Origin of the sequence: Pseudomonas alkylphenolica, assembly GCF_016009175.1 — a bacterium.
GTDB classification, from domain to species: domain Bacteria; phylum Pseudomonadota; class Gammaproteobacteria; order Pseudomonadales; family Pseudomonadaceae; genus Aquipseudomonas; species Aquipseudomonas alkylphenolica_B.
In genome coordinates this window covers 1-166,420 of the sequence record NZ_JADUCM010000010.1, presented here as the reverse complement: position 1 = coordinate 166,420, position 166,420 = coordinate 1, and the positions used below count along the sequence as shown (strand labels likewise).

Annotated in this window: 135 protein-coding genes and 3 pseudogenes; 66 read left to right on the top strand and 72 right to left on the bottom strand. The window is 62.4% G+C overall.

The genetic code is table 11. From position 1 onward, the window contains the following. Positions 1-127: 127 nt before the first annotated feature. From I5S59_RS11960 to I5S59_RS11930, 7 genes are all read right to left on the bottom strand, one after another. The gene (locus I5S59_RS11960; RefSeq protein WP_197876795.1) at positions 128-1,546 is read right to left on the bottom strand and encodes an aminotransferase; all 1,419 of its coding nucleotides are present in this window, start codon (positions 1,544-1,546) and stop codon (positions 128-130) included. 33 nt (positions 1,547-1,579) lie between these two features. Further along, positions 1,580-2,683, bottom strand: coding sequence for a polyamine ABC transporter substrate-binding protein (locus I5S59_RS11955; protein ID WP_197876794.1), 1,104 nt, complete (start codon positions 2,681-2,683; stop codon positions 1,580-1,582). A 259-nt stretch (positions 2,684-2,942) separates the two neighbouring features. Next, positions 2,943-3,644: an NAD(P)H-dependent oxidoreductase gene (locus I5S59_RS11950; RefSeq protein ID WP_197876792.1), complete on the bottom strand. Its 702-nt coding sequence runs from the start codon at positions 3,642-3,644 to the stop codon at positions 2,943-2,945. 11 nt (positions 3,645-3,655) lie between these two features. Further along, on the bottom strand, positions 3,656-5,302 hold the full coding sequence (locus I5S59_RS11945; RefSeq protein WP_197876791.1) for an ABC transporter ATP-binding protein: 1,647 nt from the start codon (positions 5,300-5,302) through the stop codon (positions 3,656-3,658). 2 nt (positions 5,303-5,304) lie between these two features. Continuing rightward, the gene (locus I5S59_RS11940; protein ID WP_197876789.1) at positions 5,305-6,132 is read right to left on the bottom strand and encodes an ABC transporter permease; all 828 of its coding nucleotides are present in this window, start codon (positions 6,130-6,132) and stop codon (positions 5,305-5,307) included. 3 nt (positions 6,133-6,135) lie between these two features. Then, entirely contained in the window at positions 6,136-7,095 is a 960-nt protein-coding gene (locus I5S59_RS11935) for an ABC transporter permease (protein WP_197876788.1), read from the bottom strand. A gap of 52 nt (positions 7,096-7,147) precedes the next feature. Further along, positions 7,148-8,749 (bottom strand): ABC transporter substrate-binding protein, encoded by a 1,602-nt coding sequence (locus I5S59_RS11930; RefSeq protein WP_197876786.1) that lies wholly within the window; start codon positions 8,747-8,749, stop codon positions 7,148-7,150. A 162-nt stretch (positions 8,750-8,911) separates the two neighbouring features. Here I5S59_RS11930 and I5S59_RS11925 point away from each other — a divergent pair, with 162 nt between their 5' ends. Next, entirely contained in the window at positions 8,912-9,349 is a 438-nt protein-coding gene (locus tag I5S59_RS11925) for an Rrf2 family transcriptional regulator (RefSeq protein ID WP_197876784.1), read from the top strand. Between the two features lie 97 nt (positions 9,350-9,446). On the opposite strand, the gene I5S59_RS11920 is transcribed toward I5S59_RS11925, so the two are convergent. The 12 genes from I5S59_RS11920 to I5S59_RS11865 form a co-directional block, all read right to left on the bottom strand. Then, positions 9,447-10,625: a pyridoxal phosphate-dependent aminotransferase gene (locus tag I5S59_RS11920; RefSeq protein WP_197876782.1), complete on the bottom strand. Its 1,179-nt coding sequence runs from the start codon at positions 10,623-10,625 to the stop codon at positions 9,447-9,449. A gap of 28 nt (positions 10,626-10,653) precedes the next feature. Then, positions 10,654-12,261 carry a 5-guanidino-2-oxopentanoate decarboxylase gene (locus I5S59_RS11915; protein WP_197876781.1) on the bottom strand — a complete coding sequence of 536 codons (1,608 nt, stop codon included), beginning with the start codon at positions 12,259-12,261 and terminating at the stop codon, positions 10,654-10,656. 10 nt (positions 12,262-12,271) lie between these two features. Then, positions 12,272-14,371 (bottom strand): acetate--CoA ligase family protein, encoded by a 2,100-nt coding sequence (locus I5S59_RS11910; protein WP_197876780.1) that lies wholly within the window; start codon positions 14,369-14,371, stop codon positions 12,272-12,274. Between the two features lie 18 nt (positions 14,372-14,389). Then, positions 14,390-15,550: an acyl-CoA dehydrogenase family protein gene (locus I5S59_RS11905; RefSeq protein WP_197876778.1), complete on the bottom strand. Its 1,161-nt coding sequence runs from the start codon at positions 15,548-15,550 to the stop codon at positions 14,390-14,392. A 31-nt stretch (positions 15,551-15,581) separates the two neighbouring features. Then, on the bottom strand, positions 15,582-16,373 hold the full coding sequence (locus I5S59_RS11900) for an enoyl-CoA hydratase/isomerase family protein (protein ID WP_197876776.1): 792 nt from the start codon (positions 16,371-16,373) through the stop codon (positions 15,582-15,584). A 495-nt stretch (positions 16,374-16,868) separates the two neighbouring features. Continuing rightward, positions 16,869-18,272: an amino acid permease gene (locus tag I5S59_RS11895; RefSeq protein WP_197876774.1), complete on the bottom strand. Its 1,404-nt coding sequence runs from the start codon at positions 18,270-18,272 to the stop codon at positions 16,869-16,871. A 204-nt stretch (positions 18,273-18,476) separates the two neighbouring features. After that, on the bottom strand, positions 18,477-20,732 hold the full coding sequence (locus tag I5S59_RS11890; RefSeq protein ID WP_197876773.1) for an ATP-binding protein: 2,256 nt from the start codon (positions 20,730-20,732) through the stop codon (positions 18,477-18,479). Continuing rightward, on the bottom strand, positions 20,729-21,502 hold the full coding sequence (locus I5S59_RS11885) for a substrate-binding periplasmic protein (RefSeq protein ID WP_197876771.1): 774 nt from the start codon (positions 21,500-21,502) through the stop codon (positions 20,729-20,731). The genes I5S59_RS11890 and I5S59_RS11885 overlap by 4 nt, the downstream gene beginning before the upstream one ends. A gap of 5 nt (positions 21,503-21,507) precedes the next feature. Then, positions 21,508-22,224, bottom strand: coding sequence for a response regulator (locus tag I5S59_RS11880; RefSeq protein WP_128325207.1), 717 nt, complete (start codon positions 22,222-22,224; stop codon positions 21,508-21,510). Between the two features lie 69 nt (positions 22,225-22,293). Next, positions 22,294-22,938: a TetR family transcriptional regulator C-terminal domain-containing protein gene (locus tag I5S59_RS11875; protein ID WP_197876770.1), complete on the bottom strand. Its 645-nt coding sequence runs from the start codon at positions 22,936-22,938 to the stop codon at positions 22,294-22,296. Between the two features lie 134 nt (positions 22,939-23,072). Further along, positions 23,073-23,834 carry a class II aldolase/adducin family protein gene (locus tag I5S59_RS11870; RefSeq protein WP_197876769.1) on the bottom strand — a complete coding sequence of 254 codons (762 nt, stop codon included), beginning with the start codon at positions 23,832-23,834 and terminating at the stop codon, positions 23,073-23,075. 72 nt (positions 23,835-23,906) lie between these two features. Then, on the bottom strand, positions 23,907-24,944 hold the full coding sequence (locus I5S59_RS11865; protein WP_197876768.1) for an ABC transporter substrate-binding protein: 1,038 nt from the start codon (positions 24,942-24,944) through the stop codon (positions 23,907-23,909). A gap of 184 nt (positions 24,945-25,128) precedes the next feature. On the opposite strand from I5S59_RS11865, the gene I5S59_RS11860 reads away from it, so the two are divergent. From I5S59_RS11860 to I5S59_RS11850, 3 genes are all read left to right on the top strand, one after another. After that, positions 25,129-27,078, top strand: coding sequence for an FAD-dependent oxidoreductase (locus I5S59_RS11860; RefSeq protein WP_197876767.1), 1,950 nt, complete (start codon positions 25,129-25,131; stop codon positions 27,076-27,078). Between the two features lie 67 nt (positions 27,079-27,145). After that, positions 27,146-27,742 carry a cupin domain-containing protein gene (locus I5S59_RS11855; RefSeq protein WP_197876801.1) on the top strand — a complete coding sequence of 199 codons (597 nt, stop codon included), beginning with the start codon at positions 27,146-27,148 and terminating at the stop codon, positions 27,740-27,742. Between the two features lie 31 nt (positions 27,743-27,773). Next, entirely contained in the window at positions 27,774-28,520 is a 747-nt protein-coding gene (locus I5S59_RS11850; RefSeq protein ID WP_197876766.1) for an enoyl-CoA hydratase, read from the top strand. A 19-nt stretch (positions 28,521-28,539) separates the two neighbouring features. Here I5S59_RS11850 and I5S59_RS11845 read toward each other — a convergent pair whose 3' ends face one another. The 3 genes from I5S59_RS11845 to I5S59_RS11835 form a co-directional block, all read right to left on the bottom strand. After that, positions 28,540-28,947 (bottom strand): OsmC family protein, encoded by a 408-nt coding sequence (locus tag I5S59_RS11845; RefSeq protein ID WP_197876765.1) that lies wholly within the window; start codon positions 28,945-28,947, stop codon positions 28,540-28,542. 90 nt (positions 28,948-29,037) lie between these two features. Continuing rightward, entirely contained in the window at positions 29,038-30,336 is a 1,299-nt protein-coding gene (locus I5S59_RS11840) for a serine/threonine transporter (RefSeq protein ID WP_197876764.1), read from the bottom strand. Positions 30,337-30,508: 172 nt separating this feature from the next. Beyond that, positions 30,509-31,885, bottom strand: coding sequence for an L-serine ammonia-lyase (locus I5S59_RS11835; RefSeq protein ID WP_197876763.1), 1,377 nt, complete (start codon positions 31,883-31,885; stop codon positions 30,509-30,511). A 146-nt stretch (positions 31,886-32,031) separates the two neighbouring features. Between I5S59_RS11835 and I5S59_RS11830 the strand changes: the two genes are divergently transcribed. Continuing rightward, on the top strand, positions 32,032-32,967 hold the full coding sequence (locus I5S59_RS11830) for a LysR substrate-binding domain-containing protein (protein WP_197876762.1): 936 nt from the start codon (positions 32,032-32,034) through the stop codon (positions 32,965-32,967). Positions 32,968-33,041: 74 nt separating this feature from the next. After that, positions 33,042-36,851 (top strand): leucine-rich repeat domain-containing protein, encoded by a 3,810-nt coding sequence (locus I5S59_RS11825; RefSeq protein WP_197876761.1) that lies wholly within the window; start codon positions 33,042-33,044, stop codon positions 36,849-36,851. Between the two features lie 6 nt (positions 36,852-36,857). On the opposite strand, the gene I5S59_RS11820 is transcribed toward I5S59_RS11825, so the two are convergent. After that, positions 36,858-39,113, bottom strand: coding sequence for a putative bifunctional diguanylate cyclase/phosphodiesterase (locus tag I5S59_RS11820; RefSeq protein WP_197876760.1), 2,256 nt, complete (start codon positions 39,111-39,113; stop codon positions 36,858-36,860). Positions 39,114-39,253: 140 nt separating this feature from the next. Here I5S59_RS11820 and I5S59_RS11815 point away from each other — a divergent pair, with 140 nt between their 5' ends. From I5S59_RS11815 to I5S59_RS11805, 3 genes are all read left to right on the top strand, one after another. Further along, positions 39,254-40,873 (top strand): NADP-dependent glyceraldehyde-3-phosphate dehydrogenase, encoded by a 1,620-nt coding sequence (locus I5S59_RS11815; RefSeq protein ID WP_197876759.1) that lies wholly within the window; start codon positions 39,254-39,256, stop codon positions 40,871-40,873. Positions 40,874-40,981: 108 nt separating this feature from the next. Further along, positions 40,982-41,446: a VOC family protein gene (locus I5S59_RS11810; RefSeq protein WP_197876758.1), complete on the top strand. Its 465-nt coding sequence runs from the start codon at positions 40,982-40,984 to the stop codon at positions 41,444-41,446. A gap of 95 nt (positions 41,447-41,541) precedes the next feature. Then, positions 41,542-42,732, top strand: coding sequence for a hypothetical protein (locus I5S59_RS11805; protein WP_197876757.1), 1,191 nt, complete (start codon positions 41,542-41,544; stop codon positions 42,730-42,732). A gap of 114 nt (positions 42,733-42,846) precedes the next feature. Here I5S59_RS11805 and I5S59_RS11800 read toward each other — a convergent pair whose 3' ends face one another. The 5 genes from I5S59_RS11800 to I5S59_RS11780 form a co-directional block, all read right to left on the bottom strand. Further along, positions 42,847-44,274 (bottom strand): sigma-54-dependent transcriptional regulator, encoded by a 1,428-nt coding sequence (locus I5S59_RS11800; RefSeq protein ID WP_197876756.1) that lies wholly within the window; start codon positions 44,272-44,274, stop codon positions 42,847-42,849. Further along, positions 44,243-45,739, bottom strand: a complete 1,497-nt coding sequence (locus tag I5S59_RS11795; RefSeq protein ID WP_197876755.1) for a sensor histidine kinase — start codon at positions 45,737-45,739, stop codon at positions 44,243-44,245. Before I5S59_RS11795 ends, I5S59_RS11800 begins: the two co-directional genes overlap by 32 nt. A 106-nt stretch (positions 45,740-45,845) precedes the next feature. Further along, on the bottom strand, positions 45,846-46,826 hold the full coding sequence (locus I5S59_RS11790) for an SCO family protein (protein ID WP_232239702.1): 981 nt from the start codon (positions 46,824-46,826) through the stop codon (positions 45,846-45,848). A 17-nt stretch (positions 46,827-46,843) separates the two neighbouring features. Then, complete coding sequence (locus tag I5S59_RS11785; protein WP_197876753.1) at positions 46,844-49,624, bottom strand: multicopper oxidase domain-containing protein; 2,781 nt, start codon at positions 49,622-49,624, stop codon at positions 46,844-46,846. A 176-nt stretch (positions 49,625-49,800) separates the two neighbouring features. Beyond that, positions 49,801-51,270, bottom strand: a complete 1,470-nt coding sequence (locus I5S59_RS11780) for a sensor histidine kinase (protein WP_197876752.1) — start codon at positions 51,268-51,270, stop codon at positions 49,801-49,803. A 236-nt stretch (positions 51,271-51,506) separates the two neighbouring features. Between I5S59_RS11780 and I5S59_RS11775 the strand changes: the two genes are divergently transcribed. From I5S59_RS11775 to I5S59_RS11750, 6 genes are all read left to right on the top strand, one after another. After that, positions 51,507-52,853 (top strand): hypothetical protein, encoded by a 1,347-nt coding sequence (locus I5S59_RS11775; protein WP_197876751.1) that lies wholly within the window; start codon positions 51,507-51,509, stop codon positions 52,851-52,853. Between the two features lie 35 nt (positions 52,854-52,888). Beyond that, on the top strand, positions 52,889-55,123 hold the full coding sequence (locus I5S59_RS11770) for an Ig-like domain-containing protein (protein ID WP_197876750.1): 2,235 nt from the start codon (positions 52,889-52,891) through the stop codon (positions 55,121-55,123). A gap of 18 nt (positions 55,124-55,141) precedes the next feature. Further along, positions 55,142-55,615 carry a curlin gene (locus I5S59_RS11765; protein WP_197876749.1) on the top strand — a complete coding sequence of 158 codons (474 nt, stop codon included), beginning with the start codon at positions 55,142-55,144 and terminating at the stop codon, positions 55,613-55,615. A 17-nt stretch (positions 55,616-55,632) separates the two neighbouring features. Beyond that, the gene (locus I5S59_RS11760; protein WP_197876748.1) at positions 55,633-57,078 is read left to right on the top strand and encodes a curlin; all 1,446 of its coding nucleotides are present in this window, start codon (positions 55,633-55,635) and stop codon (positions 57,076-57,078) included. 402 nt (positions 57,079-57,480) lie between these two features. Further along, positions 57,481-58,098, top strand: coding sequence for a response regulator transcription factor (locus I5S59_RS11755; protein ID WP_128325182.1), 618 nt, complete (start codon positions 57,481-57,483; stop codon positions 58,096-58,098). A gap of 7 nt (positions 58,099-58,105) precedes the next feature. Beyond that, positions 58,106-61,390, top strand: coding sequence for a transporter substrate-binding domain-containing protein (locus tag I5S59_RS11750; RefSeq protein ID WP_197876747.1), 3,285 nt, complete (start codon positions 58,106-58,108; stop codon positions 61,388-61,390). Between the two features lie 7 nt (positions 61,391-61,397). Here the strand turns inward: I5S59_RS11750 and I5S59_RS26730 are convergent. The 3 genes and pseudogenes from I5S59_RS26730 to I5S59_RS11740 all read right to left on the bottom strand — a co-directional run. Continuing rightward, positions 61,398-61,826 (bottom strand): annotated as a pseudogene (locus I5S59_RS26730) (methyl-accepting chemotaxis protein); the annotation flags it as partial. A gap of 108 nt (positions 61,827-61,934) precedes the next feature. After that, positions 61,935-62,612: pseudogene (locus tag I5S59_RS26725) on the bottom strand (PAS domain-containing protein); the annotation flags it as partial. Between the two features lie 204 nt (positions 62,613-62,816). Next, positions 62,817-63,836 carry a LacI family DNA-binding transcriptional regulator gene (locus I5S59_RS11740; protein ID WP_197876745.1) on the bottom strand — a complete coding sequence of 340 codons (1,020 nt, stop codon included), beginning with the start codon at positions 63,834-63,836 and terminating at the stop codon, positions 62,817-62,819. Between the two features lie 206 nt (positions 63,837-64,042). Between I5S59_RS11740 and I5S59_RS11735 the strand changes: the two genes are divergently transcribed. Together I5S59_RS11735 and I5S59_RS11730 are read left to right on the top strand one after the other, a co-directional pair. Next, a complete protein-coding gene (locus I5S59_RS11735) occupies positions 64,043-64,582 on the top strand; it encodes a gluconokinase (RefSeq protein ID WP_128325178.1) in 540 nt (179 codons plus the stop codon). A gap of 97 nt (positions 64,583-64,679) precedes the next feature. After that, complete coding sequence (locus tag I5S59_RS11730; RefSeq protein WP_197876744.1) at positions 64,680-66,032, top strand: GntP family permease; 1,353 nt, start codon at positions 64,680-64,682, stop codon at positions 66,030-66,032. 259 nt (positions 66,033-66,291) lie between these two features. Here I5S59_RS11730 and ilvA read toward each other — a convergent pair whose 3' ends face one another. Then, positions 66,292-67,854, bottom strand: a complete 1,563-nt coding sequence (gene ilvA, locus I5S59_RS11725; RefSeq protein WP_197876743.1) for a threonine ammonia-lyase, biosynthetic — start codon at positions 67,852-67,854, stop codon at positions 66,292-66,294. A gap of 178 nt (positions 67,855-68,032) precedes the next feature. Next, entirely contained in the window at positions 68,033-68,461 is a 429-nt protein-coding gene (locus tag I5S59_RS11720) for a PACE efflux transporter (protein WP_197876742.1), read from the bottom strand. Positions 68,462-68,560: 99 nt separating this feature from the next. Here I5S59_RS11720 and I5S59_RS11715 point away from each other — a divergent pair, with 99 nt between their 5' ends. From I5S59_RS11715 to I5S59_RS11705, 3 genes are all read left to right on the top strand, one after another. Continuing rightward, complete coding sequence (locus I5S59_RS11715) at positions 68,561-69,451, top strand: LysR substrate-binding domain-containing protein (protein WP_197876741.1); 891 nt, start codon at positions 68,561-68,563, stop codon at positions 69,449-69,451. Positions 69,452-69,602: 151 nt separating this feature from the next. Then, the gene (gene wecB / locus I5S59_RS11710; protein WP_197876740.1) at positions 69,603-70,757 is read left to right on the top strand and encodes a non-hydrolyzing UDP-N-acetylglucosamine 2-epimerase; all 1,155 of its coding nucleotides are present in this window, start codon (positions 69,603-69,605) and stop codon (positions 70,755-70,757) included. 85 nt (positions 70,758-70,842) lie between these two features. After that, a complete protein-coding gene (locus I5S59_RS11705) occupies positions 70,843-71,931 on the top strand; it encodes a GGDEF domain-containing protein (protein ID WP_197876739.1) in 1,089 nt (362 codons plus the stop codon). Positions 71,932-71,934: 3 nt separating this feature from the next. Here I5S59_RS11705 and I5S59_RS11700 read toward each other — a convergent pair whose 3' ends face one another. Beyond that, a complete protein-coding gene (locus I5S59_RS11700) occupies positions 71,935-73,233 on the bottom strand; it encodes an ATP-binding protein (RefSeq protein WP_197876738.1) in 1,299 nt (432 codons plus the stop codon). A 7-nt stretch (positions 73,234-73,240) separates the two neighbouring features. Further along, complete coding sequence (locus tag I5S59_RS11695) at positions 73,241-73,942, bottom strand: response regulator transcription factor (RefSeq protein WP_128325170.1); 702 nt, start codon at positions 73,940-73,942, stop codon at positions 73,241-73,243. A 157-nt stretch (positions 73,943-74,099) separates the two neighbouring features. Between I5S59_RS11695 and I5S59_RS11690 the strand changes: the two genes are divergently transcribed. From I5S59_RS11690 to mobA, 3 genes are read left to right on the top strand one after another with little or no spacing between them, the layout of a single operon-like run. Further along, entirely contained in the window at positions 74,100-75,278 is a 1,179-nt protein-coding gene (locus I5S59_RS11690) for an efflux RND transporter periplasmic adaptor subunit (RefSeq protein WP_197876737.1), read from the top strand. 11 nt (positions 75,279-75,289) lie between these two features. Continuing rightward, complete coding sequence (locus I5S59_RS11685) at positions 75,290-78,418, top strand: efflux RND transporter permease subunit (RefSeq protein ID WP_197876736.1); 3,129 nt, start codon at positions 75,290-75,292, stop codon at positions 78,416-78,418. A 43-nt stretch (positions 78,419-78,461) separates the two neighbouring features. Next, positions 78,462-79,049, top strand: a complete 588-nt coding sequence (mobA, locus tag I5S59_RS11680) for a molybdenum cofactor guanylyltransferase MobA (RefSeq protein WP_420066453.1) — start codon at positions 78,462-78,464, stop codon at positions 79,047-79,049. A gap of 18 nt (positions 79,050-79,067) precedes the next feature. Here mobA and I5S59_RS11675 read toward each other — a convergent pair whose 3' ends face one another. The 7 genes from I5S59_RS11675 to I5S59_RS11645 form a co-directional block, all read right to left on the bottom strand. Then, positions 79,068-79,496: a MarR family winged helix-turn-helix transcriptional regulator gene (locus I5S59_RS11675; RefSeq protein ID WP_197876734.1), complete on the bottom strand. Its 429-nt coding sequence runs from the start codon at positions 79,494-79,496 to the stop codon at positions 79,068-79,070. 284 nt (positions 79,497-79,780) lie between these two features. Next, the gene (locus tag I5S59_RS11670) at positions 79,781-80,719 is read right to left on the bottom strand and encodes an alpha/beta fold hydrolase (protein ID WP_197876733.1); all 939 of its coding nucleotides are present in this window, start codon (positions 80,717-80,719) and stop codon (positions 79,781-79,783) included. Positions 80,720-80,759: 40 nt separating this feature from the next. Continuing rightward, a complete protein-coding gene (locus I5S59_RS11665) occupies positions 80,760-82,337 on the bottom strand; it encodes a class I adenylate-forming enzyme family protein (protein ID WP_197876732.1) in 1,578 nt (525 codons plus the stop codon). After that, the gene (locus tag I5S59_RS11660) at positions 82,324-83,925 is read right to left on the bottom strand and encodes a phosphopantetheine-binding protein (protein ID WP_197876731.1); all 1,602 of its coding nucleotides are present in this window, start codon (positions 83,923-83,925) and stop codon (positions 82,324-82,326) included. Before I5S59_RS11660 ends, I5S59_RS11665 begins: the two co-directional genes overlap by 14 nt. A gap of 407 nt (positions 83,926-84,332) precedes the next feature. Beyond that, entirely contained in the window at positions 84,333-85,076 is a 744-nt protein-coding gene (locus tag I5S59_RS11655; protein ID WP_197876730.1) for a FecR family protein, read from the bottom strand. Positions 85,077-85,213: 137 nt separating this feature from the next. After that, positions 85,214-85,966: an anti-sigma factor family protein gene (locus I5S59_RS11650; RefSeq protein WP_197876729.1), complete on the bottom strand. Its 753-nt coding sequence runs from the start codon at positions 85,964-85,966 to the stop codon at positions 85,214-85,216. Beyond that, complete coding sequence (locus I5S59_RS11645; RefSeq protein ID WP_197876728.1) at positions 85,963-86,472, bottom strand: sigma-70 family RNA polymerase sigma factor; 510 nt, start codon at positions 86,470-86,472, stop codon at positions 85,963-85,965. Before I5S59_RS11645 ends, I5S59_RS11650 begins: the two co-directional genes overlap by 4 nt. Before the next feature lie 131 nt (positions 86,473-86,603). Between I5S59_RS11645 and I5S59_RS11640 the strand changes: the two genes are divergently transcribed. From I5S59_RS11640 to I5S59_RS11630, 3 genes are all read left to right on the top strand, one after another. Next, entirely contained in the window at positions 86,604-87,650 is a 1,047-nt protein-coding gene (locus tag I5S59_RS11640) for a catalase family peroxidase (RefSeq protein ID WP_197876727.1), read from the top strand. After that, a complete protein-coding gene (locus I5S59_RS11635) occupies positions 87,647-88,201 on the top strand; it encodes a cytochrome b (protein ID WP_197876726.1) in 555 nt (184 codons plus the stop codon). Before I5S59_RS11640 ends, I5S59_RS11635 begins: the two co-directional genes overlap by 4 nt. 70 nt (positions 88,202-88,271) lie before the next feature. Further along, the gene (locus tag I5S59_RS11630; protein ID WP_128325156.1) at positions 88,272-88,820 is read left to right on the top strand and encodes a cupin domain-containing protein; all 549 of its coding nucleotides are present in this window, start codon (positions 88,272-88,274) and stop codon (positions 88,818-88,820) included. 69 nt (positions 88,821-88,889) lie between these two features. On the opposite strand, the gene I5S59_RS11625 is transcribed toward I5S59_RS11630, so the two are convergent. After that, the gene (locus I5S59_RS11625; RefSeq protein WP_197876725.1) at positions 88,890-90,380 is read right to left on the bottom strand and encodes a DASS family sodium-coupled anion symporter; all 1,491 of its coding nucleotides are present in this window, start codon (positions 90,378-90,380) and stop codon (positions 88,890-88,892) included. A 361-nt stretch (positions 90,381-90,741) separates the two neighbouring features. Here I5S59_RS11625 and I5S59_RS11620 point away from each other — a divergent pair, with 361 nt between their 5' ends. Both I5S59_RS11620 and I5S59_RS11615 read left to right on the top strand, forming a co-directional pair. After that, positions 90,742-91,074, top strand: coding sequence for a hypothetical protein (locus I5S59_RS11620; protein ID WP_197876724.1), 333 nt, complete (start codon positions 90,742-90,744; stop codon positions 91,072-91,074). Between the two features lie 114 nt (positions 91,075-91,188). Beyond that, positions 91,189-91,611 carry a group II truncated hemoglobin gene (locus I5S59_RS11615; RefSeq protein ID WP_197876723.1) on the top strand — a complete coding sequence of 141 codons (423 nt, stop codon included), beginning with the start codon at positions 91,189-91,191 and terminating at the stop codon, positions 91,609-91,611. Here the strand turns inward: I5S59_RS11615 and I5S59_RS11610 are convergent. From I5S59_RS11610 to I5S59_RS11595, 4 genes are all read right to left on the bottom strand, one after another. Beyond that, complete coding sequence (locus I5S59_RS11610; protein ID WP_197876722.1) at positions 91,602-91,904, bottom strand: hypothetical protein; 303 nt, start codon at positions 91,902-91,904, stop codon at positions 91,602-91,604. The genes I5S59_RS11615 and I5S59_RS11610 overlap by 10 nt on opposite strands. Positions 91,905-92,045: 141 nt before the next feature. Beyond that, positions 92,046-92,234 carry a hypothetical protein gene (locus I5S59_RS11605; protein ID WP_197876721.1) on the bottom strand — a complete coding sequence of 63 codons (189 nt, stop codon included), beginning with the start codon at positions 92,232-92,234 and terminating at the stop codon, positions 92,046-92,048. A 162-nt stretch (positions 92,235-92,396) separates the two neighbouring features. After that, on the bottom strand, positions 92,397-92,717 hold the full coding sequence (locus I5S59_RS11600) for a YbjQ family protein (protein WP_197876720.1): 321 nt from the start codon (positions 92,715-92,717) through the stop codon (positions 92,397-92,399). Positions 92,718-92,786: 69 nt separating this feature from the next. Then, positions 92,787-93,686 carry an EamA family transporter gene (locus I5S59_RS11595; protein ID WP_197876719.1) on the bottom strand — a complete coding sequence of 300 codons (900 nt, stop codon included), beginning with the start codon at positions 93,684-93,686 and terminating at the stop codon, positions 92,787-92,789. Positions 93,687-93,873: 187 nt separating this feature from the next. On the opposite strand from I5S59_RS11595, the gene I5S59_RS11590 reads away from it, so the two are divergent. Together I5S59_RS11590 and I5S59_RS11585 are read left to right on the top strand one after the other, a co-directional pair. Continuing rightward, a complete protein-coding gene (locus I5S59_RS11590) occupies positions 93,874-94,506 on the top strand; it encodes a hypothetical protein (RefSeq protein ID WP_197876718.1) in 633 nt (210 codons plus the stop codon). A gap of 13 nt (positions 94,507-94,519) precedes the next feature. Then, a complete protein-coding gene (locus tag I5S59_RS11585; RefSeq protein ID WP_197876717.1) occupies positions 94,520-95,137 on the top strand; it encodes a helix-turn-helix transcriptional regulator in 618 nt (205 codons plus the stop codon). Here the strand turns inward: I5S59_RS11585 and I5S59_RS11580 are convergent. Continuing rightward, positions 95,132-95,347 carry a TOBE domain-containing protein gene (locus tag I5S59_RS11580; RefSeq protein ID WP_010227092.1) on the bottom strand — a complete coding sequence of 72 codons (216 nt, stop codon included), beginning with the start codon at positions 95,345-95,347 and terminating at the stop codon, positions 95,132-95,134. The genes I5S59_RS11585 and I5S59_RS11580 overlap by 6 nt on opposite strands. 233 nt (positions 95,348-95,580) lie before the next feature. On the opposite strand from I5S59_RS11580, the gene I5S59_RS11575 reads away from it, so the two are divergent. Next, on the top strand, positions 95,581-95,808 hold the full coding sequence (locus I5S59_RS11575; protein WP_197876716.1) for a hypothetical protein: 228 nt from the start codon (positions 95,581-95,583) through the stop codon (positions 95,806-95,808). Between the two features lie 83 nt (positions 95,809-95,891). Further along, on the top strand, positions 95,892-97,418 hold the full coding sequence (locus I5S59_RS11570; RefSeq protein ID WP_197876715.1) for an FAD-dependent oxidoreductase: 1,527 nt from the start codon (positions 95,892-95,894) through the stop codon (positions 97,416-97,418). A 10-nt stretch (positions 97,419-97,428) separates the two neighbouring features. On the opposite strand, the gene I5S59_RS11565 is transcribed toward I5S59_RS11570, so the two are convergent. Then, on the bottom strand, positions 97,429-98,604 hold the full coding sequence (locus I5S59_RS11565; RefSeq protein WP_197876714.1) for a sugar transporter: 1,176 nt from the start codon (positions 98,602-98,604) through the stop codon (positions 97,429-97,431). A 240-nt stretch (positions 98,605-98,844) separates the two neighbouring features. On the opposite strand from I5S59_RS11565, the gene I5S59_RS11560 reads away from it, so the two are divergent. The 6 genes from I5S59_RS11560 (at position 98,845) to I5S59_RS11535 (ending at position 103,822) form a co-directional block, all read left to right on the top strand. Further along, entirely contained in the window at positions 98,845-99,069 is a 225-nt protein-coding gene (locus I5S59_RS11560) for a hypothetical protein (protein ID WP_128325143.1), read from the top strand. A 99-nt stretch (positions 99,070-99,168) separates the two neighbouring features. Next, on the top strand, positions 99,169-100,668 hold the full coding sequence (gene glcD, locus I5S59_RS11555) for a glycolate oxidase subunit GlcD (protein ID WP_197876713.1): 1,500 nt from the start codon (positions 99,169-99,171) through the stop codon (positions 100,666-100,668). Further along, complete coding sequence (gene glcE / locus I5S59_RS11550) at positions 100,668-101,729, top strand: glycolate oxidase subunit GlcE (protein WP_197876712.1); 1,062 nt, start codon at positions 100,668-100,670, stop codon at positions 101,727-101,729. Before glcD ends, glcE begins: the two co-directional genes overlap by 1 nt. Before the next feature lie 3 nt (positions 101,730-101,732). Then, entirely contained in the window at positions 101,733-102,968 is a 1,236-nt protein-coding gene (glcF, locus tag I5S59_RS11545; RefSeq protein ID WP_197876711.1) for a glycolate oxidase subunit GlcF, read from the top strand. Between the two features lie 58 nt (positions 102,969-103,026). Continuing rightward, complete coding sequence (locus tag I5S59_RS11540; RefSeq protein ID WP_197876710.1) at positions 103,027-103,293, top strand: PepSY domain-containing protein; 267 nt, start codon at positions 103,027-103,029, stop codon at positions 103,291-103,293. Between the two features lies 1 nt (position 103,294). Next, positions 103,295-103,822 carry a cytochrome b/b6 domain-containing protein gene (locus I5S59_RS11535; RefSeq protein WP_197876709.1) on the top strand — a complete coding sequence of 176 codons (528 nt, stop codon included), beginning with the start codon at positions 103,295-103,297 and terminating at the stop codon, positions 103,820-103,822. On the opposite strand, the gene I5S59_RS11530 is transcribed toward I5S59_RS11535, so the two are convergent. The 3 genes from I5S59_RS11530 to I5S59_RS11520 form a co-directional block, all read right to left on the bottom strand. Beyond that, a complete protein-coding gene (locus I5S59_RS11530; protein ID WP_197876708.1) occupies positions 103,819-105,933 on the bottom strand; it encodes a TonB-dependent receptor in 2,115 nt (704 codons plus the stop codon). The two genes, I5S59_RS11535 and I5S59_RS11530, sit on opposite strands and share 4 nt — an antisense overlap. A gap of 469 nt (positions 105,934-106,402) precedes the next feature. Continuing rightward, on the bottom strand, positions 106,403-106,885 hold the full coding sequence (locus I5S59_RS11525; RefSeq protein ID WP_232239701.1) for a copper chaperone PCu(A)C: 483 nt from the start codon (positions 106,883-106,885) through the stop codon (positions 106,403-106,405). Then, positions 106,885-107,496 (bottom strand): SCO family protein, encoded by a 612-nt coding sequence (locus tag I5S59_RS11520; RefSeq protein WP_197876706.1) that lies wholly within the window; start codon positions 107,494-107,496, stop codon positions 106,885-106,887. Before I5S59_RS11520 ends, I5S59_RS11525 begins: the two co-directional genes overlap by 1 nt. A gap of 277 nt (positions 107,497-107,773) precedes the next feature. Between I5S59_RS11520 and I5S59_RS11515 the strand changes: the two genes are divergently transcribed. Together I5S59_RS11515 and I5S59_RS11510 are read left to right on the top strand one after the other, a co-directional pair. After that, on the top strand, positions 107,774-108,445 hold the full coding sequence (locus tag I5S59_RS11515) for a TetR/AcrR family transcriptional regulator (RefSeq protein WP_197876705.1): 672 nt from the start codon (positions 107,774-107,776) through the stop codon (positions 108,443-108,445). Positions 108,446-108,534: 89 nt separating this feature from the next. Next, on the top strand, positions 108,535-109,314 hold the full coding sequence (locus I5S59_RS11510; protein WP_128325133.1) for a TSUP family transporter: 780 nt from the start codon (positions 108,535-108,537) through the stop codon (positions 109,312-109,314). Here the strand turns inward: I5S59_RS11510 and nudC are convergent. Next, positions 109,282-110,112, bottom strand: a complete 831-nt coding sequence (gene nudC, locus I5S59_RS11505) for an NAD(+) diphosphatase (RefSeq protein WP_197876704.1) — start codon at positions 110,110-110,112, stop codon at positions 109,282-109,284. The genes I5S59_RS11510 and nudC overlap by 33 nt on opposite strands. Before the next feature lie 33 nt (positions 110,113-110,145). Next, complete coding sequence (locus tag I5S59_RS11500; RefSeq protein WP_197876799.1) at positions 110,146-110,958, bottom strand: crotonase/enoyl-CoA hydratase family protein; 813 nt, start codon at positions 110,956-110,958, stop codon at positions 110,146-110,148. Between the two features lie 186 nt (positions 110,959-111,144). Between I5S59_RS11500 and nhaB the strand changes: the two genes are divergently transcribed. Next, positions 111,145-112,647 (top strand): sodium/proton antiporter NhaB, encoded by a 1,503-nt coding sequence (gene nhaB, locus I5S59_RS11495; RefSeq protein WP_128325131.1) that lies wholly within the window; start codon positions 111,145-111,147, stop codon positions 112,645-112,647. An 87-nt stretch (positions 112,648-112,734) separates the two neighbouring features. On the opposite strand, the gene zwf is transcribed toward nhaB, so the two are convergent. Both zwf and gnd read right to left on the bottom strand, forming a co-directional pair. After that, complete coding sequence (gene zwf, locus I5S59_RS11490; RefSeq protein WP_197876703.1) at positions 112,735-114,234, bottom strand: glucose-6-phosphate dehydrogenase; 1,500 nt, start codon at positions 114,232-114,234, stop codon at positions 112,735-112,737. Then, on the bottom strand, positions 114,231-115,214 hold the full coding sequence (gene gnd, locus I5S59_RS11485; protein ID WP_197876702.1) for a phosphogluconate dehydrogenase (NAD(+)-dependent, decarboxylating): 984 nt from the start codon (positions 115,212-115,214) through the stop codon (positions 114,231-114,233). Before gnd ends, zwf begins: the two co-directional genes overlap by 4 nt. Positions 115,215-115,411: 197 nt before the next feature. Between gnd and I5S59_RS11480 the strand changes: the two genes are divergently transcribed. Continuing rightward, positions 115,412-115,579, top strand: coding sequence for a DUF6026 family protein (locus tag I5S59_RS11480; protein WP_197876701.1), 168 nt, complete (start codon positions 115,412-115,414; stop codon positions 115,577-115,579). A 95-nt stretch (positions 115,580-115,674) separates the two neighbouring features. On the opposite strand, the gene I5S59_RS11475 is transcribed toward I5S59_RS11480, so the two are convergent. Next, positions 115,675-116,289, bottom strand: coding sequence for a LysE family translocator (locus I5S59_RS11475; protein ID WP_197876700.1), 615 nt, complete (start codon positions 116,287-116,289; stop codon positions 115,675-115,677). A gap of 111 nt (positions 116,290-116,400) precedes the next feature. Here I5S59_RS11475 and I5S59_RS11470 point away from each other — a divergent pair, with 111 nt between their 5' ends. From I5S59_RS11470 to I5S59_RS11425, 10 genes are all read left to right on the top strand, one after another. Beyond that, entirely contained in the window at positions 116,401-116,853 is a 453-nt protein-coding gene (locus I5S59_RS11470; protein WP_197876699.1) for an Lrp/AsnC family transcriptional regulator, read from the top strand. Positions 116,854-117,229: 376 nt separating this feature from the next. Continuing rightward, positions 117,230-118,789: a glycogen synthase GlgA gene (glgA, locus tag I5S59_RS11465; protein WP_197876698.1), complete on the top strand. Its 1,560-nt coding sequence runs from the start codon at positions 117,230-117,232 to the stop codon at positions 118,787-118,789. A 15-nt stretch (positions 118,790-118,804) separates the two neighbouring features. Further along, positions 118,805-120,583 (top strand): malto-oligosyltrehalose trehalohydrolase, encoded by a 1,779-nt coding sequence (gene treZ / locus I5S59_RS11460; protein ID WP_232239700.1) that lies wholly within the window; start codon positions 118,805-118,807, stop codon positions 120,581-120,583. Continuing rightward, complete coding sequence (gene malQ, locus I5S59_RS11455) at positions 120,576-122,645, top strand: 4-alpha-glucanotransferase (protein WP_197876697.1); 2,070 nt, start codon at positions 120,576-120,578, stop codon at positions 122,643-122,645. Before treZ ends, malQ begins: the two co-directional genes overlap by 8 nt. Further along, on the top strand, positions 122,642-125,410 hold the full coding sequence (locus I5S59_RS11450; RefSeq protein WP_197876696.1) for a malto-oligosyltrehalose synthase: 2,769 nt from the start codon (positions 122,642-122,644) through the stop codon (positions 125,408-125,410). The genes malQ and I5S59_RS11450 overlap by 4 nt, the downstream gene beginning before the upstream one ends. A gap of 18 nt (positions 125,411-125,428) precedes the next feature. Beyond that, the gene (locus tag I5S59_RS11445) at positions 125,429-125,680 is read left to right on the top strand and encodes a DUF2934 domain-containing protein (protein ID WP_197876695.1); all 252 of its coding nucleotides are present in this window, start codon (positions 125,429-125,431) and stop codon (positions 125,678-125,680) included. Positions 125,681-125,770: 90 nt separating this feature from the next. Continuing rightward, entirely contained in the window at positions 125,771-127,915 is a 2,145-nt protein-coding gene (gene glgX, locus I5S59_RS11440) for a glycogen debranching protein GlgX (protein ID WP_197876694.1), read from the top strand. A gap of 63 nt (positions 127,916-127,978) precedes the next feature. Further along, complete coding sequence (locus I5S59_RS11435) at positions 127,979-128,773, top strand: endonuclease/exonuclease/phosphatase family protein (protein ID WP_128325121.1); 795 nt, start codon at positions 127,979-127,981, stop codon at positions 128,771-128,773. Positions 128,774-129,147: 374 nt separating this feature from the next. Further along, positions 129,148-130,251, top strand: coding sequence for an autotransporter outer membrane beta-barrel domain-containing protein (locus I5S59_RS11430; protein ID WP_197876693.1), 1,104 nt, complete (start codon positions 129,148-129,150; stop codon positions 130,249-130,251). A 188-nt stretch (positions 130,252-130,439) separates the two neighbouring features. Then, entirely contained in the window at positions 130,440-131,447 is a 1,008-nt protein-coding gene (locus tag I5S59_RS11425) for a GlxA family transcriptional regulator (RefSeq protein ID WP_197876692.1), read from the top strand. On the opposite strand, the gene rarD is transcribed toward I5S59_RS11425, so the two are convergent. Further along, entirely contained in the window at positions 131,411-132,349 is a 939-nt protein-coding gene (rarD, locus tag I5S59_RS11420; protein WP_197876691.1) for an EamA family transporter RarD, read from the bottom strand. The genes I5S59_RS11425 and rarD overlap by 37 nt on opposite strands. Before the next feature lie 100 nt (positions 132,350-132,449). Between rarD and I5S59_RS11415 the strand changes: the two genes are divergently transcribed. The 4 genes from I5S59_RS11415 to I5S59_RS11400 all read left to right on the top strand — a co-directional run bounded on the left by I5S59_RS11415 (position 132,450) and on the right by I5S59_RS11400 (position 135,822). Then, a complete protein-coding gene (locus I5S59_RS11415; RefSeq protein ID WP_197876690.1) occupies positions 132,450-132,920 on the top strand; it encodes an Lrp/AsnC family transcriptional regulator in 471 nt (156 codons plus the stop codon). Positions 132,921-133,079: 159 nt separating this feature from the next. Beyond that, entirely contained in the window at positions 133,080-134,060 is a 981-nt protein-coding gene (locus I5S59_RS11410) for an aliphatic sulfonate ABC transporter substrate-binding protein (RefSeq protein ID WP_197876689.1), read from the top strand. A 183-nt stretch (positions 134,061-134,243) separates the two neighbouring features. After that, entirely contained in the window at positions 134,244-135,080 is an 837-nt protein-coding gene (locus tag I5S59_RS11405) for a bifunctional allantoicase/(S)-ureidoglycine aminohydrolase (protein ID WP_128325112.1), read from the top strand. A 106-nt stretch (positions 135,081-135,186) separates the two neighbouring features. Continuing rightward, positions 135,187-135,822 carry an START domain-containing protein gene (locus I5S59_RS11400; RefSeq protein WP_197876688.1) on the top strand — a complete coding sequence of 212 codons (636 nt, stop codon included), beginning with the start codon at positions 135,187-135,189 and terminating at the stop codon, positions 135,820-135,822. Between the two features lies 1 nt (position 135,823). Here the strand turns inward: I5S59_RS11400 and I5S59_RS11395 are convergent, their stop codons facing one another. Next, complete coding sequence (locus I5S59_RS11395; protein WP_128325110.1) at positions 135,824-136,705, bottom strand: LysR substrate-binding domain-containing protein; 882 nt, start codon at positions 136,703-136,705, stop codon at positions 135,824-135,826. A gap of 78 nt (positions 136,706-136,783) precedes the next feature. Here I5S59_RS11395 and I5S59_RS11390 point away from each other — a divergent pair, with 78 nt between their 5' ends. After that, positions 136,784-137,452 (top strand): ankyrin repeat domain-containing protein, encoded by a 669-nt coding sequence (locus tag I5S59_RS11390; RefSeq protein ID WP_197876687.1) that lies wholly within the window; start codon positions 136,784-136,786, stop codon positions 137,450-137,452. 98 nt (positions 137,453-137,550) lie between these two features. Here I5S59_RS11390 and tatA read toward each other — a convergent pair. Then, positions 137,551-137,718, bottom strand: a pseudogene (tatA, locus tag I5S59_RS11385) (twin-arginine translocase TatA/TatE family subunit); the annotation flags it as partial. 17 nt (positions 137,719-137,735) lie between these two features. After that, on the bottom strand, positions 137,736-138,923 hold the full coding sequence (gene pobA, locus I5S59_RS11380; protein WP_197876685.1) for a 4-hydroxybenzoate 3-monooxygenase: 1,188 nt from the start codon (positions 138,921-138,923) through the stop codon (positions 137,736-137,738). Between the two features lie 166 nt (positions 138,924-139,089). Here pobA and I5S59_RS11375 point away from each other — a divergent pair, with 166 nt between their 5' ends. Continuing rightward, the gene (locus tag I5S59_RS11375; RefSeq protein ID WP_197876684.1) at positions 139,090-139,968 is read left to right on the top strand and encodes a helix-turn-helix domain-containing protein; all 879 of its coding nucleotides are present in this window, start codon (positions 139,090-139,092) and stop codon (positions 139,966-139,968) included. Positions 139,969-140,153: 185 nt separating this feature from the next. Beyond that, on the top strand, positions 140,154-141,077 hold the full coding sequence (locus I5S59_RS11370; RefSeq protein WP_197876683.1) for a SphA family protein: 924 nt from the start codon (positions 140,154-140,156) through the stop codon (positions 141,075-141,077). An 18-nt stretch (positions 141,078-141,095) separates the two neighbouring features. On the opposite strand, the gene I5S59_RS11365 is transcribed toward I5S59_RS11370, so the two are convergent. Further along, positions 141,096-142,928, bottom strand: coding sequence for a sigma-54-dependent Fis family transcriptional regulator (locus I5S59_RS11365; RefSeq protein WP_197876682.1), 1,833 nt, complete (start codon positions 142,926-142,928; stop codon positions 141,096-141,098). Positions 142,929-143,257: 329 nt separating this feature from the next. On the opposite strand from I5S59_RS11365, the gene I5S59_RS11360 reads away from it, so the two are divergent. From I5S59_RS11360 to I5S59_RS11340, 5 genes are all read left to right on the top strand, one after another. Beyond that, positions 143,258-144,733 (top strand): aldehyde dehydrogenase family protein, encoded by a 1,476-nt coding sequence (locus tag I5S59_RS11360; RefSeq protein WP_197876681.1) that lies wholly within the window; start codon positions 143,258-143,260, stop codon positions 144,731-144,733. Positions 144,734-144,768: 35 nt separating this feature from the next. After that, a complete protein-coding gene (locus tag I5S59_RS11355; protein WP_197876680.1) occupies positions 144,769-145,104 on the top strand; it encodes a c-type cytochrome in 336 nt (111 codons plus the stop codon). Between the two features lie 13 nt (positions 145,105-145,117). After that, positions 145,118-145,807, top strand: coding sequence for a hypothetical protein (locus I5S59_RS11350; protein WP_197876679.1), 690 nt, complete (start codon positions 145,118-145,120; stop codon positions 145,805-145,807). Positions 145,808-145,818: 11 nt separating this feature from the next. Then, entirely contained in the window at positions 145,819-147,387 is a 1,569-nt protein-coding gene (locus I5S59_RS11345) for an FAD-binding oxidoreductase (RefSeq protein ID WP_197876678.1), read from the top strand. A gap of 111 nt (positions 147,388-147,498) precedes the next feature. Next, complete coding sequence (locus tag I5S59_RS11340; protein ID WP_197876677.1) at positions 147,499-149,202, top strand: diguanylate cyclase; 1,704 nt, start codon at positions 147,499-147,501, stop codon at positions 149,200-149,202. A 5-nt stretch (positions 149,203-149,207) separates the two neighbouring features. Here the strand turns inward: I5S59_RS11340 and I5S59_RS11335 are convergent, their stop codons facing one another. From I5S59_RS11335 to I5S59_RS11305, 7 genes are all read right to left on the bottom strand, one after another. Continuing rightward, on the bottom strand, positions 149,208-149,903 hold the full coding sequence (locus tag I5S59_RS11335) for a TraX family protein (protein WP_197876676.1): 696 nt from the start codon (positions 149,901-149,903) through the stop codon (positions 149,208-149,210). Between the two features lie 155 nt (positions 149,904-150,058). Next, positions 150,059-150,391, bottom strand: a complete 333-nt coding sequence (locus I5S59_RS11330) for a DUF3325 domain-containing protein (RefSeq protein WP_232239699.1) — start codon at positions 150,389-150,391, stop codon at positions 150,059-150,061. Between the two features lies 1 nt (position 150,392). After that, positions 150,393-151,925 carry a PepSY-associated TM helix domain-containing protein gene (locus I5S59_RS11325; RefSeq protein ID WP_197876675.1) on the bottom strand — a complete coding sequence of 511 codons (1,533 nt, stop codon included), beginning with the start codon at positions 151,923-151,925 and terminating at the stop codon, positions 150,393-150,395. Position 151,926: 1 nt separating this feature from the next. Then, the gene (locus tag I5S59_RS11320) at positions 151,927-152,211 is read right to left on the bottom strand and encodes an iron transporter (protein WP_197876674.1); all 285 of its coding nucleotides are present in this window, start codon (positions 152,209-152,211) and stop codon (positions 151,927-151,929) included. A gap of 110 nt (positions 152,212-152,321) precedes the next feature. Beyond that, a complete protein-coding gene (locus I5S59_RS11315; RefSeq protein ID WP_197876673.1) occupies positions 152,322-154,529 on the bottom strand; it encodes a TonB-dependent siderophore receptor in 2,208 nt (735 codons plus the stop codon). A 245-nt stretch (positions 154,530-154,774) separates the two neighbouring features. Continuing rightward, positions 154,775-156,004, bottom strand: a complete 1,230-nt coding sequence (locus I5S59_RS11310; protein ID WP_197876672.1) for a Zn-dependent hydrolase — start codon at positions 156,002-156,004, stop codon at positions 154,775-154,777. Between the two features lie 27 nt (positions 156,005-156,031). Continuing rightward, positions 156,032-157,336 carry an MFS transporter gene (locus I5S59_RS11305; protein ID WP_197876671.1) on the bottom strand — a complete coding sequence of 435 codons (1,305 nt, stop codon included), beginning with the start codon at positions 157,334-157,336 and terminating at the stop codon, positions 156,032-156,034. Between the two features lie 169 nt (positions 157,337-157,505). Between I5S59_RS11305 and I5S59_RS11300 the strand changes: the two genes are divergently transcribed. Continuing rightward, positions 157,506-158,423: a LysR family transcriptional regulator gene (locus tag I5S59_RS11300; RefSeq protein WP_128325091.1), complete on the top strand. Its 918-nt coding sequence runs from the start codon at positions 157,506-157,508 to the stop codon at positions 158,421-158,423. 42 nt (positions 158,424-158,465) lie between these two features. Here I5S59_RS11300 and glgB read toward each other — a convergent pair whose 3' ends face one another. From glgB to I5S59_RS11285, 3 genes are all read right to left on the bottom strand, one after another. Next, positions 158,466-160,676 (bottom strand): 1,4-alpha-glucan branching protein GlgB, encoded by a 2,211-nt coding sequence (gene glgB / locus I5S59_RS11295; protein WP_197876670.1) that lies wholly within the window; start codon positions 160,674-160,676, stop codon positions 158,466-158,468. Further along, complete coding sequence (gene treS, locus I5S59_RS11290; protein ID WP_197876669.1) at positions 160,677-163,982, bottom strand: maltose alpha-D-glucosyltransferase; 3,306 nt, start codon at positions 163,980-163,982, stop codon at positions 160,677-160,679. Between the two features lie 63 nt (positions 163,983-164,045). Next, entirely contained in the window at positions 164,046-166,070 is a 2,025-nt protein-coding gene (locus I5S59_RS11285) for an alpha-1,4-glucan--maltose-1-phosphate maltosyltransferase (protein WP_197876668.1), read from the bottom strand. Positions 166,071-166,211: 141 nt separating this feature from the next. Between I5S59_RS11285 and I5S59_RS11280 the strand changes: the two genes are divergently transcribed. Then, positions 166,212-166,373 (top strand): hypothetical protein, encoded by a 162-nt coding sequence (locus tag I5S59_RS11280; protein ID WP_164897269.1) that lies wholly within the window; start codon positions 166,212-166,214, stop codon positions 166,371-166,373. The last annotated feature ends 47 nt before the right edge of the window (positions 166,374-166,420 follow it).

Here is a 166,420-nt window from a genome sequence, read left to right as displayed (position 1 = left end):
CCAACCCCCCCCCCCCCCCCGCGTTTGGTGGGGTGTTTTTGTCACGCCCGGTGTTTTAGCCCATCGCCCCGCCCTCGCTCTTCCTTGCTGGGCGGGGGGGGGGGCGGGGGCGCCGGCAACCTATGCCTTAGCTGCCGCTGTACAGCCCTTCTTTGCGCAGCTCGGCAGCGGTGTCGAGGATGCACTGGCGCAAGATCTCGACAATCTCGTCCACCTGGGCATGGGTGATGATCAGCGGCGGCGACATCACGTTCAAGTGCATGATCGGCCGTACCAGCAAGCCTTTGGCCTGGGCCCGACGATGGATGCGTTCACCGATGTTCACCGCATCGGCAAACAACGCCTTGCTGGCCTTGTCGGCGACAAACTCGACGCAGGCCATCAGCTTCATGCAACGCACATCCCCCACCAGCGGCAGTTCACGCAGGCTTTGCAGGCGCTGCTCAAGGTAACCGCCAACGTCCTTGACGTGATCGAGCAGTTGCTCGCGCTCGATGATCTCGATGTTCTTCAACGCCGCGGTGCAGCACACCGGGTGCCCGCTATAGGTAAAGCCATGGGTAAAGCAACGGCCCTTGCCCGGCTCGGCGATCACCTTCCAGATACGATCGGAAAATATGCAGGCGCCCAGCGGCAGGTACGCCGACGTCAGCCCCTTGGCGGTGGTGATGATGTCGGGCTGCACACCGAACAGTTCTTCACTGGCAAAGAAGGTGCCCAGGCGTCCGAAGGACGTCACCACTTCATCCGCTACAAAGAGGATGTCGTAGGTCTGGCACACCTGCCACATGCGCAGGAAATAGCCCTTGGGCGGGATGATCACCCCGCCCGAGCCCATGATCGGCTCGGCAAAGAAGGCGGCGACATTGTCTGCACCCAGCGAGAGGATCTTGTCTTCGAACTCGGCGACCAGAAACTCGAGGAACTGCGCCTCGTCCATGCCATCCGGCGCCCGGTACGGGTTAGGGTTGGACACGTGGTGGATCAACGGATGCGCGTAGTCGAACTCCGGCACGCGGTCGGCGGCCTTGTTGCCGATTGACATGGTCAGGGTGGTGGAGCCGTGATAGGCGTTGTAGCGGGCAATGATGTGCTTCTTGTGCGGCTTGTCGCGGCAGTTCTGGTAGTACTGGATCAGGCGGTAGGCAGTATCGACCGCGGTGGAACCCCCGGTGGTGAGGAACACGTGATCAAGGTCGCCCGGGGCCAGTTGCGCGAGCTTTTCGCAGAGTTCGATGGCGACGTTGTTGGCCATGTCCGAGAACGGGTTGGAGTACGCCAGCTGGCGAACCTGGTCGGCAATCGCCAGGGCCATTTCCTCACGCCCCAGGCCGATGTTGGTGCACCACATGCCACCCACGGCATCGAGGAAGCGGTTGCCGTCGGTGTCGCGGATGTAGGCGCCCTCACCGGCAACGATGTTCAGAGCACCCTGTTCGCGGTGCTCGTCGAACATGTGATAGCCGTGCATGTAGTGGGCCTTGTCGGCTTCCACCAGCGGGTCATGGGCAAGCGGTGTTGCGAACGCATTGTTTGACGTAGCCATGGTCAGTTCCTTGGCGAAGGGAAAAGGAAGGTTTCAGAGACCGGTCTTGACCGTGCTCCAGACCCGGGTGATGGCGCGCATGTCACGCGCATCCTGGGTTTTCTGGGCAAACAGGCGTTCCCGGGTGGCGTCGTCGGGGTAGATCGCCGGGTCGTTGCGGATGTCCGCCTGCACCAGGGTGGTGGCCGCGGCATTGCTGTTGGCGTAGCGGATGTAGTTGGTCACCTGCGCCATGGTCTGCGGCTGCAGCAGGAACTCGATAAAGCGGTGGGCATTGGCGCTGTGCGGGGCGTCTTTGGGCAGGTAAAGGTTGTCGAACCAGATCAGCGAACCCTCTTTGGGGATGAAGAACGACAGCTTGATGTCTTTCTTCGCTTCCTCGGCGCGGGCCTGGGCGATGGCATAGTCGCCCGACCAGGTCAGGGCCATGCACACATCGCCATTGGGCAGGCTGGTGAGGTAGTTCACCGAGTCGAATTTCTTGATATAGGGGCGGATGTCCAGCAGCAGTTTTTCGGCAGCCTTGAGGTCGGCCGGGGCGGCGCTGCGCGGGGCTTTGCCGAGGTATTTGAGCGCGAGCGGGATCACCTCCGTGGGTGCGTCCATCAGGGTGACGCCGCAGTCGGCGAAACGCGAGACGATTTTCGGGTCGAACAGCATCGCCAGCGAGCCGATCGGGGCATCGGGCATGCGCGCCTTGATCTTGTCGACGTTGTAGGTCACGCCGTTGCTGCCCCAGGTGTAGGGCGCCGAATAGGTCAGGCCCGGGTCGTAGCCTTGCAGGGCCTGCACCACCTGGGTATCGAGGTTGTGCCAGCTGGGCAGCTGTTGTTTGTCGAGGGCCTGAAAAACGCCGGCCTTGATCAACGGTGGCGCCAGGGAGGCGTTGAGCATGACCAGGTCGTAGCCGGAGCGGCCGGTCAGCAATTTGGTCTGCACGGTTTCGTAGCCATCGAAGGTGTCGTAGATCACCTTGATGCCGGTGGCCTTCTCGAAATCGGCCAGCGTGGTTTCGCCGATGTAGTCCGTCCAGTTGTACAGCCTGAGTGTGTTGCTGGCGTCCACTTCAGCGGCCAGGGTGACCATGGCCGAAGACGCCAGCAACATACCGCACATCACCTTCATTGCCTTGCGCATTAGCAACTCCGTCGTGTGACTGCTCGGGATGAGCCGATGGGGTTACTATCTGAGCATTCGCGCGCCGCGACCATAACCCGAATGGGTAGGTCTTCCTTCTGTAGGAGCGAGGCTTGCCCGCGAAGAACGATAACGCGGTGCAACAGGTACACCGCGGCGCCTGGTTCGCCGGCAAGCCTGGCTCCTACGGATACACAAGGCAATCCCAACGGTAACGCGGTACAGCCGACACACCGCGGCGTACAGGACGGCGGTGTGGTCAAGCCAAGGGGTACAACGCCTCGTCGAACTGCGACAAGCGAGGAAACGCCAGCGGCTGGTCATCCGACAGGTGCTGCAGGCGCTGCTGATAACTGCGCAGGAAGTCTTTGCGCGCCTCGTCACTGATATACGGCACATGCCACGCCACAAACGGCGCCAGTACATCAAAGCCGACATACGCCAGCGTGCCACGCAGAATCGGGCGCAGCATGTCTTCCAGCGGCCCGTGAATCGCCCCTTCACCAAACATGTGCTCACGCCCGCCGAGGGTCACGGTCACCAGGGCCTTCTTGCCGGCCAGCCCGCCCTGGTCATAGAAGCGCTTGCCGCCATAACAGACGCCCGACACCAGCACCCGGTCGATCCAGCCCTTGAGGATGGCCGGCGCCGAGAACCAGAAGATCGGGAAGTTGAGCACCACCAGGTCGGCCCACAGCAGCTTGTCCAGCTCGGCCTGGATATCGGCGGCAATCGAGCCGCTCTTGACGCCCAGGCGCTGCTCCAGGGCATACACCAGGTACTCGGGGTTCTCCCGGGTGGCAAAATCGTCGGCACTGGCCACCGGGTTCCAGTTCATCGCATACAGGTCACTGACCTGTACCTGATGCCCTTGCGCCTGGAAGGTCTCCACGGCGGTGTCACGCAAGGCGGCGGTAAAGGATTGCGGCTCGGGATGAGCGTGAACGATCAAGACATTCATCAGGAATTTCCTTAAACAGGTTGCAATGTAGAAGGTGCTGCGCGGCTGGCCAGCAGGCGATTGAGCCAGTCCGGGTCCATTTCCGGCTCGGACGAGAACAGCAGCCCGGTGTAGTCGCGGTACGGCGGGCTGAAGATGGCATCGCGGCTGCCGTGATCCACCACGCGTCCGCGTTGCATCACCAGCACCTGGTCGGCGATGGCACGCACCGTGGCCACATCGTGGGTAATGAACAGGTAGGCCACCCCCAGTTGCTGCTGGATGCGGTTGAGCAACTTGAGCACGCCCTCGGCCACCAGTTGGTCCAGCGCCGAGGTGACCTCGTCGCAGATGATCAACTGAGGCTCTGCGGCCAGTGCTCGGGCAATGCAGATGCGCTGCTTCTGCCCGCCGGACAGTTCCCGCGGCTGGCGCTCCATGTACACCGCCGGGTCCAGCTCGATCATTTCCAGCAGCTCGGCCACCCGTTTGCGCATGGCCTGGCCCTTGAGCCCGAGGTAGAAGGTCAGCGGCCGGCCGATGATGTCGACGATGCGCTGGCGTGGGTTCAGCGCGGTGTCGGGGATCTGGTAGATCATCTGGATACGGCGCAGTTGCTCCTTGCTGCGGCGGCGAAAATCGGCCGGCAAGGCTTCGCCGTCATACAGCACCTGCCCCGCTGTCGGCGGCAGCAGGCCGGTGATCAGCCGCGCGGTGGAGCTTTTGCCACTGCCAGACTCGCCGATCACCGCCAGAGTCTGGCCGCGATGGAGCGTGAGCGAGACATCATGCAGCACCGGTTGCTGGCCATAACTGGCGCACGCCTGACGGACCTCCAGCAAGGGCCGTTGCTGCGCGGCACAGGTTTTCGGTTCGGTGCGGAAACTGCGCACCGCCCACAGCGATCTGGTGTATTCCTGCTGCGGTGCATCGAGCATGCTGCGGGTGTCGGCCTCCTCCACCAGCTTGCCGTGGCGCAAGACCATGATGCGGTCGGCCATCTGCGCCACCACCGCGAGGTCGTGGCTGATGTACAACGCGGCGCTGCCATAGGTTTTCACCGCATCGCGAATCGCCGCCAGCACTTCGATCTGGGTGGTGACGTCCAGCGCCGTGGTCGGTTCGTCGAAAACGATCAGGTCCGGGTGGCAGGCCATGGCCATCGCCGTCATCACCCGTTGCAGCTGGCCACCGGAGACCTGGTGCGGATAGCGCTGGCCGATCTGCTCGGGATTGGGCAAGCGCAGCACGCGGTACAGCTCTACCGCTTCGGCTTCGGCCTGGGCACGGTCGATACCGCCGTTCTTCACCGCGGTTTCGACATGCTGGTCGATCAGCCGGTGAGCCGGGTTGAACGAGGCCGCCGCGCTTTGCGCCACATAGGCGATACGCAGGCCGCGCAGCTTGCGCAAGGCTTCGGCACGGGCGCCGACCAGCTCCATGCCGTCAAAGCGCACCGAACCGCCGGTGATCCGGCAGCCGTCGCGGACATAACCCATCGATGCCAGGCCCAGCGTCGACTTGCCCGCCCCCGACTCGCCGATCAAGCCCAGCACCTCACCGCGTTGCAGGGTCAGGTCAATGCCTTTGAGCAACGGGTGCCAGGCGTCTTCATAGTGACCTTCGATGCGCAGGTCGCGGATTTCCAGCAGCGGCTTTTGAATGTTCACTTGGGTCATGCTCAGCACTCCTTGAGGCCGCTGGATGCGTGCAGCACCCAGTCCACGACGAAATTGACGCTGACAGTGATCAGGGCCACGGCCAGGGCCGGCAACAATGGGCTGATATCACCGAAGGTGATCAGCACCGCGTTGTCGCGCACCATGCTGCCCCAGTCGGCGGTTGGCGGCTGGATACCCAGGCCCAGGAACGACAGCGCACTGATGAACAGGAAGACAAAGCAGAAGCGCAAGCCGAACTCGGCAATCAACGGGGCCGCGGCATTGGGCAACACTTCACGGCTGACCAGCCACCACAGCCCTTCGCCACGCAGCCGCGCCGCTTCGACAAAGTCCTGGACCACCACGGTCATGGCCACTGCCCGCGACAGGCGAAACACCCGCGTGGCGTCCAGCAGGGCAATCACCAGCACCAGCGAGGTGGCGGTGGTGCCGACCACGCTGAGGATCAGCAAGGCAAAGATCAGCTGCGGGATGGCCATGAGAACGTCCACCACCCGCGACAGCCCCTGGTCGACCCAGCCACCCTTGATCGCCGCTACCAGCCCGCAAAAGCCGCCCAAGGCAAAGGCCAGAGCAGTCGTCAGAAAGGCGATGCCCAGGGTGTTGCGGGCGCCATAGACCAGGCGACTGAACATGTCGCGCCCAAGGTTATCGGTACCCAGCAGGAACTCGCTGCCCCACGGTGCGAAACCCTCGCCGACCACCTGGGTCTCGCCATAGGGCGCCAGCACCGGCGCAAACAGCGCCACCAGCACGTACAGGACAATCACCGCCAGGCCGAACTTGGCACTCAGCGGTGCGCGCAGCAGTTGCTTGAACAGGCTCATGGCTTACCCCTTCGGATGCATCAGGCGTGGGTTGCTGGCAATCGACAGCACATCGGCCGTGGTATTGAGCAGGATGTAGGTGGCGGCGAAGATCAGACTGCAGGCCTGCACCACCGGGATGTCACGCTTGGCCACCGAGTCGACCAGCAACTGGCCGAGCCCCGGGTACACGAACACCACCTCGACCACCACCACACCCACCACCAGGTAAGCCAGGTTCAGCGCCACGACGTTGATGATCGGTGCCAGGGCATTGGGCAAGGCATGGCGGAAGATGATCCGTGCCGGACTGATGCCCTTGAGCCGGGCCATTTCGATGTAGGGGCTGGCCAGCAGGTTGATCAGCGCTGCACGGGTCATGCGCATCATCTGCGCGATCACCACCAGGCTCAGGGTCAGCACCGGCAACAGTGAACGCTCCAGCACTTCGCCAAAGCCGGCTCCCGGGGCCAGGTTGGAGATGCTTGGCAACCAGTTGAGCTTCACCGCGAACACCAGGATCAGGATGTAGGCGACAAAGAATTCGGGGAACGACACCGCACTCAAGGCGCTGGTATTGAGCAGGCGGTCGAACCAGCTGTTGCGGTACAGCGCCGCGAGCATGCCCAGCAACAGCGCCACCGGTACCGAGACCAGTGCCGCCAGCAACGCCAGGCTGAAGGTGTTGGCCAGGCGGCTGGCGATCAGTTCGGCAATCGGCCGCTGGTTGGCCAGCGACACGCCGAGATCACCGTGCAGCAGGTGCCAGGCCCATTGGCCGAAGCGGGTCAGTGCCGGTACATCCAGGCCCAGTTGGGCACGCAGTGCGGCAACGGTTTCGGGCGTGGCAGCCTGGCCGAGCATGGCCTCGGCGACGTCGCCAGGCAGCATGCCCACGGCCAGAAAGATGATCACCGCCACCGCAAACAGCGACAACAGGCCCAGGGCCAGGCGCTGCACAAGCAGTTTGTAAAGACTATTCACCGGACAGCTCCTCGAACAGACACAACGAAAGGTGACGCGGCAGGTCCGGCCCTCAGGCCTGCCACCAGCGCTCGATCAGGCGCAGGCCGTCCAGCTCGCCATAGGGTGCGGTCACCCCGGCATGGGTGACGCGCCTGGAGCGGGCGGCTACCGAGCTTGCGAACAGCGGCACGATGGCGCCGCCGTCGTCGCGGCACAGGGCCTGCATTTCGTTGTACATCTCCTGACGCAGCGGCGCGTTCATCTCGCCCCGGGCGGCATTGAGCAGTTCGTTGAAGCGCGTGTTGTCCCAGTGCGTTTCGTTCCAGGCCGCGCCCTTGGCGTAGCCAATGCTGAACATGCGGTCGGCGGTCAGGCTGCTGTAGAAGAACGAGGTGGTGAAGGGTTGCTTCATCCACACATTGCTGAAGAAGCCGTCGGCCGGCTCGCGCACCACATCGATGTCGATACCGGCCTGACGCGCCTGCTCCTTGAACAGCACCGAGGCATCCACCGCGCCGGTGTAGGCGGCATCGGAGGCCTGCAGGCGCACCTTGAGCGAATCGACCCCGGCCTGGCGCAGGTAGAAACGCGCCTTGTCCGGGTCATAAGCGCGTTGTTCCAGCGCGCTGTTGATGAAGCGGCTGCCGGGCTGGATCGGGTGATCGTTGCCGATCTGGCCGTAGCCATAGAGCACCGAGGCGAGCAAGGTTTCACGGTTGATTGCATGCTTGAGGGCCAGGCGGATGTTGTTGTCCTGGAACTGTGTGCTGTCGGTCAGCATCGGGAAGGTGTAGTGCTGGGCGCCTTTGGTTTCCTCGATGGCCAGGTTGGGGTTGCGCTTGAGCAAGGCCACGGTTTTCAGGTCGACCTTGTTGATCACATCGACTTGACCGGTGACCAGCGCGTTGACCCGCGCCGCACCATCGGCAATGGCCAGCAATTCGGCGCTGGCGAAATGCGCCCTGCCCGCTTTCCAGTAGTCCGGGCTACGCTCCAGGTCCATGCGCACGCCGGGCTCGAATCCCTTGAGGCGGTAGCCGCCGGTGCCAACGCCAGATTGCCAGTCGGCCACACCGTCCTTGGCCGGCATGATCGCCAGGTGATAGTCAGCCACCACGTAAGCAAAGTCGACGTTGCCCGAATGCAACTCGAACACCACAGTGTCGTTGCCTTCGGCGCGCACCTGGGCCACATCCCCGAGCACGGTCTTGGCCGCCGAGGTGGACGTGTCGCCCAGGTGATGCTGGATCGAGGCCACGACGTCGTTGGCATCCAGGGTCTTGCCGTTATGGAAGGTCACGCCCTTGCGCAGGATGAAGGTCCAGATGCGTGCGTCGGGGCTCAGTTCCCAACGCTCGGCCAGTTCCGGAATGGCACTGCCATCCACGGCAATTTCGCTGAGGGTGTTGTACACCGCCGAGAAACCGACAAAGGTGAAGGTATCGGCCCAGGTCCCCGGGTCCCGCGAGTCGGTGGTACTGCCACCGGCCAGGCCCATGCGCAGCACACCCCCCGCTTTTGGCGTGGCCTCCTCGGCCCAGCCGCGCATCGGCAAGCCAAGGCCGAAGGCACCGGCGACGGCGGCGGCCGTGGCGCTGAATTTGAGAAAATCGCGACGCGGCAAGCCGCCGTCGTGCATCGCTTGAGTAATTTTGTTGTTGTTATCGCTCATGGCATTGCCTCTGTTGAACCGCAGAGAAAAGGATTCAGCCAACTTCGCACGCATCGATGCTGCAAATATTTGTATTTGTCATCGTGACAATTACATTAGACTCAATCACACACCGCTGCCAAGCCCCTTTCAGGATGGAATTTTCACAGGATTCTGCAGACCATGAGCCAGTCGACTCGCCTGATCACCGCCTCGTACATTCTGTCGTTCGTGGCTGCCAACGCCCCGCAGAAGCTGCGTACCGAGACTATTGCCAAATGGGTCAAGACCCACCCCACGCGCGTGCGCAGCCTGGTCTCGCTGATGGTCAAGGCCAACATCCTCAAGTCCTGGCGTGGCGCCCACGGCGGCCTGACCCTGGCCCGTCCGGCCAGTGAAATCACCCTGCGCGAAGTGTACGACGCGGTGCAGGAAAGCTCGTTGATCGCCGAGAAGATCGACAACCCCTTCTCCGGCATGGAAGACCACTGCAAGGTGTTCGAGGTGTTCACCCGGCTGTTTGCGATGCTGGAAGCCAACATGCGCCTGGACCTCGGTGCGATTACCGCCGACCAGTTGTTTGTGGCGTTCGATACGCCCAAGGAACACGCCAACCTGTAGGAGCGTGGCTTGCCCGCGAAGCACGCACCGCGGTGCCCCTTTCGCGGGCAAGCCTCGCTCCTACAGGTTGGAGTAGCCAGGCGGGCGGCGCTTGGTCTCACGCCTCCATCAGTTCTGCCGCGCAACAGGCAATGCGCTGGCAGGCATCACGCAGTGGCTCGTCACCGAGTACCAGGCCCAAACGGATATGCCCCGCCGCACTCGGCCCGAAGGCCTCCCCCGCCAGCACTGATACACCGTGACGGTCCAGCAAGCGGTTTGAGAAGTCCTGGGCACTGAGACCGGTTTCGCGGATATCGACCATCACGAACATGCCGCCGTCAGGCTTGAGCGCTTTCAACCCCGGGCTATCCGCCAGGCACTCGCAGACCAGGTCGCGGCGCTGGCGATAGGCATCGCGCATTGCAACCAGCGCTGGCAACGGCTGCTCCAGGGCGACTACAGCGGCGTCCTGGATAAAGTCCGGCGAGCCATAGAGCATGCACAGCGCCAGGTTTTCCAGGTGTGTGGCCAGCGCCGTCGAGCCCACCACCCAGCCTACCCGCCAGCCGGTCATGGCGTGCGACTTGGACAGGCTGTTCAAGGTCGCCGTGCGCTCGGCCATGCCCGGCAGGCTGCCGGGGCTGATGTGCTCACCCTCGTAAAGCAGCTCGCTGTAGACCTCGTCGCTGATCAGCCACAGGTCATGGGCGATGCACAGTTCCGCCAGCGCCTCCCAGGTCGAACGCGGCAGGCTCGCGCCCGAGGGGTTGTGTGGACTGTTCAACGCCAGCGCACGGGTGCGCGGGGTGATGCGCGCAGCAACATCCTCGGGACACACGCGAAAGCCGTTCTCGGAACGCACCGGCACCGGAATCACCGTTGCGCCACAGGCGCCGAACACCGCTTCATAGGTGACATACATCGGTTCGGCAACAATCACCTCGTCACCGGGGTTCAGCACGCATTGCGCCACACAGAACAGTGCGCACTGCGCACCCGCCAGCACCGTTACCTGGTCGGCATCGACCCGCTGGCCGCTGCGTTGCTGATGACGGCGGGCGATGGCCTGGCGCAGGGCAAGTTTGCCGCGCACGTCCGAATAGTGCGTGTGGCCGTTGTGCAGGCTGTCGATAGCGGCCTGGACGATGGGCGCCGGGGTGTCGAAGTCCGGGTCGCCAACCGACAGCAGAAGGATGTCCTTGCCTTGTGCCTGCAGCTCAAGGGCACGGTAGTGAATATCCCAGGCGGCAGCGCCGTCACCGGCAATGCGTTGGGTCAGAGCGGAAAAGCGCATGGCAATCCTCCTTAATGGGGTATGGACGTCAGCGAGCGCAGGCGTGCTTGAGCTCGATCAGGGTCACGCTGTTGCGGGCAAAGCCGGTGCGCAGTTCCTGTTGCAGTTCATCGAGGCTACGAGGCTGGGCCACGGTGCAACCATACGCCCGCCCGAGCCCGGCGAAGTCCGGGTTGCGCGGCAGCACCCCGATCGGCTCGATATCCAGGTTGAGCATGTCGTCGCGAATCTGCCCCAGCGCGTCGTTGTTCCACAGTAGCACCACCAGTGGCCGGTCCAGCTCTTCAACGGCCGTGGCCAGTTCCTGGGCGGTGTAGAGGAAGCCGCCGTCGCCGACCAGCACCAGGCCCGGGCGATCGTCAGTGGCAAACATGCCGCCAATTCCCGCCGGCACGCCGTAACCCAGGGTCCCGTAGCCGGTCGGGTGCAGCCAGCTGCGCGGCGCCCGGCTGGCAAAGGCATAGTTGCCGGTATAGGCCAGCTGGGTCATGTCCGTACTGATAAAGGCATTAGCCGGCAACTCGGCCGCCACCCGGTCGAGAATCGCCTGGTGAATGGTCTGCAACGGGCCATGGCTGGCCCTGACAGCCTGGCGCAAGGCAGCAACGTTGGCGATAGCCGCCTCGGCGTCACGCTTGCTGTCCGGCAAATGCTCCAGCAACGCGCCGACAGTCAGCCGCGCATCGCCCTGCAACGCCAGCGCACAGGGATAGAAGTCGTTGAACTTGCGTGAGTCGATGTCCACCCGCAGCAGTTCGCCGTTGAGCTCCAGGCGCTCGCGCCAGAAGTCGGTGGCGGCCATCTCGGTGCCTACGGCCAGAATCACGTCGGCTTCGGCAATCAGTTTCCAGCCCGGCTCGACACACAGGCTTGCGCCGGCACTCAGCGGCGCTTCCGGTGCCAGCAGGCCCTTGCCGGCAACGCTGGTGAACAGCGGCGCCGCCAAGCGGGTGCTCAGCTGTTCCAGTACATCCGCGGCCTGCAGTGCCCCACCACCGGCGATGATCATCGGCCGTTTGGCTGCAGCCAGTTTTGCCGCTGCCTGCTCCAGAACGCTGCCGGACGGCAGGCCACGGCCTGGGCGGCGGACCACTTCGGTGCTCCAGTCACGCTTGACGGGTGCCGCCAGCACGTCCAGCGGCACGGAAATATGCACCGGGCGTGGCCGCTCGCTGTCGAACACCGCATAGGCGCGGGCAACCAGTTCCGGCAGGTCTTCGGCGCTCAAGGCCACCGCAGAAAACGCGGTGATCGGCGCGGTCATGGCGCGCTGGTCCTGCGTCTCGTGCAGGCAGCCCCAGCCCTTGCCCAGGCTTGCAGTGTGGTTGACGCTGGAAATCACCAGCATCGGGATCGAGTCGGCATAAGCCTGGCCGATGGCCGTGGCGGCGTTGGTGACACCCGGGCCAGTGATGACAAAGCACACACCGGGCTTGCCGCTGACCCGTGCATAACCGTCGGCCATGAAGCCTGCGCCTTGCTCATGGCGGGTGAGGACGTGACGAATGCCGCTGCCGGGCAGGCCACGGTACAACTCCAGGGTGTGCACCCCGGGAATGCCGAACACGGTATCGACACCGTAGTTGGCCAACAGGCGGACCAGTGCCTGGCCGCCAGTCAATGGAGTGTTGTGCATGTTGTGCTCCTTACGCCTGGCCGAGGCGGATCAAGGCATCGACCGCGGTGGTGCCTTGAGCACCAACCATTAATGGGTTCACATCCAGTTCCAGCAATTGCCCGGCGTTTTCGCAGGCGTAGTCGGCGACGGCGCGGATGGCTGCGACCAAGGCATCGAGGTCGGCGTGTTCACGGCCACGAAAGCCCTGCAACAGGCTGGCACTGCGCAAACCGAGCACGGCTGCGCGAATGGCGCCATCGGTGGTTGGCAGCAGCAGAGTCTTGCTGTCCTTGAGCAGTTCGACGAGGATGCCGCCCGCACCGATCACCAAGGCCAGGCCGAAGTCGTTTTCAGGCTTGATACCGACGATCAGCTCGGCCAGTGGCGCGCTGGCCATCGGTTCGAGCAATACCTGGTCAAACGCCACCTGCGGCGCATAGGCGCCAATCCGTTCGCGCATCTGTTTTACGGCGGTGTCCAGCGCTTGCGCATCGCGCAGGTTCAACGCCACGGCCCCGGCTTCGGTCTTGTGCGGCAATTGCGCACTGACAGCCTTGAGCACCAGGGGATAACCCACCGCCTCTGCAGCCTTGACGGCCTGATCGGCGCTGCTCAGTACGCCCGCGGGAACCGGCAGGCCGAAAGCCTTCAATGCCTGCTTGGAATCCCACTCATTGAGCAACTCGCCCTCACCTGCCAGCGCATGCGGGCACAGCGGCACCAGCGCCGACTCGCCCAATGCCAACAAGGCCTGACGCTGGCTCTGGTAGCCGGCGATCCGCCCCCAGGCTGCCAGCCCGTCCTCAACCCCTTGCAACGCCGCAATGCCATGGCCATGCAGGCGTTCGCGGGCACTGGCCGGCAGCAGCTCGGGGAAGGCCGAGGTAACAAAGCCGATCTTGCCGTGGCGCTTGAGCGCAGCGCTGTACAGTTCCAGCAGCAGGTCGCACTCCTTGCGTTCGCCGGTAAATTCGGCCGGGTAGTCAAGCACCAGCATGGCCGCATCGGCCTCGCTGCGCAGGGCACTGTCGAGCATGCGCTCAAGGGCGGCGCCGTCGCCCCAGATGGCCGTGGTGAAGTCCAGCGGGTTGACCAGGTTGGCATAGGCCGGCAGTACCTGAGCCAGTTCATCAACCTGAGTTACATCGAGTTTGGGCAGGCTCAGGTCGTTGCGTTCGGCGTAATCGGCGATCAGTCCGGCATCGCCACCGGAACAGGCCAGGGCGATCAGGCTGCGGCCTTTGGGCAAGTTGCCACAGGCAGCGGCCTTGAGGGTTTCGGCAAAACTCACCGGGCCGCTGACGCGAATCACCCCCAGGCGCTGGAACAGGCTGTCGTAGAGCGCATCGGAACCGGACAGCGAGCTGGTATGACTGAGGGCCAGCTCGGCACCCATCTGCGACACCCCGGTTTTCAGGGCGATGATCGGAATGCCCTTCTCCAGCGCCTTGTGTGCCGCGCGGGCAAAGCCCGGAACGTTCTTCAGGCCCTCAAGATGCAAGCCGATCGCCGTTACCCGCGGTTCATCGAGCAGCACATCCATCAGTTCGGCGATGCCCAGCTGCGCCTGGTTGCCGACCGAGGCCATGTAGGCCACCGGCAACGAGCGGTCGCTCATCGACAGGTTGTAGGCGAAGTTGCCGCTTTGGGTCAGGATCGCCACGCCCTTGTCCACCGCCTTGCCACCATGGGCCACCGGCCACAGCGCACTGTTGTGCAGGTAGTCGAGCAAGCCGTAGCAGTTCGGGCCGAGCAACGCCATGTTGCCAGCGGCCTTCAGAAGTTGCTGTTGCAGTGCCTGGCCTTCGGCACCGGCTTCGGCAAAGCCCGAGGCGTAGCAGATCGCCCCGCCGGCATCGATGGCGGCCAGTTCGGCGACGCAGGTGAGCGTCAGTTCACGGTTGGTAGCGATGAACACCGCATCCGGGCCACACGGCAACTCAGCCACGCTACGTACGCAAGGAATGCCGTCAATGCTGTCGTGCTGCGGGTTGACCAACCACATCTGGCCTTGATAACCGCCTTCGGCACAGCGCTTGAGCGCGCGGGCCATGCTGCGTCCGCCGACAAAGGCCAGATGACGTGGCGCCAGCAGGCGCTTGAGGTTGTCACGAATCGACTGCGACATAGGAGTTCTCCGACCCGATCAACGCAACAGAGGGCGCAACAGTTCGCGGGAAATGATGTGCCGCTGGATCTCCGAGGTGCCCTCCCAGATCCGCTCGATCCGCGCATTGCGCCAGATCCGCTCCACCGGGCCTTCATCCATCAGGCCCATGCCGCCGAAAATCTGCACGGCTTCGTCGGCGACCTTGCCCAGCACTTCACTGGCAAACAGTTTGGCCATACCGGCCTCACCATCGGTCATGCTGCCCTGGTCCATCTTCCAGGCGGTGTGCAGGGTCAACAGCTCGGCGGCGCGGATCTGCGTGGCCATGTCGGCCAGCTTGAACGACACGCCCTGGTAGGTACCGATCGGCTGGCCGAACTGCTTGCGGTCCGCCGCCCATTGCAGCGAGACATCCAGGGCGCGCTGGGCCTGGCCGACGCAGTTGGCAGCGACCATTACCCGCCCGGCGGTGAGCCAGGCGTTGGCCACTTCCCAGCCCTTGCCCACCTCGCCCAGCACTTTGCTGGCTGGCACGCGGCAATCGTCGAAAAACAGCTCGTAGGTGTGATAACCGCGGTTGCTCACACACTTGGGGCCACGGCGAATGGTCATGCCGGGCGTACCACGGTCGACCAGGAACGCGGTAACCGCGTTGCGCTTGCGGCCGTTGTGCTCATAGGTGTCGGTCACGGCAAAGACGATGGCGAAATCGGCATGTCCGGCGTGGCTGATGAAGTGTTTGCTGCCATTGAGAACGAAATCGTCCCCTTCACGCACGGCACGGGTCTTGATCGCGTTGGCGTCAGAACCGGCGCCCGGTTCGGTCAAGGCAAAGCAGTCGACCTTCTCGCCCTGGATGCACGGCAGCAGGTAGTCGTTGATCTGTTCGCCCTTGCAGGCCATGAGAATCTTCGACGGGCGCGCGACAAACACATGCACCGCCCACGACACCTTCGACAGCTCACGCTCGATCAATGCCTGGGACAGGTAATCGAGACCGCCACCGCCGACTTCTTCGGGCATGTTGAATGCGTAAAAGCCTGCAGCGATCGCCTTGCCGCGAATCTGCGCCGCCAGCTCAGGCGACACCTCATCGGCGCGATCGACAGCCTCCTCGTGGGGCAGCAGCTCCTTGGCAACGAAACTACGTACCGCTTCCACCAACATTTCTTGTTCTTGGGTCAGTTGGAAATTCATGGAATGTTCCTGAAGAAGGTTGAGTAAGTACTTATTTACCAACAAATTTTGCCGCGCGTTTTTCAACCGCCGCACGCAATGCTTCGTTGCCATCCTCACTGCGCCCGCACAGCAATCCGGCAGCCAGTTCCGCCTGCAACTGCTCGCTGAGGGTGCGTTGAGCGCCGTCGCGTATCAGGCGTTTGGTCTGGGCGAAGGCGAAGGTCGGGCCATTGGCCAGGCGCCCGGCCAGTTCGGCGGTCACCGCCAGTAGCTGGTCATCGGCGCACACCTCGCCAACCAGCCCGGCGGCCAGCGCCCGCTCCGCGCCCCAGAGTTCATCGAGGAACAGCAGGCGTTTGGCCTGCTCGCTGCCAATCAGCCGTGGCAAATGCCAGCTGGCCCCGGCATCAGGGCTGTAGGCCATGCTGGTGTAGCCCGCCTTGAAACGCGCCGAGGTGGCGGCCACACGCAGGTCGCAGCACAGGGTCAGGTCCATCCCGGCGCCAACAGCAGTGCCGTTGATGGCGGCAATCGTCGGTTTGTCGAGGCTGTGCAGGCGTTGCATCAGGGCGTGGGCGGTCTCGGTCCAGCCGTAGCTTTCCAGCGCACCACGGGCTTCGGCTTCAGCCCACTCGGCGAGGTCCGCGCCGGCGCAGAAACTGCGCCCGCTGCCGGTCAGCACCACCACCCGCACCGCGGGGTCGGCGTTACAGTCTTCAAGCAAGGCATGCAGCTTCTTCAGGCTGGGGATGTCCAGCGCGTTGCGCTGATCGGGACGGTTGAGGGTGATCCAGGCAACGCCGGCTTCGACATTGCTCAGCAGTGACGGGGAAGTAGTCATGGGAGGCCTCGAATTATTGTGGTTGGCGTGAGGGGGTAGGACTTGAGGCCATACTAAACGAGTGTTCAACAAGGAGACAATCGGGCAACGCTTGTTATGTAATAGATTAAAAACAAACGATAACTAACTGTTTTTAAAGTAATTTACCTAAATCCAAGATCTATCCTAAGGACAGCTGTTACAACTTCGCACAACTGCCACAGGCATAAAAAAACGCGACAGGTGCCTGTCGCGTTTTGCGTGGATTACGAGCGCTTCGCGCTCGATCGCGGATAAATCCTACATGCCTGCGGCGCCACCAACCTGTAGGAGCGTGGCTTGCCCGCGAAAAACGATGACGCGGTACATCAGGGGCACCGCGGTGCCTGGTTCGCCGGCAAGCCTGGCTCCTACGTCGATGGCCTACAGGTGGGATTGCTGACCCGACACCACTTCGATGGACTGCGCAGCAGGCCCGTCTTGGTGGCTCCCAAAAAGACAGTTGCTCCTACACCGTTAAACCGAAGGCGCCAACACCACCTGACGCTTGCGGTGAATCATGAAGTACGCCGCGTAACACACTGCGATAAAACCAAAGCCCCAGTACAACGAAGGCCGCTGAGTCTCATCCAGCGCCAGGAACACGAACAGCGAGCTGCACAGGGTGATGCACAGCAGCGGCACCAGCGGATACAAAGGCGCCCGGTACTTGAGCTCGCTCAATTTGCCGCCGTCGCGCAGGAACGCCTTGCGAAAGCGGTACTGAGCCAGGGCGATCACGATCCAGGTCACCGTGCCGGACATCCCGCTCACCGCCATCAGCACCATGAACAGGGTGTCGGCAGCGATAAAGCTGGTCATCAGCGACACCAGCGCAAAGCACAGGGTGATGCTCAACGCCCGCAACGGCACACCGCGGCTGCTCAGCGGCGACAGGCTCTTGGGCGCCATGCCGGTCTTGGACATGGCCCAGAGAATCCGCGTCGACGCATACAACCCCGAGTTGCCCACCGACAGAATCGCCGTGAGGATCACAAAGTTCATCAGGTCGGCCGCGTAGGGAATGCCGACCATGTCGAACACCTGCACGAACGGGCTTTCCATCAGCCCGGCCTGCTGCCACGGGACAATGGCCGACAGCACCACAATCGCCAGCACATAAAAGATCAGCACGCGGAACACCACGTTGCGCACCGCGCGCGGAATGCTCTTCTCCGGCTGGTCGGTCTCGCCCGCTGCCACGCCCATGATCTCGCAGCCCTGGAAGGCATACACCACGGTCATCATCACCGCGAACACCGCCGACAGGCCGTTGGGGAACAGCGAATCGCCGATCAGGTTGTTCATCATCGGCGCTGGCGCCCCGCTGGTCAGCGGAATGGCACCGAAGATCACCAGCACGCCAACAATGATAAAGCCGAGGATCGCCGCCACCTTGATCCCCGAGAACCAGTACTCCGCCTCCCCAAAAGCCCGGGTCGCCAGCGCGTTGAGGCCAAACAGCACCACCACGAACAGCGCCGACCAGTACCAGATTGGCACCTCGGGGAACCAGCGCACCATCAGCATGCCGGCAGCGGTGAACTCCAGCCCCACCGTGGTCGCCCAGCTCATCCAGTACACCCAGCCGATCATGAAGCCGGTGGCCGGCCCGATGTACTTGGTGGCGTGGGCCTGGAACGAGCCGGATACCGGCATCTGCACCGACAGCTCGCCCAGGCAGACCATCACCAGGTACATCAGGAAACCCGCCACCAGGTAGGCCAGGATCGCGCCCACCGGCCCGCCCTGGTTGATGGTGACCCCCGAGCCCATGAACAGCCCGGTACCGATCACGCCACCCAGCGACAGCATGAAGATATGCCGGCTCTTCAACGCCCGGGTCAGGTGAATGCCTTTACGTTCGGTCGAATCAGTCATGTCGGCACCTCAACAGTGGTTGAAGTGCGAAGGGGAAGTACGAAAACGCGAGGGTCGATCAGCTTGACGGTGGTTCATTATTATTATCTCCAATAAGCGTCGAAGACCGCGTGCAGTGCGGTTAGCGTCGATTATTGGAAAGCGATGTAAGGTGCTGTTGTACGTAAAGATCGAAGATGTAAAAAGTCGTAAGTTTTTTGTACATCAGCCCTGCAACAGGCGTTCGAGGGTGTGCAGCGCCTGCTGCATCTGCAGGTTCATCGGCGCCACCAGGCGGTGTACCGCGCCCGCGTCGTTGCACAGTGCCGCCTCTTCAAGCTCACGCAACACGCTGGCCAGCCCGCGAAAGCCGAGCGAGTCGCTGCTACCGGCCAGGCGATGCGCCAGGTGGGCAACCTCGGTGCAGTCACTGGCTTTGAGCGCTTCGCCGAGCGCCTCCTGGTGCTGTTCGATGGCTTCGCGCAACACCGACAGCAGCCCCTGCACCTTCTGTTCGCCAAGCAGGTTGCGATGGGTGTCCAGCAGCGACCAGTCCATGCCCGGATCAAGCTGCACCGCCTCGATCAGCGGCGCTTCCTGCGCCAGCGCCTGGCGCAGGCTGTCCAGTTTCAGCGGCTTGGCCAGAATGCCTTGCATGCCGGCATCCAGGTAACTGCGCACCAGCGCCGGCTGGACGCTGGCGGTCAGCGCCAATATTCGGCTGTCTCGATTGGGCCCGGGCATTGCGCGAATCTGCCGGCACAGCTCGACACCGCTGATGCCCGGCAGATGCACGTCGAGCAGAATCAGGTCGAAGCGCCGTTGACTGCACAGCACCCGCCCCTGTTCGGCTTCCTCGGCCAGCCACACGCGATGGCCGTCACGGCGCAGCAGGCCCTGTACCACTTCGCGGTTCAACTCGACGTCCTCGACCACCAGAATGTCCAGGGCAGCGACCGCGGGCGCCGCAGGCTGCGTGATGTCGCTCGGGCCTGAACGTTGCAATGCCAGCTCGAACCAGAAACAACTGCCCTGCCCCTCGGCACTTTCAAGCCCGATATGCCCACCCAGCTTCTCGACCAGGTGTTTGCAGATCGCCAGGCCCAGACCCGTGCCGCCATATTGCCGGGCTACCGCCTCGCTGGCCTGGACAAAACGATCGAAGATCTTCGCCTGCACCGCCGGGGCGATGCCGATGCCGTTGTCACTGACGCTGACCCGCAGTTGCTGACGGTCGCCCTGCTCGCCCAGTACCTGCACCTTGAGCATGACCTGGCCGGCGCTGGTGAATTTGATGGCGTTGGCCAGCAGGTTGCTCAGCACCTGACGCAGGTATTGCTCCGCGCCGTGCTGACGCACCGCCAGCTGCGGATCGATCTCACACGCCAGGACAGTGCCGTTGCCCAGCGCCCGGGGCTCAAGCAGGGTCATGACTTCGTCGCACAACTGGCGCAGGGAAAAGCCGACGGCTTCCGGGTGGCTTTCTCCCTCTTCCAGGCGGGCGAAATACAGCACTTCGTTGAGGATGGTCAGCAGACCTTCACCTGCCTTGTACAAGGCGTCCAGGCGCTTGCTGTCCTGCCCGTGCAGCCCGGCACCGCGCAACAGCTCGGCCATGCCGAGAATGCCGTTGAGCGGAGTGCGCAGTTCATGGCTCATGGTGGCCAAAAAGCGTGATTTGGCCAGGTTCGCCGCTTCGGCGTCGTCTTTGGCCCGCATCAGGCTGGCAGTGCGGCGCTCGACCATTTTCTGCAGTTCGTCGCGCTTGTCCTGCAAGGCCAGGCGATCTTGTTCACGCCGTTCGATATCACTGAGGATCGCCCCGCGCATGTCTTCCAAAGCGGCGGCCACGGTATCGATTTCATCGGGCCGCGCCGAACGCCGCTTGCCCAGGCGCAATGGCTCTTGCCAGTCACCGGCGCCAATGCGCCGGGCAAACTCGGCCATCACCTGCAGGTGACGCGTGACCAGGCGGTAGAACAAGCCCGACAACGCCACCGCCAGGCCGCACAGAAACACGCTCATCCACAGCAGGCTGGCCAGGCCGGTGGCAAACAGGCGTCGATGCACGGCGCCCAGATCGATGCTCACTTCCAGTTCGCCCAGGTGCCGCGCCGGGCCGGACGGTGGCTGGAAGTCCAGGGCAAAGCGCTCGATGCGCAACGGCCCCGGCGGGTTCGCTTCGCCCTGCAGGAGGTTGAAATCGGCGCTGCTCAGGCGCACCCGGGCGACATCGGAAAAGTCCACCAACCCGCGCAACTGCACGTTGAGCTGCTCCTGGTCGAGGTCCCACAGGCTACGCTCCAGGCTCGCCAGGTAACCGCCGCGAATCAGTGCCATGCGCGCGTCGATGTCGCGCATTTCACGGCGGTACTCGAAATACAGCTGCACGCTGCTGGCCAGCACGGTAAAGCACAGGCTGAACAGCAAAATGAACAACAGCAGGCGCCGCAGCAGGCCGCCGGTCGGTACGCGCTTCATCGGGCATCCGCCGGCAGGTTGACCATGTCGCGGTAAGTGACTTCGCTTTCGCGCAACCAGCGCTCGATTTCACCGGCATTCACCATGCGTTGCAGTTGCGCGTCGATCTGCGCCATGCGCTGGCTCAGTTCACTGTGGCGAGATACCGCGACACGCAGGTAGTCCACACTCAGCGCCATGGGCAGCACGCGGATGTCTTCGGCTCCCGGCAGACGCTCGATATACAGCTGGCCAGTGCGCCGTTCCTGAATGACGAAATCGATACGCCCGCGAATCAGTTTGCCGAAGTTCTGCTGGCTGGAGGACACCCATTCGATGTTCTGGTGTTTGGCTACCAGGCGGTCGAACTCGGCGCCGTAGCTCTCGCCGAACAACAGGCCGCCGCGGTAGCTGGCGAGGTCATCAAGGTGTTCGAACTTCACCGGGCGCTGACGATTGAAGAACACCGCGACTTCTTCGCGCAGCACCGGCACGCTGGAAAAGCGCATGCTCTGGTTACGCTGGTCACTGTCGTAAGCGAGCACGACATCCACCCGCCCCTCGGCAGCATCGAGCAGGCAGCGCTTCCAGTTCCCCAGCACCACGATCTCCACGTCATAGCCCAGGCGCCCGAACAGCTCGCGTACCACCGTCGGTGCCAGGCCGCGCACCTGCCTGCCATCGCTCCAGGACACCGGCGGGTACACCGGGTAATCGCAATAACGAATGCGTTCGGCAGCCTGCACCGGCAAGACCAGCAGCGACAGCAGCAGCCCCGCCAGACGCCACATGGACGTCAGGCCGCCACGCTGGCGGTGAACAGATACCCGGCGCCATGAATGGTGATGATCAACTGCGGCTCGGCCGGATCATCGTGCAGCTTGCGACGCAGGCGGCCGACCAGTACGTCGATGGAGCGGTCGTTGGGCACCCACTCACGGTTGCGGATCTGGTCCATCAGCTGGTCGCGGCTCAAGGTATGGCCACTGTTGCGCAGGAACACGCTGAGCAGCTGGTATTCGCCGTGGGTCAGCAGGGTTTCCGCCCCCTGGGCGTCGATCAGGCGACGGCGATCGACGTCCAGCGCCCAGTCGGCGAACTGCTTGAGCACATGGGTATTGGCCGCCACCGGCCGCGAGGCTTGGGCATGACGCACGCGACGCACCAGGTTCTTGGCGCGGGACACCAGCTCACGAGGGTTGAGGGGTTTGATCACGTAGTCATCGGCGCCGCATTCAAGGCCGACGATGCGGTCGATGTCGTCGTTGCGACCGGTGATGAGGATGATCCCGACCTCCGAGCGCACGCGCAATTCGCGGGTCAGGGTCAGGCCGTCTTTGCCTGGCAGACGGATGTCGAGCATCACCAGGTCGACGTTGTGGCTGGCCAGGAACTGCTCGGCCTGCTCGGCGGTGTCGGCACAGTGGACGTCGTAGCCTTCCTGAGACAGGTAGGCGTGCAGCAAGTCGCGAATAAGCGGATCGTCATCGACGATCAGTACCCGAGGCGTCATTGCGTGTTGTCTCTTATAGGAATTGTTTTGTAACTCGCGACCGCAGACTACCCATTGTTGAACAATCGATCAACAGCCCTCGGTCAGGGTGAAACGCCGGCGCCCGCCCGCTTGCAGGCCATCGACCCAGGCCTCGCAGATCTGCACGCCCTGCTCCGGGGTAAAGGTGCCGGGGTTGAGCCCGGACTCCAGCCACAAACCGTCGAGCAGGGCGCTCAGGCTGATCGCCGCGAGGTCGGCGTCAAACGCCTGCCAGCCCTCATCAGCAGCCAGCTCACGCAGCAGCCTGCCCAGCTCATTGCGGTACTCGCCGTAGGAATGATCGTGCACCTGGTTGATCGCCTCGGCGGTTTTGACCGCGCCCCAGAACGCCAGCCAGGCGTCCAGCAGTTGCGGGTCGAGCAGTTCGGCGCAGAACGAGGCGCGAAAGAACGCCGACAGCCGCTCGCGGGCATTCGGTGCGGCCTGGGCCATGGCTTCGCGAATCAGGCCCATGACCCGCCCGGTGACCGCCATGTAGGCCTCGGCCACCAGTTCGTCTTTGCCGGAATAGTGGTGGCTGATCAGCCCTACCGAGACCCCGGCCTCGGCCGATATCTTGCGAATCGAGGCGCCCTGAAAGCCGTGACGCTTCAGACACACCAGCGTTGCTTCGACCAGGTTGGCCTTGCGCAACTCCGGGACCATACGGCTGTAACGGGCTTCCTGGCTCATCGGCGGCTCTCGAAAGGGGCTGGCAAATGCAGCGTGCCCTATCGCCAGCAAGCCGGCTCCTACAAAACCTCTGTAGGAGCCGGCTTGCTGGCGATAGCGTCCGCGCAGTTGAACGACTGTACAACAAGTCGTGCTCAGTCGCGATAGTCCGGTGCCACCCGCTCCAGCAACCGCAGCAAGGCCTTCCACGCCAGCTGCATGCCGTCCGGGTCGCTCAGCTCGCCCTCCTTCAGCGGCCGTGCAGGCTCGTTGAATTGCCGCTCGGTATGGGCGCAGACGTCATCAGGCGGCAGCACGATCGCACCGGCCGCTTGCGCTGCCAGCTGAATTTCACAGGCTTTCTCCAGGTAATACATACGCAAGAACGCCTGGCTTACGCTCTCGCCCACCGTCAGCAAGCCATGGTTACGCAGCATCAGCACCGGCATATCGCCCAGGTCGCGCACCAGGCGCTGCTGCTCGTCCATGTCCAGTGCCACGCCTTCGTAGTCGTGGTAGGCCACCTTGCCGTAGAACTCCATGGAGATCTGGTTGACCGGCAGCAACCCGCACTTGAGCGCGGCCACGGCGCAACCGGCCTTGGTGTGGGTATGCAGCACACACTGGGCGTCTTCGCGGGCGCCGTGGATGGCGCTGTGAATCACGAAGCCTGCCGGGTTGACCGGGTACGGCGAAGGCTCCACGGCGTTGCCGTCGAGGTCGATCTTGACCAGGTTGGAGGCGGTGATCTCATCGAACATCAACCCGTAGGGGTTGATCAGAAAGTGATGCTCGGGGCCGGGAATGCGCACCGAGATGTGGGTGAAGATCAGGTCGGTCATGCGAAAGTGCGCGATCAGGCGGTAGCAGGCGGCCAGTTCCTGGCGCAGGCGCAATTCGGTGTCAGTCGGATGCATAGTTGTTGTTCTCAGGCAAAAGGCTGGCCAGACAATAGGGCTGGACACCCGGCGGTGTCCAGCCATGGCAGTTTACTTGCTGGCCCAGGCGTTGAAGCGCTCTTCGAGCTCATCACCATGGTCGACCCAGAACTCGACGTTCATCGCCAGGGCGCCTTCAAGGTTCTGTTTCGAGGTCGGTACCCAGTTGGCCAGCTTCGGATCAAGTTCTGCAGCAGCCACGGTGTTGGTTGGCCCGTACGGGATCGCGTTGACGTAGCGCACCTGGGTGTCGGGCTGGTTGGCGAAGGCGATCAGGCGCTTGGCCTGGTCGACATGCCGCGAGCCCTTGATGATCGCCCAGTAGTCCATGCCATACAGACTGCCCGGCCAGACCACATCCAGGGAACTGCCCTCTTGGGCCGCGACGGCGATACGGCCGCTGTAGGTCGAGGTCATCACCACGTCGCCGGCGCTCAGCCATTGTGCCGGTTGCGCACCGGCTTCCCACCACTGGATATAGGGCTTGAGCTCGGTGAGCTTGGCAAAGGCACGATCAACACCCTGCGGGGTGGCCAGCACCTTGTAGACGTCTTCGGCCTTGACGCCGTCGGCCATCAGCGCGAACTCCAGGTTGTACACCGCGCGCTTGCGCAGCCCACGCTTGCCGGGAATCTTCTGCACGTCCCAGAAGTCGGCCCACGACGCTGGCGCCTGAGCCAGCTTGTTCCGGTCGTAGGCAATCGCCACGCTCCACACCAGCACCGCTGACCCGCACTCCTGCGCAGCGTCCGGGATCAACTGGTCAGCGCGTCCGAGCCGGGCCCAGTCGAGGCGCTCATACATGCCCTCTTCACAGCCACGCATCAGGTCCGGGGCCTCGATCATGACCAGGTCCCAGTCAACGTTGCCGGTGTCGACCATCACCTTGATCCGCGCCATTTCACCGTTGTATTCGCTCTGGATCAGTTTGCTGCCGTCCTGGGCGCTGAACGGCTGGAAGATCGCCGCATCCTGGGCTTTCTGGCCGGCGCCGCCGTAGGCGACCACCACCATGTCCGGTGCCGCCTGAGCGCTGCCAAGACCAAGGGCCAGCAACCAGGGCGACAGTTTGAGCAGGTTCAATGTCATTGGTGGATCCTCATGCTGGTACCGCGTCAGACGCGGTCCGTTTTCTTGTTGTTGTGAGGTGTGCCCCAGGACGCGGGGTGAATCGAAAACTAGTCAAAGGCCAGTAAAAAAACAAGTTGATTTTTTACTGGCGCTACACTTTTATAGAAAAATAAAAACAACAACCCGCTGGAGCCTGCACCGCATGACGACCTTCACGCACCTGTTCGAACCGCTGCACATCCGTGGCAAACGCCTGAAGAACCGCATCATGTCCAGCGGCCACGACACCTCGATCCCCACCGACAACCTGGTCAACGACCGCCTGATCGCCTACCACAAGGCCCGCGCCGAAGGCGGTGTCGGCCTGATCGTGCTGCAGGTCGCCGGGGTGCACGACAGTGCGCGCTATACCTCCCATGTGCTGATGGCCACCGATGACGCCTGCATCGAGGGCTACCGCCAACTGGCCGAGACCTGTCATGCCCATGGCACCGTGGTGCTGTCGCAGATCTTTCACCCGGGCCGGGAAATCATGGAGTCCAGCGATGGCCTGCTGGCAGTGGCCTATTCGGCGTCGGCGGTGCCCAATGAACGCTTCAGGGTGATGCCGCGTGCACTTGACCAAGGGATGATCGACGAGATCGTACAAGGCTATGCCGACGCGGCCCGACGCCTGCACCAGGCGGGTCTGGATGGTGTCGAAGTGGTTGCCAGCCATGGCTACCTGCCGGCGCAATTCATCAACCCGCGGGTCAACCGTCGCAGTGACGGCTACAACGGCGAGCTGGAGCAGCGCTTGCGCTTTGTTCGCGAAGTGATTGCCGCCGTGCGCGCCGCCACCTCGGCAGACTTCATCATCGGCTTGCGTATCAGCGCCGATGAACGCGATGCCGAAGGCCTCACCGAGAGCGAATCGCTGGCGGCGGTACAGGCACTGCAATCGACACTGGACTACGTGCACATCGTTGCCGGCACCTCGGCCTCCCTCGGTGGCGCGGTGCATATCGTTCCGCCGATGGCCATCGAGGCGGCCTACCTGGCGCGCGAGGCCGGCACCTTCAAGGCCAGCCTGTCGATTCCACTGTTTGTCACCGGGCGCATCAACCAGCCGCAGGAAGCCGAACTGATCCTGGCCCGTGGTCAGGCCGATGTCTGCGGCATGACCCGCGCACTGATCTGCGACCCGCAAATGCCGAACAAGACCGACAGCGGCCGTGCCGAGGATGTGCGTGCCTGCATTGCCTGCAACCAGGCCTGCATCGGCCATTTCCATCGCGGCCTGCCGATCTCCTGCATTCAGCACCCGGAAACCGGACGTGAACAACAGTTCGGCCAATTGCACCCGGCTGCAGTGCGCAAACGCATTCTGGTTGCCGGTGGCGGGCCGGCCGGCATGAAGGCGGCCGCCGTCGCGGCAGCGCGCGGGCATCAGGTCACGCTGTACGAAGCCAGTGCGCAGCTGGGCGGCCAGGTGCTGCTGGCGCAACTGCTGCCACGGCGCGCCGAGTTCGGCGGTGCCAGCACCAACCTGCAGCGCGAAATGCAACGGGCCGGGGTCGAGGTGGTACGCAACACCCGGGTCGACCGGGCCCTGGTGGAACGTGAACAACCTGACCTGGTGATCGTGGCCACCGGCGCCGAACCCTACTGGCCAGCGTTCGAGCGCGGCGGTGAACTGCAGGTGGTCGACGCCTGGCAGGTGCTGCGCGACGAGGTCACACTGGGCCGCTCTGTGATGGTGGTGGATTGGCGTTGCGACTGGATCGGCCCGGGCATCGCCGAGCGCCTGGTGCGCGCCGGCCACCAGGTGCAACTGGCGGTCAACGGCACGCACTGCGGCGAGAGCCTGCCGCTGTATGTACGCGACCAGATGGCCGGCGAGCTGCACAAGCTGGGTATCGCGATCACCCCCTACACCCGCCTCTACGGCTGCGACGACAACACCGTGTACCTGCAGCACACGGCCAGCGGTGAGCCGATGATCTTCGAAGGCATCGACACCCTGGTGTTGTGCCAGGGCCACCAACCGGTCGATAGCCTGGCTGACGAACTCAAGGGACTGGTCGAGGTGAAACGGATCGGCGACTGCCTGGCCCCGCGCACCGCCGAAGAAGCCATTTACGAAGGATTGAAGGTCGCCTGGACGCTCTGAGCCTGTTTATACTCCGGGGCTTTGCAGCGTGCGCGGTATGGAGCCCCCAATGAGCAACAGCAGCAAGATGCCGCCCGCCGGCGCCGTTCCCGGCCAGGAAGGCGCCGCAGCACCGCAGTTTCTCGGCACCCGCATCCGCGGCCTGCGCAAGCGCCGGGGCATGACCCTGGCCGAGCTTGCGCAGCAGAGCGAGCTGACGGCAGGCTACATCAGCCAGCTGGAGCGCAACCTGTCGTACCCGTCGATTCCGGCGCTGTTCAATATTGCCCGCAGCCTCGGCGTGACCATTCAATGGTTCTTCGCCAGCGAAGCCAGCACCGCCCCTGAAGACAACGGCTACGTGGTGCGCAAAAGCAGCCGCCTGAGCGTGCATTACGAAGACGGTATCGTCGACCAGCTACTGACCCCGCAGCCCAATCGCGAGCTGGAAATGCTCCACTCGCGCTTCCCGCCCGGCACCTACAGCCAGCAAAGCTACAGCCACGAGGGCGAAGAAGCCGGTTACCTGTTGTCCGGCAGTTTTGAACTGTGGGTGGGCGATCGTTACTTTCAGTTGAGCGAAGGCGACAGTTTCAGTTTTTCCAGCCAGGAGCCGCACCGCTACGGCAACCCTGGCGACGTGGATGCCGTGGTGATCTGGGTCATCACGCCACCCACTTTCTAACCCCCCAGGACAACAACAATAAAGGCTTGCCATGAACGACCTGATCACCCGCGACTTGAACAACGGCTTGTTGACCTTGACCTTCAACCGGCCCGACAAGCTCAACGCCATGAACAACGCCATGTACAGCCAGCTGGGCGACCAGTTGCTGAGCGCCAGCGAAGACCCGCAGGTGGAGGTCATCATCCTGACCGGTGGCGCGCAGTGCTTCAGCGCCGGCAACGACCTCAAGGACTTTCTCGACAACCCGCCCAGCGACATGGACAGCCCGGTGTTTCGCCTGATGCGCATCGTCATGGAGGTGGACAAACCGTTGATTGCGGCAGTCAGTGGCGCGGCCATCGGCATCGGCACCACCTTGCTGCTGCATTGCGACCAGGTACTGGTCAGCCGCTCGGCCAAGCTAAGGATGCCATTCGTGCCGCTGGGGCTGTGCCCGGAGTTTGGCTCCAGCCTGTTGCTGCCACGCCTGCTCGGGCATGCCCGCGCCGCCCGCTTGCTGCTGTGCAATGAGCTGCTCAACGGTGAGCAAGCCGTGCAGTGGGGGCTGGCCAACGAACTGCATGAAGACGGAGAGCAGTGCCTGAACGCTGCCAGGCAACTGGCGCAGCGCCTGCAAAGCTTGCCGCAGGCCGCGCTGCGGGTGAGCAAACGCCTGCTCAAGGACACCCATCGGGCAGAACTTCAGGCCTGCGTTGAACGCGAAGGCCTGCTGTTCATCGAGCGCCTGCATACCCCTGAAGCGAAGGCGGCGTTGCGGGCGCTGGTCAAGGACTGACGCCGCGCAAGCAAGCGCCCTACTCGCTCAGCTGGCTGTCGATGACGATGGTGCCGCTGAGCAGTTTGTGGACCGGACAGGCATTGGCCACGCCCAGCAAGCGTTCGCGCTGGGCGTCATCCAGTTCGCCATGCAATTCGATCACGCGCTTGATTTCGGTGCGCTGCGGCTGGGTTTTCTCTTCCTTGACGATATCGAGCAGCACATGCACGTGCTGCAATGGCCATTCCTTGCGCTTGGCGTACATCGACAGGGTAATCGCCGTACAGGCGCCCAGGGCCGACAACAACAGCTGGTGCGGATCAGGGCCGCGATCATGACCACCGAGCTTTTCGCTTTCATCGGCCAGCCACTGGTTGACGCCAGCAGACAGGTTGACGGTGTACGGGATCTCACCCAGCTCGGCGTGAACGGTCGAATCGGACATCGGTGGTGGCTTCCTTGGCGATGGCCAGGCCAACGGGGCCCGACGCGAGTGCGTTAACACTAGCGCCAAGCCCCGCCCAAGGAAAGCCGGTCAGGCAAACAGGCCGTAGAGAATCGCCGACAGGGTGATCAGGCCGATCAGCACCACAAACACATTGGACACGCGGCCCGAGTATTTGCGCAACGACGGCACTTTGTTGATTGCATACATCGGCATCAGGAACAGCAGGCAGGCGATGATCGGCCCACCGAGGTTCTCGATCATGCCGAGGATGCTCGGGTTGAGGGTCGCCACTGCCCAGCAGGCCAGTACCATGAACAGCGCGGTCATCTGCTCCAGGCGCTTGGCCGAAAGCTGTTTGCCACGGCTGCGCAGGCTTTTCACGATCATGCCCTGGAAGCCTTCGCTGGCGCCGATGTAGTGACCGAGGAACGACTTGGTGATCGCCACCAGCGCAATCAACGGTGCGACAAAGGCAATCACCGGAGTCTGGAAGTGGTTGGCCAGGTACGACAGGATCGAAATGTTCTGTTGCTTGGCCGCAGCCAGGTCCGCCGGGCTCAACGCCAGCACGCAGCTGAAGCAGAAGAACATCACCGTCAGCACCATCATCACATGGGCGAAGGCCAGAATCCGGCCGCTTTTGTGGTCAGCCTGCTCACCGTAGCGGTGCTTCTGGTCCACGGCGAAGGCCGAGATGATCGGTGAGTGGTTGAATGAAAACACCATCACCGGAATGGCCAGCCACAAGGTCTTGATGAACGCATCCATCGGCATGCCGTCGGCGGCCTGGGCGAAGAAGGCGCCGTTCCAGTTGGGAATCAGGCTCAGGGCCAACAGCAGCAAGGCGGCGACAAACGGGTAAACCAACAGGCTCATGACTTTGACGATGATGCCCTGGCCACTGCGCACCACTACCATCAGGCCGCAGATCAGCAGCAGCGACAGCAGCGCCCGCGGTGGCGGGGTCATGTGCAGCTGGTGCTCCATGAAGTTGCCCAGGGTGTTGGTCAGCGCGACGCTGTACACCAGCAGAATCGGGAAGATCGCCAGGAAATACAGCAAGGTGATCAGCTTGCCCGCGCCGACACCGAAGTGTTCTTCGACCACTTCGGTAATGTCTTCACTGGCGCCGCGCTTGCCGGACAGCACGAAGCGCGTCAGGCCACGGTGCGCGTAATAGGTCATGGGGAACGCCAGCAGCGCCAGTACCAGCAGCGGCCAGAAGCCCCCTACCCCGGCGTTGATGGGCAGGAACAGGGTACCGGCGCCAATGGCAGTACCGTACAGGCCCAGCACCCAGGTGGTGTCGTGGCGGTTCCAGCTGGTGCTTTGTGCAGGCGCAGCAGCGCCCACACCAAGGTTCGTGGTGGTGTTTACATCAGTCATCGATATTGCCTTGTAGTTGTTTTTGTTGCTTATGAACGAACTGCGTTACGCGTATCTGCGACCGCTTCGCGGTCGATCGCAGGCTGTCGCCAGCTCCCACCCACAGATCTGTAGGAGCTGGCGACAGCCTGCGATTGAGCGCAAAGCGCTCACTTGGGGGTTGTCGACGGGTTCAGCACTCGACGAAAGCGACCGCCAGGCCACCGCGCGAAGTCTCCTTGTAGTTGGCATGCATGTCGGCACCGGTGTCGCGCATGGTGCGGATCACCCGGTCCAGCGAGATGAAGTGTTCGCCGTCGCCGCGCAGGGCCAATTGCACGGCATTGATGGCCATGACCGCGGCGATGGCATTTCGCTCGATGCACGGCACCTGCCCCAGGCCGCCGACCGGATCGCAGGTCAGGCCGAGGTTGTGTTCCAGGGCGATCTCGGCAGCGTTCTCCAGCTGCATCGGGGTCGCCCCCAGGACGTCGGCCCGGCCGGCGGCAGCCCTCGAGCAGGCCGAACCGACCTCACCCTGGCAACCCACTTCGGCACCGGAGATCGACGCATTCTTCTTGCACAAGATGCCGACGGCGGCGGCGCTGAGCAGAAAGTCGACCACGTCGTTGTCGCAGCCGTCCGGGTTGAACTTCATGTAGTAGTGCAGCACCGCCGGAATGATGCCCGCCGCACCGTTGGTGGGCGCGGTGACCATGCGGCCACCGGCGGCGTTCTCTTCATTTACCGCCAGGGCAAACAGGTTGACCCACTCCATGGCGCTCAAGGTTGAACCGATCACGTTGGGTTTGCTCAGCACCTGCAGGCTGCGGTGCAATTTGGCTGCGCGGCGCTTGACCTTGAGGCCACCCGGCAAAATGCCCTCGTTGCGCAAACCGTTGTCGACGCACTCGCGCATAGCCTCCCAGAGCCTGAGCAAGCCGCTGCGCACGTCGGCCTCGGAGCGCCAGGCGCATTCGTTGGCCATCATCAACTGGCTGACCCGCAAGCCGTGCTCTTTGCACAGCGCCAGCAGCTCGGCGGCACTGTCGAAGTCATAGGGCAGTTTGACCTGCTCGGCGCTGTCGTGCGCAGCTTCGAGTTGCGCCGCTTCGACGATGAAGCCACCACCCACCGAATAGTAGGTCTGATGCAGCAGCGACGTGCTGCCGGCGAACGCTTCCAGGGTCATGGCATTGGGGTGATACGGCAGGCTCTCGTCGAGCAGCAGTAGGTCCCGGCTGCAGTCGAATTCGATGGCATGGCGGCCATCCAGCGACAACACCCGGCTCTGCTGGAGCTGGCTGATGAGCGGTTCGATGTGTTGCGGGTCTATCTGGTCGGGCCATTCGCCCATCAACCCCAACAGGCAGGCGCGGTCGGTGGCATGGCCGACGCCGGTAGCCGACAGCGAGCCATACAGGCGAACCTCGACCCGGCTGACCTGCGCCAACTGTCCGCCCTCGCGCAGGGCCTGGGCGAAGGTTGCAGCCGCCCGCATCGGGCCTACGGTATGGGAACTTGAAGGCCCGATACCAATTTTGAAAAGGTCGAAAACACTGATAGCCATGCTAATGCCTGCACGCTTGGGCAACTGTTGTTGCGCTGCGGCGTTGTGAAAAAATTGATGGGTGTCGCGAAGTTGCGCGATACTGCCCGGTCACTGTGGCATTGACCAACGAATCTTTCTAAGCAAGCCTTTAGCAGAACTAAACCATGAGACGACAAATGAATGGCCAGACCTACGTCTGGCTGCACGTGTTTTCCTGCGCGGCGCGGCATTTGTCGTTCACCCGTTGCGCCGAAGAACTGCACATCACCCCCGGGGCCGTCAGCCAGCAAATCCGACAACTGGAAGAGCGCCTGGGCTTTCGGTTGTTCCTGCGCCGCGCGCGAGGCGTTGAGCTGACCGCCGAGGGCCAGCGCCTGGCGCAGACGGTCAGCGAAGCCTACGGCAGCATCGATGCCGAACTGCGGCGCCTGGACGCCGGCGAGATTCGCGGAACCCTGCGCCTGCGCTCGATCCCTTCGTTTCTGGCCAAGTGGCTGACGCCGCGCCTGCCACGCCTGCAACAGCGCTACCCGGACATCCAGCTGCGCCTGGTGGCCGAAGACAGCAGCCAGGCGTTGCATGAAGGCGACTTCGACCTGGCCATCGACCTTAATGACGGCAGCTACCCGGGCATGCATTCAACGCCACTGCTGGACGAGCTGATTTTCCCGGTGTGCTCGCCAGGCTTGCTACGCGGGCGCCCGCCATTGCACGGCCCGGCCGACCTTGCCCACTACCCGCTGCTGCACGACATCACCGCCTGGCGCGGCAGTTCCGAATATGCCGAATGGGAGTTCTACCTCGACGGTATCGGCGCCGCCGGGCTGGATGTGCGTCGCGGGCACACCTTCAACCGCAACCACCTGACCATCGAAGCAGCGATTGCCGGTATCGGCGTGGCCATCGCCCGGCGCACGCTGCTTAATGACGAACTGGAGCGAGGCACCTTGATCGTGCCGTTCGGCCTGCCGATCGCCAATCACAAGCGCTATGTGCTGCTGTACCCGCCCGGCGGCCTGGCCCACCCGAGCGCCCGCGCCGTGCACGACTGGCTGGTAGAAGAAGCGCAGGCGTTTCGCGCCCAGCATCCCGTGGCGTAAAGGCTTTATAGGATTACCACCTGCGCGGGCATGCGCTGCGGCCTGATGCCGTCCTTCGACCAAGGAGCATCAGCATGCAACCGACACCACCGCTCAACCCGCACCTGCTATTGATCAAGCAGCAGCTCCCGCACTGGAGTCACCACGCCACAGCAGACAACTGGCGCGCGCTGGGCAAGGCACTGACGCCCGCCCAGGGATTAGCCGATAACCTCGCCCCCTGGTTTGCCAATGCCGCCCCCGACCTGCGTGAGGCCGTCCTGGCCAGTGGCGCCCGCCTGGATGCTGCGCAACAGGCGCTGGCACGCGCACTCAAGGGCCTCAAACAGATCGCCGAATTTGCCGAGCCGCTGTTAAGCGAACGCCTGCTCAGCGACCATCAACTGGACGCCCCCGTGCGTACTAGCGAGTTAATCCGTATTCGTCACCTCTTCACCTGGCAAACCTACGTCAGTGAGCATGAGCGGCACAGCCTGCTGGAGGCTGCGCTGCAAAACTTTGCCGACGACGTCAGTTTCAGCCCGGACAGCGCCCTGGCGCTGGCGGGTGACATCCAGGTCAGCAAAACCCAGGTCATCGGCAAAGCACCACTGGGCGACAGCGAAAGCCTGGTCGACTACGCCATGGACTCCGAGGCCTATGGCATCAAGGCCCTGCCCCTCAGCCCCGACGATTTCGCCCGGACCTGCCGCGACCTGGACATTGGCCAACGTTACCAACAGCACCTGACAAGCCTGTACGCCCGCACGGACGTCGCCCCGCTCGCCATCACAATGTATCGGGCGCAACTGCAGCGGGACGCAGACATTGCGTTCTTGCGTCATCACCTCGATGGCGCGGCGATGGATGCCCTGCTTGTCCTTGCCGAAGACCCTGGCAGTCTGCCTTGCCAGCAACTGAGCCTGTTCGGCCTCACACTGCAGGAAGCAGTCGTCATCGACACCGATACTGCCGGCCTGTTGCTGCACCTGCCAGGACATACAGCGGCGTTGCGCCAGTTTCCCGATCTGGCTCAGCTTCACCGGCAGCTGTGTCAGGACTTGCTCGACCCGGCCTTGCGTCAACGCGTGAGCAGCTACCTGGCGCACGACCTGCGACCCGCTTTTCTCTCCCGCCTGCAGCAAAACCTTGACGCCACAGGCGGTGCCCCGGCCGACCAGCGCTGGCCGTTGCGTGAAGGTGCGGATCTGCACCTGGAATTACGGGTGATTGACGCACCGCTGTTCAGCTTTCACCACAACCAGCAGGTGGCGCGGCTAAAAGCCGAGGCACGCCAGTTGGCTGTGCCCACCGCCGACGCCGACGAAAAAGCACGCCGTCAACGCCTGGCGCACTGGGAAAGTGCTGGCTTCGACACATTGATGGTGGCCGGATTGTTTGTGCCGGAGATCGGCGCGTTGATGCTGGCTGTCACCGCCTACCAATTGCTTGACGAGGTGTTCGAGGGCTACGAAGCCTGGCGTATCGGCGATCGCCATGAGGCGTTGGCACACGCCAAGAATGTGGGCCTCAACCTGGCACTGATTGCTGGCTTGCATGTGGCTGGCAAGGGCGTCGGTAAACTCGTCAGCAGCCCGCTGATGGAGGAACTGGAGCCCATCACGCGGGCCGATGGCAGCCTGCGCTTATGGCGCCCTGAGCTGGCGCCTTACCGCAGTGCGCAAGTATTACCCAACGCACTGGAACCCAACGCCCAGGGCCAGTTCATCTATCAAGGCCGTTGTTTCATCCGCCTGGATGGCACACTTTACGAGCAGCAGCTGGACGTTACGCTTCAGCGCTGGCGCATTGTCCATCCGGATCAGCCAAACGCCTACCAGCCACTGCTGGAGCACAATGGCGACGGCGCCTGGCGCTTGCAACTCGAGGAGCCGCAGCGCTGGGGCGAGGACCAGTTGCTGCGTCGCCTTAGTCAGCACCTTGGCCAATTGGACGACACCACGCTGCGCGAAGCCATGGCCATCAGCGGAGCCACCCGCGCACAGCTGCAGGCGATTTACCTGAGCGGCGAAGCAACGCCGCCACTGCTCCTCGATACCCTGGAGCGCCTGACATTGGCGCGCCAGCTGCCTGAGCTGACAGGTACTGCACTGGAACGCGCGTACGCAGGCACTGCTGCCAGCGCCGCGGAACAGCGCCTGTGTGCCGACTTCCCCCGACTCTCCACGCCGCTGGCGCGACGCTTGCTCGGGCGCCTGTCGGAGGAAAAACTGAATGCCTGGACCGACCGAGGTACACTGCCCGCCTGGCTACGCGCTCAAGCCGAACAGGTGAACGCCGAGCTACCGCGAGTGCGCGCCCTGGAAGGTCTGTACCAACCACAATTTGCCAGTGCCGACAGCGACCGCCTGCTGTTTGCCTGCCTCGAGCGCTTGCCAGAGTGGCCTGGCGACCTGCGCCTGGAGCTGCGTGAGGCCAGCCCGGACGGCCCATTGCTGGCGGCACTGGGCGAGGTGTCGGCGGGTACACGACGGCTCGTACTCAAATCCAGCCAAGGCTATGAAGCCTTCCGCGGTGAACGACCGGTGGCTGGCCGTCAGAAAAGCGATCCCTTGCGGGCAATCGTTGACGTTTTGCCGAAAACGACGCAGCCGGCATGGGTCGGCGATGCAGGCGCAAAGACGCTGCGTAGCCAGGTATTGACCGAAGCGCAACGCAGTCGCCATGTGTGGTCACCCGGGCATTGGGGCACACAGGCTCAATCCGCCTCCCGCAAAATAGGCTTGCGCGGCGGTGCACCGCTGGAGCCTCTGGCACCGCCTTCGCCGTTTCGCACCTCGCTTGCCGCTCGCCTGCGACGGCTCTACCCGTACATTAGCGACGAGCAGATCGAGGACCTGCTGGCAGACTGGCGCAGGCGCTTGAACAGTGCAGAACGCGAAATCCTGGTCCGTGAGCGGGCTCTGGAAGACCTGCGCGCAGAACTCGCCACCTGGGCCCGTGGGGTACCGCGCCGTGAACGGGCGATTCAACGCGTCATCAACGCCTGGCGGCAAACACCCGCTCTGCAACTGGAAAACGGTGAGCGGGTGCTAGGCCTGGACCTGTCCAATCTGGAACTGGAGAACCAGGACCTGAGCAGCCTTGCCCAGCTCAACCAGTTCCCGTCGGTGAAGCGCCTGGTCCTTGACGGCAACCGTGCACTGAACCAATTGCCCGATGCCTTGTTTGCGCGCTGCCCGCACCTGGAGAACCTGCGTCTTGTCGATTGCCGGTTCGACCGCCTACCCCAGCTGGCCAATCCTCGCAATCTGCAATGGTTGGATATGGACGGCAACCGTATCACCTGGGACGACAACGCCCAGGCGAGCCTGGAACGCTTCACCCAGCTGCGCATTCTGGACCTGTCAGATAACCCGCTGCTGCGATCACCCAACCTTTCTAGTCCGGCGTTCCCGCATCTGCGCGCACTGTTCATGCACAACTGCAGCCTGAGCGAACTGCCTCTGGGCCTGGCAGACATTCGCGATCCCATCAGCCTGGACCTGTCGGACAACCAGTTCACCCACCTGCCGCCCGGTTTCACCCTGCCTACCGCCAACGCTGTAGTCATGCGCCTTGAAAGCGACTGGCTTGGCGCCGGAATCCGAAGGCAGATAGATGATTACTACACAAGGTTCGGCGTCGACCTGCTGGTCGACGATGGCGACTATGAAGAATTGCTCGAAGCGGCCACGCCGACACAGATGGACCTGTGGCGCCAGTTACCCCTGCAGTACCGCCGGGATCTGCGTGAGCTTCTCAATGGCGAACCTTTTCTGACCGACCCGCAGCAAGCGAGAGCCGGCTTCTGGGCGCGTATCGACCTGTTCGTCAATGACCCGGTGTTTCGTCGGCTGGCCCTGAGCCGACCTGCCGGAGCGCTGTTCGAACTGCCGCTCTGAGCATGGCTAAGGCACCGTTTGCCAGGGCACCGGCAAGCGGTGCCTTTGCGGGTTCTGCGCCATCCACTGCTGCAACTCGGCCGCCGGCATCGGCCGTGCCATCAAAAAGCCCTGACCCTGATCGCAACCGGCATTGCGCAGGTAGTCGTACTGGGCCTGGGTCTCGATGCCCTCGGCAGTAATCCGGAAGCCCAAGGCATGGCCAAGGTCGATAATCGCCCGGGTTATGGCCATGGCGTCATCATCTTCGGGCAGGTCCTTGATGAAGGCACGGTCGATTTTCAGATGGTCGATGGGCAACGACTTGAGGTAGGCCAGTGAGGAATAACCGGTACCGAAGTCATCCACCGCCGTCACCACACCCATGGCCTGCAATTGAGCCAGCACGGCGCAGGCTTGTTGCTGACTTTCCATCAGCAGGCTTTCGGTGATCTCCACCTCAAGCAAGGTGGGTGGCAAGTCGTAGCGCTTGAGGCTGCGCGACAGGCTGGCGACATAATCGCTGCGCTCGATCTGCAAGGCTGCCACGTTGATCGCCACCGGCCCCGGCAGGCAGTCAGCCGCACGCCAGGCGGCAATCTGGGCGCAGGCGAGTTCCAGCACCTTTTCACCCAGCGGAATGATCAGCCCGGTACGCTCGGCCAACGGGATGAACTGTGCCGGGGACACCAGCCCATGCTCGGGATCGCGCCAGCGCAACAGCGCCTCGGCGCCCTCCAGGCGACCGCTGAACAGGTCGATCTTGGGCTGGTACCAGAGCTCGAACTCGTTGTGTTTCAACGCCCGGCGCAGGTTCAGTTCCAGGCCCAGGCGCGCCTGCAAGCGCTGGGTCATGTCCGGGTGATACAGCCGCCAGGCGTTGCGACCACTTTCTTTGGCTGCATACATGGCCGTGTCGGCGTGGCGCAACAGACGGTCTCCGCTGTCACCGTGCTCAGGGCACCAGGCCAGGCCGATGCTGCCGGTAACCAGTACGGCGTTACCTTTGAGGTCGAACGGTTGCTGCAGTGTTTGCAACAGGCCCTGAACCCGATCAATACAGCCCTGCTCGGTACCGCTGAGCAAAAAGGCGAATTCGTCGCCGCCCAACCGGCACAGGCTGTCCTGGCCATCAACGATCTGCATGAAGCGCGCGGTGGCCTGTTGCAGCAACAGGTCGCCCATCGGGTGGCCGAGGCTGTCGTTGACCTGTTTGAAACCGTCGATGTCCAGCACCAGCACAGCGAGGCGCTCGCCCCGGCCAATGGCGGTGTGCAGGTGTTGGGCGAACAGCAAACGGTTCGGCAAACCGGTGATCGCGTCGTAGTGCGCCAGGCGCTGCAACTGCGTTTGCGATTGCTTGAGCTCGCGGTTGCGCAGTTTGATCAGGTGGTTGCTGCGATTGAGTTGCGCCACGAATACGCTGAACAACCCGGTACAGGTCAAGGCGAACAGGAACAGCGGCGAGGTGAACAGGCTCAGGCTAGGCCAGCCCCCCAGCGGGCTTGCCGCCAGTTGCCAGAGCCCACCGGGTACGTCGACGTTGACGGTGGCCGGCTGCTGCTCAAACAGCTTGGGGTCGCCCCAGATCATCGCCCCGACCGAACCTTGGCCGTCGGCACCGCGCAAGGCAAATTCGAATCCCGGGTCCAGGTCCAGTCCTGCCGTGCCGAGCAAACGGTCGATGTCTGCCACAATCGAGACATTGCCCCAGTACAGCGATACGCCCTTGTGTCCCTTGAGAAACACCGGGCGCCGGTAGACCAGGGCGCGACCACCCTGATACAGCTGAAGCGGCCCGGCCAGTACCGCACGGTGGTTGTCGCGGGCACGCTGCAACATCGGGTACTGGTCTGGCAGATGACGATAGTCGATACCGACTACGCTTTGATTGCCCTGCAGTGGATAGACATCGGCGATCACATCGCCCGGAGCCACTGAAATGTGGCGGATATGCGGTACCGAGGCGATGGCCTGGCGAGCCATGTCATGAAAGTGCTCGACGCTGATCTGGCCGTCGGCACTGATCAGTTGCGCGATGCCTTCGGTCTCGCCGAAGGCTGAACGCAACTGGGCCTCGAGGGCGGCACGCACGCCAGACAATCGCACACCGGCGTTGGCCACCAGTTCGCTTTCCTGACGCTGGACATCCATACGCCCAAGAACCACCGACAAACTGATGCCGATCAACGCAAAACCGATGGGCAACAGACGATTGAGGGTGTTACCCAGGGCCGTTGGCAAAACCCGTTTGTCATCGAGTGCGAGGATTCTTGTGCTCATGGGTCCGTTATTCACATCGAATTAATGTTTTATCGGCGCCATCGGCGCAATGTTGAGCGACGCTGGATTTTTTTAATGCACTGGCGTTATGCTCGAACTGAAACGTTTCACCCATTCTAGTAAAAAGAGGTGCTGCGCCCATGGACCGTCTGCTCGATACGCTGTTTCCCACTGCCGCCGAGATTCCCCAGGCCTACCGCCTGGGCGAGCCGCTGGTGCAACGCGAGTACCTGGTGAACGGTCAGTTGCAGCGCTGGGATGGCCCGTTGGCTACCGTACGCAGCCCGGTGTGGCTCAAAGAGGACGACGAGGAGCGCCAGGTCACTCTCGGTAGCACCCCGTTGCTGGATGCCGACACCGCCCTGACTGCCCTGGATGCGGCCGTACATGCCTACGACAAAGGCCGCGGTGCCTGGCCAACGATGCGCGTGGCCGAGCGCATCCGCCATGTCGAGACCTTCCTGGGCAAGATGCGCGAGCAGCGTGAGGCCGTGGTCAAGCTCCTGATGTGGGAAATCGGCAAGAACCTCAAGGACTCCGAAAAGGAGTTCGACCGCACCTGCGACTACATCGTCGACACCATCAACGCCCTCAAGGAACTCGACCGGCGCTCCAGCCGCTTCGAACTGGAACAGGACACCCTCGGCCAGATCCGTCGCGCACCACTGGGCGTGGCGCTGTGCATGGGTCCTTACAACTACCCGCTGAACGAGACCTTCACCACCCTGATTCCGGCGCTGATCATGGGTAATACGGTGGTGTTCAAACCGGCCAAGTTCGGTGTCCTGCTGATTCGCCCGTTGCTCGAAGCCTTCCGCGACAGCTTCCCGGCCGGGGTGATCAACGTCATCTATGGCCGCGGCCGCGAAACCGTCAGCGCATTGATGGCCAGTGGCAAGATCGATGTGTTCGCCTTTATCGGCACCAACAAGGCCGCCAGCGACCTGAAAAAACTCCACCCGCGCCCGCACCGCCTGCGCGCAGCCCTTGGCCTGGATGCCAAGAACCCCGGGATCGTGCTGCCTGAAGTCGATCTGGACAATGCCGTCAACGAGGCCGTCACCGGCGCGCTGTCGTTCAATGGTCAGCGCTGCACGGCGCTGAAGATTCTCTTCGTGCATGAGGCCGTGGTGGACAGCTTTCTCGAGAAATTCCAGCGCAAGCTCGCCGCACTCAAGCCGGGCATGCCCTGGGAGCCCGGGGTGAGCCTGACCCCGCTGCCGGAAGCCGGTAAAATCGACTACCTCAATGGCCTGGTCGCCGACGCCGTGGAAAAAGGTGCGCAGGTGCTCAACGACGGCGGCGGCAGCAGCCGCGGTTCATTCTTCTACCCGGCGTTGCTGTACCCGGTCAGCGCGCAGATGCGTGTGTACCAGGAAGAGCAGTTCGGCCCGGTGGTACCAGTGGTGCCGTATTCCGACCTGCAGACAGTCATCGACTACGTGCTCGACTCCGACTTTGGCCAGCAACTGAGCATCTTCGGCACCAACCCGGCCGAGGTCGGGCGCCTGGTCGACACCTTTGCCAACCAGGTCGGCCGCATCAACCTCAACGCCCAGTGCCAGCGTGGCCCGGACACCTACCCGTTCAACGGCCGCAAGAACTCGGCTGAAGGGACCTTGTCGGTGCATGATGCCTTGCGGGTGTTTTCGATCCGCACCCTGGTCGCGACCAAGTTCCAGGACAGCAACAAGCAGCTGATCAGCGACATCATCCGCAACCGTGATTCCAGCTTCCTGACGACCGATTACATCTTCTGACTGCCGTCCGTCCAGCGCCGCCGATTTTGATTTGCCCAATGGCCGAAACTGTACAAATATACAGTTTCGCGCCATTCACCCTGCGGCGCGCTAAGGAGGATCTACAAAATGGCCGTCAAACCAATCCCCGAAGGGCAACACAGCATTACCCCCTACCTCGGCATCAAGGATGCCGGCAAAGCCATCGAGTTCTACAAGGCCGCCTTCGGTGCGGTCGAGATGTTCCGCCTGGAAAGCCCGGATGGCCGTATCGGCCACGCCGAGCTGAAAATCGGCACCTCATCGATCATGCTCGCCGACCCCTGCGACATGGAAGGCGGCCTGGCCAGCAGCCAGTCACTGCCCGGCGCCGCCATTGGCCTGCACCTGTATGTCGAGGATGTCGATGCGGTGTATGCCCAGGCCATCAAGGCCGGTGGCACACAACTGCGCGCAGTTGAAAACCAGTTTTACGGCGACCGTAGCGGCACCCTGAAGGACCCCTTTGGCAACCTCTGGTTTATCTCCTCCCATGTTGAAGACGTGTCGGTGGAAGAAATACGCGCCCGTGCTGCCAGGATGTTTGCCTCGTAGGCGGCTAAAGCTGCAAGCTGTCGGCGATAAGCTGCAAGCAAGAGCGCACACCGCTGTTACTTGCAGCTTATAACGTGCCGTTGCCAAGGATTGTCATGCGAATCATCGAGAAAAACGCCGCGCTGGTGCGCACCCTTACCCCGGGCGAAGACGAGTTGCTGCGCGGTTTTGCGCAAGGCACGCTGACCGGCCCACGCTTGTTGCAGGCCAATCAGCTACTGATCAAGATCCGCGCTGCCGGGCACTGGCTGGCCTGCGACTGCCAGGCGCGGGCGATGCCGATTCTCAACGTCAACCTCAATGGCAACACCGGCACGCTGTTCCTCAAGAACAACCCCGGCACAGCCGAGCACGCTCCAGACTGCGCTTTCATCAAGGATGAGCGCGAGGCCGGTCGGCCCGATGATGCCGACACCCTGCCGGCAGCGTGGCTGCCGCCGGATACGCCGCTGCGCCTGATCAGCGACTTTCGCCGTACCGTCCCTGGTGACGACGTGGCGCGTATCGACAGCGGCGAAGCTCGCGATCAGCACCGCTTGTTGTCCTTGCTGCTGACATTGATCGAAGCCAGTGGCCTGAACGTTTATGCCACCCACCTGAAAAAGGACCTGACCGGGCAGTTTGCCGAACTGCGCAATGTCGCCAGCCGTTACCCCTTGATCGAGCGGGTACCGGCCAGCAACTACCTGGAAACCCGCCTGGACATGAAGCACATGATGATGCTCAAGGCCCGGCTGCGCGATTCCAGTGCCTTTGGCAACCACCGCCGTTACGGCCTGATGCTCGATTGCGTCAGCCAGATCAAGGCGCGCAAGGTGTACAACGGGCGCAACGAAGACGGCTTCGACTTTCAGGGCCACCATTTACTCTGGGGCGGCAGCAAAACCCCGGGGCCATTGCTCGCCCTGGCCATCTATTCGACCACCAGCGCGGGCAGTCATTTTTACGAGCTGATTCATGTTGCCAGCGTACCGGTGCTGTCGCGCGGGCAGCTGTTCCCGGTGTTCCGCGATGAAGAGCGCGAACCTTTGAAAATGCTCGTTTCGCTGATCGACTGGATGGCCAGCAAGGGCGTGCGGGTGATAATGCGCCGCCCGGTCATCGGCGGCCAGGGCATGGATGCGTTGGTGCTGAGTTCCAATCAGGACCGGGTCCTGTCGGTGTCGCTGACCGACAGGCCGGTGGGGCCGGAGCCCGAAGGCGAAACCTTCAAGCGCTATGCCGACTTCAAGAGCCTGGACACCTTCCGCAAATACGTCGCCGGTTTCTTCATGCGCGGCCTGTAGGAGCCAGGCTTGCCGGCGAACCTGGCACCGCGGGGCCCCTGATGCACCGCGTCATCGTTTTTCTCGGGCAAGCCACGCTCCTACAGCCGGCGATCGAGAGCGCAGCGGTCGCAATCACCATTGACGCTTGTCCGGCCGGGTCAGCCCGAGCTTCTCGATACGGTAGCGCAACATGTCACGACTCAACCCCAGCAGGCGGGCAGACTTGGTGACGTTCCAGTCGGTGCGATCGAGCATCTTGCGCACCATATCGCGTTCCACCTCCGGCAGGCTGGTAGTACCCGGCACCTCCCCCATGCCGTGATGTTCATGGGGTATCGGCATGGGCGGATCGAAAGGTTCATCGACCAGGCTCATGCAGACATTGAGCTGATGCGGACCGATCTCCTCGACCGGCGCCAGCAACACGGTTTGCTCAAGCATGTTGCGCAGTTCGCGGACGTTGCCCGGCCAGCTGTAATTGAGCAACAACTCCTCGGCCTCGGGACTGAAGTAAAGGTGCGACTTGCCATAACGCTTGCCATGCAAGGCAAGGAAGTGCCGCGCCAGCAGCAGGATGTCTTCACCCCGGGCATACAGCCTGGGAACCTTGATCGATATGATGCGCAAACGAAAGAACAGATCGCGACGGAACTTGCCCTGTTGCACCATCTGTTCAAGGTTGCAGTTCGTTGCGCTGATGATGCGCAGGTCAACCTTGCGTTCCTTCACTGCACCAATGCGGCGAATGGTGCGGTCTTCCAGCAACTTGAGCAATTTGGCCTGCAGTATCAGGTCCATTTCACCGATTTCGTCCAGAAACAGCGTGCCACCATCGGCCGCTTCGACCAGCCCGACACGACGGTCCTTGGCATCGGTAAACGCGCCCTTCTCGTGACCAAACAGCTCGGCCTCGAGCAAGTTGGCGGGAATCGAGGCGCAGTTGAATTCGATAAAAGGCCCCTTTGCGCGCGCACCGTCAAAATGCAGGGCGCGGGCCACCAGCTCCTTGCCGGTACCGGTTTCACCTTCCACCAACACCGGCGGCAAGTCACCGCTGGCCATGCGCCGCTCGGCATCGAGCAATTGCTTGAGCGTGTGCTTGAGCCCCAGCATGGCCGGCGACTCGCCAATCAGCGACTGGCCTCCGGACTTTTGCGCTTCTCGGTCCTGATAGAACGACAGCGTACGTTCCAGGCGCTCGGTGGCCAGCGCCTTTTCCAGCGTCAACTTGAGCTCGGCCAGTACCACCGGTTTGGTGAGGTAGTGAAAGGCGCCCTCCTTCATCGCCAGCACGGCATCTTCGACGTTGCCGTAACCGGTCATCATGATCACCTTGAGCTCCGGTGCACGCACTGCCAAGGCCTTGATCAGCTCATGACCGTTCATGCCCGGCAGCGAGTTGTCGGTCAGCACCGCATCAGGTTGAACCTGCTGCAACTGCTCCAGTGCCTGCTCCGCGCTGTGGCACACCGTGACTTCAAACCCCTTGCGCTCCAGATAGGTCTGGATGTTTTCCGCGAGGATTTCATCATCCTCCACTACCAGGATGCTCTGCTCCATGGTCCCCTCCCGTTGCAACATTGAACGTCAGGCAAACACGGGTTCCTTCCTCCTCGCGACTGGTCAGACTGACCGCGCCGCCAAACCGCTCCATTATTCGTTTGACCAGCACCAGCCCGACACCCAGGCCGCCCTGCTTGGTGGTGAAAAACGGTTTGAAGACCATACGTTCCTGCTGCTGGCTCATGCCTTTGCCGGTATCACTGAAGGTTAGCTGGACCTTGCGCTCGCTCTCCAGCGCCAGCACTTCGAGTGTCAACCGACCGCCGTTGGGCATGGCCTCCAGGGCATTGGAAAACAAACTGTTGAGAATCTGCGTGAGCAGCACCGGCTGGCTCACCACCTGGGCAGCAGGTGGCGCGCTGACGCTCAGCTGCACCTTGGTACGCTCGGTCTGCTGGGCGAAGGCACTGCAGGTATCTTCGAGCGCCGCGACCAGGTCAACGGCTTCCGCATCGTCCTTCAATGGCCGTAACGACACCAGTAGCTCACGCACCCAGCGCGACATACGGTCAACCTGGCTGATGATGTCGCCGATGTTCTTCTGCGAGCGCTCGCTGGCAACTTCCTGGGCCAACTCGGCGCTGGAACGGATGGTGGCCAGCGGGTTGCGCAGGCTATGGGCTACAGCCGACGACATCTCGCCCAGGGCGACAAAGGTTTCGCTGGCAACCAGCTGCGTCTGCTGGGTACGCAACAGGCTGGCGGCGCGGCGCACGATCCAGAACAGGCCAAAGTAGATCAGCGCGCCGCCGATCAAGGTCGACGCCCAGATCAGCACATAACCACGTTGAATGCGACGTACCAGGTCTTGCGGCTCTTTGTACACCTCCACCATCGACAGCACCTGGGTGCCGCTCTCGTCGAACATGGGAATGTAGTTTTCAATGAACAGGTATTCCGGTTCACGCTGGAACTTCTGCTCGTCGCGGTCTTCATCGGCCTTGTGGTAACTGGCCGATACCGGCTTCTGCGAATTGAACGACTCATCGAGGTCGTCGTCGCCCTCGATTTTCTTGCCCACCAGATCGGGGTTGGTGGACCAGACAATGGTGCGGTCCAGGGCATAGACATTGGACAGCAGGGTATCGGGCAGGTGTTCGACATGATCGAGAAACTCGATACGGGTCGAGGCCGCCAGATCAGGGCTGATGCCCGGGTGCTGATTGTCCATGCGCGGATCGAGCAACTGGGCCATGGTAGTGCCCGGCGGAATCCGCGAATGGCGCACCTCGGCCTTGGCCATCGCCTGGATGAACTCGGCGGTGAGCATGGCGTCACGCTCGACACTGTCGTTGACCACGAAGCGCGTCGAGACATACCCCAGGCCCACCGCCACCGTGGCAATGATCAACAGGCTGACCACTGAAAACCAGCGCAGCAGATTGAACTCACGCGGTACAGGTTCGGAGACTGCGTTTGGATCACGGCCCTCATCGGCCAGTTTCTTATTCAGCACCTGCATCGGTTCTTCCTGGCGGGCTGTTTTTTCTTACAATTTATAGCCTAGCCAGCGTCGGCTGTTTTACATCAATACTAATGATTACTGCCAAAGTAATAGTATTTTGCCTTTACTGAGCCTTGGCAGCCCCGCTTTCCGTGGCGTTGGCCTGTTCCAGCACGCCTTGACGCTGCGTTTCCTTCTCAAGAAATTCGAGCAGGTTGTCGGTGTCCTGCTGATTCAACCGCAGGTTGGGCATGGCCACCCGGTTGTACTGTTCAAACAGCGACACGGCCAGGGCTTCACGCTCGGCGAGCATACGGTCCGGTTCACGAATCCAGCGGCTCAGCCAGGCCCGGTCGCGCCGCTGGGTAACCCCGAGCAGGTCCGGCCCGACTGCACGCATGCCGATGCCTTGCCCGTCTTGCGGGCCGACACTGTGGCACGCCGCGCAGCGGGTACGGAACAACTCCTCACCACTGCTGGGTGGGCGTATCTGTGGCGCATCGGCATAGCTTTCGCCCTCGCTGGCCTGCTTCCAGTTCTGCAGGCTGTTGGCCAACTGATCGGCGAGGATCCACGGGTTTTCAAAAGGCGAGGCTTTCATCCAGCGACCGGTCGCCTGGTTACCCACGATCAGGCTCAGGTTGTGATCGCGGCTACGGCCATTGTCGACGCCCTCGATGAACAACCCCAGGCGCCGGCGCAGCTCGTTGATCTGGTCGATGTCACCGGTGAGAAAGCGCCAGCCCGGGCCGACCTTGAAACGCGCGGCATAGGCCTTGAGCACCTCGGGCGTGTCGCTTATAGGGTCGATACTGATCGAGTAGAAAAACACGTCGTGACCGACCCGGTCCCCCAGCAACTGCTGGACCTGGCGCAGGCGTGCGGTTTCCAGCGGGCAGGAATCGCCGCACCCGGTGAAGATGAAATTGATCACCACCACCTTGCCCTTGATCAGGTCATCAAAAAAACGCAGTTGCTGCCCGTCCTGATCAGTCAGTACCGTATTGGGAAAATACCCCGCGCCCCAGGGGGTGGCCTCCTCCGCCAGCCCCTGGAGGGCCCAGCACAACAACACGCTGCCGAGCCACAGTGACAATCGCTTCATCATGCACGCTCCTTTGCTTACTTGGTGACCTTGACCTGTGGACCGAAGCCGTCCCCCACCCGCCAGGTCGGCAGTGCGGCGGAGTTGATGTACTGCACGCCATCCCAGCTGGGCAACGGCGTTGGCATCATCTGCAGTTGGCCGGGATGCTCGATGTCCCAACGCAGCAGCATCGAGTTGTCTTCATGCTGGGTGTTGTGGCAGTGCTCCATGTAGGTCCCGGCGAACTCGCGGAAGTTGATCGCCAGCTCGACGTTGTCCAGGCCATCTTTTTCGGTGCCGATGCGGTACACATCCTTGCGTGCCCACTTCTCCCATTCCGGTGGCGCCTTGCCGCCGCGGCTGAGGATGATGCCCTCCTCGAAGTGCACGTGCACCGGGTGGCTCCAGCCATTGCCGCCATTCTGGATTTTCCACACCTCAAGCGTGCCGAAGTTGCTGGCACCGGCATCGGTCGGCCCGGTGGCCAGCTTGGTCGCGGCACTGAGCCGGCGGGGGTCCATGCTGTAGCCAAGGTTGCCGTCGGTCTTGATCGTCCAGGGGACCTGGTCGGTGCCGTCAGAACGACCGAAGATGAAGGTGCGGTGCCGGGCCTGTGCCAACAGCGCCTGGTCGGCCGGGTTGTCACGGTGCAGCTTGAGCGGAATCATCACCTTGCCTTCAGCCTTGCCCGGTTTGGCCGGTTCATACGCAGCCGGGTCCATGGCCAGGTCCTGGCCGGTGTAGACTTTGACATTGAGCTGCAGCACCTTGCCTACTGCCGGGTCGCCCTTGTCCCATTGCGGGCCCTTGCTGCCCTGCTTGATCACGGCCAGGTATTTCTCCGACAGCACGTCGGCCAGTTCGATGTCTTCCTTGGGCCCCTTGCCAGTGTCATGCGCCTTGACGTTGACGAAGAACAGCTTGTCGCCGGCTTTGATTCCGTTCTTGGAAAAATTGACGATGATGTCGAAACGCTCGGCGATGCCTTGCGTCGGCAGGATCGCGTTATGGTTCTGGCGGTCACCGTCGCCGTCCAGGTCCATGCTGCCGTCGAACGGCACGGAATGTTCCATGATGTTGCCGTCGTTGGCGATCATGTGGAACGGCACACGTGCATACGACAGCCCGGAGCCTTTGGGCCCGGGAAATTCACCGCCGCTGCCCTTGATCTCACGCACCAGTGCCAGCTTGAAGTAGCGCGACACCGAGCCATTGAGGATGCGGAAGCGGTAACTGCGGGCGCGCACGTCGAGGTAGGGTTTGTACTGCCAGTTGACCAGTACCTGATCGCCGAGGAAGCCATCGGTGTTGAAGGGGTTGAACCACAGTTGCCCGTTAGCCCCCCAGGCCTTGTCGGCAATCACCAGGTTGACGTCATAGTCGCGGTTGCCCCACGACAGCGCCGAACCGCTCGGCAAGCGCAGGTTGACACCATCGTCAAAGGCTTCGTTGCCACGGTCCAGGGCACTGTAGTAGTTCATCATCGCCGCGTTGCCCTTGTAGACGTTCTGCGCGGTGAAATCGAGCATGTGGTCGTGGAACCAGTGGGTGCTCATGGTCTCGCGCCAGTCGCCACGGATCTTGATGCTGCCGTTGTCGCAGGTCTTCAGACCCGGCTCGGCGTCGTTGACCCAGAGTTTTTCCCCCGGGGTGCAGGGGAACGCAGCGCGCGGGTCTTCGGCGCGGGTGTTGATGCTGTCGTACCCGGCAAGCTGCAATGGCCAGCGGTAGTCGTAATACTGTCCGGGGAAGAAAAAGGCGTTGGCGTAGCCGTCGCTTTCAGCCGGCGAATGACCGTTGTGCTCGTGGGTGCTGATGGTGTGCAGGCCAAAGCCATGGTTGGCAGCCGGGTCGATCGGCAACGCGTTGTAATGACGCATCAACAGCGGTTGGCCATAGCGCACCATCAGCAGCTTGGGCGGCAAGGTACCGTCGAACGTCCAGACCGACTTGTGATCCTGCAACGGCATATTGGGGTGAAAGCGGGTATCGATGCCCTTGGTGGTGCCTTGGGTATTGGGTTGCCCGGCGGTGTTGTAATACAGCCCGCCCGGGCCGAATTCGCCGACACTGTAGTGGTGCATCTGCATGGCATCGCGCAGGCCGCCATTGATCCGCGCCCCGGCCTGGGCTGTCTTGTAGGCGGCTTGCGGGTAGAACTCGTTCCAGCGCTGATGCGACCAGCCTTTTCCTGGTGGGCGCCCTTCGGCCGGCGCCCCGATGTGCCGGTTGAGGAACTGCTCGATTTGCGCCTGCCAGGGGTTACGATCAACGACGTTGGCAAACTGGCTGGGAAATGGCGTCAGGCCCGGCTGCTTGAGAAAGGCGTCCAGTTGTGGCCCGCTGGGTGCGCTGCGCGTCACGCTGACCGGGTCCTGCTGCGGCGCAGGCCCCGTGGTCGGGGCCGGGAACACCAGCAAGCCGGACGGCGTGGTCGGGTCCAGGCGGGTTGGCCCGAATTCTTCGAACAACAACAGCTGCTGGCTGAACGGCTGCGCACCAAACATCGGGCTCGGGGCCCCGTTGGTGGGGTAGTTGAACGACGTCTGCAGGGCTGGCGGCCGCTCGTTTTCCTGGCGTGGGGTGTCACGCGTGCCTTCGCCTTCCGGCAGGTCAAAGGCGCCCACATTGGCCTCAGGGAGCGTCAGCAAATTTATCAAGGCCGCCGCAGGGTCAGCGGGCACATCGGTGTAGGCCGACGGGTCGCCAGGCTCCGGCGGATCGACGTCGTCAATCGGGCTGGCAGGTACTTCAGCCACCAGCAGCAGGGCCAGAGCGGCGCTCAGGCCCAAGGGGTAATGCAGGCGTTTGATCATGATCTTTCACCCAGTGATTGCGAACCGCTAATGTCGATTTGCAATTACTTGGCCAAAGATATTTCAAGATGTGTATTTGTTGAATTTCAACCAGTTAGCGTTACTGCCTGAGAAGCCATGTTCACACAATGTGGGGAATGCATCCCCCAGCTTCGGGTTTTCACCGGGGAAAGCCGTCAGTCATGCATCGCCTCACGCGCCACCCGAAAGGTCAATTGCATGCAGGTCCCCTTGCCTTCACGACTGTGAAGGCGTGCCGACCCGCCAAAGCGCTCCATGATCCGCTTGACCAGCACCAGGCCAACGCCCAACCCGCCCTGCTTGGTGGTGTAGAAGGGTTTGAAGGCCATGCGCATCTGCGCGTCGTTCATGCCTTTGCCGTTGTCACACAGGCGCAGCACCAGGGTTTTGCGGCCTTGATGAACCTGCTCGACACGCAAGGTGCCGCCTTCGCCCATGGCTTCCAGGGCGTTGGCGATCAGGCTGTTGAAAATCTGCCCGAGCAACACCGGCTGGCTCAGCACCTTGGCGTGGGCCAGATCATCACGCAGGACTTCAATGCCCTGGCGCTTGAGTTGCAGGCTGAAGGCCTGGAGGCTGTCCTGCAATACACGCTCAAGCTCCACCACTTCTGCGGCGTCATTGAGTGGCCGCAAGGATTGCAGCAATTGCCGTACCCAGTGCGACATGCGGTCGACCTGGCTGATGATGTCGCCGATGTTTTTCTGCGCCGGCCCCTCTTCAATTTCCTGCGCCAGTTCGGCACTGGAACGGATGCTTGCCAACGGGTTGCGCAGGCTGTGCGCTACTGCCGACGACATCTCGCCCAGGGCAACGAAGGTTTCATTGTTGATCAAGCGTTTTTGTTGCACCGCCAGTTGCCGGTTGGCCCGGTACATCAGCCAGTACAAGCCGCAATACACCAGAGCGGCCCCCAATGCGATGGCCATCCAGATCAGGATCAGGCCACGCTCGATACGCCCGATCAGGTCGCGCGGTTCCTTGTAGATTTCGACCATCGCAGTGACGTTATCGCCATCAGCATCGAACAGCGGAATGTAGTTCTCGATGAACAGGTGTTCAGGTGGGGTAATGAATTTCTGTTCGGCGCGCGCCTGATCAACGCTGTGATAACTGGCCGAAACCCGGATCTTGTCGTTGAAGGCACGCTCAAGGTCTTCGTCGGACTCGATCATCCGCCCCACCAGTGCCGGATTGCTCGACCAGATCACGATCCGGTCCGGGGCATAGATATTGGCCAGCAGCATGTCGGGCAAGTGCGCAATATGGTCGAGGAATTCGCCGCGGGCACCGCGCCGTGCTTCAGGGTTGACGTCGGGGAAGCTCTCGTCGAGCCGGGGATCGAGCAGTTCGCCCATGGTCCGCACATTGGGAATGGACACATGACGCACTTCAGCCAGGGCGATGGACTGAATGAACTGGGCGGTCAGCAGCGCGTCACGCTCGATGCTTTCGTTGATCACGAAACGGCTGGAAATCAGCCCCAACCCAACGGCCACCGACAGGATGATCGCCAGGCTGACAAAGGCATACCAGCGCAGCAGGTTGAACGGCCGCTTGCTGGCTATCGGACTGTGCTCGCTTGCTGGCAGGGATGACGACTCCAGACGTGATTGCAGGTCCATCGCAAACTCCCGGCAGATGACTTCTTATCTTATAGCGCAGTTACTTCCGATTGCCCCGCACACTCCCCCGTTTGCCCCCAACCCTGGGGCACCGGCCCCGACAGCCGCCAGCCCCAGCGACCCCAAATTTTGCTACAAGCCAGGCACTACAAGGCTTTGCGCATGTTGGTACGGATGTTGCCAAACCCTCAGCAGACGACCCAAGTCCATGGGCCCACACGCGAGAGGGAACACTCATGCACCGTCCAACGCCCCACCCACTGGCCTTGCTGGTACTGGCCAGCCTGACCCAGGCACCGGCCCAGGCCGCGCTGTACGACGTAGACCGCGGGCCTTACGCACCGGCCACCGGTGGTTTTGCGGCCTGGTACCAAGACACCCATGGCCGGGTCCTCGACCTGTGCCTGACCAAGGCAGTCAGCTCACGGGTGGCCGGCGCACCCGGTGCACCTTCGTACATGTGCATCCTGAATCCGGCACCTGGGGTATTCGACGACACCAAACCTATCAGTTTTCCTACCAACTATCCCGACGAGACCTTCTGGTTTGCCGCCGATGCTGCCCTTGTCGACGCCGCCCGCGGTATCGACCTGACCTATGGTGCGGCGGTCGAGGCGGCCTTCGCCGCCGATGAAGTGCATGATGGAGACCAGATCAGTTTTGCCCGGGTGCGCATCCGTGTCGATGTGCCGACAGCTGGCACCTACATTGTCACCCACCCCTACGGCGTGGAAGTGTTCGATGTCCCTGCCGGCGGACGTCGTGCAATCAACATGACCCGTGACATCGGCATCGGCTCACCGAAAACCTACACCGGCGCCCTGAAAGGTGATGTCGGCCCATTCTTGCGTGGTGTCGGTGGCCCTTACATCGAGCGCAACCCGCAGACCGGCGCCAGTGAACAATTTATCGGCGACCCGAACCTGAGCGAAGCGGTCACCGGCAGCCCGTTCAACACCAACTTTGTACGCATCGAAGGGCCCAACGGCCTGGACCTGCGCACCAACCTGTTTGCCGTCTCCGGCAAACTCTCCGAGGTGGTCCGCCCCACCCCGGCGATTGCCCAGCGCAGCACCTACTCACGCCACAACGAAAACGGCAACCTGCGCGCCCAGCAAGACGTCTTTGTGCAGGCACCTCCCCCCCCTGGCACGGCCACGTTAATCAGTCAGACCCCGAGCCTGAGCCTCACTGAAGCCACCGCCACCGGCGCCTGGTACGGTCAGTCAGTGCTCAACCCTACCCTGCCAGTGAACCTGCAGGTGACGGCCGACAACCAGTTGGCAATCGCCAGCAACACCCCGACCACGCTGACAATGCCGCTGACCGACCTGGTGGTCATTCAACGCGCCGAATACAGCCTGACTTCCGGCCTTCTGACCCTGACTGCATCCTCCAGTGATGAGACCAGCCCCCCAGCGCTCAAGGCCAGCACCGGAAACGGCGCAGTGATCGGCACCCTGCTTGGCGATGGCGCGGTCAAGACGCTCAGCACCCCCCTCAGTCCGATTCCGCCGGCCACAGTCACCGTGACCAGCGCCAATGGTGGTAGCGACAGCGAAGAAGTGGAGCTCGTGCCATGAACATCTTCACGCCACGTTCCGTAGCAGGAGGCAACATGAACAACTGGCCACGCCTGGCGCTGTGCGCCGCCGGGCTTTCCCTCACGCTGACCAGCACCGCCTGGGCCGCCCTCAAGGCTGTCGATCCCGGCCCCTACACCCTGGCCACCGGGCGCTACCCGATGTGGTACCAGGACAGCAACAACCTGTCCATGGAGCTGTGCCAATCAAGGGCCGTCAGTACGCGGGTTCCGGCGTCGACTCCACCGGCCTACATGTGCACACTGCTGCCCGAGCCCGGTATCTATGATGATGCCCTGCCGCTGGTGTTTCCGGATAACTGGCCACCGGAAATGTTCTGGTACCTGGCGGAAACTTCGATTCCGGCCGTCGGCAACAGCGGCTACGAAATGGATGCCTACGTAGCCGGCGTCGAGGCCGCGTTCGCTGCCGAGAACCCGGTCGATGGCGACCAGCAAAGTTTTGCCCGTATCCGTATCCGCGTCTCGGTGCCGCAGGCCGGTACGTACAAAATCACCCACCCGTATGGCGTCGAGACTGTCAACGTCACCACCCCCGGGCGGCGTGCCATCAACATCACCCGTGATGTCGGCATCGGTGCGCCAGGTAACTTCAGCGGTGCGCTCAATGGTGCGCTAGGCCCGTTCCTGCGAAGCGTCAATGCCGTTGTCGCCCCCTACACGGCGGTCAACCCGGATACCGGTGCAACCGAACGCTTCATCGGCGACCCGAACCTGACAGAACAGGTGACCGGCAGCCCCTTTAACACCAACTTCGTACGTATCGAGGGCCCGGCCGGACGAATCGAGACCAACCTCTTTACCGTGTCCGGCAAAATCTATGATGATCGTAAACAGACACCTGCCGAGCTGGAGCGCGCTACCTATCGGCGCAACGCGGACGGTACTCGTGTCGAGGTGTATGCCAAGGCACCAAGCAATGCCACCCTGTGCTTCCGTGAAACCGTGGCACTGGTCCCCGGCACGCCGCCGACCCCCTGCCAGTTCGACCTCGCACCCGACAACAATGGTCTGTTCTTCGCCAACCACCTGAGCAACGCCGCGCCACCACCGGTGATAGTGGTGACCGCTACCGATCCGTCCGGCGCGCTGCGTCCAACTGCCTTGTCGCGCAAGCTCAGTGACGTGGTCAAAGTCACTACCGCACGCTACGACTGGGCCAATAAACGCCTGCGGATCGAAGCCAGCTCCAGCGATGAAGTTCAGGTACCCGACCTGGTTGCCCAGGGCTATGGCCGCCTGTCCAAGTCCGGCATCCTGCAAACCCTGACCGTCAACGATGTGGCACAACCCCCAGCCAGTGTCACGATCAAGTCCGCCGCCGGTGGCAGCGATACCGAAGCGGTGGTGGTGGTTGGTAACGCACCGGTCGATCCGGCAAGCGGAGCGCCCGTGGCGCAACCGGATGTCGGCAGTACCCGCTTCGACCAGCCGTTGAGCATGAGCCTGCTGGCCAACGACAGCGACCCAGATAATGATGTGCCGCTGTCAATCACTGACCTTACTCAGCCAGCAACCGGCCAGGGCACCGTTGCGCTGACCAACAGTACGACCGTGCTCTACACGCCGCCAGCTGTAGTCACCGCACCATTGACCGCGACCTTTACCTACCGTGCCCAGGACACCAAGGGGTTGAAGTCGGCGGTCACCAAGGTGACGGTCACCGTAACGCCTAACCAGCCGCCAACCGCAGTCAACGACACTGCCTCAACCCAGGGTGTCGCCCTGCCGATCAACGTCCTGGCCAATGACACGGATCTGGAAGGCAATCTGCCGTTGACCATCGCCAGCGTGACCCAACCCGCTCAAGGGTCGGTCAGCATCACTGGCACCCAGGTCACCTACACCCCACCGGCGGTAGTACTTGCGCCATTCACCACCACCTTTACCTACATTGCCAGGGACAGCACAGGCCTCCTGTCGGCACCGGCCACCGTCACCGTGCAGGTCACGCCACGGCCGATCATCTCGGAGAACTTCACCGTCACGGCTGCAACGGTCACGGTACGCGCCGGCAACCGTTACACCTGGGACATCTCCGGTACGTCGTCCGCCATCCTCCTCAACTCGGTGACCGTGCAGGTCACGACCCCGACCGGGCTGGTCACCCTGGGCACCACACCTGTACCGCTGACCGGACGCTGGCGGTTGACTGTCACCAGTACCACTGCGGCACCGACAGCATCACCGACAGCGACCCTCACCACAGTCCCGGGCACCGTTCGTACCGTGCCGGTCACTGTGCAGTAAACCTCGGGAGACCTGACCATGGCGCGCCTGACCACCTTGCTGATGTGCCTGACCCTGATCGGTCAGGCCGCCCTGGCCGACGACCTGATGGACAACGCCGACCTTGGCCCCGGCGGCGACCTGGGGGAACCACTGTCGATGCTGCCGCTGCCGGCCGGTGCCGGACAACAGGCGCAGATCGCACAGAACGGTGACTCCAATCGCGCCGCCATCGGCCAGGACGGCCAGGCCCTGCTGGGGCGCATCGTGCAATCAGGCGGTGCTCAGGAGGCGTACATCCTGCAGCAAGGCAGTGACCTGATGGCCACCATCAACCAGCAAGGCTACGGCAACAGCGCATCGATCGCTCAAAGCGGCAGCAACAACCGCGCACAAATCGAGCAGTACGGAAACAGCAACAGCGCCAGCATCGTCCAGGCCGGCTCGGGACTACAAAGTTCCGTGACCCAGGCCGGTAACGGGCAGCGCGTGCAAGTCAACCAATACCGCTAAACCCTGGAGGCTCCACCATGAACAAGCTCGCCCCCTTAAGCGCCGCCATTGTCCTGGCCCTGGCCGGCCAGGTAATGGCAGACAACAGCCAGTCCACCCAGAGTCAGGACGGCAAAGAGAACATCGCCGAGGTCAAACAGAAAGCGGCGCCGCAAAGCACCGTCACCCAGACCCAGAACGGCGAAGGCAATAACCACGCGTCCCTGCAGGAAGGCGGCAACAGTGCCATCTTGCAGCATGCCACCGGTGACTATAACGCCGGCTACGCCGAGCAACTGTACGAGTTCGGCAGCCAGATCAACCAGCAACAACAAGGCTCGCTGAACAACACCCACGCCAGCCAGTCGCTGGGTACCGAAAACACCGCCCAGCAAACCCAGGAAGGCATCGGCAACTTCTCGTTTGTCTATCAAGACAGCCAGAACGGCAGCCAGGGTGTCACCGAACAGTACGGTAACGACAACCGTGCCTTCGTGGAGCAGTTGTTCAGTGGCGGTGGCAACAACGCGCAATCGACCCAAAGCGGTACCGACAACTACAGCGCCGCCGAACACATCAACCACTCCAACGGCCAGATCGGCATCTATCAGGCCGGTGAAAGCAACTGGGCCTATGCCGATCAGCGCGAAGGCCAGGGTGGCACTGCCACGGTTGACCAGAACGGCAAGTCCAACTCCATTGAAATCTGGCAGGACACCCAGAAGGCCAGCGAGGCAACAGCCAACCAGAACGGCCAGACCAACGAAGGTGTCATTGACCAGAGCTTTGGTGAAAACAACTACGCCAGCATTGTTCAGGTGGGTGACCTGAACGCCATCTACGCCGACCAGTTCGAGTCGCTGCAGTCGCAGACCACTCTGACCCAGTCCGGTAGTGGCAACATCAGCTTCACTTATCAGAACGGCGACAACCATGTGCTTGAAGTCACCTCTTCCGGTGACGGTAACAAGGTGCTGGCGAGCAACTGGAAAGGTGACAAGCCGGGTGGCCAGTTTGGCAGCGGGCAACGTGCGCAGATCGACCAGAACGGCAGCGGCAACAGCGCCAACCTGACCCAGAAAGATGTCGGCCAGATTGCGCGTTTGAGTCAGTCCGGTACCACCAACACCGCCGAACTGACCCAGGCCGATACCAACAACGAGCTGTACTTTGAGCAAAACGGTACCGACAACCTGCTGATTGCCGATCAGCGTGGTAGCAACAACTACGCCACCGGTTCCAGCGTCGGCGAGAGCAACAGCATCAAGCTCGATCAGTCGGGTAACGGTAACCAGAGCTCCACCTGGCAGCTGTATGGCGACAACAACAGCGCCATCATCAAGCAAACCGACGGTGTCAATGTCGCCTATGTCACCCAGGGCGGGTCCTTCAACCAGGCCACCGTCGACCAGAGCGGTGCAAGCATGACCGCAACGGTCGATCAGTTTGGTACGGGCAACAAGGCCACCGTACTGCAGCAGTAAGGTTGTTGTTTAACGGTTGCGGGAGGGGTAGCGGCCTTTCCCACAGCCGAGTCAGCCAAAGCTGACGAACGTGTTCCTCTCCCCGCTTTGGCCGTAACTACCGATGGGGGTGGTTACGGCCTTTTTTTACCCCCGGCATGAAATGCAACCTACAGAGCTCAAGCGCTCTACTGAGGGGCCATACAGCCCGTAGAGTGCTGACCTCCACGCACTGACTGACAGTTTTTGTCACATCACTTGTAGGAATTTCCTCAAGAGATGCCGGCATTTTCCAACAAGACTATACTCCCCGTACTCAAGCTCCCTGATTCGACGTATCGTTGGCGCCGCTCTGGCCTCTGCCCGATCCGCCCTCCTGAATGATTCGGGAAATCGCCCACAAACTCGACAAGGAGTTGCGCATTGACCACTGTTTTGATCGTCGACGACCACCCCACCACCCGCCTTGCCTTACGCACGTTGCTGCACCGCGAAAGCCAGCATTTCACCGTAGTCGGTGAGGCCACTGACGGCTCCAGCGCAACGCAAATGGCCCGCGATCTCAAGCCTGACGTAGTGATTCTCGACATCGGCTTGCCTGGCATCGACGGCTTGAATGTGATCAAACGCCTGCATGGGCTTGAACCTGTGCCACGCATCATGGTGCTCACCGGTCAACCGGCTGACCTGATTGCCCGTCGCTGCATCGAAGCCGGTGCCAGTGCCTTCGTGCACAAGGACGAAGACCTTGAGGTGCTGCTGTCTGCGCTCAAGGCAATGGTCAGGGGCTATTCAACCTTCCCCGACCTGTCCACGCAAAAAGGCCCGGCATTAACCGAACAACAGCGCCTGAGCAAACTGTCTGATCAGGAGTTGGCAGTGCTGCGTCTATTGACCGAAGGGCGTTCGAACAATGCCATTGCCGAGCATATGCACCTGAGCGCGAAAACCGTCAGCACTTACAAAACCCGAATCCTTGAGAAGCTTGAGTTGAAGTCTCTGGTCGAGCTGTTCGAGCTGTCCAAGCGCCACCTGTCCTGAGTCGGCCATGACAACGACCAGGACCTTTGTATCTGCCTGCCTGCTGGCACTGCTGTCATTCAATGCCCTCGCCGTTGACGTCGGCGAACCCCGTCAGTTGCTGGCACGTTCCATGAGCAGCAGTACCGCATTGCCCTTGTCCAAAGACGACGCCGCCTGGCTCAAGCGCAAGCAATTCTTGTTGCTGGGCACCAGCGTTCCGGACTACCCGCCTTTCGATATCAACGCCAGCAGTCATGACTATGAAGGCCTGACCGCCGACTATGCCGGACTGATCAGTGAACTCCTGGGCATTCCTGTCGAGGTCCGGCGCTTTGCCGACCGCTCTCAGGCCCTTGCCGCACTGCATGACGGCAAGATCGACTTGCTCGGCAGCTCCAATGCCTTCGAAGCGGATGACGCACATCTGGTACTCAGCCACCCTTACGCCGACGATCAACCCGTGATTGTCATCGGCTCAGGTAAAACCCTCGCGCTCAACGACAAACTCGAAGGCAAGCGGCTGGCCATGGTCGACCATTACCTGCCCACGTCTGTTGTCACCGCGCTGTATCCGCAGGCCAACCTGCAACTCTATAGCTCCAACCTGGCTGGTCTGTCTGCGGTATCGCTGGGGCAAGCCGATGCGTTTCTTGGCGATGCAGTCAGCAGCGACTACCTGATTACCCGCGTCTACCTGGGCAGCGTGCAGATCAACCAGTTCATCAAGAATCTGCGTGGGACGTTCGGGTTTGCCGTGTCGCGCAACGATCCTACCTTGCTGCGCCTGGTTGATCAGGCCCTGGATCGCATCGGTGACAATGATCGCCTGAACATCCTCAGGCGCTGGACCAGTGGCAGTACGCGGGTGCTGCTCAACCGCGGCACCTTGAGCCTGACGGCTGCCGAACGTACCTGGATCAAGCAACATCCCCATGTTCGGGTGGCGATCAACAAATACTTTGCCCCGATCAGCTTTTATGACGACAACCACCAGTTTCGCGGCATCACCGCTGATGTGCTCGAGCAGATCAGCCTGCGCACGGGCCTGAAATTTGACATCCAGGTGGTCGACTCGATCGCCGACATGATCAAAGAGATTGAACAAGGCCGGATAGATATCGCAGGCCTGTTGTCGCCGAGTCAGATACGCGAAGCAACATTGCGCTTTACCCGCCCCTATCTGGTCAGTCCGCGCGTGCTGGTCACCCGTGCAGATAACCAGGCGTTGCAAGGCCCCGACCAGCTCGACGGCAAGCGCCTGGCCTTGATCCGCAACATTCCGGTGGTCGCCGAGCTGCGCCAACGTTTCCCGAAAACCACGCTGATCGAGGTGGACAATCCCCTGGCCCTGATGGAGCAAGTCGCCCAGGGCAACGCCGATGTGGCGTTGAGTTCGCAGATCAATGCCGCTTACTTTGTGAACCGGATGTTCAAGGACCGCTTGCGGATAGTCTCCAACTTTGGCGATCAGCCTGGCCTGGCCGCGTTTGCCGTCGCCCGTGACGCCACACTGCTGCACACCATTCTCGACAAGGCCCTGCTCAGTATCCCGCCAGAAGAAATGACCGAGCTGACCGGTCGCTGGCGCACCAACGCGCTGGTCAGTGACAGCCTCTGGTACAACTACCGCGACCTGATCCTGCAGATCATCCTCGGCGCCGGGGTATTGATCGCCGTCGTGATTGCCTGGAACCGCTACTTGCGCAAGTTGATCAGGCAGCGCAGCGAAGCCGAACAGGCGTTGCAAACGGAACTCGGCTTCAGCAAGCACTTGCTTGAAGAACTGCGCCTGGCAAAAGAGCAGGCAGAAGACGCCAGCCGGGCGAAAAGCACCTTTTTGGCGACCATGAGCCATGAAATCCGCACGCCGATGAATGCGGTCATCGGTCTGCTCGAACTGGCCATCAAGGATGCCGAACAAGGACGCGCCGACCGCGCCTCGCTGCAAGTGGCCTTCGAATCGGCCAACGGCCTGCTGGCCCTGATCGGCGATATTCTCGACATCGCGCGAATCGAGTCCGGGCACATGCACCTGGAACCCCAGCCGACCAACCTCAACGCCCTGGTTGCAGCCACTGTTCGGGTATTCGAGGGCAATGCCCGGCTCAAAGGCCTGAAGCTGGCTACCGACCTGCAGCCGATTGAGTGCCTGGTCGCCGTTGACCCGCTTCGCCTGAAGCAGATCCTCTCCAACCTGATCAGCAACGCGATCAAATTTACCGAGCAAGGCCAGGTAATTGTCCGGCTCAGGCTGGATGAAGCAAAGGCGCAACAAATAGAAGTGCAACTGACTGTCGAAGACACCGGCATCGGTATCAGTGCCGAAGACCAACAACAGTTGTTTCACCACTTTACCCAGGTCGGCACTAACACCGAGCGAGTGGGCACCGGCCTGGGCCTGGTGATCAGCCGCAACCTCACCGAGTTGATGGGCGGCACCCTGACATTGCAAAGCACGCTTAACCAGGGCACGCAATTGCAAGTGCGACTGGCCTTGCCTCTGGCCAAGCCCACGCCTGTTATCGGCACCTCGCCTGTGCCCGTAGGCAGCCCCATGCCCATCCTGTCGATACTGGTGGTGGACGACTATCCCGCCAACCTGATGCTGCTCGAACGCCAGCTAAGCGTACTCGGCCACCAGGTCCAGCAGGCCAGCGATGGTCAACAGGCCCTGCTGCTGTGGCAGCAACAACCGTTCGATGTGGTGATTACCGATTGCCATATGCCAGGCCTGGATGGTCATCAACTGACACGTCAGATCCGCCTGCTGGAACCTGAGCTACAGCGACCGGCCTGCCTGATTCTCGGTTTGACGGCCAACGCACAGGCTCAAGAGCGTGAGCGCTGCCTGGCCAGCGGCATGAACGACTGCCTGTTCAAGCCCATCGGGCTGGCGGAGCTACGTCGTCACCTGCACACAATGGAGACAAATGTTCCGACGCCGAGCGTTGAAACAGACGCGAGCACCAGTGACTTCGACATCAACAGCCTGCACTACCTGACGCTGGGCGACCCCAACCTGACCAACCGGCTGATCCGAGAGCTGTCAAACAGCACCCAGGAAGATCTCGATGCGTTGCGCAGGCTTGGCCTTGCACCTGCGCGCGAACAGCTGCGCGCCCTCGCCCACCGCATCAAGGGCGGCGCGAAAATGCTCAAGGCACGGGGCGTGGTACGTCATTGCGAGGCACTGGAGCAGGCCAGCCTAGGCGATGCCTCGACTGACCAGCTCATGACCTTGCTGAACGCATTGGAAGACAGCCTGCTGGCATTGCTACGGCAACTGGCCCATGCCACGGCTGCCCCCTGACAGCGGCTTAATGCAATTGCAGGGTCGAGTTGATCTGGCTGATTGCATCGACCACGTGCTGCGAACCCTGCTGGATCTCCATGATCACCTCGCCGGCTTCGTTGGCCAGCTCCACGCCGATACCGGTGCGGCTCAGGCTTGACTGCATGCTGGCCACTGCCGTCAGCGACAGGTCATGGTTCTGCCGTACCACCTCGACAATTTCCAGGGTGGCCTTGCTGGTTCGGGCTGCCAGGGTGCGTACCTCGTCGGCCACCACCGCGAAGCCGCGTCCATGCTCACCGGCTCGCGCCGCCTCGATGGCAGCGTTCAGGGCCAGCAAATTAGTCTGATCAGCAATGCCGCGGATGGTCTGAACGATCTGCCCGATCAGCTCAGACTGCTTGCTTACCGCATCGATGCTGCGCGCTGCAGCGTTGAGGTTCAGGGAAATCTCCTCGATCACCTGCACAGTCTGCTGCACCACCTGGGAGCCTTTGCGTGCGCAGGCATCGTTTTGCACCGAGGTGGCATGCGCGGCCTCGGCGGCCGTCTGCTGGGTGCTGACTTGTGAGGTGATGTCGCTGGCGAACTTGACCACCTTGTACAGGCGCCCCTTGGTGTCAAAAATCGGGTTATAGGACGCTTCCAGGTAAACCATCTGCCCCAGTTTGTTCACCCGTTCGAACCGGTGCGAGTGGTATTCGCCACGGTTGAGCGACGCCCAGAACGCCTTGTACGCTGCAGACTCGCTTTCACTCCTGTGGCAGAACAGGCTGTGATGCTGGCCGACAATCTCTTCATGGCGGTAGCGCATGGTGTCGAGAAAGTTCTGGTTGGCCTTGATCACCTTCCCCTCCGGGGTGAACTCGATCATCGCCATAGAGCGGCTGATGGCGTTGATCTGGCTAGCGCTTTCGTGCGCCTGCTGTACCCGTTCGGTAATGTCCGAGGCCACTTTGATCACGCTGGTCACTTGCTGCTGGGGGCCGAACACCGGCATGTAACTGGCTTCAAGCCAGATTTCCCGGCCTTGCTGGTTCACCCGGGAAAAGGTACCGCTTTGCGGCTCGCCCCGCGCCAGGTCGCGCCATAGACGCCGGTACTCGTCGCTGTTGGCATACTCCTGATCGCAGAACATGCGATGGTGCTTGCCACGAATCGCTTCAATGCTGTAGCCCATGGCCTTACAGAAGTTTTCATTGGCATCAAGAATGATGCCGTCCGGACTGAACTCGATCATGGCCATGGAACGGCTGATCGCGGCCATTTTGGCATTGATGCCGGCCAGAACACGGTTGCACTGCTCGATAGCTACCAAATCGGACTTGCGATGAAAGTCAAACATCGTACCGCCCTCTGTGTTCAGGATTTGCTGAGCATAGATGGGCGTTGGCAGCGTGCAAGCAGTCTGACATCACCGCCTATCGCTTGACTTTTCGCGGGCTTAGCTGCTTTCTCGCACCACCAGTTCAAAGCCCAGGTCCTGGTTGGTCACCATGGCACGTTTGCCATCGAGCATGCCCAATAAAGCCTGTGCAGCGCAGCGGCCAATGGCCGCACGCGGGGTGCGGATCGAGGTTAACCTCGGCACCATGTGCGCTGAGGCCGGCAAGTCGTTAAAACCGACCATGGCGACCTGTTGCGGCACCTTGATCCCGAGGCGCAAGGCCTCGAGCGTGGCGCCCTGGGCCAGGTCGTCGTTGCAAAAGAAGATGCCGTCGACGTCCGGATGCTGGCCCAGCAGCTGGCCGAACAATTCACCCCCCAGGCCAATCGACGAGGGCTGCGGCGACAACAACTCCAGCTCATGGGCATAACGACCGGCAGTCATCAGCGCCTGGCGAAACCCTTCGGCACGCTGCATCACCCGTGGGTCGAGCTGCGCGGCAATGAAGCCCGGACGCTGGCAACCGCGCTCCAGCAGATGCCGGGCAGCCGCCTCACCCGCTTGCTGCTGGGAAAAGCCCACCGACATGCCTTGTTCGGCATCGCCCAGTTCCATCATGTGTACGCAGGGCACACCGCTGGCCGTGAGCATCTGCTTGGCCGCATCACTGCGGTCAAAGCCGGTGAGCAAAATGCCACGCGGCTGATAGGCCAGATAGTTGCGGATCAGGTTCTCTTCTTCGGCAATATCGTAGTGATAGTTACCGATCAGCACTTCAAGCCCGCGAGGACGCATGACTTCGTGCACGGCCTCCAGGGTTTCGATGAACAGCTGGTTCGACAGCGACGGAATCAACACCACGATCGACTCACTCTGCGCCGACGCCAGTGCCCGGGCGGCCGGGTTGGCAACGTAGCCAAGGGTGGCTGCAGCCAGCTTGACCTTCTCTACCAGCTCCGGGGCAACCGTGCTGATCCCGCGCAGGGCTCGGGAGGCGGTGATCGGGGAAACCCCGGAAAGCCTGGCGACTTCAGCCAGGGTGGGACGACCGGTAGTACGGGAGCCGATGCGGGTCATGGGGAATTTTATTTTCGACTTGCAAAGAATAGGGAACGGGCACTAAGGTAGCGCTGTCTCAGAACGCAGGCAATGCATTACTGCAAGTGACCTGAAATGAGCATCCAGACTGCTTCTACAAGATCAATAACATCTGGGTGGGAAGCGCCCGAGGCGAACATCGTCCCGGCCAAAGATAGCGCTATCTTACTCTGCAGGAGGTACCGATGAACCCACCCCTATCCGCGATCGTGGTCATGGGCGTAGCAGGCTGCGGCAAGAGCTACGTCGGCGCTGCCATTGCCGGCCTGAGCGGCGGCCGCCTGATCGAAGGCGATGATTTCCACCCCGCGGCCAACATCGACAAGATGAGTGCCGGCATTCCCCTTGACGACGACGACCGCGCCGGTTGGCTGATCCGTCTGGGTGAAGAAATGCAAGCCACCCTGAAAACCGGCGAACGCCCTATCCTCACCTGTTCCGCGCTAAAAAAGCGCTACCGCGACGCCTTGCGCCATGCCGTGCCGGACCTGGGCTTTGTGTTCCTCGACCTTACCCCTGAAGAAGCCAGCCGCCGCGTATTGGCGCGCCCTGGGCACTTCATGCCGGCCAGCCTGATCGACAGCCAGTTCGCCGCGCTCGAACGCCCCAACGGCGAAGCCCTGACCCTGCCTCTGGACGCTACCTTGCCGGTTGCGCAACTGGCCGTACAGGTTGACCTGTGGCTAAAGCCCTGCGGTGAGCCGGTACTGGCGCGAACGGCCTGACCCGGCGGTTTCCCAGCTCACCAAAGATAGCGCTATCTTTAGATTGGAACGCTGTACCCGCTACGCCCACAACAATGACAAGATGAGGCACTGAACCATGTTTGGTTTGGCAAACGATACCTACTTGCTGCTCGATGCAATTGTCACCATCATCGGCCTCGTGCTGCTGATCACCCACTTCAAGGTCCACCCCTTCGTTGCGCTGACCTTAGCGGCCGGTTTTCTTGGCCTGACCTCGGGCATGCCGGTGGCCAAGGTGATGAAATCTTTCCAGGACGGCTTCGGTGGCGTGCTTGGCTTTGTCGGTATCGTCCTGGCTCTGGGCACCATGCTTGGCAAGCTGATGGCCGACTCCGGCGGTGCCGACCAGATCGCCCAGACGCTGATCCGCGCCTTCGGCAAGCAGAAAGTGCACTGGGCCATGATGTTCTCCGCGTTCCTGGTGGGCATTCCGCTGTTTTTCGAGATCGGATTCGTGCTGTTGATCCCGCTGGTGTTCATCGTCGCCCGCCGTTCCGGGGTCTCGCTGATCAAGATCGGCATTCCGCTGCTGGCCGGTTTGTCGGTGGTCCACGGGCTGGTGCCGCCGCATCCAGGCCCGCTGCTGGCGATCGGCATATTCAATGCCGACATCGGCAAAACCATTTTCTACGGCCTGATCGTTGCCCTGCCCACGGCGATCATCGCCGGCCCGCTGTATGGTAACTTCATCTCCCGCTACATTCCGGGCTCGCCGTCCCAGGAACTGATGGACCAGATCGCTCGCGAATCCGAGCACCAGAACCTGCCCAGCTTCAGCATCACCCTGATCACCGTGCTGCTGCCGGTGTTCCTGATGCTGCTCAAGACCTTCGCCGATGTAGTGCTGCCGGCCGAGCACATCGTGCGCCAGTGGATGGACCTGATCGGTCACCCGATCACCGCCCTGCTGGCCGCGCTGTTGCTGGCCTTCTATACCTTTGGCGCCGCGCGCGGCTTCTCCCGCCAGCACATCATGAAACTGCTCGACCAGAGCCTGGCACCCACGGCGGCGATCATCCTGATCGTCGGCGCCGGTGGTGGCTTCAAGCAGATGCTGGTGGACACGGGGGTCGGTAACGTCATCGGCCAGATGGCCGTGCATGCGCAGATCTCGCCGATCATGCTGGCCTGGCTAGTGGCCGCGGTGATTCGCATCGCCACCGGTTCCGCGACGGTTGCCACCATCACCGGCGCCGGCATCGTTGCACCGGTGATCGGCATGATTCCCGGGGTCAACCGGGAGTTGCTGGTACTGGCGACCGGTGCAGGTTCGTTGATCCTGTCCCATGTCAACGACGCCGGTTTCTGGCTGGTCAAACAGTACTTCAACATGACCGTTGCCGAGACGTTCAAGACCTGGAGCATGATGGAGACCATCCTTTCGGTGGTCGGCATCATCTTCATCATGCTGTTGTCGCTGGTGGTCTGAGGGCTCCGCCGCGAAGGCCGGAAGCGCGACATCGAACCAGGCCTGCTGCGCAGTCCATCACCGGCAAGCCTGGCTCCCACAGGGGGAGTCGGCTGCGATTTACACCGCCATCCTGTAGGAGCGAAGCTTGCCCGCGAAGAACGATAACGCGGTATAGCCGACACACCGCAGCGTCTGGTTCGCCGGCAAGCACGGCTCCTACAGGTCTGTGGTGTACCCGGTATCTGTAGAAGCTGGCGCAGCGCTCACCTGGTGATGCTCAACCAAGAAACAGTTTATAGGCCGGATTATCGGTCTCATCCCAGTAGCAATAGCCCATCGCATCCAGCGCACCCGGCAAACCGGCCTGTTCTTCCACTGGTACCTGCAGGGCGGCAAACACCCGTGCTTGCGCCGCGCCATGGTTGCGATAGTGGAACAGGCTGATGTTCCAGCGTTTGCCCAGTCGCTCGAGAAAGCCCAGCAACGCCCCCGGGCGCTCGGGGAACTCAAAACACAGTACGCGCTCATCACTACCCGGTTCGGCATGCCCGCCCACGGTATGACGCACATGCAACTTGGCCAGTTCGTTGTCGGTCAGGTCGAGTACGCTGTAGCCCTGCTCCGCCAGGCTGGCCAGCAAGCGCTCCCGTGGGTCGTGCTGCGGATGGGTCTGTACCCCCACAAACAACCGCGCTTCCTTGCCAGGCTGGCAGCGGTAGTTGAACTCGGTGATCTGCCGTTTGCCCAGCGCCTGGCAAAAGGCGCGAAAACTGCCGGGCTGCTCGGGGATGGTCACGGCGATGATGGCTTCACGCTGCTCACCCAGTTCGGCGCGTTCGGCAACATGGCGCAAACGGTCGAAATTGACGTTGGCACCGGAATCGATTGCCACCAGGGTCTGGCCGCTGACGTTTTCACGTGCCACGTACTTCTTGATCCCGGCAACCGCCAAGGCACCTGATGGTTCGGTGATCGAGCGGGTGTCGTCGTAGATGTCCTTGATCGCCGCGCACAGTTCGTCGCTGCTGACCGTGATGACTTCGTCGACGTAATGGCGACACAGTTCGAAGCAATGCGCGCCAATCTGCGCCACGGCCACACCTTCGGCAAAACTGCCGACCTGCGCCAGCACCACGCGCTCGCCTGCAAGCATGGCTGCCTGCAGGCAGTTGGAGTCATGTGGTTCGACTCCGATCACTTTCACCTCGGGCCGCAGGTATTTCACATAGGCGGCGATTCCGGCGATCAAGCCGCCACCGCCCACCGGCACGAAGATCGCATCCAGAGCACCGGGTTGCTGACGCAGGATCTCCATGGCCACGGTGCCCTGGCCTGCGATCACATCGGGATCGTCAAACGGCGGGACAAAGGTTGCACCCTCGCTGTCGGCGAGTTTCAGGGCATGCGCCAGGGCGTGCGGAAAACTGTCGCCGTGCAGCACCACATTGCCTCCACGCGAACGCACTCCGGCCACTTTCAACTCCGGGGTAGTGGTTGGCATGACGATCGTGGCGCGCATGCCCAGCTCGCGCGCGGCCAGGGCCACGCCCTGGGCATGGTTACCGGCCGACGCGGTGATCACCCCACGTGCGCGCTGGGCCGGGCTCAGGCGGCTGAGGCGGTTGTAGGCACCGCGGATCTTGAACGAGAACGTCGGTTGCAGGTCTTCGCGCTTGAGCAGCACCTGGTTGCCCAGCGACTCGGACAATGCCGGCGCAAATTGCAGGGGTGTTTCGATGGCCAGGTCGTACACCGGTGCAGCCAGAATGCGCCGCACATAATCGGACAGCAGGTTCAGCGGCGCGGACGGTGTGCGAGGGCTAACGGCAAGGCTGGTCATCGATGACTCCTGGTTTTTTAAAGTGCCCAGGAGAGAGAGAAAAAACCCGCCTCCAGGGCGGGTTCTGTGCAAGTGCCAGCTAGCCCGCCAAACTGATAATGGCGGTAATAATGCTGTGCTGAGGCAACTGCAGGAATGTGTTCATGCCGGGGAAACTAGCCCAGGCCCGCAGGCACTGTCAAGCCGTCTCGCGCGCAGAGTCGGGGACATCGAACAGCTGATCGAACGCCCACTGGAATACAAAGGCGTACACAAAGAAGAACAGGAACAGCGCCAGGTTGGTCAGCAACGCCGCCCACAGGCTGATCTGCATCCAGCCGGCCACTACCGGCAGCAAGATCAGCACCAGCCCGCCTTCGAAACCGAAGGCATGCATAAACCGACGCCACAATGTACGACGCCGTTGCGCCTGGCGAGCCTCCCAATACTCAAAAAGCCAGTTGTAGAGCATGTTCCAGGCCAGGGCCACGGCCGACAGGATCAGCGACAACGCCGCCGAATGGGCCATGTCGGCATCAAACGCCCAGGACAACACCGGCGACACGCAGAGCACCGCGATGCTTTCATACAGGATGGCCTGAACCACCTTGCGCGCCTTGCCTTGCATGATATTCGCTCTGCAGAATGAATGTAGCTCCACCGTAATGGCGTTGAGGGGGCCCTTCAATTGAGCTAGATTGAGCCTCCCTCAATCAGGTTGAGCGTCATGTTCGCCAAGCTGCCACTGACCGCCCTGCGTGCCTTCGAATCGGCGGCCCGTCTGGGTAGCTTTAAAGCTGCAGCCGACGAACTGGCGGTGACCCCGGCAGCCATTTCCCACCAGATCAAGCGCCTGGAAACCCACCTCGGTTTGATGCTGTTCGAACGCAGCGCGCAGCGTGTGACGCTAACGGCCACTGGCGATCAACTCTATCTGCAGGTCCACACCGGCCTGGGTGACCTGCAGCAGGCCCTGGCGTCCTTGCTTTCGCCCTGCGATCAGCAGCATCTGACCCTGACCACCACGGCGGCCTTCGCCAGCCTCTGGCTGATCCCGCGCCTCGGCGATTTTTATCAGCGCCACCCTGACATCCAGGTGCGGGTGCTCACTGGCAACGAGGTGGTCGACCTGCACCGTGACCGGGGCCTCGACCTGGCTCTGCGTGCTGAATTCAATGCCGACCCGAGCCTGTATCGCCTGACACTGCTGCCCGAGTACTTTGCCGTCTATACCCCGCCCGGCTGGCAGGAACCTGCAACCGACCAGCCGCTGACGCTGATCGAAGCACCCTGGGTTTCGGCCAGCGGTGCTGCCATCGACTGGCCTCGCTGGTGCGCCCAGGCCGATAAAACGCACTGGCTGCAACGGGCGCTCCTGCACCATTACGATGACGAACACCATGCCTTGCAGGCGGCCCTGGCCGGCCATGGTCCGGTGCTGGCCAGTAACGTGCTGGTGGCAGATAGCGTCACCAAAGGCCTGCTGCAGCCCTGGTGCGAAAACATCCGCCTACCCGCGGCGCACTACTGCGCCGTGTGCGTTCCGGGGCAGGAGAGGCGCCCGGCCGTCAGGGCGTTTCTTGACTGGTTGCAGGCACAGCTTGGCAACGCCCGCTGACCCCGCAGCAACCGCTCTGGCGCCCGCTCCCCTGGCGCCAGCAATCTGTCTCGGCCAGTGGACAACCCCCCGTTCTGCTGCTTGTATCTAACAGTTGAACCCCCTTCGAATCGCACACTTTTGCACACTGACCGGGACGAGGATCGCGACGATGGCGTACACAGTCATGATGGTTTTTGGCACACGCCCCGAAGCAATCAAAATGGCGCCCCTGGCCCGCGTATTACGCGAATGGCCAGACATCGACCTGAACATCTGCTCGACCGGCCAGCATCGGGAAATGCTCCAGCAGGTGCTCAACGATTTCGGCCTGAGTGTCGATGAAGACCTGCACGTCATGACCCAGAACCAGAGCCTCAACAGCCTGTCCCAACAACTGATGGAACAACTGGATGCGACCTACGCGCGAATCAAGCCGGAAATCGTCCTGGTCCATGGCAACACCACCACCAGTTTCATTGCCGCCCTCGCCGCCTTCAACCGGCAAATCCCGATCGGGCATGTCGAAGCCGGCCTGCGTTCCGGCAATATCAAGGCGCCCTGGCCGGAGGAAGCCAACCGGCGCCTGACCGGGGTGATCGCCGACCTGCACTTTCCGCCCACCACCAAGTCTCGCGACAACCTGCTGCGCGAAGGCGTGGCACTGGAGCAGATCGAAGTCACCGGCAATACGGTGATCGATGCGTTGTTCTGGATGCGCGATTACCTGAAAAACAGCCAGTGGAAACCCGGCACCGACTCGCCACTGACACACCTGCGTGATGACCAGCGCCTGGTGCTGATCACCGGCCACCGCCGGGAAAATTTCGGTCAGGGCTTTGAACGCATCTGCCTGGCCTTGGCCGAACTGGCCCTGCGCTACCCGGATGTACAGTTCGTCTACCCGGTGCATCTCAACCCCAACGTGCAGACCGCGGTGTACGCCTTGCTCTCGCACCAGCCCAATATTTTGCTGGTGCCGCCCCAGGACTACCGGCACTTCGTCTGGCTGATGGACCGCGCCTACCTGATCCTCACCGACTCCGGCGGTATTCAAGAGGAGGCGCCCGCCTTGGGCAAGCCGTTGCTGGTACTGCGCAAAGTCACCGACCGACCCTCGGTGCTGGAAGGCGGCACCGTGAAGCTGGTCGGCACCCTCACCGAACGGATCGTCAAGGAAACCAGCGCCCTGCTGGACGACCCGGCGGTCTACAAGCAGATGAGCCGGGTGTTCACTCCCTATGGCGACGGCAACGCCAGCGGACGTATTGCCGAACGGCTAAGCCGCTGGCTCGAGGAGCATGGGCGTGAGGTGCCTGAGGCATGAATGGAACGTTCAAATTTGCGCTAACCTGTGCCCCCTGCAACTGCCACTGCCTTCATCCAGCATTTATTGAATTCGCAAGGCCAGCATGTACAAGACCATAGAGCAACAGGTGCGCAGGAACGTCGCACCGCCCGAGCTTCGCCAGGAATTTCGCCAACATGATTTCGAAAGCCTGCACTCGTTCTGCATCCTGATCTTCTGTGTCAGCATCGGCATCTGGACCCTGTTCGACCTGATCGTCAGCTACCTCGGCCAACAGGATTTCACCTGGATTTCCATGGCCTTCATCACGGTGATGGTGACCCTCACCATCATCCTCGCCTTCACCCGCAAGGCCGCGCATTTTGACCTGCTCAACCTGGTGTTCATTGCAGTCATAACCCTGGCCATGCGACTGGTGATCGAAGGCCTGCCGATCGGCTTGCGCCCGGCCTGGCTGGTGCTGGGCGGCTCCAGTGTGCTGTACAGCGTCTCGGTGCTGCCGGTGCGACGCTGGGCGTTTTTTGCCGTGCTGGCGGTTACCTGGCTCAACCTCCAGCCGTTTCAGGTCGCCGACATGCACCTGCTCGAGCTGCGCGGCCTGATGTTCGTGTGCTACCTGGTGTTCATCAACGGCCTGATCATCTACACCTACCTGAAGATGCGCCGCGCCAAGCTGTACAACTTCTACCTGTCGAAAGTGCTGCTGGACCAGGCCTACATAGACGCCCTGACGGAAATCCCCAATCGCCGTTCGTTCATGGCCAAGGCACAAACCCACCTGAAGGAAGACGACGCACAAAGCCGCTACCTGGCAATGATCGACATCGACAACTTCAAGAAGGTCAACGACCAGTTCGGCCACGATATCGGCGATGTGGTACTCAAGCGCACGGCGGCCAACATCAAGGCGTCGATGACCGAATTCGAGTATGCACGGCTGGGCGGCGAGGAGTTCGTCATCTACCTCTGGGGCCTCAACCAAGCCGATGCCGAGCGGCGCGTTGCGGCGCTGTGCACGCAGGTCCGTGAAGACGCCGCGCAGTACCCGGTGACCATCAGCATCGGCCTGACCCGCATCTTGCAGGACGACAGCCTGACCAACGCCCTGGTCAAGGCTGATGAAGCCCTGTACGAGGCCAAGCATGCCGGCAAAGACCGCTATGTATTGTGGCGGGAAGAGATCCGCGTCTAGCCGCTATACACGCGGCAGGCGAATGATGAACTTTGCCCCGCCCAGCGCCGACTGCCCGACCGTCAGGGTTCCACCCTGGCTTTCGATGGCCCGTCGGCTGATGGCCAGGCCCAGACCGAAACCACCGGTCGCGCGGTCGCGGCTGCGATCCAGGCGATAGAACGGCTGGAAAATCAGTTCACGCTGGTCCGGGGGAATGCCGATGCCGTCATCTTCGACGGTCAGCAGACACTGCCCTTCGGCGTCCAGGTTCAGGCGTAGCAACAGTTGCCGGTCGCAATAGCGCATGGCGTTGCGCACGAGGTTCTGCAAGGCCCTGGCGGTCAGGCGCGGGTCAAGGACAAAACGCGGCAAGTGGTCGTCGGCGCGTACTTGCCATTCAATACTGCGGCCATCAAGTTCTTCGGCAAAGCTGCCAAGGATGCTGTCGACCAGCTCAAGCAACGACACCTCGACCCGTTCACGGGCCTGATCGGCATTCTGCAGGCGGCTGTAGGACAGCAGCTCGAGCACCAGTTCGTCCAGCTCACGCACATGCCCGACCAGCTCCAGCAAGCGCTTGCGGCAATGCGGCGGGACTTCGTCGAACAACAGCACCAGGCCGAAATCGAGCCGGGTCAGTGGCGTGCGCAGTTCATGGGAGACGGCATTGAGCAACTCGCGTTGTTGAGTGAGCAAACGCTCGACGTCCTGGGCCATGGTGTCGAACACCTCAGCCAGTTCGCCGATGTTTGAGCGCGCCGGGATCTGCGTACGCTCCGACAGGCGCCCCTGGCCCAGGCTGCGCGCGGTTTCCTTGAGCCGCTCAAGGTCGCGCCAATGCGGCCACACCCAGAGCAGCAAACAGCCGAGCAAGGCAGCAACGATCAGCACCGTTACGCCCCAGGAAATCAGGTTGATGTCCAGCGGGTCCGGGGGGTTGCGCAACTCTACCGCCCAGGTCGGGTCCAGTGGCGCCAGGGCCGACTTGTAATAGCCCCAGTCGCCCAGGCGTACGACATTTTCCCCGGCTGCCAGGCGTGCGCGCTCGGCATGTGACAGGCCGATCTGGTCCTGGCGTCGCAGCTCGATCTCCAACGGTGCGAAATCTGCCGCCAGTTCGTGCTCGACTGCTGGCCACTGGTCTGCGGGTACCTGGCGAAAGCGCTCGACGATCAGCTTCTGCACACCCTTGGCCTGGTTCAGGTTGTAGGCGATGAAACGATCATGGAACGCGCCGACAATGGCATCAGGAATAAGCAGCAAGGCGCCCGCGTAAGCGACGATGATTACCAGATACAGGCGAACCAGGATCTTCAGCATGACCGCCTCAGAACTCCCATTCCAGGCGGCTGAACAGGTAGCCCTTGCCCCACACGGTCTTGATCTTGCGCGCTTCGCCGGCGCTGTCGTCAAACTTGCGGCGCAGTTTGGAAATGGCCACGTCCACCGAACGGTCGGTGCCGTTGAACTCGATACCGCGCAGTTGTTGCAGGATGCGGTCACGGCTGAGCACCACCCCGGCATTACGCGCCAGCACCACCAGCAGGTTGTACTCACCGCTGGACAGCTCGACCTCCTGCTCACGCCAGAACACCGTGCGCTCGGCCAGGTCGATACGCAGGCCACCGACCACGATCAGGTCGCTTTCCAGGCGTGGCTCGTTGATGCTGCTGCGGCGTAGCAAGGTGCGGACCCTGGCCAGCAGTACCCGCGGCTCGCAGGGTTTGGTGACGTAGTCGTCGGCGCCCATCTCCAGGCCCAGGACCTGGTCATGGCTGTCGTCGCGCGCGGTGAGCATGAGGATCGGCAGCGACTGCGACTCGGCGCGCAGCAAGCGGCAGACTTGCAAGCCATCGAGCCCTGGCAGCATCAGGTCGAGAATGACCAGGTCCGGTTTGTTGCGCCGGGCCTCCGCCAGCACGTGGTCACCCCGGGCAATCACGCTGACGCAAAAATCGTTGCGCTGCAGGTAGCTGGCAATCAGTTCAGACAAGGCGCAGTCGTCTTCGACCAGGAGGATGTTGGGCATGGGCAATTTGACAGACAAGAAAAGTCAGGCAAGGATATAGGACCTTCTGCACAGCCAGTGCAATCCTTCACACTTTTTCACACTCGGCCTACACAGCTTAACAGTTGGACGTTGGCCTCCTGCCTTAGCATTGCCGGGTCATTTATGGAAGATCCGCATGCCCATTCCAAGCCCTGCCCGTCTGCGCGCCCTGTTGGCGCTGTTCGTCATTCCGCTGTCGCTCAGTGCCTGCAATGACAGCAACCCAGGTGAAGAGCAAGCACCGCCAAGCGCCGTGAGCATCGAAACCGTGCGCGCCCAGCCGCTGTCCATCAGCACCGAACTCAATGGCCGCATCCTGGCCCCGCGCACCGCTGAAGTGCGCGCGCGGGTGGCCGGTGTGGTGCTCAAGCGCGTGTACCGTGAAGGCAGTGACGTCAAGCAAGGCGACGTGCTGTTCCGCATCGATCCGGCACCGTTCAAAGCCGACGTCGACAGCGCCCGTGCCATCCTGGCCAAGGCCGAGGCCACCCGCTACCAGGCGCGCCTGCAGGATGACCGCTACCGCGAGCTGATCACCATCAACGCCGTCAGCCGCCAGGACCATGACAACGCCCGCGCCGCCCTCATGCAGGCCGATGCCGCCGTCGCCGAAGCCAAGGCAGCGCTGGAGCGCGCACAACTGAACCTGGGCTACGCCACGGTAACCGCACCGATTTCCGGGCGCATCGGTCGCGCCCTGGTGACCGAAGGTGCACTCGTCGGTCAGAACGAAACCACACCGCTGGCCACCATCCAGCAACTGGACCCGATTCACGCCGATGTCACCCAGTCGACCCGCGAACTCAATGCCCTGCGCCGTGCCTTGCGCTCCGGCGAATTGCAGCAAGTAGGCCAGAACCAGGCCAGCGCCACCCTGATCCAGGACGACGGTACCCCTTATCCGTTGCCGGGCAAACTGTTGTTCTCCGACATCAGTGTCGACCAGAGCACCGGGCAGATCACCTTGCGCAGCGAGTTCCCGAACCCGGACCTGGACCTGTTGCCAGGCAGCTTTATCCGCCTGCGCCTGGAGCAGGCCGTCAAGCAGCAAGCGATCAGCGTGCCGCAGCGCGCCATCTTGCGTGACAGCGCCGGCCATCCACGGGTGCTGCTGGTCGATGCCCAGCAACGCATCGCCGAGCGCACGCTGGTACTCGGGGCCGCACAGAACGACCGCTGGATCGTCATCCAGGGCCTGGCCCCGGGTGATCAGGTGGTGATCGAAGGCCTGCAACACGTCAACCCGGGCGACCAGGTTCGGATCGATAACGCGGGCAAAGACGCCCCCGCGATCGTTCAGCACAACGGCCAGTGAGGGCCTGATTCATGCCGCAGTTTTTTATTGATCGCCCGGTGTTTGCCTGGGTTGTCGCGCTGTTCATCCTGCTCGCCGGTGCCCTGGCGATTCCGCAGTTGCCCGTGGCCCAGTACCCCGACGTGGCGCCGCCACAGGTCGAGATTTACGCCGTGTACCCCGGCGCTTCGGCGCAGACCATCGACGAAAGCGTGGTCAGCCTCATCGAGGAAGAGCTGAACGGTGCCGACAACCTCCTCTACTTCAGCTCCCAGAGCAGCCTGGGCAGTGCCACCATCACGGCCACCTTCGAGCCTGGCACCAACCCGGACCTGGCCCAGGTCGATGTCCAGAACCGCCTCAAGGTGGTCGAGTCACGCCTGCCGCGTCCGGTTACCCAGCAAGGCCTGCAAGTGGAAAAAGTCTCCACCGGCTTTCTGCTGCTGGTGACCCTTACGGCCGAAGACGGCAACCTCGACGAAGTCACCCTGAGCGACTTTCTCGCGCGCAACGTGATGAACGAAATCCGTCGCCTGAAGGGTGTCGGCAAGGCGCAGCTGTATGGCTCGGAACGGGCAATGCGTATCTGGCTCGACCCGCAGAAACTCATCGGCTACAACCTCACCCCCGATGACGTCAACGCGGCCATTGCTGCGCAGAATGCCCAGGTGGCTCCCGGCAGCATCGGCGACCTGCCCACTACCGGCAGCCAGGAGATCACCGCCAACGTGGTGATCAAGGGCCAGCTGAGCACTGCCCAGGAGTTCGCCGACATTGTCTTGCGCGCAAACCCGGACGGTTCGCGCCTGACCATCGGGGACGTTGCCCGGGTTGAAATCGGCAGCCAGGAATACCAGTACGGCACCCGCCTCAACGGCAAGCCCACCAGCGCCTTCAGCGTGCAGCTGTCGCCTGGCGCCAACGCCATGGAAACGGCGACCCTGGTGCAGGACAAACTTGACGAGCTGTCGCGCTACCTGCCGACCGGTGCCAAGTTCGCCATCCCCTATGACACCTCGCCGTTCGTCAAGGTGTCGATCCAGCAAGTGATTACCACCCTGCTCGAAGCCATGGCCCTGGTGTTCGCGGTGATGTTCCTGTTCCTGCAGAACATCCGCTACACCCTGATCCCGACCCTGGTGGTACCGGTGGCACTGATGGGCACCTTTGCCGTCATGCTGGCGATGGGGTTCTCGGTCAACGTACTGACCTTGTTCGGCATGGTCCTGGCCATCGGCATCTTGGTTGACGACGCCATCGTCGTGGTGGAGAACGTCGAGCGCATCATGAGCGAAGAAGGCCTGTCGCCCCGGGACGCGACCAAAAAGGCCATGAGCCAGATCAGCGGCGCCATTGTCGGCATCACCCTGGTATTGGTCGCGGTGTTCCTGCCCATGGCCTTCATGAAAGGCTCGGTCGGCGTCATCTACCAGCAGTTCTCGCTGTCCATGGCGGTGTCGATCCTGTTCTCGGCGTTCCTCGCCCTGAGCCTGACCCCGGCGCTGTGCGCCACCCTGCTCAAGCCGGTCGCCAAGGGTGAACACCACGAAAAACGCGGGTTCTTCGGCTGGTTCAACCGCCGCTTCGAGCGCCTGACCAACGGCTACCAGCGCTGGGTCATTCAGGCCCTGAAGCGCAGCGGCCGCTACCTGATGGTGTACCTGGTGCTGGTTGCAGGCCTGGTATACGGCTTCAGCCAGCTGCCCTCCTCGTTCCTGCCTACCGAAGACCAGGGCTACACCATCACCGACATCCAGCTGCCGCCAGGCGCCAGCCGCGCGCGGACCGAAGCGGTGGCGGCGCAGATCGAGGCGCACAATGCCACCGAGCCGGGCGTTAGCAACAGCACGCTGATTCTGGGCTTCAGCTTCTCCGGCAACGGCCAGAACGCGGCACTGGCATTCACCACCCTCAAGGACTGGTCCGAACGCGGTGCCGACGACAGCGCCCAGTCGATTGCCGACCGCGCCAACGCCGCCTTCAGCCAGCTCAAGGATGCGATTGCCTATTCGGTGCTGCCGCCGCCCGTAGACGGCCTGGGTACCTCCAGCGGCTTCGAGTTCCGCCTGCAAGACCGCGGCGGCCTGGGGCATGCCGCCTTGATGGCCGCCCGCGACCAGTTGCTGGCCAATGCCGAAAAGAGCCCGATGCTGGCCAACGTGCGCGAAAGTGCCCTGGCAGAAAGCCCGCAAGTACAGCTTGAAGTTGACCGCAAGCAAGCCAACGCCCTGGGCGTGTCCTTTGCCGATATCGGCAATGTGCTCAACACTGCAGTGGGCTCCAACTACGTCAACGACTTCCCCAACCAGGGCCGCATGCAACGCGTGGTGGTACAGGCCGAAGGTGACCAGCGTGCCCAGGTCGAAGACCTGCTGAAGATCCATGTGCGCAACAGCAGCGGCAAGATGGTGCCGTTGTCTGCCTTTGTCCAGGCCAAGTGGGTCACCGGCCCGGTACAACTGACGCGCTACAACGGTTACCCGGCGATTGCCGTGTCGGGCGAACCGGCACCGGGCTACAGCTCGGGCCAGGCCATGGAAGAAGTGCAGCGCCTGGTAGACCAGTTACCGCTGGGTATGGGCCTGGAATGGACCGGGCTGTCGCTGCAGGAACGACTGTCCGGCTCGCAGGCGCCGATGCTCATGGCCTTGTCGCTGCTGGTGGTATTCCTGTGCCTGGCGGCACTGTACGAGAGCTGGTCGATCCCGACCTCGGTGCTGCTGGTCGTACCTTTGGGGGTACTTGGCGCAGTGATCGCGGTGAGCCTGCGCGGCATGCCCAACGATGTGTTCTTCAAGGTCGGCCTGATCACCCTGATCGGCCTGTCGGCGAAGAACGCCATCCTGATCATCGAGTTCGCCAAGCACCTGGTCGATGAAGGCCATGACCTGGTCGACGCCACGGTACAGGCGGCACGCCTGCGCCTGCGCCCGATCGTCATGACCTCGCTGGCGTTCATCCTCGGCGTGGTGCCCCTGGCGATTGCCAGCGGCGCCAGCTCGGCCAGCCAGCAGGCGATCGGCACCGGCGTGATCGGCGGCATGCTCAGCGCCACCCTCGCCGTGGTGTTTGTACCGGTGTTCTTCGTCGTCGTCATGCGCCTGACCGGCAAACGCCGGGCGAAAGCACAAGACGCTCAGGCCACCGCACAGGAGCAGTGATCTGGACAGGCGCCCGCGGGCATGGGATCGTGAGCAGCCGAGACTGCCTGGAGCCCTGCCGATGCCCGCCGCCGCTTGTTCCATTCTTCTGCTGGCCGGTGGTCGCGGCCAGCGCATGGGGGGGCAGGACAAAGGCCTGGTGAGCTGGCAAGGCAAGCCGTTGATTGCTCATGTGCAAACCGTGGTGCGGCCACTGACCGATGACCTGATCATCTCCTGCAACCGCAACCAGGACCGCTACCGGTCGTATGCGGATCAACTGGTCGGTGATGCCGAAGCCGGTTTTCCCGGGCCACTGGCCGGCGTGCTGGCTGGCCTTGGCGTGGCGCGTCATCCATGGCTGCTGGTGCTGGCCGGCGATGCACCCCTGATCGACCGTGAGCTGATCCTTGCACTGATGGCCCGGGCCAATGCCCACAATGAGCCGACGATGGCCCGTCAGGCGGGCTACTGGCAGCCGATGTTCAGCCTGATTCCCTGCGCGTTGCGCGACACCCTTGAGCAGGCCTGGCGACAGGGCGACCGCAGCCTTCAACATGTCCTGCTCAAGCACCCGGTACGGGCGCTGGACGTTGCCGACGACGACCGGCGATTGTGCAACTTCAATACGCCGGCGTTCCTTCAGGGCTGAACCTCGCCCCTGTGAGGCTCAACGCAAGCGCGAACGAATCCGCTGACACACGTCGAGCACTTGCTGCACCTGACTCTCCTCAAGCTCGATCTTGCACGCCATGTTGTTGAACACTTTGGCGGCTTCCGCTTTGAGTGCGCGCCCTTTGTCCGTCAGCAACACATTGCGCCGACGGCGATCTTCCGGGTCAAGGTAGACCGTGATAAAGCCGTTATTGGCCAGACGCCTGACGATCGGAGTCAGTGTGCCGAGGTCGAACAGGGTCAGTTCGCTCAAGGTGCTGATCGACACATCGTCCTTGTTCCATAGCCCCGCCATCACCAGCAACTGGGGATAGGTGATGCCCTGCTGCTTCAACGGCTCGGCATAGTCACGAACCATGGCGTTGGCGGTCGCATACAGCGAAAAGCACAGCATCTTGTCAAAATCAAAGGTCGGGTCAAGCATGCCCGCCTCCCCTGATCCGAAGCATCAGCTGCAACATGGTTTCTTTTTTGGTGTGCAAGGGCAGGTAACTCATTTTGAATTCGCAATTGTCGTTGTAATCACCGCCGGTCAATAGCGGTTGGCCACAGCACCGTGTGCACTCAAGGTGCGCAGCACATACCGTGGTACTCGTTATTCTGGGCAACTATACGCAGGCCGGCGATGCACATCGCGCTGCGCTCGGCCACCAGCTGACCGGTGGTATCCGGCGGCCACTACGCCTGCCTTATCGCTGCAGAATGCGCTCACCTGTGTACTCCATTACTCAATGAATGAACATTCTCGCGCCCCTGGCTTGCCCCAAGCGCTGCGTTAAGCTGCTCGATCAACCCCGGTGCCGGGGTATCCAGATGAAAATGATGACCCCCTTCGTACCAGCGTACGCGGGCGTCCAGGGGCAAGGCGGCTTTTCTTTTATCGAACCCGGGGCCGGCAAACAGCCCTTGAAGCCCGAGCAACAGATACAACGGGCAGGTGATCTGCTGCAAAAACTCACAGGCTTGCTGTTCGGTCAGAGGCAGTAGCTCGGGCAGCACCAGACGCGGGTCATGACGCCAGCGATAACCATGCCCCAGGTTGATCAGGTCACGCAGAGCCAGCAAGCGTGCGCCCTCTTCACTCAAGCTGCCACCAATGCCGTTGCGTCGCTCGTTGACGGCAGCTTCCAGACTGCTGAACTGGGCATACTCGGGCCCGCTGAAGCCATGCATCCGCGTGCGCAATGCCAGACGCAGCAGGCGCTGAGACTTTCGCAAATGCTCGACAGTATTGCCTTGTGCCAGGGTAAAGGGCGCGCCCATGCCGTCGAGGAACACCATGCGGTCGATATTGCGGTTCATCGCAGCAAGAATCGAAGCGACCCCCGTCCCCATCGAATGGGCCAGTACTGCAAAGCGCTTCCAGCCCAGGCATTCGACCAGGGCGTTCATGTCGTCGGCATGCTCCCACAGGTAATAGCCACTGTCGGCACGGCGGTGATCCGAGCGCCCATGCCCGGCAAGGTCCGGGGCCACCACAAAGCAATCGCGCAGCAACGGTGCAATGCGCTCGAACGACGCAGCATTGTCGAGCCAGCCATGCAGTGCCAGCACCGGGTACCCATCTTCATTGCCCCACGTCCGCAACGCGAAGTGAATGCCGTTAACGTCCAGTGACTGGTCACGTCCCTTGTGTCCCGGGTTCATACCATTACCTCCTTTTAGCACCCTGACATGGCCTTGGCATTCATCCGACCAGCGCCACCTGTGCGTTACGCGCCAACTGCTGCAAGCGTTGCAGGTCGACCTTGCCGTTGGCGGTGCGCGGCAAACTGTTTTCAATACTGATCGACAGCGGCACCTTGTGTGCCTCCAGGCCCTGACGGCAACGCTCAAGCAGCTGTTCGGCGCTCAGCGATGCGCCCTGCCCCAGAGAGATGAATGCACACAACCCTTCGCCCACCGTCGCATGCTCGATTCCGACCACAGCAGCAGCCTCGACCCCCTCAATGCTGTAGAGAAAGCCCTCCACTTCGCTAGGGCTGACCTTCATCCCGCGGGACTTGATCATGTGGTCCATGCGACCGCGAAAGTACAGGTAGCCATCTTCGTCAAGGCTGCAGTAATCACCGGTATAGAGCACACTTTCGCCCGGGTAGCGCCCCGGCTTGAGCGCCAGTGCGGTGGCGGTCGGGTTGCGCCAGTAGCCGGCCATGACCGTGGCGCCTCGGATCACCAGCTGGCCCACGTGATGAGGCTGGTCGATGCGGCGGTCCTGCTCGTCAACCAGCCACAACTCGGTATTGGGAATGGCAATGCCGACACTGCCGGGTTTGCTGTCGATGTCTTCCGGTGGCAAATAGGTGCAGCGTTTGCACTCGGTCAGGCCGTACATGGAAAAAATCTGCGCCTGGGGAAACAACGCCTTCATCTGGCCAATGTGGGCGGGCTTGAGCGCTGCCCCGGTATTGGTGACCATACGCACATCGGTGAACACCGCGCCACGCTTATGTGCATACTCATGCAGCAACATCAGCATGGTCGGTACAAACGGAATCACCGTGATCTGGTACTGACGGATCTTGCGAATCAGAAACAGCGGCCAGGTGAACTCTTTCTCCAGCACCAGCGTGGCCCCGGCGTTGATGGCCATGATCATCTGGTACAGACCGTAGTCAAACGACAGCGGCAACGAACACAGCACGTTGTCGGCATCGTTGTATTGCAGGTAGGTATGCAGTGACCCCAGCGCTGCGAGCATGTTGCGGTGCGTCAACATCACTCCCTTCGGCGAGCCGGTGGAGCCTGAGGTGTAGATGATCGCTGCCAGGTCCAGGTCAAGATTGCCACACGGCAATGGCACCCCGGCACCCTGCCCGAGCAGGCTTTCGAAGGTTTGCGCAGCAGCCGAGCCGGCTTCACCATCTAGCAGCACGATAAGCCTGAGGTGCTCCACTTCATCAGCACTCACCGACAGCGTGGCGATTTTCTCGCTGGTGGTGATCAGCACCGACGCTTCAGCATCGCGCACGATATAGTCGAGCGTGTCTGGCGGAGTGTCCAACCCGACGTTGACCACCACACCGCCCGCCTTGAGGATGCCCCAGAACGCGCAGACCGTTTCCACCCGGTTGCCCAGGCATACCACCACCCGTTCCTGACGCAGCAGGCCGTTTACCTGCAAACCTGCCGCCAGTCGCGAACTGGCGTCATCGAGTTGCGCATAGGTGTAGGTTTCATCGGCGTAGATGATCGCGGGCTTGTCGGGGTGCAAACCGTTGCGGGTTTCCAGCACATCCTGCAACAGCACTTCAGACGCGTTCATGGTGCACCTCGACAGCCTCCGTGGATTGACGCACAGCCTGAGGCTGGCGATGTGCATCGATATAGCCCGCCAGGCTTGCAACCGTGTTGAAGTGACCCGGGGTAATGGTGTCCGGGTTTACAAAAAAACCTTCCAGTTCGTCTTCCAGGCTGATCAGCAGCTCCATGGAGGTCAGTGAATCAAGCCCCAGGTCGTCGCGCAGGCGCGAGTCGGCATCGACCACCGTATCTGCGGAGAGATTCAGCACCACCCGCAAAATGTCGCTCAACTGGCGCTGGGTGGCCACCTGCGCAGCCGCTGCAGCTCCGGCAACCGTGCCGGCACCGAGCATGGCCTCAAGGGAAACGTCGGCATGACTGTCGCGGATCTCCAGCGCCGTCTGCCGCGCCCGCACCAGAAACAGCTGGTCATGGCTGACCAGCACTTCGGCCGGGTGGCCATGGCTGTGAAACAGCGTCGGTGATGCCGAAGGGCCATAAGCCCCGGATGCCGTCACCGCGAGCAGGTCGCCTTCTTCCAGGGTCTCGATCTGCACGTCGCGGCCCAACAGGTCATCCGGCGTACAGAGCGGGCCGGAGATATGGTATTCGCGCAACGGCGCGCCGCTGTTGCCGCTCACCTTGAGGATGCAGAAGTTGCGCTTGAGAACCTGGCCGCTGCCTGCTGCGGCGCCATGACAATGGGTACCGCCATCGGTGACCGCGAACGTCTTGCCGTGGTTGTCTTTGATCGTGTCGACGGTGACCAGCAGCGAGCCGCACTTGCCGGCAATGAATCGCCCCGACTCGAGGATGATGCGGGTGCGTGGAAATTGCTGGTGAAATGCGCTGAACAGCGGCGTAAGCAGCGCTTTTAGCTGCACGGTGTCCAGCTCTTTTTCGTTCTCGTAATATTTGATGCCCAGGCCGCCACCGACATCGACCATGCGCATGTCCAGTTGATAGCGCTGGGACAACGTGCGGAACAGGTCGAGAATGTACGCCGCGTTGTCGTAGACCGACTGGGCATCGAGGATCTTGGTGCCGTTATAAACGTGGATGCCCTTGACCCTGATGTTGGGCAGCGCCACGTACTCGGCGAAATTGGCGACGGCGGTGTCTTCCTGGATACCGAAGTGCGTGGGCCGCCCGCCCATCTTCCAGGGCGAGCCTGCGGCCGAAAAATTCGGGTTGATGCGAATTGCCACCGGTGCGTCGCAGCCCAGCTCCCCAGCCAGGGCAGACAACTTGCGCAACTCGCTTTCCGATTCGACGACAATGGCAAATACGCCGACTTCCAGCGCCCGGCGGTGCTCTTCAGGCTTTTTATAAGGGCCCAGAAAGATGATGTCCTGCGCCGGAACCCCGGCCTTCAGGGCAATTTCCAGCTCGCCCAGCGAACACACTTCGGTGTTGCCGCCGTAGGAACGGATCAACTTCACCAGGGACAGATTGGGGTTGACCTTCAACGCATAGAAGATGTCTACGCAGTCCGGCAACGCATTGCGCAATTCGTTGAAACTGCTGCGCAGTACGGCTTCATCGTAGAGGTAGGTCGGTGTCCCGAACGTCGCCTTTGCCTGGAGGACCAGCGCTTTAGAAAGCTTCATCTGTTGCTCCCTTGATTCTTATAGTGGCCCGCCCAGCCAGTGCTCCCGGCCCCGGCGTGTAAGCGCTTTCGTACACGCGCCCTAGCGGATTGGCTTCAACGTTGGTTGCACATCACTGACACGAGCTTTGCGTTTTAACCTATTACTTTGTGCGCAAAGTTTATGCGAATTTTGCTAGCGTGGCCAAGGTGATGTCAAGGTAATTCCACCGACAACGTCATGGCAGAAATCAAGGCAATTTAGCCATTTTGAGGAAAAACAGCGTGTTTTCGGCGCAGACTTGCCGTGCCAGTGGGGATCATTCCCAATTAATACAGGGCGTTATCTGACCCGGCACACTGTGCAGTGAGAAGGACTGTTTTCTGGCACTGCGGCGTGCTGCAGATCACTTCATCCTGGCGCAGGCTTCACGCAGCAGCTTGTCGCGGTACCAGGGTGACCCAGTAACGGCTGCGTGATTGCACCGCCACCGGCAGGTTGTGAACCAGTTCGGCGAGAATCCGGTCGGTATCAGCCAACTGGAATGTACCGGTCACCGTCAGCGACTCCAGTGCCGGGGCCCACCGCAACATGCCGGGACGATAACGCGAAATTTCCCGCAAGAAGTCCGCCAACGGCAAGTTATCTACGCTGAGTACACCGTCACGCCAGTCCGGTTTGTGGGGATCGAAGCGGCCCATGTAACCGCTACCATCGGGATACAAGGTCAATTGGTCACCGTACTGCAGCGTCAGTGCCATGCCTTGCTCGGGGCGTACCTGCACCGAGCCATACAGCACCGATATGCGACAGGTATCAGCTTCGCGGCGCAAACACACTTGAGCCTGGCCGATGGTGACGCGGCCCAGGCCAAAGTCCGCTTCAATTGGCTGGGCACGGCTGACACTCAGGGCGATTTCACCCTGGATCAGCGTCAGGCGGTGACGGGCCATGTTCAGGTCGGCGGCCGTGTCGGTGTTGAGCTGCAACACACTGCCATCCACCAGGCGTATGCCGCGCCGCTCCCCCACCGCCGTGTTAAGGTCTGCTTGCCACCCGGCCAGCGGCGAATACGGGCTGAACAGCCAGCCTGCCGGCACCAGCGCAGCCAGGGCAAGACCGCCCTGAAGCAGGTCGCGGCGGCCGGTTCGGGGGCGATCCGGGCTAGCCACAGGCAAGGGCGAAAAGGGGAATGGCTCGGGTCATCTCAACGCACCTGTACGGGCAATGGAATCAAACGAGAGTGATTCTATTTAATCACCGTGTACAAACCAAGTGCGCAAGATCAACGAACAGCGCTAACGCGCGGCTACAAGGCAATATCCAGCGCCTTGCGCAGGTCCGCACCGCGGCCATCGGATGCCGCGCTGACCAAGGCGTAGTTGTAGTCACCTCGCGACCAATAACGTGCCTGCAACTGCCCATCTACGCGCTCGCCACTGGGCATGCGCGCAAAGTGTTCGCCCGGTGAGCGCAGAAACAGGCTGACCCGCTGCCCCTGGGCATCCTCGAACACCAGCAATGCGGCTGGCCCTTGTTCATTACTCAGCAACCGCGCGCCCAGCGGCGTGAAGCCATAGGCAGAGAGGTCCGGCAGGTTGCCGACATGTCGAAAATGTTGCCCCAGCCAGGCTTGCAGGCGCTGCGGATCACGGGCACTGAGGTCAAGCGCAGTGGCGTCGGCGAACAGCCGATGTGCCTGGAGCGCGTCGGCCATTGGCAAATTGCTGGCCAGCAGGCTCGCCTCCCGCGCCTGCCAGCCGCCAAGGCCGCCGACTCCCAACGTAATCAACAGCACGGCAGCGTTCGCCCACTGGCGCTGGCGACGTCGACGCAGGTCACGGCGAATGTGGGCCGGGTCCAGCTGCGGGCTGGCCGTTTGCCCGGCAAGTCCAGACAACGCCGCACGCAACTGCCTGGCGTCGTGCTGCCAACCCTCTACGCGCAGGGCCTGGTCCGGGTTGGCTGCCAGGTACCGCGCGACCGCGCGACGGCGCTCCGGGTCCAGGCGCTCGTCGACATAGGCATGCAGCTCATCTTCAGACGGGATCAACTCACTCATTTCAACCTCCGCAACGCCGGGGACGCAACAGCGCCCTCGGCCAGCGCACGCAACGCGGTACGCGCCCGTGACAAACGCGACATCACCGTACCTATTGGCACCCCCAACGCCTGAGCGGCTTCCTGGTAACTCAGCCCCTCGACACTGATCAACAGCAACAACGCCCGCTGCTCAGCGGGCAGCCGGTCGAAGGCGGCCAGCCCGGACCGGGCCATGACGATATCCTCGGTGGCATCGCCCGTCTCCTCGCCCCTGCCAAACCAGGCCAGCCAGCGGGCATGACGGCGCTCCCGGCGCTTGCCGTCGATAAACTGCCGGTACAGGATCGAAAACAGCCAGGCCCGCAGGCTGTCTTGCTCGCGTTGCTGGGCACGACGGCTGAGGGCGCGTTCGATCGTGGCCTGGACCAGGTCATCGGCACTGCTGGCCTCGCGCGTGAGCGACAAAGCAAAACGGCGCAGGCGCTCGATCAGGGCGCGTAATTGGTCATCATCGAGGTCGTTCATTGCCAGGATCTTGGCCTTCAGGCGATCAGTGTACGAGGCAGACGCTGCAGACAAAAATTTATTCCAGAGCGCTGGAATAAAAATTTGGCTGCAGCGTCATACCGGCTCATTCACTGACCTGGATCGTCGCCATGAGCACTCCGTTACACGGTCTCCCCCGGGCCCTGCGCCTGGCTGCAATCGGCCTGGTCCTGGCCGCCCTGGCGGCGGGCTTCGCCTACGCCGCAGGCTGGATCGGCAGCGCCGCCCTCACCCCCAGACGCATCATCGACACCTTCGAAAACCAGGCCGGACACTTCCCCGGCTACCGTAAGAATCACGCCAAAGGCCTGTGTGTGAGCGGCTACTTTCTTAGCAACGGCCAGGCCGAGCCACTGTCCCGGGCGCGGGTGTTCAGCCAGGCACAGGTGCCGGTGATCGGCCGCTTCGCCATCGGCGGAGCCAACCCACACAGCGCCGACACCAGCGTGCCGGTGCGCAGCCTGGCGCTGCAACTGAGCAGCGATGACGGCGACGTCTGGCGCACCGGCATGAACACCCCGCCTGTGCTGGCCGTCAGCACCCCGGAAGCCTTTTACCAGCAAGTACTGGCCATGACCCCGGACCCCGCCACCGGCAAGCCCGCCCCCGCGCGCATTCAGGCATTCTTCGCCGCCCCCCCGGAAAGCGCCGCCTTTCGCCAATGGGCCAAGGACTACAAAGCGCCGGACAGCTTTGCCAACTCCAGCTACAACAGCATCAATGCCTTTGCCTTGGTCAATAAAGCCGGCAACCGCCAGTACGTACGCTGGAGCCTGATGCCGGAAACGCCGTTCGTCGCCCTGCCGGCCCCGGTAGACGACCCGCTATACCTGCAGCACGACCTGCAGAAGCGCCTGAGCCAAGGCCCGCTGCGCTGGAACTTGCGCCTCACCCTGGCAGCCGCTGACGACCCCGTCGACGACCCGAGCCAGCCCTGGCCTGCAGAGCGCCGCACGGTTGATGCCGGCACCCTGGTCATCAACCACGTCGATGCTCCCGAACAAGGTGCTTGCCGCGACCTCAACTTCGACCCGCTGATCCTGCCCAGCGGCATCGAGCCCTCCGCCGATCCGATCCTGGCCGCCCGCTCGGCCGCCTATTCGGAGTCGTTCAACCGCCGCAGCCGCGAAGCGGCCCAATTGGGAGCACGCCCATGAAGCCCGCACCTGTTGCCTTTCATCCCCTTGCGCGCCTGCTGCACTGGTTAATGGCGGTACTGATCATCGCCATGCTGTTTGTCGGGGTGAGCATGATCGCCGACCTGTCGCCACGTCATACCCTGCAGATCAGTGCTCACAAGGCGATCGGCCTGGCGTTGCTGCTGCTGGTGCTGGTACGCATCATCCTGCGCCTGACGCTGCCTCACCCACCCTTGCCCGCCGACCTGCCGCCCCTGCAACGCCTGGCCGCTGGCGCCTCGCACCTGCTGCTGTATGCCTTGATGCTGGCCATGCCGCTGATTGGCTGGGGCATGCTCTCGGCCGGTGGTTACCCCCTGCCGCTGCAACTGCCCGCGCTGCTGCCGCATGATTTGCAGCTATATGCTGTGTTGCGCCGGGCCCATGGCTGGCTGGCCTATCTGCTGTTCGCAACCGTGCTGGTGCATTTGGGTGCAGCGCTGGTGCATGCGCTGATACGCCGTGATGGCGTATTACGCAGCATGTGGCCTGGCCCGATCCGGCGCCAACCATCGGAAGCCAAAGAGTAAGGCGGACCGCTAAAGCGTTGCAGAATGTGCTTTAATGCTTCGCCAAAAATTTTTGACTTATAAGGCGGCTATGGACACGGGGACACGACTCAAACTGGTGCGTGAACGCAACAAACTCTCCCAGCGGGAGCTGGCCCGCCGTAGTGGGCTGACTAACTCGACGATTTCCCAGATCGAGCAGAATCGCGTCAGCCCCTCGGTCAGTTCCCTGAAAAAGCTGCTTGAAGGCATTCCCATGTCCCTGGCGGAGTTCTTCAGCTTCGACGAGCCGATCCGCGAAGAACGTTTCGTGTTCCGCTCGACCGAACAGCCAGACCTGGGTAACAGCGGTCTGCGCATGCTGCTGGTCGGCGCCAGCGTCGAAGGTCGGCAGATGCGTATGCTGCGCGAGCTCTATGCACCCGGTGCCGACTCGGGCGACGAGCCGATCGTGCACTCCGAAGGTGAAGAGTGCGGCTTGGTCACCCGCGGCACCATCGAGCTGCGGGTTGACGGCCAGGTCAGCATCCTCAACTCGGGTGACGGCTACTACTTTCCCACTACCCTGCCCCACAGTTTCAAGAACATTGGCCAGGATGAAGCAGAAATCATCAGCGCCAACACCCCGGCGAACTTCTAGCGCCAACCCCGGACACCCGCTTCACGACAAACGCGCCTGCCTCAGCAGGCGCGGTTTTTTGCGTTGGCGCTACATCCAGCCCAGCCAGTGCCACCAGGTTGCCGCAAACACCAGCATCAGCAGGTAACCCACCACGGTCACCAGAATGCCTACGCGCGCGAACTGCTTGGCGTTGAAGGTTTCGGTCCCCAGGCACACCATGTTCTGCGGCGCATTGATCGGCAGAATAAAGCCATAGCTGACCACGAAGCCCAAAGCCATAGTCATGCCCAGTCGACTGAAGTCACCCGGCAAGGTTTGCAACACGGCGATCAGGATCGGCAGCAGCGCCGAGGTCAGCGCCGTGGCACTGGCAAAGCCCAGGTGGATCAGGATCAGGAACGCCGCCAGGATCGAGAACACCCCCAGCGTGCCCAACTGATCCAGCCCGGTGTGGGCCACCACCTGCGCGCCCAGCCATTGCCCCGCCTGTGTGGTCAGCAAGGTTGTACCCAGGCTGATACCGACCCCGAAGACAATCACCGTGCCCCAGGGAATCCTCGCCTGCACGTCTTTCCAGGTCATCACCCCGATGCGCGGCATCAACAGGATCACCAGCCCGGCATAGGTGGTGGTAGTGGTGTCGAAGCGATGCAGCTTGCCCTCGGTGGCCCACGCCAGCAGCAACAGCACCGAGACAGCGAGCAGGCGTTTCTGCGCCCCGCTCATGGGCCCGAGTTCCGTCAGGGTCGCGCTCACGGCAGCCTTGCCGCCGGGAATGCTGTCGCTCTCAGGTGGTAGCAGCTTGAGCACGATGAAAATCAGCACCGCCGACATGATCACGGCCCAGGGCGCCCCGGCAATCAGCCAGTCGATCCACGACACCCGGGCGCCCAGCATTTTGTCCATGAAACCCACGGTCAGCAGGTTTTGCGCAGCTGCGGTCTGAATACCGATGTTCCAGATACTGGTGCCCTGCGCGACGATGATCATGATCCCGGCGGCGATATTGGAGCGCTTGTCGACGCCGAAAGCGGCTATCACCCCCATCATGATCGGCACGACACAGGCACTGCGGGCCGTGGCACTGGGTACCACGAGGCTGAGCAGGATGGTCACCGCCACGGCACCGAGCAAGATCCGCCGGGTGCTGACACCGATACTGTTCAGCGTGACCAGGGCGATACGTCGGTCCAGCCCGGTATGGGTCATGGCCGCCGCGATGAACAAGGCACCCACCACCAGCGCCAGGGCACTGTTGGAGAACCCGGTCAGCGCCAGGCTGATAGCTGCAGACGAACCGTAGGTCACCGAGGGGTCGGCCACTGTCGGCGCGGTACCAAGTAGAAAGGCCATCAGCGAGGTGATCATGATCGCACTCGCTTCGTAGGACACCGCCTCGGTGATCCACACCACCACCGCAAACGCCAGGATCGCCAGCACGCGGTGGCCGGCCACCGGCAGGTCTGGCGGCAGTGGCAACAGCAACACGCCGATCATGACGGCGACACCCACCCATAGCCCCAATGGAATTTTCACGCGGTTGGTTTGCGCTTCCGGTGCGTTTACCGATGAACTCATGAACATCTCCCTGCGGTGCATGTGGAGTGATGATCGACCACTTCCCGGGCGTAAGAACTGATACGCATCAACACAAGCAAAGCACGCATTGTCAGACAATATGTAGTGCCTAAAAAAAATCACTACAAAACCTGTTGACGCCGTTCATCGGTCCTTGCATGATGAGGCTGTCTCCCCGATCGGAGGCACTGGCAAGGGTGTTCCAGGCAGCTCGAAGGATCCAGGAGCTGTATGCGGATGGGTACTGCCCAAAAGGCAGCAGGTAAAAGCCCCCAGTTGTGACGCTGCTGTAGCAGCTGTATTTCAACGCTACATGACGTGCGCCGAGTTTTACTCAACTACGAATGGTCAAGGGGGCTTTATGATGAATCTGAACAATCAACCGACTGTTGACGAACTGGCCCGGCTGTTCGCCGCGCGCCGCGACACACTCGACAGCCACATTCTCTGGGTTTGCGAAGCGGGCGAAGTTCGCCTGGACAGCCTGGGGCCACTCACCGATGAAGCGCAGTTCGAGCAGCACACCCCGAACATGCGCGCCCGGTTGAAGATGTACCGTCGAGGCCAGGGCTATGTCGGCAAGAAAGCCGCCGCCGACACCCAGTACGTCGAGCGTGTACTGCAAACCCTGCAACACGAATGGGCAACGCTGCAAAACAAGCCCGGCGTCGCGGTAATCGACCGCCTCTGCTGAGTGCTTGAAACGCAAGCCGGTACCTTGTGACAACAAAACCCGATCCGCCAGGATCGGGTTTTTTCATTTCTGCCCTGCCCGTTTACACTAGCGCTTTCAGTCAAGGGTCAAGCCATGAACAGTCCAGCTTTCGGCACTGGCGATGCCTCCTACCAGGCAGCCGGCGGCATCGACGGCCTGCGTCGTCTGGTCGATGATTTCTACCGGTTGATGGATCAGTCCGAAGAAGCGCACGCGGTGCGTCAGATGCACCCGGCCAATCTTGAGCTTTCCCGGGACAAGCTGGCCTGTTTTCTAAGTGGCTGGCTTGGCGGCCCGTCGCTGTTCAGCGAGCGTTACGGTTCGATTGCCATTCCGGCCTTCCATGCGCGCTGGCCAATCGATGAATCCCACAGCGAAATCTGGCTGAACTGCATGGCGCAGGCCATTACCCTGCAAGGCTACTCACCCGCATTTGCCGACTACCTGTTGAGCCAGTTGCGCGTACCGGCCCAGCGCATTGTCCAGGCCAGCCGCAACCGCCACGCTCAGGCCTGACGCCGTAGCGGGGCCTCGGTCAGGGGAAAGTCACCCGTCAGCAGCGCCCTGGCGCGGTCGACGCCCCAGACCATCGCCCGGGTCATGGTTTCACCCGGACGGTTCTGGTAATACTCCTCCACCATCGCCTTGCCTGCACCTGAATACACCCCCAGGAACAGTTGCGTGGCGCCTGTACGTGACAGCCTGACCTGCACATCGATGCTGGTGCCGTCACTGAGTTGTTCGTCGTGGCTGCGGCTGTGCAGTTGCGCGTCCGCCCATTGCCAGTATATCTCTTCCCTGATGCGCATCATTACCCCCTGAATTGATAACAGCCGGACAAGTAACGCATACAAGTGCGATTCAGGCGAGCGCCCGCGTCGCAAGCGTTGAGCAAGGTCAAGCAATGCATAAAAAACCCCGCCTTTTGCGGCGGGGTGATGAGAACGGGTTCACTTTTTCACAGGAATCCTGGGCATGAATCGCCCCTTCTTGACGCGCTGCAGATGGCTTGGCCTGGCCTGGTCGGAGTCGTCCAGGGTCATGTGGGCAAAGCCCAGGCGGAACGCCGCCTGACCACACCGCACCTGACTGTTGATGGGAAATTCGTCGCCGTTGTCCTCAACGTAACCTTCACTCATGTCCTGGCTCCTGCTGATGTCAGGTCGGTACCGGCAACCAGCTGGATTGCCCAGACAAGCACCGACCAAGTGATTTTCAGACTAGCCGGTCATTTACGGACCGCTCAGACGAAAACAAAAAAGCCCGACCAATGGCCGGGCTATTTTGTCGCACCTGCGGGCTTACCTGAGCTTCACGGCCGTACCTGTGACGAACACCACGACCATCCCGCCAGCAGCGGATGGCATGCTGATTTCGTAGTCCAGCCCGACAATCGCGTCGGCCTGCAGGCTGCGCGCCCGCGCCTTGATCTCTTCGGTGGCCTGGCTGCGGGCTTCTTTCAAGGCGCTTTCCAGGGTTTGCGAGCGACCGCCGAATACATCGCGAAAGCGGGTAAACACGTCGCGCACCACATTGATCCCCTGAACCGATTCGGCGCTGACCACGTCAAGATAAGCCGCAATCTGGCGACCTTCGATGGTGCCGGTGGTGGTGATGATCATCGTGCTCTCCCGCGCTGATAACGTTCGTCGCCGTAAAGGCCGGCGGACAAAAGCGGCCATGGTAGCAAATCAGGCGTTGCCCTCATCCACGGCCTGCGGGCGTACAAACCGGACAAGGCGCGAACCGAACACGTTGATCAACAGCCCGGCCATCACCAGCAACGCTCCCCAGCCCTGCAGCGCCGTCAGGCGCTCATCAAGGAGCAACGCTGCAGAGCTCAAGCCCACCACCGGCACCAGCAGCGAGAACGGTGCAACTTTCCCCGCCGGGTAGCGTGACAGCAACGAACCCCACAAGCTGTAGCCGAGCAAGGTGGCGATGAACGCCAGGTAAGCCAACGCCAGGATCGAATTCCAGCCAATGCCGCGCAGCGAGCTTTCAATCAGTGCCGGGCCTTCCAGCCACCAGGACAGCGCAAGAAAAGGTAGCGGCGGAATCAGCGCTCCCCAGATCACCAGCGCCACCAGGTCAACCGAGCCAAAGCGCCGCGTGATGATGTTGCCCATGGCCCACATCGACGCCGCGCACAGGGTCAGGACCAAGGCGAAGAACGGCACGCTGGCACTGTTTTCGCTGCCGATCAGCGCCAGCCCCGCCGCCGCCACCATTAACCCCGAGACACTCGCGGCGCGCAGCCGCTCACCGAGAAACAGCGCGGCGAAAAACAGGGTAAAAAACGCCTGGGACTGCAGCACCAACGACGCCAGCCCCGGTGGCATGCCGTTGTGCATGGCCTCGAAGAGAAAGGCGAACTGGCCCAGGGAAATGGTCGCCCCATAGGCAATCAACCAGCGCCATGGCAACTGCGGGCGCTTGATCAGGAACACCGCCGGCAGGGCCACCAGGGCAAATCGCAGAGCACCCAGGAGCATGGGCGGCAGGCCATCGAGGCCGACCTTGATGACAACGAAATTGAGCCCCCACGCGACGATTACCACGAGTGCCAACAGCAAGTCCTTTAATGGCATTGTCCCCTACCCACCCTTGTAATATTTCGCAACAGCATAATGGCACAGAGGGGGGGATCGCATCCTTGCCAGCGACGTGTGTATCAATCATCACGCCGCCATGACCGTTCGGCGCCAGAATCAATTACGGCATATTTTTATGCTGTAATTGACTCTGTAGGCCACTTCACCCGCCGAGGGTACTGCCATGAAAACCGGACTGTCAGTCATGCTGCTGCTTGCAGCTTTGTGTGTGCTCCCTTCCCTGAGCCCCGCAGCGCAAACCCCGCCGCCGCCCGCCGAATCTGCAGCGCTGAGCACCCGCCTGGCCCTGCGGGACCTGTGGGTGGAGCATATTTTCTGGATTCGCAACTACGCCATCGCCAACCAGGCTGGCAATCATCAGCAAGCCGAAGTCGCCAGCCAGGAGGTGGTCAGCAACGCCACTGCCATTGCCAACAGCATTGCTCCGCTCTATGGCCAGCCGGCTGCCGATCAGTTGCTCAAGCTGCTGGCCGGGCACTGGGGTGCGGTCAAGCACTACAGTGATGCCAGTGTCAGCCAGTCGGCCTCGGGCAAACAGGCTGCCGTCAACGACCTGACCAGCAATGCCAAGGCCCTGGCCAAGTTCCTCGCCACGGCCAACCCATACTTGCCAGAGGCGACGCTGACGACATTGCTGGCCGCTCACGGGGGGCACCACATTGCCCAGATCGACGAACTTGGGAAAAAGGACTACAAGGCAGAAGCCGCCACCTGGAAACAGATGCGCGAGCATATTCTTGGCCTGGCCGACGCGCTGACTGCGGCCTTGGTCAAGCAGTTTCCAGACAAGTTCTGAACGGAGCCAACCGATGTTCGAAGGCTTGGGGCACACTCAACAAGAGCTGTTGTCAGCCCTGCTGCACGCAGCGGCGGGTATGAGCATTGAAGAGCTGGCCAGGCAACTGTCGGTCACGCGCACAGCCGTGCGTCAGCATCTGGCGGCGCTTGAACGGGATGGGCTGGTGGTGCGCGGCGAATTGCGTGCCACCGGCCGGCGTCCCGAACAGTTGCACCGGCTCAGCCCGCGTGGTCGGGAGCTGTTCCCGCGTCATTACCAGTTGCTGGCCAACCTGCTGATCGATGAAGTCGCCAGCCTCATCGGGCATGAGGCACTGGTAGCCTTGTTGCGTAACCTGGGTAAGAAAATGGCGGAAGACCTGAGCGCCACCGTGCTCGATGAACCGCAAATTGCGAGTCTCATGAAGGACGTCGGCTACGAAGCCGAGGTATTTTTTCGCTCAGGAAGCCCAGCGCAGATCGTCGCTCATAACTGTGTGTTCCATCAGCTGGCCGAGGCTCACCCTGAAGTCTGTGAGCTCGACCTGGCGCTGATTGGCAGCCTTGGCGGTGGGCAGGTGCAACATCAGGAATGCATGTTGCGTGGTGGACAGGTGTGTCGCTTTCAACTGACCCGCAACACCTCATAGCTTGGCGATCGACACCTCGGTGGATTTCACGAAAGCAATCACTTCGCTGCCCACGCGCAACTCCAGCTCGTGCACCGAACGGGTGGTGATCACCGAGGTGACAATGCCCGCCGAGGTCTGTACATCGATTTCCGATACCACTGGCCCTTCGATGATCTCCTTGACCGTGCCCTTGAACTGGTTGCGTACATTGATCGCCTTGATAGTCATACTCTGCTTCCTCATTTCGTGGTGCACTGCCGCGCAGTGCTTGAGGTGCAGAGTGCACGCAAGCTAATAAAATTAAAAAGAATAAATAATAATTTTAATAGAACTATAAGAGATATGTGAAAATCACCTTTTCGCCCAGCACTGCATCGATTGTCACAGCGGCCTGAAAACCTTCAGGCCTGAACGGGCTACGACCTGCAACGTGCTGTTGCCCACTCCCTCACGAGGTGCCCATGGCCCTAAAAAAATCATCCGCAGAGCTCAAGCGCGACCTGAAAAGCGTTGCCGCCAACCTGGAACGCACCGCCGGCGAGATCAGCAGGCTGGCCGAACGTATCGACGGTGTCGATGTGGTCGCCGTATTGCACCTGATGAACCGTCTGTACAAGGACTCCGACAAGCTCCACGCCTACGCCGACGAAATCAAAAGCGGGCGTATCGTGCGCGCCAAGGCCGAGTAATCAACGGCGCTGATCAGCGCGCAAATCCCGGTATCAGGCATACACTTAACATGTGTCACTGCGGATGCACGGAGCGAAACACAATGCCGAGCCGCTGCGAGGTATTGATTGTCGGAGCCGGCCCTACCGGGTTGGTGCTGGCCCTGTGGCTGAGCAAACTGGGCGTGAAGGTGCGCATCATCGACCGCACCCCGGGCCCCGGCACTACTTCTCGCGCCCTCGCCGTGCAGGCGCGGACCCTGGAGCTGTACCGCCAGCTGGACCTGACTGGCGCGGTCATCAAGCTCGGCCACCAGGTGCCCGCCGCCAACCTCTGGGTCAAGGGTCAACCTGCAGCACGCCTGCCCTTTGGCGACATCGGCGGTGGCTTTACGCCCTACCCGTTTCTGCACATCTTTGCCCAGGATGAACACGAACAGCTGCTGATCGAACGCCTGAAGACCTTCGGCGTCGAGGTAGAGCGTGACACCGAGTTGCTCGGGTTCAACCAGGATAGCCAGGGCATCAGCGCCCAGCTGCGCCATGCCAGCGGCCTGGAAGATCGCTGCGAAGCAGCCTACCTGGCCGGCTGCGACGGTGCCCGCTCGACAGTGCGCAAAGCCCTGGGTATCGGCTTCCCCGGCGGCACCTACCAGCAGGTGTTTTATGTTGCCGACGTCGTCGCCACGGGGCCTGCGCTCAATGGCGAACTGCATGTCGACCTGGACGAAGCAGACTTTCTCGCGGTCTTCCCGCTGGATGCCGGTGGCCGCGCGCGGCTGATCGGCACCGTACGCGACGAGCGTGCCGAACACCCGGACAAACTGCGCTTCGAGGACGTCAGCCGGCGGGCCATCGACCACCTCAAGGTGCAGGTGCAGCAGGTCAACTGGTTTTCCACTTACCGTGTACATCACCGGGTTGCCGCACAGTTCCGCCAGCAGCGCGCTTTCTTGCTCGGTGACGCGGCGCATGTCCACAGCCCTGCCGGCGGCCAGGGCATGAATACCGGTATTGGTGATGCGATCAACCTGGCCTGGAAGCTCGCCAGCGTCTTGCAGCGCATGGCCACGGACAGCTTGCTGGACACTTACGAAATTGAACGCAGTGCCTTTGCCCATCGGCTGGTGTCGAGCACCGATCAGGTGTTCAGTTTCGTCACCGCCGACAGCCGCCTGGCCACCCTGCTGCGCACCCGCCTGGCACCACGGGTGATACCACGGCTGGTGGCCTTCAGGTCAGCCCGTGAGTTTCTCTTCAGGACGGTCTCGCAGATCAACCTCAACTACCGCTACATGCCCCTGAGCGCGGGCAATGCCGGCGTACTGCAGGGCGGCGACCGGCTACCCTGGGTTGCCGAGAGCGGCCGCGACAACTACAGCGGCCTGTCGCGCATCTGCTGGCAGCTACAGGTATACGGTGCGGTCAGCGCCGCCTTGGTGCAATGGTGCAGCGGCCACGGCGTGCCGGTGGATGTGTTCATGTGGAGCGACGCCTATCAGGAGGCCGGGCTGGTACGCGATGCGGTCTACCTGATACGCCCGGACACCTACATTGCCATGGTCTGGAACAATGCCGGGCCGGACGAACTCGACGCCTATTTCGAAGAGCGCGGCATGACCATCCACTAGCGTCCCGGCATCAGGCCTGGCGGGCAAACCGGTAGGTGGTAACCGCGCACAGCAACAGCCCCAGCAACGCCAAAGATCCGCCGACATAGCCGATGTCGGCCTGCCCCATCTGCACGCTGACCACACTGCCGATCAGGGCCCCGGCACCGATGCCGATGTTGTAGATGCCAGAGAACATTGCCATGGCGACATCCGTCGCATCCTTGGCCAGGATCAATACTTTCGACTGCAGCGACAGGCTGAAACACATGATCGCGATGCCCCAGAACACGCTCAAGGTACCCAGCAGCGCAAAACTTCCTGACACGGGCAACAACAGCAGCAAACACGCGGCCAGCAAGCCAATGGCAGCGATCAGAAAACCGCTCGGAAAGCGTTCGCTGTAGCGACTGAACAGCACCGAGCCAAACACGCCGGCACCACCGAACAGCAACAGCAACAACGTCGTGCGCTCGCCACCTACCTGTGCGACATGCAGGGCAAAGGGTTCGATGTAGCTGTACGCGGTGAACTGCGCGGCAATCACCAACGCCACCAACACATACACCGTCACCAGCGCCGGGCGCTTGAACAGCACCGGCACACTGCGCAACGAGCCGGAGTTCTGGCTGGGCAGCAACGGCAGCGACTTGACCAGGCACAGCAAGGTCGCCAGTGCCACGCCGGCAATTGCCAGGAAGGTTACGCGCCAGCCCAGCGCCTCACCGACCACCCGCCCCAAGGGAATGCCCATCACCATCGCCAGGGTGGTACCGGTTGCCAGCAAGCCCAACGCCTTGGCCTGCTGCCCCGGCGGTGCCACACGCACGGCCAGGGACGCGGTGATCGCCCAGAACACCGCATGGGCCAGGGCGATACCGATCCGGCTCAGCAACAACATGGCGAAACTCTGCGCCACCCACGACACCAGGTGGCTGCCGATAAACAGCACAAAGACAATGATCAGCAATTTGCGCCGCTCGACGTTGCGCGTCAGCAACATCATCGGCAGCGATGCCAGGGCAACCACCCAGGCATAGATGGTCAGCATCAGCCCGACCTGAGCGGTCGACATGTCGAAGCTCGCACCGATATCACTGAGCAGGGCCACCGGCACAAACTCGGTGGTGTTGAAGATGAACGCGGCGAGCGCCAGGGCGATAACACTGAGCCAGCTACCGGCTCGGGTATCCACAGGAGTATTCATGAGTGGAGGTGTTGCTCCAGATCGATTGCAGTCACCAGGTGCATAACAGCGCCCAGCATTAAGCACCCAGGCTGCGGGGGCCCGAGTGGAAGCGTGTGCGCTGAGGAATGGATTATTAGTCTGCGGAGTATCGCTTGCTGGCAAGGATAGTACGTCAGCGACCAGTGGGTCACAACCGCAGTGTGCCTGCAGATTCCGCGGGCGCTGCTACACTGAATTCGCGCAATGGAGGATTACCCCATGTCCGACAAAGAAATCACCCGGCTGCTGACGCTCATCGACCACCGGCAAAGCGAGCTGACCACCGCCTGCAAGGAAATTGCCAACTGGATCGATCGCCAGGGCGACATGCCGGTTGCCGGCAAGATCCGCGATCGCCTCAAAGCAGTGGAAGCCGATGAAGCACTGGTCAAGAAAACCCTGACCTCGCTGAAGGTCGAGCGCCCCCTGCCGCGCTTCCGTTGAACAGCGCCCGCAGGCCGGTGTGCCCTCGCTGAAGACCCGGTGTCGAACGTACCAGCCACTCGCGCTGGTATTTGCCGTACCGAAGGATCGGGGGCGCCCATGAACATCCTCCATGACGAACATCTTGACGGGGCATTGCCACAGGTCGACAAGCCGGCACTGCTGCAGACACTGCGCAGCGAACTGCCGGATCTGGAAATTCTCGCCGACGACGAAGACCTCAAGCCCTATGAGTGCGATGGCCTGTCGGCCTATCGCACAACGCCCCTGCTGGTGGTGTTGCCGCAGCATCTCGAGCAGGTCAAGGCGATCCTCTCCATCTGCCACCAGCGTGGTGTACCCGTGGTCGCCCGCGGCGCCGGCACAGGCCTGTCCGGTGGGGCCCTGCCGCTGGCTCAAGGTGTACTGCTGGTCATGGCGCGGTTCAACAAGATCCTTGAAATCGACCCGGTTGCGCGCACTGCCCGCGTGCAGCCCGGTGTGCGCAACCTGGCGATCTCCCAGGCCGCAGCGCCCTATAACCTGTACTACGCGCCCGATCCTTCGTCGCAGATAGCCTGCTCGATTGGCGGTAACGTCGCCGAAAACGCTGGCGGTGTGCACTGCCTGAAGTACGGCCTGACCGTACATAACGTGCTGAAACTTGAGGTACTCACGGTCGAAGGCGAGTGCCTGACCCTCGGTGCCGAAAGCCTCGACGCCCCGGGCTTCGATTTGCTCGCGCTGTTCAACGGCTCCGAGGGCATGCTTGGAGTGATTACCGAAGTCACGGTCAAGCTGCTGCCCCGCCCTCAGGTCGCCAAGGTGCTGTTGGCCAGCTTTGATGCGGTGGAAAAAGCCGGTGCTGCCGTCGCCCGCATCATCGGCGCGGGGATCATTCCAGGTGGCCTGGAAATGATGGACAACCTGGCCATTCGCGCCGCCGAAGAATTTATTCATGCGGGTTATCCGGTCGAGGCCCAGGCCATTTTGCTCTGCGAACTCGATGGCGTTGAAGCCGATGTGCACGACGACTGCCAGCGGGTGCGGGACTTGCTGGAGCAGGCCGGTGCCAGCGAAGTGCGCCAGGCCCGCGACGACGCCGAGCGTGTGCGTTTCTGGGCCGGGCGCAAGAACGCCTTTCCCGCCGTCGGACGCATTTCGGCCGATTACTACTGCATGGACGGCACCATCCCGCGCAGGGAACTGCCCCGTGTGTTGCATGCCATCGCCGGACTGTCCGGCAAATACAACCTGCGTGTGGCCAACGTGTTCCATGCCGGCGACGGCAATATGCACCCGTTGATCCTCTTCGACGCCAACCAGCCTGGCGAGCTGGAGCGTGCCGAAGCCTTTGGCGGTGAAATCCTTGAGCTGTGCGTGAAGGTCGGCGGCAGCATCACCGGCGAGCACGGCGTGGGACGGGAGAAAATCAACCAGATGTGCGCGCAGTTCAACAGCGACGAGCTGACCCTGTTCCATGCGGTCAAAGCCGCCTTCGACCCAAAGGGCCTGCTCAATCCCGGCAAGAACATCCCGACCTTGCACCGCTGCGCCGAGTTTGGCGCCCTGCATGTACATGCCGGGCAACTGCCGTTTCCGGAGCTGGAGCGCTTTTGATGGCCGTGACCGATCAGGATGCAAGCGCCTTGCTGCTGGAGCAGGTCAATGATGCCCGCGCGATGAGTTCACCGTTGCAGATTCGCGGCGGCGCGAGCAAGTCCTGGCTGGGCCGGCCGCTGCGCGCAACGGTGATCGACACACGCAGCCACTGTGGCATCGTCAACTACGACCCGACCGAGCTGGTGATCACCGCACGCGCCGGCACACGCCTTGCCGACCTGTCGCAAGTGTTGCAGGACAACGGGCAAATGCTCGCCTGCGAGCCGCCCCACAGTGACGATGGTGCCACCCTCGGCGGCCTGCTCGCCGCCGGGCTGTCCGGCCCGCGACGTCCTTGGGCCGGAGCAGTCCGCGATGCAGTGCTGGGCACCCGGGTCATCACCGGCCTGGGCCTGCACCTGCGCTTTGGCGGCGAGGTAATGAAGAATGTCGCCGGCTATGACCTGTCACGCCTGATGGCCGGCAGTTTTGGCTGCCTGGGCCTGATCAGCGAAGTGTCGCTGAAAGTGCTGCCCATCCCCCGCTGCCAGGCACATATCGCCCTGGAGATGGATGCGCGCGGTGCCCTGCTCAAGCTCGGGCAATGGGGCCAGCAACCACTGCCGATCAGTGCCGCCTGTCATGACGGGCAGGTGCTGCGCTTGCGCCTCGAAGGCGGTGAAGGCTCGGTACGCGGAGCATGCGAGCGCCTCGGCGGTGAACCGTTTGCACCCGAGTGGTGGCAGGCACTGAACCATCAGCGCCTGGACTTTTTTCACGATCCACGACCGCTGTGGCGCCTGTCGCTGCCCAACAACACCGCCTACCTGGAACTACCGGGTGAACAGCTACTCGACTGGGCTGGCGCGCAGCGCTGGTTGAAGTCCGATGCAGAGCCCGAGCATCTGCGCAAGGTCTCCAGTGCACAGGGCGGCCACGCCACCTGCTACAGCCCGGGTCTTACCGACAGTCCGTTCCAGCCCCTGCCCGCCGCGCTGATGCGCTTCCACCGGCAACTCAAGCAGCGGCTCGACCCGCAAGGCATTTTCAACCCCGGGCGGATGTACGCGGAGTTCTGAACCATGCAAACCACCCTCAGTGACAGCGCCAAGCGGCTTGCCCGTGCCGAAGAAGCCGAGCACATCCTGCGCACCTGCGTGCACTGCGGGTTCTGCAATGCCACTTGCCCGACCTACCAGCTACTGGGTGATGAACTCGATGGGCCGCGCGGGCGTATCTATCTGATCAAGCAGGTGCTGGAAGGTCATCCGGCCAGTGCCAAGACCCAGCTGCACCTGGACCGCTGCCTGTCGTGCCGCAACTGTGAAACCACCTGCCCGTCGGGTGTCGATTATCACAACCTGCTGGACATCGGTCGCGCCGTGGTGGATCAGGCCGTGCCACGCCCCGCGCTGCAACGCCTGATGCGCAGCAGTTTGCGACAACTGGCAGCACATCCCGACGCATTCAAGCGCCTGGTGTACGTGGGGCGCAGCGTCGACGCCCTGCTACCGGCCCCGGTAAAGGCCAAGCTGCCCAGGCCCACGCCCGTCGACACTGCGCGCCCACCCCGGCGCCACACGCGACAGGTATTGATGCTTGAAGGGTGCGTGCAGCCAGGCCTGTCGCCAAACACCAATGCAGCGGCGGCAAGGGTACTGGACCACCTCGGCATCAGCGTCATCCCTGCCCGCGCCGCCGGTTGCTGCGGTGCCATCGACTATCACCTGGACGCGCAAACGGCCGGCATCGAACGCGCCCGGCAGTTGATCGACTCCTGGTGGCCGGCGATTGAAGCCGGTGCCGAAGCCATCGTGCAGACCGCCAGTGGCTGCGGCGCCTTTGTCGCAGACTACGGCAAACTGTTGCAGCACGACCCGCACTACGCCGCCAAGGCCCGGCGCGTCAGCGAACTCAGCAAAGACCTGGTGCAACTGATCAGTGCCGAGCCCCTTGAGCGGCTGGCCTGTCACGCCGACCAACTGCTGGCCGTCCACTGCCCCTGCACCTTGCAGCATGCCCTGCACCTGGGCGGCGCGCTGGAAGCCGTGCTCAAACGCCTGGGCTTCAACCTCAGCAATGTCGCCGACAGCCACCTGTGCTGCGGCTCGGCGGGCACCTACTCACTCACCCAGCCGACACTCGCCCGGCAACTGCGCGACAACCGCCTGGACGCCCTGGAAAGCGGCCATCCAGACCTCATTGTCACCGCCAACATCGGCTGCCAGGCACACCTGGACAGCGCCGGGCGCACCCCGGTCCGGCACTGGATCGAACTGGTGGATGCCGCACTCGCGAAGTCGCCATCTCTGGCATAAGCTCAATCTGGCTTCATGGCTGTGCTGCCACGTGTATTCCCGATCACGAGGACTCGTCATGCGTAACCTTCTGCTTGTTGCACTGCTTGTCGCCAGCCCGCTGGCACTGGCCAAAACCGAATGCACCACTGCCGACAAAGGACAGTGGCAAGATCAAGCCAAGTTTCAGGAAAACCTCAAGGCCCAGGGCTACAACATCAAGAAATTCAAGGTCACTGAAGGCAACTGCTACGAAATCTACGGCTGGGACAAGGACAAGAAAAAAGTCGAGATCTATTTCAACCCGGTCGATGGCAAAGTGGTGAAGTCAGAGATCGAGGACTGAGGTGAGCAACGATACCCTGCGCCTCTGGGACCCCCTCATCCGGCTCTGTCACTGGTCGCTGGTCATTGCGTTTGTCGGCGACTACTTTTTCACCGAAGAAGGTGACGGCCCGCACCGCTGGCTGGGGTACTACGCGGTGGCCATCGTGCTGGTCCGCCTGGTGTGGGGGTTCGTCGGCACCCCGGCGGCACGCTGGAAGGATTTCTGGCCGACGCTCACCCGCCTCAAGTGGCATGTACGTGCCCTGGTCAGCGGCGAGGACTACCACCGCCTGGGCCATTCGCCGATTGGCGCACTGGTGATGGTGTTGATGCTGACGCTGATGTTCGGCCTGGGCTTGAGCGGTTTTTTGATGGAGGAAGTTGACTACTTCTGGGGTGAACAGCTGCCGCGCGATATCCATGAGTACATGGCCAACACCTTGCTGGCGCTGGTCTGTGTGCATATCGCCGCGGCGCTGCTGGAAAGCCTGCGCATGAAAGAAAACCTGCCGATGTCGATGATCACCGGCAGGCGTCGCCGGCGTTAGAAGCGGAAGTTGGTGCTCAGTTCCAGGGTACGCGGGGCACCTGGCATGATCAGGTCAACCGAACCGTGGGCCGAGGCATAGTAGTCGCGGTCGAAGACGTTGCGCAGGCGCAAGGCCATGTCCCACTTCGGCTGGTTGTAGAGCAGCGCCGCATCCACCGTAGTGTACGACGGCATCACCACCACGTTGTCCAGCGCGGTGTAGCGCTCATCTACGTAGTTGGCGCCCATGCCCACGCGCCAGGTTTCGGTCAGCGAGCGGACCAGCCACAGGTTGGCGCTGGTGCGTGGGGTCAGCGTTGGCGTCTGGCCTTCGTTAGGTACACCGTTGGTTTTGCTGTTGGACTTGGTGATTTCCGCGTCGAGGAAGGCAAAGCCACCGTACACCTGCCACTTGTCGGTCAACTGGCCGCTGACCGTGGCCTCGAAACCATCGGTGCGTTGCTCGCCCGACAACACCAGGTTGGCCGGGTTGGCCGGATCGGCGGTTTTCATGTTGGTGCGCTCCAGGCGGAACACGGCTGCGGTGACGGCCAGGCGGCTGTCGAGCAGGTCCCACTTGGCACCGACTTCATAGTTGGTGGTTTCTTCCGGTTCCAGGCCCTGGTTGCCCGTGCTCAGGGCAAACACTTCCGAAGACGGCTGGTAGGAACGGCTTACCGAGATGTAGTAGGACTGGATCTGGTCAGGCTGGTAAACCAGGCCGACACGGGGGCTCCAGGTGGTGTCGGTACGCGACAGATTGGCACCGCTGAGGTCGTCGTCGTATTCCTGGTCGAACACGTCGTAGCGTACCCCGACCAATGCCTTCCACTGCGGGGCCAGCTCGATCAGGTCCTGCACGTAGAACCCGGCGGTGTCCTGGGTGGTAGTGCCTTTGGCGGTCTGGCGATTGGCCTGGAACGGCACATCGACCAGCCCGTCGCGGAACACCGGTACCTGGGCAACGTTGTTCTGGCTAAACACCGACTGGTCCTTGACCTGGCGGCCAAGCTCCACGCCGTACAGCAGGTTATGGTTCATCCCGGCCAGCAGCGCCTGGTGCTTGAGCTCGGTCTGGTTGAACCAGCCGTCCTCGGTTCGTTGCACGTTGCCCCGGTTGAGCTTGACCAGCAGTTCGCCGCTGGGCGAGGTGACAAAGCGCGTCGGGCTGGTGTCAGCCAGGGTGTTGTTGCGGTCCAGGTCGTAGTGGTAGTAACGGCTGGTGTTGCTCAGGGTGAAGTCGTCGTTGAGGCGGTAGTCGACACCGGCCGTGAACGAGAACACTTCGCTGCGGGTGTAGTCATCGTCCGGATCGCCGGCGCCAAAGCGCTTGTCGCGGTCGACATCCACCGGGCGATCGCCCAGGGCCGGGATGCCGAAATCAATCAGGCGCTTGTCGTACAGGTAGGTGGCCCCGACAGTCAGGTCGAGGTCGTCGGACAGCTTGAAGTAGGCCGTTGGCGCAATGGCCTTGCGGTCGATGTAACCGTCGTCGCGGAAGGTGTCGCTGTCTTCCAGTGCACCGGTAATGCGAAATGCCTTGTCACCCTGCTGCTCGTCAGCCCACCCGGCATCGAACTGGGTACGGCGCTTGCCTTCACTGTCGAAGGTCATGCCCACTTCCTGCACCGGGCTGAAAGTGGGCTTCTTGCTGATGCTGTTGATCAGGCCACCCGACGATCCACGCCCGTACAACACCGCTGCCGGGCCCTTGATCACCTCTACCCGCTCGACGTTGGACAGGTCACGGTAGTACAGCGCATCGTCGCGCAGGCCATCGACGTACATATCGCCAATGGCACTGAAACCACGAATGGTGACCTGGTCACGCTGGCCGTCGCCCGAAGACAGGCCAATGCCTGGCACGTTCTTGAGCACGTCCTCCATGGACTGCGCGCCTTGGTCTTTGATCACACTTTGCGGCACGACGTTGACCGTCTGCGGAATATCACGCAGCGGCGCGTCGATTTTCAGCGCACTCTTGCTTTCGCGAGGGTTGTAGCTTTGTTCTTCGTAGCTGCTGTTGACCGACGTGGCCGGAATGGCCAGGGTTTCGGCCTGCAGCGCGGGCGCTACCAACGCGGTAAACACGGAAAGGGAAGCCGGGTGAATACGCAAGAATGCCACCATGTGTTCCTTGTGAAGTGTAAAGATTGTAAAGGACGCAAATGGTAACGATTTGTAAATACGAAATAAATACTAATAAGACTTATTTTATTTTAGATTTTGTAGGAGCGAGGCTTGCCCGCGAAAAACGATAAGGCGGTGCATCAGGGGCAGCGCAGTGCCTGGTTCGCCGGCAAGCCTGGCTCCTACGCCGACACCACCTGTAGGAGCGTGGCTTGCCCGCGATAAACGATGACGCGGTGCTTCAGGGCCAGCGCGGTGCCTGGTTCGCCGGCAAGCCTGGCTCCTACGTCGACACCACCTGTAGGAGCGTGGCTTGCCCGCGAGAAACGATGACGCGGTGCTTCAGGGCCAGCGCGGTGCCTGGTTCGCCGGCAAGCCTGGCGCCTACGTCAATGGCGCGCGACGAGCAAAAAAAAAGCCAGGCTGCCGGTGTTAACGGCAGCCTGGCTTGGGTATCGCAGTCAGGCGATCAATGCATGTGCTGGTGATCGTGCATCGGCATTTCAGTAGTCAGTGCTTTTACCGGTGCCTTGACTTCAACGCTCTGCTTCTGGCCCTTGGCGTCTTCGATCTCCAGGGTCAGCGCCACCACGTCACCTTCCTTGACCTGCTGTTTGAGCTTCATCAGCATCACGTGGTAGCCGTTCGGGTCGAGCGTGACCGCTTTGCCGGCCGGCAACTCGACGCGCTGCACCTGCTTCATGCCCATGACATCGTTGTCCATGGTCATCTGGTGGACCTGGACGATCTCGGCAACCTCCGACTTGACGCCGACCAGGGTGCTGTCGGTGCTGGCGGTCAGGGTCATGAATGCACCGGTGGACTGCTGGTGCGGCACGGTGGCGCGCACCCAGGCATCACTGACGGTGGTGTCGGCCATGGCCGGCAGTGCCAGGCCAAGCAGGGCCAGCGCGGCCAGTGTGCGTTTGAACGGTTGGGCAAAATGACGCATCAACATACCTCCATGACCGTGAGCAGATCTTCCGTGCACTCTTTGGCGGTCAGTGAATGGGACAGTCCCAGGCGCAACTGGCCACGGGAATCGAAGACGTAACTGGTCGAGGTGTGCGAGATGGTGTAGGTATCGCCAGCGGGCACCTTCTCGTAAAACACGCCGAATTCGCGAGCGGCGGCAGCCGTCTCTTCAAGGGTGCCGGACAACGCCACGAACGACGGGTCGAACGCCTTGACGTAGGCATCGAGCACTTCGGGAGTATCGCGCTCCGGGTCCAGGCTGATGAACACCACCTTCAGGAAACCGCCATCGCGGCCCATCAGCTTCTTGATCTGTGCCGCACGTGCCAGGGTGGTCGGGCACACTGCCGGGCACTGCGTGAAGCCGAAGAACACCATCGGCATCGTGCCCCAGAAGCTCGACAAGGTACGCGGGTTGCCCTCGGTGTCTTTGAGTTTGAACGAGCGACCGAGGATCTGGTTGCTCATGTCCTTGCCGTATTTGAAGTCGAGCTTGCCACCGGAACGTGGGTCGCAACCTACCAGGGCCCCAAGGCCCAGCAGGCTGATCCCGGCCATGATCTGGCGCCGGGTCAGTAAATCAGTCATGTAACCATCCTTTTGGGAAGGTGTTGTGCCTCGGATGCGAGGCCTGTCGAAAAAGCGCGACATTTTGTCATGGCGCTCTGCCAAGGTTCCAGCGCCTATCGTCCCATACGCCTGCAGCCCTTTGTTTTCGGGGTGCGGCCCGTTGTCGCAGAATGTGACAAGAACCCTTTTCCGCGTGTCAGGGCCCCCAGGTTTCGGAAACCTTACCTGTACCGCTATATATTTTTGTATATTGCGAAACAGATCTTCAGGTTGAGCGAAACCGCGAATGGAACACATGCTGTATCAAGCCCTTGCCTGCACGGCGGGTGATTCGCCCTATGAATGCGACACACCGGCGCAAAAGAAGCCCAACGAACCCGGCCGCCGCAATCGCGCCCTGATTTTGCGCGTTGCGGCGAAGTCTTTTGCCTGCAAGGGTTTTGCCGCCGCCACCCTGAGTGAAATTGCCGAACTCAGTGGCCTGCCCAAGGCCAACGTCAACTACTACTTCCACTCCAAGGAAAACCTTTACCAGCAAGTGCTCGACAGCGTCGCCCAGCGTTACCTGGACGCGTTCGCCCTGCTGAATCCTGAAAACCCGCCCCCGCAGGCGATGGAACAGCTGATTCGCGCCAAGCTCGAGATCATCCGCAAGCAACCCTGGGCAGCCAGGGTATTTGTCACCGAAATGATGCACGGCGCCCGCCGCTTGCCTGCGGCTCACGCCATACGCCTGCAAAATGCGATCGAACAAGGGGTGGCATGTCTTGAGCAGTGGATGGCCCACGGGCAGCTGGTGGCCGTCGACGCCCGGCATCTGTTGATCAGCGTGTGGGCGACCACCCAGGCCTATGCCAACGCAGGCGCACACCTGCGTGCCGAAAAGCGCACACGTAGAAACGAAGAACACCAGGAGGCAGTGGCGCATATCACCCGGTTGGTGCTGCGCGGGGTGTTAGCCGGCTGAACCGGGCCCTGACAGATGGCCTGTATCTCCATTACCATAGCGACCTTAGGGCGCAGCCCCTTCTGCGCCCACGCGATTAAGCTCATGCCATGCCTTTCGAACTCAGCGTAGATCTGACCACCCTCGCCATTCTCGCCGCCGTCGCTTTTGTTGCCGGATTCATCGATGCCATCGCCGGTGGCGGCGGGTTGCTGACCACCCCCGCCCTGCTCACTGCCGGCATGCCGCCGCACCTGGTGCTGGGCACCAACAAACTCAGCTCGACCTTTGGCTCGGCCACTGCCGGCTTCACCTATTACCGGCGCAAACTGTTCCACCCGGCACAATGGCGCCACGCACTGTTCGGCACCTTTGTCGGCGCCTTGATCGGTGCCGTGGTTGCGCATTACCTGCCGGCAGAATGGCTGAACAAGATGCTGCCGGTGATCGTCTTCCTGTGCGGGGTCTACTTGCTGTTTGGTGGCACCCCGAAAGCGCCGCTGGACGCCGACGTGCCGGTGAAAAAGAAATGGCAACTGCCCCAGGGCCTGACGCTCGGGTTTTATGATGGCGTGGCCGGCCCGGGTACCGGTGCGTTCTGGACCGTCAGCACCTTGCTGCTCTACCCCATCGACCTGGTGAAGGCCAGCGGTGTGGCGCGCAGCATGAACTTCGTCAGTAACGCCGCAGCGCTGTCGGTGTTCATCTTCTCCGGCCAGGTCGACTGGCTGGTGGGCCTGTCCATGGGCTCGGCACTGATGGTCGGCGCCTTTTTCGGTGCGCGCACCGCCATCAGCGGCGGCAGCAAGTTCATTCGCCCGGTGTTCATCACCGTGGTGCTGGCGCTGACCGTGCGCCTAGCGTGGCAGCACTGGTTCGGCCAGGCCTAAGCGCCGCGCCACATACAGGTCGATCAGGTACCGGGCAATCGAGCGCCCCGCTGGCAACGGCGGCAGCGCATCGACCCGGAACCACTGCGCATCTTCGATCTCGTCGGCCTGCATGATGATTTCGCCCCCCGCGTACTCGGCATGAAAACCCAGCATCATCGAGTGCGGGAACGGCCAGCACTGGCTGCCGACGTACTGGATGTTCTGCACCTCGATGGCCACCTCTTCACGCACCTCGCGCACCAGGCAATCCTCGGCCGACTCGCCGGGCTCGGCAAAGCCTGCCAGGGTGCTGTAGACGCCGGTGACAAAACGCGGTGAACGCGCCAGCAGAATCTCGTCGCCACGGGTGATCAGCACGATCATGCTCGGTGAAATGCGCGGGTAGCTGCGCAAATCGCACGGTGCGCAGTACATCGCCCGTTCCCAGTGAATCTGCGTCATGGGCTGGCCGCAACTGCCGCAAAAACGGTGTTCGCGGGCCCAGGTGCCGATTTGCGCGGCGTAACCAAGAATCTTGTAGGTGTCGAAATCGCCGTCAAGCATGAACTGGCGCAAGCCGCGCCACTGGCAGCCGGCTACCGCTTGCGGCGCCTTGAGTTCCAGCAGGAACACCGGCTGGCCATCGAAATGGCCGATGCCGTGCTCGCACAGTACATCGAGGTCCTGACGCTTGAGCCAGTCGCGCGGGAACAGCGCGCCGTTGTCGTCAACCAGGAAACCCTCGCTGCAACGGGCGACTGCCCAGCCGCCAGCGAGGTTCGTGTCCAGTACTGCGGTGGTCCAACGCGACGCCATGTTCCGGTTCCTTGCGCGGGCCCGCCGCTGCAATCAGTCGGCGAACTCGGGTTTCTGTTTGCTCATGTGGGCAGCCACGGCTACCCGCAGATCGTTGGATTGCAACATGGCAGCGTTCCAGGTGGCAATGTACTCCAGGCCATCGTCGATACGGTGATCGCGCATATAGCTGAGCATTTCCTTGGTGCCGGCCACAGCAATGGGGGATTTTCCCGCAATTTCGGTGGCAATGGCAAAGACTCCCTCAAGCAATGCCTCATGGCTGTCGTACACCCGGTTGACCAGGCCGATGCGCAGGGCTTCGTCGGCGGCGACATTACGCCCGGTGTAGGCCAGTTCACGCATGATGCCATCGCCGATGATCCGCGGCAGGCGCTGCAAGGTGCCGACGTCGGCCGCCATGCCCATGTCGATTTCCTTAATCGAGAACTGCGCATCAGTGCTGCAGTAACGCATGTCGCACGCCGAGACGAGGTCGATGGCGCCACCAATGCAGTAGCCCTGAATTGCTGCGAGCACCGGCTTGCGGCAATTGTCGACGGCATTGAAAGACGCCTGCATACGCAGAATTGTGCGGCGCAACAGCCGCGCATTGCGCCCCACGTCCTTGCCCAGCTCGTTGGCCACCGAGGCCAGCAGCATCAGGTCGATGCCGGACGAAAAATGCTTGCCGGCACCGCTGATGACCACTGCACGCACCGCGTCCGTGTCGTCAATCCACTTGAAGATGTCAACGATCTCGCTCCAGAACGGCGCGTTCATCGCGTTGACCTTTTCCGGGCGATTGATCTGGACATGGGCAATGTTGTGCTTCAATTCGACCTTGAACGCTTGGAATTCGGTCAGTTCGATGTCGAGTGCCTGAAAGTCGCTCACGGGTGGTTTCCTTGGGTGGGGCGGGAATCAGCGGACTATATCAAGGCACCGGCAAAGGCCAAGACTGCGCTTGTGCCAAAACCCGGACTTTTACCTTGATCTCGAAGGCGACATCCGGCACTTTGCGCGCCTGTTGAATTATAAGGATACATATTCATGTCCCGCTCCCTGGCCGGCGCTCTGGCCCACAACTTCCTCGGGCAGTCACCCCTTTGGTACAAGGCCACCCTGTGCCTGTTCCTGGTACTCAACCCGGTGTTGCTGTTCACCCTCGGGCCGGTCGTCACCGGCTGGGTGCTGGTGGTCCAGTTCATTTTCACCCTGGGCATGGCGCTCAAGTGCTACCCGCTGATGCCCGGTGGCCTGCTGGTCGTCGAGGCCCTGGTGCTGGGCATGACCACGCCCCAAGCCTTGTATGACGAACTGCAGCACAACTTCCCGGTGATCCTGCTGCTGATGTTCATGGTTGCCGGCATCTACTTCATGAAGGACCTGCTGCTGTTCGTGTTCTCGCGGATCCTGCTGGGGGTGCGCTCCAAGGCCGTTCTGTCGCTGCTGTTCTGCTTTCTCTCGGCCTTTCTCTCGGCGTTTCTCGATGCCCTGACCGTCACAGCGGTGATCATCAGCGCCGCCGTCGGCTTCTACTCGGTTTACCACCGGGTGGCCTCGGGTGCCAACCCGCGGGAAGAGTCGAACCTGGACAGCGATCATGACATCGCCCAGTTGCAACGCGACGACCTGCAACAGTTCCGCGCCTTCCTGCGCAGCCTGCTGATGCATGGCGCGGTGGGTACTGCGCTGGGTGGCGTGTGCACACTGGTGGGTGAGCCACAGAACCTGTTGATCGGCCATGAGATGGGCTGGCACTTCGGCGACTTCTTCTCCAAGGTCGCGCCGGTGTCCCTGCCGGTGCTGGCTGCCGGCCTGGTGACCTGTGTGCTGCTGGAGAAGCTGCGCCTGTTCGGCTACGGCACCTTGCTGCCGGACAACGTACGCCAGGTACTGGCCGCCTATGCCGCCGAGGACGACGCCCAGCGTACCGTGTATCAACGTGCCGCGTTGCTGGTGCAAGGCCTGGCTGCGTTGATCCTGATCATCGGCCTGGGCCTGCACATCGCTGAAGTCGGCCTGATCGGCCTGTTGGTGATCGTGCTGATCACCGCTTTTACCGGCATCACCGACGAGCACCGCCTGGGCCGTGCCTTTCAGGATGCGATGCCGTTTACCGCACTGCTTGTGGTGTTCTTTGCGATTGTCGCGGTGATCCACGACCAACAATTGTTCACGCCGTTGATCCAGTGGGTGCTGGCCCTGCCGGCCGAGCAACAACCGGGCATGCTGTTCATCGCCAACGGCCTGCTGTCGGCGATCAGCGACAACGTCTTCGTTGCCACGATCTACATCACCGAAGTGAAACAGGCGTTCCTTGACGGCCACATGAGCCGCGAGCATTTCGAAACCCTGGCGGTGGCGATCAACACCGGCACCAACCTGCCCAGCGTCGCCACGCCCAACGGCCAGGCTGCCTTCCTGTTTCTGCTGACCTCGGCGATCGCGCCACTGGTGCGGTTGTCATACGGGCGGATGGTGTGGATGGCGCTGCCATACACCGTGGTCATGGGTGGGCTGGGTTGGTGGGCGGTGACCTACTGGCTTTAGGCGGCGGTTATTCGCGGGTAAACCCGCTCCCACAGGAACAGCTCATTACCCTGTGGGAGCGGGTTCACCCGCGAAGCTTTTTGCGGTTCAACCGATCGAGTGCCACACCCGCCGGTCGCGGCTCATCAGTTCGGTGGCGGCCTCCGGGCCATCCTCTCCTGCTGCATAGGTGTGCACCTCTCCCCCTTCCTTCCAGGCATCGAGAAACGGCTGCACCGCACGCCAGCCGTTCTCGATGTTGTCGGCGCGCTGGAACAACGTCTGGTCGCCGGTCAGGCAGTCATAGATCAAGGTCTCGTACCCGGTGTACGGCAGCATCGTGAAGAAGTCCTTGTAGGCAAATCCCAGTTCGATGTTCTCCATTACCAGCGCCGGCCCCGGGCGTTTGGCCTGGAGGTCGAACCACATGCCTTCGTTGGGCTGGATCTGGATCCTCAGGTAGTTGGGTTGAATCTTGTCGCCCTCGGTGGCACGAAACTGCGCCGACGGCGCCGGCTTGAAGCAGATGGCAATTTCGGTGTCACGCACGCTCATGCGCTTGCCGGTACGCAAGTAAAACGGCACCCCGACCCAGCGCCAGTTATCGATCATGACCTTCAAGGCCACGAAGGTTTCCGTCTGGCTGTGCGGATCGACCCGCGGTTCTTCGCGGTAGCCCGGCAACGGTTTGCGCCCTTGCTTGCCCGCCACATACTGTCCACGCACCGAGTTCTTCAGCGCCATGGCCTTTGACCAGGGCCGGATGGCACCCACCACCTTGGCTTTTTCGCTGCGCACGGCATCGGCGCCGAATGCCGCCGGTGGCTCCATGGCAACCATCGCCAACAACTGGAACAGGTGGTTGGGGACCATGTCGCGCAAGGCGCCGGTGTGGTCGTAGAACGCACCGCGGGTTTCGACGCCGACGGTCTCGGCCGCGGTGATCTGCACGTGATCGATGTAATGGTTGTTCCAGAACGCTTCGAACAGGCCGTTGGAGAAACGGCTGACCAGGATGTTCTGCACCGTCTCTTTGCCCAGGTAGTGATCGATGCGGTAGATCTGCTTTTCGCTCATGACCTTGAGCAGGCAGGCATTGAGCGCCTCGGCACTGGCCAGGTCGGAGCCAAAGGGCTTTTCCACCACCACCCGGCGAAAGCCTTTGGACTCGTCGAGCAGGCCGGCAGCGCCCAGCCGCTGTACCACTTCGCTGAAAAAGCCGGGTGAGGTGGCCAGGTAAAACACCGCGTTTTCACTGGGGTTCTTTTCAATGCGCCGGGCGATGGCCTGGTAGGTCGCCTCGCTGAGAAAATCACCGGTCAGGTAGCCGACGCGCTTTGCCAGCCGGCCCCACAGTTTGTCATCCAGGCAGTTGGCACCCTGGCTGGCCTTGTCGCGTTCACGCATGAAGGCTTCCAGACGCCCGGCAAAGTCAGCATCGCTGAGCGGGTTGTGGTCCACCCCGACGATGCGCAGCCCCTTGTCCAGCAGGCCGTCGCGGCTGAGATTATACAGGGCCGGTATCAACAGGCGCTTGACCAGGTCGCCGCTGCCGCCAAACAGAAACAGGGTGCACGGGGGTGCGGTTTCGATCGCAGGTTTACTCATTCGGCTTTCTTCTCAACGTGTCCACCAAAGCCGAAGCGCATGGCCGAGAGCATCCGGTCGGCGTACGTGCCCTGTTGCTGGCGCGAACGGAAACGGGCAAACAGCGCACTCGACAACACCGGTACCGGCACCGCCTGCTCGACGGCGGCATCAATGGTCCAGCGCCCTTCTCCGCTGTCGGCCACCGAGCCGCTGTAGCCGCCCAGTTGCGGGTCGGCCACCAGCGCATCGGCCGTCAGGTCCAGCAGCCAGGAGGTCACCACGCTGCCACGGCGCCACACCTCGGCGATCTCGGCCAGATCAAGGTCAAAGCGTTGCTCCGCCGGCAAGGCCTCGCTGCCTTTGCTCTTGAGGATGTCGAAGCCTTCGGCATAGGCCTGCATCAGGCCGTACTCGATGCCGTTGTGGATCATCTTCACGTAGTGCCCGGCACCTGCCGGACCTGCATGGATGTACCCCTGCTCGGCGCGCCCGGCCGGCCCCTGGCGGCCCCGGGTACGGGGAATGCTGCCGACACCGGGTGCGAGGGCTGCGAACAGCGGATCAAAGCGCTCGACCACCGCCTTTTCGCCGCCGATCATCATGCAGTAGCCGCGCTCCAGGCCCCAGACGCCGCCCGAAGTACCGACATCGACATAATGCAGCTGGCGCCCGGCCAGGTCGGCCGCGCGGCGGATGTCGTCCTTGTAGAAGGTATTGCCGCCATCGATGATGACATCGTCGGCGTCGAGCAGGTCGGCCAGTTGCGCGATGGTCTGCTCGGTGGGCTCGCCGGCGGGCAACATCACCCAGACCGCGCGTGGCTTTTCCAGCTTGCCCACGAGTGCGCCCAGGTCGTGCGCACCACTGGCGCCTTCTGCTACCAGGGTCTCCACCGCCTGGCGATCACGATCATGCACCACCATGCGATGACCGTTACGCATCAAGCGCCTTGCGATATTACCGCCCATGCGGCCCAGCCCGACGATTCCCAGTTGCATGTGCCGATGCTCCCCTAAAGATGAAAACTGACCGTTCAGGCCTTCAAGGTTAGTCCAGAGCAGGCGTGCTTGGTTCATCGACAGACGGCAAGACAGCAACAAACAAAAAAGTTCCCAAGCGAAGAGAAAGAATTCAGAATCGCGCCCGATTGAGCGGCTACGCTTGTAACAACGACCAGCCATTTGCGAGGTGTGCAATGGGAACCCTTCTACCGAAAATGCCGCCCCAGACCCTCTACGTGTCCGTTCACCGTGATGAACTGCAGCGTTTGCGCGAAGAACGCGACCAACTCCTGCAACAAGTGGCCAAACTGAGCCTGCAGCTGCAGCAAGCCCAGGCCGGCAACACCACTTCACACGCCTGACCCCATGCCAGGGCCCGTGGCGCCTTGCACCATCACGGTGCGCGGCGCCATCCAGTGGACCAAAATCGGGACGCACTGCGCCTTACCTCCCCGCCTCAGTGCAATTGCCCGGCAATCAGCCCCAACGCCACCACGATCATTGCCACGCCGGACGCTCGACCCACCGCCTTCGCGACATCCGGTCGCGTGCTCAGCACCGCTTTGGCGCCATAACCCACCGCCAGGTAAACCACCAATGAACTGCACAGGTGCACCAAGCCCAACACCATGATCTGCAGTGGCAGCGGCCATGCCGATTGCGGGTCGGTGAACTGCGGCAGCAAGGCCAGGAACAACAGGAATACCTTGGGGTTGAGCCCGCTCACGCAAAAGCCCTTGAACGCCCAACGCTTGCCGCTCTCCTCCCCGCCGGCGCGTTCGGCGTCTGGCACTGCCGGGCTGAGCAACAGATTGGCGCCCAGCCACAACAGGTACGTGCACCCCGCGAGCGTGAGCAGCGTCAAGGCCAGCGGGTGCCCCGCAATCAGGCTGCCAACCCCGGCCGCCACCACCAGCGTCGCCAGGAAATGCCCCGAGAGCATGCCCGCCACCGCCGGCATTACCCAGCGCCCGCGCATGCCCGCAGAAATGGCATAGGCCCAATCTGCGCCCGGGGTGATCACGAATAACAAGGACACGGCCCAGAACGCCGTCAGCACGCTGATCGCCACTTCAGTCTTCCTTCCACACTGTTTTGAGATGAACACAGCGTACGGATTCCGTCCGGGGATTTTCTTTCGTATATTCCCTATTACAAGCCAATCACTGGAAGATCCTTCTCAATGGACAGAACAGACAGAAAAATTCTTGCCGAATTGCAAAAAGACGGGCGCCTGTCCGTGACCGAGCTGGCCGACCGCGTGGGGCTGAGCCTGTCGCCCTGCCATCGGCGTCTCAAGGCACTGGAGGAATCTGGCGCGATCCTTGGCTACCACGCGCGGTTGGCGCCTGCTGCGCTGGGTCTGAACTTTGCGGCGCTGGTGTTCGTCACCCTGCGCGAGGTGACCCGCCAGCCGGTGGCGGATTTCGAGTCAGCGCTGGGCGAGGTGGCGCAGATTGTCGAGGCGCAGCGCCTGTTCGGCGACCCGGACTACCTGCTGCATGTGGTCGCGCGCGACTTGCCGGCCTTCCAGAAGCTCTATGACGAACAACTCACCAGCCTGCCGAACGTGCAACGCCTGAGCTCGACCCTGGTGATGAAGGAAGTGATTCAGGATCGGCTACTGCCGATGTAACCCGACAGGCACCGTGCAAGCGATTGCTGCACGGTCTGGACGCCAACGAAAGTAAAATGACCAGCTGGTCACAAATCTTCACATTTCTCTCCTACACTCAGTACCGGCCACAGGACTGCCTGGAAAATTTGGCAAAAAAAGTCGAACTCCTTGGCATCGCAGTCGGTCAGCAAATAAGACGGTCATCGTTTCTGGTCATCCAGACGCGGCCACCCACCCCGGTCAGTCACCACGCCCACGGCAGCCATGCCGCGTGGCATAGCGCTTGCACGCACGGATAAGGTGCAAGGACGCAACGCAGTACCACACACAGAGAGACAACTTCTGCATACACAACAACGGGTGCCCACACCCGCCATATAGGGACGGAAGAAGTATGATCAGTGCCGCTGTCGAACCGAACGTAGAACACTTCAACCCGGACAACCGTGCGCCGTTGGCCACGGACTTCAATACGACAGCCATGGCACCTGGCACAGACTCCCGGCACAACCCGAACAAGCGCAAAGTGCTGTTCGTGACTTCTGAAATTGCCGACCTGGTCAAGACCGGCGGCCTGGGCGACGTTTCCGCTGCCCTGCCCCGGGCGATGCGCCACCTGCATGATGTACGGGTCCTGATTCCCGGCTACCCGCAAGTGCTGGAGAGCGACAACCCCATTCACCTGGTGGGTGAACTGGGCGGGCACGCGGCGCTGCCGCCGTGCAAGATCGGGCGCATGGACCTGGCCGACGGACTGGTCATCTATGTGTTGATCTGCCCGGAGCTGTATCAGCGCGAAGGCACTCCCTATGGTGCCAACAACGGCCGTGACTGGCCGGACAATCACATCCGCTTTGCCCGCCTGGGCCTGGCAGCCGCCGAGATCGCTGCCGGTGAAGGCATGGTTCACTGGAAGCCCGACCTGGTCCACGCCCATGACTGGCCCGCCGGACTGGCGCCTGCCTACATGCACTGGCGCGGCCTGCAGACACCCACGCTGTTCACCATCCATAACCTGGCCTATCAAGGCGTGGTCAGCCGCGCCTGCTGCCCGGAACTTGCCATTCCCCACCACGCCCTGCAACAGGAAGGCATGGAGTTTTACGGCAAGCTGTCGTTCCTCAAGGCAGGTCTGGCCTATGCCAGCCACATCACCACGGTCAGCGCCACCTACGCCCGCGAAATCACCACCCCGGCGTTTGGCTGCGGACTGGATGGCTTCCTTGGCAGCAAGGCCCAGCAGGGCCTGCTCAGCGGCATTCCCAACGGCATTGACGAAAGCTGGGACTCGGCCAGCGACCCGCACCTGGCACACCCCTTCAGTCTCAACGATTGGGACGGCAAGGCCGCCAACAGCCGCCAGGTCCGTGAACTGTTCGAGCTCGAGCCGTCGACCGGCCCGCTGTTCGCCGTGGTCTCGCGACTGGTCTACCAGAAAGGCCTGGACCTGACCCTCGGCGTGGCCGACTACATCGTCAGCCAGGGCGGACAGATTGCGATCATCGGCCGTGGCGAACCGGAGGAAGAACAGGCCATGCGCGAATTGGCCCTGCGTCATCCCGGCCAGGTCGGTGTACGCATCGGCTTCAACGAAACCGACGCCAGGCGCATGTTCGCCGGCAGCGATTTTTTGCTGATGCCCTCGCGCTACGAGCCGTGCGGCCTGAGCCAGATGTACGCGCAGCGCTTCGGTTCACTGCCGGTGGCGCGCAATACCGGTGGCCTGGCTGACACCATTGAAAATGGCGTCACCGGTTTCCTGTTCGACGAGTCCACTGTCGACAGCTACCGCGAGGCCTTGAGCCGGGCGTTCTATGTATACGGCAAGAAGGACCTGCTGGGCGCCATGCGCTGCCTGGCCATGACCCAGCCCTTCAACTGGTGCCAGGCGGTGGAACCCTATGCGCGCCTGTACGAAGAACTGGTCGAGCGGTCGCAGGTAACGGCCCGCTAAACGCGAGGTGCGGGTATGCCCTTGAGGTCAGATCAGTTCGCGACCCACGGGGCCGTGATGCTGGACAGCAACACCGTGCGTTTCGCGCTGTGGGCACCCGCTGCCCGCAGCGTCGAGGTGTGCCTGGCGCCCGACCGGCGCCTGCCCCTGCAGCGCGGTGCCGATGGCTGGTTTCGCGCGCGTTGGCCTGCTGTCGCCGGCAGTCACTACCACTATTGCATCGACGGTGAGGTGCAGGTGCCCGACCCGGCATCGCGTTTTCAGCCCCAGGGCGTGCACGGGCCCAGCCAGGTGGTCGACCCGGCCGCACATTCCTGGCAGCACAGGCACTGGCAGGGCCGGCCCTGGCATGAAGCGGTGATCTACGAGGTACACGTCGGCGTGCTGGGCGGCTACCTGCAACTGATCGAGCACTTGCCACGCCTGGCCGCACTGGGCGTGACAGCGCTCGAACTGATGCCCCTCGGGCAGTTTCCCGGCGAACGCAACTGGGGCTATGACGGCGTGCTGCCGTTTGCCCCCCACCACAGTTATGGCACCCCGGAACAGCTCTGCCAGTTGATCGATGCCGCCCATGGACATGGCCTGATGGTGCTGCTGGACGTGGTCTACAACCACTTCGGTCCCGACGGTAATTACCTGGGCCAGTACGCCGGCGACTTCTTTCGTCAGGACCGGCAAACCCCGTGGGGCGCCGCCATCGACTTTCGCCGCCGCCAGGTGCGAGAGTTCTTTATCGAGAATGCCCTGATGTGGCTGCACGACTACCGCTTCGACGGTTTGCGCCTGGACGCGGTGCATGCCATCGACGACCCGGAGTTTCTGCGCGTGTTCAGCCAGCGGGTACGCCGTACCGTGACACCGGGCCGACAGGTGTGGCTGGTGCTTGAGAACGAGCACAACCAGGCGAACCTGCTCGAGGGTGCGTTCGACGCTCAATGGAACGATGATGGCCACAATGCCTTGCATGTGCTGCTGACCGACGAGCACGAAGCCTATTACGCGCACTTTAGTGAAGCGACCATTTACAAACTGGCCAGGTGCCTGGGCGAAGGCTTCGTTTTTCAGGGCGAACCCGACTGCAACGGCACGCCGCGCGGCGAATCCAGCGCACACTTGCCTCCGAGTGCCTTCGTGTTGTTTCTGCAGAACCACGATCAGGTCGGCAACCGTGCCCAGGGCGAGCGCCTGATGCAGCTGTGCCCGCCCCAGGCGCTGCGGGCAGCCGTCACCCTGCTGCTGCTGTCACCGATGATTCCGTTGCTGTTCATGGGCGAGGAATGGGGCAGCGAGCAGCCCTTCCTGTTTTTTACCGACCATGACCCGGCGTTGGCCGATGCCGTGCGCGAGGGGCGCCGGGCCGAGTTTGCCTGTTTCAGTGCCTTTGCAGACCCAGCGCAACGCGCGACGATTCCAGACCCGAACGCACTGGCCACGTTCACGGCCTCGCGCCCAGAGGTACCCGACGGTCACGCCACGCCGTGGCAAGCGCTATACCAGCAACTGCTGGCGCTGCGTCACCAGCACATCAGCCCGCTACTACCTGGCTGTCGTGCCCTGGGCACTGAAGTACTGGCCGACAAGGCCCTGACTGCTCGCTGGCGAATGGCCGACGGCCGTGTGCTGCGCATCGACCTGAATCTGGGTTCAGAACCGGTGCCCTGTAGCCTGCCTGACACGGCAAGCCACCTACACTATTGCGCAGATGAACCCTTTGGCCAGGATCGGCTACCGCCTTACTGCGCCTTGGTCAGTCTACTCCCCCCTCACGCAACGGAGCCTGCCCATGACTGACCATAAGCTGCAGCAACTGGCGGACCTGGCAGGCATCGCCGTGGACTGGATCGATGCCAACGGCCAGCCGCGCCGGGTGACTGACCCGGCCTTGCGCCGGGTGCTGGCAGGGCTTGGCCTGGGCGCCGACGACCCGGGGCAGATCGCCGCCAGCCTGCAATTGCTCAAGACTGCCCACGATGCCCGGCACCTGCCGCCGCTGCTGACCGTCGAGGTGGATCAGCCACTGGACCTGTCGGGCTATTTTGCCGCGCAGAGCCCCTGCCGGGTGCAACTCGAAGACGGCAGCACACAACAACTTCAGCTGGATGCCCACGCGGCACTCGCCCCGGGCCTGCCGCCGGGCTATCACCAACTGGACATCGGCGGGCGGCAGTTCACCCTGGCGGTGGCCCCGGTGCGCTGCTTCAGCCTGAGCGACGCCCTGAACACAGCCACCCCGCGTTGCTGGGGCATCAGCGCCCAGCTCTACAGCCTGCGACGTGACAATGGTGGTGGCTTCGGCGACTGCCAGGCCCTTGAGCACCTGGCCCGCAGCGCCGCCGAGCGTGGCGCCGATGCCCTGGCCATCAGCCCGGTGCACGCCATGTTCGCCAGCGACCCGCAGCGCTACAGCCCCTATTCGCCGTCCAGCCGTCTGTTCCTCAACAGCCTGTATGCCAGCCCGTCGACGCAGCTCGGCGACCGCATCGTACGCATGGCCATCGACACGCTGGGCCTGGAAGGCAAACTGGCGCAGCTCGAACAGCTGCCTTTGATCGACTGGCCCGCGGCCGCAAGTGCACGCTATCAACTACTGCAGTGCCTGTTCGATGACTTCATCGACGGCGACCATCCGTTGCGCGTCGACTTTGACAGCTACCGCCAGCAAGCCGGTGAAGCGCTGGAGCAGCACTGCCGATTTGAAGCCTTGCAGGAAGAGGCCCAGTCGCGCGGCTTGAGCCAGGACTGGCGGCAATGGCCCAGCGCCTGGCACGATCCGCACAGCCCGCAAGTAGCGGAATTTGCCGCACAGCACTCAACGCAGGTCCAGTTTCATGCCTTCTGCCAATGGCTGATCGAGCGCAGCCTGCAGCGTGCCCAGGACGCCGCCCGCAGCCATGGCATGGCGGTCGGCCTGATCGCCGACCTGGCCGTGGGCGCCGACGGTGCCGGCAGTCAGGCCTGGAGTCGCCAGGATGAGCTGCTTGCCGGGCTCAACGTGGGTGCGCCACCCGATGTCCTCAACCGCACGGGACAGAACTGGGGTATCTGCGCCTTCTCGCCCGAAGGCTTGCGACGCAATGGCTACCGCGCCTTTATCGAGATGCTGCGGGCCAACTTTGCCCATGCCGGCGGGCTGCGCATCGATCATGTGATGGGCCTGCAACGCCTGTGGCTGATCCCGTTGGGCGGCCACGCCAGCGAGGGCGCCTACCTGCACTACCCGCTGGACGACCTGCTGCGCCTGCTGTGCCTGGAGTCGGTTCGCCACCAGGCCATTGTCCTTGGTGAAGACCTCGGCACCGTACCGGAAGGGCTGCGGGAACAACTGGCCCAGCGGGCCATTCTGGGCATGCGCGTGCTGCAGTTCGAACAAGACCGGCCCGGCCACTTCAAAGCCATCCTCGACTGGCCCGACAACGCCCTGGCCACACCCAGCACCCACGACACACCGACCCTGGCCGGCTGGTTGCAAGCCCGCGACATCGACTGGAACCAGCGTCTGGCCTTGATCGACGCTCTCGTTGAACGGCTCTGGCGGGACACCCGCCAGCAGGAGCGTCAGGGCCTGCTGCATACGCTTGAGCGTAACTACGGCCCACAGGCCGACAGCGACCATGCCATCGACGCGTGCATACGCTTCCTGGGGCATACCCGAGCGCCGTTGGTCCTGGTACCCCTTGAGGACTTGCTGGGCGTCGATGAACAGCCCAATCTGCCGGGCACCATCGACAGCCATCCCAACTGGCGCCGCCGTTTTGCCCTGCCCGCCACCACACTGCTCGACGACAGCGATGCCGCGCGCCGTCTCGAACTGTTGGCCCAGGCCCGGGAACAGGCGTGGGAGCGCGACCGGTGAACGCCCTCACCGCCACCCTGCGTTTGCAGTTCCATGCAGGTTTCACCCTGGACGATGCCCTGCCGCTGGTGCCTTATTTCGCCCGCCTGGGCATCAGTCACCTGTACGCCTCGCCCCTGCTCTGCGCCCGCCCGGGTTCGCGGCATGGCTACGACGTCATCGACCCGACCCGGATCAACCCGGAGCTCGGCGGCGAGCCGGCGCTGGAGCGCCTGGTTGCGGCGCTGCGCCTGCACAACATGGGCCTGATCCTGGACATCGTTTCCAATCACATGGCGGTCGGCAGCGACAATCCCTGGTGGCAAGACTTGCTGACCTGGGGACGGGACAGCCGCTATGCCGAGTTCTTCGATATCCAGTGGCACTCCACTGATCCCTTGCTCGAAGGCCAGTTGCTGGTGCCTTTTCTGGCCAGCGACTACGGGGCGTCGTTGCAGGCCGGGGATTTGCAGCTGTGCTTCCAGGCCCGTGACGGCAGCTTTTTTGTCCACCACCACGAACACCGCTTTCCGATCTGCCCACGCGACTACGGGCTGATCCTGAGCCGCAGTGAGCACACGTCGGTGCAAGCCCTGGCCGGGCGCTTCAGCGCCTTGCCGAACACCCGGCAAGCCAGTGACCTCGCCGCTCAACTGCAACAGGCATTGGCCACCCTGGCCAGACAAATACCGTTCGATCAGATGCTGAAGGATTTTGACGGTCGCACCCCGGCAGGCTTTAGCCGCCTGCACGATCTGCTCGAACGCCAGGCCTATCGCCTGGCCAGCTGGCGAACCGCTGCCGACGACATCAACTGGCGGCGCTTTTTTGATATCAACGAACTGGGCGGGTTGCGGGTAGAGCGCCACGCGGTGTTCGAAGCCACCCATGAAAAGATCTTCGCCCTGATCGCCAATGGTCTGGTCGACGGCCTGCGCATCGACCACATCGACGGGCTGGCCGATCCGCGCGGTTACTGCCGCAAACTACGGCGCCGGGTCGACGCCCTGCTGGCCCGTCGCCCGCTGAATGCGGCACTGGAACACCTGCCGATCTACGTCGAAAAAATTCTCGGCGCTACCGCGCAATTGCACCGCGATTGGGGTGTGGATGGCACCACGGGCTACGAGTTCATGAACCAGGTCAGCCTGCTGCAGCATGACCCCGCCGGTGAGGCCGTACTGGCCGAAGCCTGGAGTGACCTCAGCGAGCGCCCGGCGTTTACCGAGGAGGTACGCCTGGCGCGTCAGCAGGTACTCAACACCAGCCTTGCCGGCGACTTTGAATCGGTCGCCCAGGCCCTCCTGCAGGTAGCCCGCAACGACCTGATGAGCCGCGACCTGACCCTGGGCGCCATTCGCCGGGCCCTGCAGGCTCTGGTCGAGCATTACCCGGTGTACCGCACCTACCTGCACGCTGGTGGACGTTGCGCCGAGGACGAGCCGTTCTTTCAGCACGCCATATCGGCGGCCCGGCAACAATTGGGCGAAGGCGACTGGCCGGTACTCGATGCCCTTCAGCGTTGGCTCGGCGGCCAACCCTGGCGTAGCGTCCCGCCTGGCCGCGCGCGCAAGCACCTGCGCCATGCCGGTATCCGCTTCCAGCAGCTGACCGCGCCAACAGCCGCCAAGGCTGTCGAAGACACCGCGTTCTACCGCTCGGCGCTGCTGCTGTCACGCAATGACGTGGGCTTTGATGCCGAGCAGTTCAGTGCCCCGGTCGCGGCTTTTCACCACGCCAACCAGCAGCGCTTGCAACACTTCCCGCACAACCTGCTGTGCACTGCCACCCACGACCACAAGCGCGGCGAAGACAGCCGCTCCCGGCTGGCGGTATTGAGTGAACGCAGCGCCTGGCTGGTCAGCCGGATCGAACATTGGCGCGAACTGGCTTCGCCGTTGCGCAGTCGCCTGGCCGAAGGTGTGGCACCGACACCCGCCGATGAGTGGCTGCTGTATCAGACCCTGCTGGGCAGTTGGCCGATGGCATTCGACGAGGGTGACCCGCTGGCGCTGCAGGCCTATGCCGAACGCCTGCAGCAGTGGCAGCGCAAAGCCTTGCGCGAGGCCAAACTGCACAGCAGCTGGAGCGCACCGAACGACGCCTACGAACACGCTTGCCTGGCCTATACCCACGGCCTACTGACCGACCCGCAAAGCCAGCAACTGCGCCATTCACTGGCCCAGGCGGCACGCGCCATCGCCTGCCCCGGTGCGCTGAACGGTTTGAGCCAGTGCCTGCTGCGCATGAGCGTTCCTGGTGTGCCTGACCTGTACCAGGGCACGGAGTTCTGGGACTTGAGCCTGGTCGACCCGGACAACCGCCGCGAGGTGGATTACGCCGCGCGCCGCCAGGGCCTGGATGCCGGCACCACTACCGCTCAGTTGCTCCAGGACTGGCGCAGCGGGCGGATCAAGCAGGCGCTGATCAGCCAGGTGCTGGAGCGCCGCCTGGCCTACCCCGAGCTGTTCGGCGAGGGCCGCTACCTGCCGCTGCAGGTAGAGGGCAGGCACGCCGACAAGGTGCTGGCGTTTGCCCGCCTGGGCGACGCCGAACGGGCGATCGTGATCGTGCCGCGCCTGGCCTGTGGCTTGCTTGGTGATTCCCCGATTCCCCTGATCCCGGCACAGACCTGGGACGATACGCGGCTGCTGTTGCCGTTTGCCTTGTCACCTGCCAATTGCTCGGGACTTTTTGCCAGCGCTGTAGTCACAGCCTCAAAGGAGTTGTTGCTCAGCGCCGTCCTCAAGGAGTTTCCAGTCAACCTGTTGATTGATCATGCCTAAACCATCAGGAGCGTCGAGATGAGTATCGAAGAAAAACGTATCCGCGAATTCGCCTACCAGATCTGGGAATCGGAAGGTAAGCCTGAAGGCCAGGAATCCCGACACTGGGACATGGCCCGCAAGCTTGCCGAAGCCGAATCCCTGGCGCCGAAGGCCACACCGCGCAAGGCCAAAGCCAAGTCGCCAACACTCGCTCAGCCGGCTCAACCGGCGAGCAAACCGGTGACGGTGAAAAAGCCACGCACGACAAAGAAGCCACCTGTTGCCTGACCTCTGACGCAGGGCAGCCTCGCTTCCACAGCCCCTCAGGGCTGTGGGCACGGGCATGCCCACACGCTACCCGACCGGTAAAGGAACCCCATGAAAAAGCCCACGCCCACTGTCGAACCCTCGCGTATCCGCGAAGGCCTGCCGTTCCCGCTGGGCGCCACCTGGGACGGTCTTGGGGTCAATTTCGCGCTGTTTTCGGCCCACGCCACCAAGGTTGAGCTGTGCCTGTTCGATGCCAGCGGCGAGGTGGAGCTGGAGCGTATCGAGCTGCCGGAATACACCGATGAAATTTTCCACGGCTACCTGCCCGATGCCCACCCGGGACAAATCTATGGCTACCGGGTTCACGGCCCCTATGCGCCGCAGGATGGCCATCGCTTCAACCCCAACAAACTGCTGATCGACCCCTATGCCAAGCAACTGGTCGGCAGCCTGAAATGGTCCGAAGCCCTGTTCGGCTACACCATCGGCCACGCGGAGGGTGACCTCAGCTTTGATGAACGCGACAGCGCCCCGTTCGTGCCTAAATGCAAGGTGATCGACCCGGCCTACACCTGGGGTCGCGACCAGCGGGTTGGCGTACCCTGGGAGCGTACGATTCTTTACGAAGCCCACGTACGTGGCATCAGCATGACCCACCCGGCAGTGCCCGAGGGGAACCGCGGCACCTTCGCCGGCCTGATGTGCGACGAGCTGCTCGATCACATCAAACAGCTCGGCGTGTCGTCCATCGAACTGCTGCCGATTCATGCTTTCGTCAATGACCAGCATCTGTTGCAAAAAGGCCTGAACAATTATTGGGGCTACAACAGCATCGCCTTTTTTGCCCCCCACCCGCACTACCTGGCCAACGGCAAGATCGCCGAGTTCAAGGAGATGGTCGCGCACCTGCACGATGCCGGCCTGGAGGTGATCCTCGACGTCGTCTACAACCACACCGCCGAGGGCAACGAGCTGGGCCCGACGTTGTCGATGCGCGGCATCGACAACGCCTCCTACTACCGTTTGATGCCTGACGACAAACGTCTCTACATCAATGATTCCGGCACCGGCAATACCCTCGACCTGAGCCACCCGTGCGTGTTGCAGCTGGTCACCGACTCGCTGCGTTACTGGGCGGGCGAGATGCATGTGGACGGCTTCCGCTTCGACCTGGCGACCATTCTTGGCCGCTACCATGAAGGCTTCGACGAGCGTCACAGCTTTCTCGTCGCCTGTCGGCAAGACCCGCTGCTGAGCCAGGTCAAACTGATCGCCGAACCCTGGGACTGCGGCCCCGGTGGTTATCAGGTGGGCAATTTTGCACCCGGCTGGGCCGAGTGGAACGACCGCTTTCGCGATACGGTCAGGGCCTTCTGGAAAGGCGACGAAGGCCAGCTGGCCGACTTTGCTTCGCGCATGACCGCCTCGGGTGAGCTGTTCAACCGTCGCGGGCGCCGGGCCTGGGCTTCGATCAATTTCGTTACCGCCCACGACGGTTTTACCTTACGCGACCTGGTTTCGTACAACGACAAACACAACGAGGACAACGACGAAAACAATCAGGACGGCAGCAACAACAACCTGTCGTGGAACCATGGTGTCGAAGGCCCCACCGACGACCCGGAAATCAAGGCCCTGCGCCTGCGCCAGATGCGCAACTTCTTTGCCACCCTGCTGCTGGCCCAGGGCACGCCGATGATCGTCGCCGGCGACGAGTTCAGCCGCACCCAGCATGGCAACAACAACGCCTACTGCCAGGACAGCGAGATCGGCTGGGTCAACTGGACCCTCGATGACGAGGGCACTGCGCTGCTCAAGTTCGTCAAAAAGCTGACCAAGCTGCGCCTGGCCTACCCGGTGCTGCGCCGTTCGCGCTTTCTGGTCGGTGACTACAATGAAGCCATCGGGGTCAAGGACGTTACCTGGCTGACACCTGCTGGCGAGGAAATGAGTATCGAGCAGTGGCACGACAGTCATGGCCGCTGCCTGGGCATGTTGATGGATGGCCGTGCACAGGTCAGCGGCATCCCGCGGCCGGGTGCAGACGCCACCTTGCTGCTGATCGTCAATGCCCATCACGACACCGTGACCTTCACCCTGCCGCAGGTGCCTGAAGGCGAGTACTGGCACAGCCTGATCGACACCGACCGGCCGCAATTGCGCAAGGGCGAACAGCATGCATTTGGCAGTGCGCTGAATGTCAGCGGGCGATCACTGACGCTGTTGGAGTTGCAACACGAAGACGACAGTTGAAGCGCGGGAACTCATTGCCCCGGGCCCCGTCTCATGCAATAGGTTTGAAGACCAGGAGTCAGCGTGAATTTCGACCCGGATCCGAAGCTGCCACCATCCCCCCAAGCGTCGCCTGCCGTACAGCGTTTGCGGGTGCTGACCGTCAACACCCACAAAGGCTTTACCGCCTTCAACCGCCGCTTCATCCTGCCGGAACTGCGCGAGGCGGTACGCAGCACACAGGCCGATATCGTCTTTCTCCAGGAAGTGCTCGGCAGCCACGACCGCCATGCCGCTCGCTATGCCGGCTGGCCACAAACCTCGCAGTACGAGTTTCTGGCCGACAGCATGTGGAGCGACTTCGCCTATGGGCGCAATGCCGTCTACCCCGACGGCCACCACGGCAATGCATTGCTGTCCAAATACCCGATCATCGAACACCGCAACCTCGATGTGTCGATCACCGGCCCCGAACGGCGCGGCCTGCTCCATTGCGTGCTGGATGTGCCCGGCCAGCATCAGGTGCATGCGATCTGCGTGCACCTGTCGCTGCTGGAAAGCCACCGGCAGAAGCAGCTGCAGTTGTTGCGCCGGTTGCTCGACTCGTTGCCCGCGGATGCGCCGGTGATCATCGCTGGCGACTTCAACGACTGGAAGCTGCACGGTAACCGCGCCCTGGGCCTGCACCGTGGTCTGCATGAAGCCTTTGAGCGTCACCACGGGCTGCTGGCCCGCACCTACCCTGCACGCTTGCCGCTGCTGCGCCTGGATCGCATCTACCTGCGCAATGCCAACAGCCACGCGCCGCGCATCCTTGGGAGCAAACCCTGGAGCCATCTCTCCGACCATTTGCCCCTCGCGGTAGAAGTGCAGCTATAGGCTTAGTGCAAAAAAGTCACAGGGTCTTACCACCGCTGGGCGCCTTTTGGCGCCTGCGTTAGCAACGATTCGGCATAGCCGCCAGGGCCGAAAGAGCAGTCGACACTATCAAATGTAAATTTTTGTTTAATTTCAGCGAATTGACCGAGTGAATAGCTTGACAACGGATATTTAACGCTTTCTTGACGCACGACCTCTCCTCTCCTTAGCTACATGTAATGCAGCAATGCAGATCCCCATTCCGAGCCTCTAGCTCGCGCCTTTCAGCGCGCGACGGGAGCGGTATTGCTGGTTTGAGTCGCCCTCTGGTTTTGCATTACAGCCCGTGACATCAGGCCAGAAACATTGGCTGCAACAACCAGAGGAGATCCGCCATGAAAAAAGCTCCGAATCCGTCAGGCTTTGAGTATGTTTTCTATGCGGTTTCCACGTCGCTGCTTTTGGCAACCCCGTTGGAAACCCGTGCATGGAGCCTGGAGGATAACGACCCGCTCCACGCGTTCATCCAAGCGCCGAACGCGTTCAATCGAGTGCCTGTGACGCTGCAGCAATCGCCGTCGCTGATCCCGGTCAGTGCCAGCGGCCTGGGCCTGAGCACCTTGAACGCCTTTTCCGACCGCATGGCCGAGCGCAACGCCGCTGCCGATACTGACGCCATAGCCAGCCATTGGGGCCAGTTCTACCCGGCCCCGATCGCCACGGGCGCACCGGCAACCTTGCGGCTGGAGGCGAGCAACCAGAGCATGCAGATCAGCCCGGACCTGTTCGTGCGCGAAACCGCCGGCGGCAATACTCACCGCATCGGTTTCTTCGTCGGCCACAGCAACCTGCAAAGCGGCTTCGATGGCATGCGCAAACCGCAGGTAGGCGACCGCAAAAACAGCGTGAGCCTTGAAGGCGAAAGCCTGGGGATGTACTGGAGCATGACCCACGAACAAGGCTGGCATGTGGACGCCGTGGCCATGGGTACCCGCTTCGACGTCAACGGCCGCAGTGAAAACGGCCAGCGTCTGGATGGTGACGGTCATGCCATTACCCTGTCGGTAGAGGGTGGCTACCCGGTCGCCCTGGGCAACACCTGGACCCTCGAACCACAGGCGCAGTTGATCAACCAGCAGTACTTCCCCGGTAGCCAGACCCAGACCGATACCCGCCAGGCATTCGACCAACAGCCAAACTGGACCGGCCGTATCGGCGCCAAGCTGTCTGCGCGCTACAACCTCAGCGGCATGCCAATCGAGCCCTTCGTGCGCACCAACGTCTGGTACGACTACGCCAAGACCGACATCGTCAGGGTGGACAACGTCGACAAGCTCAACAGCGGCCGCAGCGCCACCACCGTGGAGTTGGGAATGGGCCTGGTTGCCCGGGTCAGCCCCACCGTCGCGCTGTTTGTCAGCGCCGACTACAGCCGCGATGTCGATAACAGCGATCTTAGTGGCATGGTTGGCAACCTCGGGGTACGGGTCAGGTGGTAAACGGACAATGGCAATGACGCACGTGAACTGAACCGTGCGCTGCCGTTAAGGGCGAGGCGCCCCATCCGCCTCGCCCGGGCCTGCAAGGCCAATGCGAACGCGCTGCGGCACAGTGAACGCCCTTATTGTTTTTCCCCTGCACTGAACGCACACTCGGCGGCGCCAAGCCATGCCCAGCGGAGCCGACATTGCCCACCCCTCGCCAGTTCAGCCAGAAATCCAGCAGCAGCAACATGCTGAACCGCAAGCAGCCCGAAGCCGCCACATCACCCGCCTACCGGGTAGGCTTTCTGTTGCTGGAGAATTTCTCCATGGCCAGCTTCACCGTGGCCATGGATGTGCTGGTCACCGCGAACCTGCTGCAGAACAATCTGTTCACCATTACCCCGCTGTCACTGGTTGGCGAGCGGGTGATGAGCGACCTTGGCCTCGAAATTTATGCCACTGCGTTTCAACGCTCGCAGCTGGCAGCACTGGACATGCTGGTGGTGTGCGGTGGCTTGCGCACCCCACTCAAGTTTCCCGAACTCGATCGCCTGCTGAGCGATGCCGCGCAGCATGGCCTGGCGCTCGGCGGGCTATGGAACGGCGCGTATTTTCTCGGTCGCGCCGGGGTGCTGGCGGACTACCAGTGCACCATTCACCCCGAGCAGCGGGCCAGCCTTGCCGAACGCAGTGCACACAGCACCATCACCCCGGCAAGCCATGTGCTGGACCGCGACCGCCTGACCGCCGCCAGCCCCAACGGCGCGCTGGAACTGATGCTGGCGCTGCTCAGGCAGCAACAGGGCGAAGCGCTGGCCGGCGGCGTCGAGGAAATCCTGGCGTTCTCCGGGGCACGCTTCCGGCGGGTCGACAGCCACTCGAAAAAGTCCATGAGCGCGCCTCTGCGCACCATCGTCGAGCTGATGGAAAACAACCTCGAAGAAACCCTCAGCCTGGATCAGCTGGCCACTTACTGCGGGCGCTCCCGCCGGCAGATCGACCGCCTGTTCCAGGCACAGCTGGGCACCTCGCCCAGCCGCTATTACATGGAGTTGCGCATCACCAAAAGCCGCCGCCTGCTGCAGTACTCCGACCTGGCGCTGATGGACGTGGCAATTGCCTGCGGCTTTGTCTCGGTGTCGCATTTCAGCAAATGCTACAGCGCCTTCTTTGGTTATCCGCCCTCGCGGGAACAACGACTGGGCGAGTAATCGCGCCGCGCACCGTTCAGGCTCAGGCCACCTTCGACCATCAACACCAGCATCGCCAGCCAGATGGCGATGTAGGTCGGCCACTGCGCCGGGGCAATGGTTTCACCCAGCAGGACCGAGGCCAGCACCAGCAGCACCGGCTCAACGTAAATCAGCAGGCCGAACAGGGTCAGGTTCAACCGTGGCCCGGACAGCGCCTGCAGGGCCAACGCCGACGCACTGATCGCGCCCAGCCCGGCCACCAGCCAGGGCAGCGCCGAACCACTGCCGGCCACACCCAGCACCACCCCGCCCTTGAGCACAAAGTACAGGCTCACCGGCAGGCTCAACGTCATGTCGAACCACAGCCCGCCCATGGTGTTGCTGTCACTGACCCGCCGCAACCAGAAGTACACCGGGTAGCCGAGGCTGACCGCCAGCACAGGCCAGGTGATGGCCTTGGCGATGGCGATCTGGTTGATCACCCCCACCGCGGCGATAGCACAGGCGAGCAGTTGCAAACGGCTGATGTTGTCTTTGAAGGCCAGGCGGCCGAAGATCGCCATGGTCAGCGGCATGAGGAAATAGCCAAGGGACACATCCAGCCCGTAGCCGTTGATCGGCGCCCACATGAACAACCACAGCTGCGCCCCCAGCAATGCCGACGACAGCAAGCGAACGATCCAGAACCCGTGCTCGTTGCGCAGTCGCTGGAACAAGCGGCGCACTTCGTGCCAACGGCCGCTGACGAGCAGCATCAGTGTCAGGCACGGCGCGGTCAGGAGCATGCGCCAGCCGTAGATTTCTTCGCCGCCCAAAGGTTTGAGCAAGTGGGTGTAAGCGTACATTACGGCAAACAGCACCGACGCCAGAACGTTCAGCAATACGCCCAACGCGACGTTGGCGGAAGCAGGCCGGTGCATGACAGAGTCCTTCACGATGGGTTTCAGAGCGTGATAATTTATTGCGTACAGTCTGAAAAGTGCCCTCGTTTTTCAGCGTCAAGATGAGAAATTTTTGCACATGAAACCTGCACTGGACGACTTCGACCTGGCCCTGCTCACGGCCTTACAGCAGGACAACAGTCTGCCCCTGCGCGAACTGGCCGAGCGTGTGCACCTGTCCAGCGCTTCGGTGCAGCGGCGCATCCAGCGCCTCAAAAGCAACGGTTTCATCCAGGCCAACGTGGCGGTGATCGACCCGGAGAAGGTCGGCCAGGTCATTACCCTGATGGTCGAAGTGCATGCCGAACGCACCCAGTCGGCCGACCTTGAGCTGATGAAACAGACCTTCTCCGGGCCCGAGATCCAGCAGTGCTATTACGTCACTGGCGACGCCGATTTCATGCTGGTGCTGACGGTGGCGAGCATGAGCGAGTTCCAGGCCCTGACCCAGCGGCTGTTCCATGACAACCCGAACGTGAAGTGGTTTCGGACCATCGTGGTGCTGGAGCGGGTGAAGTCGACGCTACAGGTGCCGATTGCCGGCACCTGACTGCGGCCTTTCAGGGCTTCGCGGACACATGCACTTAAAAACAAAAGGATATAAAAATAACAAAACAATCTAACAAAACGGAATAAACAAATTGATACGCCCTCGGCGCCTCCTTATATTTTCGGTCATCAACTGACCTTGCATACCAGGAGTTCGCCCATGTCGCACACGCCCCATTCCCCCCTGCGCCGCCTGCTGACCGGCGGCCTGCTCGCAGCCTTCGCCGCCTTGTGGCTACCCGGCCAAAGTGCACTGGCCGAACCGAGCAAAACCCTGCGCATCGGCTACCAGAAATTCAACAGCATCAACATTCTCAAAGGCAGCGGTGCCCTGGAAAAGGCCCTGGCACCGCAAGGCGTGAGTGTCAGCTGGTATGAATTCGCTGCCGGCCCGCAGTTGCTCGAAGCCTTGAGCACCGGCGCCATCGACCTGGGCCATGCTGCCGATGCGCCGTCGGTGTTCGCCCAGGCCGCCGGCAAGCCGGTGGTCTACCTGGCGGCCGAACAGCCCTACCCTCACGGTATCGGGCTGGTGGTGCGGGAGCAGGACAAGATCGCCAACGTCCAGGCACTCAAAGGTCAGCGCGTTGCCACCGGCCGGGGCTGGAATGCCCAGTACCTGCTCGCCGTGGCGCTGCAGGACGCCGGCCTGAGCTACAAGGACATTACTCCGGCCTACGTCAACAACGCCGCCGATGCCGTGGCCGCCCTGCAATCGGGTAGCGTGCAGGCCGTCACCCTGTGGGATCCGTTCCTCGCCGCCGCGGAGAAACAGCCTGGCTTGAAGAACCTGCGTGACGGCAGCGGCCTGTCCAACAACCGTACCTTCTACCTGTCGTCGGCCGCCTTTGCCGACAACAACCGCGCCCTGCTGAAAACGTTCTTCAGCGAACTGGCCAAGGTCAGCGCCTGGGCCAATCAAAAGCCGGATGAAGTCGCCGCCCTGCTCGCCCCGCAACTGGGCATCAGTGCCGATGTGCTGCAAGTGGCCAGTGAACGCCGCAACTACAATGCCGTGCCGATCGACAGCAGCATCACCGCCGAACAGCAGAAACTGGCCGACACTTTTCAGGGCCTGGGCCTGATTCCCAAGGCGCTGCGCGTAGCGGATGCGGTGTACCCGGTGTCGGTTTTACCGTGATTAGCTGAGTGACCGATGCCGACACGCGGACACACCCGGTCGGCATTCACCAATCAAATACCGGGTATTTCAACATTTAATTTGTGGATAGTACGAGCTTGTCTATATCGTGTTGATGCATCCCCAAGCAACGCCAGATGGCGCTGCCAGGCACGGGGACACAACAACAAGTCGAGACTGTCCATGTCGAAATCTTCTTACTACGCCCCTCACGGTGGGCACCCGGCTCAAACCGAGCTGCTGACAGACCGTGCCATGTTCACCGAAGCCTATGCCGTCATCCCTAAAGGCGTGATGCGTGACATCGTCACCAGCCACCTGCCATTCTGGGACAAGATGCGCATGTGGGTCATCGCCCGCCCGCTGACCGGTTTCGCCGAGACCTTCTCCCAGTACATCGTCGAAGTCGCGCCTGAAGGCGGCAGCGAACGCCCGGAGCTGGACCCGAACGCCGAAGCGGTGCTGTTCGTGGTTGAAGGCGAGATCGACGTCACCGTCGAAGGCAAGCACCACACCCTGGCACCGGGCGGCTACGCCTTCCTGGCACCAGGCGCCGAGTGGAGCCTGCGCAACAACAGCAAATCCAACGTCACCTTCCACTGGCTGCGCAAGCACTACCAGAAAGTCGAAGGTGTGGCGGTTCCTGAGTCGTTCGTTACCCACCGCGACAACGCCACCGTCATCGAGATGCCGGGTACCGAAGGCCGCTGGGTCACCACCCGCTTCGTCGACATGGCTGACATGCGCCACGACATGCACGTCAACATCGTGACCTTCCTGCCAGGCGGCGTGATTCCGTTCGCCGAAACCCACGTCATGGAACACGGCCTGTACGTCCTGGAAGGTAAAGCGGTGTACCGCCTGAACCAGGACTGGGTCGAGGTCGAAGCCGGCGACTTCATGTGGCTGCGCGCTTTCTGCCCGCAGGCCTGCTACGCCGGCGGCCCGGGCCCGTTCAGCTACCTGCTGTACAAGGACGTCAACCGTCACATGAACCTGGTGCTCAACCCGCAGCGTTAAGCCTAGGCTCGATGTACAAAAAACCCGCCTTCACCGGCGGGTTTTTTCGTTATGGCACCACTGGCCTATGCTTGAGTTCGACCCATTGCCTCATGGAGCCTGGCTGATGAACCTTCGCGCTGCCTGCAGCACGCTTCTGGTCTTGCTCCTGTGCAGCGGCGCGCAGGCCCAGGACTGGGCATTGGCCCAGGACCGCAGTGGTATCCAGGTGTACCTCAGTGACGTGCCGGGCTCCAAGTACCAGCGCTTTCGCGGCGTCACCCAGATCAAGGCCGATGTGCGTACCTTGAGCGACCTGCAGGAGAACCTGCGGGTGGCCTGCAAGTGGTTGTATGGCTGCGCCAGCATGCGACTGCTGGATGTCGAGGGCGACACCACATGGGTCTACATGACCACCGAGCTGCCCTGGCCGACCAACCCGCGTGACATGGTGATCCAGGTGCGTACCGAGCGCGCCGACGATGGCACGCTGATCCGTCATTTGAGCGCTGTCAGCGGCAAAATGGCGCGCCAACCGGGGTTCGTCCGGGTCACCAGGCTCGAAGGCCTGTGGACCCTGACCCCCAAAAGCGATCACCTGACCGAAGTCACCTATCAATTGGAGGCCGACCCTGCAGGCGACATTCCTTCATGGCTGGCCAATCAGTTTGTTATCGATGCGCCGATGGTGTCGCTGCGCACCCTGCGCGCAGTGGCCGAGCGCCAGGGCCTGCGCCCGAGCGACGACACCACGCAGCCCTGAGCTAAACCGCGTGGGCCTCAAGCAGGCCAGCCAGTACCCCGGCCAACTCCTTGACCATCGGATCGGCTGTCGGCCGATGAACGATGACAATCTCATAGCTGTCGATCACCGGCAGGCCATTCTGCTCACCGAGCACGGCGTGGTCACGGGTCGCTGCCCGTGGCGGCAGCAGGCTGATACCCATGCCGTCCGCCACCGCCGCCTGAATGCCGCTGAGGCTGGAGCTGGTAAAACTGATGCGCCAGCGCCGCCCCATGCTTTCGATGGCGTTGATCATGTCGTCGCGGTACAGGCCGCGTGGCGGGAACGTCACCAGCGGGATCGGGTCGAGTTCGATCGAGGGCGTGCGGGCGCTGTCGATCCATTGCAACTCTTCCGGCCAGCAGGCCACGCCCTCACGGCTGTTGCGCCGCTGCTTGAGCAGCACCAGGTCAAGCTCGCCGTTGTCGTAACTCTGGCTCAGGTCGCGGCACAGGCCGCTGGTGACTTCCAGTTTGACCTGCTGGTACTTGCGATTGAAGGCCGACAAGGCATTGGTCGTACGTCCGCCTACAAAATCTTCCGGCACACCCAGACGTACTGTCACACCGACCGTGGCGCCCGCCAGGGCTTCGAGCATCTGGTCATTGAGTGCCAGCATGTGCCGGGCATAACCGAGCAACGTCTGGCCGGCGTCGGTGGGCAGTACATCACGGTTGCCGCGCACCAACAGGCGATGGCCGACCATGTCTTCCAGGCGCTTGACCTTCTGGCTCACCGTGGACTGGGTAGAGTGCAGGCGTGCGGCGGCGGTAGTAAAGCTGCCGCAGTCAGCCACCACGACAATGGCCCGGAGCAGGTCGAGATCAAACAACGACCTATTTGGCTTTACACTGATGTCCATGCGGATATTTAACTTCTAAATGCAAAGCGGGATTTTTATCATGCCCCCTCTTACAGGACAACACACGGAGACAAGCGGATGCGTATGGAACACCTCAGCGTCTTTTTTGCATTCCTGCTCGCCATGATGACCTCGATCACCGCCAGTGCCGAAGGGGGCGCGCTGGAAAGCCAATTACGCGAAGCGGCTGAACGCGGCGATGCCGCACGCGTGCGCAGCCTGCTGGAACAGGGCGCCGACCGCGAAGCCCGCGACAAACAGGGGCGTACGCCGCTGCTGCTGGCCACCCACCGCAACCAGGTCGATGCAGCCCGGGTATTGATCGAGGCCGGTGCCAACGTCAATGCCAAGGACAACATCGACGACAGCCCTTACCTGTATGCCGGTGCCCGTGGCTACGAGCAGATCCTGCGCCTGACCCTGGCCCACGGCGCCGACCTGAAAAGCACCAACCGCTACGGCGGCACGGCACTGATCCCGGCCGCCGAGCGTGGCCATGTCGACACCGTGCGTACGCTGATTGAAGCAGGCGTCGATGTGAACCACCTGAACCGCCTGCACTGGACGGCGTTGATGGAAGCCATCGTGCTCAGCGACGGCGGTCCGCGTCATGTGCAGATCGTCGAGATGCTGGTGAAGGCCGGCGCCGATGTGAACATTGCCGACAAGGACGGCGTGACGCCACTGGCCCACGCGCGCCAGCGCGGCTATGCCGAGATGGTGAAAATCCTCGAATCGGCCCTGTAGGAGCCAGGCTTGCCGGCGAACCAGGCACTGCGGTGCCCCAGATGCACTGCGTCGTCGTTTTTCGCGGGCAAGCCACGCTCCTACAGGTCTGCGGTGTTCTGGGGGTCGATTTTCTCGGGCAACGCCTCGACGTCATTCACCGACCGCCGAAACCCCTTGATCGTTTCCCCCAGGTCGCTGCCCAGGGTCTTGAGCCGCTTGCTGCCGAACACCAGTACCACCACAACCAGCAGTACCGCCCAGTGTTTCCAGTCGAATACACCCATGCCGCACCCTCCTTCGCTTATTCAATGGCTTCGAATGGCAGGCCTACATAGTTTTCGGCAATGTTCACCAGGCCGGCGTGGGAGGTGAAGAAATACTCGCGATCGGCCTGCTGCATCTTCTGGTCCCAGGCATCCTTGTGCTCGCCAAAATCATGCAGCAGGTTGGTCATGAACCAGCTGAAGCGCTCGCCTTTCCACACCCGGCGCAAGGCCAGTTCCGAGTATTTGTCGAGCAGGTCGGTGCGCCCTTCGCGGTACACCTTGACCAGGATGCGGTACAGGTAGCAAACATCCGAGGCGGCCAGGTTCAGGCCTTTGGCACCGGTTGGCGGCACGATGTGGGCGGCGTCGCCGACCAGGAACAGCTTGCCGTACTGCATCGGCTCAACCACGTAACTGCGCAGCGGCGCGATGCTCTTCTCCAGCGCAGGGCCGGTGACCAGGCGTGCACCGACGTCCTCGGGCAGACGTGCCTTGAGCTCGGTCCAGAAGCGCTCATCGGACCAGTCATCGACGTGATCGGTCAGCGGCACCTGCAGGTAGTAGCGGCTGCGGGTCAACGAGCGCTGGCTGCACAGGACAAAGCCACGGTCGTGGTGGGCGTAGATCAGCTCATGGTTGACCGGTGGCGTATCGGACAACATGCCCAGCCAGCCGAAGGGATAGACGCGCTCATAGTGGGTCAGCACCGATTCAGGGATGCTCTTGCGCGCCACACCGTGAAAGCCGTCACAGCCGGCGATGTAATCGCAATCGATACGGTGGGTCTTGCCATCTTTCTCATAAGTGACGTAGGGCCGTTCGCCTTTCATCTCGTGCGGCTGCACATTGTCGGCCGAATAGATGATCGGCGCTTCGCTGACGGTACGCGCGTGCATCAGATCGCGGGTCACTTCGGTCTGACCGTAGACCATCACCGTCTTGCCGCCGGTCAGCGCCTTGAGGTCGACACGAATGCGCTTGCCGCCCACCAGCAGTTCCACGCCATCGTGCACCAGACCTTCAGCGTCCATACGCTCCGACACACCGGCTTCGCGCAGCAGATCGACAGTGCCTTGCTCGAGCACGCCGGCGCGGATGCGCCCCAGTACATACTCGGGGGTCTGGCGTTCGACGATCACCGTATCGATACCGGCGTTCTGCAGCAGTTGACCAAGCAGAAGGCCCGAAGGACCGGCGCCGATAATGGCTACCTGAGTTTTCATTATTCTTGTCTCGCTGTGGGGCTCCAGACGCCTGGCTGCGACCGTCTGGTAGCTATTGTTGTTGTGTGCCCCTGCATTTTTGCTGACAAAAACCGTAGAAAAAGGTGATATTCATCCAACAAATTGCACTTTTACAAATACAGTTCGATTATCGGACAGGCTCACAATGACAAGATCCAGCCTCCCCAAAATCCCCGTGTTCAAGCTTTACGGCGAAAGCCAGGCCTGGCCGACACCCGACTTGCTGCACTGCGAATCGATCCCCAAACGCAGCAGCCTGCACCATTGGGAAATCAAAGCGCATCGCCATGCCGACCTGTTCCAGCTGTTGTACGTGCGTCGCGGCCAGGCCCTGATCGAACTCGAAGGCCGGCGCAGCACCGTGCAGGAAGCGGCGATCCAGGTGATCCCGCCGATGACCGTGCACGGCTTTCAGTTTTCCGAAGACATCGATGGGTACGTGCTCACCCTCGGCGCTCCGCTGGTGGCCCAGCTGGAAGCGCAACTGGGGGCTCCGCTCACGGTATTGGCCTCTGCCGGTTGCTATCGGCTGGGCGCTGACCGCGCAGCGTTGCACACCCTGATCCGTGTATTGCATGAGGAATACGAAGGCAGCGCGCCGGCGCGCGACCTGCTGCTGCACTCGCTGGTCACCTCTTTAATCGTCTGGATCAGCCGTCGCAGCCTGCAGATCAACCCGTCGAATAACCGTGACGAACGTAACCAGCAGTTGCTGGCACGCTTTATCAAACTGGTCGAACAGCACTACCGCGAACACCTGTCGGTCGAGTTGTTTGCGCATCGCCTGGGTATCTCCAGCGTGCACCTGAACAACCTTTGCCGCGAACTGGCCGGGCAGACGGCACTGCAGATTGTCCACCAGCGCCTGTTGCTCGAGGCGCGGCGCAACCTGATCTACACCAACATGAGCATCAGCCAGCTGTCAGACAGCCTGGGCTTCAGCGACCCCACCTACTTCTCACGTTTTTTCCGCCGGCTGTGCGGGCAAACGCCGAATGCGTTTCGTCAGGCGGGCGTGTCCTGATCGCGACTTTTTATGCAGACCGCCGAATTTTCTTAACAAAGCCCGCCAATAGCGCGTGAGAAACACCAGAGAAGAACCACAACCTATTGATAAATAATGAAAATAAATATGGCACGCAATTTGAGAGGGCTGTCACAGGCGCCGCCTGACGGCGCCACACCCATAACAATAAGGTTGACCCTCTCATGTTCAAACGCGCCCCGCTGCACCTCGCCACCAGCCTGTTGCTGTCCACCTGCGCCTGGCAGGCCCAGGCCACCGAAGGCGGTATTTCCTCCTGGCCCATGGGCATCGAACTGTATGGCATGGGCATCCTGCCGCCACCGGGCACCTACGGCCAACTGTTTGTCGGCAACTACCTGGCCGACAGCCTGCGTGACAACAGCGGCGCCAAGGCTGCCGATATCGACCTGCGCGTGACCACTCTGGTGCCGCGCTTTGTCTGGGTCACCGAGCAAAAGATTTTCGGTGGCGACCTGGGCTTCCATGCCCTGCTACCCCTCAATGACATGCGCCTGAACATCAAGGGCGGCCCACACGATCACAAGCGCGGCATCGGTGACGCTCACCTGGGCCCGGTGATCGGCTTTCACCCCAGTGACAAACTGCACATTGCTACCGGTGTCGACTTCGTTCTGCCCACCGCCAGCGAGTACGACAAGGATGACCTGATCAACCTTGGCAACCACTACTACACCGTGCAGGGCGTGCTGGCGATGACTTACCTTGACCCCAAGGGGCTGAATGCCGACGTGCGCCTGATGTACGACTACAACTTCGAGAACACAGCCACCGACTATCAGTCCGGCCGCGAGTTGCATGCCGACTACACCCTCGGCTGGGGCCTGGGTAACGGTTGGGTGCTGGGGGTTGGCGGGCATGCTTACCAGCAGGTCAGCGACGACAAATGCAGCGCTGGCGACTGCTCGGCCGCCGCCCTGGTGCAGGCCAGTGACGGCAACCGCGGTCGCTCGTTCTCCATCGGCCCTGCCGTGCAGTACAGCAGCAAGCAAGGCTGGATGTTCAGCGCCAAATGGCAGGACGAGTCCGGTGTGCGCAACCGCGCCGAAGGCCAGGCTTACTGGCTCAAGTTCACCACGCCTTTGTAAGGCCGCCCCGCGCCCAGGTCAGCTGCCCTTGAGCCGGTAGCTGACCTGGGCGCGGCTCATACCAAGCATTTGCGCCGCGGCGGTGACGTTACCGCCAGAACGCTCCAGCGCCAGGCGCACCAAACGCCGCTCGATTTCTTCCAGAGACGTACCCAATACCCGTTCCTGCCCGGTGAAAAACGCCTGCAAGCTGGCCAGTTCCGGGGCGCTGCCAGGCGCCTCGCCAGGGCTGGCTTCAGTCGTTGCCGCCGACAGCGGCGCCGTATCCAGGGCCAATCGGCCCTCGGCGGTCAGGCCGATGGCCGAGTCGATCAGTGGTGCGCCGGCTTCCGCCAGGTGCCCCACGTCGATCACCTCACCGTCGCTGGCAGCAATCACCCCGCGCTCCCCCAGGTTCTGCAGCTCACGGATATTGCCGGGAAAGCGATAGGTCAACAGCGCATTCACCAGGCGCATGCTGAAGCCCGCCAGCTGACGGCCATGGCGCTGGCTGAAACGGCGGAGGAAATAACTCATCAGCAGCGGTATGTCTTCACGTCGCTCGCGCAACGGCGGCAAGTGAATCGGGAACACGTTCAGGCGATAGAACAGGTCTTCACGAAAGCGCCCCGCCGCGACCTCCTGGCGCAAGTCGAGGTTGGTCGCAGCGATCACCCGCACGTCAACCTGAATCGGCGTCGTGCCGCCCACCCGCTCGATTTCACCTTCCTGCAAGGCCCGCAGGATCTTGCTCTGGGCGTGCAGGCTCAGGGTGCCGATTTCATCGAGGAACAGCGTGCCGCCATGCGCTCGTTCGAAGCGCCCTGGCCGCGATCGCTCAGCCCCCGTAAAGGCACCGCGCTCGACCCCGAAGAGCTCGGCCTCGACCAGGTTCTCCGGCAGGGTTGCACAGTTCAACGCGACCATCGGCGTGTGCTGGCGGCGGCTGGCTTGATGCAGGGTATGCGCGAACAACTCCTTGCCGACCCCGGACTCACCGGTCAGCAGCACCGTGGCCTGGGTCGGTGCCACGCGCTGCAGCAACTGGCTGGCGGCCACGAAGCTGGCCGAGATGCCCACCAGTTGCTTGCCGTCAGCCGGTACTTCAATCTCGGCGACTCGCGTGTCGACCGCTGAGGTATAGGTACTGCGGCTGAGAAAATCGCCCGGGTCCAGGTAGGCCAGGTCGACGTCGATGTCCTCCCACTGCTCGGCGGGCTTGCCGACAATGCGGCACGCCGGATGCCCCATGGCCCGGCACTGCATCTCGCGAAACACCACCAGGCGCCCAAGCAGTGACGAGGCGTAGCCACTGGCATAGCCGATTTCCATCCAGCACGCCGGCTCTCCGCCCAGGCCATAGGCGGCGATGTGCTCGTCCACCTCCAGGGAGTTGTGCCAGAGAAACTCCGAATAGAAGTGGCCGATGCCCGAGTCGATTTCAAAACGCACCACCTCGACATTGACCATGCCTTCGAGCATGTGCAGACGAGGGCCGGCGCTGTACAGGCTGGCGTGATCGCCTTCCGGCCACTGCTCGCTGACCTGGGCCGCGTCCCGCGCGCCGGCTTGCCAGCCAATGCGCGTGAGCAGGCCGCGGGCCTTGTCCAGGCCCAGGGCGTCGACCAGTTCACGGCGGATAGCACCGAAAGCCGAGCCCTGCAGCAACATCATGCGCTGACCACACAGCCAGATGCTGCCGTCCTGCGGGGCAAAGGCGACAGACTGTGCCAGTTGCTCGGCGGACGGCAAGCCACTGCTGCCGAACTGGTTGGTGCGGTCGACAATCAGGCTTTTCTGGCGGCCCAGTACCTGTCTGAAAAACGCTTCATCCACGGTACGGCCAGGCTTGCCAGGTGTTGTAAGTGTCATAGGCAATACCAAAGGCAGAAGGTAAGCCTTGCAGTATGCCGCCCGCCCCGGCCGGGTCAATTGGCCAGACAGCAAAGGGCACCGTCAGGCTGCACAAATGGCCGATTACCGCCCGGATTTTGCCCCGAAGCACCCGCGTCGAGCTTTCTGCACCCGGCGACTTCTCTGCATAAATTTTCGCACCGGCCGCCTGCAGACTGTTCGCCTCACCCTCACAAAAAACTCTATCTATCTGTTTTATAACGTTTATTTCCCTATAAAACGACATGGCACGATAGTTGTTATGGGCTGTTCATCGAATCCTTTTCGACACAACAAGAGAGAAGCCGATGACTCATACCCGCCCTGCCTACCAGAACCTTCACCTGCAACCGCTGGCCGGACGCTGGCGTGTCGGCAGCGCCGAACGCGCGTTGACGGTGCTCGACCCGTTCAACCAGCACACCCTGCTCGACATCCCCCTGGCCAACCGCGATGACCTCGATGCCGCCTACCGCTGCGCCCGCGAGGTACAACCGGCCTGGGCCGCGCAGTCGCCGGCCACGCGCAGCCAGGTGTTGCTGCAGGCGGTGCGCATTTTTGATGAGCGCCGCGAAGAGATCATCGACTGGATCATCCGCGAGTCCGGCAGCACGCGGATCAAAGCACAGATCGAGTGGGGCGCCGCCCGTGCCATTACCCTGGAGTCGGCGAGCCTGCCCAGCCGTGTCCACGGGCGCATCGTCAGCTCCAATATCCCGGGCAAGGAAAGCCGGGTGTACCGCAAACCGCTTGGTGTGATTGGCGTCATCAGCCCGTGGAACTTCCCCCTGCACCTGACCGCCCGTTCTCTGGCACCCGCCCTGGCGCTGGGCAACACCGTGGTGGTCAAGCCGGCCAGTGACACCCCGGTCAGCGGCGGGCTGCTACTGGCACGCATCTTCGAAGAGGCCGGTTTGCCTGCCGGCGCCTTGAGCGTCGTGGTCGGTGCCGGCGCCGAAATTGGTGATGCCTTTGTCGAGCACCCGGTTCCGGCGTTCATTTCGTTCACCGGCTCGACCCAGGTCGGGCGCAGCATCGGCCGCATCGCCAGCGGCGGCGAACACCTCAAGCACCTGGCGCTGGAACTGGGTGGCAACAGCCCGTTCGTGGTGCTGGCCGACGCCGACCTGGAACAAGCGGTCAATGCCGCGGTGGTGGGCAAGTTCCTGCATCAGGGGCAAATCTGCATGGCGGTCAACCGCATCATCGTCGAACAGCCGTTGCTCGAAGCGTTCACCCAACGTTTCGTCGAACGGGTCAAGGCCCTGCCCTGCGGCGACCCGAGCCTGCCCGGTACGGTGATCGGCCCGGTAATCAATGCCCGCCAGCTGTCGGGCCTGCACGACAAGATTGCCATGGCACTCGGTGAAGGCGCCGAGCTGCTGCTCGGCGGCCAGGCCCAGGGCAATGTGCTGCCACCGCATGTGTTCGGCAACGTTACGGCCGACATGAGCATCGCCCATGAAGAAATCTTCGGCCCGCTGGTGGGCATCCAGGTTGCCCGCGATGCCGAGCATGCCCTGGAACTGGCCAACCGCAGTGAATACGGGCTGTCCAGCGCCGTGTTCAGCGCCAGTGTCGAGCGTGGTGTGCAGTTCGCCCAGCGCCTGCATGCCGGCATGACCCACATCAACGACATCCCGGTCAACGATGAGCCCAACGCGCCCTTTGGCGGCGAGAAAAACTCCGGGCTGGGCCGCTTCAACGGCGACTGGGCGATCGAGGAATTCACCACCGACCACTGGATCACCGTGCAACACCAACCGCGCCACTACCCGTTCTGATTGCCTGATCTACCCATAACAATAAGGAGTCCGCAATGTCCCTACTGCCCAACCGTCCAGCTGTACGACGGGCCGTCACCCGTTGCCTTGCCTTGCCCCTGGTCCTGCTCTGCGGCATTGCCGCCGCCGATGGCGACGGGGTGTGGAAGAGCGGCGAAAATGTCTATGCGAAAGTCTGCGGCCACTGCCATGAAGGCCAGGTCGGCCCGCAACTCAAAGGCCGGCAATTGCCTGCGGCCTATATCAGCGCCGTGGTGCGCAACGGCTTTCGTGCCATGCCTGCCTTCCCCGCCTCCTTCATCGACGACCACGCCCTGCAACAGGTAGGCGACTATATCGCTACCTCCCCTGCACCGTCGGCCAAACCGTGAGGGCACTGCGATGATGAACGTCGAACGTCGTTCGCTGCTCAAGGGCATGGCCCTCGGCGGCATCGCCGGGGTCGCCCTGAGCAGCTCCGGCCTGAGCCTGGCCAACAGCGTGCTGGGCCGCCATGTTCCGGCTCAGGCCGCAAGCCTGGCGCTGGTCAGCGCTGAAGTCGCCGGCTCAGCATTTATCCAGGGCCTGCAGGCCAGCCCGGCGGCGCCAGCGCTGCAGGTCATGCCGACAGGGCTGGACCTGGCTGCCCTGCTGGCGCTGCAGCAACGCCTTGGCAGTGGCCAACCGCAGCGCCTGATCGGCCTGCTCGACGATGCCAGCGCCGCGCTGCGCGTCGACCTGGCCCGCAGCGCCGGCGCACGGGTGCAATGGCTCGGGCAGCACAGCAGCACCGCTGGCCGATCGCCCCACCGCCTGCTCAGCGCCCAGCCCGCGCACGGTTGCGCCCTGCAGCTCGGCCAGCAGCTGCCCACCTGCGGCCAGGGCTTCAGCCTGCACGAACAACGCCTGCACACCCCGACGCCGACCCTGCAACTGGCCAGCGCCCGTCACGGCCAGGGCAGCGACCAATGGGCCGCCACGCTGGGTTACGCCTTGAGCATGCTGGGCAGCACCGACACCGGTCAGGCGCCCCTGGTTGCCAGCCACCCCTCGACACTGACCGGCACCTACATGTCGTTCTCGATCGAAGTCTGAAGGATTCCACGATGAGCCAAACAACTGCCAATACCCTGCTGCCGCGCGGCGTCGATGCCAGCCAATTCGCGCAGGCGCTTGCCCAGTTCCGCGCCTTGTTGGGCGATGAGAACGTTCTGGTCAAGGACGAGCAACTGATCCCCTACAACAAGATCATGATGGCGGTAGACAATGCCGGCCACGCGCCATCGGCCGCCATCACCGCCACCTCGGTCGAGCAGGTGCAGGGGGTGGTGAAGATCTGCAACCAGTTCAAGATTCCGGTCTGGACCATCTCCACCGGCCGCAACTTCGGTTACGGCTCGGCTGCTCCCGGCCAGCGCGGGCAAGTGATCCTCGACCTGAAGAAAATGAACAAGATCCTCCACGTCGACCCCGAGTTGTGTACCGCCTTGGTCGAACCCGGGGTCACCTACCAGCAGCTCTACGACTACATCCAGGAACACAAGCTGCCGCTGATGCTGTCGTTTTCTGCGCCTTCGGCCATTGCCGGGCCGCTGGGCAACACGATGGACCGCGGCGTCGGCTACACGCCCTACGGCGAGCACTTTCTCATGCAATGCGGCATGGAAGTGGTGCTGGCCAACGGCGACGTCTATCGCACCGGCATGGGCGGGGTCAAAGGCGACAATGCCTGGCAGGTGTTCAAGTGGGGTTACGGCCCGACCCTCGACGGCATGTTCACCCAGGCCAACTACGGCATCTGCACCAAGATGGGCTTCTGGCTGATGCCCAAGCCACCGGTGTTCAAACCGTTCGAGATCAAGTTCGACAACGCGTCGGACATCGCCGAGATCGTCGAATTCATCCGCCCCTTGCGGATTGCCCAGGTCATCCCCAACTCGGTGGTGATTGCCGGTGTGCTGTGGGAAGCGTCGACCTGCAACACAAAGCGCAGCGACTACACCCTCGAACCCGGCGCCACCCCGGACGCCATCCTCAAGCAGATCCAGAAAGACAAGAACCTCGGTGCCTGGAACGTATATGCCGCGCTCTACGGCACCCAGGAACAGGTCGATGTGAACTGGCAGATCGTCACCGGCGCGCTCAAGCAACTGGGCAAGGGCCGGATCGTCACCGAGGAGGAAGCGGGCGATACGCAACCCTTCAAGTACCGTGCACAGCTGATGTCCGGCGTGCCCAACCTGCAGGAATTCGGTCTGTACAACTGGCGTGGCGGCGGTGGCTCGATGTGGTTCGCGCCGGTGAGCCAGGCACGGGGCAGCGAGTGCGACAAGCAGCAAGCCCTGGCCAAGAAGATTCTCAACAAACACGGCCTGGACTACGTCGGCGAATTCATCGTCGGCTGGCGCGACATGCACCATGTCATCGACGTACTGTACGACCGCACCAACCCTGAGGAGACCCAGCGCGCCAACGCCTGCTTCGCCGAGCTGCTGGATGCCTTCGAGCAACAGGGTTACGCCGTTTACCGCGTCAACACGGCGTTCCAGGAGCGTGTTGCGCAAAGCTACGGGCCGGTCAAACGCAAGGTCGAGCACGCAATCAAACGCGCCCTTGACCCCAACAACATCCTCGCCCCGGGCAAGTCCGGGATCGACCTGAACAACCCGTTCTAAGCATGATCCCCCGTCAGGTCCCACCTGGCGGGGGTTGCGATTTCAGCACGTTCGAAACCGTCGCTGCCAGAGCATCTATAATCACGGCGTCCTTACCCGTGGAAAGCCCTGATGACGCGACCGTCGCCGACCCTACGACGATTCCTGCCCCGAGCCTGCACACACCCGCGACGTACCGTGATCCTGTGCTTTCTCATCGCCTTCATCATCACCCTGGTGCTCGCCGGCCATCAGTACTACCAGCTTCAGCAGCGCGAACTGCAGGACCGTCAGCACCAGCTGCACGTGCAGGCCCTGGCCATCGAGGCGGTCATCAGCAGTGGCAAGAGCCAGCTGAAGTTCTTGCGCCACATTGCCGAGCGGCAACTGATCGAAGCCCACACCCAACCCGACCTGCGTCACAACGGTGCCATCGATGCGGCCATGGCCAATGCCCGCCAGCCCGTCTGGGGCATGCCGGTACCCAAATCCGATGCCCCGGTGCGGGCCATCGGCGATGCCCAGGTGGCGAACATCCCGGGACTGGGCCGCGAGCCAGAGCAACTGGCCGAAGACCTGCACCTGTCACGCGCCATCAGCCAGCTGTTCCCGGCGCAGTTCCAGGGCGAAACCCACCTCACGCGCATCCTGTACCTGAGCACCTCGGGGGTCGTCATCGCCTACCCGCCGCTGCGCGACACGCAGCTGGAGCCGGTGCTGCGCAAGTTCTCCAGCACACCGCTGATGCACACCAGCCGCGCCAACAGCGAAGGCCTGGACATCACCTTCTACCCCCTGCCGGGCACCGAGCTGGGGACCATGCCGCACCTGCTGCTGAGTACCCCGGTGTACCTGAATGCGGTGATGCGCGGGGCGCTGATCTACGACGTGCCGCAAGTCAGGCTGCAGAACTACCTCTATCAAACCACCCAGGCCGACGAGCACACCGCCCTGATCGACGGCGACGGTAACCTGGTCGCCAGCAGCGACCCGGCGCTGAAACCGGTCAAGGGCAACTGGCTGAACAGCTTGCCGGCCTCAGGTGTCCGCCTTTCGATGCCGATGCTGCTCCAGCGTGATACCGGTACGCTCGACCTGGGCGATGGCTACCTGCAATATCGCGAGCTGCAAGGGATCGACCTGATGCTCGCCAGCTACATGAGCAGCAGCGATTTGCGTGCGGCGGCCAACGCGCAGATGAGCGCGTTATTCTTCGGTATCTGGGCGTTGCTGGCACTGCTGATGGTGCTGACCCTGTACATCGTCGACCGCCTGTTCAAAGGCCAGCTGCGCCTGAATCGCCAATTGCGCGAACTGGGGCTGGTCGACGGCCTGACCCAGCTTGCTAACCGCCGACGCCTGCAGTCGGACTTTGGCGGGTTGCTCAAGCGCCTGCAACCGGAGCAACCCGTGGCTTTGTGGATGCTCGACATCGACCGTTTCAAGCGTATCAACGACACCTGGGGCCACAGCGCCGGCGACGAGGTGATCAAACACCTGGCAACGCTGCTGCGCGCCCTGGTACGGCCTCAGGATCTGGTGGTGCGCTATGGCGGTGAGGAGTTCTGTGTGCTGATGCCTGACACTACGCTGGAAGACGCAACACAGATCGCCGAGCACCTGCGGGCGGCCACCGAGCAATCGGTGTGCGTGCCCGATGCAGGTACCCTGCTGGCCGGTGCTCCGTCGCTGGACATTCGCCTGACCGTATCGATCGGCGTCGCCGAGTTACGCGTCGACGGTTGCGAGGGGCTTGAAGAGCTCGTTGCCACTGCAGACCGGCGGCTGTATGCAGGCAAACAGGGCGGCAGAAACCGGGTGATCAATCACGACTGAGCGACCTACCGCGCCAGCAACCTGATGACCACCAGGTGCAGCGGGTAGAACCAGTACCCCCACCGCCCTACCCGCCAGACCGGCATGCGGTACTGCCTGCACAACATCCAAAGCCCTAGCGGTGCCGACACCAAGGCGGCACCCAGCGCCATCAAGGTGATCGGCTCGCCCGGGTTGACCTGCAGCCAGCGGTTGGTGAGGTTCGCCGCGACGGCGATGAAACCCGGTACCAGCCAGGTGCCCGCGCCGCCGCGCAACGCCAGTAAAAATGCCGACGGCAACACCACACCGGGCCAGCCGTACATCAACACATCGCTGACCAGCAGCGCCACCAACAGTACGCTCAACAGGCCCCAGCGGTGGTGATGCACGCCCCACGCCAGCAGCAGCCCGAGGGTCAGCGTGGGCATGATGCTGAACGTCCCGGTGCCGACATCCAGGGCCTGGTAAGGCCACTCGGACAGTAGCGAGAAAGTCAGCATCCAGCCCAGGTAGCGGCCATTGGCGCGGGTGAACAGCTGGCCCTGTGCTGAACGTGCGACATTGGCGGCAATGCCCAGGCAGAACAGCGGAAAGGCCAGACGGCCGATCACAAACAGCCACTCGGCGGTCGGCCAGATAAACCGCAGATGATCGATCACCATGCTGAGCATGGCCAGCCACTTGACCAGATCGAGGCCTGCCGAACGCGAGGGGCTCATGGGTGTCCTTGTAAAAACGTGAAAACCGACTCACAGACTAAACGAAGATCGCGAGCGCTATGCACTCGATCGCAGGCTATCGCCAGCTCCCACAATAAGACGCGAAGGGGTGGTGGGAGCTGGCGACAGCCTGCGATTGAGCGCAAAGCGCTCACCTAGCCGCCCACCAGCCAGCCCCACAGCCCCCAGCACGGCAGCGCTGCCACCACCAGCACCGCCGAACGGGGCGCGTAAGGCAGCCCCATCACCAGTGCCACGCCGGCCAGCGACAGCGCCCCGAACCATCCCACCGGCCCCATGGCCCATCCCCAGGCTGCCACACTCAACAGCAGGCTCGCGACCAGGGCCGCCCAGCCGGAATACCTCAACAACCGCAGCAACCACAACGGCCCAGGCTTGCCCCAGACCTGCTTGTAGTGCCGCCCCAACCCCAGGCACAGGCCAAGCATCCCGCCATAGGCGAACAACAACGCGCCGATAATCATCATGTCATTCGCTCTCCAGCACCGCAGCACGCGACTTCACTGCGCGGGTTTGCAGTTGCGGCCGGCTGCTGCGCCAGGCGGCAAAGGCCAGAGCCAACCCCAGTACCAGGCTGGTCGTTTCCAGCGCCTTGCGTGAGGCATCCGGCGGCAACCCCGCCGTCAGCGGTCCAAGCAACGGTAGCGCCATGCACAACAATGCCGTAGCGCCCAGCTGTTCGCTCCAGGCCCGCCGCGCCGGACGCAACGCCGCATGCAGCGCACTCAGCAACCATACGCCAAAGAACGCGCGCAGCTCCCAGCCGCCGCGCTGGGCCAGTTCCGCCGGCAATAGCCGGTTGGCCCAGAGCAAACCGGCACACGCCAGCAGCAACCCGGCAACAAAGGCAACGTTCAGTACCTCAGCCAGCCGGTACCACCGCGCCGCCGCACTCGAGACACCCGCGTACTTACGCTGGCGCTTGACGCAGAACAGCACCAGGCCGCTGGCGATCATGGCGCTGCTGACCAGCGCGCAAAGGAAATACAGCCAGCGCATCGGGTAACCGCCAAACTGGGCAAAGTGCAAACCGACCATCACCCGCTGGGTCAAAACGCTGGCAGGCATCTGCGGCACATCACGCAGCAACGCACCGCTGACACCATCGAAGACCATCGCCTGACCTTTGCTCAAGGCAATCCGGTTGCCCAGCTCCGGACGGAGCTCGACCCGCGCCGCCGCGGTACCGGGATGCTGGATGCTGAGTCCGCCGAGGCTGCCCAGGCGCTGCTCGGCCTGTATCAGCAGTGGCTGCAGGTCCGTCAGCGTTGCAGGCTGTTTGAGTGCATCACGAGGTTGTTCGATTCGCGCGCCGCCCTGCTGCGCCTTGAAGTAGGCCTGGTTGTTGCCGGAAAACAGGGTGTCCACGGCTGCCGGCACGTAGATGAGCATGAAGATCACCAGCCCGGTGTAGGTGATCATCAAATGAAACGGCAACAACAGCACGGCGCTGGCGTTGTGAAAGTCCAGCCAGGAACGCTGGCCCTTGTTCGGCCTGAAGGTGAAGAACTCCTTGAAGATCTTCTTGTGTATCACCACGCCGCTGACCAGCGCGACCAGCATCATCAGCCCCAGCGCGCCCACGGTGAAGATGCCCCACAGGCGTGGCAGGTTCAGGGTGAAGTGGAAACGGAAGAAAAACGTCCCGCCGACACTGTCGCGCACTGCAATCGGCTCGCCGGTCGCCGGATCAAGATGCACGCCACCGCCGCGCCGCCGCTCGCCGGCGGATACCTGCATGCCCGGGGTACGCTCGGTAGGCAGGCTGATGTTCCAGCTACTGGCGTCGGCATGGGGATTCTGCAAGTAGCCCAGGGCACGCTGGGTAGCCTCGAACGGGCTCAGTTGCACACGCGGGATTTCCGGCCGCATCCAGTGATCGATTTCCTTATCGAATACCGCCAGGGTGCCGGTGGCGAAAATCGCAAACAGCAACCAGCCGGCAATGAGCCCGGCCCAGGTGTGCAACCATGCCATCGATAGAGTGAAGGTTTTTTTCATCTCAATTGCTCCACAGCTGCGGCCAGAACGCGACCAGCGCCAGCGGGCCCGAGATGCCGGCCAACGCCCACGCCCGGCGCTCGCTACGACAGGCGAAGGCCCAGAGCACGGCCAGGGTGTAGAACACAAAAGCCGGCAAGGTGGCGACAATCACCGCGTCGGTTGCAGCCATCGGCAGCACACGGGCAAGAAAGGCGGTGATCGCATAGGTAAAGGCGTAACCGCCCAGCAACCCCGCCGCGCAACGCGAAGCGATGGTCAACCAGGCAGGTCGGGGCTTGCTCATCAGGGAATCCTCCGCAACAGGCGTGTCACATCACGGTAAAGCGCCACAAGGCTGCCGCGAACGGTCGATGCGCAACCGGTCACCAGCAGCCTTGCGATGCCTGGTTGGCGTCAGAACGAGATGTTCAACGCCGCAAAGAGCGCCCGGCCCGGCTGGTTATAGGTATTGGCGCCGGAACTGCTGGCGTTGCCGCCGCGGTAGATCTGTTTGTCGAACACGTTGTTCACGCCTACGCGCACGTCGTAATGCTTGTTGAAGGTGTAGCCGGTGCTGACATCGACCAGACCGTAGGCCTCGACATCCTGCTGGGCCGCTTCGTCGTAGTTCTCGAGGGTGCGGTAGTTGTAAGTCGGCGACGCTTGCTTGCCGTAATAGGTGCCGGCCACCTGGAACGACAGCTTCTCGGTTGCGCGCCAGTCCAGGGTGCTGTTGACCGTGTACTTGGGCACCACGCTTAGCGGTTCGCCGGTGTCGCGGTTGTCGTTTTCCAGCATCACGGTGAAGTTGGTGTTCCAGTCCAGCGACGGCGTCAGCTCGACAAACAGGTTGCCTTCAACGCCTTCGACCAGGGCCTTGCCGGCGTTTTCCCACTGGGTCACGCGGCGACCGCCATTGACGTCATACACGACATCGGTGCCACCGATGATCTTGTTCTTGTAGTCGTTGCGAAAGTAAGTCGCGCTGGTACGCCAGGTGCCACGGTCATACAGCAGACCGATTTCCTTGTTCACGCTGGTTTCCGGATCGAGGTCGGCATTGCCCTGCAGGTAGCAGCCACCGCTGTTGGTCTGCGCGCTGCTGCAGCCCTGGCCGCGGCTGTACAGCAGGTAGTTGGGGTTGGACTGGTACAGGTTGGGCGTTTTGTAAGCGCGGGCAATACCGCCCTTGAGGGTAAGGTCGTCAGTGAGCTTGTGAGCCACGTTCAGGCTCGGGCTTAGGTTGTCGCCGAATTCTTCATGGTGGTCCAGGCGCAGCCCAGGGGTGATGGTGGTGTCGCCGATGACGATGTTGTCTTCGCTGAACAGCGCAAAGCTTTTCGCCGTCATCTTGGTTTCACTGCGATCAAAACCACTGATCTGGTCACCGTTGCCGCCGGACGGGTCAAAGCTCTGTGGCCGGAACGAGCCCTGATCGTTAAGGCTCTCGTACAGGTACTCGCCGCCCAGGGTCAGCACATGCTCGGTGTTGCCCAGGCTCATCGGCAGATTGACCTCGCTGGACAGGCGCGTGTTGCGCAAGCGCGACACGTCGGCACCGCTGTCATTGATGGCACCTTCCGGGCCGCCGGCCAGGCCTTCGTTCATGCGCCAGTTGCGCACGTATTCGTAAGCCAGCGACGACTTGCTGGTGCCCCAGTCGAAATCCCCCAGGTGCGTGATGTCGTAGGTGCTGCGCTGCATGACGTTGGTTTCATGGCCATACAGGCTGTTGATCAGCTCGATGTCGCCGCCACCGTTGCTGTTCATGGTGTCGCCGGCATAGATGTTGCCCTGGCGGCTGTAGCCACTGCTCAGCTCCAGGCGGTGGGCATCGTTGAGGTGCCAGCTGAGCAGGCCGTTGATGTCCTTGTTGCGCACCCCTTCACGCCCTGCTGCCAGTGCGCTGTTGGCGTGGTCGGCGTTGATTTCGGCATCGTCGGCGTCGGTCTTGGCCAGGCCGCCGTACACGCGAAACGCCAGGGCGTCGGTCAGGCCGCCGCTGAGGTTGAAGTTGGTGCGCTTGCTGGCGCCTTCGGCCTTGTCTTCGGGCAGCAGGGTGTACAGGCTGACGTTGCCTTTAAGCTCCTGAGTCGGGCGTTTGGTGATGATGTTGACCACCCCGCCCATGGCACCGGAGCCGTAGCGCGCCGCCGCCGGGCCGCGCAGGATCTCGATGCGCTCCACGGCTTCGGCCGGCACCCAGTTGGTTTCGCCACGGGTATCGCGATCGCCGTTCCAGCCATAGCGCACGGCGTTACGGGCGCTGGACGGTTTGCCGTCAATCAGGATCAGGGTGTTTTCCGGGCCCATGCCGCGCAGGTCGATCTGCCGGTTGTTGCCACGGGCGCCGCTGGCGCTGTTGCCGGACAGGTTGACCCCCGGCTCGCGGCGGATGATATCCGACAAGTCGTTGGCGGGCGGGTGACGCTTGATGTCTTCAGCGGTAATGATCGACGAACCCAGTGCCTGCTTGGCTTCCTCCTCGGCGGTGACCATGGTGTTTTCGATCACCATGGCGTTGTTCGCCTCCTCAGCCTGTGCCGACTGGACCATCAGTACAGGTGATGACAGCGCGACAAAGGCCAGGGTCAAACGGTGAGGGGCATTTCTGGGCTGCATGTGACAACTCCGGACACTTCAAGAACGACCGGGCAAATGCTGGCCTGAAGCGCCGCAGACCTGCGCCCGTTGCTACCGGCAAAAAATGCTTAGGTAGCTACTGAGGGCGCCAAATATAATGATTTACAAATGAGATTAAATATTATTTACGAAACTTACGTTTTGCTGTAGCCCGTTCTAGACATGTTGCGGCCTTGTCAAAGGCTCATGCCCTTCCAATCGCCAGGAAAGGCATGAGCGCTTTATCACCCGACCTGACCGGCTCGGGCCAACACCGCATTGAGCAGCACATCGGCGCCCTGACGCACGTCGTCAGGCAGTACGTCTTCAGCCTCGTTATGGCTCAGGCCACCGACACACGGAATGAAGATCATCGCGGTCGGGCAATAGCGCGCGAGCAGGATCGCATCGTGGCCGGCGCCGCTGACGATGGCCTGCTGGGCATAGCCCAGACCGTCCACCGCCGCTTGCACCGCAGCGACGCACTCGGCATCAAACGGCGTCGCCGGGCTGACCCAGTGGCGGCTGATGCTGACCTTCAGGCCGCGCTGGGCGGCAATGACCTGCAGGCGCTTGGTTACCTGCTGCTCCATGTCGTCAATCGCGCTGTCGAGGTGATGACGCAGGTCGACGGTAAACTGCAACAGCCCGGGAATGGTGTTGCGCGACGACTTGCTGATGCTCAGCTCGCCGACGGTGGTCAGGCCCTGGGGGGCAAAATCGCCGGCCAGTTGCTCAATCGCCTGAATCATCGGCGCCGCACCGTACAGGGCATCCTTGCGCAGCGGCATCGGCGTGGTGCCCGCGTGGGCAGCCATGCCTTCGACCTGCACATCGAGCCAGCGAATGGCCTGGCCGCCGCTGACCACACCAATGCTCTTGGCGTTGTCCTCAAGGATCGGGCCCTGCTCGATATGCGCCTCGAAATACGCATCCACCGCACCGCCCAGCAGGCGCTTGCCGGCGAACCCGGTCTGTTGCAAGGCTTCGGCAACGCTAATGCCATCGGCATCGCGCACCGCCAGTGCGTCCTCGAGCTGCATGACGCCGGTGAACACCGCCGAGCCGAACATCGCCGGGGTAAAGCGCGCGCCCTCTTCATTGGTCCACACCGCGATTTCCAGCGGATTGCGCGTCTGGATCTGCAGGTCGTTGAGACGGCGTACCACCTCAAGCCCGGCGAGCACGCCATACACGCCATCGAAACGCCCGCCTTCAGGCTGCGTATCGAGGTGGCTGCCCATCATCACCGGCGCAGCCTCCGGGTTGCTGCCAGGGCGACGGGCAAACAGGTTGCCGATGGGGTCCACACTCAACGTCATGCCCGCTTCGCGGCACCAATGTGCGAACAGGTCGCGCCCGGCTTTGTCTTCTGCGCTCAACGCCAGACGGCAACTGCCGCCACGGGCGGTGGCACCGATTTCGGCCATGGCCATCAGGCTTGCCCACAGGCGTTCGCCGTTGGATTTCAACATGTCAGCTACTCCAGCAATCATCAGTAATCAGGCCATTTCCAGGCGATGGGCGGCGGCATGACGGCGCGCCAGGGCAAGTACGCACAGCAGGGAGATCGCGGCGATCACGCTGTAGAACAGCGCCATCGGCCACCACTGGCCGGCAAATTTGTGCGCAAGCCAGGTGCCTACCAGCGGCGTCAGCCCGCCGGCGATCGCGCCACATACCTGGTAGGCCATGGAAATCGCGGTGTAGCGCACACGGGTGTCGAACATGCCGCTGACATAGCCGGCGATCACCGCGTAGAACGACGCCATGCACACCACCGCCAAGGCAATGCCGACGATGATCAACGGCGCCTGGCCCGAGCTGACCAGCACGAACATCGGATACGGCGAGGCCATGGCCAGCAGCGAAACCAGACAGAGGAAACGCGTGGCACCGATCTTTTCCGCGATCCAGGCCGCCATCGGCTGAATGCAGAACTGGACGATCGCCACCACGAACAGGCACTCGAGGATCAACGAGCGCGGCAAGCCCAGTTGCTGCGTGCTGTAGGCGATCATGAAGGTGTTGGTGAAATACACCCCGGCAATGCCCAGGGTGTTGGCGCCGATGCACAGCAGCAGCGGCCGCCAGGCAGTGCGCAGCACTTCCATCACCGGCGCCTGCTCTTTGCGCTTGGCCTTGCTGGCCTGTTCGCGGCTGGCGAGGAACTCCGGCGATTCATTGACCCCGAGGCGAATCGCAAGGCCTACCAGCAACAGCAATGCGCTGGCCAGAAACGGCAGGCGCCAGCCCCAGCTCATCAGGTCTTCTTCAGGCAGGCGAGTCACCGCACTGAAGGCCAGCAGCGACAGGATCAGACCCGCCGGGCTGCCCAGTTGGGCGAAAGAGGCAAAGAAATTGCGCCGGCCCTTGGGTGCATGCTCGCCGGCCATCAATACCGCACCGCCCCACTCCCCGCCCACGGCAATGCCTTGAACGACGCGCAGGATAATCAGCAGCACCGGCGCGCCCGCGCCGATCTGCGCATAGGTCGGCAGCAAGCCGATGCACACGGTGACCACGCCCATCATCAGCAAGGTGATCACCAGGGATTTTTTCCGGCCGATGCGGTCACCGATGTGACCGAACACGATGCCGCCCAACGGTCGGGCGAAAAAGCCCACGGCAAAGGTGCCGAACGCGGCCATGGTGCTGAACAGCGGGTCGTCGGAGGGGAAGAACAAGGCGCCAAACACCAGGGCGGCGGCGGTGGCGTAAATGTAGAAGTCGTACCACTCGATCATGGTGCCGATAAAGGCGGCAGCCGCAGCCCGGCGTGGCTGGGGCGAAGCGGAAGGCTTCATGGGTCAGGCTCCTATGATTATTTTTCTGGCAGGAGAGAACGGTTGTCGAGGGCGCTCTGGACGGCGCCTGTGTAGGACCAATTTTTCGTCCCGGGGCTATGATTAGTCAATTTTCTATTTATTATTCGCAGTATTAACCACAGTTATATTGACTGACCGAGGCCCCGTTATGTCCGAACGCCTGCTCAACGACCGTCTGGACTGGAACCTGCTGCGAACGTTCCGGGTGATTGGCCAGGAACTCAGCATCAGCCGGGCTGCGGCCCGCTTGCACCTGACCCAGCCGGCGGTCAGCCAGGCGCTCAAGCGCCTGGAAGAACAGCTCGGACGCCAGCTGATCGCGCGCCGCGGCCCACGCTTTGCACTGACTGAAGTAGGCGAACAGATTTTCCACCTGGCCGGGGAAATCTACGGGCAGATGTCCCAGGTCAGCAGCGTGCTGGACGAGCCGGTGGACGAAGTCATCGGCAAGGTGCGGATACTGATCATCAGCCGGGTGTCCTGCGATCGCTTTGACAGCTTTCTGGCCGGCTTTCACCGCCAGCACCCACGGGTGGATGTCGAGATTGACGTGATGCGCAGCACCGACATCGTCGCCGCCCTGCAGGAGAAAACCGCGACCCTGGGCCTGAGCCTCAACCGCCGCCCGCAACCGCGCCTGGAACAACGCCTGTTTCTGCGCCAGCGCTACGGCTTTTTCTGTGGCAAGCACCATGCATTGTTCGGCAAGCAGGACGTTGCCGAAGGTGACTTGCAACGGGAGAATTTTGTCAGCTTTGCTAGCGACCAGATCGGCGGGATGCTTTCGCCGCTGACGATTTTTCGTGACCAGCAGGGGTTCAGCGGGCGGATCGTCGCTTCTTCGCCAAGCCTGGAAGAAGTTCGCCGGCTGGTGGTTGCCGGCTTTGGTATTGGCTGCCTGCCCGCGCATGTCGTCGCGGCGGACGTCGAAGCCGGTTTGCTCTGGCCCCTGCCACCCCGCGAAGGCATCGCCGATGTCGACATTCACCTGCTGTGGAATCGCGAGCAACGCATGAGCCGCGCCGAAGCGGTATTTCTCGAGTCGTTGCAAGCCACACTGGTGTAAGCGTCGCGCAGTGCACGGCCTACCGGGCGCTGCGCGAGACGTTTATTGCGGCCGCAAGATCAGCACCCCCAGCGGTGGCAGGTTCAACCCCAACGACAACGGCTGACCATGGCTGGGCACGGCCTTGCTGGTCACCGCCCCGAGGTTGCCATAGTTGGACCCGGCATAGCCCTCGGCATCGCTGTTGAGCACTTCGACCCAGCGCTCGCCAAACGGCACGCCAATGCGGTAGCCCTCACGCGGCACGGGAGTGAAGTTGGCCACCACCAGTAACGGCTCACCATTGGCACTCCAGCGCAGCCAGGCATAGACGCTGTTGTGCGCATCATCGCCAATCAGCCACTGGAAGCCCTGGGGCAGGCAGTCCTGCTGGTGCAGGGCGCGCTCGTCGCGGTACAGCCGGTTGAGGTCGCTGACCAGGCGTTGCACCCCCAGGTGCTCGGGGTATTTGAGCAGGTACCAGTCCAGCTCGCTGTCATGGTTCCACTCCCGCCACTGGCCGAATTCGCAGCCCATGAACAGCAGCTTCTTGCCCGGGTGGGTCCACATGAACGTGAGGTAGGCACGCAGGTTGGCAAACTTCTGCCAGCGGTCGCCGGGCATCTTGTCGATCAGCGAGTGCTTGCCATGCACCACCTCGTCGTGGGAGATCGGCAGGATGAAATGCTCGGTGTAGGCGTAGATCAGGCCAAAGCTCATCTCGTTGTGGTGATAGGTGCGATGGATCGGGTCGTTCTGGATGTAGTGCAGGGTGTCGTGCATCCAGCCCATGTTCCACTTGTAGGCAAATCCCAGCCCGCCTTGCTGGGTGGGCTGGCTGACCCCGGGCCACGCCGTGGACTCTTCGGCGATTACCAGGGCGCCGGGCGTTTCAAGGGCAACCACGTCGTTGAGGTGGCGAAGAAAATCGATGGCTTCAAGGTTTTCCCGCCCACCATGGCGGTTGGGCACCCACTCCCCGGCCTTGCGTGAGTAATCGCGGTAGAGCATCGACGCCACGGCATCGACCCGCAAGCCGTCGATGTGAAAGTGCTTCAGCCAGTGCAACGCCGAAGCCAGCATGAAGCCGTGCACTTCGTTGCGGCCCAGGTTGTAGATCAGCGTGTCCCAGTCCTGATGAAAGCCTTCCAGCGGGTTTTCATATTCGTACAGTGCGGTGCCGTCGAAGCGCGCCAGGCCATGGCTGTCGGTGGGGAAATGTGCCGGCACCCAGTCGAGAATGACGCCGATCGAGGCCTGGTGGCAGGCATCGATGAACGCTGCAAAGTCTTCGGCCGAGCCGTAGCGAGCCGTGGGCGCGAACAACGACAGCGGCTGGTAGCCCCAGGAGCCACCAAAGGGGTGCTCCATGATCGGCATCAGCTCAATGTGGGTGAAGCCCATTTGCTGGATGTAGGGCACCAGGCGGTCGGCCAGCTCACGCCAGTTGTAAAAGCGCGTCACCTCCCCGGCATCGTCCAGCTCGCATTGCCAGGAGCCGGCATGCAGTTCGTAGATCGACAGCGGCGCGGTGGTCGCCTGACGCTCTGCGCGTACCTGCATCCAGTGCTGATCCTGCCAGTCATGGGCCAAGGGACCGGCCACTTTCGAGGCGGTGCTGGGCGGCAGCTCGGTGGCGCGGGCCAGCGGGTCGGCTTTGAGCGGCAGGATGCCCTCGCGCCCCAGCACTTCATATTTGTACGCTTCGCCCGCTTTCAGGCGCGGCACGAACAGCTCCCACACGCCGGCACTGTGGCGCAGGCGCATGGGGTGGCGGCGACCGTCCCAGTTGTTGAAATCGCCCACCACCGACACCCGTCTGGCATTCGGTGCCCACACCGAAAAACGCACGCCGTCGATACCCATGGCCTGTACCGGCTGGGCACCCATGCTCGACGACAGGTCACGGTGATTGCCTTCGGCAAACAGGTAGAGGTCCATGTCGCCCAGTTGCGGGCCAAAGCTGTAAGGGTCTTCGGTAACTTGCTCGCCACTGGCCCACTGGATGCGCAGCACGTACGCCGGCTGCTCGCTCATGCGGCCAATGAACAGCCCCGGTGTCGACTGCTGTTCCAGTTCGCCCAACACGCGGTTGTCGTCCGCGGCCAGGGCCTGTACCGACAGCGCACCGGGCAGGTAGGCGCGGACAAACTGGCCGCCGGTCCCATCCGGGTGCGGACCGAGCACCGCGAACGGGTCTGCATGTTCAGCCCGCACCAGCGCGTCGATGTCCCGTTGATCCAGCCCGCCGTCCTCGCGCTTGCGTTGATTCATTCACATTTCTCCCCAGGTACTTGTCAGGCCATGGAGGCCATGCAAAGGCACGGCCAGCCAACTTGGGCGGTTCTCGGCTTCATACAGAATTTCGTAGGCAGCCTTTTCCAGGCTGAACAGTTCCAGTGCCGCACGCTCGCCGTCGGCATGTTCCCAGGCATGAGGCATGGCAGCGGTGGCCAGCCCGTAGGCCTCGACAAAGGCATGTCGGGCCTGGTGCAGATAACGCCTGGCGACTCGCTGACGGGCCTGGCGGGCACTGTCCGAGAGGTCGACACTGGAGGCACTGCGCAGCACCATGGCAGCAGCATAGTCGAAGGATCGCAGTATGCCGCTTACGTCTTTGTAGGGGCTGTGCCGCGCGCGCCGCGCGCCAAGTGGACGGGCCGGCTCACCCTCGAAGTCGATCAGGTAGGCATCGCCCTGCACCACCAGCACCTGGCCCAGGTGCAGGTCACCGTGCACACGCATGAGCAGGCCGCCCTCAACCTGTGCACTCAAGGCCTTGATGTGCTCCAGCAGTGCCTGATGCTGCTGGAGCAGATCATCGACCAGCACCTGGCTGTCGCTGTCCAGCTCGCCGCGATGTGCTTCCAGCAGTTCCAGGGCACGTGTCAGTTGCTCGCCGATCTGCTCGCCCCAGGCGGTGCATTCGCGTGCGGTGCAGGTGCGTGACTGGAACGCAGGGTCCTGGGTTGGCGCGGCCAGCACCCGGTGAAGTTCGCCCAGGCGCTGGCCCAGCAACGCCGCGAAGGCCGCCAGGTCGTGCAAGGCATCGGTGTGGCCATCTGCGGTACCGGGTTCCAGCTCGTCGCGGATCGCCCGTTCGAGGTTGTTCTGGGTCCAGTCCCAGGCATCGCCCTGATTGTTCAGGTACCCCTGGGCGATCATCAGCAAATGCGGCTCGCCTTCGGCGTCGACCCGGCTTACCCAGGCCAGCAAGGGCGAAATATTGTTGAAGCCGGCGGCGGTCAGGTAAGCGCTCATTTCCAGTTCCGGGTGCACCCCGGCATTGACCCGGCGGATCATCTTCAGCACCAGGCTGCCCCCCACCACCACCGAACTGTTCGACTGTTCGGCCGAGAGGTAACGCACTGCGGCCTCTTCGCCCAGGTTCAGGTCAGCCAGCTGCGGCGTCGCGTTGAACTGCACCTCACCTTCGCTGCACGGCAGGCGGCTGCCGTTCTGGCAGGCCAGCAGCACCGCGCGCACAAAGCTTTCCAGCACGAACGCATCGGTGATCAGGCCCACCTGCCGCCCCCGCCGCACCCGCGCCAACGCCAGTTGCTGCGGTGGCGCGGTGTTGATCTGCTCTTCTGCGATCAGGCCGAACGGCAACAGATAGCGCGTGCTCTGGCCAGCGGAGCTCACTTCGATCTCGCTGAACAGCACCGGGTTGGCAGCGGTGGTCAGGCGTACGCCGTAGGCAATCTGCACCTGCTCGATTGCCGAGTCCTTGTTGGCAAACCAGCGCCGCTTGGGCAGGTACTGGGGCAGGATGCTGTTTTGCAGGGCATCGCGGGACGGCGCATCGAGCAACTCTTCCATGCGCTTTTTCAGCACCAGCGTGGTGAACTCCGGCAGGCTCTGGGCCGGCTCCACGTGCCAGCTGGGCATCTGGTCCTTGGGCGCCAGCAGAAACCAATAGAACCCATAGGGCGCCAGGGTGAGCAAAAACGGCAGCTGGCCAATCGGCGGAAAGGCACTGCCGCCAAGCATTTCCACCGGCACGCAGTCCGCGTATTGGGACAGGTCGAGCTCGGCGGCTTGCGCAGCCCGCGACACGTTGGCCACGCAGAGGATGATCTCGCTGTTGCCGTTACCGTCGCTGTACTCGCGCACGTAGGCCAGAATCCGCCGGTTGCTCGGCGACAGCATTTTCAGCGTGCCCCGGCCGAAGGCCTTCTGCTGTTTGCGCACCGCCAGCAAGCGCCGGTTCCAGTTCAGCAGCGAGTGCGGGTCATGGGCCTGGGCTTCGACGTTCACTGCCGTGTAACCGTACAACGGGTCCATGATCGGCGGCAGCACCAGGCGTGCCGGGTCCGCGCGGGAGAACCCGCCGTTGCGGTCAATCGACCACTGCATGGGGGTGCGCACGCCATCGCGGTCGCCCAGGTATATGTTGTCACCCATGCCGATTTCGTCGCCGTAATACAGGGTCGGCGTCCCCGGCATCGACAGAAGCATGCTGGTCAGCAGTTCAACCCGGCGCCGGTCGCGTTGCAGCAACGGCGCCAGACGGCGGCGAATGCCGAGGTTGATGCGCGCCCGGCGGTCTTCGGCGTAGTAGTTCCACAAGTAGTCGCGTTCACGGTCGGTGACCATTTCCAGGGTCAGCTCATCGTGGTTACGCAGAAAGATCGCCCACTGGCAGTTGGCGGGAATGTCCGGGGTCTGGCGCAGGATGTCGGTGATCGGAAAGCGGTCTTCCTGGGCCACGGCCATGTACATGCGCGGCATCAGCGGAAAATGAAAGGCCATGTGGCATTCGTCGCCCTGCCCTTCGCCAAAATACAGCTGGGTGTCCTCCGGCCACTGGTTGGCTTCGGCCAGGAGCATGCGATCCGGGTAGTTGGCATCGATTTCGGCGCGGATCTGCTTGAGCACCTGATGGGTCTCGGGCAGGTTCTCGTTGTTCGTGCCGTCCCGTTCGATCAGGTACGGGATGGCGTCGAGGCGCAGGCCGTCCACACCCAGGTCGAGCCAGTAGCGCATCACGTCGATCACCGCCTTCATCACCTGCGGGTTGTCGAAGTTCAGGTCGGGCTGGTGCGAATAGAAGCGGTGCCAGAAATACTGCCCGGCCACCGGGTCCCAGGTCCAGTTGGACTTTTCGGTGTCGAGAAAGATGATCCGCGTACCGTCGTATTTCTGATCGCTGTCGGACCACACGTAAAAATCCCGGGCCTTGCTGCCCCGCTTGGCATGACGCGCCTTCTGGAACCACGGGTGCTGGTCGGAGGTGTGGTTGATGACCAGTTCGGTGATCACCCGCAGGCCACGCTGGTGCGCCTGGGCGATAAAGCGTTTTACATCGGCCAGGGTGCCGTAGTCAGGATGCACGGCCTTGTACTCGGCAATGTCGTAGCCGTCGTCGCGCCGTGGCGAGGGGTAGAACGGCAACAGCCACAGGGTGTTGACGCCGAGTTCGGCGATGTAGTCGAGTTTGGCGATCAGACCGGGAAAATCACCGATACCGTCGTTGTTGGAGTCGAAAAAGGACTTGATGTGCACCTGGTAGATGATCGCGTCCTTGTACCAGAGCGGGTCGTCGATAAAGGCTGCCTGGCGGCTGCGCTTGGCCATGTGCATCTCCTTTGTGTGTCTGAGGTGGGGCTGCTGTGCAGCCCTTCAGCGGCTAGCCGGCGTTTAGCGGAGCGTCTCGATGCGCCAGATACCGAACGGCATCACCCACGGTTCGATTCGCATCCATTGGGTCTTGCCGTGCCAGGTCCAGCGGTGACCGGTCATCAGGTCTTCGCCAAGGGTGTCGGCGTGGTCATCCAGGCCCAGTTCCCACAACGGCAGCTCGAAGTGCGCCTCCTGGGCGTTGTGCGGGTCGAGACTGATGGCGACGAGGATGAAGTTTTCGCCGTCGCTGCTGCGCTTGCCGAAATACAGGATGTTGTCGTTCCAGGCGTTGTAGAAGGTCACGCCCAGGTGGGTCTGCAAGGCGGGGTTCTGGCGACGGATGCGATTGAGCTGGGCGATCTCGGCAATGATGTTGCCCGGCTGGCTGAAGTCGCGTGGACGAATTTCGTATTTCTCCGAATCCAGGTATTCCTCCTTGCCTGGAATGGGCGTTGCCTCGCACAGTTCAAAGCCTGAATACATGCCCCACAGCCCCGAACCCATGGTCGCCAGCGCCGCGCGGATGAGAAACCCGGCACGACCGGACTCATGCAGGAAAAACGGGTTGATGTCGGGAGTGTTGACGAAGAAGTTCGGCCGGTAGCAGTACCGCCATGGCGGCTGGTTGAGTTCCTCGAAGTAGCTTTGCAGCTCGGCCTTGGTGTTGCGCCAGGTGAAATAGGTGTAGCTCTGCGAGTAACCGACCTTGCCCAGGCGCGCCATCATCGCAGGCTTGGTGAACGCCTCGGCGAGGAAGATCACGTCCGGGTGCTGGCTGCGCACATTGGCGATCAGCCATTGCCAGAACGGCAGCGGTTTGGTGTGCGGGTTATCGACCCGGAACATCTTCACCCCCTCCTCCACCCAGCCCACCACCACATCGCGCAAGGCCAGCCACAGCGACGGCACGGCCTCGGCGGCATAGAACTCGACGTTGACGATGTCCTGGTACTTTTTCGGCGGGTTTTGCGCGTAGCGAATGCTGCCGTCCGGGCGCCAGGAGAACCACCCGGGGTGTTCCCTGAGCCAGGGGTGGTCCTGGGAACACTGGATGGCGAAGTCCAGGGCAATCTCCAGGCCGTGTTCGGCTGCGGCAGCCACCAGCCGGCGAAAATCCTCGCGGCTGCCCAGTTGCGGGTGAATCGCCTCGTGCCCGCCGTCTTCGCTACCGATGGCGTACGGGCTGCCCGGGTCGCCGGGCTCGGCCTGCAAGGCGTTGTTGCGGCCCTTGCGGTAGCGCATGCCAATCGGGTGAATCGGCGGAAAATAGAGGACGTCAAAGCCCATGTCGCGGATCATCGGCAAACGTTCCTGCACCGTATTGAAGGTGCCGTGCCGCGTGGGGTCATCGGTGACCGAGCGGGGAAACAGCTCATACCAGCTGGCAAACAGCGCCTGCCGGCGCTCGACGTCCAGCGGGTATTCCGGGCTGCGACTCAGGTGGGGACGGTGATCGGCTTTGCGCATCAGCAAGGCGGTGTCGGCGTGCAGCAGCTGGGCCACTTGTTGTTCGGCCGGCAGGGTCGGCAGCCGCCGGCACAGCGCCTGCAACTGATCGCGTAGCGGCCCCTGGCTGCGCTGCAGGTTCTGCTCAAGCAGCAACACGCCCTCTTGCAACTCCAGTGTCACGTCCAGGCCCGCGCTGACATTTTTCAGCAAATCGTGGCAATAGGTGGCGAACGGGTCGACCCAGGCTTCGATACTGAACAGGTAGTGCCCCATTTCCGTTACCGGCAGCGCGCCCAGCCACAGGTCATTGCCGGCAAAGGTCATTGGCTCGCAATGCCAGCGCCGGCTGTGCGCCTGGCGCCAGTTGAGCATCACCGCCAGGGTGTCGTGGCCGTCGATGTAAACCTTGCTGCTGACCTGGACGGTTTCACCGACCACCGCCTTGACCGCAAACACCCCGCCATCGAGCAGTGGCTGGGTATCCTCGATCACCACGCGCGGTGCCAACAGGGCCTGGGACAGGCTGATTGCCTGGTCGGGATGATCGTTTGCCGGGGCTGTACGGTCAGTTTCGAAGGGCTCATCGCGGGTCATCGATCCTTGCTCCGTTACGGGGTGCAGTAAGGGTTCAGAGCGGGTGAGCAGCGTGGGGTTCAAAAAAAATGACTGATTGGCGCGGTGTGCGGTCGAAAAAAACTGAGCCCATTGATCCAGAACCCAGTGTGAGGTCAGGCCATGAACATTCCCATTCCGGCTGAAACACCCGATCCGAATATAGACGACCCGACCCTGCCACCTGCAGTGCCAGAGGAAGAGCCCGATGAAATGCCGGTCAAGCCGACCGTGCCTCCCACCGTGGGGGACCCGCCGAGCGAGGAACCGGCGGTGAAAGCGTAACCGGGGTTCGCCGGCAAGCCTGGCTCCTACCGTAGGAGCTGACTCAT

Coding starts and splice junctions, on each gene's coding strand:
- I5S59_RS11960 (WP_197876795.1), bottom strand. CDS start 1,546: ATGGCTACGTCAAACAATGCGTTCGCAACACCGCTTGCCCATGACCCG.
- I5S59_RS11955 (WP_197876794.1), bottom strand. CDS start 2,683: ATGCGCAAGGCAATGAAGGTGATGTGCGGTATGTTGCTGGCGTCTTCG.
- I5S59_RS11950 (WP_197876792.1), bottom strand. CDS start 3,644: ATGAATGTCTTGATCGTTCACGCTCATCCCGAGCCGCAATCCTTTACC.
- I5S59_RS11945 (WP_197876791.1), bottom strand. CDS start 5,302: ATGACCCAAGTGAACATTCAAAAGCCGCTGCTGGAAATCCGCGACCTG.
- I5S59_RS11940 (WP_197876789.1), bottom strand. CDS start 6,132: ATGAGCCTGTTCAAGCAACTGCTGCGCGCACCGCTGAGTGCCAAGTTC.
- I5S59_RS11930 (WP_197876786.1), bottom strand. CDS start 8,749: ATGAGCGATAACAACAACAAAATTACTCAAGCGATGCACGACGGCGGC.
- I5S59_RS11925 (WP_197876784.1), top strand. CDS start 8,912: ATGAGCCAGTCGACTCGCCTGATCACCGCCTCGTACATTCTGTCGTTC.
- I5S59_RS11920 (WP_197876782.1), bottom strand. CDS start 10,625: ATGCGCTTTTCCGCTCTGACCCAACGCATTGCCGGTGACGGCGCTGCC.
- I5S59_RS11915 (WP_197876781.1), bottom strand. CDS start 12,261: ATGCACAACACTCCATTGACTGGCGGCCAGGCACTGGTCCGCCTGTTG.
- I5S59_RS11910 (WP_197876780.1), bottom strand. CDS start 14,371: ATGTCGCAGTCGATTCGTGACAACCTCAAGCGCCTGCTGGCGCCACGT.
- I5S59_RS11905 (WP_197876778.1), bottom strand. CDS start 15,550: ATGAATTTCCAACTGACCCAAGAACAAGAAATGTTGGTGGAAGCGGTA.
- I5S59_RS11900 (WP_197876776.1), bottom strand. CDS start 16,373: ATGACTACTTCCCCGTCACTGCTGAGCAATGTCGAAGCCGGCGTTGCC.
- I5S59_RS11895 (WP_197876774.1), bottom strand. CDS start 18,272: ATGACTGATTCGACCGAACGTAAAGGCATTCACCTGACCCGGGCGTTG.
- I5S59_RS11890 (WP_197876773.1), bottom strand. CDS start 20,732: ATGAAGCGCGTACCGACCGGCGGCCTGCTGCGGCGCCTGCTGTTGTTC.
- I5S59_RS11885 (WP_197876771.1), bottom strand. CDS start 21,502: ATGTGGCGTCTGGCGGGGCTGCTGCTGTCGCTGCTGGTCTTGCCGGTG.
- I5S59_RS11880 (WP_128325207.1), bottom strand. CDS start 22,224: ATGACGCCTCGGGTACTGATCGTCGATGACGATCCGCTTATTCGCGAC.
- I5S59_RS11875 (WP_197876770.1), bottom strand. CDS start 22,938: ATGAGCCAGGAAGCCCGTTACAGCCGTATGGTCCCGGAGTTGCGCAAG.
- I5S59_RS11870 (WP_197876769.1), bottom strand. CDS start 23,834: ATGCATCCGACTGACACCGAATTGCGCCTGCGCCAGGAACTGGCCGCC.
- I5S59_RS11865 (WP_197876768.1), bottom strand. CDS start 24,944: ATGACATTGAACCTGCTCAAACTGTCGCCCTGGTTGCTGGCCCTTGGT.
- I5S59_RS11860 (WP_197876767.1), top strand. CDS start 25,129: ATGACGACCTTCACGCACCTGTTCGAACCGCTGCACATCCGTGGCAAA.
- I5S59_RS11855 (WP_197876801.1), top strand. CDS start 27,146: ATGCCGCCCGCCGGCGCCGTTCCCGGCCAGGAAGGCGCCGCAGCACCG.
- I5S59_RS11850 (WP_197876766.1), top strand. CDS start 27,774: ATGAACGACCTGATCACCCGCGACTTGAACAACGGCTTGTTGACCTTG.
- I5S59_RS11845 (WP_197876765.1), bottom strand. CDS start 28,947: ATGTCCGATTCGACCGTTCACGCCGAGCTGGGTGAGATCCCGTACACC.
- I5S59_RS11840 (WP_197876764.1), bottom strand. CDS start 30,336: ATGACTGATGTAAACACCACCACGAACCTTGGTGTGGGCGCTGCTGCG.
- I5S59_RS11835 (WP_197876763.1), bottom strand. CDS start 31,885: ATGGCTATCAGTGTTTTCGACCTTTTCAAAATTGGTATCGGGCCTTCA.
- I5S59_RS11830 (WP_197876762.1), top strand. CDS start 32,032: ATGAGACGACAAATGAATGGCCAGACCTACGTCTGGCTGCACGTGTTT.
- I5S59_RS11825 (WP_197876761.1), top strand. CDS start 33,042: ATGCAACCGACACCACCGCTCAACCCGCACCTGCTATTGATCAAGCAG.
- I5S59_RS11820 (WP_197876760.1), bottom strand. CDS start 39,113: ATGAGCACAAGAATCCTCGCACTCGATGACAAACGGGTTTTGCCAACG.
- I5S59_RS11815 (WP_197876759.1), top strand. CDS start 39,254: ATGGACCGTCTGCTCGATACGCTGTTTCCCACTGCCGCCGAGATTCCC.
- I5S59_RS11810 (WP_197876758.1), top strand. CDS start 40,982: ATGGCCGTCAAACCAATCCCCGAAGGGCAACACAGCATTACCCCCTAC.
- I5S59_RS11805 (WP_197876757.1), top strand. CDS start 41,542: ATGCGAATCATCGAGAAAAACGCCGCGCTGGTGCGCACCCTTACCCCG.
- I5S59_RS11800 (WP_197876756.1), bottom strand. CDS start 44,274: ATGGAGCAGAGCATCCTGGTAGTGGAGGATGATGAAATCCTCGCGGAA.
- I5S59_RS11795 (WP_197876755.1), bottom strand. CDS start 45,739: ATGCAGGTGCTGAATAAGAAACTGGCCGATGAGGGCCGTGATCCAAAC.
- I5S59_RS11790 (WP_232239702.1), bottom strand. CDS start 46,826: ATGAAGCGATTGTCACTGTGGCTCGGCAGCGTGTTGTTGTGCTGGGCC.
- I5S59_RS11785 (WP_197876753.1), bottom strand. CDS start 49,624: ATGATCAAACGCCTGCATTACCCCTTGGGCCTGAGCGCCGCTCTGGCC.
- I5S59_RS11780 (WP_197876752.1), bottom strand. CDS start 51,270: ATGGACCTGCAATCACGTCTGGAGTCGTCATCCCTGCCAGCAAGCGAG.
- I5S59_RS11775 (WP_197876751.1), top strand. CDS start 51,507: ATGCACCGTCCAACGCCCCACCCACTGGCCTTGCTGGTACTGGCCAGC.
- I5S59_RS11770 (WP_197876750.1), top strand. CDS start 52,889: ATGAACAACTGGCCACGCCTGGCGCTGTGCGCCGCCGGGCTTTCCCTC.
- I5S59_RS11765 (WP_197876749.1), top strand. CDS start 55,142: ATGGCGCGCCTGACCACCTTGCTGATGTGCCTGACCCTGATCGGTCAG.
- I5S59_RS11760 (WP_197876748.1), top strand. CDS start 55,633: ATGAACAAGCTCGCCCCCTTAAGCGCCGCCATTGTCCTGGCCCTGGCC.
- I5S59_RS11750 (WP_197876747.1), top strand. CDS start 58,106: ATGACAACGACCAGGACCTTTGTATCTGCCTGCCTGCTGGCACTGCTG.
- I5S59_RS11740 (WP_197876745.1), bottom strand. CDS start 63,836: ATGACCCGCATCGGCTCCCGTACTACCGGTCGTCCCACCCTGGCTGAA.
- I5S59_RS11735 (WP_128325178.1), top strand. CDS start 64,043: ATGAACCCACCCCTATCCGCGATCGTGGTCATGGGCGTAGCAGGCTGC.
- I5S59_RS11730 (WP_197876744.1), top strand. CDS start 64,680: ATGTTTGGTTTGGCAAACGATACCTACTTGCTGCTCGATGCAATTGTC.
- ilvA (WP_197876743.1), bottom strand. CDS start 67,854: ATGACCAGCCTTGCCGTTAGCCCTCGCACACCGTCCGCGCCGCTGAAC.
- I5S59_RS11720 (WP_197876742.1), bottom strand. CDS start 68,461: ATGCAAGGCAAGGCGCGCAAGGTGGTTCAGGCCATCCTGTATGAAAGC.
- I5S59_RS11715 (WP_197876741.1), top strand. CDS start 68,561: ATGTTCGCCAAGCTGCCACTGACCGCCCTGCGTGCCTTCGAATCGGCG.
- wecB (WP_197876740.1), top strand. CDS start 69,603: ATGGCGTACACAGTCATGATGGTTTTTGGCACACGCCCCGAAGCAATC.
- I5S59_RS11705 (WP_197876739.1), top strand. CDS start 70,843: ATGTACAAGACCATAGAGCAACAGGTGCGCAGGAACGTCGCACCGCCC.
- I5S59_RS11700 (WP_197876738.1), bottom strand. CDS start 73,233: ATGCTGAAGATCCTGGTTCGCCTGTATCTGGTAATCATCGTCGCTTAC.
- I5S59_RS11695 (WP_128325170.1), bottom strand. CDS start 73,942: ATGCCCAACATCCTCCTGGTCGAAGACGACTGCGCCTTGTCTGAACTG.
- I5S59_RS11690 (WP_197876737.1), top strand. CDS start 74,100: ATGCCCATTCCAAGCCCTGCCCGTCTGCGCGCCCTGTTGGCGCTGTTC.
- I5S59_RS11685 (WP_197876736.1), top strand. CDS start 75,290: ATGCCGCAGTTTTTTATTGATCGCCCGGTGTTTGCCTGGGTTGTCGCG.
- I5S59_RS11675 (WP_197876734.1), bottom strand. CDS start 79,496: ATGCTTGACCCGACCTTTGATTTTGACAAGATGCTGTGCTTTTCGCTG.
- I5S59_RS11670 (WP_197876733.1), bottom strand. CDS start 80,719: ATGAACCCGGGACACAAGGGACGTGACCAGTCACTGGACGTTAACGGC.
- I5S59_RS11665 (WP_197876732.1), bottom strand. CDS start 82,337: ATGAACGCGTCTGAAGTGCTGTTGCAGGATGTGCTGGAAACCCGCAAC.
- I5S59_RS11660 (WP_197876731.1), bottom strand. CDS start 83,925: ATGAAGCTTTCTAAAGCGCTGGTCCTCCAGGCAAAGGCGACGTTCGGG.
- I5S59_RS11650 (WP_197876729.1), bottom strand. CDS start 85,966: ATGAGTGAGTTGATCCCGTCTGAAGATGAGCTGCATGCCTATGTCGAC.
- I5S59_RS11645 (WP_197876728.1), bottom strand. CDS start 86,472: ATGAACGACCTCGATGATGACCAATTACGCGCCCTGATCGAGCGCCTG.
- I5S59_RS11640 (WP_197876727.1), top strand. CDS start 86,604: ATGAGCACTCCGTTACACGGTCTCCCCCGGGCCCTGCGCCTGGCTGCA.
- I5S59_RS11635 (WP_197876726.1), top strand. CDS start 87,647: ATGAAGCCCGCACCTGTTGCCTTTCATCCCCTTGCGCGCCTGCTGCAC.
- I5S59_RS11630 (WP_128325156.1), top strand. CDS start 88,272: ATGGACACGGGGACACGACTCAAACTGGTGCGTGAACGCAACAAACTC.
- I5S59_RS11625 (WP_197876725.1), bottom strand. CDS start 90,380: ATGAGTTCATCGGTAAACGCACCGGAAGCGCAAACCAACCGCGTGAAA.
- I5S59_RS11620 (WP_197876724.1), top strand. CDS start 90,742: ATGATGAATCTGAACAATCAACCGACTGTTGACGAACTGGCCCGGCTG.
- I5S59_RS11615 (WP_197876723.1), top strand. CDS start 91,189: ATGAACAGTCCAGCTTTCGGCACTGGCGATGCCTCCTACCAGGCAGCC.
- I5S59_RS11610 (WP_197876722.1), bottom strand. CDS start 91,904: ATGCGCATCAGGGAAGAGATATACTGGCAATGGGCGGACGCGCAACTG.
- I5S59_RS11605 (WP_197876721.1), bottom strand. CDS start 92,234: ATGAGTGAAGGTTACGTTGAGGACAACGGCGACGAATTTCCCATCAAC.
- I5S59_RS11600 (WP_197876720.1), bottom strand. CDS start 92,717: ATGATCATCACCACCACCGGCACCATCGAAGGTCGCCAGATTGCGGCT.
- I5S59_RS11595 (WP_197876719.1), bottom strand. CDS start 93,686: ATGCCATTAAAGGACTTGCTGTTGGCACTCGTGGTAATCGTCGCGTGG.
- I5S59_RS11590 (WP_197876718.1), top strand. CDS start 93,874: ATGAAAACCGGACTGTCAGTCATGCTGCTGCTTGCAGCTTTGTGTGTG.
- I5S59_RS11585 (WP_197876717.1), top strand. CDS start 94,520: ATGTTCGAAGGCTTGGGGCACACTCAACAAGAGCTGTTGTCAGCCCTG.
- I5S59_RS11580 (WP_010227092.1), bottom strand. CDS start 95,347: ATGACTATCAAGGCGATCAATGTACGCAACCAGTTCAAGGGCACGGTC.
- I5S59_RS11575 (WP_197876716.1), top strand. CDS start 95,581: ATGGCCCTAAAAAAATCATCCGCAGAGCTCAAGCGCGACCTGAAAAGC.
- I5S59_RS11570 (WP_197876715.1), top strand. CDS start 95,892: ATGCCGAGCCGCTGCGAGGTATTGATTGTCGGAGCCGGCCCTACCGGG.
- I5S59_RS11565 (WP_197876714.1), bottom strand. CDS start 98,604: ATGAATACTCCTGTGGATACCCGAGCCGGTAGCTGGCTCAGTGTTATC.
- I5S59_RS11560 (WP_128325143.1), top strand. CDS start 98,845: ATGTCCGACAAAGAAATCACCCGGCTGCTGACGCTCATCGACCACCGG.
- glcD (WP_197876713.1), top strand. CDS start 99,169: ATGAACATCCTCCATGACGAACATCTTGACGGGGCATTGCCACAGGTC.
- glcE (WP_197876712.1), top strand. CDS start 100,668: ATGGCCGTGACCGATCAGGATGCAAGCGCCTTGCTGCTGGAGCAGGTC.
- glcF (WP_197876711.1), top strand. CDS start 101,733: ATGCAAACCACCCTCAGTGACAGCGCCAAGCGGCTTGCCCGTGCCGAA.
- I5S59_RS11540 (WP_197876710.1), top strand. CDS start 103,027: ATGCGTAACCTTCTGCTTGTTGCACTGCTTGTCGCCAGCCCGCTGGCA.
- I5S59_RS11530 (WP_197876708.1), bottom strand. CDS start 105,933: ATGGTGGCATTCTTGCGTATTCACCCGGCTTCCCTTTCCGTGTTTACC.
- I5S59_RS11525 (WP_232239701.1), bottom strand. CDS start 106,885: ATGCGTCATTTTGCCCAACCGTTCAAACGCACACTGGCCGCGCTGGCC.
- I5S59_RS11520 (WP_197876706.1), bottom strand. CDS start 107,496: ATGACTGATTTACTGACCCGGCGCCAGATCATGGCCGGGATCAGCCTG.
- I5S59_RS11515 (WP_197876705.1), top strand. CDS start 107,774: ATGCTGTATCAAGCCCTTGCCTGCACGGCGGGTGATTCGCCCTATGAA.
- I5S59_RS11510 (WP_128325133.1), top strand. CDS start 108,535: ATGCCTTTCGAACTCAGCGTAGATCTGACCACCCTCGCCATTCTCGCC.
- nudC (WP_197876704.1), bottom strand. CDS start 110,112: ATGGCGTCGCGTTGGACCACCGCAGTACTGGACACGAACCTCGCTGGC.
- nhaB (WP_128325131.1), top strand. CDS start 111,145: ATGTCCCGCTCCCTGGCCGGCGCTCTGGCCCACAACTTCCTCGGGCAG.
- zwf (WP_197876703.1), bottom strand. CDS start 114,234: ATGAGTAAACCTGCGATCGAAACCGCACCCCCGTGCACCCTGTTTCTG.
- gnd (WP_197876702.1), bottom strand. CDS start 115,214: ATGCAACTGGGAATCGTCGGGCTGGGCCGCATGGGCGGTAATATCGCA.
- I5S59_RS11480 (WP_197876701.1), top strand. CDS start 115,412: ATGGGAACCCTTCTACCGAAAATGCCGCCCCAGACCCTCTACGTGTCC.
- I5S59_RS11470 (WP_197876699.1), top strand. CDS start 116,401: ATGGACAGAACAGACAGAAAAATTCTTGCCGAATTGCAAAAAGACGGG.
- glgA (WP_197876698.1), top strand. CDS start 117,230: ATGATCAGTGCCGCTGTCGAACCGAACGTAGAACACTTCAACCCGGAC.
- treZ (WP_232239700.1), top strand. CDS start 118,805: ATGCCCTTGAGGTCAGATCAGTTCGCGACCCACGGGGCCGTGATGCTG.
- malQ (WP_197876697.1), top strand. CDS start 120,576: ATGACTGACCATAAGCTGCAGCAACTGGCGGACCTGGCAGGCATCGCC.
- I5S59_RS11445 (WP_197876695.1), top strand. CDS start 125,429: ATGAGTATCGAAGAAAAACGTATCCGCGAATTCGCCTACCAGATCTGG.
- glgX (WP_197876694.1), top strand. CDS start 125,771: ATGAAAAAGCCCACGCCCACTGTCGAACCCTCGCGTATCCGCGAAGGC.
- I5S59_RS11430 (WP_197876693.1), top strand. CDS start 129,148: ATGAAAAAAGCTCCGAATCCGTCAGGCTTTGAGTATGTTTTCTATGCG.
- rarD (WP_197876691.1), bottom strand. CDS start 132,349: ATGCACCGGCCTGCTTCCGCCAACGTCGCGTTGGGCGTATTGCTGAAC.
- I5S59_RS11415 (WP_197876690.1), top strand. CDS start 132,450: ATGAAACCTGCACTGGACGACTTCGACCTGGCCCTGCTCACGGCCTTA.
- I5S59_RS11410 (WP_197876689.1), top strand. CDS start 133,080: ATGTCGCACACGCCCCATTCCCCCCTGCGCCGCCTGCTGACCGGCGGC.
- I5S59_RS11405 (WP_128325112.1), top strand. CDS start 134,244: ATGTCGAAATCTTCTTACTACGCCCCTCACGGTGGGCACCCGGCTCAA.
- I5S59_RS11400 (WP_197876688.1), top strand. CDS start 135,187: ATGAACCTTCGCGCTGCCTGCAGCACGCTTCTGGTCTTGCTCCTGTGC.
- I5S59_RS11395 (WP_128325110.1), bottom strand. CDS start 136,705: ATGGACATCAGTGTAAAGCCAAATAGGTCGTTGTTTGATCTCGACCTG.
- I5S59_RS11390 (WP_197876687.1), top strand. CDS start 136,784: ATGCGTATGGAACACCTCAGCGTCTTTTTTGCATTCCTGCTCGCCATG.
- pobA (WP_197876685.1), bottom strand. CDS start 138,923: ATGAAAACTCAGGTAGCCATTATCGGCGCCGGTCCTTCGGGCCTTCTG.
- I5S59_RS11375 (WP_197876684.1), top strand. CDS start 139,090: ATGACAAGATCCAGCCTCCCCAAAATCCCCGTGTTCAAGCTTTACGGC.
- I5S59_RS11370 (WP_197876683.1), top strand. CDS start 140,154: ATGTTCAAACGCGCCCCGCTGCACCTCGCCACCAGCCTGTTGCTGTCC.
- I5S59_RS11365 (WP_197876682.1), bottom strand. CDS start 142,928: ATGACACTTACAACACCTGGCAAGCCTGGCCGTACCGTGGATGAAGCG.
- I5S59_RS11360 (WP_197876681.1), top strand. CDS start 143,258: ATGACTCATACCCGCCCTGCCTACCAGAACCTTCACCTGCAACCGCTG.
- I5S59_RS11355 (WP_197876680.1), top strand. CDS start 144,769: ATGTCCCTACTGCCCAACCGTCCAGCTGTACGACGGGCCGTCACCCGT.
- I5S59_RS11350 (WP_197876679.1), top strand. CDS start 145,118: ATGAACGTCGAACGTCGTTCGCTGCTCAAGGGCATGGCCCTCGGCGGC.
- I5S59_RS11345 (WP_197876678.1), top strand. CDS start 145,819: ATGAGCCAAACAACTGCCAATACCCTGCTGCCGCGCGGCGTCGATGCC.
- I5S59_RS11340 (WP_197876677.1), top strand. CDS start 147,499: ATGACGCGACCGTCGCCGACCCTACGACGATTCCTGCCCCGAGCCTGC.
- I5S59_RS11335 (WP_197876676.1), bottom strand. CDS start 149,903: ATGAGCCCCTCGCGTTCGGCAGGCCTCGATCTGGTCAAGTGGCTGGCC.
- I5S59_RS11330 (WP_232239699.1), bottom strand. CDS start 150,391: ATGATGATTATCGGCGCGTTGTTGTTCGCCTATGGCGGGATGCTTGGC.
- I5S59_RS11325 (WP_197876675.1), bottom strand. CDS start 151,925: ATGAAAAAAACCTTCACTCTATCGATGGCATGGTTGCACACCTGGGCC.
- I5S59_RS11320 (WP_197876674.1), bottom strand. CDS start 152,211: ATGAGCAAGCCCCGACCTGCCTGGTTGACCATCGCTTCGCGTTGCGCG.
- I5S59_RS11315 (WP_197876673.1), bottom strand. CDS start 154,529: ATGCAGCCCAGAAATGCCCCTCACCGTTTGACCCTGGCCTTTGTCGCG.
- I5S59_RS11310 (WP_197876672.1), bottom strand. CDS start 156,004: ATGTTGAAATCCAACGGCGAACGCCTGTGGGCAAGCCTGATGGCCATG.
- I5S59_RS11305 (WP_197876671.1), bottom strand. CDS start 157,336: ATGAAGCCTTCCGCTTCGCCCCAGCCACGCCGGGCTGCGGCTGCCGCC.
- I5S59_RS11300 (WP_128325091.1), top strand. CDS start 157,506: ATGTCCGAACGCCTGCTCAACGACCGTCTGGACTGGAACCTGCTGCGA.
- glgB (WP_197876670.1), bottom strand. CDS start 160,676: ATGAATCAACGCAAGCGCGAGGACGGCGGGCTGGATCAACGGGACATC.
- treS (WP_197876669.1), bottom strand. CDS start 163,982: ATGGCCAAGCGCAGCCGCCAGGCAGCCTTTATCGACGACCCGCTCTGG.
- I5S59_RS11285 (WP_197876668.1), bottom strand. CDS start 166,070: ATGACCCGCGATGAGCCCTTCGAAACTGACCGTACAGCCCCGGCAAAC.
- I5S59_RS11280 (WP_164897269.1), top strand. CDS start 166,212: ATGAACATTCCCATTCCGGCTGAAACACCCGATCCGAATATAGACGAC.